This is a genomic window from Paenibacillus nuruki (genome assembly GCF_001721045.1).
GTDB classification, from domain to species: domain Bacteria; phylum Bacillota; class Bacilli; order Paenibacillales; family Paenibacillaceae; genus Saccharibacillus; species Saccharibacillus nuruki.
Window position 1 is genome coordinate 1 of sequence record NZ_MDER01000070.1, and the last position, 218,241, is coordinate 218,241.

Annotated in this window: 186 protein-coding genes, 4 tRNA genes, 1 pseudogene and 2 other annotated features; of the genes and pseudogenes, 160 read left to right on the forward strand and 31 right to left on the reverse strand. The window is 39.7% G+C overall.

Annotated elements, in window-relative coordinates; genetic code table 11:
* The first annotated feature begins 114 nt into the window (after positions 1-114).
* The 30 genes and pseudogenes from mraZ to PTI45_RS18000 all read left to right on the forward strand — a co-directional run bounded on the left by mraZ (position 115) and on the right by PTI45_RS18000 (position 34,969).
* Positions 115-552 carry a division/cell wall cluster transcriptional repressor MraZ gene (gene mraZ / locus PTI45_RS17855; RefSeq protein WP_069328945.1) on the forward strand — a complete coding sequence of 146 codons (438 nt, stop codon included), beginning with the start codon at positions 115-117 and terminating at the stop codon, positions 550-552.
* A 20-nt stretch (positions 553-572) separates the two neighbouring features.
* On the forward strand, positions 573-1,538 hold the full coding sequence (gene rsmH / locus PTI45_RS17860) for a 16S rRNA (cytosine(1402)-N(4))-methyltransferase RsmH (protein ID WP_069328946.1): 966 nt from the start codon (positions 573-575) through the stop codon (positions 1,536-1,538).
* Between the two features lie 18 nt (positions 1,539-1,556).
* Positions 1,557-1,973 carry a hypothetical protein gene (locus PTI45_RS17865; protein ID WP_069328947.1) on the forward strand — a complete coding sequence of 139 codons (417 nt, stop codon included), beginning with the start codon at positions 1,557-1,559 and terminating at the stop codon, positions 1,971-1,973.
* A 15-nt stretch (positions 1,974-1,988) separates the two neighbouring features.
* Positions 1,989-4,460, forward strand: coding sequence for a penicillin-binding transpeptidase domain-containing protein (locus tag PTI45_RS17870; RefSeq protein WP_069328948.1), 2,472 nt, complete (start codon positions 1,989-1,991; stop codon positions 4,458-4,460).
* Positions 4,461-4,571: 111 nt separating this feature from the next.
* Positions 4,572-6,059, forward strand: coding sequence for a UDP-N-acetylmuramoyl-L-alanyl-D-glutamate--2,6-diaminopimelate ligase (locus PTI45_RS17875; protein ID WP_069328949.1), 1,488 nt, complete (start codon positions 4,572-4,574; stop codon positions 6,057-6,059).
* Positions 6,059-7,465 (forward strand): UDP-N-acetylmuramoyl-tripeptide--D-alanyl-D-alanine ligase, encoded by a 1,407-nt coding sequence (locus PTI45_RS17880; protein ID WP_139129281.1) that lies wholly within the window; start codon positions 6,059-6,061, stop codon positions 7,463-7,465. The genes PTI45_RS17875 and PTI45_RS17880 overlap by 1 nt, the downstream gene beginning before the upstream one ends.
* Before the next feature lie 6 nt (positions 7,466-7,471).
* Entirely contained in the window at positions 7,472-8,440 is a 969-nt protein-coding gene (mraY, locus tag PTI45_RS17885) for a phospho-N-acetylmuramoyl-pentapeptide-transferase (RefSeq protein ID WP_069328951.1), read from the forward strand.
* Positions 8,441-8,443: 3 nt separating this feature from the next.
* Positions 8,444-9,919, forward strand: a complete 1,476-nt coding sequence (murD, locus tag PTI45_RS17890; RefSeq protein WP_069328952.1) for a UDP-N-acetylmuramoyl-L-alanine--D-glutamate ligase — start codon at positions 8,444-8,446, stop codon at positions 9,917-9,919.
* Between the two features lie 110 nt (positions 9,920-10,029).
* Positions 10,030-11,151: an undecaprenyldiphospho-muramoylpentapeptide beta-N-acetylglucosaminyltransferase gene (gene murG / locus PTI45_RS17895; protein WP_069328953.1), complete on the forward strand. Its 1,122-nt coding sequence runs from the start codon at positions 10,030-10,032 to the stop codon at positions 11,149-11,151.
* Between the two features lie 18 nt (positions 11,152-11,169).
* Positions 11,170-12,075 carry a UDP-N-acetylmuramate dehydrogenase gene (gene murB, locus PTI45_RS17900; protein ID WP_069328954.1) on the forward strand — a complete coding sequence of 302 codons (906 nt, stop codon included), beginning with the start codon at positions 11,170-11,172 and terminating at the stop codon, positions 12,073-12,075.
* A gap of 112 nt (positions 12,076-12,187) precedes the next feature.
* Complete coding sequence (locus PTI45_RS17905; RefSeq protein WP_083243603.1) at positions 12,188-12,973, forward strand: cell division protein FtsQ/DivIB; 786 nt, start codon at positions 12,188-12,190, stop codon at positions 12,971-12,973.
* Positions 12,974-13,339: 366 nt separating this feature from the next.
* Positions 13,340-14,596: a cell division protein FtsA gene (gene ftsA, locus PTI45_RS17910; RefSeq protein ID WP_069328955.1), complete on the forward strand. Its 1,257-nt coding sequence runs from the start codon at positions 13,340-13,342 to the stop codon at positions 14,594-14,596.
* Between the two features lie 63 nt (positions 14,597-14,659).
* Positions 14,660-15,814, forward strand: coding sequence for a cell division protein FtsZ (gene ftsZ, locus PTI45_RS17915; RefSeq protein WP_069328956.1), 1,155 nt, complete (start codon positions 14,660-14,662; stop codon positions 15,812-15,814).
* A gap of 164 nt (positions 15,815-15,978) precedes the next feature.
* A complete protein-coding gene (pgeF, locus tag PTI45_RS17920; RefSeq protein WP_069328957.1) occupies positions 15,979-16,824 on the forward strand; it encodes a peptidoglycan editing factor PgeF in 846 nt (281 codons plus the stop codon).
* A gap of 7 nt (positions 16,825-16,831) precedes the next feature.
* Complete coding sequence (locus tag PTI45_RS17925) at positions 16,832-17,521, forward strand: YggS family pyridoxal phosphate-dependent enzyme (protein ID WP_069329114.1); 690 nt, start codon at positions 16,832-16,834, stop codon at positions 17,519-17,521.
* A 2-nt stretch (positions 17,522-17,523) separates the two neighbouring features.
* A complete protein-coding gene (locus PTI45_RS17930; RefSeq protein WP_069328958.1) occupies positions 17,524-17,973 on the forward strand; it encodes a cell division protein SepF in 450 nt (149 codons plus the stop codon).
* Positions 17,974-17,977: 4 nt separating this feature from the next.
* Positions 17,978-18,250, forward strand: a complete 273-nt coding sequence (locus tag PTI45_RS17935) for a YggT family protein (RefSeq protein WP_371748221.1) — start codon at positions 17,978-17,980, stop codon at positions 18,248-18,250.
* A 62-nt stretch (positions 18,251-18,312) separates the two neighbouring features.
* Positions 18,313-19,095, forward strand: a complete 783-nt coding sequence (locus tag PTI45_RS17940; RefSeq protein ID WP_069328959.1) for a YlmH family RNA-binding protein — start codon at positions 18,313-18,315, stop codon at positions 19,093-19,095.
* Between the two features lie 159 nt (positions 19,096-19,254).
* Positions 19,255-19,758 (forward strand): annotated as a pseudogene (locus PTI45_RS17945) (DivIVA domain-containing protein); the annotation flags it as partial.
* A 199-nt stretch (positions 19,759-19,957) separates the two neighbouring features.
* Positions 19,958-20,260 (forward strand) — a binding site (T-box leader).
* Positions 20,261-20,341: 81 nt separating this feature from the next.
* Positions 20,342-23,437, forward strand: coding sequence for an isoleucine--tRNA ligase (ileS, locus tag PTI45_RS17950; protein WP_069328961.1), 3,096 nt, complete (start codon positions 20,342-20,344; stop codon positions 23,435-23,437).
* 216 nt (positions 23,438-23,653) lie between these two features.
* Positions 23,654-24,145: a signal peptidase II gene (gene lspA / locus PTI45_RS17955; RefSeq protein WP_069328962.1), complete on the forward strand. Its 492-nt coding sequence runs from the start codon at positions 23,654-23,656 to the stop codon at positions 24,143-24,145.
* A 125-nt stretch (positions 24,146-24,270) separates the two neighbouring features.
* Positions 24,271-25,185, forward strand: coding sequence for an RluA family pseudouridine synthase (locus tag PTI45_RS17960; RefSeq protein ID WP_371748222.1), 915 nt, complete (start codon positions 24,271-24,273; stop codon positions 25,183-25,185).
* A 591-nt stretch (positions 25,186-25,776) separates the two neighbouring features.
* Positions 25,777-26,340 carry a bifunctional pyr operon transcriptional regulator/uracil phosphoribosyltransferase PyrR gene (pyrR, locus tag PTI45_RS17965; RefSeq protein ID WP_069328963.1) on the forward strand — a complete coding sequence of 188 codons (564 nt, stop codon included), beginning with the start codon at positions 25,777-25,779 and terminating at the stop codon, positions 26,338-26,340.
* A 2-nt stretch (positions 26,341-26,342) separates the two neighbouring features.
* Positions 26,343-27,248 carry an aspartate carbamoyltransferase catalytic subunit gene (locus PTI45_RS17970; RefSeq protein WP_425415582.1) on the forward strand — a complete coding sequence of 302 codons (906 nt, stop codon included), beginning with the start codon at positions 26,343-26,345 and terminating at the stop codon, positions 27,246-27,248.
* 39 nt (positions 27,249-27,287) lie between these two features.
* Complete coding sequence (locus PTI45_RS17975) at positions 27,288-28,613, forward strand: dihydroorotase (protein WP_069328965.1); 1,326 nt, start codon at positions 27,288-27,290, stop codon at positions 28,611-28,613.
* A gap of 73 nt (positions 28,614-28,686) precedes the next feature.
* Positions 28,687-29,817, forward strand: coding sequence for a glutamine-hydrolyzing carbamoyl-phosphate synthase small subunit (gene carA / locus PTI45_RS17980; RefSeq protein WP_069328966.1), 1,131 nt, complete (start codon positions 28,687-28,689; stop codon positions 29,815-29,817).
* Between the two features lies 1 nt (position 29,818).
* On the forward strand, positions 29,819-33,118 hold the full coding sequence (carB, locus tag PTI45_RS17985) for a carbamoyl-phosphate synthase large subunit (RefSeq protein WP_069328967.1): 3,300 nt from the start codon (positions 29,819-29,821) through the stop codon (positions 33,116-33,118).
* A gap of 132 nt (positions 33,119-33,250) precedes the next feature.
* The gene (gene pyrF, locus PTI45_RS17990; RefSeq protein ID WP_069328968.1) at positions 33,251-34,000 is read left to right on the forward strand and encodes an orotidine-5'-phosphate decarboxylase; all 750 of its coding nucleotides are present in this window, start codon (positions 33,251-33,253) and stop codon (positions 33,998-34,000) included.
* The gene (gene pyrE, locus PTI45_RS17995; RefSeq protein WP_069328969.1) at positions 33,987-34,628 is read left to right on the forward strand and encodes an orotate phosphoribosyltransferase; all 642 of its coding nucleotides are present in this window, start codon (positions 33,987-33,989) and stop codon (positions 34,626-34,628) included. Before pyrF ends, pyrE begins: the two co-directional genes overlap by 14 nt.
* A gap of 267 nt (positions 34,629-34,895) precedes the next feature.
* A tRNA-Ile gene (locus tag PTI45_RS18000) sits at positions 34,896-34,969 on the forward strand.
* 183 nt (positions 34,970-35,152) lie between these two features.
* Here the strand turns inward: PTI45_RS18000 and PTI45_RS18005 are convergent.
* Positions 35,153-35,353: a hypothetical protein gene (locus tag PTI45_RS18005; RefSeq protein WP_069328970.1), complete on the reverse strand. Its 201-nt coding sequence runs from the start codon at positions 35,351-35,353 to the stop codon at positions 35,153-35,155.
* 291 nt (positions 35,354-35,644) lie between these two features.
* Between PTI45_RS18005 and PTI45_RS18010 the strand changes: the two genes are divergently transcribed.
* The 21 genes from PTI45_RS18010 to PTI45_RS18110 all read left to right on the forward strand — a co-directional run bounded on the left by PTI45_RS18010 (position 35,645) and on the right by PTI45_RS18110 (position 64,365).
* Positions 35,645-36,910 (forward strand): GAF domain-containing sensor histidine kinase, encoded by a 1,266-nt coding sequence (locus PTI45_RS18010; protein ID WP_069328971.1) that lies wholly within the window; start codon positions 35,645-35,647, stop codon positions 36,908-36,910.
* A gap of 152 nt (positions 36,911-37,062) precedes the next feature.
* Positions 37,063-37,148: transfer RNA gene (locus tag PTI45_RS18015), tRNA-Leu, on the forward strand.
* 84 nt (positions 37,149-37,232) lie between these two features.
* A tRNA-Leu gene (locus tag PTI45_RS18020) sits at positions 37,233-37,318 on the forward strand.
* Positions 37,319-37,973: 655 nt separating this feature from the next.
* Positions 37,974-39,368 carry a glycosyl hydrolase gene (locus tag PTI45_RS24405; RefSeq protein WP_217492700.1) on the forward strand — a complete coding sequence of 465 codons (1,395 nt, stop codon included), beginning with the start codon at positions 37,974-37,976 and terminating at the stop codon, positions 39,366-39,368.
* A gap of 238 nt (positions 39,369-39,606) precedes the next feature.
* Positions 39,607-40,662 carry a LacI family DNA-binding transcriptional regulator gene (locus tag PTI45_RS18030; protein ID WP_069328972.1) on the forward strand — a complete coding sequence of 352 codons (1,056 nt, stop codon included), beginning with the start codon at positions 39,607-39,609 and terminating at the stop codon, positions 40,660-40,662.
* A gap of 210 nt (positions 40,663-40,872) precedes the next feature.
* Entirely contained in the window at positions 40,873-42,123 is a 1,251-nt protein-coding gene (locus PTI45_RS18035; protein ID WP_069328973.1) for an ABC transporter substrate-binding protein, read from the forward strand.
* A 104-nt stretch (positions 42,124-42,227) separates the two neighbouring features.
* Positions 42,228-43,112 (forward strand): carbohydrate ABC transporter permease, encoded by an 885-nt coding sequence (locus PTI45_RS18040; protein WP_069328974.1) that lies wholly within the window; start codon positions 42,228-42,230, stop codon positions 43,110-43,112.
* Positions 43,113-43,118: 6 nt separating this feature from the next.
* Positions 43,119-43,946 carry a carbohydrate ABC transporter permease gene (locus tag PTI45_RS18045; protein ID WP_069328975.1) on the forward strand — a complete coding sequence of 276 codons (828 nt, stop codon included), beginning with the start codon at positions 43,119-43,121 and terminating at the stop codon, positions 43,944-43,946.
* Between the two features lie 37 nt (positions 43,947-43,983).
* A complete protein-coding gene (locus PTI45_RS18050; protein WP_175425215.1) occupies positions 43,984-46,662 on the forward strand; it encodes a glycoside hydrolase family 2 protein in 2,679 nt (892 codons plus the stop codon).
* Between the two features lie 163 nt (positions 46,663-46,825).
* Entirely contained in the window at positions 46,826-47,794 is a 969-nt protein-coding gene (locus tag PTI45_RS18055) for a LacI family DNA-binding transcriptional regulator (RefSeq protein WP_069328977.1), read from the forward strand.
* A gap of 173 nt (positions 47,795-47,967) precedes the next feature.
* The gene (locus PTI45_RS18060) at positions 47,968-48,921 is read left to right on the forward strand and encodes an ABC transporter permease (protein WP_175425220.1); all 954 of its coding nucleotides are present in this window, start codon (positions 47,968-47,970) and stop codon (positions 48,919-48,921) included.
* Positions 48,922-48,934: 13 nt separating this feature from the next.
* Positions 48,935-49,831, forward strand: coding sequence for a carbohydrate ABC transporter permease (locus PTI45_RS18065; protein WP_069328979.1), 897 nt, complete (start codon positions 48,935-48,937; stop codon positions 49,829-49,831).
* A gap of 135 nt (positions 49,832-49,966) precedes the next feature.
* Positions 49,967-51,559, forward strand: coding sequence for an ABC transporter substrate-binding protein (locus PTI45_RS18070; protein ID WP_083243613.1), 1,593 nt, complete (start codon positions 49,967-49,969; stop codon positions 51,557-51,559).
* A 20-nt stretch (positions 51,560-51,579) separates the two neighbouring features.
* Positions 51,580-54,033 (forward strand): PfkB family carbohydrate kinase, encoded by a 2,454-nt coding sequence (locus PTI45_RS23785; protein WP_083243607.1) that lies wholly within the window; start codon positions 51,580-51,582, stop codon positions 54,031-54,033.
* Positions 54,030-56,306 carry a GH32 C-terminal domain-containing protein gene (locus tag PTI45_RS18080; RefSeq protein ID WP_069328981.1) on the forward strand — a complete coding sequence of 759 codons (2,277 nt, stop codon included), beginning with the start codon at positions 54,030-54,032 and terminating at the stop codon, positions 56,304-56,306. Before PTI45_RS23785 ends, PTI45_RS18080 begins: the two co-directional genes overlap by 4 nt.
* A 31-nt stretch (positions 56,307-56,337) precedes the next feature.
* A complete protein-coding gene (locus PTI45_RS18085) occupies positions 56,338-60,303 on the forward strand; it encodes a GH32 C-terminal domain-containing protein (protein WP_069328982.1) in 3,966 nt (1,321 codons plus the stop codon).
* A 274-nt stretch (positions 60,304-60,577) separates the two neighbouring features.
* The gene (locus PTI45_RS18090) at positions 60,578-61,249 is read left to right on the forward strand and encodes a uracil-DNA glycosylase (protein WP_069328983.1); all 672 of its coding nucleotides are present in this window, start codon (positions 60,578-60,580) and stop codon (positions 61,247-61,249) included.
* A gap of 27 nt (positions 61,250-61,276) precedes the next feature.
* Positions 61,277-61,693 (forward strand): hypothetical protein, encoded by a 417-nt coding sequence (locus PTI45_RS18095; RefSeq protein ID WP_069328984.1) that lies wholly within the window; start codon positions 61,277-61,279, stop codon positions 61,691-61,693.
* A 168-nt stretch (positions 61,694-61,861) separates the two neighbouring features.
* Positions 61,862-63,760 (forward strand): Ig-like domain-containing protein, encoded by a 1,899-nt coding sequence (locus tag PTI45_RS18100; RefSeq protein WP_069328985.1) that lies wholly within the window; start codon positions 61,862-61,864, stop codon positions 63,758-63,760.
* 173 nt (positions 63,761-63,933) lie between these two features.
* On the forward strand, positions 63,934-64,200 hold the full coding sequence (locus PTI45_RS18105; RefSeq protein ID WP_069328986.1) for a hypothetical protein: 267 nt from the start codon (positions 63,934-63,936) through the stop codon (positions 64,198-64,200).
* A 93-nt stretch (positions 64,201-64,293) separates the two neighbouring features.
* Positions 64,294-64,365, forward strand: a tRNA-Val gene (locus PTI45_RS18110).
* 40 nt (positions 64,366-64,405) lie between these two features.
* Here PTI45_RS18110 and PTI45_RS18115 read toward each other — a convergent pair.
* Positions 64,406-65,389, reverse strand: coding sequence for an aldo/keto reductase (locus PTI45_RS18115; RefSeq protein WP_069328987.1), 984 nt, complete (start codon positions 65,387-65,389; stop codon positions 64,406-64,408).
* The gene (locus PTI45_RS18120) at positions 65,361-65,774 is read right to left on the reverse strand and encodes a MerR family transcriptional regulator (protein ID WP_069328988.1); all 414 of its coding nucleotides are present in this window, start codon (positions 65,772-65,774) and stop codon (positions 65,361-65,363) included. The genes PTI45_RS18115 and PTI45_RS18120 overlap by 29 nt, the downstream gene beginning before the upstream one ends.
* 342 nt (positions 65,775-66,116) lie before the next feature.
* On the opposite strand from PTI45_RS18120, the gene PTI45_RS18125 reads away from it, so the two are divergent.
* The 9 genes from PTI45_RS18125 to murI all read left to right on the forward strand — a co-directional run bounded on the left by PTI45_RS18125 (position 66,117) and on the right by murI (position 73,465).
* Positions 66,117-66,425, forward strand: coding sequence for a hypothetical protein (locus PTI45_RS18125; protein ID WP_069328989.1), 309 nt, complete (start codon positions 66,117-66,119; stop codon positions 66,423-66,425).
* Positions 66,426-66,656: 231 nt separating this feature from the next.
* Complete coding sequence (locus PTI45_RS24220) at positions 66,657-66,824, forward strand: hypothetical protein (protein ID WP_175425216.1); 168 nt, start codon at positions 66,657-66,659, stop codon at positions 66,822-66,824.
* Positions 66,825-67,377: 553 nt separating this feature from the next.
* A complete protein-coding gene (locus PTI45_RS18130) occupies positions 67,378-67,992 on the forward strand; it encodes a hypothetical protein (RefSeq protein ID WP_069328990.1) in 615 nt (204 codons plus the stop codon).
* A gap of 224 nt (positions 67,993-68,216) precedes the next feature.
* The gene (locus tag PTI45_RS18135; RefSeq protein WP_069328991.1) at positions 68,217-68,996 is read left to right on the forward strand and encodes an amino acid ABC transporter substrate-binding protein; all 780 of its coding nucleotides are present in this window, start codon (positions 68,217-68,219) and stop codon (positions 68,994-68,996) included.
* Between the two features lie 151 nt (positions 68,997-69,147).
* Positions 69,148-69,807: an amino acid ABC transporter permease gene (locus PTI45_RS18140; RefSeq protein ID WP_069328992.1), complete on the forward strand. Its 660-nt coding sequence runs from the start codon at positions 69,148-69,150 to the stop codon at positions 69,805-69,807.
* A gap of 15 nt (positions 69,808-69,822) precedes the next feature.
* Positions 69,823-70,569 (forward strand): amino acid ABC transporter ATP-binding protein, encoded by a 747-nt coding sequence (locus PTI45_RS18145; RefSeq protein ID WP_069328993.1) that lies wholly within the window; start codon positions 69,823-69,825, stop codon positions 70,567-70,569.
* A 108-nt stretch (positions 70,570-70,677) separates the two neighbouring features.
* Positions 70,678-71,433 carry an SDR family NAD(P)-dependent oxidoreductase gene (locus tag PTI45_RS18150; RefSeq protein ID WP_069328994.1) on the forward strand — a complete coding sequence of 252 codons (756 nt, stop codon included), beginning with the start codon at positions 70,678-70,680 and terminating at the stop codon, positions 71,431-71,433.
* Between the two features lie 106 nt (positions 71,434-71,539).
* Positions 71,540-72,529 carry an alpha/beta hydrolase gene (locus PTI45_RS18155; RefSeq protein ID WP_069328995.1) on the forward strand — a complete coding sequence of 330 codons (990 nt, stop codon included), beginning with the start codon at positions 71,540-71,542 and terminating at the stop codon, positions 72,527-72,529.
* 141 nt (positions 72,530-72,670) lie between these two features.
* A complete protein-coding gene (gene murI, locus PTI45_RS18160) occupies positions 72,671-73,465 on the forward strand; it encodes a glutamate racemase (protein WP_069328996.1) in 795 nt (264 codons plus the stop codon).
* Positions 73,466-73,623: 158 nt separating this feature from the next.
* On the opposite strand, the gene PTI45_RS18165 is transcribed toward murI, so the two are convergent.
* A complete protein-coding gene (locus PTI45_RS18165) occupies positions 73,624-74,055 on the reverse strand; it encodes a hypothetical protein (protein ID WP_069328997.1) in 432 nt (143 codons plus the stop codon).
* Between the two features lie 224 nt (positions 74,056-74,279).
* Between PTI45_RS18165 and PTI45_RS18170 the strand changes: the two genes are divergently transcribed.
* Positions 74,280-76,556 carry a glycoside hydrolase family 3 C-terminal domain-containing protein gene (locus PTI45_RS18170; protein ID WP_069328998.1) on the forward strand — a complete coding sequence of 759 codons (2,277 nt, stop codon included), beginning with the start codon at positions 74,280-74,282 and terminating at the stop codon, positions 76,554-76,556.
* Between the two features lie 184 nt (positions 76,557-76,740).
* Positions 76,741-77,202, forward strand: a complete 462-nt coding sequence (locus PTI45_RS18175; protein WP_069328999.1) for a GNAT family N-acetyltransferase — start codon at positions 76,741-76,743, stop codon at positions 77,200-77,202.
* A gap of 98 nt (positions 77,203-77,300) precedes the next feature.
* Here the strand turns inward: PTI45_RS18175 and PTI45_RS18180 are convergent, their stop codons facing one another.
* Positions 77,301-78,041, reverse strand: a complete 741-nt coding sequence (locus PTI45_RS18180) for an MBL fold metallo-hydrolase (RefSeq protein ID WP_069329000.1) — start codon at positions 78,039-78,041, stop codon at positions 77,301-77,303.
* Positions 78,042-78,395: 354 nt separating this feature from the next.
* Here PTI45_RS18180 and PTI45_RS18185 point away from each other — a divergent pair, with 354 nt between their 5' ends.
* Together PTI45_RS18185 and PTI45_RS18190 are read left to right on the forward strand one after the other, a co-directional pair.
* Positions 78,396-78,950, forward strand: a complete 555-nt coding sequence (locus tag PTI45_RS18185; protein WP_069329001.1) for a stalk domain-containing protein — start codon at positions 78,396-78,398, stop codon at positions 78,948-78,950.
* A 175-nt stretch (positions 78,951-79,125) separates the two neighbouring features.
* Positions 79,126-79,434, forward strand: coding sequence for a DUF1292 domain-containing protein (locus PTI45_RS18190; RefSeq protein ID WP_069329002.1), 309 nt, complete (start codon positions 79,126-79,128; stop codon positions 79,432-79,434).
* A gap of 100 nt (positions 79,435-79,534) precedes the next feature.
* On the opposite strand, the gene PTI45_RS18195 is transcribed toward PTI45_RS18190, so the two are convergent.
* Positions 79,535-81,019: an aminotransferase class I/II-fold pyridoxal phosphate-dependent enzyme gene (locus PTI45_RS18195; protein ID WP_069329003.1), complete on the reverse strand. Its 1,485-nt coding sequence runs from the start codon at positions 81,017-81,019 to the stop codon at positions 79,535-79,537.
* A gap of 190 nt (positions 81,020-81,209) precedes the next feature.
* Here PTI45_RS18195 and PTI45_RS18200 point away from each other — a divergent pair, with 190 nt between their 5' ends.
* Entirely contained in the window at positions 81,210-82,493 is a 1,284-nt protein-coding gene (locus tag PTI45_RS18200; protein ID WP_069329004.1) for an MFS transporter, read from the forward strand.
* A 70-nt stretch (positions 82,494-82,563) separates the two neighbouring features.
* Here the strand turns inward: PTI45_RS18200 and PTI45_RS18205 are convergent, their stop codons facing one another.
* Positions 82,564-83,196, reverse strand: coding sequence for a YktB family protein (locus PTI45_RS18205; protein WP_069329005.1), 633 nt, complete (start codon positions 83,194-83,196; stop codon positions 82,564-82,566).
* A gap of 332 nt (positions 83,197-83,528) precedes the next feature.
* On the opposite strand from PTI45_RS18205, the gene PTI45_RS18210 reads away from it, so the two are divergent.
* From PTI45_RS18210 to PTI45_RS18220, 3 genes are all read left to right on the forward strand, one after another.
* Complete coding sequence (locus tag PTI45_RS18210; protein WP_069329006.1) at positions 83,529-84,125, forward strand: hypothetical protein; 597 nt, start codon at positions 83,529-83,531, stop codon at positions 84,123-84,125.
* Positions 84,126-84,327: 202 nt separating this feature from the next.
* Positions 84,328-85,740 carry an NADP-dependent phosphogluconate dehydrogenase gene (gene gndA, locus PTI45_RS18215; protein ID WP_069329007.1) on the forward strand — a complete coding sequence of 471 codons (1,413 nt, stop codon included), beginning with the start codon at positions 84,328-84,330 and terminating at the stop codon, positions 85,738-85,740.
* Positions 85,741-85,936: 196 nt separating this feature from the next.
* A complete protein-coding gene (locus tag PTI45_RS18220; protein ID WP_241669243.1) occupies positions 85,937-86,470 on the forward strand; it encodes a shikimate kinase in 534 nt (177 codons plus the stop codon).
* A 72-nt stretch (positions 86,471-86,542) separates the two neighbouring features.
* On the opposite strand, the gene PTI45_RS18225 is transcribed toward PTI45_RS18220, so the two are convergent.
* Complete coding sequence (locus PTI45_RS18225; RefSeq protein ID WP_069329008.1) at positions 86,543-86,851, reverse strand: rhodanese-like domain-containing protein; 309 nt, start codon at positions 86,849-86,851, stop codon at positions 86,543-86,545.
* A 163-nt stretch (positions 86,852-87,014) separates the two neighbouring features.
* Between PTI45_RS18225 and aroA the strand changes: the two genes are divergently transcribed.
* The 4 genes from aroA (at position 87,015) to ptsP (ending at position 92,716) form a co-directional block, all read left to right on the forward strand.
* Positions 87,015-88,310, forward strand: a complete 1,296-nt coding sequence (gene aroA / locus PTI45_RS18230) for a 3-phosphoshikimate 1-carboxyvinyltransferase (protein ID WP_069329009.1) — start codon at positions 87,015-87,017, stop codon at positions 88,308-88,310.
* Positions 88,311-88,385: 75 nt separating this feature from the next.
* Complete coding sequence (locus PTI45_RS18235; protein ID WP_069329010.1) at positions 88,386-88,817, forward strand: CoA-binding protein; 432 nt, start codon at positions 88,386-88,388, stop codon at positions 88,815-88,817.
* Positions 88,818-89,081: 264 nt separating this feature from the next.
* Positions 89,082-90,956: a glucose PTS transporter subunit IIA gene (locus tag PTI45_RS18240; protein WP_069329011.1), complete on the forward strand. Its 1,875-nt coding sequence runs from the start codon at positions 89,082-89,084 to the stop codon at positions 90,954-90,956.
* Positions 90,957-90,958: 2 nt separating this feature from the next.
* Positions 90,959-92,716: a phosphoenolpyruvate--protein phosphotransferase gene (ptsP, locus tag PTI45_RS18245; RefSeq protein WP_069329012.1), complete on the forward strand. Its 1,758-nt coding sequence runs from the start codon at positions 90,959-90,961 to the stop codon at positions 92,714-92,716.
* Between the two features lie 131 nt (positions 92,717-92,847).
* Here the strand turns inward: ptsP and PTI45_RS18250 are convergent, their stop codons facing one another.
* Positions 92,848-93,375, reverse strand: a complete 528-nt coding sequence (locus PTI45_RS18250; protein WP_069329013.1) for a type 1 glutamine amidotransferase domain-containing protein — start codon at positions 93,373-93,375, stop codon at positions 92,848-92,850.
* Between the two features lie 300 nt (positions 93,376-93,675).
* On the opposite strand from PTI45_RS18250, the gene ytxJ reads away from it, so the two are divergent.
* Both ytxJ and ccpA read left to right on the forward strand, forming a co-directional pair.
* Entirely contained in the window at positions 93,676-94,017 is a 342-nt protein-coding gene (gene ytxJ, locus PTI45_RS18255; RefSeq protein ID WP_069329014.1) for a bacillithiol system redox-active protein YtxJ, read from the forward strand.
* Between the two features lie 114 nt (positions 94,018-94,131).
* Positions 94,132-95,139, forward strand: a complete 1,008-nt coding sequence (gene ccpA / locus PTI45_RS18260) for a catabolite control protein A (protein ID WP_069329015.1) — start codon at positions 94,132-94,134, stop codon at positions 95,137-95,139.
* 200 nt (positions 95,140-95,339) lie between these two features.
* On the opposite strand, the gene PTI45_RS18265 is transcribed toward ccpA, so the two are convergent.
* Entirely contained in the window at positions 95,340-98,489 is a 3,150-nt protein-coding gene (locus tag PTI45_RS18265; RefSeq protein ID WP_069329016.1) for a transglycosylase domain-containing protein, read from the reverse strand.
* Between the two features lie 173 nt (positions 98,490-98,662).
* Positions 98,663-98,930, forward strand: a binding site (T-box leader).
* Positions 98,931-99,023: 93 nt separating this feature from the next.
* On the opposite strand from PTI45_RS18265, the gene tyrS reads away from it, so the two are divergent.
* Entirely contained in the window at positions 99,024-100,277 is a 1,254-nt protein-coding gene (gene tyrS, locus PTI45_RS18270; protein ID WP_069329017.1) for a tyrosine--tRNA ligase, read from the forward strand.
* A gap of 214 nt (positions 100,278-100,491) precedes the next feature.
* The gene (locus PTI45_RS18275) at positions 100,492-102,549 is read left to right on the forward strand and encodes a methyl-accepting chemotaxis protein (protein ID WP_069329018.1); all 2,058 of its coding nucleotides are present in this window, start codon (positions 100,492-100,494) and stop codon (positions 102,547-102,549) included.
* A 142-nt stretch (positions 102,550-102,691) separates the two neighbouring features.
* Here the strand turns inward: PTI45_RS18275 and rpsD are convergent, their stop codons facing one another.
* Positions 102,692-103,291 carry a 30S ribosomal protein S4 gene (gene rpsD, locus PTI45_RS18280; RefSeq protein WP_069329019.1) on the reverse strand — a complete coding sequence of 200 codons (600 nt, stop codon included), beginning with the start codon at positions 103,289-103,291 and terminating at the stop codon, positions 102,692-102,694.
* A 400-nt stretch (positions 103,292-103,691) separates the two neighbouring features.
* On the opposite strand from rpsD, the gene PTI45_RS18290 reads away from it, so the two are divergent.
* From PTI45_RS18290 to PTI45_RS18305, 4 genes are all read left to right on the forward strand, one after another.
* A complete protein-coding gene (locus tag PTI45_RS18290; protein ID WP_069329021.1) occupies positions 103,692-105,665 on the forward strand; it encodes a sensor domain-containing diguanylate cyclase in 1,974 nt (657 codons plus the stop codon).
* 175 nt (positions 105,666-105,840) lie between these two features.
* Positions 105,841-106,956 carry an aminopeptidase gene (locus tag PTI45_RS18295; protein WP_069329022.1) on the forward strand — a complete coding sequence of 372 codons (1,116 nt, stop codon included), beginning with the start codon at positions 105,841-105,843 and terminating at the stop codon, positions 106,954-106,956.
* 213 nt (positions 106,957-107,169) lie between these two features.
* Positions 107,170-107,427 carry an HPr family phosphocarrier protein gene (locus PTI45_RS18300; RefSeq protein WP_069329023.1) on the forward strand — a complete coding sequence of 86 codons (258 nt, stop codon included), beginning with the start codon at positions 107,170-107,172 and terminating at the stop codon, positions 107,425-107,427.
* Positions 107,428-107,622: 195 nt separating this feature from the next.
* Positions 107,623-107,922 carry an Fpa/YlaN family protein gene (locus PTI45_RS18305; RefSeq protein WP_069329024.1) on the forward strand — a complete coding sequence of 100 codons (300 nt, stop codon included), beginning with the start codon at positions 107,623-107,625 and terminating at the stop codon, positions 107,920-107,922.
* A 72-nt stretch (positions 107,923-107,994) separates the two neighbouring features.
* Here PTI45_RS18305 and cax read toward each other — a convergent pair whose 3' ends face one another.
* Positions 107,995-109,059, reverse strand: a complete 1,065-nt coding sequence (cax, locus tag PTI45_RS18310; RefSeq protein WP_069329025.1) for a calcium/proton exchanger — start codon at positions 109,057-109,059, stop codon at positions 107,995-107,997.
* 192 nt (positions 109,060-109,251) lie between these two features.
* Here cax and PTI45_RS18315 point away from each other — a divergent pair, with 192 nt between their 5' ends.
* Positions 109,252-109,614: an Asp23/Gls24 family envelope stress response protein gene (locus tag PTI45_RS18315; protein ID WP_069329026.1), complete on the forward strand. Its 363-nt coding sequence runs from the start codon at positions 109,252-109,254 to the stop codon at positions 109,612-109,614.
* Positions 109,615-109,692: 78 nt separating this feature from the next.
* Here PTI45_RS18315 and ftsW read toward each other — a convergent pair whose 3' ends face one another.
* On the reverse strand, positions 109,693-110,865 hold the full coding sequence (ftsW, locus tag PTI45_RS18320; RefSeq protein ID WP_069329120.1) for a putative lipid II flippase FtsW: 1,173 nt from the start codon (positions 110,863-110,865) through the stop codon (positions 109,693-109,695).
* Positions 110,866-111,368: 503 nt separating this feature from the next.
* Here ftsW and PTI45_RS18325 point away from each other — a divergent pair.
* From PTI45_RS18325 to PTI45_RS18350, 6 genes are all read left to right on the forward strand, one after another.
* Entirely contained in the window at positions 111,369-112,568 is a 1,200-nt protein-coding gene (locus PTI45_RS18325; RefSeq protein ID WP_069329027.1) for a M20 metallopeptidase family protein, read from the forward strand.
* 82 nt (positions 112,569-112,650) lie between these two features.
* Positions 112,651-113,091, forward strand: coding sequence for a YlbF/YmcA family competence regulator (locus PTI45_RS18330; protein ID WP_069329028.1), 441 nt, complete (start codon positions 112,651-112,653; stop codon positions 113,089-113,091).
* A gap of 82 nt (positions 113,092-113,173) precedes the next feature.
* The gene (locus tag PTI45_RS18335; protein WP_069329121.1) at positions 113,174-113,422 is read left to right on the forward strand and encodes a YlbG family protein; all 249 of its coding nucleotides are present in this window, start codon (positions 113,174-113,176) and stop codon (positions 113,420-113,422) included.
* A gap of 393 nt (positions 113,423-113,815) precedes the next feature.
* On the forward strand, positions 113,816-114,253 hold the full coding sequence (locus tag PTI45_RS18340) for a hypothetical protein (RefSeq protein WP_069329029.1): 438 nt from the start codon (positions 113,816-113,818) through the stop codon (positions 114,251-114,253).
* Between the two features lie 207 nt (positions 114,254-114,460).
* Positions 114,461-115,363, forward strand: a complete 903-nt coding sequence (locus tag PTI45_RS18345) for a selenium metabolism-associated LysR family transcriptional regulator (RefSeq protein WP_069329030.1) — start codon at positions 114,461-114,463, stop codon at positions 115,361-115,363.
* A gap of 51 nt (positions 115,364-115,414) precedes the next feature.
* Positions 115,415-116,302, forward strand: coding sequence for a PHP domain-containing protein (locus tag PTI45_RS18350; protein WP_139129280.1), 888 nt, complete (start codon positions 115,415-115,417; stop codon positions 116,300-116,302).
* 167 nt (positions 116,303-116,469) lie between these two features.
* On the opposite strand, the gene PTI45_RS18355 is transcribed toward PTI45_RS18350, so the two are convergent.
* Entirely contained in the window at positions 116,470-118,230 is a 1,761-nt protein-coding gene (locus PTI45_RS18355; protein ID WP_069329031.1) for an Rqc2 family fibronectin-binding protein, read from the reverse strand.
* Between the two features lie 124 nt (positions 118,231-118,354).
* On the opposite strand from PTI45_RS18355, the gene dapF reads away from it, so the two are divergent.
* The 11 genes from dapF to rsmB all read left to right on the forward strand — a co-directional run bounded on the left by dapF (position 118,355) and on the right by rsmB (position 130,252).
* Positions 118,355-119,191 carry a diaminopimelate epimerase gene (gene dapF / locus PTI45_RS18360; protein ID WP_069329032.1) on the forward strand — a complete coding sequence of 279 codons (837 nt, stop codon included), beginning with the start codon at positions 118,355-118,357 and terminating at the stop codon, positions 119,189-119,191.
* A gap of 115 nt (positions 119,192-119,306) precedes the next feature.
* A complete protein-coding gene (locus PTI45_RS18365; protein ID WP_069329033.1) occupies positions 119,307-121,199 on the forward strand; it encodes a bifunctional homocysteine S-methyltransferase/methylenetetrahydrofolate reductase in 1,893 nt (630 codons plus the stop codon).
* A 32-nt stretch (positions 121,200-121,231) separates the two neighbouring features.
* Complete coding sequence (locus PTI45_RS18370) at positions 121,232-122,128, forward strand: YicC/YloC family endoribonuclease (protein ID WP_069329123.1); 897 nt, start codon at positions 121,232-121,234, stop codon at positions 122,126-122,128.
* A gap of 63 nt (positions 122,129-122,191) precedes the next feature.
* Positions 122,192-122,452 (forward strand): extracellular matrix/biofilm regulator RemA, encoded by a 261-nt coding sequence (remA, locus tag PTI45_RS18375; protein WP_020615370.1) that lies wholly within the window; start codon positions 122,192-122,194, stop codon positions 122,450-122,452.
* A gap of 67 nt (positions 122,453-122,519) precedes the next feature.
* Positions 122,520-123,092: a guanylate kinase gene (gene gmk, locus PTI45_RS18380; RefSeq protein WP_069329034.1), complete on the forward strand. Its 573-nt coding sequence runs from the start codon at positions 122,520-122,522 to the stop codon at positions 123,090-123,092.
* 48 nt (positions 123,093-123,140) lie between these two features.
* Positions 123,141-123,359 (forward strand): DNA-directed RNA polymerase subunit omega, encoded by a 219-nt coding sequence (gene rpoZ / locus PTI45_RS18385; protein WP_069329035.1) that lies wholly within the window; start codon positions 123,141-123,143, stop codon positions 123,357-123,359.
* A gap of 202 nt (positions 123,360-123,561) precedes the next feature.
* A complete protein-coding gene (gene coaBC, locus PTI45_RS18390; protein ID WP_069329036.1) occupies positions 123,562-124,791 on the forward strand; it encodes a bifunctional phosphopantothenoylcysteine decarboxylase/phosphopantothenate--cysteine ligase CoaBC in 1,230 nt (409 codons plus the stop codon).
* Positions 124,788-127,313, forward strand: a complete 2,526-nt coding sequence (priA, locus tag PTI45_RS18395) for a primosomal protein N' (RefSeq protein ID WP_069329037.1) — start codon at positions 124,788-124,790, stop codon at positions 127,311-127,313. Before coaBC ends, priA begins: the two co-directional genes overlap by 4 nt.
* Before the next feature lie 65 nt (positions 127,314-127,378).
* Positions 127,379-127,858 (forward strand): peptide deformylase, encoded by a 480-nt coding sequence (gene def, locus PTI45_RS18400; RefSeq protein ID WP_069329038.1) that lies wholly within the window; start codon positions 127,379-127,381, stop codon positions 127,856-127,858.
* Between the two features lie 7 nt (positions 127,859-127,865).
* Positions 127,866-128,816, forward strand: a complete 951-nt coding sequence (fmt, locus tag PTI45_RS18405) for a methionyl-tRNA formyltransferase (protein ID WP_069329039.1) — start codon at positions 127,866-127,868, stop codon at positions 128,814-128,816.
* Positions 128,813-130,252, forward strand: coding sequence for a 16S rRNA (cytosine(967)-C(5))-methyltransferase RsmB (gene rsmB, locus PTI45_RS18410; RefSeq protein ID WP_083243608.1), 1,440 nt, complete (start codon positions 128,813-128,815; stop codon positions 130,250-130,252). Before fmt ends, rsmB begins: the two co-directional genes overlap by 4 nt.
* An 85-nt stretch (positions 130,253-130,337) precedes the next feature.
* Here the strand turns inward: rsmB and PTI45_RS18415 are convergent, their stop codons facing one another.
* The gene (locus tag PTI45_RS18415; RefSeq protein WP_069329040.1) at positions 130,338-131,213 is read right to left on the reverse strand and encodes an alpha/beta fold hydrolase; all 876 of its coding nucleotides are present in this window, start codon (positions 131,211-131,213) and stop codon (positions 130,338-130,340) included.
* Between the two features lie 191 nt (positions 131,214-131,404).
* Here PTI45_RS18415 and PTI45_RS18420 point away from each other — a divergent pair, with 191 nt between their 5' ends.
* The 6 genes from PTI45_RS18420 (at position 131,405) to rpe (ending at position 137,900) form a co-directional block, all read left to right on the forward strand.
* A complete protein-coding gene (locus tag PTI45_RS18420) occupies positions 131,405-131,968 on the forward strand; it encodes a TetR/AcrR family transcriptional regulator (RefSeq protein WP_083243609.1) in 564 nt (187 codons plus the stop codon).
* A gap of 258 nt (positions 131,969-132,226) precedes the next feature.
* Positions 132,227-133,273 (forward strand): dual-specificity RNA methyltransferase RlmN, encoded by a 1,047-nt coding sequence (gene rlmN / locus PTI45_RS18425; protein WP_069329042.1) that lies wholly within the window; start codon positions 132,227-132,229, stop codon positions 133,271-133,273.
* Positions 133,274-133,279: 6 nt separating this feature from the next.
* Positions 133,280-134,053, forward strand: a complete 774-nt coding sequence (locus PTI45_RS18430) for a Stp1/IreP family PP2C-type Ser/Thr phosphatase (RefSeq protein ID WP_069329043.1) — start codon at positions 133,280-133,282, stop codon at positions 134,051-134,053.
* Positions 134,050-136,224, forward strand: a complete 2,175-nt coding sequence (gene pknB, locus PTI45_RS18435; RefSeq protein ID WP_083243610.1) for a Stk1 family PASTA domain-containing Ser/Thr kinase — start codon at positions 134,050-134,052, stop codon at positions 136,222-136,224. Before PTI45_RS18430 ends, pknB begins: the two co-directional genes overlap by 4 nt.
* An 80-nt stretch (positions 136,225-136,304) precedes the next feature.
* On the forward strand, positions 136,305-137,234 hold the full coding sequence (rsgA, locus tag PTI45_RS18440; protein ID WP_069329044.1) for a ribosome small subunit-dependent GTPase A: 930 nt from the start codon (positions 136,305-136,307) through the stop codon (positions 137,232-137,234).
* Between the two features lie 3 nt (positions 137,235-137,237).
* On the forward strand, positions 137,238-137,900 hold the full coding sequence (gene rpe, locus PTI45_RS18445) for a ribulose-phosphate 3-epimerase (protein ID WP_069329045.1): 663 nt from the start codon (positions 137,238-137,240) through the stop codon (positions 137,898-137,900).
* Positions 137,901-138,108: 208 nt separating this feature from the next.
* Here rpe and rpmB read toward each other — a convergent pair whose 3' ends face one another.
* On the reverse strand, positions 138,109-138,297 hold the full coding sequence (gene rpmB / locus PTI45_RS18450; protein WP_069329046.1) for a 50S ribosomal protein L28: 189 nt from the start codon (positions 138,295-138,297) through the stop codon (positions 138,109-138,111).
* Between the two features lie 440 nt (positions 138,298-138,737).
* Here rpmB and PTI45_RS18455 point away from each other — a divergent pair, with 440 nt between their 5' ends.
* Genes PTI45_RS18455 through recG form a run of 3 tightly spaced genes read left to right on the forward strand, consistent with a single transcriptional unit; the run spans position 138,738 to position 143,484 of the window.
* Positions 138,738-140,531 carry a DAK2 domain-containing protein gene (locus PTI45_RS18455; protein WP_069329047.1) on the forward strand — a complete coding sequence of 598 codons (1,794 nt, stop codon included), beginning with the start codon at positions 138,738-138,740 and terminating at the stop codon, positions 140,529-140,531.
* 27 nt (positions 140,532-140,558) lie between these two features.
* On the forward strand, positions 140,559-141,419 hold the full coding sequence (locus PTI45_RS18460) for a DegV family protein (protein ID WP_069329048.1): 861 nt from the start codon (positions 140,559-140,561) through the stop codon (positions 141,417-141,419).
* Between the two features lie 13 nt (positions 141,420-141,432).
* Positions 141,433-143,484 (forward strand): ATP-dependent DNA helicase RecG, encoded by a 2,052-nt coding sequence (recG, locus tag PTI45_RS18465; protein WP_069329049.1) that lies wholly within the window; start codon positions 141,433-141,435, stop codon positions 143,482-143,484.
* Between the two features lie 221 nt (positions 143,485-143,705).
* Here recG and PTI45_RS18470 read toward each other — a convergent pair whose 3' ends face one another.
* Entirely contained in the window at positions 143,706-144,239 is a 534-nt protein-coding gene (locus PTI45_RS18470) for a hypothetical protein (protein WP_069329050.1), read from the reverse strand.
* Positions 144,240-144,516: 277 nt separating this feature from the next.
* Between PTI45_RS18470 and PTI45_RS18475 the strand changes: the two genes are divergently transcribed.
* From PTI45_RS18475 to PTI45_RS18515, 9 genes are all read left to right on the forward strand, one after another.
* Positions 144,517-145,548, forward strand: coding sequence for an ABC transporter substrate-binding protein (locus tag PTI45_RS18475; RefSeq protein WP_069329125.1), 1,032 nt, complete (start codon positions 144,517-144,519; stop codon positions 145,546-145,548).
* 162 nt (positions 145,549-145,710) lie between these two features.
* A complete protein-coding gene (locus tag PTI45_RS18480; protein ID WP_069329051.1) occupies positions 145,711-146,646 on the forward strand; it encodes an ABC transporter permease in 936 nt (311 codons plus the stop codon).
* Entirely contained in the window at positions 146,646-147,440 is a 795-nt protein-coding gene (locus PTI45_RS18485) for an ABC transporter ATP-binding protein (RefSeq protein ID WP_069329052.1), read from the forward strand. The genes PTI45_RS18480 and PTI45_RS18485 overlap by 1 nt, the downstream gene beginning before the upstream one ends.
* A 213-nt stretch (positions 147,441-147,653) precedes the next feature.
* Positions 147,654-149,327 (forward strand): sensor histidine kinase, encoded by a 1,674-nt coding sequence (locus PTI45_RS18490; RefSeq protein ID WP_175425217.1) that lies wholly within the window; start codon positions 147,654-147,656, stop codon positions 149,325-149,327.
* Positions 149,324-150,169, forward strand: a complete 846-nt coding sequence (locus PTI45_RS18495) for a LytR/AlgR family response regulator transcription factor (RefSeq protein WP_069329053.1) — start codon at positions 149,324-149,326, stop codon at positions 150,167-150,169. The genes PTI45_RS18490 and PTI45_RS18495 overlap by 4 nt, the downstream gene beginning before the upstream one ends.
* Before the next feature lie 148 nt (positions 150,170-150,317).
* Positions 150,318-151,661, forward strand: a complete 1,344-nt coding sequence (locus PTI45_RS18500) for an L-lactate MFS transporter (RefSeq protein ID WP_069329054.1) — start codon at positions 150,318-150,320, stop codon at positions 151,659-151,661.
* Between the two features lie 316 nt (positions 151,662-151,977).
* On the forward strand, positions 151,978-152,565 hold the full coding sequence (locus PTI45_RS18505; RefSeq protein WP_069329055.1) for a HEAT repeat domain-containing protein: 588 nt from the start codon (positions 151,978-151,980) through the stop codon (positions 152,563-152,565).
* A 311-nt stretch (positions 152,566-152,876) separates the two neighbouring features.
* Entirely contained in the window at positions 152,877-153,824 is a 948-nt protein-coding gene (locus tag PTI45_RS18510) for a serine/threonine protein kinase (protein ID WP_069329056.1), read from the forward strand.
* Between the two features lie 366 nt (positions 153,825-154,190).
* Entirely contained in the window at positions 154,191-154,922 is a 732-nt protein-coding gene (locus tag PTI45_RS18515) for a YitT family protein (protein ID WP_069329057.1), read from the forward strand.
* Between the two features lie 50 nt (positions 154,923-154,972).
* Here PTI45_RS18515 and PTI45_RS18520 read toward each other — a convergent pair whose 3' ends face one another.
* Positions 154,973-156,175: an MFS transporter gene (locus PTI45_RS18520; RefSeq protein WP_069329058.1), complete on the reverse strand. Its 1,203-nt coding sequence runs from the start codon at positions 156,173-156,175 to the stop codon at positions 154,973-154,975.
* A gap of 122 nt (positions 156,176-156,297) precedes the next feature.
* Between PTI45_RS18520 and PTI45_RS18525 the strand changes: the two genes are divergently transcribed.
* Positions 156,298-156,855: an RNA 2'-phosphotransferase gene (locus tag PTI45_RS18525; RefSeq protein ID WP_069329059.1), complete on the forward strand. Its 558-nt coding sequence runs from the start codon at positions 156,298-156,300 to the stop codon at positions 156,853-156,855.
* A gap of 121 nt (positions 156,856-156,976) precedes the next feature.
* On the opposite strand, the gene PTI45_RS18530 is transcribed toward PTI45_RS18525, so the two are convergent.
* From PTI45_RS18530 to hxlA, 3 genes are all read right to left on the reverse strand, one after another.
* Positions 156,977-157,993 carry an LLM class flavin-dependent oxidoreductase gene (locus tag PTI45_RS18530; protein WP_069329060.1) on the reverse strand — a complete coding sequence of 339 codons (1,017 nt, stop codon included), beginning with the start codon at positions 157,991-157,993 and terminating at the stop codon, positions 156,977-156,979.
* Positions 157,994-158,170: 177 nt separating this feature from the next.
* Positions 158,171-158,743: a 6-phospho-3-hexuloisomerase gene (gene hxlB, locus PTI45_RS18535; protein ID WP_069329061.1), complete on the reverse strand. Its 573-nt coding sequence runs from the start codon at positions 158,741-158,743 to the stop codon at positions 158,171-158,173.
* 4 nt (positions 158,744-158,747) lie between these two features.
* Positions 158,748-159,380 carry a 3-hexulose-6-phosphate synthase gene (hxlA, locus tag PTI45_RS18540; protein WP_069329062.1) on the reverse strand — a complete coding sequence of 211 codons (633 nt, stop codon included), beginning with the start codon at positions 159,378-159,380 and terminating at the stop codon, positions 158,748-158,750.
* A gap of 281 nt (positions 159,381-159,661) precedes the next feature.
* On the opposite strand from hxlA, the gene hxlR reads away from it, so the two are divergent.
* The 3 genes from hxlR to PTI45_RS18555 all read left to right on the forward strand — a co-directional run bounded on the left by hxlR (position 159,662) and on the right by PTI45_RS18555 (position 163,076).
* Positions 159,662-160,030, forward strand: coding sequence for a transcriptional activator HxlR (hxlR, locus tag PTI45_RS18545; RefSeq protein WP_069329063.1), 369 nt, complete (start codon positions 159,662-159,664; stop codon positions 160,028-160,030).
* 220 nt (positions 160,031-160,250) lie between these two features.
* Entirely contained in the window at positions 160,251-160,895 is a 645-nt protein-coding gene (locus PTI45_RS18550; RefSeq protein ID WP_069329064.1) for an SDR family oxidoreductase, read from the forward strand.
* A 183-nt stretch (positions 160,896-161,078) separates the two neighbouring features.
* Positions 161,079-163,076 (forward strand): hypothetical protein, encoded by a 1,998-nt coding sequence (locus tag PTI45_RS18555; protein ID WP_069329065.1) that lies wholly within the window; start codon positions 161,079-161,081, stop codon positions 163,074-163,076.
* A gap of 98 nt (positions 163,077-163,174) precedes the next feature.
* Here the strand turns inward: PTI45_RS18555 and PTI45_RS24225 are convergent, their stop codons facing one another.
* The 3 genes from PTI45_RS24225 to PTI45_RS18565 all read right to left on the reverse strand — a co-directional run bounded on the left by PTI45_RS24225 (position 163,175) and on the right by PTI45_RS18565 (position 165,137).
* Entirely contained in the window at positions 163,175-163,348 is a 174-nt protein-coding gene (locus PTI45_RS24225; protein WP_175425218.1) for a DUF2188 domain-containing protein, read from the reverse strand.
* A 181-nt stretch (positions 163,349-163,529) separates the two neighbouring features.
* Positions 163,530-164,495, reverse strand: coding sequence for a peptide-methionine (S)-S-oxide reductase MsrA (gene msrA, locus PTI45_RS18560; RefSeq protein ID WP_069329066.1), 966 nt, complete (start codon positions 164,493-164,495; stop codon positions 163,530-163,532).
* Between the two features lie 243 nt (positions 164,496-164,738).
* Complete coding sequence (locus PTI45_RS18565; RefSeq protein WP_069329067.1) at positions 164,739-165,137, reverse strand: LysM peptidoglycan-binding domain-containing protein; 399 nt, start codon at positions 165,135-165,137, stop codon at positions 164,739-164,741.
* Positions 165,138-165,470: 333 nt separating this feature from the next.
* Between PTI45_RS18565 and PTI45_RS18570 the strand changes: the two genes are divergently transcribed.
* From PTI45_RS18570 to PTI45_RS18580, 3 genes are all read left to right on the forward strand, one after another.
* Positions 165,471-166,433: a Gfo/Idh/MocA family protein gene (locus PTI45_RS18570; protein WP_069329068.1), complete on the forward strand. Its 963-nt coding sequence runs from the start codon at positions 165,471-165,473 to the stop codon at positions 166,431-166,433.
* 33 nt (positions 166,434-166,466) lie between these two features.
* Complete coding sequence (locus PTI45_RS18575) at positions 166,467-166,841, forward strand: hypothetical protein (RefSeq protein ID WP_069329069.1); 375 nt, start codon at positions 166,467-166,469, stop codon at positions 166,839-166,841.
* Between the two features lie 223 nt (positions 166,842-167,064).
* The gene (locus tag PTI45_RS18580) at positions 167,065-167,325 is read left to right on the forward strand and encodes an AbrB/MazE/SpoVT family DNA-binding domain-containing protein (protein WP_069329070.1); all 261 of its coding nucleotides are present in this window, start codon (positions 167,065-167,067) and stop codon (positions 167,323-167,325) included.
* An 84-nt stretch (positions 167,326-167,409) separates the two neighbouring features.
* Here PTI45_RS18580 and PTI45_RS18585 read toward each other — a convergent pair whose 3' ends face one another.
* From PTI45_RS18585 to PTI45_RS18600, 4 genes are all read right to left on the reverse strand, one after another.
* The gene (locus PTI45_RS18585) at positions 167,410-169,440 is read right to left on the reverse strand and encodes a sucrose-specific PTS transporter subunit IIBC (protein ID WP_069329071.1); all 2,031 of its coding nucleotides are present in this window, start codon (positions 169,438-169,440) and stop codon (positions 167,410-167,412) included.
* 2 nt (positions 169,441-169,442) lie between these two features.
* Positions 169,443-170,933 carry a glycoside hydrolase family 32 protein gene (locus tag PTI45_RS18590; protein WP_069329072.1) on the reverse strand — a complete coding sequence of 497 codons (1,491 nt, stop codon included), beginning with the start codon at positions 170,931-170,933 and terminating at the stop codon, positions 169,443-169,445.
* Positions 170,934-171,038: 105 nt separating this feature from the next.
* On the reverse strand, positions 171,039-172,019 hold the full coding sequence (locus PTI45_RS18595) for a LacI family DNA-binding transcriptional regulator (protein ID WP_069329073.1): 981 nt from the start codon (positions 172,017-172,019) through the stop codon (positions 171,039-171,041).
* Between the two features lie 164 nt (positions 172,020-172,183).
* On the reverse strand, positions 172,184-173,008 hold the full coding sequence (locus PTI45_RS18600) for an AraC family transcriptional regulator (protein WP_069329074.1): 825 nt from the start codon (positions 173,006-173,008) through the stop codon (positions 172,184-172,186).
* Between the two features lie 292 nt (positions 173,009-173,300).
* On the opposite strand from PTI45_RS18600, the gene PTI45_RS18605 reads away from it, so the two are divergent.
* The 6 genes from PTI45_RS18605 to PTI45_RS18630 all read left to right on the forward strand — a co-directional run bounded on the left by PTI45_RS18605 (position 173,301) and on the right by PTI45_RS18630 (position 178,532).
* Positions 173,301-174,380 carry a Gfo/Idh/MocA family protein gene (locus PTI45_RS18605; protein ID WP_069329075.1) on the forward strand — a complete coding sequence of 360 codons (1,080 nt, stop codon included), beginning with the start codon at positions 173,301-173,303 and terminating at the stop codon, positions 174,378-174,380.
* A gap of 51 nt (positions 174,381-174,431) precedes the next feature.
* Positions 174,432-175,199: a sugar phosphate isomerase/epimerase family protein gene (locus PTI45_RS18610; RefSeq protein WP_069329076.1), complete on the forward strand. Its 768-nt coding sequence runs from the start codon at positions 174,432-174,434 to the stop codon at positions 175,197-175,199.
* Between the two features lie 237 nt (positions 175,200-175,436).
* A complete protein-coding gene (locus PTI45_RS18615; protein ID WP_069329077.1) occupies positions 175,437-176,405 on the forward strand; it encodes a sugar phosphate isomerase/epimerase family protein in 969 nt (322 codons plus the stop codon).
* Between the two features lie 20 nt (positions 176,406-176,425).
* The gene (locus PTI45_RS18620; RefSeq protein WP_069329078.1) at positions 176,426-177,157 is read left to right on the forward strand and encodes a ThuA domain-containing protein; all 732 of its coding nucleotides are present in this window, start codon (positions 176,426-176,428) and stop codon (positions 177,155-177,157) included.
* A gap of 188 nt (positions 177,158-177,345) precedes the next feature.
* A complete protein-coding gene (locus tag PTI45_RS18625; RefSeq protein ID WP_069329079.1) occupies positions 177,346-178,032 on the forward strand; it encodes a uracil-DNA glycosylase in 687 nt (228 codons plus the stop codon).
* 182 nt (positions 178,033-178,214) lie between these two features.
* Complete coding sequence (locus PTI45_RS18630) at positions 178,215-178,532, forward strand: winged helix-turn-helix transcriptional regulator (protein ID WP_069329080.1); 318 nt, start codon at positions 178,215-178,217, stop codon at positions 178,530-178,532.
* A gap of 111 nt (positions 178,533-178,643) precedes the next feature.
* Here the strand turns inward: PTI45_RS18630 and PTI45_RS18635 are convergent, their stop codons facing one another.
* Positions 178,644-179,366 (reverse strand): Crp/Fnr family transcriptional regulator, encoded by a 723-nt coding sequence (locus PTI45_RS18635; protein ID WP_069329081.1) that lies wholly within the window; start codon positions 179,364-179,366, stop codon positions 178,644-178,646.
* Between the two features lie 333 nt (positions 179,367-179,699).
* On the opposite strand from PTI45_RS18635, the gene adhE reads away from it, so the two are divergent.
* The 10 genes from adhE to PTI45_RS18685 all read left to right on the forward strand — a co-directional run bounded on the left by adhE (position 179,700) and on the right by PTI45_RS18685 (position 196,623).
* Entirely contained in the window at positions 179,700-182,312 is a 2,613-nt protein-coding gene (gene adhE / locus PTI45_RS18640) for a bifunctional acetaldehyde-CoA/alcohol dehydrogenase (RefSeq protein WP_069329082.1), read from the forward strand.
* Between the two features lie 688 nt (positions 182,313-183,000).
* A complete protein-coding gene (pflB, locus tag PTI45_RS18645) occupies positions 183,001-185,268 on the forward strand; it encodes a formate C-acetyltransferase (protein ID WP_069329083.1) in 2,268 nt (755 codons plus the stop codon).
* A gap of 325 nt (positions 185,269-185,593) precedes the next feature.
* Complete coding sequence (gene pflA / locus PTI45_RS18650; RefSeq protein WP_069329084.1) at positions 185,594-186,331, forward strand: pyruvate formate-lyase-activating protein; 738 nt, start codon at positions 185,594-185,596, stop codon at positions 186,329-186,331.
* 301 nt (positions 186,332-186,632) lie between these two features.
* Complete coding sequence (gene nagZ, locus PTI45_RS18655) at positions 186,633-188,255, forward strand: beta-N-acetylhexosaminidase (protein WP_069329085.1); 1,623 nt, start codon at positions 186,633-186,635, stop codon at positions 188,253-188,255.
* A gap of 304 nt (positions 188,256-188,559) precedes the next feature.
* Positions 188,560-190,782, forward strand: a complete 2,223-nt coding sequence (locus PTI45_RS18660) for a stalk domain-containing protein (RefSeq protein ID WP_069329086.1) — start codon at positions 188,560-188,562, stop codon at positions 190,780-190,782.
* A 288-nt stretch (positions 190,783-191,070) separates the two neighbouring features.
* Positions 191,071-191,574, forward strand: a complete 504-nt coding sequence (locus tag PTI45_RS18665) for a Fur family transcriptional regulator (protein ID WP_069329087.1) — start codon at positions 191,071-191,073, stop codon at positions 191,572-191,574.
* Entirely contained in the window at positions 191,571-191,855 is a 285-nt protein-coding gene (yidD, locus tag PTI45_RS18670) for a membrane protein insertion efficiency factor YidD (protein WP_175425219.1), read from the forward strand. The genes PTI45_RS18665 and yidD overlap by 4 nt, the downstream gene beginning before the upstream one ends.
* A gap of 373 nt (positions 191,856-192,228) precedes the next feature.
* Positions 192,229-194,244: a methionine--tRNA ligase gene (gene metG, locus PTI45_RS18675; RefSeq protein ID WP_069329088.1), complete on the forward strand. Its 2,016-nt coding sequence runs from the start codon at positions 192,229-192,231 to the stop codon at positions 194,242-194,244.
* Between the two features lie 181 nt (positions 194,245-194,425).
* On the forward strand, positions 194,426-194,851 hold the full coding sequence (mntR, locus tag PTI45_RS18680) for a transcriptional regulator MntR (RefSeq protein WP_069329089.1): 426 nt from the start codon (positions 194,426-194,428) through the stop codon (positions 194,849-194,851).
* A gap of 116 nt (positions 194,852-194,967) precedes the next feature.
* Positions 194,968-196,623 carry a family 10 glycosylhydrolase gene (locus tag PTI45_RS18685; RefSeq protein ID WP_069329090.1) on the forward strand — a complete coding sequence of 552 codons (1,656 nt, stop codon included), beginning with the start codon at positions 194,968-194,970 and terminating at the stop codon, positions 196,621-196,623.
* Between the two features lie 250 nt (positions 196,624-196,873).
* On the opposite strand, the gene PTI45_RS18690 is transcribed toward PTI45_RS18685, so the two are convergent.
* Both PTI45_RS18690 and PTI45_RS18695 read right to left on the reverse strand, forming a co-directional pair.
* Entirely contained in the window at positions 196,874-197,260 is a 387-nt protein-coding gene (locus PTI45_RS18690) for a hypothetical protein (protein ID WP_069329091.1), read from the reverse strand.
* A 7-nt stretch (positions 197,261-197,267) separates the two neighbouring features.
* Positions 197,268-198,260: a DUF1385 domain-containing protein gene (locus PTI45_RS18695; protein WP_069329092.1), complete on the reverse strand. Its 993-nt coding sequence runs from the start codon at positions 198,258-198,260 to the stop codon at positions 197,268-197,270.
* A gap of 324 nt (positions 198,261-198,584) precedes the next feature.
* On the opposite strand from PTI45_RS18695, the gene PTI45_RS18700 reads away from it, so the two are divergent.
* The 21 genes from PTI45_RS18700 (at position 198,585) to PTI45_RS18800 (ending at position 217,850) form a co-directional block, all read left to right on the forward strand.
* The gene (locus PTI45_RS18700) at positions 198,585-199,661 is read left to right on the forward strand and encodes a M24 family metallopeptidase (protein WP_069329093.1); all 1,077 of its coding nucleotides are present in this window, start codon (positions 198,585-198,587) and stop codon (positions 199,659-199,661) included.
* A gap of 162 nt (positions 199,662-199,823) precedes the next feature.
* Positions 199,824-200,381, forward strand: a complete 558-nt coding sequence (gene efp, locus PTI45_RS18705) for an elongation factor P (protein WP_069329094.1) — start codon at positions 199,824-199,826, stop codon at positions 200,379-200,381.
* A gap of 88 nt (positions 200,382-200,469) precedes the next feature.
* Entirely contained in the window at positions 200,470-200,997 is a 528-nt protein-coding gene (locus PTI45_RS18710; protein WP_069329095.1) for a hypothetical protein, read from the forward strand.
* Between the two features lie 163 nt (positions 200,998-201,160).
* Positions 201,161-202,414 (forward strand): aspartate kinase, encoded by a 1,254-nt coding sequence (locus tag PTI45_RS18715; protein WP_069329096.1) that lies wholly within the window; start codon positions 201,161-201,163, stop codon positions 202,412-202,414.
* Positions 202,415-202,592: 178 nt separating this feature from the next.
* A complete protein-coding gene (gene accB / locus PTI45_RS18720) occupies positions 202,593-203,069 on the forward strand; it encodes an acetyl-CoA carboxylase biotin carboxyl carrier protein (protein WP_069329097.1) in 477 nt (158 codons plus the stop codon).
* A 43-nt stretch (positions 203,070-203,112) separates the two neighbouring features.
* A complete protein-coding gene (accC, locus tag PTI45_RS18725) occupies positions 203,113-204,456 on the forward strand; it encodes an acetyl-CoA carboxylase biotin carboxylase subunit (protein ID WP_069329098.1) in 1,344 nt (447 codons plus the stop codon).
* Between the two features lie 67 nt (positions 204,457-204,523).
* Complete coding sequence (locus tag PTI45_RS18730) at positions 204,524-204,937, forward strand: Asp23/Gls24 family envelope stress response protein (protein WP_069329099.1); 414 nt, start codon at positions 204,524-204,526, stop codon at positions 204,935-204,937.
* Between the two features lie 72 nt (positions 204,938-205,009).
* Positions 205,010-205,549: an alkaline shock response membrane anchor protein AmaP gene (amaP, locus tag PTI45_RS18735; RefSeq protein WP_069329100.1), complete on the forward strand. Its 540-nt coding sequence runs from the start codon at positions 205,010-205,012 to the stop codon at positions 205,547-205,549.
* 15 nt (positions 205,550-205,564) lie between these two features.
* A complete protein-coding gene (locus tag PTI45_RS18740) occupies positions 205,565-205,798 on the forward strand; it encodes a DUF2273 domain-containing protein (RefSeq protein WP_069329101.1) in 234 nt (77 codons plus the stop codon).
* A 223-nt stretch (positions 205,799-206,021) separates the two neighbouring features.
* Positions 206,022-206,513, forward strand: a complete 492-nt coding sequence (gene nusB / locus PTI45_RS18745) for a transcription antitermination factor NusB (protein WP_069329102.1) — start codon at positions 206,022-206,024, stop codon at positions 206,511-206,513.
* Between the two features lie 97 nt (positions 206,514-206,610).
* A complete protein-coding gene (gene folD, locus PTI45_RS18750; protein ID WP_069329103.1) occupies positions 206,611-207,468 on the forward strand; it encodes a bifunctional methylenetetrahydrofolate dehydrogenase/methenyltetrahydrofolate cyclohydrolase FolD in 858 nt (285 codons plus the stop codon).
* A gap of 17 nt (positions 207,469-207,485) precedes the next feature.
* On the forward strand, positions 207,486-208,850 hold the full coding sequence (gene xseA, locus PTI45_RS18755) for an exodeoxyribonuclease VII large subunit (RefSeq protein ID WP_069329104.1): 1,365 nt from the start codon (positions 207,486-207,488) through the stop codon (positions 208,848-208,850).
* A complete protein-coding gene (xseB, locus tag PTI45_RS18760; RefSeq protein ID WP_069329105.1) occupies positions 208,837-209,097 on the forward strand; it encodes an exodeoxyribonuclease VII small subunit in 261 nt (86 codons plus the stop codon). The genes xseA and xseB overlap by 14 nt, the downstream gene beginning before the upstream one ends.
* Positions 209,090-209,992: a polyprenyl synthetase family protein gene (locus PTI45_RS18765; RefSeq protein ID WP_069329106.1), complete on the forward strand. Its 903-nt coding sequence runs from the start codon at positions 209,090-209,092 to the stop codon at positions 209,990-209,992. The genes xseB and PTI45_RS18765 overlap by 8 nt, the downstream gene beginning before the upstream one ends.
* Before the next feature lie 216 nt (positions 209,993-210,208).
* Positions 210,209-212,113, forward strand: a complete 1,905-nt coding sequence (gene dxs / locus PTI45_RS18770) for a 1-deoxy-D-xylulose-5-phosphate synthase (RefSeq protein ID WP_069329107.1) — start codon at positions 210,209-210,211, stop codon at positions 212,111-212,113.
* Positions 212,114-212,219: 106 nt separating this feature from the next.
* Positions 212,220-213,077 (forward strand): TlyA family RNA methyltransferase, encoded by an 858-nt coding sequence (locus tag PTI45_RS18775; protein WP_069329108.1) that lies wholly within the window; start codon positions 212,220-212,222, stop codon positions 213,075-213,077.
* Between the two features lie 472 nt (positions 213,078-213,549).
* Positions 213,550-213,999 carry a transcriptional regulator AhrC/ArgR gene (gene ahrC, locus PTI45_RS18780; protein WP_069329109.1) on the forward strand — a complete coding sequence of 150 codons (450 nt, stop codon included), beginning with the start codon at positions 213,550-213,552 and terminating at the stop codon, positions 213,997-213,999.
* A gap of 134 nt (positions 214,000-214,133) precedes the next feature.
* A complete protein-coding gene (gene recN / locus PTI45_RS18785; protein WP_069329110.1) occupies positions 214,134-215,873 on the forward strand; it encodes a DNA repair protein RecN in 1,740 nt (579 codons plus the stop codon).
* A 324-nt stretch (positions 215,874-216,197) separates the two neighbouring features.
* Entirely contained in the window at positions 216,198-217,031 is an 834-nt protein-coding gene (gene spo0A, locus PTI45_RS18790) for a sporulation transcription factor Spo0A (RefSeq protein ID WP_083243611.1), read from the forward strand.
* 156 nt (positions 217,032-217,187) lie between these two features.
* Positions 217,188-217,415, forward strand: a complete 228-nt coding sequence (locus tag PTI45_RS18795; RefSeq protein WP_069329111.1) for a type II toxin-antitoxin system HicA family toxin — start codon at positions 217,188-217,190, stop codon at positions 217,413-217,415.
* A gap of 42 nt (positions 217,416-217,457) precedes the next feature.
* Positions 217,458-217,850: a toxin-antitoxin system HicB family antitoxin gene (locus PTI45_RS18800; protein ID WP_069329112.1), complete on the forward strand. Its 393-nt coding sequence runs from the start codon at positions 217,458-217,460 to the stop codon at positions 217,848-217,850.
* Positions 217,851-218,241 lie beyond the last annotated feature (391 nt).

Sequence of the window (218,241 nt, forward strand, 5' to 3'; positions counted from 1 at the left end):
AAATAATGATATAAAAAAAGGATTTTGATTTTCTGCGTCGAATCTATTATGCTTATGGTAGTGGTGGATAGTGGGACAAAGTGGGAGACTATGGTTTAGAGGAGTGAAACGTCAATGTTTATGGGAGAATTTCAACATAGCATTGATGAAAAAGGTCGGATTATTATTCCAGCCAAATTTCGCGAATTACTCGGAACTTCATTTGTAGTCACCCGCGGATTGGATCATTGTCTATTCGTCTATCCTATGGAGGAGTGGTCCCTCCTTGAGCAAAAGCTCAAATCTCTACCGCTGATGAAAGCGGATGCCCGTGCATTTAGTCGTTTTTTCTTCTCCGGTGCAACCGAAGTCGAATGGGACAAGCAGGGGAGAATCAATCTGCCAGGAAATTTACGGCAGTACGCCAAGCTCGAAAAAGAGTGTGTTATTATTGGCGTCTCGAATCGGGTAGAGATTTGGAGTAAAGAAACATGGTCAGAATATTATGATCATTCTGAACAATCTTTTAATGAAATTGCAGAAAAGCTGGTTGATTTTGATTTCGACCTGTAATCGTCCGGGAGGTTTACATCTTGTTTCATCACATCACAGTATTAAAAGAAGAAGCCACAAAAGCACTTCAGGTTAAGCCTGATGGTATTTACGTTGACTGCACACTCGGGGGAGCTGGTCATAGTTCAGTCATTGCTGCTGAATTAGGAGCAGGCGGAAGACTGATCGCTTTTGATCAAGACGATACGGCACTTGCCAATGCGAAAATAGTACTTGCACCTTATGAAGATCGTGTAACGTTGATCAAAAGCAATTTCCGTCAATTGGAAGAGTCGCTATTGGCAGCAGGAGTACCGGTCAAAGATGGAGTTCCGCAAGTAGATGGCATTTTATTCGATCTTGGTGTTTCTTCACCTCAATTTGACGACGGTGACAGAGGATTCAGCTATAATCATGATGCAACTTTGGATATGAGAATGGATCAATCTGCCGAACTCACAGCCAAAACTATAGTGAATACCTGGCCGGAAGAAGAAATCGCCCGCATTTTATATCGATATGGGGAAGAAAAATTTTCAAGACGGATTGCTAAAGTGATCGTTGCCAAGCGAAGTATCCAGCCGATTGAAACAACGGGGGAACTGGCTGAGCTTGTCAAAGAAGGCATTCCAGCGGCAACAAGACGAACAGGGGGACATCCTGCGAAACGGAGTTTTCAAGCACTTCGTATTGCTGTCAATGATGAATTGGGCGCTTTTGAAGAAGCTCTTCATCAAGCAATACGTTGTCTAACGCCAGGAGGAAGAGCGGCGGTTATCACGTTCCATTCTTTAGAAGATCGTATTTGCAAACAAATTTTTGCAGAATACGTGGAGAAAAACGTCTCACCACGTGGTTTTCCGGTCTATGTCAGTACTGGTGGAGAACTAAAATTGATCAATCGCAAACCAATCCTTCCTTCGGAAGAAGAATTGGAAGAGAATTCGCGTGCAAAGTCGGCCAAACTGCGTGTTGCCGAAAAGGTGGAAAAACCAACGAAAACTTAATTTAGAGGAGACGGATCAATGGCTTATACGCGCGGCAATCTAGCTGTCAAAGAACAATCGGCTGAAAAAGCGGCTCGACGGTATCGTGAAACGACCAAAGTAGTTGTACGTCGTAGCGCGCTTCCAACGAAAGAAAAGCTGCTTTATTTGATGACTATTATTTTTTGTGCGACAGTAGCAAGTGTAATTGTTTTTCAATATGCACATATCTATGAAGTGAACAAAAATATTCAAAGTATGGATAGTGAAACGGCAAGTATTGAAAAGCAAACAACACAAAATGAAATTCGCAAATATTCGTTACAAGATCAAATTGTTGAACGTGCCACTGCTCTAGGTTACATAGAGCCTACGGATACAGCTCCAATTCAAGTATCCCGGGTAAAGGGAACAGAAGCAACAACCTCGACGACGGATGAGACACAAGGCAAGTAAACGGGGGAACCAACAGTGAATAAGAGAATAAAACTTCGTACTTTATTTATAGGGGGATGTATTACCCTCTTTTTTGCTGTACTGATTACTAAAGTATTTTGGCTACAAGTTGTTCAATCAGGTGATTGGACGGATAAAGCAATTAAACAGTGGACAGCCAACAGTAATATTTCGGCTAAACGTGGTACGATTACAGACCGTAATGGTAATGATCTGGCAATGGATGCTCCAGCTTATAATGTTGCCCTTAATCCTAGAGTTATTGATAAGTATGGGATTAAAGGCGATGTTGTAAGTCAACTTCATGCTATTCTTGGCACAGATGAAACAGAAATTGAAAAGCAAGCCACTTCTGTATTAACCAGTGGAGATGAAATAGGTCAACTTCGTACGTGGCGTGAACTTAATTCAGGTGGTCGTCTAATCGATCAAGAAAAAGCAGATCAAATTAACGCTTTTGTTAAGCAGTTGAAAGAAAAAACGGGACAAAAATGGGATGTAGGCGTTTATTTAAGTGCTGATTCCAAACGGTATTATCCTAAAAATGAATTAGCAGCTCATGTTATTGGTTATACGAATAAAGATGGTAATGCAGTTGCAGGAATTGAAGCTTATTACGATGAAAAGCTTAAAGGTACAGATGGTCATATTCAATATCTTCGTGATAAACAAGGGGATAAATTACCTGATTCCAAAGATGTCTATACTCCTGCTAAAAATGGAGATAATCTAACGTTAACGATTGATGAGACGATTCAGTATTATATTGAACAAGCTATGAAAGACGCTTATGAACAATTGAAACCTGAAAGTATCACTGTGATTGCAGCAGATCCTAATACGATGGAAATTCTAGGTATGGCAAATATGCCAACTTTTAATCCTAATAAGTTTAATGAAGTGACTGATCCTAAAGATTTCCGTAATTTGGCTGTCAAAGCGATCTATGAACCAGGTTCAACATTTAAAATTGTTACGCTCTCAGGAGCAGTACAAGAAAATCTGTTTAATCCTAATGCTACGTATCAATCCGGTTCTATTCAAGTAGGACGCACCACACTGCATGACTTGAATCATAGTGGCTGGGGAACGATTAGTTACTTAGAAGGTCTGAAACGTTCAAGTAATGTAGCTTTTGTTAATCTTGGTTATAAGATGCTTGGTGCAGAACGTTTGCGTAAATATATTGATGCTTTTGGATTCGGAGAACAGACAGGAATAGAAACGCCTGGTGAAGCTAAAGGGGCTATTAATTTCCATCCTAATATCCCGACAGAAGTAGCAACAGCCGCTTACGGTCATGGGTTGGTGCAAGTTACACCTATTCAACAGTTAGCAGCGATCTCAGCGGTAGCGAATGGCGGGAAATTATTAACACCGCATTTAGTCAAATCGATTACAGATCCCAATACAGGTGTTACTGAAAATACACAGACTAAAGTCGTTCGTCAAGTGATTGACTCGGCAACTTCTGAAAAAGTACGTGGTTATTTGGAACAAGTGGTTTCGGATCAAGACATCGGAACAGGTCGTCATGCTTATATTGACGGTTATCGTGTTGCAGGTAAAACAGGTACAGCTGTTAAAGTTATCAATGGTAAATATGATTATACGAAGCAAGTGGTATCTTTTGTAGGGTTTGCACCTGCTAATGATCCTAAGATTGCTATGATCGTGGTGATTGACCAACCGTCAGATTCGAAGCTAGGCGGAGGTACCGCAGCAGCTCCTGTATTTAAAAAAATAGTGAGCCAAGTGTTGCCTTATATGGGTATTTCCAAAGTGTTTGATGATGGTGAAACCAAACCTAAAGCAGAAGTTGCTTCTAAAAAACTGATGGCTTCATATACGGCTCCTACACTAACAGGTAAAATGCTTACAGATGCAAAGAAAAAATTGCTTGCCGATGGTATTTCATATACAACTGTCGGTTCAGGAACGAAAGTAGTCAAACAGTATCCTGCCAGTGGAGTAGCAATGACAGGTGGACAAACCATTTATTTGATGACAGAAGATCCCACCAAAATGAGTATTCCTGATCTAAAAGGAGAATCACTGCGTGATGCATTACAAATTCTATCGCTGATGAAAGTAGAAGTCACAGCGACAGGCGAAGGGTATGTATCTGAAGAAGTAGAGGCTTCTAGTGGGGGAAGACGATCTGTGACGCTTACTCTTAAATCTGCGCGAGCAACAGTAACAGGTGTAGATGATACAGAAGAAGATCCAGCAACTTCGGAAGAAGCAACAGCGCCGAAAGACGGAGAAACCGATGGCAAAGCAACTTCAGAAGGATCGTCAACAGATAAAGAAACTTCTACTGATCCGAAAGCTACTGAATCCAAAGATCCAACAACTTCGGATACTCAAACAGATTCAAGTACTACAGAGGGTAAAACCGGAAGTAGTACATCTGAAAGCAGTGCTAATCAAAATCCTGCAAGCAGTCTAGAAATTCCAGAGCCTACAGGTGCGCCTACGAATTAATGTAATCTACGATCACCCGGCATAATCAGAAAAGATAGAGTGCAAGTGGCTCTATCTTTTGTCTGCTATTTGTCGGGTATCGTTATTAATATTTAGAAAAGAGGTAAAACTATGCTTTTGTCAGAAGCAGCACATCTGCTGATCACGTCTCAGGTGCTAGGTGATGTTCACACAAAAATATCCGGTATGGAGATTGATTCTCGCAAAGTGAAGTCAGGTGATCTGTTTATCTGTCTGCCTGGTTTTACAGTCGATGGACATGATTATGCAGCTCAAGCGATTCAAAAAGGGGCTATTGCTCTAGTCGTAGAACGTCGACTGGAACTGGACATTCCTCAATTGCTAGTCAGTAGTTGTCGTCATGCTATGGTTGTATTATCCGACCATTTTTATAATCATCCAAGTAGAGCACTAACGATGATAGGAATTACAGGGACTAATGGCAAAACCACAACTTCTTATCTGATTGAGCGTATTATGAATGATGCTCATATCAATACAGGGTTAATTGGAACGATAGAAATGCGTTATAACGGCAAAGCTACACCTATGCCTCGTACAACACCAGAAGCATTAGAATTGCAACGTTTGTTACATGAAATGGTGCAATCAGATGTGAAAAGTTGTGTAATGGAAGTATCTTCTCACGCTCTAGAGCAAGGTAGAGTCAAAGGGACTGATTACCGTACAGCTATTTTTACTAATATAAGTCAAGACCATCTGGATTATCATGAAACGATGGAAGAGTACATTGCAGCCAAAGGGCTGTTTTTTGCACGTTTGGGGAACCGTTATGAAATAGACCCTGCAAAGCGTAAATATGCAGTGTTGAATAACGATGATCCTGCCGCTGAGTATTTCCGTAAAATTACAGCAGCAGATGTGATTACATATGGAGTCGATCATCCTGCAGATGTACATGCGTCAGAGATCCGAATTACCTCTCAAGGTACGACGTTCCAATTGGATACATTTAAAGGCAATACAGAGATGACTCTGAAAATGGTCGGTAAATTCAATGTCTATAATGCTCTAGCTGCGATCACAGCCGCTCTAATCGAAGATATATCGTTAGAACAGATTAAGCTGAGTCTAGAACAGATTGCTGGTGTAGATGGACGTGTAGAGTCTGTAGATGAAGGTCAGCCTTTCGCAGTGGTCGTAGATTACGCTCATACACCGGATGGATTAGAAAATGTGTTGCGTACTATCAATGAATTTGCAGAAGGTAAGATTATTACTGTCTTTGGTTGTGGTGGTGATCGTGATCGTACCAAACGTCCTTTGATGGGACAGATTGCCGCTAAATATAGTGATTATGTATGGATCACTTCAGACAATCCACGTACAGAAGATCCAGCAGCGATTCTTGAAGATATTCAAAAAGGACTACAAGAACATCATGTGGCTACAGAAAAATATGAATGTATGATTGATCGCAAGCAAGCGATAGAAAAAGCGGTTGAAATGGCGATGCCAGGAGATGTAGTATTGATTGCGGGCAAAGGTCATGAGACATACCAGATTATCGGTCAACAAACATTAGATTTTGATGATCGCCTGGTAGCCAAAGAAGCGATAAGGGGTCTTAACAAGTGATAAATACAACACTCGGTCAAATAGCCGATATATGTGGTGGACAACTTCAAGGTTCATCAGATACCTGTTTAGAAGGCGTTAGTATTAACTCCCGCCAGTTGGTTCAAGGCGGATTATTTGTTCCTATTGTCGGTGAAAAATTTGATGGACATGAATTTGTGACATCTGCGTTGACAGAAGGAGCATTAGGTTCATTATGGCAAGAAGATCATGGCACTCCACCGTCTGGAAATATTGTGATCGTGAAAGACACGCTACAAGCACTACAACAGCTTGCAGAAGATTACGTACAACAAACAGGTGTTAAAGTAGTAGGTATTACTGGCTCTAATGGCAAAACAACCACTAAAGATATCGTTTATGCTTTGCTTGCAGAAGCATACCGTGTTCATAAAACAGAAGGAAATTTCAATAATCATATTGGACTCCCTTTAACCATACTAGCTATGCCTAAAGATACCGAAATCTTAATTTTGGAAATGGGTATGAGTGGACGTGGCGAGATTGAGTTGCTATCGAATATCGCTCATCCAGAGACAACGATTATTACCAATATCGGTGAATCGCATCTTCAACAGTTAGGAAGTCGAGAAGAAATCGCTTGTGCTAAATTAGAGATTGTCAGTGGACTACGTGCAGACGGACTGCTTGTGTATTTGGGTGATGAACCTTTACTCAAACAAATTCTGTCAGAATCAGCATTTGAGCAAAAAGAAATGAACAAAATAACATTTGGACTGGATCATACTAATAATGTATATCCAACAGGTGTCATGTTTCAGGGGAAAAGTACTGTTTTCACAACAAATAGTGAATCTGATGAAGCATGGACATTACCTTTACTAGGCATGCATAATGTGATCAATGCTTTAGCCGCAATCACTGTAGCTCAACATTATCAAGTCACTCCTGAACAGATTCGTCAAGGCTTATCCAAGCTACAACTGACAGGGATGAGAATTGAAATCATTCAGGGACGTAATGGTATAACATTGTTAAACGATGCTTATAACGCTAGCCCGACTTCAATGAAAGCTGCAATCGATGTACTGGGCAATCTTAAAGGGTATCAGCGTAAAATTGCAGTACTTGGAGATATGTTAGAGTTAGGCGAAGACGAAGCGATTTATCATCAAGAAGTAGGTCAATATATTGATGGACAAGCAGATATTTTGTTTACGTATGGTCAGCTTGGACAACAGATTGCCGAAGGAGCAGCTAAAGTATTAGAAGCTTCTCAGATTCATTCTTATCTGTCCAAGCAAGAACTGATCAACGATTTATTACAAATAGCACAGGACAAAGATGCTATTTTGTTCAAAGCATCTCGTGGCATGAAGTTAGAAGAGGTCGTACAGGCGCTGATGCCTGATTCAACAAGTAACGCAAAGGCGCTGGAGGAGTAAAACGACATGGATTTTCGAATATTATTTTTAACAGCAGGAGTTTCATTTGTATTAGCAGTTATTGCTGCACCGCTTCTGATTCCGGTATTACGCCGTATGAAGTTTGGACAGCAAGTACGTGATGACGGGCCACAGAGTCATTTGAAAAAAGCAGGCACGCCGACTATGGGCGGTATTATTATTATGATTGCTTTTACATTAGCGTACGTGAAATTTTCTGTAGTGGATACGAACTTTTGGGTGTTATTGGTAGCCACACTCGGATTCGGATTAGTTGGGTTTTTGGATGATTTTATCAAAATCGGCTTGAAGCGTTCACTTGGATTAACAGCGAAGCAGAAGTTATTTGGACAGTTGTTATTTTCTGCAATTGTTTGTTATATTTTGATCCAAAGTGGACACAGTACAGCATTAGGTATTCCAGCGACATCGTTCTCATTTGATTGGGGTCCTTGGTTCTACTATCCATTTATCGTTATTATGTTGCTGGCAATTAGTAATGCAGTTAACTTTACAGATGGATTAGACGGATTGTTATCAGGTGTAAGTGCAATCGCATTTGCTGCATATGCAGTGGTAGCTGTTCAAGCAACTTCACCTGCGGCGGCTGTATGTGCAGCAGCCATGATCGGTGCTGTAATTGGATTCCTAATTTTTAATATGCATCCGGCTAAAGTATTTATGGGTGATATGGGTTCTTTAGGAATCGGTGGAGCTATTGGTGGTATAGCGATTGTAACTAAAAGCGAATTGCTATTTTTAATTATCGGAGCTGTTTTTGTTATTGAGCTGCTATCTGTTGTGATACAAGTGGTATCCTACAAAACAAGAAACGGTAAGCGAGTCTTTAAAATGGCGCCTATTCATCATCATTTTGAATTGTCAGGTTGGTCAGAATGGCGCGTCGTGACTACATTCTGGGCGGTTAGTCTAGTATTAGCTGTAATCGGCATCTACTTGAGCAAGGGGTTGTAATATATGAATGATCCTGAGACATATCGTGGACAAGAAGTCATCGTTATCGGATTAGCGAGAAGCGGTGTAGAAGCAGCCAAAGCTTTGCATCGTTTAGGAGCGATCGTAACTGTTAATGATTTGAAACCAAGAGAACAATCACCAGAAGCAGCAGAATTAGAAGCGTTGAATATTCAAGTGATTTGTGGAGGACATCCAGAAGGATTGATTCATTCGGGTATCACTTTAATGGTCAAAAATCCAGGGATTCCGTATACAGCTCCTCCGATCAAGCAAGCGCTAGATCTAGGCATAGAAGTGATTACCGAAGTGGAATTAGCTTATCGTATTTCGGATGTGCCTATGATTGGGATTACAGGCTCAAACGGCAAAACAACGACAACAACATGGGTCGGTAAAATGCTTGAAGATAATCAATTACATCCTATTGTAGGTGGGAATATTGGAATTCCTTTATGTGAAGCTGTAAGTGAAGCTCAGCCAGAGAACTGGATCGTAGCCGAATTAAGTAGCTTTCAATTAAAAGGAACGACTGATTTCAATCCCAAAATTGCTTGTTTGTTGAATGTAGCTGAGACGCATTTGGATTATCATGGTTCAATGGATGATTATGTGTCTTCTAAACGTAAGATTTTTGCAAATCAAGGCATAGACGATACAGCCATCATTAACTGGGATGACAGTTACTGTCGTAGCCTTGTGCCTTATATCCAAGCTGGTACGTTGATTCCATTTTCCATTACAGAGAATCTGGGGAATTATATAACAGCAGCAAAACAGACATCATCAACGGATTCAGCATTAACAGCAGGATTGTATGTATCTCCTGCTTATATTCCAGAAATGGAAGATGATTTACCACGTACGATGATGTATTGTGATCAAGATGGAGAAGTAGCTATTTTGCCTGTTAGTGAACTGGGTATCAAAGGTCGTTATAATATCGAAAATGCGTTAGCTGCTTGTGCAATAGCAATTGCTGCGGGTTGTCTACCGCAAAATCTTGCAGATTCACTACGTGATTTTCGTGGCGTGGAACATCGCTTAGAATATGTACAGGATCACAATCAGGTACAGTATTATAATAATTCCAAAGCAACCAATGCAAAAGCGACCATGATGGCATTATCTGCGTTTCAAGATAAAGGTATTGTCTTAATTGCGGGTGGACTGGATCGTGGTTCTGATTATATGGATTTGCTACCTGTATTTCAGCAACAAGTTAAAGCATTAGTGGTGTTAGGACAGACTCGCCACAAATTAGCTAAAGTTGCAGAACTTGCGGGTATTACGCAAGTGAAGATTATCGAAGAATCAGAGCAAGCTAACTTAGCTATCAAGCAAGCTGTAGAACAAGCAGCAGCGCTTGCTGAAGCAGAGGATATTGTCTTATTGTCTCCTGCCTGTGCAAGTTGGGATATGTTCTCTTCGTATGAAGAACGTGGAAATGCGTTTAAAGAAGCAGTACATCATTTATAAAATGGATTGTATAGACTAGCTTAAAGAGGACTTCTCCTTTACAATAGGTCATTCAGTAAATTAACTTACGAACTTAAATAATGAAATTTGAATTAAGGAGGTGATTTATCATGCGGGTCGTATTGACCGGCGGAGGTACAGGTGGTCATATCTATCCAGCACTTGCGATTGCTCAGCAATGTGAGACCGAAGGATTAGAGGCGGAATTTTTGTATATCGGTGGCAAAAGAGGATTGGAAAATAAGATTGTGCCTGAAGAAAAAATCCCTTTTGAAAGTATTGATATTACCGGTTTTAGACGTAAGTTATTTTCATTAGAAAATATTAAAACGATAAATCGCTTCATTCAGGGTGTGAAAACTTCAAAACAGCTACTTAAAAAATTTAAGCCTGATGTTGTTATTGGAACAGGTGGCTATGTATGTGGGCCAGTAGTTTATGCAGCAGCTAAGCTTAAAATCCCAACGATTGTACATGAACAAAATGCGATTCCAGGATTAACGAATCAATTTTTGAGTGGATATGCAAGTACAGTAGCTGTCAGTTTTCAAGATTCAGTGAATCGATTTCCACGTTCAAAACATGTGATGTTTACAGGGAATCCAAGAGCCACGATGGTGCAAAATGCCAATCGTGAACGTGGACTTGCTTCCTTGGGTCTACCTGCTGATGCACAGATTGTATTAGTCGTTGGAGGTAGTCGAGGTGCTAGAGCATTGGTCGAAGCCATGGTTCAGATTGCTCCTTTACTCAAGCAAAACAATTCATCGATGCATTATGTATTTGTAACCGGTGAGATCTATTATGAAGAAATTCGTGAACGGATTAGGGATGCGGTAGGATCATTTCCTTATTATCTTCATGTACTTCCTTATATTCCGAATATGCCAGAAGTGCTAGCGGCTACTTCGCTATTAGTAGGACGTGCAGGAGCTTCTTCACTGGCTGAGGTTACATCACTAGGTACACCATCTATATTGATACCGTCACCTAACGTTACCAATAATCATCAAGAAGCCAATGCTTGGGCACTACAAAAAGCAGGTGCGGCTGAAGTATTACTAGAACGTGAGTTAACAGGAGAATCGTTGTTAGCTCGAATAGACAAAGTTATGAGTGATGAAGAGGTTAGACAGAACATGTCCAAAGCAGCAACCAGCTTGGGTACACCTCAATCTGCATTTTTGATTGTTGAAGAAATGAAGCGTTTGTCAGGTGTTCTGTCCCGCTAGAAGGGGGAAGTTAACGAAATGCAGCAGTGGATGAATCTGTTATCCCAGCATGCTGTCGGTCAAGTACTTGTCAATGAACCGTTAGCAAAATATACAACATGGAGAATTGGTGGACCTGCTGATGTACTGGTTATACCTAGCAATCAAGAAGAGCTAAGTACATTGATGACTGTTCTCAAAGAACATCAGATCTCATGGACACAGCTAGGACGTGGCTCCAATCTGTTAGTCGCTGATAAAGGCATTCGTGGAGTCGTCATCAAATTAGGCGAAGGTTTTGATTATGCTACGTTTGAAGAAGATCGTATTATCGCAGGTGCTGCTCATTCCGTAGTTAAGCTTTGTATTTTAGCTGCGAAAAAAGGATTGTCTGGTCTTGAATTTGCCGGCGGTATTCCAGGTTCTGTAGGCGGTGCTGTCTATATGAATGCAGGAGCTCATGGATCAGATACCTCTAAAATTTTGCAGTCTGCTCGTATTGTTCTTCATGATGGTCAAATCGTGACATACAGTGTAGAAGACATGCAATATGCGTATCGTCATTCTATCCTGCAAGAGCAACCTGGAATCGTAGTGGAAGCTTCTTTTCAAATGAAATTAGGCGACCGTACTACAATTATGGCTGAAATGAATACACATAAAGATCGCAGACGTCTTACACAACCATTGCAGCAACCTTCAGCAGGGAGTGTTTTCCGTAATCCACCTGGAGATCACTCGGCTCGCTTGATCGAAGCAGCAGGTCTTAAAGGATATCGAATCGGTGGAGCAGAAATATCGACTCAACATGCTAACTTTATTGTCAATGTGGGACAAAGTACTGCGGCTGATGTATTAGAGTTAATCTCGCATGTGCAAAAAGAAGTTGTGAAGCAGTTCGGTATAGAGCTTCAACCGGAAGTTTATCTGATGGGTGAAAAGTAAATAGAGCCGTATACAGCGATAGCTAAAGCACATTTAGGTATTCAGCATTCTGCATGATATAATGACAATGACTTTAATGAATAGAACCTAAAAAAGATTTGTGGAGATCGCTATGGTAAAGCAAAAATTAACTGTTATTCCGAATAACAAATCGACTGGCAATCGCAGACCTTCCTTTAACCCAAAAATGACTCGCAAAACGCGATTGATTATTTTATTATCGCTTATACTGATAATCGTCATCGGAATTGTATTCTGGTTTTCGCCTATTGGTAAAATATCGCAAATCACGTTTAAAGGAAATACATTCACAGCCAAAACAGATTTATTGAATGTAAGTGGATTGGCTAAGGGAAATGCCTTTTTTGGCACATCGGCAACAACAATCGAGAAAAAGCTATTAACGATTCGTTCGATTGAAGATGCAGAAGTCATTAAGCATTTTCCAGGTCAAATTGATATTACAATCAAAGAGTATCCTGTAGTGGCATATGAACTACAAGATTCCGGAGAACTAACAGCTATCTTGCAAAGTGGAGCTTTAGTACGAGCCGATACACGCGGAGTTGCTGTGGAGAAGCCAGTGCTTACAGGTTGGAATGATTTCGAAGCGCAGAAAATACAATTGTGCAAAGTATTAGGGACGATCCCTAACGAGTTGTCTTCTGATATTTCTGAGATTAGTCCATCACCAACGCCTTCTTTTCCAGACCGAATCAAAATCTATACACGTTCTCGCTTTGAAGTGATCACAAGTGTGTCACTTTTGGCTGATAAAGTAGAGTATTTAAATCAGGTTATCGAGACTCAACCACCAGGTGTGATTACGATGCTTGAAGCCGATGCATATACTCCTTTTAATCCAGAAGACGTAGCAGAGCAGGAAGTTGCACCTTAGGATTTGACCGTTTGTAACTCATAAATACGAACGTTTTGTAAAATCATATCGATACAATACTTTCTGCAATGACCGAAAGATGCTAGAATGAAAGTTGTAGATATTAAAGTTTTGTAAACTTTTAAAAATTTATGACGAAAATAGCTGACCTGATCCTTTTTTCTTCAACCTTTTTATAATGCAAACCAGTGTTCAAAAAGTTTGGAGAAAAAAGAGGGAAAGCATAGGTAATGTTGAATATTAATGTAGAGAGCAATTTTGGGAACCAATTTATTTCGGAAATTCAATTTCCAACACATAATGGTGTTATTCTTAAGGATTTAGATACATCATTTTTATTACAGGATAGCGGGAGGTGCCTAGGGCTTGAGCAACAATGACATCATTGTTAGTTTGGACATCGGTACATCCAAAGTTCGTGCTATTATCGGGGAAATCAACAATGGAACCTTTAATATTATTGGAGTTGGATCTGCCGACTCGGAAGGAATTCGTAAAGGTGCGATCGTAGATATTGATCAAACTGTACAATCCATCCGTAGTGCTGTTGATCATGCCGAGCGTATGGTCGGCATTCAGATATCTGAAGTTATCGTTGGTATTTCAGGCAATCATATCGGACTTCAAACGAGCCACGGAGTAGTTGCCGTATCCAATGAAGATCGTGAGATTGGTGAAGAAGATATCGAACGTGTATTAAAAGCGGCAGAAGTAATCGCTCTGCCACCAGAACGGGAAATTATTGACGTTGTCGCTAAACAGTACGTGGTTGATGGGTTAGAAGGAATTCAGGACCCGCGCGGAATGATTGGTGTTCGTCTAGAAGTAGAAGCTACGATCATTACAGGAGCCAAAACTTCTATTCATAATCTTCTTCGTTGTGTAGAAAAAGCAGATCTTCGTATTAAGGATCTTGTATTAATCTCTTTAGGTGCAGGTCAATTGGCTTTGTCTAAAGATGAAAAATCAATGGGTTCGATTCTAGTGGATATCGGTGCAGGTTCATCCACGATTGCGATTTTTGAAGAAGGTTCGCTTAAAGCGACATCGACTTTGCCAATCGGGGGAGAGTTTGTCACTAATGATATTGCTTATGGACTACGTACCCTAACAGAACATGCTGAGAAAGTGAAGCTGAAGTATGGCTGTGCTTTGATAGATGATGCTGCTTCTGATGTGGTATTCAAAGTGATGCGTATTGGCAGTAACGTAGACAAAGAATTCACACAACAAGATTTAGCAGCTATTATTGAGCCTCGTGTTCAAGAAATTTTTCAACTGATTCGTCAAGAAGTCACAAGACTCGGTTATCAAGAGCTTGCTGGTGGTTATATACTCACAGGAGGTACAGTTTCAATGCCGGGCGTTTTAGAAGTCGCTCGCGAAGAACTGGCAGCTTCTGTAAGAATAGCAGTTCCTGATTATATTGGTGTACGTGATCCTGCTTATACAAGCGGGGTAGGCATTTTGTATAATGTCATCCGCAATATCCGTGGTGGTGGAAGCACGGCTGGGACTAACAAAAAAGCACCAGCACGTAACAAAACAACCTCGACCCCGGAAAGCAGTGCCAAGCCGGGCTTGATTGAACGGTTAAAAAATATGTTCAGTGAGTTTATATAAGCTAACGTTCTATTTTAAATGGGAACAAGCTATTCATGGACAACGAGGGGGAGATGGGAAAGTATGTTAGAATTTGATTTCGAAATGGAAAGCCTAGCCCAGATCAAAGTCATCGGTGTAGGTGGCGGCGGAAGCAATGCTGTTAACCGTATGATTGAGAATGGTGTTCAAGGCGTGGAATTTATAACGGTTAATACAGATGCTCAAGCATTGCATTTAGCTAAATCTGAACACAAATTGCAAATCGGTGATAAATTGACGCGCGGTTTGGGTGCAGGAGCTAATCCAGATGTAGGTAAAAAAGCAGCTGAAGAATCTCGTGACCTGATCATGAGCACTCTTAAAGGTGCTGATATGGTATTCGTTACCGCAGGTATGGGTGGCGGAACAGGAACAGGTGCTGCACCTGTTATTGCTGAGATCGCTAGAGAATGTGGCGCATTGACAGTCGGTGTAGTCACTCGTCCATTTACTTTTGAAGGACGCAAGCGCTTTTCACAAGCAGAGCTAGGTATTGAAGGATTGAAAGAAAAAGTAGATACATTGATCGTTATCCCTAATGATCGCTTGCTTGAAATTGTTGACAAAAAGACACCTATGTTAGAAGCGTTCCGTGAAGCTGATAATGTATTGCGTCAAGCTGTACAAGGTATTTCTGATCTGATCGCAGTACCAGGACTCATCAACCTTGACTTTGCCGATGTAAAAACAATCATGACTGAGCGTGGTTCAGCATTGATGGGTATTGGTGAAGCAACAGGGGAGAACCGTGCAGCAGAAGCAGCACGTAAAGCGATTATGAGTCCGTTACTTGAAACTTCCATTGAAGGTGCACGTGGTGTGATTATGAACATTACAGGCGGTAACAACCTTTCATTGTATGAAGTTAATGAAGCAGCAGAAATCGTAATTTCAGCATCAGATCCAGAAGTGAATATGATCTTTGGTGCGATTATTGATGAAGATCTGAAAGAAGAGATCAAAGTCACTGTTATCGCAACAGGATTTGAACACAAACCGGCACAACCATTGCCACCAGTACGTCGTCCGTCTCAGCCTGTCGATGAATCTACACCAGCACCAACTAACAATGTAGAAGACAAAGACAAGGCGCCGACATCGCGTCCGTACAACAATACAAATACTACACAACCTAGTGGAGATCAGTTGGATATTCCAACATTCCTACGCAATCGTTCTCGTCACAAAAACGATTAGGTGCTAGCAATATAATGATTATGCGAGGGGCTTGTTTTCTACGGAAAACAGGTCTTTTTCATTTGATTATATATTGAGTTGAATAATGGTATGATCTAAGTAAGATAAAGGTATAGGTATAGTCGAATACCTTTAAAATATTTTGTTTAATATGAGGTGTATACATGGAGAAGTTTGTAAGCCGTACGATAAGTAGCGGACCTGAATTATTTGAGTTAGATACTTCTGCATATAGTCATGGAATTACAGCAGGATTTACAGGACGCAAAGGTGGAGTCAGTCAAGCGCCTTATGATTCATTTAATCTGGCTTATCATGTGAATGATCAACCAGAAGATGTGTTGCAAAATCGGAAGTTGTTATGCGATGAATTAAAGTTTGAGTATACTCACTGGGTATCGGGAGAACAGGTACATAGTAATCATATAGAGATCGTTACAGCAGAACATGCAGGTAAAGGCTGGCTTGATCGTGAGAGTGCTTTTCAAAATACAGATGGATTAATCACTAACGTACCAGGTATCTTGTTAACTTCTTTTTATGCAGATTGTGTACCGCTGTATTTTATAGATTCTGTTCGACAAGTTGTAGGGCTTGCTCATGCAGGTTGGAAAGGAACAGTAGCTAACATTGCAGGCGAAATGATTGAAACGATGAGAACGCAGTATGGGAGTGTTATATCAGATATCCATACTGCTATTGGTCCTTCTATCGGTGGAGAAAGTTATGAAGTCGATCACAAAGTCATGGATGCCGTAAACGTTTGGGAAAGCAAGTTAATGGGTAATGGTGAACAACCTCTTTATGCCCGTCCGGGCGATAATGGTAAAACTTGGCTAGACCTCAAACAATTAAATCGACAATTCATGATTTTTGCAGGAATACCTGCTGAACATATCGAAATGAGTAATTGGTGTACTTACCGTAACCACGATCTATTTTTCTCGTATCGGGCTGACGGAGGAATAACCGGCAGAATGGCGAGTTGGATAGGTATAGAAACGGAGTGAAATGCAGTTGGGATTACAAGATCGAATAGAGCATGTTGAACAGCTTATTGAAGAAGTATGTAAACGAAGTGGACGCAAGCGTGAAGAGATTCAACTTGTAGCAGTCACTAAATATGTCTCTGTTGCCAAAACGTCTCAAGTGTTAGATGCAGGGCTTTTGCATCTAGGCGAAAATCGCTGGCAAAATGCTGAAGATAAATGGAATCAATTACACGAACGTGGCGTATGGCATTTTATCGGTCATTTGCAAACGAATAAAGTCAAAGATGTGATTGGCAAATTTGAATATATTCATTCACTGGATCGCTTGTCGTTAGCAAAAGAAATACAAAAAAAAGCGAGTTCAATGGATATTCGTGTTAAAGTATTGGTACAAGTAAATATCTCTGGTGAAGAATCCAAATACGGATTGACACCAGAACAAGTAGATTCCTTTTTTGAACAAATATCTGCCTTCTCTAATCTAGAAGTAGTAGGTTTGATGACGATGGCTCCAGAAGTAGATCATGCCGAAATGACACGTCCTGTATTCCGAGGACTTCGCGAATTAAGAGATGATATTAATAATCGTGGATTAACGAAAAATCCACTTACACATTTATCTATGGGCATGTCGGGTGATTTTGAAATTGCGATTGAAGAAGGCGCCACATTTGTGCGACTTGGCTCCATATTAGTAGGTAAAGAGGAGGATTAACGATGGGTGTAATGAATCGCTTTATGAACTTCTTAGGACTTCAAGAAGAAGAGGAAATTGTTGAGCGCGAACAGATTATGGATGATGATGAAGAACCTCGTGAAACCTCTGGCACAGAATTACGTAAGAACAATAGAGCCAGTAATGTCGTTAGTATTCATTCTCAGAAAAATGTGAAAGTGATTTTGAATGAGCCTCGTAGTTATGATGAAGCTCAAGATATTGCAGACCATTTACGTTCTCATCGTTCAGTTATTGTCAATTTACAACGTGTTCGTATCGATCAAGCGACACGTATTATTGATTTTATGAGCGGAACCGTTTATGCACTTGGAGGCAGTATTTCAAAAATCGGGGGTAACATTTTTCTGTGTACACCGGATACCGTCGAAATTGAAGGCACTATCGCTGAAATTTTAGGCGAAGATTACGAATATAACAAGACGAGGTGACGCAATTTTGGAAACAGCTTTTGCAGTGTTAAATGCTTTATATCGAATTTATACGTATATGATCATTATTTATATTTTACTTTCTTGGTTGCCTAGCGCTCGTGAAAGTTCTTTCGGGCAAATTCTAGCACGATTAGTAGAACCTTATCTTGCTCCTTTCCGTCGCTTTATACCACCAATTATGGGAGCCATTGATATATCTCCGATTGTAGCATTATTCGTACTACAATTAGCATTTAGTGGATTAATATTTTTATTGAGAAGTCTTATCTACTAATTTAATAATGATGTAACAAAAAAATTACACTTGCTCTAAATATGAAAGGTATGAACAACATCATGCAAAGCAATATTTATCATCATTTTCATCCAGATGAGCGAGAGTTTGTGGAACGGGCTGCGGAGTGGATCGATAACGCAGCCCGTTATCATGAGCTAAAGCTGACCGATTTTTTGGATCCACGTCAGGCTTATATTCTCCATATTCTCGCTGCTCGTAATCTAGATGTGCATATCCGATTGGATGGAGGATCAGAACATTCTGAACGGAAGCGTGCTCTTATTGGACCGGATTATATGGATTTAGACAACGAAGATATGAATTTATCAGTATTATCGATCACACCAGAAGGACGCAAGTTCGCTGATCTGGAGCATGGCGATTATATGGGTTCTATTTTAGGACTGGGTATGAAACGAGGTAAGATTGGAGATATCCACGCATTGGCGGATGGTTGTCATACAGTGGTGTCGTCTGAGATTGCTTCTTATTTGCATCTAAATTTAACCCAAGTGCATCGTCTTCATGTGATGACTGAGATTTTACCGATTACCGATTTGCAAGTGGCTACTCCAGAATTGCAGTCGATGGAGCTAACCGTAGCTTCTCTACGTTTGGATGGGATAGCAAGCGATGTCTATCGGATGAGTCGTAGTAAAATTCTAGTCCCGATCAAAGCAGGACGTTGTCGTGTCAATTGGAAAGTGGAAGAAAATCCTTCGTATGCTTTGCAACAAGGCGATATGATTTCTATTCAAGGATTAGGTCGTTTTAAAGTATTAGAGATGGATGGAATTACAAAAAAAGGAAGATATCGAGTCAAAGTAGGTAAATTTGTTTGATAAAGAATAGAACACACCGGGATTAAATGTATTCTTTATACAGCAAATTTATTTATTTTGTAGTGTCTTTGGCAGGGATATATCCTTATGCGTCGAAATGAAGTATCATAGCAATAACGAGGCAATTCAACGGCCTAAACATTACAGGAGGTGTCCAACATGCCATTAACCCCGCTTGATATACATAACAAGGAATTCTCGCGTCGTTTGCGTGGTTATGATGAAGACGAAGTAAATGAATTCCTAGATCAGGTGATCAAGGATTATGAGGGAGCGATCCGTGAAAACAAAGAACTGCAAAGTCAGTTAATGTCTATTCAGGAACGTCTTGATCATTTTGCGAATCTGGAAGATACATTGAGTAAAACGATTATTGTTGCTCAAGAAGCTGCCGATGAAGTTCGTAATAATGCGAAAAAAGAAGCTCAATTGATTATTAAAGAATCCGAGAAAAATGCGGATCGTATTATCAATGAGTCATTATCCAAATCACGCAAAGTGTCGATGGAAGTAGAAGAGCTCAAAAAACAAGCTTCTATTTACCGCACACGTTTCCGTACATTGGTAGAAGCTCAATTAGAGCTACTTAGTCAAGATGGATGGGATGCTTTGGAAAATCAAACGCGTGAACTGCAACGTACAAGTAATGAACGTGATCGTGAAAGAGATCGTCTAGAAGATCGCGACCGTGACCGCGATAGAGACAGAGATCGTGAACGAGATCGCGATAATGAAGAACAGCACAGTTCAGGCGATTTGTATTAAGATTAATGTTGTAAGTTGACATTTAAAGCCTAAAGCGCTATAAATATTTTATAACTTATTTCGATTTGTTCGTGTAGACGAATATAAATATGAACATCACCATTCGTTGATAGGGTCAGTACATCATACATGTGTTCACAGAGAGTTGGCGGTTGGTGCAAGCCAATGAACATCGTATGATAGAATATCCCCCTGGAGAAGCGAGGCTGAACCATAATGCAGTAAGCCGAGCCGGATTGCCAACCGTTACAGAGGCACCGCATCATTTGTGCGGATCTAAGGTGTCACTTTGCCTTGTACCCAAAGGAAAACAGTACCTATAACTGGTTTTCGTTTGAGTGGGTACGATGAAGGATTGAAGTGAAACAAGGGTGGTAACGCGAGCAACCTCGTCCCTTTCTGGGATGGGGTTTTTTGATGTTTTCACAATGAATAGTTATAACGTATTAAATATCTGTAGATGGGGAAGGATGACAAAATCATGCAAAGAGTAGATGTCAAAGAAAAAGCACGTACACGTGATTTACGGATTTTAAATAAATGGAATGAGGAAAATACATTCCAACGTTCTATTCAGAATCGCGAAGGCAAACCTAACTTTGTTTTTTATGAAGGTCCACCAACAGCTAACGGTAAGCCTCATATCGGTCACGTTCTTGGACGTGTCATCAAAGATTTTGTAGGTCGTTACCAGACGATGAAAGGATACCGTGTTGTTCGTAAAGCAGGTTGGGATACGCATGGTCTTCCTGTAGAACTTGGTGTACAGAAAAAATTAGGCATCTCTCACAAACCTGAGATTGAAGAGTACGGTGTAGAGAAATTTATTCAAGAGTGTAAAGCAAGTGTATTTGAATATGAGCAACAATGGCGTGATCTTACATCTGCGATTGGGTACTGGACAGATCTAGATCATCCGTATGTAACGCTTGAGAATAACTATATTGAAAGTGTGTGGAACAATCTTGCGACGATTCATGATAAAGGTCTATTGTATCGTGGGCACCGTGTAAGTCCATATTGTCCTGATTGTCAGACGACACTAAGTTCTCATGAAGTGGCTCAAGGATATAAAGATGTCAAAGATTTGAGCGCAACCGCAAAATTCAAATTAGATGATAGTGGTGAATATATTCTAGCTTGGACAACTACACCTTGGACATTGCCTTCTCACGTAGCATTAGCTGTTAATCCAGATATGGATTATGTACGTGTGAGTCAAGATGGAAGCGTCTATATCGTTGCCAAAAATCTGGTAGACGATGTGATGAAAGATGGTAAAGGCGAATATGAAGTGCTTAGTACATTAAAAGGTGCAGAATTAGTAGGCAAAACCTATGCGCCACCTTTTAACTATTTTACAGCAGAAAAAGCAAACATCATTTTAGGTGCAGATTTTGTTACCGATGCAAGTGGTACAGGTATTGTTCATATGGCGCCTGCTCATGGTGAAGATGATTATCGTGTCTGCCGTGAAAATGGAATCAGCTTTGTGAATATGGTGGATTTAGAAGGTAAATTTGTAGCAGAAGTAACTGATTTTGCAGGTCGTTTTGTTAAAGATTGTGATATTGATATCGTGCGTTTGTTGTCTGAAAAAGATCGTTTGTTCAGCAAAGAAAAATATGAGCATACGTATCCATTCTGCTGGCGTTGTGATACACCACTTCTATACTATGCAATGGACAGCTGGTTTATCCAAACGACAGCAGTCAAAGAACAACTGATCGCTAACAATAAAGAAGTGGATTGGTATCCAGGGCATATACGTGATGGACGCTTTGGTAAATTTTTGGAAGACTTAGTAGACTGGAATATCAGTCGTGATCGTTACTGGGGTACACCGCTTAACGTATGGGTCTGTGCAGAGACAGGTGAACAATTTGCGCCACATAGTATCGCTGAACTTCGCGCGCGTGCGATTGGTGATGTTCCTGAAAATATTGAACTACACAAACCGTATGTAGATGATATCAAAGTACGCAGTTCATGTGGTCAATATGAAATGATTCGTACACCTGAAGTGATCGACGTATGGTTCGATAGTGGTTCCATGCCTTTTGCTCAACAACATTATCCTTTTGAAAATCAAGATACGTTCCAAGAACAGTTCCCGGCAGATATGATCTGTGAAGGTATCGATCAGACTCGTGGTTGGTTCTACAGTCTATTAGCAGTGTCTACGTTAATCACAGGCAAAGCACCTTACAAAGCTGTTATGGCGACAGGTCATGTCTTGGATGAACAAGGACAGAAAATGTCCAAGTCTAAAGGTAATGTTATTGATCCGTGGGAAGTCATTGATGAGTATGGAACAGATGCGTTCCGTTGGGCATTGTTATCCGATAGTGCACCATGGAATAGCAAACGTTTCTCTAAAGGTATTGTCGGCGAAGCGAAATCTAAAATGGTTGATACTCTTGTGAATACACATGCCTTTATGACATTGTATGCAACGATTGATGGATTCGATCCAGCAGAACATCCTTTCCAACCGTCAGCACATAAATTGGATCGTTGGATTCTATCTCGTCTGAACAGTTTAATCAAACAAGTAGAAAAAGGATTAGCTGTTAATGACTTCTTAAATGCTTCCAAAGCGATCGAAGCTTTTGTTGATGAACTCAGTAACTGGTATATCCGTCGTTCGCGTGATCGTTTCTGGGGTAGTGGTCTAACTGAAGATAAATTAGATGCTTACCGCACATTAACAGAAGTATTATTAACAACAGCCAAATTGATTGCACCATTTACACCTATGCTAGCTGAAGATATCTATCTAAACCTAAGCAGTGGTGAAAGTGTGCATATGGATGACTATCCTGTTGCCAATGAAGATCTGATCGACCTTGAGCTAGAACGTGATATGGAAACGGCTCGTCGTATTGTTGAATTAGCACGTAATGTACGTAACGAAACAGGGCTCAAAACACGTCAACCGCTATCTGAGCTGATCGTTTCATTGGACAAAGATTTTGATTTGAATAGTTATGAAGAGATCATCAAAGATGAGATCAATGTCAAAGGTATCCATACGGAGACCGATGATTCTGGATTTGTTGACTTCACTCTTAAATTAAATCTTAAAGTTGCTGGTAAGAAATACGGTAAAAACGTAGGTTTCTTGCAAAACTTCTTCAAAGGCATGGCTGTAGAAGAAACGCGTAAAGTAGTTGAAGATGGCTTCTTGCATATTCTTTCTCCAGAAGGCGAAGAATTACAAGTGACGAACGAAGAACTATTAGTTGAGAAAAAAGCGAAGTCTGGTTTTGCTTCTGCATCTGGTTATGGTCTAACAGTGGCACTCAATACAGATGTAACACCTGAACTAGAGCAAGAAGGATGGGTACGTGAGATTGTACGTGCTGTCCAAGACTATCGTAAAAAATTAGATTTACCTATTGAGAAATATGTCAATTTAACACTGTCTGTGAATGATGATCTTCGTCAAGCGATCCAAACATTTGATCATGTCCTTCGTGAAAATGTATTGGTTAATGATGTATCGTTTGCTAGAGAAGAAGGCATGGAACAAGTTGAATTAATGGGTCAAAATGTAGGTATCCGTATTTCGTAAATAACAGCTATACGAATCACACGCTACGTTATACATTCAATACGCATGAGCATCATTGATCTACTTTTAGAGTAGTGAGATGATACTCATGCTTTTTATTATCAGGCTTCTCAATAGACGACTGATTCTAGGCTGTGCTACAATAAACAAAGCTGTGTTTAGTGGTAGTATTGGACGAAGCACATGGATAAGATATCAATAGGGTGGAGGATTATTGTGATATATTATGTGATTGCAATTATAGCGATTATTGTAGATCAGTTAACCAAATACTGGATCGCTACTGGGATGGAACGAGGAGATCAGATTTCAGTGATCGGCAATTTCTTTTTGATTACTTCCCACCGTAATCAAGGTGCTGCTTTTGGTATTTTGCAAAATCAACGCTGGTTTTTTGTCGTTGTTACTTTAATAGTCGTTGTTGCGATTATATGGTATATCCAAAAAGTAAAATCACAACCGGATAAATTATTGCCTGTTGCTTTGTCACTTGTTTTAGGTGGAGCAATTGGTAACTTTATTGATCGTGCACGTATGGGAGAAGTCGTAGACTTTTTACAATTTAACTTCGGTAGTTATACGTTTCCGATTTTCAATGTAGCCGATTCTTGTATTGTGGTTGGGGTGGCATTGATTATTATAGACGCACTGCTGGATATGAGCCGTCAGAAGAAACAAGCTGTCGGTCATGAAGAGGAGAATGTTTAGTGAGTAAGCAAGACAAATCAGAGCTAAATGAAGTTCAAGATACACAGTCGGTAGAGCAGGATATGCCTGATCTGGAACATGCTGAAGAAATCGGTGATGATGAGACAGAAGTAAACGCTGGACAAATGATGGAATGGACAATCGATGCTGAAGATGCCAAAACTCGTATTGATAAATACATTACAGACTTATTGCCAGAAGGTTTCTCACGTTCTCAAGTACAACAATGGATCACAGATGGCTTAGTGACTGTAGATGGCAAAGTTATTAAAGCGAATCATAAATTGATAGAAAATGAACAGGTTATCGTTCAACTGCCAAGTCTATCTACTGTAGAAATCGAAGCACAAGATATTCCGCTTGAGATCGTCTATGAAGATTCAGATGTAATCGTGATTAATAAGCCTCGTGGTATGGTTGTCCATCCTGCTGTCGGTCATTCTTCCGATACACTGGTTAATGCTTTGATGTATCATTGCAAAGACTTATCAGGGATCAATGGCGAAGTGCGTCCGGGTATCGTACATCGTATTGATAAAGATACAACAGGATTATTGATGGCTGCCAAAAATGATAAAGCTCATGCTTCATTATCAGAACAGCTCAAAAATCATACGGTTACCCGCAAATATATAGCGCTTGTTCATGGTAATGTAGATCATGATCAAGGAACAATAGATGCACCGATCGGTCGTTCTCCACAGAATCGTAAAATGTTTACGGTTACGGAGAAGAACAGCAAGCATGCAGTGACCCATTTTGTAGTGACAGAGCGTTTTGGTGATTTTACATTAGTCGAACTTCGCCTTGAGACAGGACGTACACATCAAATTCGTGTGCATATGAAATTTATCGATCATCCGCTAGTGGCAGATCCGATGTATGGACGTGTAAGAGCCAAGACATCCACACTGGATGGGCAAGCATTACATGCAGCAGTACTTGGGTTTGTTCATCCTACAACAGGTGAATATTTAGAATTCCAAGCACCGATCCCTGATGATCTTGAACAAGTGTTGTTTTCACTACGTAATCGTTAAGCCATGAATAAGTCAAAGAAGTCATTCTATCACTAGAATGGCTTCTTTTTTATGTCTACATCCTATCGACAACTAATTCAATAGAACATTGTAATGGATCATCATGAATAAATAATGAATAAAAATCGATTAAAATGATATTTTTACTTATAATTGTGGATATTTATTCGTATATATTGTATAATTATGATTATTAAAACGAAGTGTGATAATCCTTTTACAACTATATAATGATTTCTTCATCATCCCACGGTAAGTTGTGCGGTTGACAGTGACTCAAGTTTCTGTCATAATTCATTTCAGATGAATAAGCACCTTTAATTCAGTCCCGTGAGACTGGCAAGGTAACGTGAACGATGTTCACTGTAGGACACCCTCTGTGTGGAGTGGTGCATACTACAGTGCGTCTGAGTATGACTGTCATGACGTGTGTCTATGACTACAGACTCCTTGCCGTTTTAGGGCAGGGAGTCTTTTTTATACCCTGTCTTAGAACGTGCAATCTAGTCAGGAAATCAAGTATGACCAGACACGCGTTATGATGTTGACCACGGGGCCCAGGGTGTACACAACCTGAGGAGGCTAACGATAATGAATACAGAGACTCGCATTATCATGGATGAGACAGCAATCCGCCGCGCACTTACACGTATTGCACATGAGATTTTGGAGAAAAATAAAGGGATTGAAGATTGTATTCTGGTCGGTATTCGTACACGTGGTATTTACCTGGCACAACGGATTGCAGAGCGTATTCAAGAAATTGAAGGCAAACCTGTTCCTTGTGGAGAGCTAGATATTACAGGATATCGTGATGACCAAGACAATGGACGTCCTACAGATATCAATAGTAGCACAATGCTTACACCAGCGAATCTAAGCATTCGCAACAAAAAAATTATTTTGTTCGATGATGTACTTTACACAGGTAGAACAATTAGAGCGGCAATGGATGCACTAATGGATTGTGGACGACCTGAAATGATTCAACTGGCTGTACTGGCAGATCGTGGACATCGTGAACTTCCGATTCGCCCGGATTACATTGGCAAAAATGTACCGACTTCTAAATTAGAAGAGATTGAAGTACGACTTAGCGAAATCGATGGTAGTGATCAAGTGAATATTATGCAACATCGTGAGGTGACTGCATGATTATGACCAACACTACAGTGAAACAACGCAGTCTACTCGGTCTCAAAGGTATGAGTCAACCGGAGTTAGTGTCTATACTTGATCGTGCTGCGTATTGGGATGCACATACAGAGAAACAAGTATCTGTTTTGCAATCACGCTTTGTCGCAAATATGTTTTTTGAAAATAGTACACGTACACGATTCTCTTTCGAAATGGCTGAGAAAAGGCTTGGTGCAGAAGTACTTAACTTTACTTCGGCAGTCTCTAGTGTTGAAAAAGGTGAATCTATCTACGACACAGTTCGCACACTTGAGAGTATGGGTATCGATGCAGGAATTATTCGCTTGAAACCTTCAGGAGTGTTGCAAGAATTAGCAGAGAAAGTAAATGTACCGCTTATTAATGCAGGCGATGGTAACAATGAGCATCCAACACAAGGATTGCTTGATCTGTATACTATGCGACAAGAGTTTGGCGAATTAAAGGGTCTGCATGTAGCAATTGTTGGAGATATTTTACACAGCCGTGTCGCTCGCTCGAATCTATGGGCATTGCAGACAATGGGTGTCAAAGTAAGCTTCTGCGCACCGAACAATATGCGTGCCGATGATATGGGAGATGTTTCTTATATCAGTATGGAAGAAGCGTTGCAAGCAGATGTAGTGATGATGTTAAGAGTGCAACTTGAACGCCATGCAGTAGGCATGCTCAAGTCAGCAGAAGAATATCGCCTACAATATGGATTGACCGAAGAAAGAGCTGCCCGGATGAAAAAGCATGCGATTATTATGCACCCGGCTCCAGTCAATCGTAATGTTGAGATCGATGATGCACTGGTGGAAAGTCCTAAATCAAAAATTTTCCCACAAATGCAAAATGGTGTACCGATTCGGATGGCTGTGATTGAAAGAGCCTTACGTAACTAAGCACTACGATGATCAACAATACAACTTCGGAGGTTAACAATGACACTTTTTATCAAAAACGCAAATGTATTGAACGGAAATAACGAACTGAAAATCAAACATATATGGATCGAAAATAATAGTATTAAACATTTATTTACAGGCGATCAAAATGCAGCAGAATTGCTTGTCCAATATGGAGCAGGTAAAGAAGTAACAGAAATTGATGCATCTGGTAAGCTAGTTACACCAGGATTAATTGATATGCATGTTCATTTACGTGAACCTGGTTTTGAACACAAAGAAACAATTGCAACCGGTACAGCATCAGCGGCAAAAGGTGGATTTACAACGATTGCTTGTATGCCTAATACACGCCCGGTAACAGATAATGCGGATACGGTGAAGCTTGTACTGGACAAAGCAGCAGAAGCAGGCAGTGTTAAAGTACTTCCTTATGCAGCGATTACTTTAAATGAGCTAGGCAGAGAATTAACAGACTTTACAGCACTCAAAGCAGCAGGGGCTATCGGATTCACCGATGATGGTGTAGGTGTACAAAATGCACAAATGATGAAAAATGCGATGGCACTTGCCGCTTCGATGGATATGCCAGTCATTGCTCACTGTGAAGATGATTCACTGGTCGTTGGAGCATCAGTTAGTGAAGGCGAATTTGCTCGTAAACATGGTCTCAAAGGGATTCCAAATGAGTCTGAAGCTATCCATGTAGGACGTGACATTTTACTGGCTGAAGCTACAGGTGTTCATTATCATGTGTGTCATGTCAGTACAGAGCAATCAATTCGCTTGATCCGCTTAGCCAAATCGATCGGTGTCAAAGTGACTGCTGAGGTATGTCCGCATCATTTGATCTTATCGGATGAAGATATTCCAGGTATGGATGCGAACTGGAAAATGAATCCACCTCTACGTACACCACGTGATGTAGAAGCTTGTATTCAAGCATTAGAGGATGGAACGATTGATATTATTGTGACAGACCATGCTCCTCATAGTGAAGAGGAAAAAGCAAAAGGAATGGAATTAGCACCTTTCGGTATCGTCGGATTCGAGACCGCATTTCCATTGTTATATACCAAATTTGTAAAAACAGGACGCTGGTCATTACAAATGCTTGTAGATCGCATGACATCTGATCCAGCTAAAGTATTCCGCTTACCAACAGGGCGCTTAGAGCAAGGGGCTCCTGCTGATCTAACCGTGATTGATCTGGAAACAGAGCAAGTGGTTGATCCAACTACATTTGCTACAAAAGGAAAAAATACACCATTTACCAACTGGACATTACAAGGTTGGCCACAGACAACGATCGTAGACGGTCAAGTCGTGTGGTCGCAGGAAGCTACGGCTTCCAAAGCATAAATATACTAAAAAATGATATAAATATTCATTTTAATATAACAAACTTTTAAGATAGATAGAGGAGTGAAACGGGATGCAGGCAAAATTGTTATTAGAAGATGGAACATTATTTACAGGCCGTAGTTTCGGAGCAGAAGGCGAAACAACTGGAGAAGTTGTATTTAATACCGGAATTACCGGTTACCAAGAGGTGCTATCTGACCCTTCATATTGTGGACAGATCGTCACGATGACGTATCCACTGATCGGCAACTATGGTATTAACCGTGATGACTTTGAATCGGTTCGTCCGTACATTAATGGATTCGTTGTTCGTAGACATGAGCCTGTACCTAGTAACTGGCGTGCTCAATACACGATTGATGAGTTGCTACGCGAACATGGCATTATCGGAATAAGTGATATTGATACACGCATGTTAACACGTCGTATCCGCCATCAAGGAACAATGCGAGGCATTTTGACAAGCGGATCATTATCAACAGAAGAATTGATGGAGCGTCTGAACAGTAGCGTATCGGCTACGAACCAAGTAAGTCACACTTCAACTTCTCATATTTATACAAGTCCAGGACCGAAAGAACGTATTGTACTGATCGATTACGGCGCAAAAACAGGGATTGTACGTGAACTGTCTCAGCGTGGTTGTGATGTTGTGGTTGTACCGCAAGATACAACAGCAGAACAGATTCGCCGTCTGCATCCAGATGGTATTCAATTATCTAACGGTCCAGGAGATCCGAAAGATGTACCGGCTGCGGTTAAAGTGATTGAAGAATTACTTGGCGAATATCCAATCTTCGGTATTTGCTTAGGACATCAATTGTTCGCTTTGGCTTGCGGAGCAGACACAGACAAATTGAAATTTGGACATCGTGGTGGTAACCATCCTGTCAAAGATTTGCAAACAGGTCGTTGCTACATTACATCGCAAAATCATGGTTATACGGTGAAAGAAGCTTCTATCGAAGGAACAGAACTTGAAGTAACTCATATCAATAACAATGATAAAACAATTGAAGGATTAAAGCATAAGACGTATCCAGCATTTTCAGTACAGTATCATCCAGAAGCAGCACCAGGGCCTTTTGATAACGGCTATCTATTCGATCAATTTCTAACGATGATTCGTGAGTATAAAGAACAACACCCTCAAAAAACGCGTCAAGCCGAAATGATGGCTGCTGTGAAAGGAGCTAACTGATATGCCCAAAAATAATGAACTCAAAAAAATACTTGTGATTGGTTCCGGACCTATTGTTATCGGTCAAGCTGCTGAATTTGACTATGCAGGTACACAAGCTTGTCAGGCACTGAAAGAAGAAGGGGTAGAGGTTGTACTCATCAACAGTAACCCTGCAACGATCATGACAGATACAAATATGGCAGATAAAGTATACATCGAGCCAATCACGCTTGAATTTGTCACTCAAATTATCCGTCAAGAACGTCCTGATGGTCTACTGCCTACACTGGGTGGACAAACAGGCTTGAATATGGCTGTAGAATTAGCACGTGCAGGTGTACTAGAAAGCGAAAATGTTAAATTACTAGGTACACAATTAGAATCGATTGAAAAAGCGGAAGATCGTGATCTGTTCCGCGACTTGATGCGCGAGTTGGATCAACCGGTTCCTGAAAGTGTTATTGTAACCACCCTTGAAGAGTCGCTAGTATTTGCAAATGAGATCGGATATCCAATCATTGTACGCCCTGCTTATACATTGGGCGGTACAGGTGGTGGTATCTGTGTTGATGAAGAAGAATTACGCGAAACGGTACAAGCTGGTATTCGTTATAGCCCGATCGGACAATGTCTGGTAGAGAAAAGTATTGCAGGTATGAAAGAAGTCGAGTATGAAGTTATGCGTGATGCTAATGATAACTGTATCGTTGTCTGCAACATGGAGAACTTTGATCCAGTAGGTGTTCATACAGGCGATAGTATCGTTGTTGCACCGAGCCAGACGCTTTCTGATCGTGAATATCAGATGTTACGCTCTGCTTCTCTCAAAATTATCCGTGCACTGAATATCGAAGGTGGATGTAACGTACAGTTCGCTCTTGATCCACAAAGTTATCAATACTATGTCATCGAAGTAAATCCACGGGTAAGTCGTTCATCTGCACTTGCTTCCAAAGCAACAGGCTATCCGATTGCGAAAATGGCAGCGAAGATCGCAATGGGATACACATTGGATGAAATCGTGAATCCTGTAACAGGACAAACGTACGCTTGCTTCGAACCAACATTAGATTATATTGTAGCTAAAATTCCACGCTGGCCTTTCGATAAATTTATCAGTGCTAACCGTAAGCTAGGTACACAGATGAAAGCAACAGGCGAAGTGATGGCAATTGGACGTACATTTGAAGAAGCGATTCACAAAGCAGTCCGTTCACTTGAAATCGGTGTTCATCGTATCCACTTAAAAGATGCAGAACATATCGAAGATAGCGTATTAGATGAACGTCTAGCCAAAGCAGATGATGAGCGTCTTTTCTTAGTCGCAGAAGCATTCCGTCGTGGTTATAGCTTAGAACAAATTCAACAACTCACCAATATTGACTGGTGGTTCTTAGATAAAATCGAACGTATTGTCGCTTATGAATCTGTAATTTCTTCAGAAGATACACTAAGCGATGATACATTATATATGGCGAAGCGTCTTGGATTTACAGATCGCTCGATTGCTGAACTACGCAATATCAATCATCCAGAAGATCCTATGAATAACGAGCATAGTATTCGTGCATATCGTAAAGAAAATAACATGATGCCTGTGTTCAAAATGGTAGATACTTGTGCAGCAGAATTTGAAGCGACTACACCGTACTACTACTCAACATTTGAGACTGAAAATGAAGTGATTCCAAGTGCGAAAGAAAAAATCGTTGTTCTAGGTTCGGGTCCGATCCGTATCGGTCAAGGGATAGAGTTCGATTATTCAACTGTACATGCTGTCTGGGCAATTCAAGAATCTGGTTATGAAGCGGTTATTATCAACAACAATCCAGAGACTGTTTCAACAGATTTCAACACTTCAGATCGACTGTACTTTGAGCCGTTATTCTTTGAAGATGTCATGAATGTTATCGAACAGGAAAATCCAATCGGGGTGATCGTACAGTTCGGTGGACAAACAGCGATTAACCTTGCAGCACCATTAAGCAAAGCAGGCGTTAAAATTCTAGGAACAAGCTTAGAAAGTATTGATGAAGCAGAAGATCGTAAAAAGTTCGAAGCTTTACTTTCTCGCTTGAATATTGCTCAACCTGAAGGTAGCACCGTGTTATCGATAGATGAAGCAGTAGAAACAGCACAGAAATTAGGCTATCCAGTCTTGGTTCGTCCTTCTTATGTACTGGGTGGACGTGCAATGGAAATTGTCTACTCTGATGAAGAGCTATTACTGTATATGGCAGAAGCAGTTAAAGTGAATCCAGAACATCCGGTATTGATTGACCGTTACATGCTAGGTAAAGAAGTTGAAGTAGATGCGATCTGTGATGGAGAAACCGTTGTTGTACCGGGAATCATGGAACATATCGAGCGTGCAGGAGTTCACTCCGGTGACTCAATCGCTGTGTACCCTCCGCAACATCTGTCTGAAGAACTGAAGCAGAAAGTAGTCGATATCACTATTCGTACAGCCAAAGAGCTTAAGACAGTCGGCTTGGTGAATATCCAATTCGTTATTTTCAAAAATGAAGTCTACGTGATTGAAGTGAATCCACGTTCTTCACGCACAGTGCCATTCTTGAGTAAAGTAACTGATATTCCGATGGCGAAAATTGCGACACAAGCAATTCTAGGCATTAAGCTTAAAGACTTGGGATATAGCGAAGGATTGTGGAAAGAAAGCGAATATATCTCGGTAAAAGTACCTGTGTTCTCTTTTGCCAAATTACGTCGTGTAGAACCTACATTAGGCCCTGAAATGAAATCAACAGGTGAAGTTATGGGACGCGATCTACTTTATGCGAAAGCTCTGTATAAAGGATTGATTGGAGCAGGTATGAAAATACCAGCCACTGGTGCTTTGATTGCTACAGTAGCAGACAAAGACAAGCCAGAAGCGGTTCGTTTGCTTAAAGGATTCTATCGTCTAGGCTACAAAATTATTGCGACAAGCGGTACAGCAAAAGCACTAGAAGAAGCAGGGATCAAAGTTACTGTTATTCATAAGCTAACAGAAGGCGTGCCGAACATTCTGGATCTTATCCGCAGTGGACAAGCACACTTCGTTGTAAATACCTTTACTAAAGGCAAAACACCTGCTCGTGACGGATTCCGTATCCGCCGTGAAGCGGTTGAAAATGGTGTGGTATGTATGACCTCACTGGATACTGTTGAAGCACTACTCACGATGCTAGATACGATCAACTTCTCTTCTTACGCGATGCCGTCATTGACTAACACTGTACATGCAGGCAAAAAAGATGAAGTCATTAACAATGTTGTTGTTGGTCAATTAGAAGATCAAGAAACGATTTTAAGCTAATACCAGCGACCCCGATCACACAATTAAAGTACGGCGGATCATTCTCGTGTCCGCCGTCATTTGTGTGCATATAATTGAACTTTAGGTACGGATCTGAAATAAAGAATTCGATCATCAAGGAGGTATAGCCAGTTGACACATTCCATATCTCAAGCAATTGCGAAGCGTTTGATTGTAGCGCTCGATTATCCTAATGTAGAAGAAGCACGAGTATTGATCGAACATCTTCAAGGCATTCCATGTACGATCAAAGTAGGGATGCAATTATTTTATAGTGCAGGTCCTGATTTTGTACGTGAACTCAAAGCAAAAGGATATTCTGTATTTCTGGATTTGAAAATGCATGATATTCCGAATACTGTTAAAGGTGGAGCAAACAGCATCACCAGACTGGGCGTAGATATATTTAATGTGCATGCAGCAGGTGGTGTACAGATGATGAAAGCAGCAGTAGAAGGTATGGAATCTGCGTTAGCTACAGATTCTAACTTAGCACGCCCTTTACTGATCGCTGTGACCCAGTTAACCAGTACATCCCAGCAAGTGATGAATCAAGAAATTGGTATTCAAGGAACGGTAGAAGAAGCTGTGGTTCATTATGCACGCTTAGCACAGCAAAGTGGATTAGGTGGGGTAGTATGCTCTCCATTAGAAGTGTCTATGATTCAACAAGCATGTGGGACATCATTTGCTACAGTCACGCCAGGTGTGCGTCCAGCAGGCAGTGATCTAGGTGATCAGAAGCGTATATTGACACCAGGAGAAGCGATAGCAGGCGGTAGTCATTACTTGGTAGTCGGTCGTCCGATTACAGGAGCAAATGATCCTAGAGAAGCTACACAACAGATTATAGAGGAGATGAGTGTACATGTTAACAATTGAAGAGATTCCAGCACACATTGCATCTGCATTATTACAGATTGAAGCGGTCGCTTTAAGTCCACAGGAGCCTTTTACATGGACATCAGGCATCCAATCACCTATCTATTGTGATAATCGTCTGACGATGTCATATCCATACATACGCGATCAGATTGCAGATGCGTTTGCTATGATCATTCGTGAACAATATCCAGATACTGAAGTGATTGCAGGAACAGCTACAGCAGGTATTCCTCATGCAGCATGGGTAGCACAGAAGTTAGATTTGCCGATGGCTTATATTCGGGACAAAGCCAAAGGACATGGCAAACACAATCAGATCGAAGGGTTAATTCAATCAGGTCAGAAAGTGATTGTTATCGAAGATTTGATTTCAACAGGAGGTAGTTCAATTAAAGCTGCTGAAGCAGTGCGCGAAGCAGGAGCAGATCCATTAGCAGTACTGGCTATCTTTAGTTACCAGTTGGATAAAGCTACACATGCTTTTGCAGAAGCGAATCTTCCATTACAAACGCTTTCCAACTATACAGCCTTGATCGACAAAGCGGTAGAATTAGGCAAAATTCCAGCAGAAGATTTAGAATTGCTACGTTCATGGCGTGAAAATCCATCTGCTTTTGGTAAATAAGCTATTCTTAATCAATAGGTAACTCAATGCTAAATATAATTCATTAATGAATTGATGAGTATCAGGGTATACATCATGGTGTATGCCCTGATCTTTAATACACATGCTACATATTTTGTAAAATAAGAACGTGATAATGATAAGGTATATGACATGGATGTATACAGTATCCAGAAAATTTACTTGACGTGAAATGGTGAAATACGGTATATTAATTGAGTCGCTGTTTATATTACTTTCCAATAGAAATCGTTCTTTTGGAGATGCGGGCCTATAGCTCAGTTGGTTAGAGCTACCGGCTCATAACCGGTTGGTCGGGGGTTCGAGTCCCTCTGGGCCCATTAGAAAAAGACCCTTACATCTGTAAGGGTCTTTTTGTATAAGTAGCTATATTTACCGTTTTCTGCGTCGCATAAACAGCATCACTAAAAGTACAACAATAACAACAATTAGAATAAATTTCATAGCGTATAACCTCCAAGCTTTATCACTGACCAAGTAGTTCAAAAGAATCAGAATTATTTTTATTTATGATCAGAATGATCAGTAGAAGAATCTTTTTTGGAATCTTTACTGAAATCTTCTTTCACTTTATCTACAGATTCACTCACTGCTTCCTTAAGCAAATTTTCTGCAGAATGATCTTTATTAGAATCTGGATCTGGTATAGGATCTACACCTGCGCCGCGTTCCTCATGGTTTTTATACTCATCTGGTTTACTCATTAGAAGTCACCCTTTCGTCTATCTTGCTATTTTCGACATAACAGATATGCAATATGTTCTCACATCAATATAAAGGCTATGTTATCGAAATAAACCATTGTAGAGCAAGATGAATCACATCTTTAGATTCTCTCTATCTTTATATGTTTATTAAAACATATGTCTTATGCTAAAAAAGTACAAAAATTCACAATACTTTATTTAAAATTTAATATATAATAAACTTAAGTATAAATTGGGTATATAGAACTATACTTGCAATTTTCTTAATGAAAGATGGTGAAGTTCACAATGAATACCTCTTCAATCAATACCATTTTATATCAAAATGTGGGCGAGGCAGCAGACCACATTATTAAAATAATCGGTGGACTTATCCATATCAATACTATTTTTATTGCCAGTAATGATGGCTTAAACAATGTCATTATGAGAGCTTATAATCGTGATGAACAATTAGTAGAGCAGGGTAGTGTACTTCCTTTAGAATTAAGTTATTGCAGTCTTGTGATCAATAATGAGAATAAGACGATGCCTTTAATTATCGAAAATACCAATGAAGACGAATTGACACGCAATATGGAAGTAACAAGTTCTATTGGTGGAGGTTCTTTTATAGGATTACCGGTACGTTTGCGAGATGGTAGTATTTATGGAACGATCTGTGCGCTAGACCGTGATACGTATAAATTTAGTGAAGCAGATATCCAAACGTTAGAAACGATGACTATTTTCTTGGCATACGTCGTAGAGTTGGAACGAATAGTTACAGATCTAAAGCACAAAGAAATAGAACTTGAGCAAGCACGCCTCAAAGCAGAAAAGTCTGCACAAGTTAATCGTAATCTTCTAGCGATCATGGGGCATGAAATTCGTACACCAATGACAAATATTGTAGGCGTAGCGGATCTGATGATGGACTCGGAAATCGATCCACAACAACAGGTCTATATGGATATTATTGAGTCCAGTAATCAATCGATGCTGACATTAGTAGAAGACATTTTAAGCTTTAGTCATATGGAAGAAGGAGCAACAGAGATTGATCAAGAACCTTTTGATCTGATGCATACCATTCATGAAGTGGTTACGTTACTAGAGACCCCTTTAGAAGAGAATCCTATTATTGTAAAAGTCGATACGGCTGAGAATATATTGCCGTTAATCTATGGTGATGCTTTACGACTAAGACAAACATTGATTAATACACTTAATGCTTTACGTTACAACTCTGTGGGACAATTAACATTATCTATCTCTACTGTGATTCATGCTTTAGATAACAGTGTATTTTTGGATGTTTCTATTCATAATTCGCGCATGATTATGGATAACAAAACATTAGAGCAATTATTTGATTCGCTTAATGAAGTTAACGATATGTCATGGTATCAGCAGTACGGTAGTATAGGGCTTAACCTTGCAATAAGTAGAAAATTGATCCATTTACTCAAAGGTGAATTTGAAATCAATAGTGGAGAGCAAGGCACTTCGATTCGCTTTAACTTACGATTATCTCAATTTATTTCTTTGGAAAATATAGATATTGTCTCTTGAAAATCGACGATTTGATCAGCTAAAAATAAAATCCAATCTAAAGTGTTGACAGTTATATATTTAGCATGGTATGATCTTAAATGTTGGCGAAACAATCACTGCTAGTGATTGAGGCAATGAGTATGAAGGTGAATTTATTCATCTCATCATTTGCCGGGGTGGCGGAACTGGCAGACGCACAGGACTTAAAATCCTGCGGTAGGTGACTACCGTACCGGTTCGATTCCGGTCCTCGGCATACTTATATTTTTGATATAAGTAAAAGCTATACACGTAGTACATAAAGAAGAGCAGCACATGTATAACCCTTAAGGGTTAATGTGCCGGGGTGGCGGAACTGGCAGACGCACAGGACTTAAAATCCTGCGGTAGGTGACTACCGTACCGGTTCGATTCCGGTTCTCGGCATTATGAGATGTACAGATAAAAGAGCGCTTCACCGTTGTATAACGGTAGAAGCGCTCTTTTTGTTTTATAGACATAATCAGGTTCAATCCAGTCATACCGCAGTCTCGGTTACAGCTTCTAGAATCGGTTTTTAGTTATGTTTGTATACGTTTTATATAAGTAATCGTATTTATAATTGAATCGTCTATAAAAGCATTCCTAGCGCTTCTTGAGCTGTTTAAAAAAGATGGTGAAGATTAAAGATGAGAAGTATATAAAAATAGAAATACAGAAAGATTGAACCTTCTACCTCAAGTTACTTTTATCAAAGTGATCAATGCCTTGTTGTTGCTTATACAGCATTTAAAATAGCTGAATATATGTGCAAAGAAGACTATCCATGATCAAGGATAGTCTGTTTTGTTTATAATTCTTTTTTTTAATTTGTGAAAAGCTATATATTTTTATTTTCAAATTATGTAATATATGTATATTAAACAAAATTTAAAATTTAAATAAAAGTATAATTATATTATTTGAAATATTGAAGGAGGTGATAGACTACTCTATAAAATGCTTTTTAGCACCGTATACAATTGTAAATGTATGCTATACAAGATGAATTACAGGGTAGGAGTAGATAGAAAACACTGAACTTGATAGAGGAGGCAATATGATGGTGAAAAAGAGTCGTACTTTGTTAATCGTTCTAGTGATGTTCAGTTTGGTGTTTGGAAGTGTATCGTTTTCTTCGTCATCTAAGGTGGAAGCAGCAGGTGTGAATCTGGCACGAGGAAAACAAGTGACGGTTTCTTCGACTGAAGCCAGTGGCAATATAGCCTCTAATGCTGTAGATGGTAATACTTCTACACGCTGGGCATCTACCAACGCAGACCAACAATATTATATTGTTGATTTGGGAGCGGTTCAATCGGTATCAAGTGTTATTTTACGTTGGGAAGCTGCGTATGCGAAGCAATTCCAAATTCAGACGTCTACCGATAATATAAACTGGACTACGGTCTATTCGAATTATAGTAACACTGGTGGAATCAACACGATTACATTTCCATCGACTACAGCTAGATATGTGAAAATGTATGCTTTTCAACGAGCTACAACGTATGGATACTCTTTATACGAATTTGAAATATACGGTAGTGGTACACAAGCTTCTACCGGAGTCCTTGATTATATTAAAAGTATCAGTGGCAAGCAGACAGTGATCGGCATGCACAATCGTGAACCGAATGCTACACCTGCTGTACAAACTGAGAAAATAAAAAGCATTACAGGTAAATATCCAGGGCTGTGGAGTGGTGATTTATTATTTTCAGCAAATGATGTCAATAATCGTTGGAATATGATCTATGAAGCCAAAAAGCAGTGGGATAACGGAGCAATCGTTCAGGTGATGATGCATGTTACACCTCCTACACAAGCAGATGCAGGCAATTGGGAAGGCGGCGTAGTCAGTCATCTTAGTGATACACAGTGGAAAGACTTAACGACTAATGGAGGTACGTTAAACAAAGCGTGGAAAGCTCGCTTAGATAACTATGCTCAATACCTTCAATATTTAGAAGATAATAACGTGACTGTCTTATTCCGTCCATTTCACGAAATGAATCAAGGAGTATTCTGGTGGGCAGGTCGTCCGGGAAGTACAGGTACAGCTGAATTGTATCGCTTAACACATGATTATCTAGTTAAAACTAAAGGATTGACTAATCTGGTCTGGGTATGGGATATGCAAGACTTGGATCTGAATTGGAATGTATATAATCCGGGTAGTGCTTATTGGGATATCTTTGCGTTAGATGTATACAATCCAGATGGATTTACAACGCAGAAATACAATACCGCTTTGAGTGTAGCCAATGGCAAACCGATTGCTATTGGTGAATGTGATGTATTACCGACTCCGAGCCAGTTAGCGGCTCAGCCCAAGTGGGCATTTGCGATGAGTTGGGCAGAACTCACCTTTGAAAAAAATACAAATGCACAAATTCAAACCGTCTATAATGCTTCTAATGTGATCACACGTGATGAATTACCGAAGTTAAAGTAACATACAGTCTAGGCATTACTAAGTAAGATTCAGGATTATATCAGTAAGGCGTAACTAACACAGTCAAGATGAAAAATCCAAACTGTAGTCTAAGAGAGATTTCTTAGCTATCGTCTGGATTTTTTTGTTCTTACATCGTAGAGGAATAGAGTTGAAATTTGTTGAATAAAGCTTTATTGTTAAAGCAAGTGAATTCATAACACAGATAAACGATACATAAAGGGGGATTATAAGCTCCATGAAAAAAATTACACTGCAAGTGATTGCAGATGAATTAAAAGTATCTAAAGCGCTTGTCTCCAAAGCGTTATCTAATGATCCGGCTGTTAATGAAGGCACACGGGAAAAGATATGGCAGACCGCAGAAGAAATGGGTTATCGGATCAAGCCTGTTCGCAAAAAAGTTGGAGATGCTCAAACAGGTAATATTGTAGTGTTAATGCCTAGAGCGTATCTTGATGATATTGAATACTGGGGTAAAGTGATGCAAGGCGTCGAAGCTGAGTTGACCAATCATCAGTTTAGTATGATTTTATCGACGATAGATATTAGTTTGTTTCCCAAAGAAGGATTGCCGTCAAGCATCTATGACCGCAAAGCCGATGGCGCTATCGTAATGGGGCATTTACCGGATAATTATATTGAAATGTTACGTTCGATCCATTTTCCTTTTGTGATGTTAGATGCGAATTTGTTAGATCCTTCGATTGATCATATTCTGGCGAATAATTTTTTGGGTGCCTATCAAGCGACTAATCATTTATTTGCGCAAGGTCATCGTAACATAGGGTTTGTTGGTGATCCTGATGCTTCATGGAGCTTTCGTGAACGTAGCCGGGGATTTCGTGAAGCTATTCGTGATTTTAACGAAAAGAATACTGATGATATACAAGCTACCTTTATTGCTGGGATCGGTGTAAGTGGTACAGGAATGTATATCACTGGTGAATTCTCAGAACATTTGAAAACGCACACAACATCTGATCAAGCATTAACAGCACTATTTTGTGGAAATGATGTAGTAGCGTTAGAGACACTTAGTCTGTTATCAAAATGGGATATTCGTTGCCCGGAAGATGTATCTATTATCGGGTTTGATGATTTGACATTAACCGAGCTGATGAATCCTAAGCTAACTACAATTCGCGTGCCTAAAAATGATATTGGAATGCGAGCAGTACAAATGTTGATGCGACGTATTGAAAATCCTGATGTGACTCCTGAACATATACTAATGTCTACTCAATTGATTGAACGAGCATCAATTACAGCACCAAAGCAATCAAAAGAATAATTGGATATCATTATCACCCATTGAATAGCTACATGTTAAAGACACCTATCCAGCACATCATGTGTAGAAGGTGTCTTTTTGCTATGTTTACAATTGAATTATTTCAACAATTTTTATAAAGTTGAATAAAATATAATTATTTTGTTGAAATAAAAATTTAAATATGTTAATGTTTGGATGTAAGCGATATCAATATTAGGGGGATTCAAAGTGAAAAAAGTATACTTACCTGTTGTACTCCTTGTCATATTATCTGTATTCATCACCGCTTGTGGTAAAACAGAAAGTCAATCCGCCGACAAGAATGAGATTAGTGGCACGATCACTTTTTTAACGAATCGTACAGATATGATCGGTGAGAAATACGATGATTATGCTAAACGCTTTAATGAAAAGTATCCAGATGCTCATGTCGAATTTGAAGCGGTTACCGATTTGGATAAAACGACTAAGATTCGTGTAGGTTCAGGTGAATTTCCAGATGTAGTGTTAATTCCGACCATCCCTAATTCTGATCTTCCTAAATATTTTGCACCGTTAGATGATCTAGGATTGAATGATCGTATCTATTTTAAAGATTACAAGTCATTTGAAAACAAAGTGTATGGCATTTCAGTTGGTGCTACGACAACAGGTATTTTGTACAACAAAAAAGCTTTTGCCGATGCAGGGATTACTACAGTGCCACAAACGTTAGATGAATTTTATGCAGCAGCAGATAAGCTGAAAGCAGCCGGTAAAGTAGCACTTGCTTCTAATTTTAAAGATCAATGGACATTATATCCGTGGTCTTCAGAGATTCCGACTGCTATCGCAGGAGATGCTGACCTCAATAACAATCGTCTTCAAAGTGATGCACCTTATCAATTGGATAATCCTTATGGTCAATCGATGGGCATTATTCGCAATATGTATGAGAAAGGCTATCTTGAACCGGATATTAATTCGACCAATTGGGAGCAATCCAAAAAAGATATTGCCAGTGGTAAATTTGCGATGTATGTAATCGGCAACTGGGCGATTCCGCAAGTGATTGAAAGTGGAACAGATTCAGCTAACATCGGATACTTTCCATTCCCTTATGATAATTCTGACAAACACAATGTGACATTAGCACCAGACTGGGCTTATGGAGTAAACAAAAACAGTGAGCATCCGGCAACAGCTAAAGCTTTTGTAAAATGGATGTTGGAAGATTCAGGATTTGATGATTTTGCAGGATTTATTCCAGTTCTCAAAGATAAAAAGCCGGCGGTTACTCAATTAACAGAATTTAATAGCTTCAAACCGAAGTATCTTGAAGCTGTATCTGATGATCCTAAAGTGACAGCAATTGTGAATAAAGCGCAGATCACCAAAGAAGCTTTTGTACAAGAATTTGTGCTAGCTTCAGACCCACAAACGATTATTGATAAATACAACGCAGCCTGGGCAAATGCCAAAAAATCACTAGGTAACTAAATCCAAATTAAAAGTTGAACTAAATAGAAGCAAAGTAGCATCGATCTGTAAACGAGTCTACTTTGCTCTATGAAGCTGTTATAGAAAGGGAATGAAGTGGAACGATGAGTCATATTTCATATCCGTTACAACGCAAATTCATTTTAATATCGTTTTTGTTGATCCCTTTGGCATTGTTAGCGCTATTTACGTATTATCCAGCGATGCGATTAGTGTACTTGAGCTTTACCAGTTGGGATGGTATTAGTCCGGTTAAAGAGTGGCTTGGGCTAGGGAACTATATTGAGATTTTTACCAATCCAGATTTGTTTGGTGTTTTTCTACATCAGATTCCATATGTACTGATTGGTATTATTCAAAATATCGTAGCGATTGTATTTGCTGTTATTTTGAATTCCAAATTGCGGGGACGTAATTTTTTTAGAGTGATGTTGTTTCTTCCTTTTATTATGAATGCCGTTGCAGTTGCATTTATGTTCCAGTATGTCTTCGATACCACTAATGGATCGTTGAATGGATTGCTAGGGCTTGTTGGATTAGAGTCATGGCAACAAAGTTGGCTCGGTAATGCTTCGCTAGTTAACTATGCACTGGCTTCGATCGGCTTCTGGCGCTTTATGGGCTACAATATGGTCATTTATCTAGGAGCTTTACAATCGATTCCGGGTGATATGTATGAAGCCGCTAAAATTGATGGAGCCAGTCGTTTTCAGATGTTATGGTCACTTACGATTCCTAATCTAACCCCTATCATCTCGTTAAATATGTTCCTAACGCTTAGTGGTGCGTTGGCTGTGTTCGATTTACCGTTTGTTTTAACCAAAGGCGGCCCTGCTGGAGCGAGTGAAACGTTCTTATTCAAAACGATCGAGACTGCTTTCCAATTTAACAATTATGGGTTAGCTTCAGCGATGAGTGTGGTATTACTTCTATTTACAGCGATTATTTTGTTAGTTCAAAATTTAGTCATTAATCGGAAAGGGGACTGATCATTAATGAGTCGAAAATTTGATCTTGTGCATATGCTCAAATATGTCATTTTGATTGTGGGTACATGTACCGTACTGTTTCCACTGTATGTTGTATTTGTAAATGCATTTAAAAATGAAGAGGAAGGCAGTAACCCTTTTTCGTTACCTGCTAGCTTTTTGAACTTTGACAATTTTGCAAATGTAATCGATCGTGCAGATATTATGCATGCTTTCTTCAATACATTTCTGATTATTATGGTCGCTTTAATCGGCAATATTATACTCGGTACGATGGTGGCTTATGCTGTAGGACGAATCGAATTTAGAGGGAAGAAACTCGTGATTGGTGCGTTTTTGATTGCTACGATTATCCCGACGATTACGACTCAGGTGGTTACCTTTTCTATTATTCAAGCGATGGGGATCTATAATACGCTGTATGCACCTATTTTGCTTTTTGTAGGAGCCGATGTGATCCAGATCTATATCTATTTGCAATTTATCAAAAATATTCCGTATGAATTAGATGAAAGTGCGATGATAGACGGTGCCAGTCTATTGCGGATTTATCGCAGTATTATTTTACCGTTACTAGGGCCTGCAACAGCTACGTTAATTATTTTAAAAACAATCAATATTTACAATGAATTGTATATTCCATTTCTGTATATGCCCAAGCAAGACTTAGTGGTGGTCTCCACAGCTATTATGCGATTTGCAGGAAACAATCAAGCCCAATGGACCAATATCTGTGCGGCGATTCTGATTATTATGATTCCAACCGTTTTATTATATTTATTTCTGCAAAAATATATCTTTTCAGGTGTGACCAGTGGTGCAGTAAAAGGATAATCATACGGTAAGAGAGGACATGATTCTATTGGCAAGTATGTATACATCAGATCAAGAATATTCATTACGTCAGTTGACATGGGAACTGAAAGGATTCTGGCCCTGGGTTCCGATCAAAGGAACAAGTATGGAGATTGGGAATGAATTAATGGGTGTGACTGAATGGATGCCAGCAACTGTACCTGGTGGTGTTCATTATGATCTTTATCGTGCAGGTTGGATAGAGAATCCATATCGTGATATGAACAGTCTTCAATGTGAATGGGTGGAGAATCGCTGGTGGGTGTATCGGACATGTTTTGACTGGACAGATGTATGGGGTGTAAACCCAGAATCTATTGGAACTGAACTGATCTGCAAAGGGCTTGATTATGAAGCCCTTATTTATTGGAATGGGCAATTTCTAGGAGAACATATCGGGATGTATGAACCGGCTGTATTGGATATCACCGAATGTCTGAAGCAAAGTCAGACTGTTGAATTACTAATTGTACTCAAACATCCTCCTGATGAAATGGGGCAAATCGGCAAAACGTCTGCAACCTTTACTCAGAAAAGTCGATTTAATTACAAATGGGACTTTTCAACCCGTCTGATCAATATTGGAATCTGGGATGATCTTGTGCTTAAGTCCTATCAAAATTGTTCATTACAGGATATTCAAGTACAGACAGATCTAAACGAGCAACATCAAGGGCTTATTCAGATTGTTGGAGAGATCAAGCAACATGGGGAGAGTAAAGAGTCTACGCTAGTGCAAGTGTCTATTTTGGATTCAGCAGGAAATTCGGTTGTTCAATTACAACAGTCACTTACAGAGCATGAGTCTGCATTTAACATTCAAAGTGTTATTGATTCTCCGCAGTTATGGTATCCCAATGGATATGGAGATCAGCCTTTGTATACTGTAGAGGTTATATTGCTTCAGCAGGATATGAAATGTGATCTGTATACATGTCGTATAGGGATTCGGCGCTTGGAATATGTAGCGAATGAAGAAAGCCCAGCCGATGCTTTACCTTACACTGTCAAAATTAACGGGCGTAAAATTTATATTCGCGGTGCAAATATCACTCCACTGGATCATCTGTACGGCAATATTACGGATGGTCGTTATGAATGGCTTATTCACCTTGCTAAAGAAGCGAATATGAATATGCTTCGCATCTGGGGTGGCGGTATTATAGAAAAAAGTATTTTATATGAGCTATGTGATATGCACGGTATTATGATCTGGCAAGAATTTATCCAGTCTAGTTCTGGAATAGATAATAGGCCTTCTCAACAGCCAGAGTTTTTGACTTTATTACAAACCAATGCGATCTCTGCACTAAAGCGTCGTCGCAATCATACCAGCCTTACGATCTGGAGTGGTGGTAATGAATTAATGAGTGCACCTAATATTCCTTCGACATATGATGATCTTAATCTAGCGATGCTCAAGCAACTTGTTCAGCAATATGATGCACAGCGGTTGTTTTTACCAACATCTGCTTCAGGACCTGTGCAATATATTACCCATGAAAAAGGTGTCAGCCATGATGTACACGGTCACTGGAAATATGAAGGTAATCCACAACATTATGTATTGTATGGAGAAGCAGATCATTTATTTCATAGTGAGTTTGGCGTAGACGGGATGAGTCCTGTTCGCAGTCTACATAAATTTCTAAGTGAGTCTTATCGGCAACCGACTTCGATGGAAAAGAGTCTGGTCTGGCGGCATCATGGAGAATGGTGGGATACGTATAGTCGGGATCTTGACTTATTTGGCTCTTTAGAGACATTGGAAACGTTTGTTGATTGTAGCCAATGGATTCAAGCTGAAGGGTTACGCTTTATTTTGGATTCCAATCGAAGCCGGCAGTTTAACAATAGTGGTAGTCTTGTCTGGCAATTGAATGAACCGTGGCCTAATGTGAGCTGTACAAATCTAGTAGATTATTATTATGAAACGAAGATGGCTTATTATTGTGTGAAAGAAGCGTTTGCTCCTTTTCGAGCAAGTATCGATTATCGTAGTCTACATTATCAAGCAGGACAGATTGTCGCATTTCCTATGCGTATTGTTAGTCATGATCACGACCAACCGTTTAAAGTGAATATCCAATTGCTGAACAGCAAAGGTCAGATATTGCAAGAACGTCATATTGTCGGAACAACTAATTCCAATCATGCGGTAACGCCTGCTTTGTTCCGCTGTACAATTCCGCAGACTGAAGATCAGTTATTCTATATTCGCTTGCAGTCTATATGTGGAGAGAAATCGATTGCAGATAATATGTATACTTTTTCAACGAAGCAACAGTCTATCTATGCACCTGCGCTTCAAAAAGGCAATTCTTATTTACAGGTAGAAGCCGATCGAGAGTGGAGTACTTCTGTATCTGATAGTATCGCTTATACATTATGGACAAGAGATTATACAGTAACCAATCAAGGGGAAAGTGTAGCTTTGCATATCTATCCTTATGAATCCAGTGACCGTTATTGGATCACAGCAAGTGAAGCTTATTTTACTCTTTTTCCGGGTGAATCCAAACGCATTACCGTGACTTGCTGTCGTCAAGAAGCTGAATTATTTTCAACAGAGCCATTATCGGTAGAGAATATGGATCACTCTGTAATAGATGGAGAGAGATTACCTGAGATCGTATTTAGCGCATTTCAACAACATGCTAGTATTAACGAACGACAAACTGAATTAAATAGCTAGCTAGATAACCGTTATATTTGTAGTAGAAGAGGGCTGACTCGAGAAGAAAGAGTAAGTCCTTTTTGTTCGCTTTTTATTTAAAATGAAACGTTTCCAAAAAAGTATTGAAACGTTTCCAATTTGGTGCTATTATAAATTCCATAAGAAAGGTCGGAGGTGTTAAATGACCAGCATTAAAGATGTAGCTATGCTAGCCGGCGTTGCTGTAGGAACCGTTTCTAGAGTTATTAACAACTCTGGAGCTGTTAAACCAATCACACGTCGAAAAGTAGAAGAAGCTATCCAAGAGCTTAATTATTTCCCGAATGAAGTCGCTCGTAATTTCAAAATGCAAAAATCTAAAATGGTAGCCTTATTGCTTCCGAGTATTTGGAATCCTTTCTTTTCTGAATTAGCTTATTATATTGAAGATGAATTGGATCAAGAAGGATTTAAGTTGATGTTATGCAATAGTGGAGGGAAACCTGAAAAAGAACTGTACTATCTGGATATGCTACGACAAAACAAAGTCGCTGGTATTGTAGGCATAACGTATAACGATATCGAAAGTAGTGTCAGTAATGATATTCCGATTGTAAGTATTGATCGACACTTTAATAAGAAGATCACCTGTGTCACTTCAGACAATTATGAAGGAGGGCGCTTAGCTCTAAGAGAACTGGTTAAAGCAGGATCTCAAAAGCCAGCTTTTATGGGAAGTATCACTTCTGTATTTAGCGAAACGATGAATCGAAGAAAAGGATTTATTGATGAAGCAGAAGTACTAGGAATCGATTATGTTATTTATGAAAAGGCAGATCCGATCGTAGATGATCAAGCGTATTTTGATGAGTTTTTTGGTACATATCCTGATATTGATGGTGTATTTGCAATTACAGATATGTTGGCAGCGAATTATATCGACAGAGCAACTAAACAGGGAATCTCAGTTCCAGAAGATGTAAAAGTGATTGGATACGATGGGATTCAAGATAGTCCTTATTTTCATCCTATATTATCCACAATCAGACAACCAGTAGAAGAAATGGCGCGCATGAGTATTAGACTCCTGTATAGCAAAATGGAAGGTGTCTCTTTGGAGCAGCAAGTATACCGTATTCCAGTAATGTTCAAACAAGGTGAAACGACATGATCTTTGTTTAGATCAAAAAAACTTCAGTACATACTGTGTAATAAGGAGTACTTGCTGTTTTTTATTTAAAATTGGAAACGTTTCAAAAATGATCAATCCTATAAAATGAAACGTGAATATTTTATTTAGACCAAGTTGGAAACGTTTCAAAAACGATAGAAATGAAAGGGAGAATGAGAGTGGATTCGATAACCAGTCAGGTCCAACAACCGACCAAAACCAAACAAAAAAGATGGAGTCGCTTCAAACGAGACTATGAATTGTATTTATTTTTACTACCGATCATTATTATTTATCTTCTATTTAAGTACTATCCTATGTATGGCGTACAGATTGCCTTCAAAGATTTCTCACCCAGTCGGGGAATATGGGGAAGTGAATGGGTAGGATTTCAACACTTTATCGATTTTTTTAATTCCTATAATTTCTGGACAGTTATTATGAATACGCTCTCACTTAGCTTCCTATCCTTATTATTTGGATTCCCTGCTCCGATTATTATTGCCATTATGCTCAATCAAATGCTAGGGAAAACATACAAAAAATTTGTACAGACTGTGATTTATGCACCACATTTTATATCTACAGTAGTACTGATCGGTATGCTGAACGTTTTTCTATCTCCGAATAGTGGAATGATCAATCATATCATTACGATGTTTGGCGGAGAACCGATTCTCTTTATGGCGGATGAAGGATGGTTCCGACCACTGTATATCTTATCAGGGATCTGGCAAGAAACAGGGTTTGCCACGATCATTTATCTGGCTGCACTGGCGGGAGTTAACCCTGAACTTCATGAAGCGGCAACAATGGATGGTGCAAGCAAATGGAAACGTGTATTGTACGTCGATATTCCAAGTATTTTGCCAACGATTGTGATCTTACTGATTCTCGCCCTCGGTAATATCATGAGCATAGGTTTTGAAAAAGCATTCTTAATGCAAAGTGATTTGAATTATGCGACCTCTAATATTATTCCAACTTATGTGTATGAGATGGGAATTCAGAAAGCACAATATAGCTTTTCGACAGCAGTAGGTTTGTTCAACTCACTGATCAATATTGTTCTGATTGTTACAGTCAACCGAATTGCCAAAAAAATGACAGAAACCAGTCTCTGGTAGGGAGGAGTTTACTTTGAATTCATTGCTGAAGCGTAAAAGTCGAGGAGATATGTGGTTTGACATTATTAATTATGCTCTATTGACCTTTATTATGTTGCTTGTATTATATCCATTGTATTTTGTATTGGTTGCCTCATTCAGTGATCCTAATTATATCTATTCGGGTGAGATTTGGTTATTTCCTAAAGGGTTTACTTTAGATGGATATGAACGGATTTTTAATGATTCTTCGATATGGATTGGATACGCTAACTCGATTTTGTATGCCACACTCGGAACACTGATCGGAGTTGCAGTTACCGTATTTGCAGCTTATCCTTTAGCTCGTAAAAATCTAGCTGGAAAGTCTTTTATTATGTGGTTTTTGCTAATCACTATGTTTTTTAGTGGAGGGTTGATTCCTACCTATTTGCTAATAAAAGATCTGCATTTGTTAAATACCATGTGGGCGCTTATTCTTCCTGGAGCAGGTGGCGTATTTAACGTTATTATCGTCAGAACGTTTTTTCAATCATCGATTCCAGATGAAATGTGGGAAGCCGCTTCTATTGATGGTTGTTCCAATACTCGATTTTTCTGGAGTATCGTTCTACCTTTATCCAAATCTATTTTAGCGGTTATGGTGCTTTATCATGTAGTCGGCTTTTGGAATGGATTCTTCGATGCTTTGATTTATTTGAGTGACGATAAGAAGTATCCACTACAATTAGTCCTTCGCAATATTCTAATTCAGAATCAGGTTAACTCGGGCATGATGATTGATGTCGAATCGTATGCAGCGAAAATGCGTGTGACTGAATTGATTAAATACGGCGTGATTATGGTATCCAGTCTACCTTTACTGATGTTGTATCCATTTTTGCAGAAGTACTTTGTTAAAGGAGTCATGATCGGATCGATCAAAGGATAAGTGAAATAAAGTTACACAGAAATGATGATCGCAAAGAGATCTATTTTCATAACATGTGATACCAGATTGTAGCTTGTGGAAAGTATAAGGAGGTTAGAAATTGTGAAATCTGTATTCAAAAGTACCGTCATTTTGATGGTGAGTGGAGCGTTAATACTGGGCGGATGTTCAAACAATAATGGTTCAAACAATCAAAGTAGTGATCCCAGTAAAAAAGTAGCTTTTCATCAAACAGGTCTTCCTATTGTAGATGAATCAATAACGTTAAGAATGGTATCTCCAAAGTCTGCTTTAGCTCCAGAATTTTCAGAAATGGAAATCTTCAAACGTCTGGAAAAGAAGACACATGTCAAAATCAATTGGGAGAATATCCCCGATACTGATTATACAGAAAAGAAAAATTTGCTGATTGCTAGTGGAGATTTACCAGATGCTTTTTATGCAGCAGGATTTACCGATTACGAGTTAATCAATTATGGAAAAGATGGCACGATTATTCCGTTGGAAGATTTGATTGATCAATATGCGCCTAACTTGAAAGCACTGCTTAAACGTCGTCCTGATATCAAGTTAGCCATTACAGCAACAGATGGGCATATCTATGGATTACCTTCTTGGGAAGAAAACAATCTTGAAATCAACCCGTTCTTTCATGTGATTAATAAATCATGGCTGGATCAATTAGGGCTTCCTGTTCCGCAAACGTTAGATGAATATACAGCAGCTTTACTTGCTTTCAAAACACAAGATCCTAATGGAAACGGCAAGCCTGATGAAATCCCATTAAGCTTTATGCATATGCAATGGTGTATGGATATTGCAGGACTTTTTGGAGCTTTTGGGCTTCCTGACAATTTGGAGCACAGAGTGGTTCGCAATGGACAAGTGATCTTTACCGCTACCCAGCCTCAATACAAGGAAGCATTAACGTATTTCCATGAGAAATGGTACAAGCAAGGTCTGATTGATCCAGAATCATTTACTCAAGATGCCGCGCAGTATTTATCTAAAGGTAAAACGATTGATGAGACGCTTGGATCGTATATCTGGTGGGAAGCTGAAGAAGTGGTTGGAACAGAGCGTGCTAAAGATTATGTTCTTCTATCTCCACTAAAAGGACCGCAAGGAGATCAATTGATTGGACGTGCTAACGGTGGAGGCCCAGGGCGCGGAGCTTTTGCTATTACTAGTGTGAACAGTAATCCCGAATTGACGATGCGTTGGATTGATCAACAATATGAACCGTATATGGCTGCCCAAATTCACTGGGGTCCGTTAGATATCATATTTAAAAAAGACAAAAATGGTAAATTAGTCAATCTGCCACTTCCAGAAGGAGCATCCGCAGGAGAGTATCGCCAAAAAGTAACACCAGGATCAGGTGGACCGGGCGTCATTACGGCTGCTGATTTTGGGAAAGTTGTAGATATGGAGCCTCGTGCTCAGAATCGTGCTAAAGATTTAGCCAAATACTATGTTCCTTATATGGAAAAAGAGAAGTACCCAAATATCTTTTTTGCAGCAGAAGAATTGGATAAGATCAACAGAATTGAGCCTGAATTAATGAGATATGTCAACACCAAAAGAGGACAATTTATTGTGAACGGTGTGACCGATGAAGAGTGGAATGATTATTTAAAAACATTGGAGAAAATGGGTCTGAATGAATTGATGGGCATCTATCAGACCGGACTTGATCGTTACAACGCTAATCTTACAAATAAATAGAGAATAGGTGGAGAACAACTGTGCTTGATGTTATTGCTATTGGAGAATTGCTAGTGGATTTTACCCCGGCTGGACATACAGCTGAACATCATCAATTGTTTGAGTGCAATCCTGGAGGGGCACCTGCTAATGTAGTGACTGCATTGTCTCGTCTAGGAGCGAGTACGGCATTAATCAGTAAGGTAGGAGGTGATCCATTTGGTTCGTTACTACATCAACGATTGTTAAATGCTGGAGTAGATGTATCTGAAGTGTCTTTTACAGACGAAGCGAGTACAACCTTGGCTTTTGTTCATTTAGATGATCAAGGCGATCGATCGTTTAGTTTTTTTCGCAAGCCAGGGGCTGACACTTTTCTGAAATCAGAAGACATTTCACTCGAGCGGATTCAACATTGTAAAGTGCTGCATTTTGGTTCGGTATCGTTGAGTCATGAACCTGCACGTAGTGCGACTCAGACTGCGGTGATGCAAGCCAAAGAAGCAGGAGTACTTCTTTCTTTTGATCCGAATCTGCGTATGTCTTTATGGGAAAGTGAAGAAGAAGCTAAGCAACAGATATGGTGGGGAATGAACCATGCGGATATTTTAAAAATATCGGAAGAAGAACTTTGTTTTATTTGCAACACCACTGATATTGAAAAAGGTTCGTTAGAGTTACAACGTCAATTCAATATTCCCTTGATCGTAGTAACTTTAGCTGAAAAAGGTTGTTATTACCGTTTATCTCATCTGGAGGGATATGTAAAGGGTTTCCAAGTTGACACTATTGATACTACAGGCGCTGGTGATGCTTTTCTAGGTTGCTTGTTATATCACATTCTGAAGAGTGATAGTGCTTTGGAACATGTAACAACGCAACAAATGATAAGTATGCTTACTTTTGCGAACGCTGGAGGAGCATTAGTGACTACACGAAAAGGGGCTCTTGAAGCAATGCCAACAATAGATGAGATTGAGCAATTTATGAAGTTAAATCAACAGCATACTACAGATGTATTCAGACCCGGTTTTCATTTTGCACCTGCCGCTAACTGGGCGAATGATCCGAATGGATTAGTGTATTACGAAGGCATGTATCACCTTTTTTATCAATATCATCCGTACAGTACGAAATGGGGACCGATGCACTGGGGGCATGCTGTCAGTGAAGATCTTATTCAGTGGCAACATATGCCGGTTGCTTTATTTCCGGATGAACATGGAGCGATTTTTTCGGGTTGCTGTGTTGTAGATTGGCAAAATAGTAGCGGATTATTTGAAGATACTCATGGATTAATCGCTATATTTACCCATGCAGATACCCATCCAGACACCGATCAACCCCGTCAACGTCAGAGTCTAGCTTATAGTAGCGATCAAGGGCATACCTGGCACAAATACGCTGGGAATCCTGTGATTACGGAAAAAGACTTGATCGATTTCAGAGATCCTAAAGTGTTCTGGCATTCGCAAAGTGCTCACTGGATTATGGTGATTGTTGCAGGTGGTCATGCACGATTCTATACATCCAAAAACTTATTGGAATGGTCGTTAACCAGCACATTTGGCGAAGGTCAAGGCTCACATGATGGGGTATGGGAATGTCCTGATCTATTTGAATTACCTATAGATGATACAGGGTATTCCAAATGGGTGCTGATAATAAGTATAGGAGATCATCCTGAATACCCTGAAGGATCTCGAACACAATATTTTGTTGGAGATTTTGACGGTCATACCTTCAGCAATGATAACCCTAAAGATCATGTCATGTGGTTGGATTATGGTAGAGATAATTATGCAGGCGTGACTTGGTCAGATATACCTGAACAAGATGGACGCCGGGTGATTATCGGTTGGATGAGTAATTGGAAATATGCTAACGACACCCCTACTGATTTGTGGCGTGGTGCTATGACGCTACCACGTGTCTTATCTCTAACTTCTAACAACGGACATACAATACTCAAGCAAATGCCTGTACAAGAAGTACAACAGTTACGTGAAGAATCTCGACATTGGGAAAATATTTTGATTACACCTGCAACTCCTTTTGTAGAGCATACCCATAATGATCTCATCGAAATAGAAGTAGAGCTAGATGTCCGCTCGCAAGATGAAGTTCATATCCGTCTTCAATCTTCGCAACAAAGTGAAGTGATTGTCGGTTACAATCCTGTGCAACAGTGGTTATTTATCGATCGTTCTTGTTCAGGAATAACGGATTTTCATCCTTCATTTGCTGTCAAACACGGTGCTCCTCTAGCGATAAAAGAAGGGCGATTACATCTGCATATTTGGGTAGATCGCAATTCGATAGAAGTGTATGCCAATCAGGGTATTGTCGCTATCACCGATCAGATTTTCCCTGATCCACTTGAATCTATCGAGATCAGTACAAAATCAGGTCAAACGACGCTAACTTCTCTTCAATTGCATACGCTGAAATCGGTGGCCATGCAAGATGCTATTGCATGGGGGGCAGATGCATGAGTCACCTGGCAGAAGATCGTGGATTGATAATGTATTGGGACTTTGATGAAGGTAAAGGATCAAGCACGGTAGAGAATATCTCTCAAGTCCAAGATTCGATCCATTATGTTTTTCATTCATCAGAGTTGCATCAGCACGATCCACAGTGGAGAAAAGGCATTGTCGGAAGTGGGCTGTGCTTCGATGGATATTCAACGTATATTGCTCATTCATTGGATAAGACAGGTATAGAGCGTGAAGCTGTCTCTTTCTCTGCACTTACGATAGGAGTCTGGATAGCACCACGTTCTTATGATTGGGGCAACGAAGGTAAGCTAACAGCTATTGTGAATCGTCATGATATGGAGCAAAAACAAGGCTATCTACTAGGAATGTCACGACATGGATCATGGTCTTTTCAAGTAGGGCTGGATACCGGGCAATGGAAAGAAGTATGGGCACCTGCTGGATATGAACTTCCCAAAAATACATGGTCTTGTATCCATGCTGTATTTGACAGTGATCGTGGAGAACTTAAATTGTATTTGAATGGTAGCGAAATAGCTTGTAATGATGTACCTGTGGGCGCTCGACTTGTTCAAGCTGACGATACTGATCTGCTTATTGGTAGAAACAATCATAGCAGTGTACTTGCTGATGTATTCCATCTTCAAATGTTCAGTGGCATCCTCGATGAACTCAAAATATACAATCAAGCACTGAATACAGAGCAGATTGCTTCTGCGTATCAACATGTTTTAGACAGTACGTCTGAAGGTACACATCCACAGCTAGAATATGACGAGATCAAGCTAGATCGAACACCATTATTACAAGATCGGCATCGACCACAGTATCATGCGAGTCCGCCTGCTCATTGGATGAATGAACCTCATGCACCGATTTATTTTGACGGGCAATATCATTTATTTTATCAACACAACCCTTTGGGCCCGTTCTTTTATCATATTCATTGGGGGCACTGGGTGAGTAAAGATCTTGTACACTGGCGTGATCTCCCGGTAGCGCTAGCTCCTGAACATGATGACCTTTCACCTGATGGCATTTGGTCTGGAAGCGCTACTTATGATGTCAACGGGCTACCTGTTTTGTTCTTTACAGCAGCCAATGATAATCTTTCTCCCAATCAAAGTGTAGCCCTTGCACAAAGCACTTATTTGCAAGATCACAATCCAGATCTTGTGCAATGGACTAAATATCCAGATTCTCTGATGGTGCAACCCCATGGAATAGGTGCGTTTGGAGATTTTAGAGACCCTTTTGTATGGAAAGAAGGTGATCGCTGGTTAGCTTTAGTAGGATCAGGTATTGAAGATGTAGGCGGAGTAGCACTTGCCTTCTCTTCAGAAGATATGCTGAATTGGACGTACAAAGGTATCTTTTATCAAGCGGATCTACAGAAATATCCTTATCTTGGGCCGATTTGGGAGTTGCCTGTCTTTCTTCCATTAGGAATCGATCAGCAGGGTCAGCATAAGCATATTTTGTTAGTTAGCCCTGTAGGAGAGGGCGCAGATGTTGAAGTGTTCTATTGGATCGGGCAATGGGATGAACAACAAATGTCATTTATACCAGATCAAGAAGAACCTCAATTAATTGATGTAGGAGATTTTCATTTTACAGGCCCGAGCGGAATGATAGATCCCAAAACCAATCGAAAAATTATTTTCACCATTGCACAGGGTGATCGTACTTCGGAACTTGAATATCAGGCAGGTTGGGCTCACAATGCTGGGTTGCCGCTAAGCATCTATTTGAGGGAAGATGGACGATTAGGCATAGAACCTATTCAAGAGCTTCAATCCCTGCGTGGGAAGAAGCATGTATCGTTTCAAGAAAAGTCGTTACAAGAAGCTAATGACCTTCTGAAGCATGTTCGAGGTGACCGACTAGAGATTCAGGTCGAACTGCAATCCAGAACAGCTCAAAACATAGGGATTAAAGTTCGGTGTACACCGGATCGAGCAGAAGAAACATTGCTATATTACGATAGAAAGGCTGCTCAGTTGTTGGTTGATCGTACCAAATCAACACTGAATTCTCAAGAGGTCTCTACAGGCATTCAAGGGGGTACGTTAGACATTCATGATGATCCGTTGAAGCTTCATATCTATCTCGATGGTTCTATGATCGAAGTCTATGCAAATGGATTGAAAAGCTTAACGACTCGAGTCTATCCTAGTCGAGCAGATGCTTTGGAAATGGAACTTTGGAGTGATGGAGAGTTAGAAGTGATCTCGATGGAAGTATGGGATATGCAATCGATTTGGTAGAAGCGCTTTATACGATGAAGGAGGCTATTTAATGAACAATATCAAGAGTAGACAATCTTGGATTTCCAAATTGATTATTCCGATTATGATTCTTCAATGTATCGCTCCTGAAATATCAGCGGCAGCAGCACCTGAATCTACGATAAGCGATATTTCGATTTCACAGAAAGACATCCAATCATCAGTGACAGATGCAGTTTATCAAAATCCTGCATTATCAGCTACACAAGCAGTCTATGGGATTACCAATCCAGGTTTTGAGACAGGAGATCTTACGGGCTGGACGGTGGTTGAAGGTAATGCATTCGGCCCGAACAGTGTATCCAATGAAACGACATGGTGGGCTGAAAAAATTCCATACAATCAAGAAGGATCTTATCATCTAAATGGTTGGAAATATGATGAATCGGCTACAGGTACACTTCGTTCGAGTACGTTCAAGCTTGGTGGAACAGGTTGGATTACGTTTAGATTGGGCGGAGGTAAGCATAATAATGAAGCCTACTTGAACATTATTGATGCAGATACAGGAAATTCTGTAGCCAAATACGGAAATTCTGCTTTTAATGAATCTGGATTTCCCAATCCCAATCAAGGATTAAGACTTGCAAATATGGAAAAGTATAAAGCAGATTTGTCTAAGTATGTAGGTAAAAAACTGTATATTGAGATTGTGGATCATGCAACCTCCGATTGGGGACTGATCTTCGCAGATGATTTCCAAACATTGTATAAAACGGCTCCTCAAGAAGGCGTATTAGCAGAAAATAGGGTTCCAGTGGCTACTATTCCCGGTGAAATAAAAAATCCTAGCTTTGAGACAGGGAATATTGAAGGTTGGACAGTAGACGGGACTCCTTTTCAAGTAACCGATGAATCTAAAGCGGGCAAAGAAGGACAGTATTATGCCAAGTCTTCTCTGGAAGGAATCGGTTCATTAACTTCCAGTACTTTCAAACTTCAAGGAACAGGCATGATAAACTTTACTATTTTGGATATTGTTCATCCAGAGGATGCTTATGTTGCACTATATGATGCACAGACAGACGTGCTACTGAAAAAGACAGAGACTGTCAGTGCCAATCAGAAGATCTCATGGCAACTCCAGAAATATTACAATAAGCAACTGTATCTGAAGATTGTCGATTCATCTGATCAAGCTAGTATTGCTGTTGATGCTTTTCGAGCTAACAATGTAGGTACTATTTTTGATATGAATTTTGACGAAGGTACAGGAAAGAAAGCATTAGAAAAAGTCACCAATATCGAACACGATGTGAATTATGTATTTAACAACGCTAGATATATGGATTCCAAAGATCCTAGATGGACTTCACGTGGAGTGAAAGGTGGAGCCTTGCTATTTGATGGCTATTCGAATGATATCCAAATCCAAACCAAAGATACTGTTGCTGTCAATGATGCATTAACAATCGAAGCTTGGGTAGCTCCACGTAGCTATGAATGGGGAGATGGCAATAAGTTATCTACGATTGTCAATCAGTCTAACCCCGATAAAGCAGAAGGTTTTGCACTTGGAATGTATCGACACGGCACATGGTCGATGCAGTTAGGAATCGGGGGTCAGTGGGTTCAAGTATGGGTTAAAGATCACCCGCTTGAGAAATACAAATGGAATTATGTCACTGCCACTTTTGACAAAACAGAAGGTATTATCAAGTTATACTTGAACGGTAAGCAAGTAGCCTCTCAGGCAACACCTGCGAACGTTCCGATTACTCCTTCTTCAGCAGATTTAGTGATTGGGAAAAATAACAATCCAGTCGAGCTAGCAGGTTTATTTTCATTTAATATGTTTAGCGGACTGATTGATGAATTAAAACTATACAACAAAGCACTAACTTCTCAAGAGATTTTAGCTGAATATGAGAGTGTGAAAACTCTGCATGGTGGCAACATTCCAACTATTCCAAATGGTGATATTGATGAAGATCCTGCTGTTTTTGATGGGGATCAACATCGTCCACAATATCATGCAATGCCTCCACAAAATTGGATGAATGAAGCACATGCACCGATTTATTTTAACGGAAAATATCATTTATTTTATCAACATAATCCGCAAGGACCTTTCTGGCATCAGATTCATTGGGGTCATTGGGTGAGTGATGATATGGTACATTGGGAAAATGTACGACCTGCACTTGCTCCAGAAGCAGGCAGTCTGGATCCTGATGGTGCATGGTCAGGCAGTGCAGCCTATGATCGCGAAGGCAATCCTGTGTTATTTTATACAGCTGGAAATGATGCATTATCTCCTAATCAACGTACAGCTCTAGCCAAACCTGCGAATTTGGCTGATCCTAATTTGGAGAAATGGGTGAAACATCCTACACCAGTGACTGAACAGAACGGTAAAGGAATTCCGAATGAATTCCGCGATCCTTTTGTATGGTATGACAAAGAAACTGACAAGTGGTATCAGTTAGTCACGTCCGGTATCAAAGATTTTAGCAGTGGTACAGCTCTGGTCTATGTATCGGATGATATGTATAACTGGGAGTACAAAGGCCCACTATATGAAAGTGATCGAACTCGCTATCCTGAACTTGGTACAGTATGGGAATTGCCTGTATTGTTGCCATTAGGTAAAAATAGTGCAGGCAAAGAAAAACATATTTTTATTATCAATCCGCATGAAAAACCGGAGCATGTTGCTCCAGCTAACGATGTGCAAAGAGATGTTGAAGTCTTTTACTGGATAGGCACATGGGATCGAGAACATTTCAAATTTATTCCGGATCAAGAAGCGCCTTCTAAGTTAGATGTAGGCGACGGCTATTTAACCGCTGAAAGTGGAATGGTCACACCTGACGGTAGAACAGTCATTTATTCGATGGTGCAAAATGTAAGAACACCGCAAGCCGAATATCAGGCAGGCTGGGCTCATAATTTGGCATTGCCGATTTCGCTGAGTCTGGATAGTAAGGATCAATTACAGATTAAACCGATAGAAGAATTACAGAGTCTACGGGGTGCGAAAGTAGTCGATTTCAAAGATAAAAATCTACAAGCTGCTAATCAAGCTATTCAATCGGTCAAAGGCGATACGTTAGAAATTGTAATGGAAATCGATCCTAAACAATCCCAGAAGTTTGGACTGAAAGTCAGACGCTCTGACAAGGGTGAAGAGGAAACATTAATCTATTATGATAAAACCAATAAAACCTTTAACGTCGATCGTAATAAAAGCAGTGTAGATCCTGATGTACGTGTCGATGGCATCCAAGGCGGATATGTAGACCTTGATGGAGAAAATCTGAAATTGCATATTTTCTTGGATCGTTCGGTTGTTGAAGCTTTTGCCAACGATAAGAAAAAATTGACCACTCGCGTCTATGTGGGTAGATACGATTCGCTTGGTTTACAAGTCTGGGCAGATCAGGATATCCAAGTGAAGTCGATGGAAGTATGGAATATGAATGCTTTGACAGGTGAACCTGCTCCACCTGTAGATGTACCAGAGGATTGGGATAATACCAAATACACCAATATTAAAGACTTGCCTAATCACGATTTTGCTACAGGGGATCTTACAGGATGGATTAGCGAAGGGAATGCTTTCCAAAATGTACATGTCACCAATCAAAAGTTTTTCTGGGACACGATTTATTTCAATCCTTCCCAAAAAATCCCGGGTGGATACCATTTATGGGGATTCAATGAACAAGCTGGAGGAGATAGCTTAACCGGTACACTACAATCACAACCTTTTATTCTGGGAGGAAATGGACATATCAATTTCTTACTCAGTGGTGGTCGTGATATCGATAAATTATATGTAGCACTGGTTCGAGCATCAGACGGCAAAGAGTTATTTAAAGAAACAGCGACTAACTATGAAGAGTATCAAAGAAAAATTTGGGATGCATCCGCATATTTAGGCGAAGAACTCTACATTAAAGTAGTGGATCAATCAACTGGAGGATTCGGACATATTAATGTCGATGACTTTAATGTACCTGCTCGCAAATAGAAAAAATATAAAGAATAGCATCCATTCGTTCACGATAATAGATCCTCTAGATTCTTGCCTTTAGAACCTAGAATACGCTATAATACAGACGCATAGCATAGTTTACTTTCTATTATAAGTGTTGCTCATAGGTGAACGGTGAGATCCTTAGCATTCAAGTAGGTATACGTGGTTATCATAAGTACACCTATTGTACAAAGGACTGACTCATGAATAATGGGTTGGTCCTTTTTTTGTCAGATCACAGATCAATAATGAAGAAAGGGTGTTGGATATGTTCGGTAATGATTGGGATGAAGTATTAAAAGAAGAAATCGAAAAGCCTTACTTTCAACAGTTGATGACATGGCTAGATCAAGAGTATGCAGAAGAGGTCGTCTATCCTCCACGTGACCTGCTTTTTCAAGCTTTTCGTCTGACTCCCTATGCAGAAGTCAAAGCTGTAATTTTGGGACAAGATCCTTATCATGGTGCAGGACAAGCGGAAGGATTAAGCTTTTCAGTGATGCCAGGGGTAAGAGTACCACCTTCTTTACGTAATATCTACATAGAGCTAAAAGAAGATATCGATGTACCGACACCCAATCACGGTTCCCTTGTACAATGGGGCAAAGAAGGTGTTCTTTTGCTCAACACTGCATTAACAGTCAGAGAATCCAAGCCTGCTTCTCATCGAGGCAAAGGATGGGAACAATTCACAGATGCTGTTATTCATGCGCTTAATAATAGAAAACAGCCAATGGTATTTTTACTGTGGGGCAATCATGCTGGTGAAAAAGAAGCTTTTATCGATCAAGAGCGTCATCTAGTGATTCGTTCAGCACATCCAAGTCCTTTTGCTGCTCGCAAAGGATTTTTTGGAAGCAAACCTTTTTCACGTACCAATCAATTTCTTGAGGAGCACGGTGAACGTCCAATCGACTGGCGTATTCCTAATATCACATAAAGACTAATCATTCAGGGAGGTGAAAAGATGAAGCATTGGGAAGGTAAAAAAGTAGTAGTCACCCGAGATGATGAATATTCTTCTCGCTTGTACGGTACGATCCAGTACTGGGATGAAAGTAAAAATAGATTGATTCTGCAACCGGGTGCGATCAATGTTCTGCTCAATGATATTTTGTACATTAAAGAACTAGAACAGTTACCACAAGAGTTAGAGTCTTCCGCAGCAGAACTGAATCATATCGGCTATATTATGAAATTACCTGTGCAATTCGATAATGCTATTCTTTTCGGCTCCCAAGTTATGATCTGGCAAGGTGATCGACTGGTTGAACTTCAAGCGCAGATCGTCAGACACGATCATCAACAAGTTGTTTTGGGAAATGGACGTATTTTGCGTAAATCCGATTATCGATTTATTGTACGTTCTCTACGTGGATGCTGAACTACATAGTGATGAAAATACCCCTTGATTTTCCAGAAAAAGAAGAGAATTTACAGGACTATAGCCTTATTTTGGATCATTTATCTTCAAAAATATAGTATTCCAACCGATATTAATACAGGAATGGACAGAGCTGAACACAAATATTGTACACAAGGGGAGAAATTAATGACACATACTGCAAAAATGGCAAAATGGATGCTTGCAATTGTAATCGTGGCAAGCACACTATTTCCAGCCGGAGTTTTCGCAGCAAATACGACTGCCGTATCACTCAAATTCACCGACGATAATGCGTTAACTTTATCTTTAGATGATGATGCTACTGACTTGACAGTATCGACAGTAGACGGAGCAGGCAATACGGAAGATGTATCTGACGAAGCGAAATGGACTTCTTCAGCATCTACAGTAGCAACAGTTAAAGCAGGAAGTATTACGCCGGTTGGCACAGGAACAACGACAATCACTGCTAAGTATGGCGATCTATCTGCTACTAAAAAAGTAACAGTGAACTCACCCTATACAGCATTAAAAATTTCACCAGATGCAGCAGCAAATGTAACGATCGGACAGCCTTATACATTTACAGCAACAGCTACCAAAACAGATGGTAGTTCAGAAGATGTCACTTCTTCAGTAACATGGTCTACATACAGTGCAGCAGTAGCCACTGTATCTCTGGGTACGGTAAAAGGAATCAAACAAGGAACAACAACAGTAACTGCTAGATATGCAGGATTGGCAGATACACAAACGATCTATGTACGTTCTTCTTTCCAAGGATTGTTGCTAACACCTGAAGAAGATCAAGTGATGTTTATCGGTGATACGCCTAAACAAATCAAAGCAGAAGTAGCTGACGCCACTCGCGTAAATACAGATGTAACGAGTGATGTGAAATGGACTTCATCTAATGCAATCAACGTAACAGCAGATAAAGGTTTGCTTACTCCGTGGGTAGAAGGTACTTCTACGATCAAAGCAGAGTATGAAGATTATACAAAGAGCTTCAAAGTTACAGTCTACAAAACTATGAAAAAAGTAGAATCTAGTGTAGATTCAATCGATTTGGTTACAGGAGATAGTGCTACACTTCCTAAAGTAACAGGTACAGCAGTAGATGGAACAACAGTAGACTTATCTAAGCTTGTAGAATGGAGTGCAGGTGACGGAAGTGTTGCTTCAGTTACAAGTACTAAAGTAGAAGCTGAAAGCGAAGGTAAGGTCAATCTAGTGGGTACGATCGGTGACCTTAAAGTAACTGTACCGGTATCGGTTCAGACGAAATTGCTTGTATTAACACCAGATGTAACGACTTTAAGTATTGTTGTTGGTGAATCTTCAAGCTTGCCTAAAGTAGAAGCAATGACAGTAGAAGGTTCTACGATTGATGTAAGTAAAGATATCGACTGGACTTCTTCTTCTGAAAGCTTATTGTTAACAGGTTCTACAGCAAAAGCATTGCTAAATGGTAAAGCTACGCTTAAAGGAACTTACCTTAACAAAATCGTTAAAGTTTCAGTAACGATGGAACCTAAAATTAAATCAATCACAGTTACGCCAGAAGTGGTTGAATTGAATATCAAAAAGAGCAAATCTATTAAAGCGGTAGGAACATATGCGGCAACAGGTAAATCTGTAAACCTATCTACCAAAATGAATTGGGTGTCTTCTAATCCTTCTGTAGCGACAGTTAAAGGATCAAGCATCAAAGCCGTGAATCTAGGAACAGCAACGTTGACAGGATCATACCAGGGCTTAACATCGACAGTTAAAGTCAATGTAACAGCGAAGTTGAAAAAATTAACGTTTTCTGAGAAAGCTTTGAAATTGACTGTTGGCGATGCTAAATCGGTTCAGGTCGTGGCTGAATATGATACAGGTCTGAAAGTGGATGTAACGAAAGAAGCATCATGGACAAGTACCAAAGCCAATATCGCTACAGTTACTGAAGGTAAAATTACAGCACTTGCTAAAGGGACAACAACAATTAAAGTAGAATACGGCGATAAAAAAGTGTCGACTACTGTGAACGTAAAAGAAGTTGTTCCTGCTAAACAATAATAATCAATGTATTCACTTGATGTGATCTAGCTAATAGGAAGACTCTACCTCATGAGGTAGAGTCTTTTTGTTAACTAAACTTGCCAAAAGGCAGTACTTCATTTAAAATAAGAACAAAAGTTCGTATATGATTACATGTCTATTGGATTTGTGATCAGAAGGAGAGATACATCATGTTAGAAGATAATGAACGTAAGTTGTTGCGTATTTTGTATAACTTTTTTTCGTTGTACCGTCGTATGCCAGAATGGAGAGAATTATCTTTCAAAACAGGCAAGACGACTCAAGAGTTGAGTCAGATTTTATTATCACTCGAACATAAACAATACATATACTGGGATAACAAACTTGAAGTGAATAGTGTTGTTATGATTCAGGGTTGGGAGCGCAAAGAAAAGACTGTACTTCCTCTTCCAGAATCGTATTGGACACAGTATTAGAAGATTACATATCGAGCGCATACACGAACCCAAGCAAGTGATTGACAACGTTATAAATTCTTGATATTATATGGAAGTTGTCATACTTATTTTGACCTGTTAGCTCAGCGGGAGAGCACTATCTTGACAGGGTAGGGGTCAGTGGTTCGATCCCACTACAGGTCATAACCGAAAGTCCTTGTCTATCAAGGGCTTTTTTTGTTTTTTATTCAGCAGACCAATCTGGAATTTGGCTTTCTACGTTACGACCACCAGATGCTATACCTTTAGGTGAAATTTCATTAATACTTTCAAGTTCATTTTTGCTTAATTCGATATGAACAGAACCAACATTTTCTTCTAAATATTTTACTCTTTTTGTACCAGGTATAGGCGTAACACCTTGTGCGATCATCCAAGCTAATGCTAGTTGTGAAGTAGATACATTTTTTTGTTGAGCGAGTGCTTCAATATGTTTTACTAGATCAACATTTCGTTGAAAATTATCTCCAATGAAACGGGGAAGGTTGCGACGAGCATCATCCTCTGCTAGATCTTCATAACGTTTAATCTGACCAGTAAGAAAACCACGTCCTAAAGGGCTGTAAGCAACAAACTCGATTCCTAATTCTTTACATAGTGGAAATAAATCATCTTCGGCTTCACGACTCCATAGTGAATACTCAGTCTGTAAAGCAGTAATAGGATGGACGTTATGAGCACGTTTAATTTGATTGACAGAAGCTTCAGATAGACCCAAACAACGTACTTTACCTTCTTCTACTAACTTTGCCATAGCTCCAACAGTTTCTTCTATGGGAATGTTAGGGTCAACACGATGTTGGTAATAAAGGTCAATATGATCGGTTCCTAGACGTCTAAGGCTCGATTCACAAGAAGATTTTACATAGTCTGGATGTCCGTTAACCCCTAAAAATGAGCCATGTTCTCCGCGCATTGAGCCGAACTTAGTGGCTAATACAATTTCAGAACGTCTTCCCTTGAATGCTTGTCCAATCAGTTCTTCATTAGCTCCGACTCCATAGGTATCTGCTGTATCTAAAAAATTAATACCTAATTCAACAGCTCGATGTAAAGTACGAATCGATTCTGCATCATCTCGTCCACTATAATATTCTGACATTCCCATACAACCTAGTCCTAATACAGATATTTCAATATTACTCTGTCCTAATGTTTTGGTGTTCATTCAATTTCACTCCTCGAGTAGTTTCAATTAATGTTTTGAAATTACCTATTTTATAACTTAATAAATCATAGGTAGATTGTATACTTTTTAATTCGTTTTCTACTTCTTTTTGTTGATATTGAAGAATGTTATAACATTCTTCATATTGTCCGGCATCAGAATAACTGAGATATTGTTTGATGTCTTGAAGAGTCATACTTGTTTTTTTTAATTTCACAATAAATAGAAGACGATCTAAATCTCTTTGTTTGTATATGCGATGTCCATTCATTTTTTTATTAGGTACAGGCATCAACTCTAACTTCTCGTAAAATCGAATAGTCTCAGTTTTAAGCCCTGTTTTTTCGCCTAATTCACCTATACAATAAACTATTTCTGTATTCATATTTTGATTCCCTACTTTCTAGAAAGGGTGAAAGTTAATGAATCCCGCGCTTAGGATGTCCTCATTCTACTACTTGAAGTGCACATCAAGTCAACAAAGAATATTTGAAGATATATTTAAACTATTTACGTGATAACATTTTACTTATTTTCTAGAACAATATCATTTTATGTATTAAAATAGATATATTTAAAAATAAGTGTTAGTAAAAATCTTGATATTTAAGGCTTTTTTTGTTATTTTAAAACTTTATTAAGTACTAAATAAATAACTACAAATCATAATGATTGAAAATAGTGATTATGCATTAAAAGTAGTTTTCAATAAAAGGAGCGACATCATATGATTCAGCGTTACCGTATTACAAGAGAGATGCAACAACTCGAAGGTGAAGTAGATCCGATTACTTTGGAAGAGTGCAAGACTTATTTTGCACTACAACCGGATTTTACGTATACTCCTGTGTTCACAGTCAAAGGAGAAGCGACGATGTCGATAGACGGAGACTTCTTTTTGTGGGATATTGGTACAGCTTCGATTCCTTTCCGTCATTATGAAGGCGATCTTTACGTCTCAGGCACGAATGAAGCTGTGATCCCGAAAATGATCGAAGTGGCTAGTGCATTACGAGCAGATATAGCAGAAGGTTAATGTATTCAACAGAAAGTTCCAATATTATTTTGGAACTTTTTTTGTTACCGAAAAATTCGTTAAACAAGCGATTGGAACGAATTGATAACGATTACAATCAATTTATGTATCGAAAGAGTTGCCAAGTATTTCCAATAATTTAATCAAAATGTGTTTTAAACGTCTGTAATCGGGGTCATATTAAATAAGCGTATCATTCGAGAACGTATTAATTGATGTGGAGGAATAATGATGAACTTAGAATCTATGGCAACAACACCTTTAATGGAAACAAAAGATACCGAAAATAGTTTTGTCGATCAAGTACATGCTATTTTGAAAAACCGTCAGAATTCCGACTTAGCCGTTAGAGGTAAAATTAGTGAATTGATAAGCAGATATACATCCACTACTAACTAAACTTCATACTATACGACTTAATTATAACTATAAAATCGTACCCTATATAAAGACAGGCTGAACTTCACTGTTCGCCTGTTTTTTCATGTGTACAGATATATTACACAATGATTCACTTGTGTATATTAGTAAATTACATACCTTATTTCTTCATCTCATACCAGATGAATTTGATCATAAGCAGACAATAGATCAGTACACTCTTTTACATTAGGTGTTTACATGATAAGAATGATCTTTTCAAATACGACAATGTCTTATCTAGAAAAAGATGAAAAAAAAACCTTGATATCTCTGGATACTCCAACAAAATAACAGATAATATCCACATAATCGAAGAAAAAAAGGTTTTAAATTTTGGCTTGTTGTAAATATATTTGTTAATAACTGTGCTTCATTTGATTTGAATTGTAATTTAAAGGTTAAATCTTTGTATAGATTACATTTATTTGGATACGATGGTAGCTTAGTACATTTATTTTAAAGGTATCCACCTTGTCGAATAAACGATTTACTAGCCCAATCAATTCAACAAGAAAAGGGGTAGAATCTTATGCGTCAACAGCACCGATATGTCAATATGGATGTGCAGTACAATGACCAGATTCTTGATGTTAGTATTGTTTTTTATATGTATGGTAAGTTATCCAAATCGTATATCCGTTTTCGTTACAAAAAAGTAGATATCTTTGAGTTATTTGATAGTAAAGAAGAAAATCACCAGCAAGCGGTAAAAACAATCTGTGAATTGATTGATACCATCGGAGTCGAAAAATATAGAAAATTCGATCGTGTTATGGGCGAATTGAAACGTATCTATAGTAGACGTATTATTGTAGACAATAAAGTATATGCTAACTTTTATGAAAGCGAATTAAGTGTAGGCGAACGTTATATGTATAGTCGCGAAATTATGATGAATGATGGTAATCAATTAGAAGATCATTTGTTAATCGAAGATCGCGAAGATGTAGAATCCAAACAGCAAGTTCTGCGTAATTTGCGTCGCAAAGTTAAAAATTATTTTGAGGAAGTTGAAGTGTTGCCACATCCTCAATATTTAAATACAAAATATAGCTTGGTATATCAAGATATTACAGACTGGATGGAACAAAATATTCCTACTTATTATATCCAGCGTTTTATGAACGCATTGGAAGCTGTATAATATTGATGTGATGAGCACCCTGAAATGGGTGCTTTTTATATGCCATTTTAATCTTTAGAACTCCTACTAGTGGTTGAATACATACTCCAAATCATGAAATCACCAAATATCTTTTTGTTCTCTACTCTAGCGCTCGACTTCAATTCCATGCTATGTTATTATAGTGGTTCTGATAACGTGGTAACGAACTAAAGCGTTCGGTAAATTGTAAGGGGAGCGATCATATGAAACAGAGAAAAATAGCAGGATTATTATTGATATTTAGTGTGGTTTTATTGGTATTAGCAGGATGTTCTAGTGGAGCTAACAAAGATGATAACAAGCTAGTCATCGGAATTGATGATAAATTTGCACCGATGGGATTCCGTGATGAACAAAATAATATTGTTGGATTTGATATTGATTATGCCAAAGCTGCCGCAGCTAAAATGGGTAAGCAAGTCGAATTTCAACCGATTGATTGGTCTGCCAAAGAATCTGAATTAAATAGTGGTCGAATTGATCTGATCTGGAACGGATATACAATCACAGATGAACGCAAGCAAAAAGTACTATTCACCAAACCTTATCTAGCGAATAGTCAAGTAGTTGCTGTGCTTGCTAACTCGCCAATCACTACATTCAATGATCTAGCTGGTAAAACGGTCGGTCTACAGTCGCTATCTTCTGCTTCAGATGCTTTAGCAGCTAATCCGATCAAAGCACAGCTGAAAGAAGTAAGTGAGTTCCCGGATAACGTACTGGCGTTAAGTGATTTGAAAAATGGTCGCTTGGATGCTGTCGTTATTGATGAAGTGGTTGCTCGTTACTATATGTCCAAAGAACCGAATACGTTTAAATTATTGGATGAATCATTATCGCCTGAAGAATATGGTATTGGTGTGAAGCAAGGTAATGAAGAATTGCTCAATAGTCTGCAAAAAGCATTAGATGAATTAAATAGCGACGGTACAGCTAGCAAAATTTCAACTACATGGTTTGGTGAAGACAAAGTTCTTAAATAATCATCAAGATGATGTATACATGTTTTGCAAAGCGTACAAGAGTACACCCATATAAAAGTCATCAGAAAACCGGTTGAGTGATACAATCCGGTTTTCTTTTGTAAATAATCAGATGTAAATTAAAAATGTTGAGATGTAGGAGTCGAATACGATGAGTGTAGATTACTTATTACAAATTATAGGACCCATACTAGAGGGAGCCAAAAATACAATTCTTCTGTTTTTGATTGCAATTGTGTTATCTATTCCTTTAGGATTTGGAATTACATTGTTAGCCAATAGCAGTATCAAATTGTTATCGTGGTTAGCGCATACGTTTATTTATATTACTCGTGGAACCCCATTACTGTTACAATTACTCTTTTTCTGCTTTGGATTACCGATGTTGCCGATTATAGGTGATTATCTGGTGTTTGATCGTTTTGTAGCGGCAGGGCTTGCATTTATACTGAATTATGCAGCTTATTTCGCAGAGATCTTCAGAGGTGGATTATTGTCGATTGATAAAGGGCAACATGAAGCGGCGCAAGTACTGGGACTCAGCAAATGGCAAACGATGACCAAAGTGATTGTTCCACAGATGATTCGAGTGGCGTTACCTTCACTTGCTAATGAGTCGATTACACTGGTCAAAGATACCGCCTTACTCTATGCTGTAGCGGTACCAGAACTGCTTCACTTTGCACAAACAGCAGTCAATCGTGATTTTACGATCACTCCATTTGTACTAGCAGGTATTATTTATCTATTAATGACTTTAGTATTGACGTTGCTATTCAAAGGATTAGAACGTCGATTTAAATTTGAATAAAAGGAATGTCTATCTATGACAATGATTGAAGTACAACAACTCAAAAAAAGTTTTGGCGATCTCGAAGTATTAAAAGGTGTGAATTTTACAGTGGAACCGGGTGAAGTGGTTGCGATTATCGGACCTTCTGGTTCAGGTAAAAGTACGATGTTACGTAGCCTAATCCATCTGGAAGAAGTGAACAGCGGTAGTATTTTATTTCAAGGTCAAGCATTAGTCGAGAACGGCAAATATGCGAATGCAAACACGATCAAAAAAATAACATCACGTATGGGGATGGTATTCCAGCACTTTAATCTATTCCCTCATCTAACGGTACAACAAAACTTGGAATTAGCGCCCAAAGCGGTGAAAAAAGAAAGTGTCGCAGATATCCGTAAGCGCAGTGAAGTGATTTTGAATAAAGTAGGATTGTTGGATAAAGCGAATGTACTACCAGCTAATCTATCTGGCGGGCAAAAACAACGGGTAGCGATCGCAAGAGCATTGATGCTAAATCCAGATATTTTGCTTTTTGATGAACCGACTTCAGCACTTGATCCAGAATTGACAGGTGAAGTGTTACGAGTGATGCAGCAATTGGCGCAAGAAAAGATTACTATGGTTGTGGTCACACATGAGATGAATTTTGCTAGAGATGTAGCTGATCGAGTTATATTTATGGACAAAGGTGAAATTGCAGAATCAGGTACACCTGCTCAAATCTTTGGCAACCCACAGTTAGATCGTACCAAAGCTTTTTTAAGTCGAGTAGAGAAGTAAGTCTAATGAGCCAGTAATAGATAGCAGGCTAATTGAGGATTGCGGAACAGAGTAGGTTCATCTAAGATCATATCGTAATCATAAAGACTGATCTGATGGAGGCGTACGATGAATACACAATCAAAAGTAGCTATTATTACAGGTGCAGGAAGTGGACTGGGTCAAGCTACCGCTCTCAAATTAAGCGGTAACGGCATTACGGTCGTCGTGGTAGATATCTCGGAAACAGCTGGGCAAGAAACGGTATCGATGATCGAAGCCAAAGGAGGCACAGCGCTTTTTATTGCTGCTGATGTTAGCCAAGCACCACAAGTAGAGCATTTTGTTCAGCAAACAGTAGCTACATTTGGACGAATCGATATGTTTTTTAATAATGCAGGGATTTCCGGTCCTGGACTCAAATTAGCTGATCATAGTATTGAGCAATTTGATCAGATTATTAATATTAATTTACGTGGAGCATTTTATGGGATGAAATATGTTATTCCTGAAATGCTTAAAATAGGTGGCGGGTCTATCGTCAATACAGCTTCTACCGCAGGTGTAGTCGGTGTACAGACAGTAGCTCCTTATGCCGCTACCAAGCATGGGATTATCGGTTTGACGCGTACCGCTGCGATTGAATACGGTCAAAACAATATTCGTGTGAATGCAATTGCACCCGGTACAATCGAGACACCGATGGTAGCTGAATTCGGAAGACAGAATCCAGAGACCATGAAAGCAACCGTTGATAGTATTCCTTCGGGACGATTAGGCAAACCCGAAGAAATTGCGAATCTAGTATCTTTCTTATTAGGAGATGAAGCACCTTATATCAATGGTGCTGTCTATGCCATTGATGGAGCTGTAACCGCGCAATAAGATAGAATAGGTTATCGTATCAGAATTTGGTACAATACGTATGCAAGAACCCTTGAATCATCATTTCAAGGGTTTTTCTTATTTTGACATTATAGGAGCTGAAGACATGACTACACTAACATACACACGTCTTATTAACCGAACACTTGAAATTTTGGCAGAGCAGAGCAGTCAAGAAGCTTATACTTATATAACTGAACATGCGAATGAAGTAAAAGGTAACGATGCACAAGTGTATAATTTCCGTTATTCTTTAGCGGCTGCTTCAGGTATGAATACAGAAGCATTACAACTACTACAAGAAGCTATTTTGGAAAAAGGATACTGGTATTCTTCCACATACTTACTGGAAGAAGAAGATTTGAAGTCTTTACGTGATCAAGATGAATTTCAAAAATTAGTCGAATTATGTGTAGAACGAGAAACGTTAGCACGCGAAGAGTCTACACCTGAATTGAAAATTCTGTACCCGAATGATCAAGAAGATCATACAATACAACAGACGATTATTGCTCTACATGGTGATCAGGAAAATATCGAAATTGCAGAACCTTATTGGATCAGTCTGTTAGATCATCATTACCGTCTAGCTTTACCTCAATCTTCGCAAATTCTGTTCACCGATGCGTATGAGTGGGAAGATGTAGAGCAAGGTGTAGAAGAATTGAAATGGCATCTTAGTGATATTATGACCGAAGATGCTCTAAGCCCTTCAACTACATCCTTGAAGCCGATTGTGGGTGGATTCTCAGCAGGAGCAAGAGTGTCTCTATATACTGCGATTCAAGACCCTACAGCGTTCAGTGGCTTGATTCTGGTCGCACCGTGGTTACCAGAAGCTTCAGAATGGGAGAAAGGGCTAGCGGGATTACAGGAAGCTGGTGTTAAACTTTCGATTATGTGTGGAGAATGGGACGATGATTGTCTACCAGGTACGATGGAATTGATCGAAGCTCTACAAGAAGCGCATGTAGATTACCAATATATTGAGCTTCCTGAACTGGATCATGATTATCCTGAATCTTTCGCTCAGTTATTACACGAATCGGTAACTTATATTCAATCGACAGAACAAGAACAAGACCAAGAAGAATGAATATTAAGGAATAAAGTCGAACAGTGAGCATTATCTATTAAATAAGGTTTGATTTTAAAAAACAAACAAGAAAAGTTATAATGAAAGAACGACTTTATTACAAAGACAACAAGTTGCCGTCTTGAAAGAAGAGTGAATAAATTGAAAATTGGTGTGTTGGACTCGGGGATTGGTGGATTAACTGTTTTACATGAGATGTTAAAAGTATTGCCAGAGGAAGACTATATTTTTTATGCAGATACTCAGCATGTGCCTTATGGTGAAAAGCCGAAAGACGAAGTGCGTCAGTATATTTTTGAAGCGGTAGATTATTTAGCTGCGCAAGATATTAAAGCGCTGGTGATTGCTTGTAATACAGCTACCAGTATAGCAGTCAATGATCTACGTCAAGCTTATGACTTTCCTATTCTAGGTATAGAACCAGCAGTGAAGCCTGCGGTTCAGAACAGTATGATTAAGCGCAAAAAGGTATTGGTCTTCGCAACCACATTAACATTACAAGAAGAAAAATTTCAAAATTTAGTCCGTTCTATTGATACTGCTGATATTGTAGAAAGTTTGGCTTTGCCAGAGTTGGTACAATTAGCTGAAAAGCGTCAATTCGCAGAGGAAGAAGTGCAGTCTTATTTGGAACAAGCGCTATCTGGACTTGATCCCAATCAATATGGAACTATCGTCTTAGGATGCACTCATTTTCCTTATTTTAGAGAACATTTGCATCATTTCTTTCCAGAAGAAGTAGATATTATTGATGGTGGAGAAGGCACAGCACGAAATCTATATCGTATATTACAAGAGCATTCTTCAATCGGTGAAGGAACAGGTAAGATAATGTATGTAGAATCTGGCAAAGTTATTCATGAGGCAGAGCAGTTAGAAGCTTATCATCAATTGTTAGTCAGATTATCGTCCCCATCCCCATTTCGCTCATCCTAAAAAATGATTCTATCCTCATATATACCAAGTAAAGCGCAGCCTATCATGATAAGCTGCGCTTTTTGCTGTACTAATCAGCATAAGATGTAGTGTACATCAGCAAATATTTTTTGGATAAGCAGTATTCTAAAAAGGGAGTACACTTTCCACAGCTTTGGTTAAGAAACCTGAGTAGGAGAAGTAGAAGCAAGAGCAGACGGTGTAGAATGACGAAGGGAACGGGTAGCTTTGAACGACATAGATTTACGTTTGGTTGCAGGAGGTCTAACCACAGATGTAGTGACAGCATGAGAGGATGAGCTAGTGAACGTCTGAGGAATAACTTCTGCTCTCGTCGGAGAAGCAGTGTATCCTGTTAGACGAGGATGAAGCGGTTGAACAGGCTTAATCGTAGGCTTCAGCTTGGACTTCGCAGGTTGCCATGCCAAAATCTGATCTTCACGAAATGTACGTGGACTTCCTGTACGTAGACAGTCTGCATATACCAGACCTTTACGAATATGCTTGATCTCTATGCGTCGTTGAGTCAATTGATTCGAACGATCCATATACACAATTTCTACAATTTCGCCTATATATTTGGATAACATATCGTATTCTCCTATCCGAACATTTGTTCTTATTTATATTTTTATTATATACGAACATACGTTTCTTTTTCGAGTGTTATTTAAACCTTATTTATAATCATTCAGATAAGTACCAATTACATATGGATCGTACCATACGAACTATTGATTTCAGTCTATGCTTATATTGGGTAAGTGAAGTGATAACGATTTATGGATAAGTACAGTTATTCAAGGAGGACATAATGAAAACTAATATTCCACAATTATTATCTCAAATGACGCTTGAAGAAAAGGCGAGTCTTTGCTCAGGTCTTGATTTCTGGAAAACACAACCGATCGAACGTTTAAATATTCCGTCTGTCATGATGACCGATGGGCCGCATGGATTACGTAAGCAAGGGAAAGAAGCTGATCATCTAGGGTTAAACGATAGTGTACCTGCGACTTGTTTTCCATCAGCAGCAGGCATGGCTTCTTCATGGAACCGTGATCTTATCCGTCAAGTAGGGGAAGCACTAGGTCAAGAATCACAAGCAGAAGATGTAGCTGTATTGCTTGGACCTGGAACCAATATCAAACGTTCGCCGTTATGTGGACGCAACTTTGAATACTTTTCTGAAGATCCCTATCTTTCTGCGGAATTAGCTGCTCATCATATTCAAGGGGTACAAAGTCAGGGTGTCGGTACATCACTCAAGCATTTTGCCGCTAACAATCAAGAAGAACGTCGTATGAGTGTAGATGCGATTGTCGATGAGCGTACATTGCGTGAGATTTATCTAGCTAGCTTTGAAGGAGCGGTTAAGCAATCACAACCTTGGAGCGTTATGTGTTCTTACAATAAATTAAATGGAACATATACAGGAGAAAATAAATTTCTGTTAACTAAAGTATTACGTGAAGAATGGGGATTTGAAGGGTTTGTAGTCTCCGATTGGGGCGCTGTGAACGAACGTGTAGACGGTCTTCGTGCAGGATTAGAACTTGAAATGCCTGCTAATAATGGTATTGGTGATGCCAAAATTGTCAAAGCTGTTCGAGAAGGACAATTGGATGCAGAGGTATTAGATCAAGCCGTTACCAAGATTTTGGAATTTATTTTCAAAGCGGTCGAGCAACGACAAGCAGATGCTACGTATAATGCAGATGAACATCATGCACTAGCACGCAAAATAGGACAAGAAAGTATGGTTTTACTCAAAAATGAAGATCACCTTTTACCTCTTGCTAAAAAAGGAAAAATTGCGGTGATCGGTGAATTTGCACAAAATCCTCGTTATCAAGGCGGCGGCAGTTCCCATGTGAATCCAACTCAACTGGATAAAGCATTTGACGAAATTACTCAATTAGTAGGTGATCAAGGTCAGGTATCGTATACAGCTGGATATGATCTTGATAGCGATGATGTCCAAACCGCATTAGTCCAAGAAGCGGTACAACAAGCAGCAGAAGCAGATGTAGCTATTTTGTTTACTGGCTTACCTGATCGGTATGAATCTGAAGGATATGATCGAACTCATCTCAATATTCCGCAAAATCATCAACAATTAATCGAAGAAATTGCTAAAGTACAACCTAATCTCATTATTGTTCTTAGTAACGGCTCACCTGTAGAAATGCCGTGGATCAACCATGCCAAAGCTGTACTGGAAGGATATCTGGGTGGACAAGCATTTGGAGGTGCAGTTGCGGATCTACTCTTTGGTGAAGTAAGTCCAAGCGGGAAATTAGCAGAAACGTTCCCTATGCATTTAAGTGATAATCCATCATTTTTATATTTCCCGGGGGAAAAAGATCGGGTCGAATATCGTGAAGGTATTTTTGTAGGTTATCGTTATTATGATACCAAGCAAGTAGAGCCTTTATTCCCATTTGGTTACGGACTCAGTTATACGTCATTTGAATATAGTGATCTACAGTTAGATCGTCAGCAATACAGCGATCAAGATAAAGTCAAAGTGAGTGTGACGATTACCAATACAGGTAAGACAGCAGGTAAAGAAATTGTACAATTGTATGTAAGTGATCATGAGAGTACAGTGACACGTCCGCAAAAAGAATTGAAAGGATTCGCTAAAGTCCATCTACAAGCAGGGGAAAGTCAGACAGTACAGTTTACCCTCGATAAACGTGCGTTCGCTTATTACAATGTAGATATTGCGGACTGGCATGTAGAATCAGGAACATTTGAGATTCTAATCGGTTCTTCTTCTCGTGATATTCGTGTGCAACAATCGGTAGAGATACAATCGACAGTAGAACTTCCGATTACGATTGACCGTAATACAACGATGGGTGATATTACAACACACCCAACGACTCAACAACTGGCTAAAGAATTGTTAGAACGTTCAGGAATGGGCGAATTATTTGATCCTAGTGATGATATGATGTCTGCTATGGTCAAAGGAATGCCTTTACGTGCTATGGTGAACTTTGGACAGGGTAAATATACAGAAGAAATGTTAGCTAAAGATATCGAAATATTGAATCAAGCATTTGTAAATAATCAACGTTAATTTGTAGATAAAACAGTCTTTTTCGCTATGGAAAAGGGCTGTTTTTTTCTGTCATCAAGCTGTTTTGGATCAGCATAGAAATAGAATTTATCCACCATATCCCAACAATAGCCGTCTATATCTTCCATTTATATGATACAATTATAAAGAGTCCACAATGGAAAGATCGAAGGAGCAAAACAAAATGGCGATAGAAGTGATACGCGTTCAAACTCAACAACAACTGGAAGAATGTTTAAAAATCCGGAAACAAGTATTTGTTGTAGAGCAGAAAGTTCCTGAGAGTCGAGAAATAGATCAGTACGATCATTTGCCTAATGATGGTGTAGCTTACCACTTTTTATTGCAAAAAGATGGTGAAAGTATTGCCGCAGGCCGTATGATTCGTTATGAAAATGGAGCAGCTAAAATGCAACGTATTGCTGTGTTGCCTGGTTATCGTAGAGGTGGATATGGCAAATCTATTCTTTTGGGTATGGAAAATTATGCGCGTCAAAATGGATTTGAAAAAGCTTTACTTGATTCTCAATGTCAAGCTGAAGGATTTTACAATAAAATGGGATATATCACGATTTCTGAAGAGCCTTTTGATGATGCAGGTATTGCTCATGTTAGTATGAAAAAGCAACTTGTTGTCACGATCTAATCTTTTCACCTATGTATAGACATGAATGAACGTAGTAAAACCGCGCCAGTTGCATAGGGCACGGTTTTTTTGTTTTGTTGATCTGTCTGATAGGAGGTTTATGATCCTAACGTGTAAATTTTGTGTTGTTCCAAAAATGTCATTTCTTTTGTTTTGCCTACAAAATCATCTTTATCATCGTTATAATGCATCAACAGAATAGTCGAACGTACTTGTTCTGGTAAAGACAGCAATTCATCTAACGTAGCATGAACAATACCCGGAGGATGTAATTGGCAATCATGCAGAATGGTCTGCACCCCTCGCTCATATACCAAATGTTCCAGCAGATGAGGTTGGAATTTCATATCTCCGCTATAAAAAATAGTCTCATTCAGTAAAAAGGAATAGCTATTCTTGCCATCGATATGCGGAGTCTGAATCAATTCAATATCCAGCCCTTCGGTTAAAGTAATCGGTTGTTCAGCCACAATCGGTCTCACATCAAACACATCTTCGATTCGTTCTATTCCTTCTTGGGTCATTCCACCGGATAACGTGTGCTCCCATAGTGGACGAACCAATGTACTTGCAATATATAGAACCGGTTTACGATTATAGATAAATTTCATTTGAAAGCCTAGCTCTTCCAGTCCTCCAACATGATCTCCATGAATATGAGTCACTAGAATCGCATCTATTTCATTGACCGTTTTGCCCAATTGATGTAAAGCCAGTGGAGCTGTAATACCGCAATCCACCATCAACGTATAGTCGCCTACATGAAGAAGGGCGTTGTTATTATGATAATTTTTGGCAAAAGCATTACCTGTTCCTAGCATTTGTAGTTCAATAGACACAGTATTCCTCCTGTCTGTATTGTACGTATGATCTAGATATGTCTTATATGATCATTAGACATTCTTCCTTCTCAATGTACCATGAATAGAACCAAGAAGGGAAATGATGAATATAATCCTGTTATAGCCAACCCGCAGAGATACAACTTTAATTCATTGGTTTAATAAGAGTTAAAGGTGAAAATGCAGAAGAGTGACCATATGTCAAAAGGTTACAATTTTTTCACCGCAACTGAACGGGACTAATGGAGTATATATGTATAAGAAGATCAGCATAGAGATACAATGCTTTTATAATACAGAAAGAATTGGAGTCGATAAGCTTTTTCTAAATATAAAAGGAGGGGTTCTTACGTGATATGGAAAAGAGTTGCAGTCTGTGCATTAGCCTTTTTCTTAATGAGCAGTTCAGTGCTATTTGCAGATGCTGTAAGTCAAAAGATTAAAGTCTGGATCAATGGAAGTGAGGTTAGTGATGGAGCGTACATGATCGATGGCAAAACCTATGTGCCTTTGCGTGAAATTCAAGGCATTGTCGATTATGATAATGATGCCAAAACGGTCAAACTTACCAAACCTAACGTACATATCTTTTTATTCAAAAATGATACGGCGTTTGGCAACGTCAGTAAAGGAAAGCTCAAATTCAACGTATTTAGTCAAGTCGACAATTTACAAACGGATATTGTAGCTGTGAAAGTAGCGATTATCGATCCTTCAGGGAATCAAAAAGATATCCAAAGTCAGGATATTACACAACAAAAAGATAACTTCTGGTTCCGCACATATGATTTCACATACGACTTTAATAGCGCAGGCAAGTATACAGTCGGATTTTATATGAAAAAGTCCAAAGCTAGCGATTATGTACTGGTATCCCAAAAGGTAATTACGGCGCTCAATCAATAATCATGATATCTGATTAGTCTCTCATCGATTAGGATCTGTTCAAGGTATGACTCTCAATTGACCTGTCTAGGGGAAAGTGGTAAGATACACAAGTATTATTTCATGAATCCAAGGTATTGTACCTATTTATGAACCTAAATGACATTCAATTTTATACTGAAAGTAGGTTATCCTAATGAGCGATAAACATGTACATGATGAAAATTGCAATCATGATCACGACCATGACCACGAAGCGGAAGAATATGTATTAACATTGACTGACGATGAAGGTAATGATGTAGAAATGGTTCTTGTTGAAACATTTGATGTGGGCGAGAAATTGTATGCACTTCTACTAGAGCGTGGCAACCCTGAAGCAGATGGTTATATCATGCGTCTTGAGGAAGAAGAAGACGGATTCGAATTGCAAAATATCGAAGACGAAAAAGAATGGGCAGCTGTAGAGAAAGCATACGGCGAGCTTATTGAAGAATCGGAATAAGATTCATCACTTTATAACTAAAGCCGGAATGGATATTGTATATTTCTATACAGTATTCGCTCCGGCTTTTTTTGTATGTTATAGAAAGGTAATTGAATGTTTAGAAAATAGCGTCTGTCTCGACAATCACTTTGACATGATGAACCGTACGATCTTCAGGCCCTTTAACAGGCAGACCGACTTCTACATGATCGGTAATATAATCGATATTTTCTTGTGAAATGACTTCACCTGGTAGCAAAATCGGAATACCCGGCGGATATACATAAATAAATTCAGCAATAATGCGTCCTGCGGATTCTTTGAAAGGAACCACTTCTGTATCCCCGTAAAAAGCATCACGCGGAATCAGTGACAATTGCGGAATCTCTGGAATTTTGACCACCAGTTCATGAATTTCTTTGGAACCGTCTGTGCTGTAATATTGAGAAGCCATATCCGTTAACGAACGTACCAGAATATCTACACTATCCTGTGTATCCCCTGGAGTCACCAGACACAAAATGTTATACATATCACTAAGTTCAATCTCTAGATTATAATGCTCACGCAACCAGTTCTCTGCATCATAGCCTGTTATTCCTAAATGACGGATATGAATCGTCAGCTTCGTCGGATCGTAATTGAAAGTAGCTTCACCACCAAGCAATTCTTTACCAAAGCAGTATAATCCAGGAATATCATTGATCTTCTGACGTGTTTCTTGTGCCAGATTGATCGTGCGCTCTGCCATATCATGTCCGTGTAGCGCTAGATTACGACGTGACGTGTCTAAAGAAGCGAGTAGGATGTATGAAGTAGATGTTGTAGTCAGCATGCTAATAATGGTCTGTACGCGGTGAGGATTCACATGACCATTTTTTACATTTAGATTCAAGACAGAACTTTGAGTCATAGAGCCACCAAGCTTATGTACACTGGTAGCAGCCATATCTGCACCGGCTTCCATCGCAGAGACCGGTAAGTCCTTGTGGAAATGAATCAATACACCATGCGCTTCATCAACTAATACGGGAACACCCCGGCTATGCGAAAGATCCACGATTTCTTTCAAATCTGCACACACACCAAAGTAAGTCGGGTTAATCACAAGAACAGCTTTGGCATCAGGGTGACGATCTAGAGCACGGCGTACCGATGAAGTCGTAATGCCATGATCAATCCCCAAGTTCTCATCACGTGCTGGAGACACGAATACAGGTTTCGCTCCTGCAAAAATAATCGCAGACATGATTGATTTGTGTACATTACGAGGAACAATAATTTTGTCACCGGGTGAGCAGACCGACAAAATCATAGTCATAATAGCACCACTTGTTCCTTGAACTGAGAAATACGTATAATCAGCGCCAAAAGCATCAGCAGCTAATTTTTGTGCTTGCTCGATAACACCCATAGGTTGGTGTAAATCATCCAGTGGTGCGATATTGATCAGATCTATAGAAAGGGTATTGTCACCCACGAACTCTCGAAATTCCTGATCACTTCCGATTCCTTTTTTGTGCCCTGGAATATGGAATTGGACGGGATTGCTTGCCGCATGTTCTCGAAGAGCGGTAAAAAGCGGCGTTTGCTGATGATCCATTAAAGCTGTCACAACCTTTCTGATGTCAAATAATGATTCATAGGCTAAAATGCTTATACAACATTTTGCCAAACAAAATGAGTATAGCAAAACGTGGAGGGAATGCAATAGTTATTATGATAAGATAAAATGCATGATCTATAAAGAGGTATACATTCAGGGTTAGACTTGAAGGGAGTCATCTTCATTAATGGTATCGATTTCGAATTCTATCACAGACCAGCAGAATCAAGCAAAAAAGCGTCAACGTCATATTTTTGTATTTGTATGCCTATGGCTCCTTATTTTTTTAGTGGAATTTGTTAAAGGTGGATTATTAGTCACTTTACTGCCTGTATATATGGGCCATGTACTTGGATTACCTGCGTTTGCAATCGGTATTGCTTTTGCATTGCAATATGTAGGGGACAATGCACTTCGAGGTCCTGCTGGCTGGTTAGCAGAACGATTGGGCTTCCGAATGATTATGTCGATCGGTATGGTTCTTGTACTGGGTGCTGTTTTTATTATGGCAACCGAAAAAAGTACAGGCTGGCTAATCTTTGCTTGTGCAGTGATGGGGATAGGAAGTGCTCCTCTATGGCCTTGTGTGATGTCGCAGATTACCAGTCTTTCACAGGCTGATGGCAAATATGGAACATCGATGAGCATTATAGAAATAGCTTCTCTTGGAGGTGCCGGGCTTGGACCCGTAACTGTCAATTGGATCAGTGGCACATCGTATCAATCGACACTTTGGATGATGTTAGTCTGTATGACCGTAGTACTAGGAATTGCTTTATGCTTACCAGGTCGTAAAAAAGAAGTCTATGCTCTAGAAGCTGATCCTGAATCGGATGAACAGCTACAGCACCGATCAACTTCTCGAATTACAGGTAAGCAACGGATACAGCAATATGTATCGTTGATTCGTTCGCTACATATCCATCCTTTATTATATCCGGCATTATTTCTACAATCTTTTGCATTAGGTATTCTTACACCTATTATCACGTTGTATGTGGTCAGCCAACTCGAATTAACGCCTGCGTATTTTAACGGCTTATTAATTGTAGGTGGCGGTGTGACTGCACTGGGTCTGATTCCAGCAGGTCGTCTGATCGATCGTTTTGGCAGTCGCTTTTTTCTGCATATTGGGTTTTTACTTGCAGGTACGGCATTAGTCGGAATGGCTTCTACTAGAATTTTATTTTGGATATGGATATTTGTAGTGGGTATAGGTTTGAGTTATGCGATGATTTTGCCCGCTTGGAATTCGTTACTCGCTAAGCTTGTGCCTACGCAAGAACGAGGTATGATCTGGGGGTTGTTTTTGACGTTACAAGGATCAGGGCTTGTGATTGGGCCTCTAGTCTCTGGAAAGTTATGGGATAGTATTAGTCCACAAGCTCCTTTTTTTGTCAGTGCTAGTTCAATGTTTATTTTGTTTTGTATTCATTGGATCATGATACGTCATCGACCTAATCTTAGATAAACATACCAAAACACCTTATGTGCTTACATCGCAGATAAGGTGTTTTTATAGATTCATATGAAGGTCGATATTAAAATGCCATTCGGTACAACGGAAGTAATTGTTCGAAAGTTTGTTCTACTTTTTCGATAAAAGCTTTACCATCTTGAAGCAATGGATCATCTTTTTCGATACGTAATCCACATACGATCTCGGATTTTTTGACATGTTGTAATCGTTCTGCGGTATCCAACCAGTACTGGTCATCCAGTTCACCCTGAATATTAGCTTGTGGTGACATATGATCTGTAGACCAGTAGAATTCATCAGGAATCATTTGTTTTACTTTTTTCCAATCGGTTTGTAATGCTTTACCAAAATCTACTTTACGTGGACTTTCATAGATAATTGCAAATACAATAAAGACATGACTGCCAAACATACCTACTTCAAAGTGAGGTAATGCTTTGTATCCACGTTTATTCGATGCCCATGCTACCCATGTATCTTTAGGTGGATTCACCGTACGACGAGCGTGTTTGGCAACATGTACATACATTTCTTCACCACATAGTGTAGCCAGATAAGGCTGTATCTGTTCACCGATTGTTGTGAGTTTAGGTCGAATCGTCTGAATCAACGCATCCATACGTGGCTCCAAACCATCGATAGTAAATACATCAAAGTCTTTCGAATCAAATCTTTTAAATTCAACATTATTCATATTTAAAATGCCCCTCTTTCCAAATCCATCCATATAAGTGTACCGATAAGCCGCGTTTATTATAGCATAAGAGCATACGATTATTTCATGAAGATTACATGTATCTGTATGCTTTAGTGCTTAGACAACCTTGTAAAGGGGTAAAATTATAATAAGTATACATTGTACTAAAGTTTGCATATACAACAATACTCTTTATAGTGCTTATTTCCAAAATAGCATTCGTTATTTATACTTTTTTTTGTATATTTTATCAATTAATCACAGAACAGCTAGAAAGATATATAGAATGACATACAGATCAACCAATTGTTTGAAAAGGAGGGATTATGATGAATAAAAGTTATGAAGTGGAATATTGTAACTTGGAATTGCGTTTTGAGCGGCGTGATATTCAAAATTTGATTCGTGATTTGATCAAAGAAGGATATTCACTGTATTGGAGAGAAACCGAGGATTCATTTATCGTATCGATCCGTACAGATGATCATATGACCAAATTACGTTTTCAACAAACACAAGAAGGATACAAATTGATCGGAGATTATCGTATCCATGATTCGCGTTTGTCTGAATGGATGGAGAAGTTAATCGGCGATACACGTGGGCATGCAATCGTCAAACGATTTAAAGATCAACAGATTCTTGTTGAAAACATATTGTTTGGTGAAGTGATTCGTATGGTCGAAATATCGGGTTTCGAACAGCGTGTATTATATCAAAAAGAATCGACGTTAACGCATGAAGCATTACACACACTTTTTTTATCGACGGAAGGTGAACAGAGATTGGAAAATATAGAGACGCAAATTGATGAATCGTTAGATCGATTGAATGAAGCGATCAAAACAGGCGATACTGAAAAAATTGATGAATGTAAAAAAGTGTTGGAAAATCTTCGTTTTGAACTTATTCGTTTGGAAAAGTAAACCTTAAAACGTGATCTCCAAAATAATTTGTTGAGATAGCCAAAATATTCACAATTCTTTCAACAATTCTATGAATTTTGGTCAGATCACGTTTTGAGACTTTCCTTATGACATTAAAACCTGTAAAATGATGAATTGAACCTACTTATTTTATGCAAAATCATGAATACAAAATATTGAAGCAAAGGATGGAGAACCAGAAATGTCTAAACAACAAATTGGTGTAATCGGTCTTGCCGTTATGGGTAAGAACTTAGCTTTAAATATTGAAAGCAGAGGCTTTACAGTATCTGTATTCAATCGTTCTCCGCAAAAAACGAACGATTTGCTTGAAGAAGCAAAAGGCAAAAACCTAACAGGAACATTTTCTATCGAAGAGTTTGTTAATTCTTTGGAAGTTCCACGCAAAATTCTAATTATGGTTCAAGCAGGATCTGCAACAGATTCTACGATTGAACAATTGATTCCTTTCTTAGCTGAAGGTGACATCATTATTGATGGTGGTAATGCTTACTTCCCAGATACGCAACGTCGTAGCAAAGACTTGGAAGCTCAAGGATTCCGCTTTATCGGTACAGGTGTATCCGGTGGTGAAGAAGGCGCACTTAAAGGACCTGCTATTATGCCAGGTGGACAAGAAAGTGCTTATAAATTGGTAGAACCTATTCTTACAGCAATTTCTGCTAAAGTTGATGGCGATCCTTGCTGTACATATATCGGACCAGACGGTGCTGGACACTATGTAAAAATGGTGCATAACGGTATCGAGTATGGCGATATGCAGTTGATTGGTGAAGCATATAACTTGTTAACTTCTGTTCTAGGAACTTCTGCTGAAGAATTACAATCTATTTTCAGCGAGTGGAACAAAGGCGAACTAGATAGCTACTTGATCGAAATTACAGCTGATATCTTCTCTAAATATGATAAAGAAACTGGCAAACCTATGGTTGACGTTATTCTTGACTCTGCTGGACAAAAAGGTACAGGTAAATGGACAAGTCAAAGTTCATTGGATCTAGGCGTTCCATTGTCTATGATCACTGAATCTGTATTTGCACGCTTCTTGTCTGCAATGAAAGAAGAACGTGTAGCAGCAAGTAAAATTCTAAACGGACCTAAAACAGATGCTTTCACAGGCGACAAAGCTGAATTTATTGAAGCAGTTCGCAGAGCATTGTTTGCTTCCAAAATCGTATCTTACGCTCAAGGTTTCGCACAAATGCGTGCAGCTTCTGACGAATACGGTTGGGATTTGAAATACGGTAATATCGCTATGATTTTCCGTGGCGGTTGTATTATCCGTTCTCGTTTCTTGCAAAACATCAAAGATGCTTATGATAAAGACTCCGGTCTAAAAAACCTATTGCTTGATGATTACTTCAAAGGTGTAGTTGAAGAATATCAAGATGCATGGCGTGAAGTTGTATCCATCGCTGTGAAATACGGTATTCCGGTTCCTGGATTCTCTAGTGCATTGGCTTACTTCGATAGCTACCGTACAGAAAGATTACCAGCAAACTTGTTACAAGCTCAACGTGACTACTTCGGTGCACATACGTTCAAACGTTTGGATAAAGAAGGTACATTCCATCACGAATGGATGCAAGAATAGTCTACAATATCTGATAATCATTATTTTAAAGCGCACTGGAACTCCTATGCAGATAGGAAAAGCCAGTGCGCTTTTTTGATGTCTACTTTGTCTGCTTCTAAAGGGATTACATTGAAGAAACGAATGATTGTCTTATGTTTTACCTCTATGATATGATGGGTGGAATAGCATAGTTGTTGAAAGAGGTGTAGACATAGTGCATCAACCAAAAGATTTGTTGCATTCCAATATTATTCTGGTTGGAATGATGGGTACAGGCAAAACAACCGTAGGTACATTATTAGCTGATTTATTACAATATCCATTAGTTGATATTGATGCAGTGATTGCAGAATCAGAAGGTATGAGTGTACAGGATATTTTCGCTTCCAAAGGAGAATTGTACTTCCGTGAACTTGAAAGCCAAATGCTTGCCAAAGTGTTGGAGCAAAAAGGGCAAATCGTGTCGACAGGCGGAGGTTCAGTGTTGCGGGATACCAATTGCCAGCTCATGACCAATAAAGGGCTTGTGGTATGTTTGACCGCTGATATTGATCATATTGTTCAACGTGTAGGTGGAGACGATAACCGTCCATTACTAGCAGGAGACACATATGAGCGAGTCAGTAGTATTATGGAGCAGCGTAAACACGCTTATGAATTTGCCCATGTTACTGTAGATACATCGCTTTTGAATCCAGATGAAGTGGCTACACATGTTTTAACACGTTACCGCGTTCAAGCTTTTTAATGTTTAGGTGCGAAAGTAAAAGACTTGTTACATGAAGTCAACAAGTCTTTGATACAGATAAAGAATATTCAATTAAGATTGATTTTCAACCCAATCAATCATACCACCAGACATATTTAAGCAATGATCGTAACCTAATTGTTGTAGATATTCACGGGCACGTTCGCTACGGTATCCGCTACGACAAATTAAAACAGTCGGTATTGTTTTATCGATTTCATTCAGACGATCAGGAATTTGACCCAAAGGAATATGTTTGGCACCATCGATCATACCCTGGTTCACTTCTTCATCTTCACGTACATCAATTAATTGCAATTTCTCTCCTGCCGCTAAGCGTTCGCGCAGTTCATCCGTGTCGATCTGAGTAGGATTAGACATATAGGTTATACCCTCATTTCTGAATGTGTTTTTAACATCTTTATCATACCGAAGCGTGATCTTTACTGTCAATTGAAGTGACAGCATAGCACAGAAAATGAGTTAAACAAAAGAAGTATAACTATAATGACCAATATTATTTTATTTAAAGGAGCAGAAAACTATGGATGTTATTGTTACCCCTACCCCTGAACTCAAAGGAGAAATTGGAGCGTTATCTTCTAAAAATTATACTACACGTTATTTGCTAGTGGCTGCTTTAGCAGAAGGAACAAGTACGATTCATTTCCCTGCACACAGTGAAGATAGTGATGCAATGCGTCGTTGTATTCGTGATTTGGGAGCTATTTTAGAAGAAGATGATGAGAAAATAGTGATTACTGGATTCGGGAGCAAGCCTGTAGATGTGAAAGAGTTAAATGTAGGCAATGCTGGAGCTGTATTACGCTTTTTGATGGCGATTGCTGCATTATGCCCTGAAGTGACGTTTGTGAATACATATCCAGATTCACTAGGGAAACGTCCACATGATGATCTGATTACATCTTTGGGTCAATTAGGTGTCGAAGTAGAACACCAGAATGGAAGACTACCGATTAAGATACGTGGAGGTCAGCCGCGTGGGGGCAAGATTACTGTATCGGGTAGTGTCAGCTCGCAGTATTTGAGTGCATTGTTATTTTTGACTCCTTTATTAGAAGAAGATAGTGAAATTACAGTACTACATGATCTCAAGTCCAAAGTCGTTGTAGGGCAGACACTTGAAGTATTAGCGCAAGCTGGTATTACGATTGAAGCAAGTGAAGACTTGATGACTTACAAAGTACCAGGTCGTCAAAAATATGTAGCTCAATCCTACACCGTGCAAGGCGATTATCCGGGATCAGCAGCTGTACTTGCAGCAGCGGCAGTCACCAAGTCTGATGTGATTATTCATCGCTTACCTGTAGAAAGTAAGCAAGGGGAAAAAGCAGTCGTAGATGTATTACAAATGATGCAAGTTCCATTAACTCATGAAAATGATGTTGTACATGTCAAAGGAACAGGCATACTTAAAGCGGTTGAATTTGATGGTGATGCGGCTACAGATGCTGTACTTGCGATGGTAGCTGCGGCTGTATTTGCAGAAGGCACTTCACGCTTCTATAATGTAGAAAATTTGCGTTATAAAGAGTGCGATCGGATCACAGACTATTTAACAGAACTTCGCAAAGCAGGTGCTAATGTAGAAGAGCGTCAAGCAGAGATCATCGTGCATGGTCGTCCTGAAGGAGTAGAAGGTGGTGTTACGATTGATGCTCATTATGATCATCGTGTTATTATGGCACTGTCTATTGTAGGCTTACGTGCCAAACAACCGATCGTTATTCGTGATGCTCATCATGTAGCGAAGTCGTATCCGCAGTACTTTGATCATATCCAAGCGCTTGGCGCTAATATAGAATGGGTACAAGGTTAATATAAGCAATAGGTATAGCTTGAATTAATCAGCGTACTGTTCTCTATTAAATACAGATCAAGGAGGAAGATGAAGATGGCTTTTACTAATCCTTCACGAGAAGAAATTAAAACGATTTTGGAAAATGTAGGCAATATCGCAGTGGTTGGACTATCTGACAAAATGGATCGTACATCGTATATGGTATCCGCAGCGATGCAAAATCGAGGCTATCGTATTATTCCTGTTAATCCACAAGCAGCAGGGCAGAAGATTCTAGGCGAAACCTGCTATGCGAGCCTTAAAGATGTTCCTGAGCCGATTGATATGGTCAATGTATTCCGCCGTAGTGAGTATTGCGCAGACATTGCTAGAGAAGCGGTAGAGGTCAATGCCCAGACAATCTGGTTACAATTAGGTGTAGTGAATAACGAAGCCGCACAAATAGCAGAAGAACAGGGTATCCAGATGATTATGGATCGCTGTATCAAAGTGGAAGAAGCGATTGTACGTCCTGTACGAGCTTAATCAATTATAGATAAGTGTCTTGAAATATACGATAAAAATGAAGCACTCCATCAAAATATAGAAAAGCCGGTTGATCCAATCTTAGGCTTTTCTATATTTTTTTGTGTTTTCGATATCTTTTGCATAATAGATATAGAATAGATGAACAATTAGGTGTATGTTATATATAAAAATGAGGAAATCATGGCATTCCTATCATATGGAGACGCTTTGACAAAACATGGCCTACAGCGTACCATCAGGTATAGGAAGGGGGAGGGCGCGTTGAATTGGCTAGGTTCCCTGCAACAGTTCGGAAGAGCAATTATGCTTCCTACCATGGTACTTCCGGCAGCGGCTATTTTGCTCAGTGTAGGAGGCCTTCCATGGGGAGCATGGGGCTTACCTGTCGTTTCTGAGGTAGCTACGATAGCAGGTCAAAGTATTTTTCATTATTTACCGTTTATTTTTGCGATAGGTGTTGCCTTAGGACTGGCTAATCAAGCCGGAACCGCAGGACTTGCCGCTTTTGCCGGAATGGCATTATATGATCAGGTGACCAAGCATTTTAGCAGTGATTTGATACAGCCTTCCACATTGATTGGAATCATGATGGGTATCATAGCCGGGGCAGTGTACAGGCGATTCAAAAATGTACGTCTTCCCGAAGCGATCCAGTTTTTTGGCGGATCGCGTTTTGTTTTGCTGTTTATGGGGTTATTTTCTTCTGTATTTGCTTATGGCATGTTATGGTTCGCCCCGATATTACAACATCTTTTAAATGGACTCACCTGGGGATTGTCTACGATGGGCGGGTTCGGGTTATTTTTATATGGAGCGTTATACCGTATTCTTTCCGCTTTTGGATTGCATCACTTATTAAATAATATTGTCTGGTTCCAAATTGGTTCTTATGAGACGCATGGAGATATTGTTCAGGGTGATTTGCCACGATTTTTCAGTGGGGATCCGACAGCAGGTATCTATATGGCAGGCTTATATCCTGTGATGATGTTTGCATTACCAGCGACAGCTCTTGCTATTATTCAAGAAGCACGTGAAGATTTGAAGCCCAAAGTGCGTAAAACATTTATGCGGGCGGCGCTCGTTTGTTTTTTGACAGGGGTATCCGAGCAGATTGAGTTTGCATTTTTATTTGCTTCGCCATGGTTATTCGGTATTCATATTGTGTTATCTGGACTAGCGATGTGGATCACCTATGCATTAGATATTCATCATGGTTTCTCTTATTCAGCAGGAGCGATCGACTATGTGCTGAATTATCATTTGTCCAGTAATGCATGGATGTTGATTCCGATTGGAATAGCCTATGGACTGGCATATTACTTTATTTTCCGCTTTGCGATTCGGCGATTTAGGATTCCAACACCTGGTCGTGAAGAAGCTTCTACATTAGGCGATTGGGTGGGTAATATACCTTATCAGACCCCGCTTATCTTGCAAGCATTAGGTGGCAAAGAAAATATTGTCAGAGTGGAAGCTTGTATTACAAGATTGCGATTAACGGTAGTCAATGACCGTGCGATAGATAGTCGTGCGCTGAAGTCGTTAGGTTCAGCCGGACTGATCAAATTAGGTGGCGGTAATGTACAAATCGTATTCGGCACGTATTCCGAATTGATTCGTGAAGAGATTCGGAAGTTGATGGATCGCGATCTGACACATGTTCAATTTTGTGCACCTGTACAAGGTAAAATGATTGCTTTATCTGAAGTGCCTGATCAGATTTTCGCAGGGAAATTAGTCGGTGAAGGTGTAGCCTTTTTGCCTGAAAGTGGTGAATTGGTATCACCGGTAGCTGGAACGATTATGCATTTGTATCCTACAATGCATGCGATAGGTATTGGCACAACCGAAGGTGTTGAAATATTGCTTCATATCGGTATTGATACCTCTCAGCAAAAAGGCTGTTTTGAAGCGGTTGTTGCTGCTGGAGATGTTGTCGAAGCCGGACAGTTATTGATCAAATTTGATTTGGAAACATTGCAAAAAAACGCACCGTCACTTGCGACTCCGATGGTTATTACTAACCCTGATCGTGTCAGATCATGGAGTTATGCTCCATTTAAAAATGTGAAAAAAGGACAAGGGGCTGTAATGTCGGTAGTATTGCATGATAAGAGCGGTGGGGGGGACTAAACATGATCAAAGGAATTGCAGCTGCTGGTGGAGTAGCGATAGGAAAAGCATTTGTATTACCAACTTGGGAATGGGATGTGCCGGATCAGTGTCTAGATCCAACAGACCTTGCACAAGAATTTGAGCGTTTATATGAAGGGATTCGTACATCCAAAACGGAAATAGAGCTCATGAAAAATGAATTCGAGGAAATCGCAGGCCCCGAAGAATCAAGCATTTTCGATGCTCATTTAGCTATTTTGGAAGATCCTGAATTTATGAATGAGATTCGCGGTATTATTGAACGTCAATACAAAGCGGCAGAAGTGGCTGTACAAGAAGCGATTAACCATTTTGTAACGATGTTTGATTTACTGGATGATGAATATATGAAAGAACGTGCTGCTGATATCAAAGATGTAGGTAACCGCCTACTCAAACATCTACTAGGTGCGCCTGAAGTGACGTTACCTACAGATACACAACCTTATATTCTGGTAGCTAAAGAATTGTCACCTTCGCAATTGGTGCATTTGAATCCACATAATGTACTCGGTATTGCTACCATTTTAGGTGGAAAAACATCTCATTCGGCTATTATGGCAAGAGCGATCGGGATTCCGCTTGTCTCTGGATTGGAAAGTCAATTAGATCCACCAATTCAGACCGGTGAAATGATTATTGTCGATGGAGATAATGGTAAAATCATTGTTCACCCTGATCCAAAAACAATCGAACATTATAAGCTAATTAGAACCGCTCAGGATCGCCGTAAACGGCAGTTAGAGATGTTATCTACAGTAGATTCAGTTACTAGAGATGGCGTTCCTATGCGTCTCTCAGCGAATATCAGCTCGATTAAAGAACTGGATATTGCTTTGAAAAACGGAGCCAAAGGTGTGGGATTATTCCGCACTGAATTTATGTATATGGATCGCACTTCTTTTCCAAGTGAACGTGAGCAATTCGAAGTGTATCGGTTAGTTGCTGAAAAAGCCAAAGGGCAAGCAGTCGTTATTCGCACACTCGATATTGGTGGAGATAAAGAACTGGATTATTTCCCATTACCTGAAGAAGAAAATCCTTTCCTCGGTTATCGAGCGATTCGAATCTGTCTTGAACATACGGACTTGTTCAAAACGCAATTACTGGCGATATTACGTGCAAGTGCTTATGGTGCAGTCAAAATTATGTATCCGATGATTTCTTCGGTAGAAGAAGTACAACAAGCGAATGTAATTCTCCGTGAAGCAATGGATGAATTGGATCAACGTGGAATGCCATACAACCGTGATATTCAAGTCGGTATTATGATCGAAATTCCTGCGGCTGTTGCTATTGCTGATCTGCTGGCTGAAGAATGTGACTTTTTCAGTATCGGTACCAATGATCTAGTTCAGTATGTACTGGCTGTTGACCGTATGAATGAACATATTGCCCATATGTATAATCCGTATCATCCTGCTGTGCTACGGATGCTTCGGAGTACGATTCAAGCTGCTCATGCAGAAGGTATACCTGTAAGTGTATGCGGAGAAATGGCTGGAGATGAACGTTCGATTCCATTTTGGTTACAGATGGGTGTCGATCATCTAAGTATGTCACCTCAATCGTTATTGCGGGTCAAACAGAGCATATTGAATACCGATTCCAAGCAAGCTTCTCATCAAGCATTGTCATGGATGAAATTAAAAACATCGCAAGCGATCGAAGAAGGCATTCAACACTATATGAATACATTAACAGATTCAGATGCTTCATTTGCTTCTTCAACTTCATAAATAAGTACCATATCAAATGATACAAAAAGAAGCAGACCATGTAGTTTAAGGTCTGCTTCTTTTTTGTATATCACTTTAGAGTGTATGGTTTATTCCAATTTAATATGCTTGTTCCAAAAGAGAATTTGTAGTTACACTTTTGCTGCTAGAGCATCACAAAATGCTTTACCGTACGGAGGAAGATCTGGCGGACGACGAGCTGAGATAATATGACCATCTACAACAACAGCTTCATCTTTCCAAGTAGCACCGGCATTTTCCATATCATCACGAATACCTGGTGTAGAAGTAACTGTCACTCCTTGCAGAATACCTGCGGAGATTAGTACCCAACCTGCATGACAGATTTGACCGATTGGCTTGCGAGCTTCATGCATTTCTCGTACCAATTCTAATACTTTAGGATAACGGCGTAATTTATCTGGTGCCCATCCTCCGGGAACAAGAATGCCATCATAATCTGCACTGTCTAATTCGTCAAAGCTATATTCTGCTTCAGCAGGAACTCCATATTTACCCATATACTTTTTACCACGATCTGCACCTGCTAGATGAACTTCAGCACCTTCTTCACGTACACGATACACAGGAACCCATAGTTCCAAATCTTCAAATTCCTCATCGACCAAAGCAATCACTTTTTTACCTGCTAATCTCATATTCTCATTCCTTTCAGAATTATATTGATTAATGATCATCATACCGATAGCTCAACTGCGTTTATTCGGCTTCATTGTATCAAAATAATGAACATGGATCAAAAGAGGTCAAATGAAAAGCAATGGTATAACTATGAAAAGAAAGTGATTATGAAAATTACATTTCATTAAATTCAGCTAAAAAAACGTTAACAATGACAAAAAAATGGATTTTTACACTGTTATTTGTTAAGATACTTATGATAGTTATTCATGAAAACGTTCTTACATTAATTAATAGCAAAAGGGGATGTGTGCATAATGGCAAGTGTAACTCAGATGACTACAACCGATCAGTTACAAGAAGCATTGAATCATACAACACAAAAACCACTGCTTGTTTTTAAACATAGTACTCGTTGTCCGATTAGCGCTGGCGCTTATAATGAATTTAAATCGTATTTGGAAAGTAATCCAAGCGAAGATGTTGATTATGGTTTGGTCTATGTAGTGGAGAATCGCGATGTATCTAACGCTGTAGCAGAAAGTCTGCAATTGAAGCACGAATCACCTCAAGTGATTTTGGTTAAAAATGGCGAGCCGATCTGGAACACCTCTCATTCTAAGATTACAGTCAGTTCGCTACGTGAAGCGCTATCTTAAGCGATAACCAATGATTGCAAGTCATAGTATTTTAGCGTATCATGAATCTAAATGAAAAATGAAGCAAATTCTTGAAAACATGAAGAAAATTTATTGGTAATGGAGAGAAGGACCGTGACAGTAACCATTTACGATGTGGCACGTGAAGCTGGAGTATCTATGGCTACAGTATCTCGTGTAGTGAATAATAATCCCAACGTGAAGCCGCAAACGCGCAAAAAAGTTTATGAAGCGATCGAGCGTCTGGGTTATCGCCCTAACGCAGTAGCACGTGGACTTGCTAGTAAGAAAACAACAACAGTAGGCGTTGTTATCCCGGATATCTCAAATTCTATCTTTGCAGAAATTGCACGCGGGATAGAAGATATCGCAAATATGTATCATTACAATATTATTCTTTGTAATGCAGATAAGAAAAAAGAAAAAGAAATTCGTGTAGTGAATACATTGCTAGAGAAGCAAGTAGATGGTCTGTTATTTATGGGCGGAACCGTTACAGAAGATCATTTGCAAGCATTCCAATCTTCAGCTGTACCTATCGTTTTGTGTGCCACTCGTGATGAGAATGGATTGATTCCATCTGTAGATATCGATCATGAAGCAGCTGCTTTTGATGCTGTGAATACATTGATTCGTCATGGACATCGCGAAATTGCAATGATCAGTGGTACATTGCAAGATCCTGCAAATGGATATTCTCGTTTCCAAGGATACAAAAAAGCATTAGAAGCAGCAAATATTGAATATAAAGAAGACTGGGTACGTATCGGTAATTATCGTTACGAATCTGGCGTAGAAGCTATGAAATATTTTATCGGTCTGAAAAAGCGCCCAACGGCTATTTTTGCAGCAACAGATGAAATGGCGATTGGTGCGATTCACAGCATTCAAGATGAAGGCTTGAAAGTACCAGACGATTTCTCTATTATTTCGGTAGATAATATTCGTCTAGCTTCGATGGTACGTCCACAGTTAACGACTGTAGCTCAACCGATGTATGATCTAGGTGCTGTAGCTATGCGTTTGCTAACGAAGTTGATGAAAAAAGAAAACGTAGAGAACACTCGTGTTATTTTGCCACATGAAACCATCCTACGCTTGTCTGTCAATCAATTAAACTAATATTGAATATCCGCAATAATCAAAAGCATCTTTTCCTTTAAGGAGAAGATGCTTTTTTTGTTATATCTTTAGACTATACCTACCCAACGGAACTAACTTGATAGATATTAATGGTTGATTACAATTTTTAATAAAAGAAAAACAGCGAGTACCGATAAATATTAAATCGGTACTCGCTGTTCAATCAATCTATTTTTAGTTTATTTCCCTTTATACTGAACAGGTGATGATGGAGAAGAAGAACCACTTTCATTAACAGCTACTACATAAAACCAACCATCAATTTTGCGACTGGAATTATATTGGAACTTGGTATCCGGTGTTGATCCAGCTAGATTATACGGACCCCCACTTGTTTTGCTAAAGTATACTTTGTAATTAGTGGCAGTCTGCGATGGAGCGCCCCAAGAGATCACGACTGCACTTTTACCTGCGCCTTTAGCGCTAAGTGAAGACGGAGCCGAAGGCGCTGCTTTTGCTTTAGCAGGAGCCGCTTCTTCGGTAGTTGTAGCAGGCTCAGTCGATTCGCCTTCTGCTGGTGGCGTCGTGCCATCCGTTGCAGGTTCTTCAGTCGTTCCATCTGGTAATAAAGTGCCTTCATCTGGCTCTTCTACCGGTACAGGTGCTGCACTGTAATCCGCCGTATTACTTGGACTCGATTCATGTCCGCCGACATCTACGGCTGTTACATAGAAAGAGAAGTTACCATTTGCAGATACAAATGAGTTAAATTGACTACTGCCTAGCTGTGCAGACTTCTGATATTGATAAGAACCATCACCGGATGAACGGTACAGACGGTAACCTACCACATCTCCTGAACCACCTGAGTTAAAGGTAATTCGTGCATCGCTACCACTGGTCGATAAGCGCACATTAGATGGTGGATTTGGTGACCCACCATCATCTTGCCTTGGATCGATCCGGGTTGGAGCATCTGCACCTGCATCTTCAGGAAGATAACGCCATAGCGCATATTTAGGACCTGACATATTAGCTAGAGCATGTTGCAGATCTTTGATTAATTCTGAAATAGGCATTTCCCGTTTAACCACTGTACGTTGATTGACCATATCATCAGGTGTGCTATCTTGAGGAATATAATTTACGCCATTGTACGTAATATATTTCGCATAAGCTACACCATCATCAAAGTCTTTAGGTACATATTTAGCATTGAAAATATCGGTCACTAGATTACCGGATTGTCGTGTAGCCGATGTTGGTAATTTACCACTAAATCCAGACACTGTCTGTGTGACAATACCATCTGGCTTTTTAAAAGCATCGGTTTTGAACAACTCGGGATCACTATCAGTAACTTTGTTCATAATCGTTGCCCATAAGGTACGAGCACGCTTTTTACCATCCTCGGACAAGGTATTTACAGGCTCACGATAACCTGCCCATACACCAAGTGTGATATCCGGTGTGAAGCCCATAAACCAGACATCAGCATAGTTCTGAGTAGAACCGGTTTTACCGACAATCGGTATTTTTCCGTATTTATTAAATAAGGTCTGCATCGTTCTACCTGTACCACGAGAATCTGTGATAACACTGCGAAGCATATCGGTCATAAGATAAGCGGTTTGCTTCGAAAAGACTCGTTGTGGATCAGCTTTGTGTTTGTAAACGATTTTGTTATACGGATCAACAATTTTATCGATCATATAAGCATCATTAAATATCCCTTGATTCGGAATGGAGCCATAGGCATTGGTTAATTCTTCTACAGTCACTCCATATTTAAGACCGCCCAGTACTCCGGTTTGAGCAGAGTAATCGGTATCTTGAATCGTAGTGATACCTAATTTTTTGGAAAATGCCCAAGCTTTATCAATACCTACTTTTTGATTAAATAATTTGAGGGCAGGTATATTTAGCGATTCATCTAATGCAGTCCGAGCAGTGACTAGACCTTGATAGCGTCCGTTCGCGTTTGCAGGGATATGATAGCCTTTACCGCCGTCTTTCAAAATAATTGGTGCATCATCCAGAATACTTGCCGGTTGCACCAGACCTGCGTCTAGAGCAGGCAGATAAGCAGCGATCGGCTTCATTGTAGAACCCGGTTGCCTTGTCATCTGAGTAGCATAATTCATCTGTTCTTCCTGGAAGCTACGACCTTCAATCATACCAAGAATAGCGCCTGTCTTATGATTAATCATCATAGCCGCAGTTTGCTCTTTGCCTTTGGTATTACTGTCGGGTGAGAAATTACTACTATCTTCAGCGACTTCATGCATCGTGTTATAGACTGTTTTGTTAATCGTTGTATAGACACGATAACCACCAGTTAACAATTTCTGACGTGCATCTTCAAACAGTTGATTTCGTTCTTCAGAAGACAGAGTGGACATATCCAAATCTGGATTTTCCATTTTTACAATTGTTTGCGCGCCTTGTCGTTCAATTTCCATCATTAAGTAAGGATATTGAGAATACGCTTTGGCTGTTGGTTTGGCGAGTGAACTTTTGAGATCAAAGTTAATTGCTTCATTATATTCACTGGCTGTAATTTTACCTAGTTCTTTCATTCGTTCAAGAACCAGTTGTTGTCTGCCGACTGCACGTTTAAATCCTTTTTCATTGAATTTCCCGCTACTGTCAAAAGCAGAGTAAGCAGTTGGCAATTGAGGTAGACCTGCAATATAAGCGGCTTCAGCGATATTGATTTTACTGAGATCGTTTACAGCAAAAATACCTTTAGCTGCTGCTTTGATCCCAAAAATATTGTATCCGCTTGAACCTTTACCAAAAGGCATTTTGTTCAAATAAGCAGTCAAAATTTCATTTTTGGTCATAAAGCGCTCGATCCGAAGAGAAAGCAACATTTCTTTAATTTTGCGATCATCTGTTTTGTCCAAGTTCAAAAAGACCCGTCTCGACAATTGCTGTGTAAGTGTACTACCTCCGGTTTGGACGGATTCATTCAGTACACGCTGTTTGACAGCACGCAGCGTACCATTCATGTCAACACCTTTATGTTCATAAAAATGATTATCTTCTATGGAAATAATGGCGTCGATGACAGGTTGAGGAATCTGTTCATAAGTCACCAATCGACGATCTTCTTCTGTACGAAGTTGTCCGATCGGGGAACCGTCATTAAAATAAGCAAAACCGGTCACTGCATTTTCGTTGATTTTTTTGACTATTTCTTCACGCGAACGCACCGGTTCGTCTTTTACAATCGAAGAAACGTAGCCCATCAAAATACCTCCACCAAACAGGCAAATGGCAAACCCAGCAATAACTACCCATTTCAAAATAGTGAGTAATTTGCGGAATCTAGCATGCTTGCTAGTGGACTTATTTGTTGGACGCTTGTCCTTCTTTTCAGCCATGTAACTTCCCCCTTTTACCAGCCACTATTATATCATAAAAATTACGCTATAATCAGTTTCTTATGACCGATAAAAGCAGGATGGGCACAAAGTCGGATGTGAACAAGCATTGACTTGTTTGTAAAAGGTATGTTATAAAAGTGATACGTTGAAGCAATCTACAATTACATAACACAAAGACGAAGAAAGACACCCAGTAGAAGTGGAGATTACCGTTCTCAGAGAACCGATGGTTGGTGCAAATCGGCAAGCGGACTTCCTTTGAATTACAGGTCTGGAGTCGTTTGATATTAGTAGTTCTATTGATAATATCAAGCCGGAATGAAGATTCCGTTATATACAATGAAGTGAGAAGCTGAATATATCTTATGATTTTATCAATATAGGTATAGGATCAGTCTTCTAATTAGGGTGGTAACGCGAGGCCTGCTCGTCCCTTTATGGGGATGGGTAGGTCTTTTTTGATGCGCATTTTCAAGCAGGCACTCCAGCGGAAGTGATCCGTATACTATCGAATAAGGGAGCAAATGAATAATGAAATGGGAAGAATTAACGTCAGCGCAACAAGCAGAAGTCGAAAAGCAATTAAGTGTGATTCAGCGAGGAACAGCAGAGATTATTCCTGAAGATGCATTACGTCAGAAAGTGATCAAGTCTGTAGCAACAGGCAAGCCATTAACAGTCAAATTAGGTCTAGATCCATCTGCACCGGATATTCATATCGGTCATACTGTTGTTTTGCAGAAATTACGTCAATTTCAAGAATTGGGACATCATGTTCAATTAATTATCGGTGACTTTACAGGACGTATTGGTGATCCTACAGGGAAGTCAGAGACACGTAAGCAATTAACAGAAGAACAGGTTAAACACAATGCAGAGACATACAAAGAACAGATCACCAAAATCCTTGATCCAAGTAAAATGAAAGTATACTTTAACTCAGAATGGCTAAGTCCGATGAATTTTGCCGATGTGGTAAATTTGGCAGCCAAAGTTACAGTAGCCCGTATGCTAGAGCGTGATGATTTTACGAAGCGTTACCAGGGCGGTCAGCCGATCAGTATTCACGAATTTTTCTACCCACTAATGCAAGGTATGGATTCGGTAGCTCTTGAAAGTGATATTGAAATTGGGGGTACCGATCAGAAGTTTAACTTATTGATGGGACGTACACTGCAAAAAGAATACGGTAAAGCTACTCAAGTTGCGATTACTTTACCTATTATCGAAGGTCTAGATGGTGTTCAAAAAATGAGTAAAAGTCTGGGTAACTACATTGGCATTGATGAAGAGCCGAACGAAATCTTTGGTAAATCAATGAGTGTGCCGGATGAATTGATGCTTAAGTACTATGAGTTAACAACAGATATTTCGAATGAAGATTTGGCTACACTCAAAGCAGGGCTTGCAGATGGTTCTGTACATCCACGTGATGCCAAAATGAATCTGGCACAAAATTATGTACGTATGTTCCATAATGAAGAAGCAGGAGTAGCTGCAAAAAATCACTTTGTAACTGTATTCCAACAACGTGCATTACCTGATGATATTCAAGAAGTAGTACTGGACGAGAGTGTACTAGAAAATAGACAAATCGGGCTGATCAAACTGGTAATGACGCTTGGATTTGCAACATCTACGAGTGAGGCTAGACGCAGTATTCAACAAGGTGCACTCAAAATCAACGAACAAAAGCATGATGATGTAAATGCAAGTATTGAACTAGCTGATGGTGATATTGTTCAAGTAGGTAAACGTAAGTTTGCTAAAATCAAAAAAGCTTAATCCAGCTTAATCCAAAACAAAAACCTTTATGATCGCTTCGGTGATGATAAAGGTTTTTTGTTGTACTTGTTTATAGACTTTTGAGCATATACTCCTTATTTTATCTATTGTTCGTTCAATATCTCAAAATGAAACTGTTAACTTTATGTATCAATTTGTCGATATAAGTAGAATGTGGATTTTATTATAGATATAGAGAGGATAGGTAATTACATTGCGTAGATTTAAGTTTAAAAGCATCCAAGCTCGCACATTGTTAACGCTACTCCCGATTGTTATTATTGCTCTTGTGCTCATTAGTGCGCTATCGTATCAATTTGCCAAACAAAAACTCAATACCGAAATCAACACTAATGCTGCAACAACATTAACAGGCTTGAATGAAAATTTAAACAGTCAGTTAAAACAGAATTCAATGATTGTATCATCACTCGCCGCCGCTACTGGAGAGTTAGGGAATACAATTAGCGTTCCTGACTATTTTAAGCTAGCAGAACGCTGGCAAATGTTAAGTTCATTTACGTATGGAACTGGTATTTTCTTTGCTGAGAATGCGTATGAAAAAGGGGTAAAGTATCGTTCGATATATGCGGTACGAGATGGAGACAAAATCAACACCACCACAGAATATGATGATCCAGCTTATGATTATTTAACACAGCCTTACTATACAGGTACACTGAACAATTTTGATAAGATTTATTATACAGAACCTTTTACCGATTCTGTGAGCAAAATGAAGATGATTACAGCAGGGAAAACGATTCGTAATAATGATGGACAAGTATTAGGAATAGTAGCCGCCGATGTGAGTATGAATAATATTAAAGATTATATTAACAATCTCAAAATAGGCACAGCGGGTCGTGCATTCTTAATCAGTAGTAAAGGTGAAGTACTTGCAAGTGGAAGAAAAGAGATTGTAGAAGATACTCTGTTACAAGATGAGAAAATAGATGGTATTCAAACCGTAGCTAATTTGATGAACAAAAATCAAACAGGCAATACCGTATTAAATATTCAAGGAGAGTTGAATACGATTTTCTATGCAACTGTTGCAGAGACAGGTTGGAAAATCGCTGTTATTTTACCGGATTCTGAAATTAAACAGCCAACTCAAGAATTGTTACATATTCTACTGATTGTAGGAGCCATAGGTATTATTGTAATTAGTGCTGCTATTTTGTGGAATAATATAGGACTGATTCGTGAAACACGTAAAGTAGTAGACGTAAGTCGTAAAATGGCTGTAGGCGATTATTCTGAACGCTTGTCTAATCAACGAGCCGATGAATTTGGACAAATGGCTACCGAATTTAATAAAGTATTAGAATCGACAAGTGGGATCATGGCGCATCTTAATCAACAATCCACTATGGTTCAAAATGCCGCAGCTCAGATTGCTCAAGATTCAGCTATGGCGGCAACCGATGCAGGGCATAATGTAAAAGAATTGCATGAGATGGAAAATGGAGCCGACTTGCAGTTAAAAGCAGCAGATGAAAGTACAGTCGCAATGGAAGAAATGGCTATTGGCGTACAACGGATCGCTGAATCGGTACAAGAAGTATCGGAAGCTACAGTTGTGATTGAACAGAAAGCTGAACAAGGGAATAATCGTCTGAACAAAGCAGTAGAGCAGATTGATAGAGCCAAAGAAGTAATGGATGAAGCAGGACGTATGGCAGCTTCGCTTAATGAACGCTCTCAACAAATCAGCAGTATTATAGATATGATTCAATCGATTAACAAGCAGACTACATTGCTGGCGTTAAATGCTTCTATTGAAGCGGCGCGAGCAGGAGAAGCAGGTCGAGGGTTCGCTGTAGTAGCCTCAGAGATCAGTAATCTAGCTAATAATGTTGGAGACTCTGCCAAGTTGATTACAGAGCAGATCGTTTCTATGCAAGCAGAGACGTCTGCGGTAGTCAGTGGGATGAAAGACGGATCTTTACAAGTCACAGAAGGAATTACGATGCTCGAAGATACGAAGCAGATGTTTGCTTCGATTAGTGAGGATATCGAAAGTGTAGCGGGTGAGATTCAAGAAGTATCTTCTGCATCCGAGCAGATGTCAGCTGGAGCAGAAGAAGTTACTGCTTCTCTCAATAATCTAGCTGATATTGCTAAATCTTCAGCAGTACGAGCAGCCAGTGCAACAGAACGTTCTACACAACAATCGCAATCGTTACAGAAACTTGAAGCTTCTGCGCAATCATTAGATGCAGTCTCGGATTCTTTAAATGAATTGATTTCCAAGTTCCGAACTTAATAACATTTAATAGGGTGAGATCATATAATAAAAGAAATATAAAACCCCCATCGGTGATTACTGATGGGGGTTTGCTATATTCACGTATATAGACAAATAAAAAAGCTATCAGAGCGAACTCTGATAGCTTTGGACTTAAATCTTAACGGTTGTAGAACTCAACGATTTGTTTTTCGTCGATTTCTTGAGACAATTCAGAACGCTCTGGCAAACGGATATATTTACCTTCAACAGCGTTTTCGTTGTACTCAACATAAGCAGGCAAGTGTGAACGGTTTTCGATAGCTTCTTTAACAGAAGACAAGCTACGGCTTCTTTCACGAAGACCAATAACATCACCTGGTTTTACGGAGTAAGAAGCGATATCTACTTTTTTACCGTTAACAGTGATATGACCGTGGGATACCAATTGACGTGCTCCAGCGCGGCTGTTAGCAAAACCAATACGGTAAGCCAAGTTATCCAAGCGGCTTTCTAGCAAGAACATGAAGTTTTCACCAGCAATACCTTGAATTTTTTGAGCTTTAGAGAACAAAGTACGGAATTGTTTTTCGCCCAAACCATACATGTGACGCAATTTTTGTTTTTCTTGTAATTGCATACCATAGTTACTCATTTTACGACGTTGGTTCGCTCCGTGTTGACCTGGAGGGAAAGGACGTTTCAAATCTTTACCATTGCCGCTTAGGGAAATACCAAGACGACGACTTAATTTAAATTTAGGACCAGTGTAACGTGACATTTATAATAAGCTCCTTCGTAATTAAAGTTTTATTTTGAAAATAAACATTCCGGGGCTTTGGGTCTGTGATTCATGTTGCCGCGTTTTGTTTGTCGTAGGCTTGGATAGGAAGCGTACTACTAGCAAAAATGTTCAGCCGCAGTCTTGCTAGCAACAAAAAGCGTGAGGGTGAAACAACGTTACCCCAAATTAAAGTCTATCCAGTCTTCATCAATAATAAATTATATAGGAAACAATCATCTGTCGTCAATAGGTTTGTAAATATTGTTTATGTAAAATTTTATGGAGGTGTTGTTGAATTTAAATATTGAGTGCAAACTATAGTATAAAATTGTAGAATGGGTGTATTAATGTTAAGACATTTAGTGACTTACATTCGTTGTGAGAGGAGGCATTTTATATGTCAGACAATCAATGGAATTATCCGGTGCAAGCCTGGCGTACCGAACAAGGACATGCCTCCTATCCGGTCGTATCAACTACTGATAACACATTCTGGCTTCAAAATCTGGATATTAGTCCTGAAGATTTTCCGTATATCGAACCGTTGTTGCAAGAAAGCCTTAGTGATTGGCAACAACAGAATAGTTCTCAAACACGGATAGGTAATGCACATTGGTTTTTATTTAACCATATGCATAAATATATAGGCGGAGATCAGACAAGTGATCACTTGATACCACAGATAGATATAGCAGTCTTAGATCGTTCAATCTCTAATGAGCATCTTATTGAATATCAACAGGAACAGTATCAGTTCACGATTGTTCCTATTTATACACGTCATCATCAAAAACCATTTGCAATGATGGGTTGTATTCAATTATGTAATCAATCCCAGTTGTTATCTAAAGAAGAAATTAACATGCTTGTTTTACATTATAAAAGTTTATTTTATCGGCGTTTTGAATATACATTTATAGCCGATATGCTACATTCCAAAACGCTGGCAGAACGTGAAGCTCAGCGCCGTTCCGTCTTATTTCAAGTCATCCAACGTATGCATGACAAATTTGAAGTGGATGCGTTGATTACAGAACTGTTTGCTATTGTGGGTCAGATGTATCCGCAAGTCGAATTTGAATTGCTGGTATCTCAGGACAATAAGAGTAACAATCCCAAAGTAAAACCTTTATTATTGCAAAATCCTAAAGAGGATATGTGTGTACGTGCTTTTACAGCAGGTCAGCCCTTGATTGAAGTGCATTCAGAATCCTCAGGGCTGTCTGATCGAATGGAAGTAGCGATTCCTTTAAGTGGCAAGCAAGCGATCTATGGCGTTTTTCATTTGTTGTCTGATTATCCTTTAGAAGAAGAAGATATTGAACTGATGCGCATTATGGCAGAAGCGGCTGGACGTACATTTGAAAATGCTAAATTATACGAACAATCGCAATTGCTCAATGAAGATCTACGTTTGATCAATGAAATCACTAGAAGGTTAAATCAAAGTCTGCAATTGAATGAAATTTTTGATATCGCAGGCAAAGAGTTATTAGACGTATTCAAAGCAGAAACGGTGGCTGTACTCCATCTGAATCCAGAAACCGAACAGTTCGAAGTCGTAACAGGCAACGTTCCAAGTATGGAAGGTAAGTCAGTAGGCAAAGATCATGGATATACCGGTTTACTTTACCGTACCAAAGAACCGGTGATTTTATCAGATTATTGTAACAATCCCAGTCTGGAATCTTTATTTATGAATGCATCGGGTTCTTGCTCAATGATTGCTTCTCCTTTAATCGGTGGTGGCGAAGTCAAAGGATCGATCTTTTTGGGCCACCGGAAAAGTCATTATTTTTCATATGGCAATTTTAAGCTGCTACAAGTCATTACAACGCATATTGGGCTCGCGGTTGATAATGCAACCCTACATGATGAAGTAAGACGTATGGCAAGCCGTGACGCGCTTACAGGGTTGTATCTACGTCGCTATCTGGATGAAAAGATTCAAAGCTATCAAAGTAAAGAGGATAGCGGTGCTTTGCTAATGGTAGATATTGATAAATTTAAACAGGTAAATGATACGTACGGTCACCAGATCGGTGATGAGATTCTCAAACAGGTGAGCTTAATCATTCAGTCTTCTATTCGTGAAGGTGATATTGCGGCAAGATGGGGCGGAGAAGAGTTAGCCGTGTATTTCCCACAGATTGATGCAGAGAAGACAGAAGTGATCGCTGAACGTATTCGTGAAAAAATCGAAAATGAAACTCATCCAACCGTAACCGTTTCTTGCGGAATTGCTGCGTGGGATCGAGAAGATCAAAAAGTCAGTGTAGAATCTTTGTTCTATCGTGCAGATATGGCACTGTATCAAGCGAAAAAAAGTGGACGGAATCGTATATGTATTGATGAGAGTCCAAGAGAATAACCAAAGGGTAGTTCTAACGGTATATGGCGAATAGCTATAGATCATAGAGCTACTTTTTATTTTATAAGGGCAGATGAAGACAAGAAACTTAACATCGTGATACAATATTTTTTGAATAATTAACCGTTGTTCAAAAAAATGTTTTGAAAAAAACACCAAGAGGGGAAGATATACTATGCAAGATCCTAGAGTAAAAGTATTAGCCAAAAATTTGGTTGAATATTCAATTGATGTACAACCAGGCGAAAATGTATTGGTCGAAATGATCGGTACAGAGCGTGATCTACTGAACGCAGTGATTCATGCGATTGGCGAAAGAGGCGGTAATGTTTTTGTTCAATTAACAGATCGCAAAGTACAACGTGCTATGTTGATGAATGCAACAGAAGCAAGTATGAATACATGGGCTGCACTTGATCTGGAACGTATGAAGCAGATGCAAGGGTATATCGGTATTCGTGCAGGTGAGAATATTAATGATCTATCCGATGTTCCTGATGACAAGCAAAAGCTATATAACAGCATTTATCAACATGCGGTTCATAGTGAGCAACGTGTTAAACATACTAAATGGGTTGTTCTTCGTTATCCAAATGCAAGTATGGCGCAACTCGCAGGTATGAGCACAGAAGCATTTGAAGATTTCTATTTTGATGTATGTAATCTAGATTACGCTAAAATGGATAAAGCTCAAGATGCTTTGGAACAATTGATGACTCGTACAGATAAAGTACGCCTAGTCGGTAAAAATACAGATTTGAGCTTCTCTATCAAAAACATCGGTGCTAAAAAATGTTCTGGTCAACGTAATATTCCTGATGGTGAAGTATTCAGCGCGCCGGTTCGTGATTCAGTTAACGGCGTTATTAGCTACAACACATCAACTGTATATAATGGAACGACGTTTGAAGGCATCACATTCCGTTTTGAAAATGGTAAAATTGTTGAAGCAACAAGTAATGATACAGAGAAATTAAATAGCATTTTGGATTCAGATGATGGTGCTCGTCATATCGGAGAATTTGCGATTGGATTCCATCCACACATTTTGCATCCAATGAATGATATTTTGTTTGACGAGAAAATCGCAGGTAGCTTCCACTTCACACCAGGACAAGCGTATGAAGAAACAGATAACGGTAATCGTTCTTCGATTCACTGGGATCTTGTATTTATTCAACGTCCAGAATACGGTGGCGGTGAGATTTATTTTGACGATGTATTGATTCGTAAAGATGGAATCTTTGTTTTACCAGAATTGGAAGCTCTTAATCCAGAGAACTTAAAATAATATTTGGATTGAATCTATAGTAAAAGATTGAAAATGGTAAAAGAGGTTATATATTGGTGTGAGCATCTTATGTGCTAACCCGATAAGATAACCTCTATTTATCACTCTTATCAGAAGTAAGAAATGGGTTGCATAAGAAAGCGTATTCAATTATGATGTAAATGGAAAACCTGAATTGTTGAAAAATTTTAGTCGGAGTAGGAGGGTTCTCAAATGGCAACAAGTAATACGAATAATGCCGCAGTAGTTGAAATCGCACAGACAGCAGGTCAGTTCACTTCTTCTATTGTTTTACAACATGAATCTAAATTTATCGATGTTAAAAGTATTTTGGGACTATTTACAACACTTGTAAAAAACCAAGATTATGAGCTTCATGTACATGGACCAGACGAAGAAGAAGCTAAAAAAGCAGTCGTTGCTGCTTTTGAAAAACATGGACTTGCTGTAAAACTTGCAGAAGGTCAATGATTAAGAGTGCTGATGATCCCTTGTGGATTGTCAGCATTTTTTGTTGGAATCGATCTTAAATAGATTTACGAATCAATTGTTAAAATCTAAGGTAAATTCCTTTAATTTCGTTAGGGGTTCTTGTATTAGCCTCCAATTTCGTCTAATATTAAGAGTAGTAGTGACTGACGATTCTCGAACATGGGGGGGAAGAGCATGACTTCATCTGATTTACAAGAACAGTTGAATATAAAAGCATTGAATCTTCTACAAGAAGATGCAAATAAAATTGAAAAATTAATTGAAATACAGATGGAGAATTTGGATACTCGTTACTGTCCTCTGTACGAGGAAGTTCTGGATACTCAAGTATACGGCTTTTCCAAAGAAGTAGATTTTGCGATTCGTGCCGGATTTGTTTCTGAGCCTGTAGGCAAACAGTTAATCAGCAACTTGGAACGTAATTTATCTGTATTGTACGAAGCTATGAATAATAAACAACAGTCTGCTGAGTAGCAGACTTTCGTTACATAGAAACGCCCGTACCTTCATCTGAGGGTACAGGCGTTTTTTGGTTTGGAATATTATTTAGACGAGATAGAACGATACACCCAGAATAATATAAGTGACTAATAATAGTAATCCTTCATACCAGTTGGTCGAACCATCTTGAATAATGGATTTGGCGATAAATACAGACACCATAATAGCGACCAGTTCAAGTGTCGTAAATACAATATCCATCGTATTGCCTAGGAAAAAGCTAACAAAAATCAGTACAGGAGCAACAAACAGAGCAATTTGTAGACTACTACCTACTGCAATTTCAACCGATGCACCAATTTTGTTTTTCATCGCTAACATAATAGCTGCACTATGTTCAGCCGCATTACCAATAATGGCAACAACGAATGCACCGACAAATAGTTCACTGAATCCAAAGTCTGTCGTAAATGTCTCAAGTGTACCGACAAGCCATTCACTGACAAATGCAGTCATCACTGTAGCCACCACTAAAAACAAGATTGATTTGTTTTTAGACCATTTTGGTTGCTCATGATCTTCAGGTGCTTTGGGATCTTTGACATCTTCCAGATACTTTTTGTGTGTCACCATCGAGAAGATCAACCATGCAATATAAGCAGCAATCAACAATCCTGCGACAATTAAGCTAAGTGTATCGACTTCTTGAGGCGTAATAGAATGAGTATTTAAAAATAAAGCAGGAACAAATAATGCAATCACAGCTACGATCATCAATGAACCATTCATATTAGCTAATGCCACATTAAAGTTCTGTACTTTATGTTTGACTCCACCTGCAAAAATACTAAGACCCAATACCAGCAATAGGTTACCGATAATCGAACCAGTTAAGCTGGCTTTGACCATATCGTATAATCCTTCACGCAACAACATAATAGCGATAATAAGCTCAGCGGCATTACCAAATGTAGCATTCAGAAATCCACCCAAACGTTGTCCTGCATAATGAGCTACACTTTCCGTAGCACGTCCTAGAAATCCTGCGACTAAGATAACTGCAATAGCCGATACTACAAATTGTAGAATAGGATTCAAATGTGCATAATGAGCAATAGCACTAAACACAAAAAAGATGGCTAATAAAATAGTAGATAAATGTTTCTTCATTGTGCACCCCTTTTTCTATATATTTTATGTAAATTCTTTAACATTATAACCAAAACAGTAGGGTATTTAAACCGATTGTATCGGATAAAGTTTAGATTTTGCTCGAATGCTGATACAATAGAGAAGAAAACATCAGCTCGATATGAAGTTATTTAGACAGATGACGTTTTAAGCTTTAGAGGAGGATGGGACATGACCGAATCATTACAATTGGAAATGGGTAGTATCAAAATTGCCGATGACGTCGTAGCAAAAGTAGCGGGCATGGCCGCGTTAGAAACGCCAGGTATTGCTGCTATGTCTGGAGGATTATCCGATGGATTTGCCAAACGTCTAAGTGGTAAAAATGTACAAAGAGGTGTGACTGTAGAAGTCGGACAATTGGAAGCAGCGATTGATCTGCGTATTATTGTTCTCTACGAAACTCCGATTCATGAAGTATGCCGCATGCTTCAACAAAATGTACGTGAAGCTGTAGAAAATTTAACCGGACTTAAAGTGGTTGAAGTGAATGTAAAAGTAGAGGGCGTCGCTTTTAAAGACGATATTTTGTAGAAATCTCAAGTCTAACCATATAAAAAAACGACGGATATGATCTCCGTCGTTTTTTTTACTTTGTATGCAATTATCTTATTATTTCATGCGCATAGAGACTGAAGAACGACTACTTATGCGTGAATTTGTTGTTTGTGCTTTTTCACTAGCTACCCGATTGGTTTCACGAGAAATACTTAACATGATCCCCATACTGGTCATCATCATAATTAATGATGTACCTCCATAACTGATAAATGGTAATGTAACCCCTGTAATAGGAATCGTATTCGTAACACCACCGATATTAATAAACGCTTGAATAGCGATCAGACTCATAATACCGACTCCAACGAGTGTTCCAAAGATATCGGGACATCGCAAAGCGATAAACAAGCCTCGCCAGATAAAGTACCCGTATAACAATAAGAATAAGCTGGTGCCTATAAATCCGAATTCTTCACCAATGACGGCAAAAATAAAGTCATTGTAAGGGTTAGGAAGATAGTGAAGCTTCTGAATACTTTGACCAAAGCCTGAGCCTGTAAATCCACCCACTCCAATAGCAGTTAGCGATTGAACAAGGTTGTAAGAACTTCCTTTTTCATCAGCCATGGGATCAAGAAACGCTTCAATCCGTCCTGCTTTGTAGCTACTTTCATTACTGCTGTTATCATCATGATTAAAGAGGGCACCTATACCAAGTACAAGTGATGCTCCCAGAACCAGTAAAAGAACAGAAGCCATAATATGTTTGACACTAGCGCCACCAGCAAAAATAATTAAACCTGCTGTTGCAACCAAAATCATACAAGAACCCAAGTCATTTTGTAAAAAGATTAAGCCAGCAATTAAGCCTACTACAACCATGACTGGAATATAACCACTGCGTAAATCTCTAAGTTTATCTCCTTTTTTGGAGATCAGAGCCGCTAAATACAAAATAACAGCTAATTTGGCAAATTCAGAAGGCTGAAGTGAAAATCCAAAAATATTCAACCAGCTTCGAGCACCGTTCAACTCTTTACCTACCATAAGAACGATAACCAATAGCGCTAAAGTAATCAGAAAAAAGGGCGCAAACCATTTTTTATATTTACTATAGTGAGCTTTCATAGCAAAAAACATACCGACCAAACCAATAACGGCGTATAAAATATGTTTTTTCGTAAAATACAAGGAGTCGAAGTTATAGTTTTTGTTCGTCCATGCGATGCTTGAACTTGCACTAAAGACCATAATAATACCGAAACAGACCAAAATGACGGTCATGATTAACAATTGAAAATCAGGAGCCCCTTTTTTGGTGATTGTCTGCGCAGGTTGCTGTATATTACGCACATTGGAACTTGATTGGGTATTTGTATTCCGATAGCGATTGGCTGTAGTCTGGTTGTTTAGTGTTCGTTGCGAAGTATGTCTGATTTTATTCATAACGAGTCTCCAAGGATAGAACGGATATGTACAGGTCATCATTCATAGAGGCAGTTAACAAACTGCTAATTTTCATGCACAAATCCTCCTTTTGTAATAAAAAACGTATATATGTTGTATTATCATATAAAATTATGGTTAAGTTCACTTTTCATGATAGTACGTTTTGTAGGTAGGCGCAAGCTTTGAAAAGCTGTATTGACGCACTTATCAAGCAAATATGTTACGGTTAAACAGAAATTGGTCATATAAACTATTATTTAACCAACACACAGGTATTGAAACTTACCAATATGTGTATAATGAAATAACGAGAATCACATTGAAAGGATGAAGAGCAGATGGGGAATTATAATTGGGAAGCTTTATTTCCAGATATGGTAGAATGGCGCAGGCATCTTCATCGTCACCCTGAGTTATCTTATCAAGAACACAATACAATGAAATTTATAGCAGACCAATTAATAGCCTTTGGTATTGACACACAGTCCGGTGTTGGCGATACCGGAGTGATAGGTACAATTAAAGGAAGTCTGCCCGGCAAAACAGTAGCGCTACGTGCTGATATTGATGCATTACCGATTCAAGATGAAAAAGAATGTGAGTATGCTTCACAAGTTGAAGGTGTCATGCATGCTTGTGGACATGATGGTCATACCGCAGGATTATTAGCAGTAGCTCGTTATTTCAGTGAAAATAGAGATACTTTGAAAGGCGAAATTCGTCTTATTTTCCAACCGGGAGAAGAAGTCTGTCCGGGTGGAGCGTTAAAAATGATTGCGGCAGGTGCGCTTGAAGGAGTCGATGTCATCTACGGTGTTCATTTATGGTCGCCTTTGCCAGTACACACGTTAGCAAGTGCAGCAGGGCCGATCATGGCATCTGTAGATGACTTTGTGATCGATATTACAGGTAAAGGTGGTCATGGCGGTATTCCTCATGTGACGGTGGATAGTGTATTAACAGGCGCGCAATTGGTAGTACAGTTACAATCGATTGTAAGTCGCAATGTGAATCCTCTTCAACCTGCTGTGTTAACGATCGGAACGATCAACAGTGGAACAGCCAAAAATATTATTGCCGAAACGTGCCGGATTACAGGGACAGTACGGACGTTTGATGAAGAAACCCGTGCTGTTATTCGCAATCGGTTCGAAGAAGTGACTCAGCATACTTGCGCTATGAATGGAGCAACAGTAGAAATTGATTATATGATGGGATATCCACCGCTTGTGAATCATGCCGGAGAGACAGAACGCTTTTTCCAAGTAGCTAAAGCCATATTTGGAGAAGAACAAGTCCAGGTGACACCACCGATGATGCCTGCTGAAGATTTCTCTTACTATGTTCAACAAGTGCCGGGCTGTTTTATTTTTGTAGGTGCTGGTAATGAAGATAAAGGGATTACTTATCCTCATCATCATCCTAGATTCGATATTGATGAAGCAGCGATGCTGAATGCAGCCCAAATCTTAGTCTCTATGGCTGAAAATTATCTGGAACAGCAGGATGAAATACCATTTTTGGAAAAGCACTTCTAATCTGTTCTAGGCTTATGCTATGATAATAGAGACAACTAAGAAGATAGTTGTCCACTTTATATACAGAAACGAGATGAATTTCATGAGCGTAACCGAGATTAGGACGGTCGATATGGCCGAAGTCTTGACAAACGCCTATGAACTAGGCGATATGATCAACAATTCTATCGAAGTCGCGAATTACCTATATTGGGAAGAGCGTATGCTGGCTCACCCGGACGTTATAAGCTTGATGCACAAGCTCAACAGTAAAAAAGAATTATTTGAAGAAACACAGCGGTTCGGTCATTTCCATCCAAACTTCCATGAAGCCAAAGAACAGGTGGAAGCGGTTCAACGGGAAATGGAACAAATTGAAGCGGTATGGCGCTTCAAAGACGCTGAAAATAATTTGGATCAAATGTTATACGAAATGTCAGAACTGATTGCACATTCCGTTTCTGAAAGTATTAAAGTTCCAAGCAACAACCCTTTACCGAAAGGAGGCGGATGTGGTAGTGGAGGATCATGTGGATGCAGTTGAGAATGAGCAACAAGAACAAGTTCAAGTCCAGCAAGAACAAGTTCTAGAACAAGAGGAACAAGGGTTAGCTCTACCTGAACGTATCGGTTATATTATCTGGGTCAACGATGTCAAAGCAGCGCGCAATCTTGAAAAATATGGCTGTGTTCATTATATTTCACGTCGCATGCATTATGTGGTTATGTATCTGTACACTGAAAAAGCCGAAGAAACACTCAAAAATATCCGTCGTCTTTCTTATGTACGTAAAGTTGAACGTTCTTATCGTAACGAAATTAAGACCGAATACACCAAAGCAGTACCGGATCAGACTCAATTTTACGGTATTTAATTAATCCCTTTGGGAATGATTACCTTTAGCAATAAACAAAAAGCGACCTTAAACGGTCGCTTTTTTATATTTAATTTGCAGCAAACGGTTTCATTTATGAGTGGTTAAAGGTATTTAATAAGTATTATTTACGATAATTTTGAAGAATTATCATTTATGGGTTAAAGAAACGTGACTAGCTGTCGATATAATATTTAGTGGGACTACAGAACTGTAAGATAACAAAGACAAATAAATTAATAACATGAAATGACTTTAAAAATGTCAAATATTTAGTAAAAAACGTTAAAAATGGTAGCTTTTTCGTCTTGTGTAGGGCGAACGATATATATATCTTAATAGGTATAAATACTTAGACGGAAAGACCCATACAGAATGGGGAGTGAATAGTTAATGAGAGATAAAGTAATGGAACGCTGGAGCACGTACGAACCTTTTCACGTAGAATTGGGCGAGAAAAAGGTAGCTGATATTGTGATCACGAATCATGCGATCAGTCGTTATAATGACCGTATTGCCAAAGCTCAAACCAAGCCAGAAGAGATCGCTTCCTTCATGTGGGAAACACTTAAACAAAATCGGATTATATCTTATTACCGCAAAGAAGAAGATGTATATTTGATCGATGAAGACCTTGTTGTTGTCGCTGAATTTGCTGATCTGCCGGGTGAATACGATCTTACAGGTAATCCACTGCACAAAATGATTATCGTTACATTTTTGGGTAAAATGTCCGAAACGATTGAACTGCGCGATCTTAAATCTTACTATTCTTGGTTAAGACACTCTCGCCGTATGACATTGATCAAAAACAGTCGTAAACGTAAATAAGGATGATAAACTTCATTCATGATAAACCTACCTTAATGGATGTTATGAACCCATTATAGTCATTTGCGCAATCATGCAATGAATATCCAATCCACTATAAATAGAGTCGGTATACTTTGAGAAGAAGCTGCTATTCAAGCAAGCTTCTTTTTTGTATGCTTATTTGAAAATGGTACACTATATACATAGCAAGGAGGGGAAACGGTAGTGGCATTTAATTTTCATCAATTGCATATTTTTTATACAGTTGCTGAACGAGGAAGTTTTTCAGCAGCAGCCCAAGCGCTTCATATGACTCAGCCTGCGGTAACGATGCAAGTTCAGTCGTTGGAAGATCATTTTGGCACGAAATTGTTTCACCGTACAACCAAAAAAATTGAATTGTCTGAAGCAGGACATGCTTTGATGCCATTTGCTTCTCAAGGTATCCATTTGATGCGAGAAACAGATGCGGTCATGTCACGCTTTACAGATACATTAGCAGGGCGATTGGTATTGGGGGCAAGCAATACGATTGGCGAATATGTATTACCACGTCTATTAGGTCCACTAGGTCAACGATATCCACATATGAAAGTGATGCTTAAAGTGATGAATACGACTCAGATTTTAGATGAGATCAGTCGTAATCAATTGGATTTTGGTCTAATCGAAGCTCCTGTTGAACATCCTGATATGACGATTAAGCCTGTGATGCAAGATGAACTAAAGCTTATTGTGCCAGGTAATCATCCTTTAGCCACGCAGGAGATAGTACAGTTATCCGATATGCTAACGTATCCTTTTGTATTACGGGAAAAAGGATCAGGTACACGACAGGTAATGGAAGAAGAATTGATTAGACATCATGTCGATCTCTCTCAAATTCAGACTGTCATGGAACTTGGAAGTACAGGCGCTGTTAAATCTGCTGTAGAAGCAGGATTAGGTATTACAATTTTATCCCCATCATCCGTAAAGCATGAAGTAGCATTAGGGTTACTGAAAGTACTAACGATTGAAGGGGTCTCCTTTCAGCGGCAATTTTACTCGATTCATCTCAAATCGACATTGCTAACCATTCCAGCAGTGACTTTTTTACAATTTGTGCAAGAGTATGAGTGGGTCTGAATAAGAAAGTGTAATCAATATATAAAGGAATAGAAGAGGAGTGAATAAGATATGGATATGTCTTCAGAAGAACGTTATGCAGATTTGCATACACATAGTCAGGCATCTGATGGGATGAATACCCCATCGCAAAACGTGAAATTGGCTGTAGAAGCAGGACTAGGTGCGATCGCTGTCACAGATCATGATACTGTTGCAGGCGTAGATGAAGCTATAGAAGCAGGCAAGCCATATGATATTGAAGTGATTGCCGGTGTGGAAATTAGTACAAGAGAAGATAACAAAGATATTCATATTCTAGGATATTATCTGAATACAGAAGATCCTATATTATTAGAACGTCTGCAACAATTGCGTGAAGTTCGTGATCATCGTAATGTACAGATTTTGCAAAACTTACGTGATCTTGGCGTGGAGATTACAATGGAAGAAGTGATTGAACAGTTAGGCAGAGAATTAATGCCTGACGAAAGTATTGGTCGTCCGCACATGGCTGATGTATTAGTTGCCAAAGGATATGCAACCGATATGAAAGATGCGTTTAACAAGTACTTAGCAGAAGGTGCAGCCGCTTATGTTTCACCACCACGTATTACTGCTGCTGATGCGGCAGTATGGATTCGTGAAGCCAATGGAGTTCCTGTAATGGCTCATCCGGGTATTTATGGTGATGATACATTAGTGGAGCGTATTCTGGATCACAGTTCGATAGCAGGCTTAGAAGTATATCATTCCGATCATTCACCTGAAGATGAACAACGCTATTTGGAAATCGCACAACGTCGTGATCTGATTGTCACAGGTGGATCTGATTATCATGGGGAGCGCCAAGGCAAAGTATTTCATGGCCCATTAGGCGGTAAAAATGTACCGATGTCTACATTAGTTCAATTGCGTCAATTACAGACAGCGATCGAGACAGGCATTACAGCAGAATAATCACAACGTAATCAAATGGAATATTTCTGCATCATAAGAAAAATGATAAGAAAAAGAACGGCTTGAAGATCACCTGTAACAAAGGTGATTCAAGCCGTTCTTTATTTGTAAATCATCATCGCAAAAGCAATATTGGATAGTTCTAAAATATCATTAAAACATACGGATTAAGATTTGATCGAACTTTCCAAACTTTTAACGACATCTTCTTCCGGAGTGATAAACAAAGTAGTCTGTTGCTCATAGATGACAAATCCAGGCTTCGCTCCGCTGGGCTTACGCACATGACGAATCAATGTGTAATCGACAGGCACACTACTGGATTCTTTAGCCTGGCTAAAATAAGCGGCAAGCTGTGCAGCTTCTGCTAATGTAGCTTCACCAAATTGTTGACTACGGATAACCACATGAGAACCAGGAATATCTTTGGTATGCAACCATGTGTCATTGGAGTGAGCTAATTTGTTGGTAATATAATCATTTTGTAAATTGTTTTTACCTACATACATTTCGATACCTTCGCTAGACGTATAGACATGAAGAGTCGGACGATTGTCTTTACGTTTCTTTTTGGCACGTTTATTACGATTACGTACATACCCTTGTTCCGCCAATTCTTCACGAATCTCGTCAATATCTTGCAAAGAAGCACTGCCTAATTGTTGTAGCAACGAATCCAAATACTGAATTTCAGCATGTGTTTTGATTAATTGTTGATCGATAACCGCTAGACTGTTTTTGTATTTGTTATACCGTTTGAAATAACGCTGTGCATTATCAGAGGGTGTCAATTGCGGATCAAGAGTGATCGTAATTGGACGCTGTTCTTCATCATAAAAGTTAATCAATTCGATCTGTTTATCGCCACGTTTTAGTTCATGTAGTGAAGCGAATAACAATTCACCCTGGATACGGAATTTTTCAGCACCTTCAGCTTCTTGAATATCTTTTTGTAGATTGTCTAACTTTTTAATATTTTTGCTGCGCTCATTTTGAAGAAAACGTAATAGATCACTTGTTTTCTGTTTTACGGTATCACGTTCTGCTTTGTCACCATAATAAGCTTCGATACATTGACTGATCGAATCGTAATGCTTTTCTTCCTCTTGAATCAGAGTCAACGGCACTGCTGAAAATACGATTTTACCTTGAGCATTCAGACCACTAACAGGAGCGAATTCTCCTTTGGATACTTGCTCCATTAAAGTAGAAAAAGCTTGCCAGATATACTGTACATCTGGATACGGATTTTCATTTGCTCCATTAGCACTCACATCAGCTTGCTGAGCACGATGTACAATTTCTTCAGCGATCAAAGGGCTTAGACCGCTAAACGTATTCAAAATAAAACGAGCAGGCGGATCAATATTTTCACGATGCAGTTCCATAAACTGTTGTTCGCTTGTTTCTAACGGATTCAATTTGTGCTGATCTGGCGGTTCTACATAGCTGAATCCAGGCATAATCACACGGTAGCTACTAATAGCGGGTGTAATATGATGAATTCCGTCTAATATCGTATTGGTTGCCGGATCGATTACAATCATATTACTATGACGACCCATAATTTCGATAATTAACCGTTTGAATGAAACATCGCCTAATTCATCACGTTGACGCACATTGAAATGAATGACACGTTCCATACCTACTTGCTCAATGGATTCTATAATTGCGCCTTCACAATGTTTGCGGAGTAACATACAGAACATCGGTGCTTCTTGTGGATTCATAAATGATTGTTCGGTAAATTGAACACGTGGATAAGTAGGGTTCACACTTAGAATTAATTTGCGATTCCCACGTTGTACACGAATCTGAAAAACAATATCATTACCTGTCGGTTGGTGAATTTTATTAATACGTGCGCCTTGTAGAGACTGAAGCTCATGAACAATCGCACGGGTAACAATGCCATCTAATGCCATATCTAATATTCTCCTATTCTTACTATCATAATCATCTTCTATCATGCCACAAACCCATAGCAATTTATAGTGCCATCATGTATGCTTACCCAATAGAATGTGTTTTTCGGAGGAGAGGATTGAGATGGAATTTACCAAAATGAATGGTCTGGGCAACGATTTTATCGTTGTTTATGGAGAGCCATCATTGCCAGCAAATGTAGCAGAATTGGCGATTAAGCATTGCAATCGTTACTTTGGTATCGGTGCAGATGGTTTAGTCTATATTTTGCCGTCCGCCAATGCAGACTTTATGATGCGTATTATTAATTCAGATGGATCAGAAGCAGAACAATGTGGAAATGCAATTCGTTGTGTTGCCAAATATGTATATGATCGTGGTCTAACGCCGCATACTGAAATTACAATAGAAACGATGGGTGCAGGTGTTCAGTCGGTAACCGTACAAGCCGAAGATGGCGTTGCTCATACCGTTCGTGTCGATATGGGAGCACCCATTCTGGATAGCACTTTAATTCCAGTAGCAGTAGAAGGTAATCCTGTGATGAATCAAGAGATTGAAGTGGAAGGACAGATTTTCCATTTTACAGCAGTATCAATGGGTAATCCTCACTGTGTTATTTATGTCGATGATGCAGTCAATATTGATCTGAATAAATGGGGGCCACTGCTTGAAAATCATCCGTTATTTCCACGCAAAGTCAATGTAGAATTTACAACTGTGCAAAGTCGTGATCGTATGGATATGCGTGTATGGGAACGTGGAGCAGGGCCAACACTGGCTTGTGGAACAGGTGCTTGTGCAACATTGGTTTCTTCGGTGCTTAATGGATATTCAGATCGTAGTGGATATGTATCTCTTAAAGGTGGAGACTTATATATCGAGTGGGATGGGTCCAGTAACAAAGTCTATATGACTGGTTCTGCGGCTACGGTCTATACAGGAGAAACAACCGAATAATAGCTTATAAACAGTCTGGTTATATAATTTAGCTATATCACCGTTTGAACGTCTTATAGCTCTTGTTTTTGTGCTACATTAGAACGTAAATGAATCCAGTGGGGTGGACTATACAATGAAGCCAGATTTGCGTTCCAAATGGACAGATAGCGTGATTATAGGTGATGGAGCGATGGGAACCTATTTATATCAATTAGGATTTCCAGTAGGGATCTCTTATGAAGAACTTAATTTGATTCGTCCACATATTATAGAAGATGTACATCGTCAATATGTTAATGCAGGTGCTCAAATGATTGAGACCAATACATTTTCTGCTAATTATGACCGATTATCTAAATATGGGCTTGAAGATAAAGTCGATGAAATTAATCGCGCAGGGGTACGTATTGCCCGGGCAGCAGCTGGGGATCAAGCTTATGTCGTTGGTTCAGTCGGAGCGATTCGCAATGGTAAACGTACCAATATTCCGAGGTCTGAATTACGCCAATATTTTAGACAACAAGTATCTTCGTTATTAGATGAAGGTGTAGATGGAATTTTGTTAGAAACGTTTTTTGAAGTGGAAGAACTTGCGATTGCTTTACGGCAGGTACGCAAACTTACTGATATTCCTGTCATGTGTCAATTAACAGTGGAAGATGCGATTCGAACGTTAGATGGATTTGCTTTGCCAGATGCGTTTGCTTTGTTGACGGATGCAGGAGCCGATATGGTTGGTCTTAATTGCCGTGTGGGTCCTAATGGAACACTACATGCACTTGAAGCGATTCAAGGAAAAGTATCGTTACCGTTATCTGTTTATCCAGATGCAGGTGTCGCTGATTATGTTGATGGTGAATATCGTTATGGAGCAAGTCCGGCTTATTTTGGTCAACGGAGTGTTCGATTTGCCGAGTTAGGTGCCAGAGTGATCGGTGGATGTTGTGGAACTACACCTGAACATATCGCTGCAATCGCAAGAGCACTAGAAGGATATACACCGGAGACATTAGACTTTTCAAATGTACAAAAACCTACTCCACAGATCAGTGTAACCATAGAAAATGCAATTATGGATGAAAGTGATCGCAATGGAGAAGATGTACCGCCAACACTGGTTGATCTAGTGCGCGAACGTCCAACTGTTATCGTTGAACTGGATCCACCTCGTGATCTGGATATCACTCGCTTTCTCAAAGGAGCAGCTGCGCTTAAAGAAGCAGGAGTGGATGCATTAACTCTAGCAGACAATTCGCTAGCTGTTACTCGAATGAGTAATATGGCACTTGGACATATTGTGCAACGTGAAGCAGGTATTCGCCCTTTGATCCATATTGCTTGTCGTGATCGCAATATGATCGGTAGTCAATCGCATATGATGGGATTCGATGCATTGGGTATTGATCATGTTCTAGCGGTAACCGGTGATCCGTCTAAGTTTGGTGATCTGCCAGGAGCAAGTTCGGTCTACGATATGACTTCATTTGATATGATCAAAATGATCAAGCAATTGAATGAAGGCATTGCTTTCTCAGGTAAACCACTCAAACAACGTGCCAAGTTCGTTGTAGGGGCAGCCTTTAACCCGAACGTAAAACATCTCGACAAAGCAGTCGTTCGTCTGGAAAAGAAAATTGCTGCCGGTGCTGATTATATTATGACTCAGCCTGTCTACGATGTGCAGTTGATTGCTGATATTCGCGAAGCGACCAAACATTTGGATATTCCTATTTTTATCGGCATTATGCCACTTGCGAGCGGGCGTAATGCAGAATATCTTCATAATGAAGTTCCGGGTATCCAATTATCGGATGAAGTACGTGGACGAATGGCTGGACTCGAAGGTGAAGAAGGCAGAGCTACAGGCGTAGTGATCGCTAAAGAACTGCTGGATGTCGCTATGGAACATTTTAATGGAATATATATTATGACTCCGTTTATGTTTTATGATATGAGCGTACAGCTAACTGAATATATATGGACAAAAGCAAAGCGCCGTCCAAACCCCTTGTTTCACACTAGATAATCAATTACAATAGGATAACGGATGTGATGCCGATGTCATTCAGTATGACCGGATACGGTCAGTCCGCCGTGCAATTTGGCGGCTACAAAGTCCAGATTGAAGTCAAATCCGTCAACCATCGTTATTGCGAAATCGTGATGCGTATACCACGCGAATGGGGTCAAATGGAGGACAGTCTCAAACGACTGATTCAAGATGCGATCAAGCGTGGACGGATAGATGTATTTATGAACAAAGAGCAAGATACAGGGCAAGTTCCGTCTCTGAAGCTCAACCATGCGAATGTCCAGTCTTATTTACAATCAGGTCAAGAGCTAACAGAGCGTTATGGTATGAATGGAACGTTGGATATTAACCAATTGCTTGCATTACCGGGAGTAATGACGACTGAGCAACCTTCGGAATTGGCAGATGAAGAAGGACAAGCACAGTGGCAACAGATTCTTGGTCAGGGGCTACAAGAAGCACTTCAGAATTTACTGGAAATGCGTGCACGAGAAGGGATTCATTTAGCTAACGATTTGCGGGAGCGTCTGAATTTACTAGAGCAGCATTATCGGAAGATGTGTGAATTAGCACCTACTGTAGTAGAAGAACATCGTGTACGTCTGGTACAGCGATTATCTGAACTTCAGGATGGAAGTTATCATTGGGATGATTCCAGAATTAGCATGGAGATCGCCGTATTTGCAGATCGTTCAAATATTGATGAAGAATTGACACGTTTGAATAGTCATTTTCAGCAGTGCAGGTTATTGCTCGAAAGTAATGATGCGATAGGGCGTAGACTTGATTTTTTGATTCAAGAAATGAATAGAGAAGTGAATACAATTGGTTCCAAAGCAAATCATCTGGCTCTGACTAATCATGTGGTTGAGATGAAAGCGGAACTGGAAAAAATCCGTGAACAAGCTGCAAATTTGGAATGAATGCAAGTCAGCGACCTCATTTCGGCGTAAATGAGTCAAATGTATAGGGGGAAAAACCTGAAGATGGCCATCAAACTTATCAATATTGGCTTCGGAAATATTGTATCCGCTAATCGGATTATTTCTATAGTAAGCCCTGAGTCTGCACCAATCAAAAGAATTATTCAGGAAGCACGCGATCGTCATATGCTCATTGATGCCACATATGGTCGTCGTACTCGTGCTGTTATCATTACAGATAGCGATCATGTGATTCTTTCCGCAGTGCAACCGGAAACCGTAGCACATCGTCTATCTACCAAAGATGATGATCACGACGAATAAACAAAAAGAGGCTGTTGATCAATCCAGTACAGACCGGACGACGCAACAGCCTAAAATGGAGTGTACCATGTCTAAAGGATTATTATTTGTGTTATCCGGCCCGTCTGGCGTCGGTAAAGGGACGGTATGCAGTGCTCTTCGGACGCGCATGCCTGAGTTGATCTATTCTGTATCTGCAACCACTCGTCAGCCTCGTGCAGGTGAAGTAGACGGAGTGAATTACTTTTTCAAAAGTCATGAACAATTCCAGTCAATGATCCAAAATGATCGATTGCTGGAACATGCGGAGTATGTAGGTAACTTCTATGGTACTCCACGTGATTTTGTAGAAGATACGCTGAATGCGGGTAACGATATTTTCCTTGAAATCGAAGTACAAGGTGCTTTGAAAGTCATGGAGAAGTTTCCAGAAGGCGTATTTATTTTTTTGACTCCACCTTCGTTTGAAGAATTGGAACAACGTCTGCATGGGCGTGGAACTGAAACCGTAGATACGATTATGAATCGGATGACGGTAGCTGCTGACGAGTTGGAATTGATGAAGCATTATGATTACTCTGTAGTCAATGATGAAATTGATCTAGCATGTATGCGAATCCAGAGTATTATTGTCGCAGAACATTGTAAGATTACAAAATAAGTCCTGCGGAAGTTTATTTCGCAGAACACGAAGAGGTGTGTGTATCTAATGTTATATCCTTCTATTGATGAAATGATGACTAAAGTCGACAGTAAGTACTCTCTTGTTGTTGCAGCTTCCCGTCGTGCAAGACAATTGCGCGAAGGTAGCACTAGTGAATTGAAAGATGCTCATGCGAGCAAATATGTAGGTATTGCATTAGAAGAAATCTATAACGATATTCTTCGCATTGAACGCAGAACAGAAACAGAGTATGACGACGAGTAAGAAGTAAGGGTCTAGGTAAAGGGGTCCGCTATATAATGTATAATTAAATACGGTCCCCGGCGCCACTTGCTAACAACCGAAAGGTTGTTATTTTTTTTGAAAAGTTCTCGAAATGATCACTGTTATTCCCTTTTTACTACAAAAAGCGGTATAATAAAGGGATGAATAATTGCTCAAACTAAACGAAAGCGGGGAGATAGAGATGCTGCAAGGTAAAAAGATTGTGCTAGGGATTACTGGCGGAATCGCTGCTTACAAAGCGGCAGCGTTATGTAGCGGATTGGTAAAACAAGGAGCAGATGTACATGTTATTATGACACGTTCAGCTTCCAAATTTATTACCGAACTTACCCTACAGACGCTCTCTCGTAACCCGGTTCATATAGATACATTTGACGAACGTGATCCAGAAGTAGTCACGCATATTAATCTAGCCGATCTAGCTGATCTGGTATTAATTGCTCCAGCCACAGCAAATACAATAGCTAAAATGGCTCATGGGCTAGCAGATGATATGCTTTCTTCAACTTTGCTTGCAACGATGGCTCCAATCATGGTAGCTCCAGCAATGAATGTACACATGTACCAGCATCCAGCCGTGGTGCAGAATATGAATACACTGGTTAGTAGAGGTGTGCTAATGATCGAGCCTGGAAGTGGAATGCTTGCTTGTGGTTATGTTGGCAAAGGACGTTTGGAAGAACCGGAGACGATTATTAGAGTAGTACAAGACTTTTTTCAAGCTCAGGCTCATCGTAATCAGTTAAGTCAAGCATTAGCAGGCAAAAAAGTAACAGTCACCGCAGGTGCAACCGTGGAACGGATTGATCCTGTTCGCTTTATTACGAATGATTCTTCCGGCAAAATGGGGATTGCAATTGCTAAATCGGCTCGTGATATGGGTGCATCGGTACGACTGATCGCAGGGACGGTTCAAGTACCTTTACCTGAAGGGATCGAGACTGTACGTGTGCAGTCTGCTCAAGATATGTATGAGGCTGTATTAGGAGAATGGAACAGCACCGATATTATGGTTCAAACAGCAGCTGTTGCAGATTATCGTCCACGCACTGTATACGATACCAAAATGAAGAAAAAAGACGAGGGGCTTACATTAGAACTCGAAAAAACAGTCGATATTTTGGAAAGTCTGGGTCAACGCAAACAGGGACAATTTCTGATTGGATTTGCCGCAGAAACGAATGATGTGGCTGAACATGCTATGGGCAAATTAAAACGCAAAAACTGTGATCTATTAGTCGCTAATGATGTCACCACAGTTGGAGCAGGTTTTGGTACAGATACCAATGTAGTTCAGATTTATGATGCTGATGGATTAGTAGTGGATTTGCCTTTGATGAGTAAAGATGACGTAGCGATCCAATTGTTGAGTGTAGTAGCTAAACGGCTGAATGGAGTGTCTACCTCATGACGCTTATTGCTCAGGTGATTGTTGATGTACCTAGCCGGGGCACAGATCGTCCATTTGATTATATTGTGCCGGAATCGATGCAAGGATGGTTAGAAGTAGGGAGTCGTGTCGGTGTTCCTTTTGGCCCACGTACATTACAAGGATTCGTTATTGGATTAAGTGGAACATCAGAGACACCTGCTGCAAAGCTCAAAGCATTGCAGGAATTACTTGATCTTGTGCCTCCACTTTCAGAAGAATTAGTAGAATTGTCTGAATGGATGAGCGCCAAATATGCTTGTCATCGGATTACTGCGCTTCAATCGATGTTACCTGCGGCTTTGAAAGGTAAAGCAGAACGGTATATTCGAGTGGCTGAACGTGAATCTTGGGTAGGCGAAGATTCTCTTTTTGATGCTACAGCATCTTTATTAACCGATGAAGAAGAACAGATTATCTCTCATATTCAAAAGCAACAAGAAGTGCGAATGGAATTGTTAAGTCGACGTTTTGGTGAACAAGCGCATATTATCAAATCGTTGTTACAACGAGGCATATTATTAGAAAGCCGTAGCATACGTGATAAAGTGCAAAAGAAAACTGTTCGAACGGTTTCTTTACATTTGCCAGAAGATGAGATTCGTACGATTATTGAAGAATTTCCTGCCAAAGCCAAACGTCAGCAAGAAGTACTAACGTATATCGCAGATACAGGCGGCGATGTACCGTTGAAAGAAATTATGACGGTGCTTGGCGTAACAGCCAGTACAGTGAAAGCTTTAGCCGACAAAGGATATATCGCTATTATGGATATGGAAGTGTATCGTGATCCTTATCAAGATCGTAACTTTACACCTACTACTCCATTTACATTAACCGATGAACAGCAACAGGTATATAACTCGATCATCAATCGGATTAACAAGCGGGAAAAAGGGGAATATTTAATTCACGGGATTACAGGCAGTGGTAAAACAGAAGTGTATCTGCAATGTATTCAGCGTGTGATTGAACAAGATCGACAAGCGATTATGTTGGTACCTGAGATTGCACTGACTCCGCAGATGGTTGAGCGATTCAAAGGTCGGTTTGGCGATCGTGTAGCAGTGATGCATAGCCGTTTATCCAGTGGGGAACGTTATGATGAGTGGCGCAAAATCCGTGAAGGCAAATCGCAAGTTGCTATTGGGGCACGATCAGCGATTTTTGCTCCTTTTTCTAATCTGGGCTTAATTATTATGGATGAAGAGCATGAGACTTCGTATAAGCAAGAAGAAAGTCCGAAGTACCATGCTCGTGATGTAGCTATTCATCGTGCTCATCAGCATAATGCAGTGGTTATTTTGGGATCAGCTACCCCTTCATTGGAAAGTTATTATGCAGCTAGATCCCAAGCAAATGATGAATTTATGCCAACCTTATTGGAAATTCATGGACGTGCACTTGGAAGTGAGCTTCCAGCTGTAGAGATTATTGATATGCGTGAAGAGTTGAAAGAAGGCAACCGCTCGATGTTTAGCCGACCGCTTCACCAAGCGATAGAAGATCGGTTAGAGAAAAAGCAACAAACGGTTCTTTTGCTTAATCGACGTGGTCATTCTACTTTTGTTATGTGTCGTACTTGTGGATATGTAGCTGAATGTCCGAACTGCGATATCTCACTCACCTATCATCAGCGCTCGAACAGTCTACGTTGTCACTATTGTGGTCATGCTGAACCGGCTCCGCAAATATGCCCGGAATGTGGTAGCGAGCATATTCGTTATTTTGGCACAGGAACACAGCGTGTCGAAGAAGAATTGGCGAAGTTATTTCCCGGTATTCGTGTTGTACGGATGGATGTTGATACAACCACGCAAAAAGGGTCACATGAGAAATTATTAAATCAATTCCGAGATAAAAAAGCGGATTTACTGTTAGGTACCCAAATGGTAGCGAAAGGATTGGATTTTCCAGATGTGACACTGGTTGGTGTTATTGCTGCCGATTCGGCGTTACATTTACCTGATTTTCGGGCAGCGGAGAAAACGTTCCAACTACTTACACAGGTAGCTGGTCGAGCCGGTCGTCATCATTTACCGGGCGAAGTGATTGTGCAGACGTATAATCCAGAGCATTATTCGGTAATACATGCCAGTCATCACGATTATCATTCATTTGTACGTGAAGAATTAAAGCATCGTCAGATATTAGGGTATCCACCTTATTGCCGTCTAGCACTGATTACCTTTTCTCATGAGAAGTTGGCTTTGTTAGTACGAATTGCTGAAAATTATACACAGATGATTAAAGATCAAGCCTCTAAATTGGATTGGTTAGGTAGTCTGGAACGATTTTCAAATGAAGCTCTGGATGTATTAGGTCCTGTCGCTTCGCCAATCCCACGCTTAAAAAATAGATACCGATTCCAATGTATGATAAAATGGCGTGGAGATATGGACGTTGCCAAGCTTGCAGAGCATGTGGCAGAACAATTGCAAGACAGCGTACGTGATAAAGAATTATTAATCAGTATCGATGTCGATCCACAGGTATTAATGTAAAAAGGGTTTATGCAAAATAGTAACAACGCAAAAGTAGAGAGATGACATAAAGGACGGGATAAAGAATGGCTATACGTATTATTGTAACTGAACCGGATGACGTGCTTCACAAAAAAGCAAAAGAAGTGACTAAAATTACACCCAATGTACAAAAGTTGTTAACCGATATGGCGGACACGATGTATGATGCAGATGGTGTAGGTCTTGCTGCGCCACAAGTTGGGATTTTGAAACGTCTGATTGTAGTTGATGTAGGCGATGATAACGGATTGATCGAACTCATTAATCCTGAAATTATAGAAAGCAATGGCGAGCAATTAGGCACTGAAGGCTGTCTGAGTATTCCAGGTCTAAATGGTCAAGTTCGTCGTGCGTTGGAAGTAACGGTTAAAGGGTTAGATCGTAATGGTGAAGAATTGACAATCACAGGTCGTGATCTATTAGCACGTGCTTTTCAACATGAGATCGATCACTTGAATGGTGTACTGTTTACCGATATCGCAGAACGTGTCTATGATCGTAAGCTAGATGAGGAAGGGGAATAAGTCTATCGTGAAAATTGCATTTATGGGCACACCTGATTTTGCTGTGCATAGCTTGAATGTTCTGATTGAAGAAGGCATGAACGTAGTCTGTGTCGTAACTCAACCCGATCGTCCTCAAGGTCGTAAAAAAGTATTAACACCTACGCCTGTCAAAGCGGCAGCTGTAGAACATGGTATTCCTGTTCTTCAACCACAGCGGATGAGAAATCCAGAATCTATTGCAGAACTAGCCGCTTATGAACCTGATTTGATCGTAACGGCTGCTTTTGGACAGATTTTGCCCAAAGCAGTACTTGATCTTCCTCGTCTAGGTTGTGTCAATATTCATGGTTCTTTGTTGCCTAAATATCGTGGTGGTGCGCCGATTCAGCGGTGTATTATTAATGGTGAGACAGTAACAGGGATTACACTGATGTATATGGCAGAGGGACTTGATACAGGGGATATGATCTCCAAGATTGAAGTTCCGATTACGGATGAAGATACATCAGGTACCTTATTTGCCAAAATGAGTGAAGCGGGAGCAACAATTCTTCGTCAAGAATTGCCACGTTTGTTAGAAGGTAAAGTTGACGCAGAACCGCAAAATGATGATGAATCAACCTATGCTCCGAACCTAACTCGTGAAGATGAACAGTTGGATTGGTCGAAAACCAGTCGTGAATTATATAATCAAGTGCGTGGTCTTGTACCGTTTTCCGGTGGATTCACGTTATGGAACGGTGAAGTATTCAAAGTATGGAAAATGAGTAAACCTGCTACCGATGTCACTTTAACAGGTGCTGCACTCGATGCCAAACCTGGAACTGTTTTAGACTTGTCTCCAGAAGGTATCGTTGTTCGTACAGGCGATAACACAGTGACACTTACAGAGATTCAACCTGCGGGTAAAAAAGCGCTCAAAGCGTCTGAATTTGTACGCGGAACGTCAATGACTAAAGGTACGGTGCTCGGGTGAATAATCAAAATCATAACAACAAATCCAAACGTCAACCGAATGCAGATAGCCCATTAGCAAATAGCACCAAAACGAAATCGGATCCAAAAAGCAAATCGGTTCGTCCTACAACAGCTCGTGAAGTAGCTTTGGAAGTACTTACTGCTGTGGAAGAAGAAGGTTCATATAGTAATCTTGTTCTCAATCAAATGCTCAATCGTATTCGTCTGGAACGTGCCGATATTGGACTCGCCACAGAGCTAGTGTACGGTACGATTTCACGTCTGAATACGATTGATTATTTCCTTGGACAATTTGTAGCTAAAGGCTTAAATAAACTTCAACCATGGGTACGTAATCTGTTACGGTTTAGCTTTTATCAAATCTATTATCTTGATCGTATTCCTGCGCATGCGGCTGTAAATGAAGCGGTTAATATTGCGAAGCGTCGTGGGCATCAAGGCATATCAGGAATGGTTAACGGTGTCTTGCGTAATGTGATTCGTCGTCGTGAAGAATTAGTTATTCCGCAAGATTTGCCAGCAGCCAAAAGAATATCATTGCAACATTCATTCCCTGAATGGATGGTAGCACGTTGGATCAAGCAATATGATGAAGCAACAGCAGAGCAAATCTGTATTTCCAATAATGAAGCTCCATCGGTAAGTATTCGTGTAAATACGCATCGTACTTCTCGTACAGCGATGTTGGAATTGCTACAAAGTGAAGGATATGAGGTAGAAATTTCTCCCTTATCTCCGGATGGTATTCTGGTACATGGTGGCGGTAATATGGCGTTAACATCATGGTATCAAGAAGGATTGATTTCGGTACAAGATGAAAGTTCGATGTTAGTGGCAGAAGCGGTACAAGTTCAAGCTGGAATGAATGTACTTGATTGTTGCGCGGCTCCCGGTGGGAAAAGTGTTCATTTGGCAGAGAAAATGAATAACAACGGCCATATTGTAGCTAACGATATTCATGAGCATAAGCGTCAGTTGGTTGATGATCAGGCAGAACGTCTACAACTTTCGATTATCGAAACGACCGTTGGTGATGCCTTAACACTAGCAGAACGTTATCCTGCGGGTTCTTTTGACCGGATATTGTTAGATGCTCCATGTTCCGGTCTAGGCGTTATTCGTCGTAAACCTGATCTCAAATGGAATAAAAGTATGGCAGATATCAAAGAAATCGTGCAGTTACAAAAACAGTTGTTGCAGAATATGTCTACTTTACTCAAGCCTGATGGTATTCTGGTATACAGTACATGTACGATTGAACGTAGTGAAAATGAAGCGATTGTGGAATCTTTTTTACATCAAAACAAGCAGTTTGAAGTGGTTCCTTTTGCACCGATCACTACCAATCATGCTACAACAGGTGTACAGATTTTACCGCAAGATTTTCATTCAGATGGATTCTATATTGCAGCACTACGTAAAAACAGTCACTAAAATAAATGATATACAAAGAAAGCGCCTTTTGGGCGCTTTTTATGTTGGAAAAGAAATTTACTTTTAAACAGACAGGTCTGTATATTTATAAGGATGAACCGGTTAATCGAGTCTCTAAAAAGTGTCGAATCAGATCAACGCTAATCGCTAAATCTTCTTCCAGTGGGAAATGCCCTGTGTTCAACAAATGAACATCTACATCTTCAAGATCATCCATATACGCTAAGGCTCCTTTGACTCCAAAAAACATATCATTTTTACCCCACGCGACAAGAACAGGTGGTTGATAAGTACGGAAGTATTCATGCCATGTTGGATATTGCTTCAGATTGTTCTGATAATCAAAATAGAGTGCCAGTTGAATCTCTTGATTACCTTCTCGATCCAGATGAATCTGATCGTTATTCCAATTGTCTGGACTAATCGATTCAGGGTCACGCGTTCCATTTACATATTGATGTTTTGTAACTTCGATTGTTAATATGTCAAGCACATCTTGACGAATCGCAGCATCGTTAGGATTTTTCCAAAAAGCTTGGATAGGTGCCCATGCAGATTCGAGCCCCACTTCATAAGCATTACCATTCTGAGAAATAATCGCTTGAACACGTTCTGGATGCATAACGGCTAGACGATAGCCAACTGGAGCACCGTAATCATGTACGTAGATACTGTACTTAGCCAAGTTTAATTGTTCAACAAAATCGTTGATCAGATGAGCAATATTGTCGAACGTATACTCGAAATCAGTCATTGGCGGTTGATCGCTGTTACCAAACCCTGGATAGTCAGGAGCAATAACATGGTAACGATCAGCAAGTTGAATCATAAGATTACGGTACATATGCGAGGAAGATGGGAATCCGTGTAGTAACAAAATTGTGGGATGATTGCGATTACCTGCTTCTCGATAAAAAATGTTTAAACCATTGACCAGCTCATACTTATGCTTCACGTTCATAGAGATCACCTCAGTTTTAGTTTTGAATTGCAATGTGTAATGGTGCTATCACTTTTTAAATTATACATACAGGTCTGTATAGTTTCAAGCTATTTTATTTGTATTTACATTGGAGTCGATTTAATATAAACTTACAGGTCTGTATATATTGATAATCAATTGCAAAAGCTTTTGGGAATAGAGGTTATGTGATGGTTAATAAAAGTAAAAAAGAACAGATTCTGCGAGTCGCTTCTGAACTTTTTAATAAACAGGGGATTCGTGCTACAGGTGTCGATCAAGTTGTCGCCGAATCTAAAGTCGCCAAAATGACGTTATATAATCATTTTCCATCCAAAGATGAACTTGTTTTGTCTTATCTGAAAAGACAGGATGAACAGTGGAGAGATTGGTTCGAATCTTCTGTTGATCGTCGTGGAGGTACACCACAAAATCGTTTGCTAGCTGTCTATGATGTGTTAGGAGAATGGTTTGTAGCGCCAGATTTTACAGGTTGTGCTTTTATCAAAACAGCTTCGGAATTTTCAGATGATAATCATCCTTACTTTGTAGCTTCTCATCAATATAAAGTGTATCTACGTGATTATATTGCATCACTCGTAGAACAGTGCAATGTTAAACAATCGCAAATGTTAGCTAGCACTCTATATATGTTAGTAGAAGGAGCTATAATGACTTATATGCTACAAACAGAGCCAGAGGCAGCTGTTCATGCTCGTGAAGCAGCACAAATTCTGATTCAGCAACTATCGTAATGGATATTGGCTGGATATCTTAGGATAACGAAATATGCCTTGAATAAAGCGACTTTTGCTATGTTTATAAATAAATATGAGTCTATAATCTGTAAAATGAATAAAGTTGTGATAAATATGACGATATCTTAATGAACAGACTCTTTAGGGTTTGATTGTTTTATGCTAGAATAGTAAGGATGAAATTCAATGTTGACCGTCATGTAATCAGTAGTATCAAAAAATGAAAAGAATTTGAGAATAGGTGTGATAATTGTAATGAAACCTTTTATATATGATTATGCTTTGGAAGATCTACAGAACTGGGCAAAAGAAAATAATGAACCTGCTTTCCGTGCAGGACAAATTTTCGACTGGCTGTATGTGAAGCGTGTGACTTCGTTTGAGGAAATGACTAATCTTTCCAAGGAACTTCGCGCTAAACTAGACGACCAGTTTTCTTTTGTTCTATTGGATGAGATTACAAAAATGCAGTCTAAAGATGGTACGGTTAAGTTTTTATTTGGTCTGCATGATGCTCATGCGATCGAGACGGTTATTATGCGTCACAACTACGGAAATAGTATCTGTGTAACGACACAGGTAGGTTGCCGTATCGGTTGTACATTCTGTGCATCCACACTGGGCGGATTGAAACGTAATCTGACAGCAGGTGAAATTGTTGCTCAGGTTGTTCAAGCACAGAAGATTTTGGATGAAACAAATGAACGGGTAAGCAGTATCGTTATTATGGGTTCAGGTGAACCTTTTGAAAACTATGAAGCAACAATGACCTTTTTACGGATTATGATTCATGAAAAAGGATTGAATATCGGTCAACGTCATATCACTGTTTCTACAAGTGGAATCGTACCGAATATTTACAAATTTGCAGATGAAGATACGCAGATCAATCTAGCGATCTCTATTCATGCACCGAATGATAAATTACGTTCTAAATTAATGCCGGTTAACCGTCGTTTTCCTTTTGATGATGTGATGGAATCTCTTCGTTATTATTTGAAGAAAACAGGTCGCCGGATTACGTTTGAATATGCGTTGATTGGTGGCGTTAATGATCAACCTGAGCATGCAGAAGAATTAGCAGATGTTCTCAAAACAATGATGTGTCATGTCAATTTGATTCCTGTTAACTATGTTCCAGAACGTGATTATGTGCGTACCCCGCGCAAAGATATTTTTGAATTCCAGCGTATTTTATCAGACAAAGGTGTGAATGTAACGATCCGTCGTGAGCAAGGACACGATATCGCTGCTGCTTGTGGACAATTACGAGCGAAACACATGGAGTCGACTGCGAGGTGATCACATTTGATTAGAACAGCGCAACATAGTGATAGGGGACACGTTCGACAAGTGAATGAAGATTCAGTATGGATTGGTTCAATTCAACAGGAATATACATTAGGTATAGTTGCTGATGGTATGGGCGGACATCGTGCTGGCGATACAGCAAGTCAACTGGCAGTGCAGACGATTATTGGTGATCTGCAAGGGCTAGAAGCGGGCTTATCGCTTGAAGCATGTCGTGCCGCATTACATGATGCTATTTTACATGCGAATAATGTTGTTTTTCATACTGCTCAAATGGACGACAGTTACCACAATATGGGAACGACTGTTGTAGCTGTATTGCTACGCGGTAATAGCGGCATTATCGGTCATATCGGTGATAGCCGTGCTTATCTGGTAGGCGAAGAAGCATTACGTCTATTAACGCAAGATCATACACTGGTCAATGAATTACTCAAAAATCATCAGATCACCCAAGAAGAAGCAGCTGTTCATCCGCGCCGTAATGTATTAACACGTGCGCTGGGTACAGATGCAGAAGTTGTCGTTGAAATTGACGATATTCAGCTTAAAGTTGGCGAAGTGTTATTACTATGTAGCGATGGCTTAACCAATATGATTGGTAATCAGCAGATCGAGACCGTTGCGTTAGCAGGTATTGCACTTGAAGAACGCGCGAAGCATTTAGTAGCATTAGCCCTAGAAGCTGGTGGCGAAGATAATATTACTGTTGCCCTGTTCGAAATGGATGACTCTACAGTAGAGTTAAGCACGAAGGGGTGGGAACAATGATCGGACATACGCTAGGCGGCCGTTATGAAGTCATCGAGGAAATCGGTGGCGGTGGTATGGCGCTTGTATATAATGCGCGCGATGTGCTGCTTAATCGTCATGTTGCCATCAAAGTTTTGCGCCAGCAATTTGTATATGATGAAGAATTTATTCGCCGTTTTCGTCGTGAAGCTCAATCGGCGGCTTCCTTATCACATCCTAATGTGGTCAGCATCTATGATGTCGGACAAGAAGGCGATATTCACTATATCGTGATGGAATATGTACAAGGTTACAATTTAAATGAAGTGATCAAAGAACGTGCGCCTTTGCCTGTAGATGAAGCGATACGAATTGCTTCCCAAATCTGCGATGCACTAGATCATGCTCATCATAATCAGATTATTCATCGTGATATCAAACCGCATAATATTTTGATCGGACGTAATGGACGGGTCAAAGTAACCGATTTTGGTATCGCTCGTGCTGTCACCTCTACAACGATTACACAGACAGGCTCTGTGGTCGGTTCGGTGCATTACTTTTCACCTGAACATGCTAAAGGTGTGGCTACAGGCGAGAAGTCTGATCTGTACTCACTAGGTATTGTATTGTATCAAATGCTCACTGGGCGACTTCCTTTTCTGGGCGAAAGTCCTATTAGTGTAGCGCTTAAGCATTTACAAGATGAATTTGAAGAACCGCGGTTGATCAATCCGCTGATTCCGCAAAGTGTAGAAAATATTATTTTGAAATCTATGCGCAAAAATCCTTCGGAACGTTATAACTCGGCGCATGAAATGTTGCAAGATTTGGACACTTGTCTTTTACCAGAACGTCGTAGTGAAACCAAAGTGTATTTCCCTACGATTGATGATGATGAACAGACACGAGTTATATCCGCAATTCGCCCGACTTCGATTCCTGTTGGGGATGATGATCGTAAGTCTGATCGTGAAATGTCACGCTCGTCTGCGCCTTCGAAGAAACAGCGTAGATGGGTGAAGCCGACGATTTGGATCTCTGCGGTTGTCGTTTTGCTGGCACTGATGACGATTGCGACAATGTATGTTCGCTCGACTTTAGAAGTGGCAGATGTGGCTGTACCGAATCTGATCAATCAGACACAGGATAACGCCAAGAAGCTAGTCGATGCTCAGGGGTTGGAAATCGGTCAGGTCACAAGTGAATACAAAGAAGGACAGCCTGCCGGTATTGTTATCTCCCAGAGTAAAGACGCGGGATCGATGGTCAAAGAGGGCGCTATAATTGATATTACGGTTACTGCTGAAAAAGAGTTATCCAAAATGCCTGATCTGAATGCCAAAACATATGAAGATGCACGTAAACTTTTACTTGCTGAAGGATTCAAAGAAGATCAGATAACACGTATAGATGCAAATAATGACAATGTAGATAGTGGAATCGTATTTGATCAGACTCCAGGAGCGAATGCAGATGTTGATCCCGCAACGACAACAGTCACGGTGACTGTAAGTAAAGGAACAGCTACAGCTTCAGTACCTGATCTAACCGGTATGAGTCAATCAGAGGCGCAATCCAAACTATCTTCTAACGGATTTGCTGTAGGCGATGTAGGGCAAGAAACCAGCTATACTGTAGCGAATGGTAAAGTGACCCGACAAAATCCTGCTTCCGGTAATTCATTAAGCAAAGGAAGTAAAGTATCGTTCTGGGTGAGCTCTGGGTATCCGCCAGAAGCATTCGACTATACGTACTCCGTATCTATTCCGCCAGCTACAGCAGGCAAATCAAGCAAAATCAATATTAAATATACCGATGCTACTGGTGAAAACAAAGATTGGGGAACCAAAACAATCAATTCACGTCAATCGCTAAAAGTGAATATGGTTTTGGGACCGAATCGAGATGGCGCTGTATCGATCTATCGTGATGGTGAATTTATTGATACGTACGCGATTGGGTATAACGAAGCGAAGCAAGGTACTGTACAAGAAACTGTAGTCGAACCAGACGCTCCTGTTGAAGTTCCACCGGTCGATAATGGTGGAAGTACAGGCACAGGCACGGGAACAGATGATCCTGCCGTAGATCCACCAGTAGACGGTCAAGGCACTACACCGACTGATCCAGCTACAGATGGAACTGCGACGACTGATCCAACAACAGAAGAAGGAACAGCGGATAGTGGAGATACCAGTACACCGTAATAGTGATCATGTATAAATCAGTAACCATAAGAATGCACAATCCAAAGAAATAAGCTTTATCCATGAGGGGACGTAATCACATGCTACAGGGCTTAATCGTCAAAGCTTTAAGCGGCTACTATTATGTACAACAACAAGTCGATGATATAGCCTCGGGTGGGGATCACCGGAAAACAGTTCAGTGTCGTGGACGCGGTATTCTTAAGAAAAAAGGGATTGCGCCTTTAGTCGGCGATCAAGTGTTGTATTCGTTAACTGAAAATGGAGAAGGTACAGTGGAAGAATTATTACCTCGAAAAACAGAGTTGATTCGTCCACCTGTGGCCAATATTGAACAAGCTGTCCTTCTTTTTTCAGTGAAAGAACCGGATTTGAGTCTACATTTATTAGATAAATTTCTGGTTCATGTGGAAGATGCGAATCTAGAACCATTGATTTGTTTTAGCAAAATGGACTTGATCGATCCAGACGATACCCAAACATTAGCTGAAGTGGAGCAAGCACGTCTACTGTATGAACAAATTGGTTATAAAGTCATTTTGACCAGTGCGGAAGACGGTTTAGGTACAGCATCGATTCGTGCAGAATTATCGAATCGAATCAGTATGTTTGCAGGACAATCAGGTGTGGGTAAATCTTCTTTACTGAATGCTATTATTCCTGGAAGTACAATCAATACTAGCGAGATCAGTATGCGACTTGGACGTGGACGGCATACGACACGCCATGTCGAGCTGATAGAGCTTGATGGCGGTGGTTATGTAGCCGATACTCCGGGATTCAGTCAGATGAACTTTACACAGCTTGGTGTAGATTTAGAAGACTTGGGATCATGTTTCCGCGAGTTCAATGAATACTCGGACGGTTGTAAGTTCCGTGGATGTACTCATTTACACGAGCCGGGCTGTAAAGTAACCGAAGCATTAGCTCAAGGTGAAATCGCAGAAAGTCGCTATAAGCACTATCAATTATTTTATCAAGAAATGAAAGATGAAAAACGGAGGTATTGAACGATGAACCCTATCAAAATTGCGCCTTCGATCTTGTCTGCTGATTTTTCCAAATTAGGTGCAGAAATTGCAGAAATCGAACGTAGTGGAGCAGATTGGTTACATGTTGATGTAATGGATGGTCATTTTGTACCTAATATTACATTCGGTGCTCCTGTATTACAGGCGGTGGCTCCGCATACAGGATTGTTTGTAGATGTGCATCTAATGATCGAAAATCCAGAAAATTATATTGCTGATTTTGTTAAAGCAGGCGCACATATGATTACTGTGCATGCAGAAGCATGTGTACATTTACATCGTGTTATTCATTTGATCAAAGAGCATGGTGTGAAAGCAGGGGTCGCTTTGAATCCTGCAACTCCGATCTCTGCGATTGAAGAAGTATTGGATGATTTGGATATGGTACTTGTGATGACCGTTAACCCGGGTTTTGGTGGACAAGCGTTTATCCCACGTATGGTCGATAAAGTAAAACAATTACGTGATTGGGCTAACGCGAAAGGTCATACGGCTTTTCATATCGAAGTCGATGGAGGCATCTCCGCAACAACTGCCAAATTGGTCGTGGATGCAGGTGCAGATGTGTTAGTAGCAGGAAGTGCTATCTTTGGAGCTCCTGATCGTGCTAAAGCGATCCAAAGTATTCGAGATAGCTTGAACTAACCAACGCATGATCTTGTAGTGATTGCGTATATATCATAAAAAAACCAGTAACGTTATCAGTACGATAATAGTTACTGGTTTTTTTATATAGGTGTATATGTATATGTGGAATGTTTGAGTCATACTTTAAAAATGAAATCAAAAAAACATCCCTATCGCTAGAGATGCTTTTCATCATTACATATAATACAAATGTATTAGCCGTAAATTATACGCGAGTCACTTTACCGGATTTCAAAGCACGGGTGCTGACATATACGCGTTTTGGTTTACCGTCTACCAAGATGCGAACTTTTTGAACGTTCACGCCCCAAGTACGACGATTGCGGTTATTAGCGTGAGAAACAGTATTACCACTACCAGGTTTTTTACCTGTTACATAACATTTGCGAGCCATAGTTACACCTCCTATTTCCAAAAAAACTGCATGAAAACAACACTTCTACCATATTAGCATAACGATTTGACTATAGTCAACAGTGTCAAATACTTTATTTATTTCTATGGTAGGTTATAGTACAATGTAAAATAGTCCGACGTATATCTTTTTGTCGGATCTTAAAGGTAACTGACTTGATGATTTCTGGATCGTTTATAAGAAATCGTCTATTCTTTATACCTTCTCGCCTATTTTTGGTACTTGGTACAAGGACAAGGTTCTAATTTGTAGGTATGGTGGTAATGGATAGAGTGGCATTGATAGAGAATAGTCTGTTATAGTCCTTATGAAATACAAATATGGCTTTTCAACAATCTTAACTACAACTAAAAATGAATATCCTGACCGAAATATGATCCGGCAGGATGTATAGGTATGATGAGGAAGGGGAATTTTCATTGAGTAAGCGTTTTTTAAATGGGACTGATTTTACCGCTATGGTACTGGCTGGAGCGGAGCGATTGCAACAACATGCAGAGCACGTCAATTCCCTCAATGTGTTTCCGGTACCTGATGGAGACACAGGCACTAATATGAATTTGACGATGACTGCGGGCGTTACAGAACTAAAGCGTAATCACTCGGCTGCTATTGGATCAACTGCAACCGTATTATCTAAAGGGTTATTGATGGGAGCACGTGGTAATTCAGGTGTTATTTTATCTCAATTATTCCGTGGATTCAGTCGTTCTGCGGCTTCATATGAAGAATTAAATGCGAATCAATTTGCAGCAGCTCTTCAAAGTGGAGTGGAATCAGCGTATAAAGCAGTCGTGAAACCGGTAGAAGGAACCATCTTAACGGTTGCCAAAGAAGCTGCCAAACATGCACTCTATTATTCACGTCGCACGACCGATATTACCGAGTTGATGGGCGAAGTGCTCAAGCGTGCTCAAGAAACATTGGCACAGACTCAAGAAATGTTACCGATCCTCAAGCAAGTAGGCGTAGTGGATTCAGGTGGACAAGGATTAGTCTATATTTATGAAGGCTTCTATAACTACTTACAACATGGTTATGAAGTGAATCAAGAGCAAGCGGATATCTATGCGAATATTGGAGAAAGTGTTCCGGTACAAGGTTCTAGGGTAGCTTTGGATAAAGCTAAAGGATTAGCGACCACTACTCCTGATCATTCTGCTCAATCTCGTATGGAGACCGAAGATATCGAGTTCTTGTACGATATGGAGTTTTTTATCAATCGTCAGATCGGTGATATCAAAAATGCTGCTTTTAATGAAGAATCTTTCCGTCAGGAACTTTCTAAGAATGGAGATTCCATTATTGTTATTGCCGATGATGAAGTGGTCAAAGTACATGTCCATTCCAAAGCACCCGGTGAAGTATTGAACCTAGCATTACGTTATGGTGAGATTACACAGATTCATATTTTGAATATGCGTGAGCAACATCGTGATCTATTATCAGCAGGACTAGATATTGCTCCATCACCAGACGTATTTGCTGAAATGCCACCACAACCACTGACTGCTCAGGAAACAGCTACACCTCCAGCAGAAGAAGTGGCAGCTTATGGATTTATTGCGGTATCGTCAGGAGACGGTATTTCTGATATTTTCAAAAGTCTAGGTGTAGATGCGATTCTATCCGGCGGGCAAACGATGAATCCGAGTACAGAAGATTTCGTCAAAGCTGTAGAAAGTATGTCAGCTGACCATATCTTTATTTTGCCAAATAACTCTAATATTGTACTGGCGGCTCAACAAGCCAAAGACTTATTAGAAGAAACACATCACATCACAGTTATTCCAAGTAAAAGTATTCCACAAGGGATTGCTGCGGCATTTGCTTTTCAAGAAGATGAAGATGTCAGTGTCAATCAGAGCAATATGAATGAAGCACTGCAACATGTGAAGTCCGGTCAAGTGACTAATGCTGTACGTGATACTGTTATTGAAGATATGAATATTAAAGAAGGACAATATATCGGAATTCATAATTCCAAAATTGTAGCCGCTAGTGATCTCATGCTAACCACCTGTCAACAACTATTGTCCAAAATGATCGAAGAAGGACAAGAAGTAGTGACTGTGTTAGTAGGGCACGATGCAAATGATCAAGACACCAGTGCACTTATGGGCTGGTTAGAAGAGACATATCCGGATGCAGAGATTGAGATGCATGAAGGTGGTCAACCCGTTTACCATTACTTATTCTCGGTAGAATCTTGAAAATAGGAACGATAGGAGGGAGAAACGATGGCACATACGATAATCGTGACTGATAGTACAGCAGACATTCCGGCTGCTCTAGCAGAACAGTATGGTATACGGATTATCCCGTTAAGTTTATTTTTCGGTGAAGAAACGTTTCAAGATGGTGTAGATATTAAGGCGACCGAGTTTTACCGTCGTCTGGTGTCTGTATCAGTATTACCAACTACATCACAGCCTTCCCCTGCCAAATTTGCAGAAATGTATGAATCGATTCATACGCAGTATCCAGAGGCTTCCATTATTTCGCTTCATTTATCTTCTGGACTTAGCGGGACGTATCAATCTGCACTTATTGGGAAATCAATGATCGATCAAGATGATCATATAACAATATTGGACTCCAAATCAGCATCGTATGGTTTTGGTATGGCTGTGGTCCACGCTGCAAGACTTGCGGAACAAGGCAAAACAGTAGATGAGATTGTAGAAGGTATTGAACATATTTTGAAAAGTCGTTCGCTATACTTTATTGTAGATGATCTGGAAAATCTGCGTAAAGGTGGACGGATTGGACGAGCATCGGCTGTTCTCGGAACATTACTTAATGTGAAACCAATCTTATCAATCGACGAACAAGGACAAATCTATGCGGTTGAAAAAGTAAGAGGTCAGAAAAAAGCAATGGCACGTATCGTTGAAATGATGCGTCAAGAATTAAAAGTTGATAAAATTAACCTAGCTTTGGGACATACAGCTGATCCACAGTCTACCGAGCCACTGTTAGCGCTGTTCAAAGAACATTATGAGATTGGTGAACTGGTATTGCCAGACATCGGATCTGTAGTGGGAAGTCATACAGGAGCGCGCACATTAGGGATCTTCGCGTGGCCGGATCAGCCATAAACGAGGGATGAACATGAATATCAGTCTGGAACAGATTACAGTTCGGCAAGTGAACGGCGTGAGTGCTCTCAAAGAAGGAGAGCTTCACGCCTTTGGCGTCTATACGATCCTTGATTTACTGGAATATTTTCCATTCCGGTATGAAGATTATCGTCTACGATCATTAATAGAAGTCAAAGATGGCGAAAAAATAACCGTTCAAGCCAAAATAGTAGGTCTACCTGTACTACAACGTTATGGTAAAAAGTCACGTCTGACCTGCAAAATGATGGTCGACGATTGGATGGTTACAGCGACATGGTTTAACCGTCATTATCTCAAAGAGCAATTAACTTCCGGTCGTGAAATTATACTGACTGGCAAGTGGGATCAACGCCGCTCACAAATGACAGTGCTTGATTCTGAATTTCCTGATAAAGGAACACAACGTAGTGGTAGTCTGCAACCTGTCTATTCGGTCGGGGGTAATATCACGCAAGGTTGGATGCGCAAAACGATTGGTAAAGCGCTCGACCAATACGGTGAAATGATTCCTGAGATTTTGCCACAAGAGATTATGCGTCGGTATAAGCTGGTATCACGCAAGCAAGCGATTCGCCATTTGCATCAACCTGGTGATATTGAGGAAGGTAAGCAAGCACGTCGCCGCATGGTCTATGAAGAGTTATTTCTGTTCCAATTAAAATTACAAGCGTATCGCAATATTAATCGTAAGCGTAATAGCGGAATTGTCCATACCACAGATAATGCGACGATTCGTGAATTTGTTCGTAGCTTGCCATTTGAATTAACGAATGCGCAGAAGCAAGTGGAATTGGAAATTCTCAAAGATATGCGTGAGCCTTATAGTATGAATCGTTTGCTTCAAGGAGATGTAGGTTCTGGTAAAACAGTAATCGCTGCGATCGCTTTATTTGCAACTGTGCGTTCAGGGCATCAAGGTGCACTGATGGTACCGACCGAGATTCTAGCAGAACAGCATATGCGCTCGCTCCAGCGAATGTTTGAGCCTTTTGATATTACAGTCGGGATGTTAACCAGTAGTGTCACAGGGCGCAAGCGGAAGGATCTACTGGCTTCTTTGCAAATGGGAATGATAGATATTCTGGTAGGTACCCATGCTTTGATTCAAGATGAAGTGTATTTCCGCAGTCTGGGCGTAGTGGTCACCGATGAGCAGCATCGCTTTGGTGTCAATCAGCGTAGTATTTTAAGACGCAAAGGGTTCGATCCTGATGTGCTCACGATGACAGCTACACCTATTCCACGTACACTAGCTATTACCGCCTTTGGAGATATGGATGTGTCGACGATTGCAGAACGTCCTAAAGGTCGCAAACCGATCAGCACGTATTGGGTGAAACATAATATGATGGATCGTGTCAAAGGGTTTATTGCGCGTGAAATTGACCAAGGACGACAAGCCTATCTCATCTGTCCACTTATAGAAGAATCCGACAAATTGGATGTACAGAATGCGATTGATCTGTATATACAAATGGATCAAGATTTTCCTAATTACAAAGTAGGATTATTACATGGACGTATGAGTGCAGCAGAAAAAGAAGAAACGATGCGCCACTTTTACAGTAACGATATTCAATTGTTAGTCTCAACAACGGTTGTTGAAGTTGGAGTAGATGTGCCTAATGCCACACTGATGATTATTATGGATGCTGATCGCTTCGGCTTATCTCAACTTCATCAGTTAAGAGGACGGGTCGGTCGGGGTGAACATGCATCGTTTTGTATTTTGATTGCTGATCCAAAGTCTGAAAATGGACAAGAGCGGATGCGTGCGATGACTGAAACTGAAGATGGATTTGAAGTTTCTCGTCGTGATCTAGAAATTCGGGGACCCGGTGAATTTTTTGGTACCAAGCAAAGTGGATTGCCTGAATTTAAAGTAGCCGATATGATGAGCGATTATGAAGTATTAGAAATTGCTCGTGTAGATGCTGTTAAATTAGTAAGCAACGAATTTTTCTGGACTTCACCCGAATACGCTGCTTTGCGGGATTATCTGGAACGTCAGCAAGTATTTCAAGGCGAGTTAATGGATTAAACGCAATAGACTCAAACTGGATATGAAAAAGGAGAATACGATGATCGTATTCTCCTTTTTTTTTGTTATACGTTATAAAATACATATGATTAACATGTACAAATCGATATCTCAGCAGTAAATATTATTTTTTACAAAGATATCTCTAATTATAGATTGACGGTGTATAGGATAGAGCTTTAATATAGATTTAATATACATTTTCGATATCAAATATATTCTTACATAGCACTGTTAATAATCCTCTGTGCTTGATCTTTTGCCTCTACCTTATATTGTTCATATTGTGTTTGTGTAATTTGACCAGCAGCTAATTGTTGCTGCCAGATGATGCTTATGTTATTGATCAACAAATCGGTAATTTTCGTTTCTTCCATACCTTGATGCTCAGCGATTTGAGCAATTGTATCTCCATCTTGTAAATACTGTTTTAATTCCAAACTGTTCATACCGAGTAAACTGGATATTTCATCAAATAAATGGCCTATATTTGCTATCGTATCAATAGATAATAGATTTCTTGTTGTTAATATAGTATGGGAAGCAGAGGGTATACGTTCTCTTTGCATAAGTTGGTGCATATCACGCCTTGGAGTCTGATTAACGGATAATGGAGTCGCTATCGTACGTTCCAGTCGGCTAGGAATGGTTTTGCTGATTGTCGCTGCATGAGCTTGTGGAATAATCAGTAAGGTTCCACTTACAGCTAGCGCCATTGCCATTGAACTGGTCGCCATTATTTTTTTGATATCCATCAGGCTCTCTCCACCTTTCTAACTTGATACTTTACGTTGAGGATATCCACTTAGCATACTTGCTGTAGATGAGAATACTCTTAAAAGTAAATTAAAATACGCTAAGAATATTTCATAGAATGTAAAGTATAAGGAATCTACCCTTTTTTATACTGAGACTTTTACTAAGTAAAGTTGCAACGCATTCAAACGGCATTGTAGTTTGAATGATGCAGTTCAGTTTACTGAACATATACAGCTTGAGACTAGAGACGAGAGGGGTTACAGACAAATGAATATGAAGCAGAAATGGATTTTACCTCTAAGTATGGTGCTAATGATCTTAACCGCAGTAGGGTGTAGTAACAGTGGAAGTGAAGGTGCTTCTTCGGGAGAGGCAGGCAGTACAGATAGTAAATCCTACAAAATCGGCATTTCGCAGATTGTCGAGCATCCTTCTTTGGATGAGACTCGTGAAGGGTTTTTAGCAGCACTTAAAGATGCGGGCATTGTAGAAGGTCAGAATTTAACAGTTGATTATAAAAATGCACAGGGCGATTCAACCAATAACTTATCGATTGCACAGACGTTATCTCAAAGTGAAAATGATCTCGTGTTAGCGATTGCTACCCCTTCAGCGCAAGCTGTTGTCAGTCAGGTTAAAGATTCACCTGTTTTATTTGCGGCAGTAACAGATCCATTAAGTGCCAAGATCGTTAGTGATCTACAAAAGCCGGGTGGAAATGTATCAGGAGCATCGGATACGAATCCAGAAGCAATCACAGAATTAGCTGATTTTATCGGTACAGAATTACCTGATATCAAAACGATTGGATTAGTGATTAATGAAGGTGAACCTAATGCTGTAATTATGGCACAACGTGCAGAAGAAGCTTTCAAAAAGCACGGAATTACGATGATCAAAGCAGCAGTTACCAATACTTCTGAAGTTCAGCAAGCTGCACAATCATTAGTCGGTCGTGCAGATGCCTTTTATATTACACTGGATAACTCGGTAGTGAGCGCAGTAGATACTGTTATTCAATTAGCCAATGAGAACAAAATGCCTTTCTTTTCTAGTGATCGCGATACCGTTGAAAAAGGAGCTTTTGCTACAGTAGGCTTCAAATATTATGATCATGGTTATCAAGTCGGTCAAATGGCTGTAGACGTATTGAAAAATGGCAAAAATGTAGGTGATCTACCTGTAGCTATGCAAGAAAAGCTAGATTTGATTTTGAATCTGAAAGCAGCTGAAGCACAAGGTATTAAAGTGACTGATGAAATGAAAGCCAAAGTCAAAGATCCTGAGAACAATTTGATTCAATAATAGTATAGTAGCGAGCACTATAGCTAAAAGTGAAATAGGATCACACAGAGTGGGGTGAGCTTCTTTTGAGTTCATCCCATTTTGCTACCGTAGGCTTGATCCTATCCGTGTCAGCACCAGCGATTAGCAACGAAGCAACATGAAGAAAGGGCGGGCTAGAGTATGGAGTTATTTTTGAAAATAGGCGAAGGATCAATACAACTAGGTTTGTTGTATGCTCTGCTCGCATTAGGTGTATATATTACGTTTCGTATTTTGGATTTCCCTGATTTGACGGTAGATGGAAGCTTTACCACAGGCAGTGCAATTGCAGCAGTGATGATTGTTCATGGTTTTTCGCCGTGGTTAGCTTGTCTAGGAGCTTTTGCAGGCGGACTTGTAGCAGGAGCCTGTACAGGATTACTTCATACAAAAGGTAAAATTAATGGACTATTATCTGGTATTCTGATGATGATTGCATTGTATTCGATTAATTTGCGGATTTTAGGTAGTCCGAACGTGTCTATTTTTGGTAGCGATATGGTATTTGATCATATTTCTCCAATCACATTGATGCTGATTATTGTGATTGCATTTAAATTGTTGCTAGATGCCTTTTTGCGTACAGATATGGGATTGGCGCTACGAGCAACAGGCGATAATAAGCAAATGATTCGCAGTCTAGGCGCTAATACCGATACAACAACCATTATTGGAGTAAGTCTTTCCAACGGGTTGGTGGCTTTATCAGGTGCCTTTGTTGCTCAGACATCGACTTTTGCAGATGCGACATCAGGTATTGGGATGATTGTGATCGGACTAGCTTCAGTCATTATAGGAGAAGCGATTTTCGGTGCCAAAACGGTATTTAGAGCTACATTGGCTGTTATTTTAGGTTCGATTGTGTATCGGATTGTGGTCACAGCTGCTCTACGAATCGAATGGTTTGAAGCATCTGATCTCAAATTAATTACAGCGGTTATAGTTATTATTGCACTTGTGTTCCCGGCTGTTCGAAGCAAAGTGAAACAAAAAGGATTAGCCAAAAAGCGCTCTGCTGAACTATTAAGCAATATCCAGACAGCGCCCTATTCCAAACCAACCGGAGGTGAACAGTAATGCTGCATATCGAAAATGTATCTAAATTGTTCAATCCGGGTACTGTCGATGAAAAAATTGCTTTGATCGGTATTCAGCTTCATTTGAAGCCGGGCGATTTTGTGACTGTGATCGGTAGTAATGGTGCAGGCAAATCAACACTTATGAATATTATTTCCGGGGTAATAAAACCCGATACAGGTCTGGTTAATATCGAAGGGCAATCGGTAGGACATCTAGCAGAATATCAGCGTAGTCGCTGGATCGGACGTGTTTTTCAAGATCCAATGGCTGGAACAGCTCCTCATATGTCGATTGAAGAAAATCTAGCGATGGCGTATCGTCGTGGTAAAAATCGTGGCTTCTCATTTGGCGTGACAACAGCAAGACGTAATCTTTTCAAACAAGAGTTATCACGTCTTGGGATTGGATTGGAAAATCGGCTACGTGCCAAAGTGGGGATGTTATCAGGTGGAGAACGCCAAGCTTTGAGTCTACTAATGGCAACATTTACTCGCCCACAGATACTATTACTGGATGAACATACCGCTGCCCTTGACCCTGCACGTGCCGACTTGATTACATCACTGACCAAAGAAATTGTACGTGATATGAATCTAACGACATTGATGGTTACGCATAATATGGAACAAGCGATACGTCTTGGTAATCGTCTAATCATGATGGATAAAGGCAAAATTATTTTGGATATTGATGAAGAACGGAAAAAAGATCTAACAATCGAACGATTGATGTCTGAATTTGAGCAAATCAGCGGGACTAAAATGGCAGATGATCGTGTAGTACTTGGTTAAAGGCCTATATTAAATATTTGAAGATAAACCCAATCATTCTGTGATCTATAGAGCGATTGGGTTTATTTTGAAAGGTGTCACAATCAAAAGAAGCAAAATAGTGTAAAATAAAAAGAATGTAGTTCAACCATAATCATAACCAGAATCTAAACGAAAACGAAAGAATAAAAAAGTATATCCTATATCCTTTTTAACTTTATAGTGGAGGAATACATGCTTAATAATAATGTAACGTTAATTATCCTGTTACAGCTGTTTGAACGTGCAGCATTGTTACTGATTTGTTTATACTTTTTAACGAGGTTATCGCATTTTAGACAGATTTTTCAGAAAGATATATTATTCAAAAAAGATTTGCTAATTATTTCGATTATTTTTAGTGGATTTGCTGTATTTGGTACGTATACAGGTATAAATGTAGAAGGTTCACTGGTCAATGTACGAATTATAGCTGTGATGGCTGGCGGTATATTATTTGGTTGGCCGGTCGGGATCGTCACTGGTGTCGTCTCAGGGCTTCATCGCTATTTGATTGATATAGATGGTGTTACTTCAATACCTTGTCTGATTACCAGTATTACCGCAGGAATTGTCTCAGGATATATTCATCAAAAAGTAAAACGTAATCGACGCTGGATTGCTGGTATAGCAGCAGGCATGTTTTGTGAAGCATTAACCATGTTTTTAATTCTAGTGATGGCAGAACCGGCTCAACTAGGTCGAGAAATCGTATCTATTATTGCTTTGCCGATGATTCTAGGTCAGGTGAGTGTAGGTCTAATCGTTCTATTTGTACAAGGAGTCGAAGGAGAAAAGGAAAATATTGCTGCAAGGCAAGCAAAGTTAGCCCTGGATATTGCCAATAAAACACTTCCTTATTTCAGGTCCATTAATAGCGAATCATTGCGCAAAATATGCGGTATTATCAAAGAAGATATTCAAGCGGATGCTGTAGCGATTACAGATACCAAGCTTATTTTAGCTTATGTAGGACTTGGCGAAGATCACTACAATATCGGGCATGAGATTATTACCGATGCGACCAAACAGACGATTCGTAGCGGTGAGATTATGATTAGCAATAACGATATGGAAGGCAAAGTGCCTAATATTCAATCGTTAATTATTATTCCTTTGACTGAAAAAGGGATCGTTACAGGTGCACTCAAAATTTATTACCGTAAAGCGCATAAAATAACATATTCTTTACAAACATTAGCAGTAGGTCTTTCCCAGATCATTTCTACATTGATGGAAGTGTCTCGGATTGAGCAGATGAAAGAAATGGCAAACAAAGCTGAAATTAAAGCATTACAGACCAGTATCAATCCTCATTTTCTATTTAACGCTCTCAATGCGATAGCATCGTCCATCCGTATCGATCCTAACTATGCCCGTGAAATGATTATCAATCTATCCGGTTATCTTCGTCATAGTCTGGAATGGAGTGACCAATTGATCGATATTAATAAAGAACTCGGTCAGGTTGTGAATTATGTTGAGATTGAAAAAGCACGATTTGGTAATAAATTGACAGTGATCTATGATGTGGATGAAGAAGTAGAAGTGAAAATCCCTAGTCTTATTATTCAGCCATTAGTGGAAAATGCGATAGTACATGGCATTTTGAAAGGTAAAGGTTCCGGTACAGTAACATTGTCGGTTAAAGATCATGGCGATCAAGTACTCATCAGTGTAGAAGATACAGGAGCAGGAATCGATCAAGATATTATTACGAATGTCTATAATGGTAAAATGCCTGAAAATCGAATCGGGCTTTCAAATGTGCATCAACGGGTCAAATTGATCTATGGTGAAGGATTACAGATAGAGCGTCTTGAACGAGGCACACGTATCCAGTTTAAAGTGAAAAAGGAGATGTCATGAAAGCAATCGTAGTGGAAGACGAATTTCTGGCGAGACAAGAATTAGAATATTATATCCGTACACATAGTCAGATTGAGATTGTAGGTAGCTTTGACGATGGAATGGATGTTTTAAAATATGTACAAGATCATGAAGTAGATGCTATTTTTCTTGATATTAATATTCCTTCGTTAGATGGTGTATTCTTAGCGCATACGATCAGTAAATTTTCACGTAAACCTTATATTATTTTTATTACAGCGTACAAAGAACATGCCGCAGAAGCATTTGAAATCGAAGCGTTTGATTATATTTTGAAGCCGTATAGTGAATCTCGTATGACATCAATGTTACGCAAATTAGAAAATACGTATGAACGTGATCAAGGTTCGCAGACTCTATCTAATACGCCTTCTGAAAAAGAATCAACAGAGCAACATGCTGAAGAGACTTATTCTAATGCAGATCAGTCTACATTAGGTCAATCGACAACAGCTAGTACAACACATGTTCCTCACCATGCACATGTGTTGCAAGGTAAGATTAGCTTATGGAAAAATGATAAAATTCAGGTGATTCCTGTAGATGATGTGTATTATGCATCTGCCAGCGAGAAAGTAACGAATGTATTTACCAAGCGAGCTGAATATACAGTCACTTCAAGTATTTCAGAATTTCAAAATACATTACCAGAGGAATACTTCTTCCGTTGTCATCGTTCGTATATCGTCAACATCACCAAAATCCGTGAAATTGTGCCGTGGTTTAATAACACTTATTTACTTCGTTTACATGATCTGGATTATGAAGTTCCAGTGAGCCGAAGTAAGGTCAAAGAGTTCAGGCAGATCATGAGTATCTAAAGGCATTTCATTCCGTATATACTGCATTTCATTCCTTTTTGGGAATGTTACATCAAAGGTAGGGTTATAATTTGGTCATAGGAAACAGAGAATTCTCCGAACCATATAACACTACAATTTGCGGTCCTTACGGAAAGGAACATCGATCATGAAAAACGTATCCAATCAAGCCAGTACAGCTCAATTACAAACCACTAAACCTCCAGTCAATCGTTGGTTGATTGCACTCGGTACAATTATTGTACAAATGGGTCTGGGGACGATTTATACATGGAGTCTTTTTAACCAGCCTCTTGTTGATAAATTCGGTTGGGGTCTCAGTTCAGTAGCGATTACGTTTTCGATTACCAGTTTTGCTTTAGCTTTTTCCACTTTATTTGCAGGAAAATTACAAGAAAAATGGGGTATCCGTCGTCTGATTGGTATCGCGGGTATTGTACTCGGTGTAGGCTTAATGCTTAGTTCGCAAGTCTCTTCATTACCTTTACTGTATATGTTAGCAGGGGTGATTGTTGGATTTGCAGATGGTACAGCGTATATTACATCGCTATCTAACTTGATCAAATGGTTCCCGGAACGTAAAGGGTTAATCTCCGGAATATCTGTAGGAGCATATGGAACAGGCAGTCTGATTTTCAAATATATCAATGGTGCTTTTATCGGTTCTGTAGGTGTATCAGCAACATTCTTGTACTGGGGCATTATTGTGCTACTAATGATCGTTATTGGTTCACGCTTTATTCGTGAAGCAAATGTATCTGGTGCACCAGTTCCACAAGCAAAAGCAGCACAACAACGCGTAGGTGATAGCCAACCATCTTCTATCAAACCAACAGCAACAGTAGTTGTTCATGATTATACAGTTAAAGAAATGCTCAAAACCAAACAAGTATACTTACTGTTTATTATGTTCTTTACCGCATGTATGAGTGGATTGTACTTAATCGGAATTGTCAAAGATATCGGTGTTCAATTAGCAGGTTTGGATTTGGCTACAGCAGCTAATGCGGTTGCTATGATCGCTATTTTCAATACAGCAGGACGTATTATTTTGGGAGCATTGTCTGATAAAGTAGGACGCATGAAAGTGATCTGCGGTACATTTATAGTGACAGCAGCAGCGGTTGCGGTTCTAAGCTTTATCCCATTAACATACAGTATCTTCTTCGCAGCTGTTGCAGCGATTGCATTCTGCTTCGGTGGTAATATTACCGTATTCCCTGCGATTGTGAGTGATTTCTTTGGACTCAAAAATCACAGCAAAAACTATGGTATTGTCTATCAAGGATTTGGTATTGGTGCATTAGCAGGTTCATTTATTGCAGCATGGATGGGTGGATTCAAACCAACCTTTATCGTTATCGGCATGTTATGTATCATATCCTTCTTGATTGCACTGTGGATCAAACCTCCAGTTGCTGGCGCAACCGAAGAAAAACAAACCGCAGACGAGAAAAAATGGAGTGCCAAACCGCATACAGCACGTAGTTAATAGGCATACTCTATTGTACTTGTAAGATGTAGATATGATTATGGAAATACAAATAATCATACATGTCATATTGATCACTCATTGTAAAATCTAAAAGCGCCTCTTATCCACTAAGAGACGCTTTTTCTATAGGTGTTAAGTAACCGTCGAACAATCATACCGATTTTTGATTTTTAAATATTATTTCGCCTCAATATGTAACTTGTATGATTACTTTTTCTTACAATTTTTACTATAATGATTCGTTTATATCCATATATCGTTATAACTTAAGTAAGACTAACTCTATCCCAAGATTAAAGGAGGAGGTATTCGTATGAATGATATTCGTTTGTGCACGAAACCTAAGTTACGTTTTTTTGATATATTGGAAGCGCTATCAAATTTGCAATGTTTATCTACTTTAGAAGGAACACAGAAAACAAAGGAGCAACAGACGTCTGAATATTTCACATTTGTTATGGATGATCAGTCGACTTTGGTACATCTTATTAATGATCAATCGACCAGTATTCCTTATTTATTATTATCAGGCCCAGATCATCGGAAATTAGCGTATCATTTATATCAAAGTGGTATGGTGTATTCAAGCAAAGATATTCAATATCGTTGTCTACATGATCAACATGTTGATGATCGAATCGATGCGATTTGTCGTTTGGGTATTGCTTCGTATGATGAAGCTTCATCTGAAGTGTTAGACATTTTCCAATTATATCTTCGTGATCCCGATGTACGTGTACGTCAATCCGCCGTATTTGCTACAAGTTTTATCGGCTGGCGAGAGTTTGAGGATATGTTAGTCTATACTGCTACACATGATCCTGATTCCAGAGTAGCCGAAATAGCTGAGAGTGCTTTACGGATTATGCGAGAAAGCGATTGGATCTCAGAACGTGCTTAATACGTATGAGTCGTAGCTCAATTGAAGTATTATCGAGTAACGTTGATAACCTTCATGAAATGGGAGATACTATAAATAAATCCGAAAAGTAGTGGGAAAAACAGCAAATGTTCTGCGATATTAAGAAAAAAGCAGAACATTTGCTGAAATTAATGAAATTTGTCAGAGAAATTGCTCACAATTGTCAAGTTTCATGCTAAAATATTTGTGTAGACAGCCATAATCAATGACTGTTATCCATATTCTTCACCGGCAGGGCGTAATATACATGGGGAACCGCTATGCTGTGGGAAGGTGCGAAGGGGTGTAGAATGAATAAAATAATAGTCAATCCGGCCCTTGCCCGAAACCATACACTTGCGAATACATATCAGATTCGCCGGACATTATCGGTTAGTGAATTATCTATCGTCTATGTAGCCAGACATATAGAACAGGGTACACTTCATGTAATCAAAGAATTTTTTCCAAGTGCATTGGTACAACGTAAAAAGGATCGTCGGCATATTGATTGTCATGAACCTGGTCTGGGTTCTAAATATAGAGAAATGTTGGAAACGTTTCGTTCTGAAGCTGAAATATTGAGTCAGATCAATCATCAAGGTATTATTCGTTATGTACAATATTTTGAAGAAAATGGTACAGCTTATCTTGTCACTGAATATTGCAAAGGCATCACATTGGATCAATTTATGGAAGAACATCCTACAGAAGTAACCAACGATTTTCTGGTAGAACGACTGGTTCCTGTTATTCGGGCATTGGAATACATACATAGTCTTGGTTATATTCATCGTGATGTGAGACCAAGTAATATTCTGATTGGAGAAGATGGACAGACCAAGTTGCTTGATTTTGGTTCGGCTGTGCGTTATCAAGAACGAACGCATACAATTCTGACGACAGCAGGATATTCACCGATTGAATTTTATTCAGGTCGCTCGGTGCAAGGACCAGTATCGGATATTTATAGTTTGGCGGCTACACTGTATTTCTGCTGTCAGGGTAAAGCACCGATTGATGTACCTAAGCGTCTATTCCATGATACATTAGAGCCATTACGTGATATGAACAAAGTATCTCCTATTTTAACAAGAGTAATTCATTGGGGATTGGCAGTCTCTGCACAGAAACGTTGTGCTTCTCTCAAATGGTTCAAAGTCGCTATGCGTGCTGAACGACTGTGGGAACGCAAATTTATTTTGATGAATGGTAAAAAGAAACTAGCAAATGATCACAAATCAACGATCAAAAAATAAATATCTTTAAAGCTTACATCTTTTTAATGTGTAGGCTTTTTTAACATAGAATATACAATCTTAGAAAATCTTTTACACAAGCAAGCTGTTTAGCATTAAGCTTCTTGTGGTATAATAAATTTAGCTTTAGAATCTATTAACGAAAGGATCAGGATACCATGGGTCCCCGAAGGATACTTCCCCAAAGGACGGTTTGGAAACGTTATGATCTCTCTTATACTTAGCTCTTCCGTAGAGAACAAGTCACTATAGACCAACTCTAACGGAAGAGGGAATCATGTATGCGAAGGACAAAGTCCTCCAAGTTTGCCTCACGTAGGAGTCGGTCGATATCGATCAAACTTACGAGAAATAGAGGGAGCTTGTATGAGGAGAAAACAAATGGATAAAACAGTATTAAGGCAGATTGCCATAATACTGCTTGGAACTTTGATTTTAGCGTTTGCTTATTATCACATTAATGTTCAGAATCAATTGTCAGAAGGCGGATTTGTCGGCTTAGCCCTATTAGGTAAATATGCATTTGGATGGTCACCAGCTTGGACAGCCTTGTTGTTGGATATTCCAGTGATATTACTTGCATGGTGGTTGAAAGGTCGCAGATTCATGTTATTTACACTGATTGGAGCACTATCGTTTTCACTATTTTACTCATTATTTGAGCAATTATCGTTGTTTGTGGTGGACCTGCACGGTAACCTGCTAGCAGCCGCAGTCTTATCTGGGTTGTTAACCGGTCTAGGAGCAGGAATCGTTCTACGATATGGTGGGGCGACCGGAGGCGATGATGTGTTGTCCAAATTAATCAGTGATTGGAGTGGCTGGAAGATCGGTAACGTATTTTTTGCAAGTGATGCGATTGTGTTATTGATCTGTTTGTTCTATTTACCGCTTAAAGAAACAATGTATACTGTTCTTGCAGTATGGATTGCTGGTAAAGTGATCACATGGACAATGACAACATCTTGGCAAATACGTTATGTACTACCGATTAAGCGCACTTCCACATTAGCTGTATCTGTGAGTAAAGCAGCTGTAAAACCTATAGCATCTACTCCACAGTCACTACAAATCAATAATAAGAGCATCAAAGTATAAATAAAAGCCGTTCAGTAGATCCTAACGATCATTGAACGGCTTTTTGCTATTTATTTGACAAGTGCTCTTTTTTCAACCAAATAATAACTAAGGATAGATCCTAAAATACCGACTACAGCAACAGCGCCACCAATCAGTGGAACGTAAGGTAAGCCGAGATGGGTAATAACAACGCCACCGAGAAAAGCACCCCCTGCATTACCCAAATTCAATGCAGAGTGACTGGAAGTGGCTGCAAGTCTTGGCGCTTCATGGGCTAGATTCATAATACGAATCTGAATACCTGGCATGATACCAAAGGCCGCTGCACCCCAGAGAAATACGAATAGAAGCGTTAAGATCTGATTGTGAAGAACAGTAGATAGAATAACCAGCAAGATCACTAGAATGGTAAATGTTACGATCAATGAAGGCATTAACTTCCAATCGGCTAGCTTACCGCCTATAATATTACCTAATGTTACACCTACACCAAACATCACTAGAATCCATGTGACACTATGTTCTTGGAATCCGCTCACATCGGTGAGTAGAGGCGTAATGTAGGTAAATACAGTAAACATACTTCCACAGCCAAAAGCACCGGTGAATAAAATAAGCAGAACTTGCGGATTGATCAGACTACGGAACTCTTTGGCAAGGCTAGAAGGCCCTGATTGCTCGATCTTTGGAATTAAGAAAAAGATACCGACTAGCGAAATCATTCCCATAATCGTTATCGCACCGAAAGAAGCACGCCAGCCTAAATATTGTCCGATAAAGGTACCGAAAGGAACGCCGATAATATTAGCGATGGTAAGTCCAGCGAGAACCATCGAGACGGCACTGGCTCGTTTTTCCGGTCGTACCAATCGTGCAGCTATCAATGAACTTGCTCCCAGAAAAGTACCGTGTGCTAATGCAGTAACTAGACGCGAAGCCATTAACAGACTATAGTTTGGAGCGATGACAGCAAGTGCATTACCCAGTATAAAAATAATCATAAGCAGACAGAGCAATTGTTTCTGCGGAATGCGATGCGTTAATACCGTCAGTACAGGAGCGCCGACAGCCACTCCAAGCGCATAGCTGGTAATGAGTTGCCCTGCTTGTGGAATAGTGACTTGAAGATCACTGGCTACATTAGGCAATAAACCCATAATCACAAATTCAGTCATGCCGATCGCAAAAGCACCAGCAGTGAGACAGAATAGTGCTGCCGGGAAACGATCATTTTGCGGTGAAACTTGTTCTTGCGTAACAGATGGTTGCATACATTCTCTCCTATTTTCTGAAATGTGCTATTTTTTCTCTATATTTTCTGTATGTACATAGTAACATTTAAAATTCAAAGTGAGTATAGATGTACTCAAATCCCACTTAAAGGAGCTTTCTAATGTTAACAGCCAAACAAGAGGTGCAATTAAGTAAATATATGAGTTTGATTTTGCGACATACGCCTGAGCAATACGGCATTGTACTTGATGCTCGTGATGGTTCTTGTCCTTTAGAAGAATTAGTACATGTGTTACGTGAGCAAAAAGGATGGAGCAATATTACAGAAGCCGATATTCGTCAGGTTGTTGAACAATCAGACAAACAGCGTTTTGAAATCAACGATAATCGGATCAAAGCAAGATATGGGCATAGCCATACCCAAGTTCAATACGAACAAGGAACACCACCAGCGATCCTATATCATGGCACTCATGAACAAGCAGTAACAGCAATAGAGCAGCAAGGTCTTCTGCCTATGAATCGTCAGTATGTCCATTTATCAGCCAGTACACATTTTGCAGAATTAGCAGGGAAGCGTAGAGGATCATTAGTGCTTTTACAAGTAGATACGGTTCAAGCGATTGCAGAAGGTGTAACGTTTTATTTTGCAGGTCATGAAGTCTGGTTGTCTGGTCCCATTCCTGCACATTGTCTTACACGTGTAGCTAAGGGCTAATCATATAGATGTAGAGATAAGTCAATTCAATCTACGTCATAAAAGTCAAAGAAAAGGGGAGCGATCATACATCGCTCCCTTTATCATCTTAAGTTGTAATCTATTAGATCTTAGAAAAGACTTAAGCTTGTAGTTCAAACGCTTCTGCTAGTAAACGATATGATTTTAATCGAGCTTCCGTATTGTGGATAGCAGATACGACGAGCAATTCGTCAGTCTGAAAATCTTTGGCAAACTGAAGCATTTTTTCTTTTACTTGATCAGGTGTACCCACTACACGAAAACGACGAGTATCTTGAATATGTGCGATTTCAGAATTGGTATACGGATATTCTGCTGCTGTTTTGGCAGAAGGGAGATAAGGCATCGGACGATTTTCACGCAACATCAAGAAATAGAGATCATTACTACGCATATGATATTCTGCTTCTTCTTCTGTCTCTGCACAAGACACCGTAATTGCTGCTAATGACTTGGGTGTAGAAGACATGAGTGATGGTTTGAAGCTTTCTTTGTAATGAGCTACAGCATCTTCTCCACCTACTGTTCCAAAAAACTGAGCAAACGCATAAGAAGCACCTGTCATCGCCGCTAGGTCAGCTGTTCCACCACTAGAACCGAGTAACCATAATTCAGGAGCAGTCTCAATACTTGGTTCAGCAATCAATCCAGGAAAACGATGATCTGCTGGCAAAGCATCATTCAGATAAGCAATCAAATCGACAATCTGTTGAGGATAACGATCTGATGCATGCATAGAAGGGAATTTGCCTTCTTGAAGAGCACGTGTAGCTAAAGGCATACCTCCAGGAGCACGACCTACACCCAGATCAATACGATTAGGGTACAGAGCTTCAAGTAGACGGAAATTTTCAGCTACTTTGTAAGCACTATAGTGAGGAAGCATAATACCACCTGAACCAACACGAATCCGTGAAGTCAGGGCGGCTACATGAGCGATTAATACTTCAGGGCTTGAATGAGCCAGACTTGGAGACGCATGATGTTCTGACATCCAGAATCTTGAAAAGCCTAAACGATCTGCTTCTTGCGCTAATTTTAATGTGTTGGCTAGAGCATCTTTGGCATCTTCGCCTTCGTTAATATGGGATTGATCCAGTACGCCTAATTTCAACATATATAGTCACCTCTGTGTAGGATTAAAGTATGATCATTGTAACTTTTCAATACTACGTTACTTTAATAGTGTAACCTAAATAGTCTGTCTTGTCCCATCGCACACAAAAAATCCACAAAAGGAGGGGAATCCTTCTGTGGATTAAAGACATCAAATAAAGAGTATATTTACATTGTTCTATTCTAAATTAGCATGATTGCTAAACATGGCCGCGGAGTCGCCACCACGATGCTCCATTAAGCGAAGCATTAATCCATCGAAAAATAATAATACAGTCTGTTCAAACAATGAACCCATCGGTTGAACCGTCTCATATTGATTATGATCAGCAGGATCTTTAGGAGAACCAGGCAATTTGACCGTTAATGCAGATTTCTGACCGATCGTTGATTCAGGAAAAATCGTCACTGCGGCAATCGTTACTTCAGCTTGTTGCGCTTTTTCAGCCATCAACACGAGACCTTGTGTTTCTCCTGAACCGGAAGCGATAATCAGCAGATCACCTTTTCCAGCACGCGGAGTAACCGTCTCACCAACCACATAAGCTTTCAGTCCCAATTGCATTAAGCGCATAGCCAATGCTTTTGCCATAAGACCGGAGCGTCCTGCACCAGCTACAAAGACTTGGCGTGCTGACAAAATCTGTTGTACCAGTGCTTCTGCTTCGACTTCAGGAATAGCCGCAAGTGTACGTTCTAATTCTTGAATAATACGGTCGAAATGTTTGGAGATTCCTGCTTGGTTACTCATCGTATTACCCTTGAGTGATCAAGTCGCGGATTTTAGAAGCTACGCCAGCTTTATCGTCTTGACCTGTAATTCCGCCACCAACGATGATTAGATCAGGGTTAGCTTTGATTGCTTCTGGCAATGTTTCTAATTTGATACCACCAGCGATAGCAGTTTTAGAGTTTTTAACTACACTTTTGATTGTAGCTAAGTCTTCAAATGGATTTTGACCTGCTGCTTGACCATCATAACCTGTGTGTACACAGATATAGTCTACGCCTAGTGCGTCTAATTCTTTAGCACGAGTTGCGATATCTTTAACATTGATCATATCAACCAATACTTTGCTACCTTGTTTTTTAGCTTCGTCTACACAACCTTTGATTGTAAGGTCATTACTTGCACCTAGAACAGTTACGATGTCTGCACCAGCTTCAGAAGCTTTCATTACTTCATAACCACCTGCATCCATAATTTTAAGATCAGCTAATACTTTCAAGTGAGGGAAAGCTTCTTTCATAGCTTTAACTGCATGAAGACCTTCGTTAATTACGATCGGTGTACCAATTTCTACGATATCAATAAAAGGTGCTACTTCTTTTACAAGAGCAATACCTTCAGGGATGTTAACCAAGTCTAACGCTAATTGAAGTTCCATAATATATAATTCCTCCTAGTTGTATGTTGCGTTCGTTCTACCTATCGTTCAATGATGACTCCTAATGATCAGATCATTATTCCACACAAAGTGGATAGCCATCATCGACGTATTGCTAGTATAAATCAAAAGGTGCTATTTCCGTAAGTACGCACTTTTTAATTACATAGTGTCTAAAAGTATACTGTCAGCACTTTTTTAGCTATAATAGAGAGATCATAAAGAAATAGAACTGTGTAGCAGACCATACTAGAGCATATGTTATTATCCCAATTGGAGGAATCTCAATCATGCGTGAACGTATATTTAATTGTGAGAAAGAATTAACCCTATCGGTCATCGGGGGAAAATGGAAGATGTTAATCTTATGGCATCTGGGTAAAAGCGGTACAAAACGATTCGGCGAACTTAAAGCTTTGATTCCTGGAATCACTCAACGGATGTTAGTCAGTCAATTGCGTGAACTGGAAGAAGACTTGATTGTTCATCGTGAAGTCTATCCTGTTGTTCCGCCTAAAGTAGAATATTCGTTAACTGAAATGGGTGAAACATTGATGCCAATTTTGGATGCGATGTATAACTGGGGCAAACATTATATGGATGTGGCAGAGATCGAACCTGTGGAGATCAAGCCTGCTTCATGGAATTAATTTATAAACTGAATAAATATAAGTCAGTACAATAAAAGCGAGCAGAGATCGGTAGTTAATGACCGTGTATGCTCGCTTTTTGCTATATGTAAAAAGTGTATATGATCGTTAGCATATGACTTCTGTGAGGACAATTTAAAGCGATATAGAATAAATAGTGTGTAATTGGGGTATACATAGTAAAGACCGAATCTTTTTTGCCTATAGGAGGACAATAACAATGAATATCGCAATTATTGGAGCTAATGGACAGATTGGTAAAATCTTAACTACTCAATTAGCAGCAAATCAACATAAAGTCAGTGCTGTTATTCGCAAGCCTGAACAAGCAGAAGCATTAGAAAAAGTAGGTGCACAAGCTGTACTTGCTGATCTTGAAGGATCAGTAGAGGATCTGACCAAAGTACTTCAAGGAGCAGATGCAGTTGTTTTTGCAGCAGGTTCTGGCGGAAGCACAGGCGCAGACAAAACGTTACTGATTGATCTGGATGGAGCTGTGAAAAGTATGGAAGCTGCGGAAAAAGCAGGAATTTCACGCTTTATTCTAGTCAGTGCATTATATGCAGAAGATCGTACACAATGGCCAGATGATATGAAAACCTATTATGTAGCCAAACATTATGCGGATAAAATGTTAGAAGCGAGTTCACTGGATTACACGATTATTCGTCCGGGTGGACTATTGAATGATGCAGGTACAGGTAAAGTTAAACTGGTTGAACATTTAGGAGAAAAAGGCAGTATTCCACGCGAAGATGTTGCTTCAGTGATTGCTAGCATTTTAGACCAGTCCAGTACGTACCGCCGTTCGTTTGACCTTGTATCCGGTGATGATACAGTTGAGCAAGCGATTCAATCTGTATAAACACCAATTAGCTATGAAATAAGTATTGAATCTATTTTATAAGTGAATGGAAAAGAGGCACAGATGATGTATTAGTCTGTGCCTCTTTTGTATATTCTTCATATTTATAGTGTTTCTGTCGATAATAATAGTTATAAAAACTTATCAATTACATACATTACACAGTAGCAAGGAGTACAAATAATGAACGAATTTTTAGTAAACTATGGATGGATTATTATGTTTTGGATTGTAGGAAGTATCTTTTTTTTACCAGGTTTGATGATTATTTGCACAGGGATAATAAAGTTATATCAACAATCTAGGTTTGTTTACATACACAAAATTCGTAAAATTATTGATGCTCAAAATAATAATCTTATAGAAGAAGTCGAAGAACTGTTACAACACTCCAATCATATACTAAAGAATAAAAGTGGAATTACTCAAAAAGATGCTTTACTAATAGATTCTAGCTTAAAAGAAATACTCGATCAGTTAGAAAATATTGAGAATGAGATTCAGTTACCTTGGACATCATTCTTTTGGGATTCATTAGAACTAATAGAAGAATTAAAAGAATATTTGCAGAAACATAAAATCATTCAAGAACAAATTAATATAGATCGTGCCAAAATAGATGAATTACTAGAAGCAGAACAATATGTGCAAAATTATCATACTCATTGGGAAGATTCATTTAAGATCATAGAACAACATATTTACCATTTTACTACTGAAATAGCATCAAGTTTATCCAAGTGGTCTAAGCAACAAAAAGAAATTCAAGAGTTACTCGGTAAAAGTAAGCAATTGCAGTATTCAGATACCATTCAATCATTTCAGCTTTTAAAAAAAGTAGAACAAAAAGTGAATATATTGCAAAAACAGTATGAACAGCTAAAAATATATTATGAATATGCTATTCAGTTTGAAGACAAACTTAAAGCAGTACGCCTTGAAATTCATAATTCTCTTGAGAAGCATGGTTTATTAGCTGTTGAGATTGATCCCTATCAATGGATAAGTAAAAGCACTAACACTTTAGAATCCTTTCATTCTTCTATTCGTCAGGCTGATTTATTACAAGCACAATCGTTGTGGAATCAATTAGAGAACTCTATCGAAAAATCAATCGCTATGATTGAGAATAGAATAACTCTTCAAGAAAGCGTTCGAGAACAGTATAGAAGAGCATATGAAAGACTGGAAGTCCTAAACGGTATTGAATTAGATTTAGCTGTAATATGGGTTTCAGCGCGTCAAGATTGGAAATCTTCAGTCTGGAAGCATACATTTCAGAGCTTTGAAAAAGCCTGTATGGCATTACAAACGATTGAATCAGATTTAAAGCATATTGAACAGTATATTCATGAAGATATTCAAAAATATATAGAAGCCGAAAAGCACCTTATACTGTTAGACTCTAAATTAACCTATATTGAACAGGAATTAGATGCTAGTCAGAAGCAACTGCAATTTTGGAAACAATTACAACAACAGCTTCCTGAAAAAGTAAAGCAAGCTGAGCATAAATTAAAATATAGTTATGCTAAAGCTAAACAAGAAGCGATCAAGTGGAATATGAATACAATGTTAGATGAAGAGTACCAATCTATACAGAAACAGCACGATAAAGTGCATGATCTTTTATCAGAAGTACCTCAAAATTTAAATTTATTGCAACAGCAATGTAAAGCCTATGTTGAAGCTATTGAACAATGGGTTAGTACAATTAATACATTAATAGATTACCGTAATGATGCTGTGCCACTTAGATTAAGATTAGAAAATGATTTTAAGCTTCATTATCGAACAGTAAAATGGTATCTACCAATGGAAGCAAGTAAAAGGTATAAAAATTATTTTAAAAAATTTATAAAAGATTACGAAGATTTAACAATGAATGGGCAGTACGAATCTGCATTTGCATCATTACAAAATATAAAAGGTATCATTGCAGAACTACAACTAGCTTATGATCAAACAACAGCACAACAACAAGCACTAAAAAAAGCAAAAACAGAAGAACGTTATCGTACACGTCAATTACAAAATCAAAAGGATAACACTAAAGTAGTCAATCATTATCACACTCATACTTCTAAAGGGATTACTTTATTCGGTTCTAGTTCTTCTTCATCCAAATCTAATATTTCATATAGAGAAGATGAAACTTGGGAAGATGACGATGATGAATAATATCTATGTAGTTATATGTAATAAAATTTCTATAAATAAAGATACTAACGAAAAAACGATTGAACATTGTGTTCAATCGTTTTTTTATCATTAGATTATTATTTGGGATGATCTTTATCCCATTCTTCAGCTTTGGCAGTAGCAATAGAGATCGCTCGACCTTCTTCATAACCTTCATCAAGTAAAGCATTGGCAATCTCAATCGCTTTATGACGTACACGAGTATCTAAATTTTTCATAGATGGGGGATAATCTCCGTTAGTCCACGGCATTATAAACACTCCTTTAGATAAGATAGAATACGTAATCACATGCTCCATAAACATATCTGCATCGAAAAAAAGATGCTATGTATTCATTTTACCCTTTTCAGATCAGACGAAACGGTACTATGATCAAACAAAAAGGCTCTCACCTTAGAGGTAAGAGCCTTTAGCTATTCATCTATTAAACTTAAGCTTCTTGGAACATCGCTTTGTATTCGCTATATCCTTCAGCTTCCAAATCTTCTTTTGGAACAAAGCGTAGAGCCGCCGAGTTAATGCAGTAACGTAGACCATTCGGTCCCGGACCATCGTCAAATAAATGACCTAGATGAGAATCAGCTTCACGACTACGTACTTCGGTACGAACCATAAAGTGGCTCAAATCCATATTTTCTTTGACTTGATAATCACGAATTGGACGGCTAAAGCTTGGCCATCCGCAACCGGAATCGAATTTGTCTAGTGAACTAAACAATGGCTCGCCTGATACGATATCGACATAGATACCTTCGCCATGATGATCCCAGAACTCATTTTTAAAAGCAGGTTCTGTACCATTTTTTTGTGTAACATGATATTGAATTTCAGATAATTTATTTTTTAGATCACTTTTATCAAGTTTGGTAGACCAATGCTCGTTGATAAAAGCATCTCGACCGGAACCTTTACGATAGCGTTTGTAATGACCTGTATTTTTTTTGTGATAATCTTGATGATATTCTTCAGCTTCATAAAATGTTTGAGCTGGTTCGATCGGTGTAACGATCGGCTTATCAAAGCGACCACTAGCAGCTACTTCTTGTTTGGAGATTTCTGCTAACTCTCGTTGTTCTTCTGTGTGATAATAGATCGTTGTGCGGTAAGAAGAACCACGATCGTAGAATTGTCCACCTTCATCGGTAGGATCTATTTGTTGCCAGTACAATTCTAACAATTTGGTATAAGGGAAAATAGCTGGATCGTATACGATTTGTACAGCTTCAGCATGACCTGTTGTTTCAGTACATACTTCTTTGTACGTAGGATTTTCGGTGTGTCCACCTGTATAACCGGAGCGAATACTGATGATGCCTGGTAGTTCTTCAAAAGGAGATACCATGCACCAGAAACATCCGCCTGCAAAAGTAGCCTTTTCATATTGTGAGTTGCTCATTTATCGTTCACTCCATTTCTTTAAATAAATAATTAAAATTTAAATCATATATAATATCTTACACTATATAAAACCCAAAAAAACAGTGCATTCAAACATTAGGTACGTAAAAACTGTTGATTTGGATGATATCTATTTATAAATATAGGGAGAAAAAACCGCCGACATGTAGCCATGTGAGCGGTTGTTGGTTATATTTTAATTGTTATTAATTATCCGTTTGGCCGATCAGATGGATAATTCTTATTTTTGCGGAATAGTCAATTGGTATCCAGCAGGCAAAAGATTGTTAGCAGCAATCAATTCATCTACAGTGACGCCGTATTGAGCAGCGATTTCAGTCAAGCTAGCACCTTGAGGAACAATCACAGTTGTTGCTGTTTTAGCAGGTGTTACAGTTGGAGTTGTTTCTTCAGTTGTTGTGTTAGCTGTTCCGAACATAGCTTCTACTTGTTTTGAAACTGCTGTTTGGTAAGCTAAGTTATCTGCACGTTGTTCTGCTTTATCTTTTGCTTTTTGGTGATTACTTGTATCTGCAGCAGCTGATACTTGACTTGCTCCTAGTGGTGCAACCAAAGCAACAGCACCCAAGCTAGTAGCTAAAGCAGTAGACAATAAAACTTTTTTAAATGTGGATTTCATATTAATTTCTCCTCTGTAATTACATAATTTTTTATAACTTACTTTCATTTAGTAACTTTATGATATAAATATACCACCATCATTCGACAATTGCAATAGATTGTGTATATTTTCTTGATGTTATTTTTAAATGGTTTGCTTATCGTGTTGTATACTCTTATTATAAGCTTTGCGATTAAATTCACATGAGGGATAGCTTAAAACCATATGAAATTTCAATATAAATCCAATAAAGATAAAATAAAGTGACTTTTATATTCGATCGGTTACCTCTATAGTAGAATAAGATGTAACCATAATATCTATACTTATGATCAAAGGAGAATCTATAGTATGAAACAACACGATCACAAAAGTGGTAAGCGTAAACGGATTGCTTTGATCGGTATAGGGGATATTGCTCGTAAAGTATATTTACCATTACTTATCAATCGTGTAGATATAGAAGTAGTCGGTGTAGTCAGCCATTCTCAGCAGACTGTGCGTCAGACGATGGATACTTTTCGCTTAACACAGGGGAGTACTAGAGTCGAAGATATTGAAAAATGGGAATTAGATGCTGTATTTGTACATAGCCCTACATTCACACATTATGATATTGTAATGAAATGTCTAAGTTACGGATTGCCTGTATATGTAGATAAGCCATTGTCTTACGAAATCGAAGAAGCCCGTCATATGACTGCAACAGCAGAGCAGAAAGATCTATTGCTAGCTGTAGGCTTTAATCGTCGATTTGCTCCATTATATATGAATGCTTATGCCTGGCTGGCAGAAGCAGGTGGTTTCGAATTATGTGAAGTGGTCAAACATCGTACCCGTCTCCAAAGTTTACCTGCCAAAGAAACAGTCTATGATGATCTGATTCATATGTTGGATTTATTAATGTGGTTGGGTAATGACACTTATGCTGTAATGGCTCATCAGCTTCGTCAGCAAGGGAACGGTAATGGCCCTATGCTTCATGCTTCGGGAATGCTTTCGTTAGGGAACGGGCGTTATGGGAGCTATACGATGGCACGCAGTGCAGGGATCGATATGGAACGATTGATTTTGCACGGCGGCGGGCGTTCTGCAGAAGTGATGAATATGGATAGCGCTTATTTATATGAAAAAGATATGTTACCTCAGCATCAACAATTTGGAAGCTGGGAAACGATATGGGAACGGCGCGGGTTTATGGGCGTGGTTGATCATTTTCTAGATCGCTTATCGACACCTGAACAATGCAGTATACGTGCAGACTTGGTATTAGAATCTCATATTTTAGCAGACCGATTAACATCAGATTTGTAAAAGAAATCGTCAATATAGAAAGGATGCAATAAGATGGATGATTATGATTACGACAATTTAACAAGTAAAGAGCAACAGAAATTACGAGAAGAGCAGATTGTACAGAGTTATCGTCAAGATGAAGATATGATGATTCTGGTATTCGCTCAGTGGTGTGTGAATCGTGGATTCGATGCCAAAGAATTATATCAGACGGCTTATCCTGATCAAGTGGACAATCCACGTCTGCAACAAGGGATTAATCTTACCGTTCCTAAAGAAGAAGCAGGTGATATTCCTGACGACACATTATTTGGGGTGTTGTCGATGTATGGAAATGAAGATTTAGCGTTAGTGATTAGTGAAGCGATAGAGACAAGAGCCTCAACAGAGCGCCGACTTGCTTCCCAAGAAACAGAAAAAGAGTAGAATACCCATGTGTACAAAGCTTTTGTTATTTCCTGAAAATTAAAGGAAATAGCAGAAGCTTTTATTTATTTTTTGCAAATTTTTAAATTTTAACTTGGCATATGACACTTAATATGATTTAATAATAACTATTACGATTTGAAAAAAATGTAGAAAATTGTAGAATGATATATAATAGTGTCATATAGGGGTTATATAAATATATAATTGGAGGAGAAATAACATGATGAAAGCAACTGGTATTGTAAGAAAAGTAGATGAATTGGGACGGGTCGTTATTCCTATCGAATTGCGTCGTGTCATGAATATCGATGTAAAAGACGGTTTGGAGATTTTTGTCGATAGTGATCGCATTATTTTGAAAAAATATGAGCCTTCTTGCATCTTCACAGGCGATTCAGAAGACTTGATCTATTTCAAAGGTAAAATGATTAGCCGTAATGCTATTGAAGAGTTGATGGAAGCTTACCGTACTCAACGTTAATGTTCAACTTTGGCTATAAATAATATGAAACCTGATCCTACGCAACATTTGTATATGCGTAGAATCAGGTTTCTTTTTTGATTTTTATGAATGAAGAGTATAGGTGACTTGCATAATAGAATCTTGATTAGCACGTACTTGCTGAAGTTCAGCAGGTTGAATATTCTGAATATGTTCGATCCCGTCGGGCACAATCACAGGTGTAATAATAGATAGACCTGAAGATTGAATCATAGCAGTATCGAATTCGATCAATAATTGTCCTGCTTGAATGGTATCCCCGGATTGTATATGAAGGGTGAATCCTTGTCCTTTCAAAGAAACCGTATCCAGTCCAATATGAATTAATAATTGTACACCACTACTGTGCTCAAGAATAATCGCATGCTTACTCTTATCCATCACATGGGCGACTGTTCCATCGAATGGAGCATATAACTTGCCTTCATCCGGTTGAATCGCAATTCCTTCACCCATATGCTTGCCTGCAAAAGCAGGGTCAGGTACATTTTCGAGATGAACCAATGTACCGCTGATAGGAGCGATTATATCTAACACCTTAGTGCTTGTAGCAGAAGTATTTACTTGATTAGAGTGCGAAGATGTAGCTGTTTGATTATCATTAGAAGCAGATGATACAGATTCAACAGAAGAAGTAGAATGTACTTCTTGTACAGCAGTAGGCGTAGAGCCGGAAGCAGTTCCTGATACGGTTGCTGTAGATGCTGTGACTACTTTGTCTTTATAACCAAATAACCATGTTAACGTAAATGCTATTGCAATCGCTACTACATTACACAAAATATAAAGTGGAAGTTGGCTATTCAAATACAGCAATGTTCCTGGAATCACTGTAATTGCCATACCTGTTCCTGCTAAATGGAACAAAGAAGCCATAAATCCACCTACGCCGCCACCGATCAATCCCATAATAAATGGCTTCATATATCGTAAGTTCACTCCAAAAATCGCAGGCTCTGTGATTCCTAGAAAAGCAGAGAACGAAGAAGGAAGGGCTAATGCTTTGAGCTTATTGTCTTTGGTTTTGAGACCTACAGCTAGACAAGCTCCACCTTGAGCCGCCATCGCACAGGTGATAATAGCGTTAAATGGGTTAACTCCTGTTCTTTCTAATAATTGAATCTCCAAGAAGTTGAAAATGTGATGCACACCTGTAACTACAATAATTTGATGCAAAGAACCGATTAATAGCCCTGCAATTCCATAAGGCATATCTAATACATAGATCGTAGCATTCAAAACAACAGATTCCAGTGAGTGGAAAATAGGACCGATTGCGAACAGCCCAAGTGTAATCATAATCAGTAATGTCAGGAATGGAGTTAAGATTAGATCAATCGCTTCAGGAATCCGCTTACGTAAAGCTTTTTCTAATTTGGCTCCAATCAGACCGATGACAAATGCCGGTAAAACAGAACCTTGATAACCGACAACAGGAATAAATCCAAACATCGTTAATGGATGAGCAGACCCATCGGCGACCGAATAAGCATTAGGTAGAGCAGGGTTGACGAGCATAAGGCCAAGCACAATCCCTAATACAGGACTTCCGCCGAACACCCTGAAAGCAGACCAGGCAACAAGTGCAGGTAAAAAGGCAAATGCAGTATCCGTTAAAACTTGTGTAAATAAAAGAAAGTTAGCTGGAATATGATCAGGTGTAATACCGAATAAAGCTAGGATCTGAGGTTGTGTTAATAATCCTCGTAATCCCATAAATAAACCGGTAGCGACAAGAACCGGAATAATAGGAACGAACACATCGCCAAATGTACGAATAGAACGTTGGAAAAAGTTGCCGGCATTTTTACTTTGACTTTTAATATCGTCTTTGGAAGTACTTTCGACACCTAATTTCTCAACTTCTTCAAAAATACGATTAACTGTACCTGTACCAAAAATAATCTGGTACTGTCCGGAGTTGAAAAAAGCACCTTTAACTTTATCAATATTTTCAGTGCGCTCCTGATCAATCAGCTCTTCGTTATGTACCATAATCCGCAAGCGGGTTGCACAATGAGCAAAAGATGCAATATTATCTTTACCTCCGACAGCTTCGATCACCTGTTGAGCAATTTTTTGATTTTCAGACATGATTACTGTTCCCCCTTATCGATCAAATCCCATTGTGTAACATCAAAACAAGCACTCCCATGTTCTGCAAATAAAGCAAATCCTGTACTGTTCAATTGTGGAAAGATGCGTGAAGTGAATACGTTACGACCATCATTGACAAAAACTTCAATCGAAGAAGTATCCATAAATAAATGTAGCGTTACTATTCCTTCTTCTAGCGGTAAACTACAGCTTCGAGTCGTTCCATACTCCAGTGCAAGGGATTGACCGGACAAGGTGCGATCTAACGTTAGTTTTTCAAGTGCAGGTTCGTAATACAGAACTGTTTTTTCATCTGTGCCCACTCGTACTTCGATCCCTACTTTATCAGCTTGAATATCACTGATCTGAATAAGCATTTCGTAATGAATACCTTCTATAGAAGAAATCAGATCACGATGATGGTGAACAGTGTGATGTACATGAGACTGTTGTCCACGTAGCTGACTCAGTTCTGCAACTGGACGCTGTCTAAGCTGACCATCTTCAATTGATAATTCACGTGGCAACGTGAGACAGTGTGCCCATCCTTGAGTATCTGTAGGATAGTCGATCTCTGGCATTCCAAGCCAACCGACGAGCAGTCTGCGTCCATCGGGTGCAAGTATAGTCTGTGGAGCATAGAAATCGAATCCATGATCTAACTCATAAAACTCTCCATGATCAAACTGTCGCGTATTCAGATCGAGCGGAGTACCGATCATATAACCGGACTGATAAATATTCTGAAACTGATCTCCGATGGTTGCTAAACCTTGCGGAGAAAATAAAAATACACCTTGCTGATCCAATTCAAAGTAATCCGGACACTCCCACATATAGCCAAATGAAGGTAACGCCGTATTTAACTCCCCTTGAAAAGTCCATTCTTGTAGATCAGGTGATTGATAAAGAACCGCACATCCTGTCTGATCGATCCGCTGTGCTCCAATGACACAGTAATAATATTCTCCATCTTGCCAGACTTTAGGATCACGGAAATGATCGGTATACCCAGCAGGTACTTTGTCGATAACAGGAGGGAGCTTGGTGATCACACCTTGTTGATCCATAGTCGCCATACATTGAAATGGATAACGCTTCCAATCTGTGTTACGCGTATTACCGGTATACATTAGATACAGTAGATTGTCTTTTTCTATAGCGCTTCCAGAATAGGCACCATGAGAATCATATATTGTATCTGGAGCCATACCGATCCCTTTATTATTCCAATGCACCAGATCAGTAGAAGAAGTATGATACCAGTATTTGATACCATGTTGTGTGCCTAGTGGGAACCATTGATAGAAAAGATGATATTCTCCATTAAAAAAGGAAAATCCGTTAGGATCATTTAGTAACCCTGCTTCAGGTTGAATATGAAAAGCTTGTCGCCACGGACTCTGATCGGCTAATTGTTTTAAGGCTTCCCATTCGCCAGTCTCTGCTTCATGAAGCTTACGGTATAACTGAGTTCTGTTCATTTTCATAGTGTGTTCTCCATACTTATTCATCATATTCTTTTTACGGAACCGGTTCCAAATTAGATTAAAAAAATACATCGGAACCGGTTCCAATGTATTATAAGTCGGTATTTAGCGATTGTCAACGCTTTCTCTGACAAGTAGTTCGCATGTTGAAATAGATGTGTTTTGTACCGATTGCCCTTGAATCATTTGAATCAGGTTAGTCGCTGCGAGTTGCCCGGCTTCTTTGTAATGAAATTTGACGGTAGTCAAAGCAGGATGCATAAGCTCAGTGATATCGTACCCACCGAATCCGGTCACTGATAAGTCAGTCGGAATATCAATTTTTCTAGAAAGTGCGGCTTTGAATACACCAATGGCTATATTATCGGTTGCTGCAACCACAATAGAAGGAGTCCACTGATCAAGTAGATGATGGGCTGCAATGACCGCTTGATCCATACGAAATCCTGATTCGTAATAACGAATATCATAATCTGTATACTCCTGAAGAGCTTGTTGAAAGCCAAGCTTACGCTGAATACCTACTGCATCATCTTGTTCAGTGACTCCTAGATAAGCGATCTGACGATGCCCTTTGGACAGTACATATTTGCCTAGTAGATAACCAGCTTGACGATCATCATGAATAACACTATGTAGCTGTTTATCATCTTGACCAATCAAGACAACAGGAATATTGCATTTAGCTATCGCTTGACGATGTTCATCTGTGATTTGAGCCGCCATAAATAGTAAGCCTGAAATCTTTTGCCGAGAAAATTCATAAATAGCTTCAATCTCACGCGTGGTTTCTTGATTAGCATTAGCTAGTAGCATCTGGTACTGCTCTTGACGTAATGTATCATCGATCCCCATTAACATTTGAGAAACAGCAAAAGAATCCAGTCGCGGTACAATAATGCCGATAATACTTGTTTTTTTCGCTTTTAAGCTTCGAGCAAATGTATTTGGTACATACTGATGTTGTTTAATAATGCGTTCGATTTTTTCTTTGGTTTCTTCACTCACCGAGCCGCCATTGAGGTACCGAGAAACAGTACTTTTGGCAACACCAGCGGCTTGAGCGATATCAATAATCGTTTTCATAGTTATATACTCCTTATAAAGATCAAAAATGATCGTATATCTACTTATATTTGCTATAGTTATATTCTGTTTATTATACATGAAAAAAGAGAGATTCTTTAGATCAAAGAATCTCTCTGTCATTGATTATCTACCTAAGCGTTATCAGCCAGTTGAAGACTAATTTAAGTGATATGTTCACGTTTGGAAATACGGAACTCTTTGGGTGACATGCCAAAGCGAGAACGGAATACACGATGGAAATACGTATAATTGGCAAATCCTGAAGATTCAGCCACTTCCTCTAACGGCATAGGACTGAAGACAATTCGCTCTTGTGCCATATTGAGACGAACATCAAGCGCATACTGCATAATCGTGGTATCAAAAGCTTCTTTAAACAAATGAACAGCTCTAGAGACACTAATCCCCACATACATAGCTACATCGTCTAATTTAAAAGCAGTCGATGCATTTTCTTCGATATAGTTTTTAATTTGATAAGCTAGATACGTTTTGGGACCACTGATCGGTTGTTCCGATAAATATCGATCGATCGATAAGCATAGAATTTTCATATAATAAGATAAAATTTCAGGATAAGGATCATCGATTCTTCTTTTTTCCATCGAGATCTGTCGTAATAGATCCACGATATTATCGCTAAGTGGAATTTTTACTTTAGCCGGGCGTTCGGTATGATTCCACCATCGATCTGCCCATTCTCCTCCAAAAAAGATATGGTAATCTCCGCTTTCTACTATCGGTAGACCTGCTGCGTTCGGCGCATAATCGATTTTCAATTCATACGGCTCGTCTGGAGCATATAGATGGAGATCGCCTACTTCCACTTCGTCCATACCGCCTTTGTAACGAAGCAAGCAATTGCCTTCAGTTTGAAAACGGAATAAGTAACTTTTGACACCTTCGGGCTCATTCATATAAAAAGGTTTTCGATGAAACGAATAACCTGCGGTGTAAACTTTGCAAATATCTCCAGTTAATTCCATTAAAAATCCTCTTTTCAGCAACAAATTTAAAATTTGACCAAATAGTTCATGTTTTAATCATATTATTCATTTTAATTGACACGAAATAGTAATACTATTGTAACGAGCTTATAAATCATCATGATCTTACAATAAACAAAAAGGACAATGGTATGTATAAGTCCATCATACATAAAGGGTTTATCATAGCATTGCTAGATTGTCGTTTGACAGGACAATCCTACGTTTACTTATAACCAGAGGAGTAGCTTTTCTGCACCTAGAAAAACACATGCCCAAAGGAGGATGACCTGTGGAACGAATGAAAGCTGGTTTAGTCGGATGTGGTAACATCAGTGAAATTTACTTGGAAAATCTACAATCAAGTCCAGTCGTTGAGATCGTAGCCTGTGCAGACATGGTGATCGAGAAGGCGCAAGCAAGAGCTTCACAATTTAACATTGCAAACGCATTCACGCCGGAGGAATTATTTGCACAGGAAGATATTGAATTGATTATCAACCTGACTATTCCTGCCGCACATGCCGCGGTGAATCTAGCAGCACTTGCAGCAGGCAAACATGTATATGCTGAAAAGCCATTTGCTGTATCGCTAGAAGATGGTCAACGTACACTATTACGAGCCAAAGAAGTGGGTCGTCGTGTAGGAAGTGCACCGGATACATTTTTAGGTTCAGGCATAGAAACAGCACGCAAAGCGATCGATGATGGATTAATAGGTCGACCGATTGCAGCTTCTGCTTTTATGATGAGCGGTGGCCCTGAATCATGGCACCCTGATCCTGAATTCTTCTACGCACCTGGTGGTGGACCTATGTTCGATATGGGACCTTATTATCTAACGGCACTCACAAGCTTACTTGGATCGATGACAAGAATAAGCTCGTCAGCTGGTATTCAGATTCCTGATCGACATGTTGCGAGTGGTCCTAAAGAAGGTACACCATTACGTGTACAGACACCTACACATCTGGCAGGAACAATTGATTTCGAAAACAGTGCAATCGTTACCATGGTGACCAGTTTTGATATCAAAGGAGGCTCTCAATTGCCTCGAATTGAAATCTACGGTACAGAAGGTACACTGGATATCCCTGATCCTAACTTTTTCGATGGTGATGTTCGTATAAGACGCGCAGGTTCAGAAGAGTTTGAGATTGTACCTCCTGTTTTTGAAGGGACTCGTAATGAACGTGGTAAAGGTCTAAACGAAATGGTTACAGCGATTCGTAACAATCAACCTCACCGTGCTAGTGGTGAACTGGCATATCATGTACTTGAAGCAATGCATGCTTTTCAACGTTCTTCTCTAGAAGGCAAGCATGTGATTATCAAAAGTCGTGCAGGATACAGACAAGGCAATAGTTATTAAAGATGAATGATGCTATTACAACTATCATAAATTGTGGGAGTGAATGGAGCAATGGTTAAAGTTGGATTGCAACTATACACCGTACGAGATGATTTGGAAAAAGATTTTGAAGGTACGATTGCCAAACTAGCAGCACTTGGATATCAAGGTGTTGAATTCGCTGGCTTCTACGGACGTACTTCTACCCAAATCAACGAATTACTCAAAAAGCACAATCTTGAAGTCGTTGGTTCTCATACTCAATATACAGAACTACTGGAAGATGCTCAATCTTTAATCGATTATAACAAAGAAATAGGCAATCGTTATATTATTGTCCCTTTCTTATCAGATGAGCACCGTAAGAATTGGCCTGATATTTTCGCTAATCTACGTAAGCTTGGCGAATTGTGTAACCAAAATGATGTGGTGTTGTTATATCATAATCATGAATTTGAATTTACTGAAAAATTAGGTGAACACACTGTATTTGATGCTATGTATGAAGAAGTACCTGCATCGTTATTGCAAGTTGAATTAGATAGTTGCTGGGTACAGTACGGTGGTTACGATCCTATTGAATATATTCAAAAATACGCTGGACGCTTACCGATTGTTCACTGGAAAGATTTCAAACGCACAGATAAAGGTGCACAGACGGTCGAACTTGGTGAAGGTGAAGTGCCTGTAGCCGCTATTGCAGATGCTACTGAAAAAGCAGGAGCTGAATGGTTAGTGGTAGAGCAAGACTCATGTTTACAACCGCCTTTACAGAGTATTGAGCAAAGCATGAACTGGGTGAAATCTTACGGTGCCAAAAGTGGAAAAGTAAGTGTATAATCAAACTCTTACTGTTCAATCCCAATAATTATACTAAAATGGATATAAATCGCATTTTAGGTGAACCTTATGACATGTTTCGACGTATTATTTAATAGATAGAGCTTTTACTACATTCTCATTTGTTCGATTGGACGAATACAGAACTTACAGCTCACTCTATTGGAATCAGATTCAAGTGATAAGTTCACCAGACTGCGTTCATAAAATTAATGAATGAAGCTGGAGGATGGACAAATGAAATTAGGCGTATTTATGGTATTACTCAACAATATGGGCTTTGAAGAAGCATTGGATTATGTAGCTGAAAAAGGCGTTAAAATGGTAGAACTAGGATCTGGTGGTAACCCGGGTAATGTTCATTGCAAACCAGATGAGTTACTTGCTGATGAAGGCAAGCTTAGAGCATTTAAACAAGCGATTGATTCTCGTGGATTAACCATTAGTGCATTAAGTTGTCACGGTAATCCGCTTCATCCGCAAAAAGCGATTGCGAAAGAATCGCATGAAGATTTTATCAAATCCGTTCAACTGGCACAGAAGTTAGATGTAGCAGTTGTTAATACATTCTCCGGTTGTCCGGGAGATAGTGATGATGCGAAATATCCGAACTGGCCTGTAGCACCATGGCCAAATGATTTCCAGGATCTTATGAAATGGCAATGGGAAGAAAAAGTCATTCCATACTGGACAGAAAATGGTAAGTTCGCTGCTGATCATAATGTAAAAGTAGGGCTGGAACTGCACGGAGGTTTCTCTGTTCATACACCGGGTACACTTTTACGTCTACGTGAAGCGGCTGGCGAAGTGATTGGTGCGAACCTTGATCCAAGTCATATGTGGTGGCAAGGTATCGATCCTGTACAAGCTATTAAAATTTTAGGAAAAAATAATGCAATTCATCACTTTCATGCTAAAGATACGCTGGTAGATACCGATAATGTTAATATGCACGGTGTAACAGACATGCAAGACTACACAAAAATGCAAGATCGTGCTTGGCAGTTCCGTACAGTAGGCTTTGGACATGATAACAAAACATGGGCTGATATTATCAGCACGTTACGCTTAGTTGGATACGATTACGTTGTAAGTATAGAGCACGAAGATGGTTTGATGTCGGTGAATGAAGGTTTTACAAAAGCTGTCCATAACTTGAAGCAGGTTTTGATTGAAGAAGAACTTGGTGAGATGTGGTGGGTCTAATATAGAGGAGGAAGTTTTTTATGATTAATGTAACGGTCTGGAATGAGTTTGTACATGAGAAAATCCGTGATGATGTCAAAGCAGTATATCCTGATGGGATTCATACTGTTCTGGCGGATGGGCTATCGAAGGAAGGCTTTGCCTGCCGTACAGCTACACTCGATCAGCCGGAACATGGTTTGACAGAGTCTGTGTTGAACTCTACTGATGTAATGTTGTGGTGGGGACATACGGCTCATGAATTAGTAGATGATGATATTGCAGAAGCGGTAGCAAGACGAGTAAATGAAGGCATGGGATTGATTGTTCTGCATTCTGGACATTTCTCCAAACCATTCAAACAATTAATGGGAACCAGTTGTGATCTGAAATGGCGTGTAGCAGACGAGCAAGAAATTCTATGGTGTGTGAATCCTACGCATCCGATTGCTCAAGGCGTGAACCCTTCGATTACTTTGGATAAAGAAGAAATGTACGGTGAATTTTTCGATATTCCTGCTCCTGATGAATTGGTATATCTAAGCAACTTTGAAGGCGGAGAAGTGTTCCGTAGCGGTTGTACGTATCGCCGTGGACATGGTAAAGTATTCTATTTCCGTCCAGGACATGAGACATATCCAACATATTATAATCAGGATATTATGCACATTATCTCGAATGCTGTACGCTGGGCGTATCCTGCAACTAATACACGTCCTGAATTCGGACGCCAAGAACCTACGCGTGCACTCGGTAGTAAAGTAATGGTGTAACTGTCTACCTGAACAGCCTGATCCTGAATTCCAGACTGTGTTAATCATAAAAAATAAATATTTCAAAAGTGCGCGTGTATGGTTAATAGCCTACAGGCGTACTTTTTTTGAGATTTATCCCTTTAGATCCAGTATCCATAATACTTAGGCACTCTAACATATAGTTAGATATAGAAAGGAGTGCATTTATGTCTAAAGCACAAATAGAATCACAAATCGGCAATGTGAAGCTATCTCCAGCACGAATTAGTGAATGTCTGGAACGAGTCGCCGGACATCGATTAGAAGGATTTTTGGGTGGTTATGGCAAATTTCCGGGATCGCTGATGATGGTGGGAGAAGCACCCGGTGCGAATGAGATTGAAAAAGGGATTCCTTTTTGCGGACAAGCAGGTAAAGTATTAGATGGTTATTTTGAAGCGCTAAATATCACTAGAAACGATCTGTATATTACGAGTGCTGTACGCAGTCGTCCTTATAAAGACAAAATCATTCAAGGAAAGCATCATGCCGAACGTTCGAGTCGTTCTAATCGCACACCAACATCTTACGAAGTATTTGCATTTGCACCTATTTTGGATGCTGAGATTGAGGCAGTACAACCTCGGATCATTATTACGCTGGGCAATATTGCATTGCAACGATTACTTGGCAAAGGGCATCAGGTATCGAATGTGCATGGTCAAGCTTACCGAAGTCGTATTCAACAAGTAGATGCAGATCATATGGATCAAGGATATCACTGGTCTGATCAAGAATACTGGATTTTTCCTATGTATCATCCAGCAGCAGTATTGTATAATAGATCATTGACTGATGTTATTGCGAATGATCTCGTTATTTTACGTAAATGTATAGATGAGATTCAAGAATGATGACCTGAATTTTAAATAATATTCAGTATTCTTTAATTATGTAATGTTTTCGTTCTCTTTTCAGGTAAAATATGCTAAAATATATGTACTAACTAATCGTAAGTTAACATCACAACGTGATGAAATACGAGCTTATGACTATCCGATCCCGTGTTTCGGAACAATTGAAGAGGTGAGAAAACATGGAGCAACACCAATTGGGATTATGTCCCCGTTTTGAGACCGCGTTTTCATTTTTAGGTAAACGATGGAACGGTCTAATTATTCAATCATTAATGAGTGGACCTAAGCGTTTCAAAGATATTTCTAATCTTATTCCTATGATGAGCGACAAAATGTTGTCAGAGCGGATGAAAGACTTAGAAGGTAGTGGAATATTGATTCGTCAGGTCTATCCAGAGACACCTGTTCGAATTGAGTATGAGCTAACGGACAAAGGACGTGCACTTAAGCCAGTGATGGAGCAGATTCAGAACTGGGCAGAGCATTGGGTCGAGTAGATTTCGATGTGTTAACCAAAAAAAGCTTTCCGCTATGAGTAACACACGGAAAGCTTTTTTGGTATTTTAATTGTCTCAACAGGTAAATGCATAAGCACACCTGAATATTCATTAAATTCTGCATATTTCTTTAGGGCACATTTCGCAGTGACATACTTCTTGTAGCGCTTCAAGATCATGAATAATGATCATCCCGTGCTCATATTCAATACTTTCTTTTTTGCGCAAATCACTAAGCATCCGGTTGACACTTTCACGAGTAGCACCAATCATATTCGACAAATCGGTATGTGTAATTTTTTTGTTAATCAAAATCGAACCTTGATCGTTATAATCTTGACCATAAGTATTGCTTAAACGAATCAAAGTGGAGCAGAGAGCACCTGGTTTACCGTATAACATTAAGTCACGCACTTTAGTCTGTGTTAGACGGTGATGAGTACCCATCCATTTCATAAAGTCGATAGCAAAATCACAATACTGACAGATCATCAATTCCAATTCTTTGTGTTCAATAACAGCGACTTCAGTATCTTCTAATGCTTCTGCTGTAAATCCAAGGCGTGTACCTGAAAATGGATCTGCTTGACCGATCATGTCGCCTGCTTGATACATATATAGAATCAATTCTTTACCTTCATCAGTAGATTTGGTTAATTTAACCCGTCCACTTTTAAGGAAGTATAATTTATCGGATAAGTCGCCTTCCCAGAATAAATGTGAACCTGCTGCAATCGTGCGTTCTGTAGAATGATTAAGTAATCTTTCCTGATTAATTTCCGAAAAGCATGCTGTATTATGACGTGGTTGAGTATGTTCTAAAGAATTGTTCATTATGGTTCGCCCCTTTTTGTTTCAATTATACGTGAAATTAATCATAATGCATAACATTTTAGGAAAAAAACTGGAAATTAAATGATTAGTTAAATTCTACGTTATATAGGAAAGATAATGAACTCATGTATACGTAAAAGTAATCTATACTTTGTGATTAATTTCACTATTATCATACATCTTTTTATATTAAAATGCAAAAGGAAAAAATAAAATAAAACAAATTTAAAAAATAAAAATTGATTGTGAAAAATATCACATTATGATTTATGTCTCTATGCTATGATCGGTGTGTAGACAAAAGCGATACACATTCTGAGGAGGATGAGAGAAATGGCTGTTAAAAATGATGCTAGTCGTAACGTGGAATTGAGTGCACAGGAAGAAATTCAAAAGTTAATCGATAAAGCGAATAAAGCACATGCCGCATTTATGAATATGGATCAAGAACAAATTGATAACATTGTACAAGCAATGGCATTAGCGGGCTTGGATCAACATATGTATCTTGCCAAACTAGCTGTTGAAGAAACAGGCAGAGGCGTATATGAAGATAAAATTATCAAAAACATGTTCGCTACTGAATATGTGTATCATGGTATCAAAAATGAAAAAACAGTCGGTATTATAGAAGATAACGATTATGAAAGCTTCCAAAAAATTGCTGAACCTGTCGGAATCATCATGGGGATTACACCGGTAACGAACCCAACTTCGACTACTATGTTCAAATCTTTGATCTCAATCAAAACACGTAACCCAATCATTTTCGGCTTCCATCCATCTGCACAGAATTGTAGTAAAGAATCCGCTCGCATCTTACTTGAAGCGGCTGTCAAACATGGTGCACCTGCGGATTGTATCCAATGGATCGATGCTCCTTCAATGGACAAAACAAATGCATTAATGAATCATCCTGATGTAGCGTTAATCTTAGCTACTGGTGGTGGCGCAATGGTTAAAGCAGCATATAGCTGTGGTAAACCTGCACTTGGCGTAGGTCCTGGTAACGTTCCTGCTTTTATAGAGAAAAGTGCTGACTTGCAACAAGCAGTGAATGACTTGATTCTTTCCAAATCATTTGATAACGGTATGATTTGTGCTTCTGAACAAGCAGTAGTTATTGAAGAACCTGTTTATGAAAAAGTGAAAAAATTAATGATAGATAACGGTTGTTACTTTGTAACTAAAGAAGAAGCAGGCAAATTAACGAACGGTGCAATGAATACAGACAAATGTGCAGTGAACCCTTCTATCGTAGGTCAATCTGCTGTCAAAATTGCTGAACTTTGTGGAATTACCGTTCCAGCCGATACCAAAATACTGGTAGCAGAATTGGAAGGCGTAGGTACTAAATTCCCATTATCTGCTGAAAAATTAAGCCCTGTACTGGCTTGCTATAAAGTTAAAAACGCGGATCAAGGGATTGAACGTGCTGCACAAATTGTAGAATTTGGCGGTATGGGTCACTCTTCAGCTATCCATTCTAATAATGATGAAGTTATTCAGAAGTTCTCTAATCGTCTACAAACTGGACGTATTATCGTGAACTCTCCTTCTACACATGGTGCAATTGGTGACATTTACAATACGAACTTACCATCTTTAACACTAGGTTGTGGATCTTATGGTCGTAACTCTACTTCTTCTAACGTAAGTGCTGTGAATCTGATTAATGTGAAAAGGGTGGCTCGTCGTACTGTGAATATGCAATGGTTCAAAATACCTTCTAAAGTTTATTTTGAAAAAGGCGCAACTCAATACCTTGCTAAAATGCCTGATATTAGTCGTGTAGTGATCGTAACAGATGCGATGATGGTACAACTTGGTTATGTTGAAAAAGTACAACATTACTTGCGTCAACGCCAGACTCCAGTTGTTGTTGAAGTGTTCTCTGATGTAGAACCAGATCCATCAACTGCTACTGTAGAACGTGGTCGTCAAATGATGGAACGTTTCCAACCGGACTGCATTATCGCTCTTGGTGGTGGATCTCCTATGGATGCTGCTAAAGGCATGTGGATGTTCTACGAATATCCTGATACTGAATTTGATAACCTAAAACAAAAATTCATGGATATCCGCAAACGGATCTACAAATACCCACATTTGGGACAAAAAGCACAATTTGTAGCGATTCCAACGACTTCAGGTACAGGTTCTGAAGTAACATCATTCGCAGTTATTACAGATAAAGAAAAAGGCAACACAAAATATCCTTTGGCTGACTATGAATTAACACCAGACGTAGCAATTATCGATCCTGAATTTGTATACTCTTTACCTCGTGTAGCTGTTGCTGATACAGGTATGGACGTATTGACTCATGCGATTGAAGCTTATGTATCTGTAATGGCAAGTGACTTTACCGATGGACTAGCGATCAAAGCGATTCAACTGGTATTCCAATATCTAGAACAGTCTGCTCTAACAGGCGACAAACTGGCTCGTGAAAAAATGCATAATGCTTCTACGATTGCAGGTATGGCATTTGCGAATGCATTCTTAGGGATTAACCATAGCTTGGCACATAAATGGGGTGGACAATACCATACAGCACACGGTCGTACCAATGCGATCTTGTTGCCACACGTTATCCGCTACAATGCGAAAAAACCAACTAAATTCGCAGCGTTCCCTAAATATTCTCACTTTATTGCTCACGAACGTTATGCTGAGATTGCTCGTATCTTGGGATTGCCAGCACGCACAACCGAAGAAGGCGTGAACAGCTTAATCAATGCTATTCGTGACTTGAACCGCAAACTAGGTATTCCTGAAACGTTTGAAGCATTGGGCTTTGATGCAAAAGACTTTGAATCTCGTGTAGATTACCTTGCTGACCGTGCATTTGAAGATCAATGTACAACAGCGAATCCTAAATTACCTTTAGTGACTGAACTAGCTGATGTATACCGCAACGCATTCTATGGTCGATTTGAATAAATAGACCTGTCTGACAAGTAAAATGATAGTTTGAAAAAAGGATCACTCCACACATGCTGTTATAGCAGTACGTTGGAGTTGATCCTTTTTCCTTCTTATTTAACTTGTATCGCTAGGAATATACTTTCAAGATATATGGTTGAAAATAAAAAACAAAGCAAATATGGAATGCCACCTTATCCTAAAGAACGATCTCCTAGTTTGCGATATTAGCAGAACTAAAGAGAACCGTTCTTTTGTTTGTAGAGAGGAGTGATGCGATGTCCAACATTATTCTATAGCTTGTATATAGAATAATACAGAAATAGTGTGATGTATTTCGTTGTTAGAAGCCGTAAATTCTTGTATGATGCTACAGCTATTTGCAGTGAATGATGATGTGTATTTTTGTATTAGTAGATTCATATCACTGTATTCACTGTGCAAATCGTTATTTACTTATTGTGTAACAGGCTTGGTTGTGAACTGTAGTAGTTATTTTTAAAAACTGTTATAGATACAGAATGTGATAAAAATCATAATAAAAATGCTATTTTGTGATAAATGTCACATACTCTGCTTATGAATTGCATCATAATAAAGACATAGCCGGAGGGAGAAAACAACAGCTTCCGGTATCGTGTAGGCGAGACAAGCAATAGTGTAAATGGTTTTGTGATTTTATTCACAAATAATGGAGGGATTATCAATGTCAGTTATCGAAAGAAATGTACAGGATAATTTAAAACAAGACGCATGGCGCAATTTCAAATCAGGTAAATGGGCAAAACATGTAGATACTCGCGACTTTATTGAACAAAATATTAGTGCGTATCAAGGAAACGAAACATTCCTAGCTGGCCCTACTTCAAATACAAAAGACTTGTGGGATATCATTTCCAAACTATCTAAAGAAGAAATCGAACGTGGTGGCGTATGGGATGTAGATGCTGCAACACCTTCTACAATCACTTCACACGGTCCTGGTTACTTGGACAAAGACAAAGAACAAATCGTCGGTGTTCAAACAGATGCTCCTTTCCGTCGTTCATTACAACCGTTCGGTGGTATCAAAATGATGATCGATGCTTGTAAAGCATATGGCTTTGAAGTACCAGAACAAATCATTGATATCTTTACAAACATTCGTAAAACGCATAACCAGGGTGTATTCGATGCTTATACTTCTGATATGAGAGCAGCACGTAAAGCAGGTATTATTACAGGCTTACCAGATGCTTACGGTCGTGGACGTATTATCGGTGACTATCGCCGCGTAGCATTATACGGTGTAGACTTCCTAATTAATGAAAGAAAACAAGATTTGAATGATATGGAAGTTGACGTGATTGATGAAGATGTGATTCGTCTTCGTGAAGAAGTATCAGAACAAATTCGTGCTCTAGGCGAATTGAAAAAAATGGCTGAAATGCATGGCTTCGATATTTCCAAACCAGCACAAACAGCAAAAGAAGCGTTCCAATGGGTATACTTCGGTTACCTTGCAGCAATCAAAGAACAAAATGGTGCAGCGATGTCTCTAGGACGTGTATCTTCTTTCCTTGATATCTACATCGAACGTGATGTTAAAGAAGGCACAATGACAGAACAACAAGCTCAAGAATTGGTTGACCATTTCGTTATGAAATTGCGTATCGTTAAATTCTTACGTACTCCAGATTACAACGAATTGTTCAGTGGTGATCCTACATGGGTAACGGAATCAATCGGTGGTATGGCTGTCGATGGCAAAACATTAGTTACCAAAAACAGCTTCCGTTTCTTGCATACATTGTACAACTTGGGACCTGCACCAGAACCTAACTTGACTGTATTGTGGTCAGAACAATTGCCAGAAGCTTTCAAAAAATTCTGTGCTAAAGTTTCAATCGAAACCAGTTCGATCCAATACGAAAATGATGATCTGATGCGTCCAATCTATGGCGACGATTATGGTATTGCTTGCTGTGTATCCGCTATGCGTATTGGTAAACAAATGCAATTCTTCGGAGCTCGTGCAAACCTTGCTAAAGCACTATTGTATGCAATCAACGGTGGACGTGATGAGAAATCAGGCGTTCAAGTAGGCCCTGAATACCCTGCAATCACTTCTGAAGTGCTTGAATATGACGAAGTCATGAAACGCTTCAAAGCCATGATGGAATGGTTAGGCAAATTGTATATGAACACATTGAACGTTATCCATTACATGCATGATAAATACAGCTACGAACGTATCGAAATGGCACTACATGATCGTGATATCTTACGTACAATGGCTTGCGGTATTGCGGGTCTATCAGTAGCAGCTGACTCATTAAGTGCTATTAAATACGCTAAAGTAACACCAATTCGTGACGAACGCGGTATTGCTGTAGATTTCAAAATCGAGGGTGAATATCCTTGCTACGGTAACAACGATGATAAAGTCGATCAGATTGCTGTTGAATTGGTCGAAACATTTATGAGTATGATTCGCAAAAACAAAGCATACCGTGGTGCTACACCAACACAATCAGTATTAACAATTACTTCTAACGTAGTATATGGTAAAAAAACAGGTACAACACCAGATGGACGTAAAGCTGGCGAACCATTCGCACCAGGTGCTAACCCTATGCACGGACGCGATACCAAAGGTGCTCTTGCATCTCTAAGTTCTGTTGCGAAATTACCATACGAAGATAGCTTAGATGGTATTTCTAACACATTCTCTATCGTGCCAAAAGCATTAGGTAAAGAAGAAGAAATTCGCAAAACTAACCTTGTATCTATGCTTGATGGATACTTCGGTAGCAATGCCCATCACTTGAACGTTAACGTATTCGCTCGTGAGCAATTACTAGACGCAATGGAACACCCAGAAAACTATCCACAATTAACCATCCGTGTATCTGGATATGCTGTTAACTTTGTTAAATTGACTCGTGAACAACAAATGGATGTCATCAACCGCACATTCCACGGATCAATGTAATAGAAACTTTTTAACAATAGTCAAAGCAATAAAGCTAATTAAAGTAAGAAATGTAATCAAAGATGGTAACTGCTAACCAACAATGAATGATATAAGTTGGGCTGAAAATGTCACTCTAACTACTGAGTGAAGGAAATAGAATTATTTTGGAGAAGCGAAGCGTTCGCCTTTAAGATTGGGATATCGACTGCGAGAGCAGTTCATTCCAGATATCCGATCTTAACAGCGATCGTAAAAATAATCTATTAACGTAACGGAGCTAGCTAGAGCTATACATTTTGCAACGACTTATATACATCAACTCAGACGAAAGGGGTGATTGATCATGGTAAAAGGCCGTGTTCACTCGCTAGAAACGTTCGGTACCGTCGATGGCCCGGGCATACGATTTGTACTATTTATGCAGGGTTGTCTGATGAAATGCCAATACTGTCATAACCCTGATACATGGAATTTGGACGGAGGTAAAGTGATGGAGCTAGAAGAAGTTCTAGCTGAAATTGAACCTTACTTGAGTTACTACCGTTCTTCAGGTGGAGGATTGACGGTATCTGGTGGAGAACCAACGTTGCAAGCTCCTTTTGTCAGAGAATTGTTCAAAGCAGTCAAAGACCGTTGGAACCTGAATACAACACTGGACAGCAATGGATTCAATGAACCTAACAAAATCCATGAACTGCTTGAAGTTACTGATTTAGTCTTGCTTGATATTAAGCATATCAATAATGAAAAGCACAAAAAATTAACCGGTGTATCAAATGAACGCACTCTACACACAGCACAATGGCTATCTGATAATGGACGCAAAATGTGGATACGCCATGTGTTTGTACCTGGCATTAATGATGCTGAAGAAGATCTGATCGCTTTAGGAGAATTTATCGGCACATTAAAAGGGGTAGAGAAATTCGAAATCTTACCTTATCATCAGATGGGCATCTACAAATGGGAAGCATTGGGACGCATCTATCCGCTGGATGGGGTTCCTTCGCCAACCGAAGAAGAAGTAGAACGTGCGTATCGTCTGATTGAGCAAGGTCGTCGTCAAGTCTCTTGTGTCTAATCCTCCTCTTTATGAAAATAGATAAATAACAACCATAGTAAGCAAAAAGGGTATATGAACGTGAAGCCAGAAGTCCTTTCCTGATCCATAGGGAAGGACTTTTTGGTATCTACATAGTTGAGTAGTGATACGTTATCTGTAATATCAGTTCTTCTTAAAAAACTCCCCAAAACCCAAACTTTATCCGCTTGTTGCACGCCACCTCGTTATTTATACTTAAATAAGAATATCGATTATCCATATCATATGTATCTTGTTCAGACATCTTTTCAAAATAGGCTCCAGTACAAGGAGGATATCTATGAACACTATTCAATTATCAGACTTAACATTAGATCAGAAAATCGGACAATTATTTGTATGTGGATTTCATACCAATGTACCGAACGAACATATTACAGAATTGATCGAAAAATATCATGTCGGTGGAGTGATTTATTTTCGGCGTAATATAGGAACAGCTCGGCAGATTACAGACCTTTCCACAGGGTTACAGCAGATTGCTCAGAGGCAAGGATTACCACCGTTATTGATAGCGATCGATCAAGAAGGCGGAATGGTGAGCCGAATCGATCAAGATGGAATGAGTCTGATTCCGGGCAATATGACTCTTGGGGCAGTAAATGATGTGGCATTAACGGCAGCCGCTTCAGCGATCAGTGCGCGTGAACTACGTACATTAGGGATTAATTTGAATTTTGCGCCTTGTGTCGATGTGAATAATAATCCTCGTAATCCAGTGATTGGCGTCCGTTCTTATTCTGAAAAGCCTGAAGTAGTAGCTATTCATGGAGCCGCCGCTATTCAAGCGATTCAGCAAGAGTATGTAGCTGCTACAGCCAAGCATTTTCCAGGGCATGGAGATACTGAGGTGGATTCTCATTATGGATTAGCTTCTGTACCTCATGATAAATTACGCTTAGAACAGATTGAATTATTACCTTTTCGTTCAGCGATAGATGCAGGAGTCGATGTGATCATGTCGGCTCATGTTATTTTCCCTGCATTTGAACCGGAGCCTATTCCAGCTACATTGTCGCGTAAAGTACTAACCGATTTGCTTCGTATCGAGATGGGATTTGAAGGATTAATTGTGACTGATTGTCTGGAAATGCATGCGATTGCCAAGCATTTTCCGATACCACAAGCGACTGTTATGGCAGCTCAAGCCGGAGCAGACCTATTGCTGGTGAGTCATACATTAGAGCACCAGATCGCTGCGATTGAAGCGGTTAAAGAAGCGGTGCAACAAGGTCAGTTATCTGAAGCTCAAATCGACGCTTCAGTTGAACGAATACTATCACTCAAAGCCAAACATCAGATGGATGCAGCACCTTATACGATAGAAGCGTGGACACAGCGCTTAGAACCTGAACCGATCGAACCGGTGTTGCGTGAAATTGCAGAGCGTAGTATTACATTAGTCAAAGACGAAGGGCAATTGCCTTTGCAACTGGATGATAAGGTACTCATTATATGGCCACAGGTGACGCGTCTAACCGAAGTGGATGAGCCGACAGGGCATGATGTGAGTTTTGCTCAAGCTCTTAATAGCTATGGGATCGATGCAACCCAGATTACGATAGATGCTCGCCCGGAACCGGAAGAGATTCAGCAAGTATTAGCAGAAGCAATCCATTATCCCAAAGTGATCTTTGCAGCGTATACATCATCGGGTCTGTTACCACTCGGTCAAGCAGAACTCGCCCGTCAATTATCTCTTTTGACAGATACTGCATTGATTGTGGCTTCTGTACGTAATCCTTATGATATGAATGATCTTCCTGAGATCAAGACATATATCTGTAGTTATGAAAATCGGAAGTATGCGGTAGAAGCTTTGGCAGCTGTAATTGCAGGGGTTAAGCCAGCGGTAGGAAAATTACCAGTGAGCTTAAATGAGCAATATCAGGTTCAAATATAGAAGAGTAGTTGTCAAAATAGGTTATTGCATTTATTTGTGGTAAAGTATAATTAATGACGTTTTCTGAGCACATCATGTAGTCAAAAACAGTCTATTCATCGCTGATGGATAAGGCTGTTTTTTATGTGATTTTTCTGCGGAATAGATGTGACTGAAGTGTGAACAGATACGTATGTTGTAAGGTTTCTTAAGGAAGAGAGAAACTTTTCAAGGTTTGGCGCGTCTTATTAATGTGCCAATTCGGGGGAAACACCATCTTTTTGGAAGTGAATTACAGTAAATTGCTATGAGAAGGAGCCTAATAATGAAATTCAAGAAGACTTTACTAATTGCATTACTCGCTGTAGCTCAGACTGTTGCGACTGTTCCAGGAGCGCAAGTGCATGCTGCTGAAGGCGATGTGGATAGCAGTATCGTACAAGATGTCTACAATGATACTCAAGGGACTGTAGGAGATGATACTACAGTAACTGATCCTAATGCAGTTACAGATCCTAACGCAGTGACTGATCCGACGACAGATCCTGCTGGAACAACAGGTGATGGTACAGTGCCAACGGTTCCTACAACACCACCTACTACAGTTACACCGCCAGTAACTACACCAACAACACCTACCGTGGTGAATGATGTGTATTCGGCTGGACCTAACAAAGTTATTTTTATGATGAACTCTAATCAAATTTATCAAGATGGTAAATTATACTTTTCAGATCAACCTATGGCTGTGAAAAGTGGAGTATCTTACGTATCGGTTCGCGCACTTGTGACCCGTGTCGGTCTGAAGCTTACATACGACGCTAAGACCAAAGAAACGATCATGCAAAAAGATGGTAAAGAATTACGTTTCAAAACAGACAGTAAGTACTACACTGTAAATGGTGTGAACACCTTGATGAAAGGTCCAGCATTCCAACAGAAAAATGTATTTATGGTTCCTTTGACTTCTATTACTCAAGCTCTAAATATTCCTTATACAGTACAAGGTAAATTAGTTGTATTGGATTTGGTTGTTAAACCAACAGCTTCCTTTACAGTTTCCCCTACTGCGATTTATGCAGGTCAAACATTAGTAACGTACAAAACACAATCTAAAACGTCTGATGGCAGTCCTATTGCTAATGAAACATGGACAGGACGCGAAGACATTTTTGCAGAAGCAGGTCCTCATGTGATCACGTATTCTGTTATGGATTCGTCAGGACAATGGAGTGATCCTTACACGGTTACTATCAACGTGCTTCCTCCTAACCAACCCCCTGTAGCGATGTTCAATACCAATCAAGAAACGTATCGTATGGGTGAATTGGTTACTTATACAGATATGAGTACTGATGATGAGAATGCTATCAATGCAGGCTTAACTAAATGGGATAACAAACAATTAGCGTTCTTTACACCAGGTCCACAGACAATCACATTGACTGTAACCGACAAACACGGTGCAACAGGAACATATAGCAAAACGATTAATGTAACGGATCAAACATTATATTCGGCTGAAGACTTCTATCCATTATTTACACCAATCGGAGATTCATTCGACTTTAACGGTTCTGTCGTTCCAACATGGGCAACCGTAACCAATGCTCAAGTCAATGATGATCCAAGTCGTCTGATTCGTAGTAACAGTCCTGAACGTGTATTGACTAAAGGTATTGTGTACCAAGAATTCGCTACTGGTGCTACACGCTTTATGGTGCATCATTTGAACGAAACCGGTAGTAGCAAAAAAATGTATGTTGTAGCAACGAATCCAAATGCTACACCAGCAACATTGAATATTCAAGCACTTGGTTTTGGTGGACCGAATCCTTATGCTACAGCAGTAGGTAAAGTTTCTGTTCAACGTTATTTCCAATCGATGCAATCAGGTGCAGAAGCACAATCTGTTGTTCTACAACCTGGACAAAGCCAAGTTATCTTTAACCAACTTAGTGCTACTGCAATGAAAAATGATACAGTTATTTCATTGTTCGGCGATCTAGTAAGTGATTCTAATGTACAATATACAGTGATGATGATTGATGAAAATCAAGATCCGATCGCTGCATTAGCTACAGAACCTAAGCTAGACCGCGATGGTATCCACAACCGTGGTACGTATGACAATGCTGTACGTAATATCCATGTTGCTGACTTGATCGGTAACACAACGATTCGTATGCCAATCGGAGACAACAACAGTGACCCTAACTTAATGGGTACAGATCCATTGTCAATGACTGAAGCTTCTAACGCAGGTAACTTTGGTGTATTGTACAAAATCAAGCTAGACATGGTTGCGCCAAACACGATGATTTCCTTTAATGCTCGTGGTGGTCGTTACTCAGGTTACATGTATGTAAACGGAGCAGTAACAGCAATCAAAAATAACGGTGCAGCAACAACAGCAAATGATAATGTTGTTCTATATCGTACAGGAACATTAGATACAGAAGCCGTGGAATTGTGGTTTACAGCAGCACCTGGTAGTAACTTGCCAGTTAACTTGTTATTCACACAATTGCCAGCTAAAAAACAATAATTTTCAAATCGAAAGCTCGAATCAGTGAATGCTGATTCGAGCTTTTTTGATGTGCTACGATAATTGCTGATTTTGGTCAGAATCAATTGACGATTGGGCCTAAATAAGGCATGATGGAGAAATGTGTATGCAGGTGGAAGTAAGCTTCAATTAGTAACGTAATCGCCATAAACTTTTGACGAATTATTGCGCATCGTATATGGTTATGTTGTATAATAGTTATTATTACGAATAATAAGATAAATAGTTTAGAATAGAAAAGATAGATTAGGACAGGAGGAATAACTCATGCTGTCGACAGAACAAATCATCGATACCATGGCAGGACAGGGATTGCGAATAACCGATCAACGCCGCACATTAGCCCGTTTATTTGCAGAAGCTCCCGGGTATCTGACCGCTAAAGATGTATATGACTATATGGGTAAAAAATACAGTGGACTTAGCTTTGATACAGTCTATCGTAATTTACGTGTGATGCAGGAGCTAGGTGTGTTAGAACAGATCGTTTTCGAAGATGGTGTTAAATTTAAAAGCCATTGTAGTCAGGATCGCCATCATCATCATATGATCTGCTTACAATGTGAGAAAACGTATCCGATTGCTTTTTGCCCGATGGATATGACAGATATGCCGGAACAATTTGAAGTGGTTAAACACAAATTTGAAGTGTTCGGTTATTGCAAAGACTGTCGTAAAGAAATGGGTGCCGGAGATGGTAAAGAAGGTCCAACGCTACATCTAAAGCAATCTCATTATGATACACATGAACATGCAGGTAAAAGCCAGTGAAGCCAAAATTGAGTCGTCGTGCGGTACAGGCGCCGATCCATGTGTATCGCAAATTCATTTCACCACTCAAACCTCCAACATGTCGTTTTTATCCGACTTGTTCTCAATATGCACTCGAAGCGATCGAGATTCATGGTGTGGCCAAAGGCATCGGATTAGCTGCTAAACGGATAGGAAAATGTCATCCTTTTCATCCGGGAGGGTTTGATCCTGTACCACCAGCTAAATCCAAAGTGAAATCAGCCTCATCAGTCACCAATCAGGAACAGCAAAATGCTTGACAGGTGATTTGGAAGTTCGGTATATTCATAACATCAAATATCATTTCCTGTGAATGGATAAGTAGATGGAAAAAGCGCCAGTACAGAGAGCCGGAGTAGCTGGGAACCGGTATGGTGAGCGTCATCGAATATGGTCCGGGAGGAACTGTGGTCAAGCATATTCGGTTGTATCGATATGTAAGGCTTCAGCGTGAACCAGCGTTAATGGGCAGTCTGCTAAAGACTGATAGAGTCTACTTTTGCAAAGAAGTAGAGAATTTGGGTGGTAACGCGTGAGTCTATGCTCTCGTCCCATATAGGGGCGAGGGCTTTTTTGCGTCCAGATATGGAAATAACATGATAGTGATTTAACAATATTGAAGGAGGAATTATAATGACAGCCAAACCTACTTTTTATCTAACAACACCTATCTATTATCCAAGTGACAAATTGCATATCGGTCATGCCTATACAACCGTAGCCGGTGATGCTATGGCTCGTTACAAGCGCTTAAGAGGATATGAAGTTCGCTATCTAACAGGAACAGATGAACACGGACAAAAGATTGAACGTAAAGCTTTAGAAAAAGGACAGACTCCTCAACAATTTATTGATGGTGTAGTAGAAGGCATCAAAAAGTTATGGGATCAATTAGACATTTCATATGATGATTTTATTCGTACGACAGAAGAACGCCATAAGATTGTGGTACAAGAAATCTTTGATCGATTGCTGAAGCAAGGTGATATCTATAAAGGTGAATATGAAGGCTGGTATAGTATTCCAGATGAGACGTATTACACAGAAACGCAAATTGTAGATATCGAACGTAATGCAGACGGTGAGATTATCGGTGGCAAAAGCCCGGATAGTGGACATCCTGTAGAATTGGTGAAAGAAGAATCTTATTTCTTCCGTATGAGCAAATATGCAGACCGTTTATTAAAATACTATCAAGACAACCCTGAATTTATTCAACCCGAATCTCGCAAAAATGAAATGATTAATAACTTTATCAAGCCAGGACTTGAAGACTTAGCCGTTTCGCGTACAACCTTTGAGTGGGGCGTACAAGTCAAAGGTGATCCTAAGCATATCGTCTATGTATGGATCGATGCTTTATCTAACTACATTACAGCTCTAGGATATGGAACCGATAATCCAGAATTATTTAATAAGTTCTGGCCAGCAGATATTCATCTGGTAGGTAAAGAAATCGTACGTTTCCATACGATCTATTGGCCGATTATGTTGATGGCACTTGATCTACCGTTGCCGAAAAAAGTATTTGGTCATGGTTGGTTACTGATGAAAGACGGCAAAATGTCCAAGTCTAAAGGGAATGTAGTAGATCCAGTCACATTGATCGAGCGTTACGGTCTAGATTCACTACGTTACTACTTGCTACGCGAAGTGCCTTTCGGTTCAGATGGTACATTTACACCGGAGAGCTTTGTCGATCGTGTCAATTCAGATCTAGCAAATGATCTAGGTAACTTGCTTAACCGTTCGGTAGCTATGGTCGATAAGTATTGTAGTGGTACCATTCCTGCTTATCCAGGTCGTGTGCTTGAAGTCGATGGTACGTTAGAAGATATTGCTGCACAAACGATAGAAAAAGTAGAAAATGCATTTGAACACTTAGAGTTTTCTGTAGCTTTGACGGCAATTAGCCAATTGATTAGTCGTACCAATAAATATATCGATGAGACACAACCGTGGGTTCTTGCCAAAGACGAAGCTAACCAACCACAATTGGATTCGGTAATGTATCATTTGGTGGAAACATTGCGGATTGTATCTGTATTGTTACAACCGTTCTTAACACGTGCACCGAAAAAAATCTGGGCACAACTTGGAATAGCAGAAGGCGAACTTACCGCTTGGGAAAGTATTCGTTCGTATGGTCAGATTCCAGCAGGTACAGTTGTAGTGAAAGGCGACCCTATTTTCCCTCGCCTAGATAGCAAAGAAGAAGTGGCTTACATCGTAGAAGCAATGGGTGGCGTATTAACAGCTGCTGCTGAAGCAACACCAACAGCTCCAACGACTTCCGCGCCTGTAGAGGTAGAAGAGCAACAAGCGCCTGAGATTAGTATAGACGACTTTGCTAAAGTGGAACTACGCGTAGCTCAAGTGATCTCAGCAGAGCCTGTTAAAAAGGCAGACAAACTGCTTAAATTACAATTGGATCTAGGAACAGAGCAACGCCAAGTGGTATCCGGTATTGCGAAGTTCTATACACCGGAAGAATTAGTCGGACGCAAAGTCATCTGTGTGACTAATCTCAAACCTGTTAAATTACGCGGAGAAGAATCTAGAGGTATGATTTTGGCGGCTTCTCATGGCGATCAATTGACACTAGCGACGGTTCCAGACGGTATGCCTAACGGTGCAATTGTTAAATAAATAAGGCTTAAATGATCAGGTAGAGCCTTCCGTGGAACAGCATATATGGTGTACACATGGAAGGTTCTTTCTATCGTTTGAACCGTGTGCAAAACTTGCCAACTCATGCGAATTAAATGTATGATTATTGAATCAATATTTGCCAAATGAATACAGTATGTAGTGAAAAAGGGGGAGCAAGATGCCAACGCCCAGTATGGAGGATTATTTAGAGCGCATTTATAAATTAATCGATCAAAAGGGATATGCGCGTGTCTCGGATATTGCAGAAGGGTTAGAAGTACATCCTTCGTCCGTTACAAAAATGATCCAAAAATTAGATAAAGATGAATATTTGATTTATGAGAAGTACCGGGGATTAGTGCTGACAAGCAAAGGGAAAAAGATGGGCAAACGTCTTGTAGAACGCCATCAATTGCTTGAAGATTTCCTGAATGTAATCGGTGTTAACCCGGATTATATATACAAAGATGTAGAAGGTATAGAGCATCATTTAAGTTGGAATTCGATTACTCAAATCGAAACATTGTTAGAATACTTCCGTCGTGATCCTTCACGTGTGGAAGCGCTACAGAATCTGCAAAAAGAGCTGATTAGCGACTCGTAAGGCAGGCATCTGTCGATCACTTGGCAGATGTCTTTTATTTTGTTCGCAACTTTGGTACCCGTCAGTCGTCTAATGATATAAGCACCAAGCAACGATTTACTGGAGGTTTTAAATTTATGAAAATGGTTCGTGTTATCGCTGTATTTTTAGTATTGTTGATGATTGTCCCTTCGATCAGTAGTACACTTCATGCCGCAGATTCGGATATTAAGATCATGCTCGATGGAGAACAGATACAAGGGGATGCTGCTCCTTACATAACCAGCAAGAGCAATGTAACCATGGTTCCTTTACGTCTAGTGAGTGAAAATTTGAAAGCTAAAATTGCCTGGAATCAATCCACAAGCACAGTCACGATTACGAGTGATAAGCAAGTACTGGTACTGACTTCAGGTCAGAATACAGCAACGATTGATAACAAGTCAGTAAGCTTAGATGCTTCAGTTGAAATGAAAAACGGTCGTGTCATGGTTCCGCTACGTTTTATCGGTGAAGGTCTAGGTCTTGATGTGAATTGGGATCAAGCCAATCGTACCGTAAATTTAGCTACAAGTAGTTATCAAGGTACAGGTAGTAAAAATAACAGCAGCAAGCCTTCTACACCAGCTACTACCAATACAGGAACAACAGATAATAGTAACAGTGGCAAAGCGCCAACAAGCACTGTAGCCAAAGATGGGCTTCGTGGTGCATGGGTCTCTACCGTCTACAATCTAGATTGGCCAGCGACATCAGGTGCAACCAAGCAAAAACAAGAATTTTCAAAATTGTTAGATGATCTACAAGGGATGGGTATCAATGCAGTATTCGTACAGGTTCGTCCTGCTGGAGATGCATTATACAAATCATCACTTATGCCATGGTCGAAATATCTTACAGGAACACAGGGGAAAGATCCGGGTTATGATCCTGTAGAATATATGGTTGCTGAAGCTCATAAGCGTGGGATGGAGTTCCATGCATGGTTTAACCCGTTCCGTGCTACAACAGATGCTAACACCAGTAAGCTTGCAAGCAACAATGTAGTATTGAAGCATCCTGATTGGGTGATTAAGTTCGATAATAAATATTATCTCAATCCGGGGATTCCAGCTGCACGTCAATCAGTCATTGATACCGTGATGGAAGTCGTCAACAACTACGATATCGACGGTGTACATTTAGATGACTATTTCTATCCATATTCAGAGACAGCTTCTAACAAATTCGGTGATGACAGCACCTATGCTAGTTATAACAGCGGTAAATTCAAAACCAAAGCGGATTGGCGTCGTGGAAACATTAATAGCTTTGTGCAACAGCTCAACACATCGATTCATAATTCCAAACCTGCTGTGAAATTCGGAATCAGTCCTTTTGGTGTATGGCGTAACAAATCATCTGATATCACAGGATCAGATACTAAAGCAGGTGTAACTGCTTATGACACTACCTATGCAGATACACGCACATGGATCAAAAATGGTTGGATCGATTATATCGCTCCGCAAGTCTATTGGAGTATGACACTTCCTGTAGCTCGTTATGATAAAGTGGTAGACTGGTGGGCAAATGAAACTAAAAATACAGGTGTAGATCTGTATATCGGTCATGCTCTTTACAAAATCAGCACTCCTGAAATTGGCTGGAGCAGTTCTAACGAGATCATCAACCAGCTCAAATACAACGAGAAATACAGCAATATCAAAGGTAGTATCTTCTTTAGCGCTAAAGATTTGAAAAAGAATCCACAAGGTGTATTAGCCAAATTACGTTCATACTGGGGATTGTAAAATAGCACAAAAGTAGAAAAAGAGATTTCATCAGCCATTACAATAGGCGATGGAATCTCTTTTTTTTGATTGGAAAAGAAATATTGATAAATTAGAACATTAAAATCTGAGAGCATTATAGTCAGACAGCAAAGAAAAAGCATGATCTGTTCCTCTGTGAGAAGGAAAAATCATGCTTTTTCTTGATAGATATAATCAGCTTTATTGCAACAAGGGCTATACAGAACTGATCTACATTCTATTTATTAATTTAATGAAATTTAGGTGCTTCATCGTCGTCTTTACCTTTGTTACCTTGAATAACTTGAAAAGGATAATTCTTTTTGGGCTTCGATTGATGACTATTCGATGGTCTAGCAGAAGTGGTTTTGTAATTGTTTTTTTGCGAGCCGTTCATCTTGGCCATGGTACGTGCAGAAGGTTTGACTTTAGGTCCTTGATAACCTCGACCAGACATACCAGAAGCTGAACGCATTACCAAAAATAAAACGACAATCAAGATGATCGGTACAATGAGATTCGCCCAATTGTACGTTGCAGGAGAAGCCACCATTTGGAATATTTCAAGAAACAGCCCGACCGCACCTAGCAGAATAGCAACTCCAAATACAATCAGTTGAACAGGTGATTTTCTCATTTTATTATCATCCTTTCACAGGGTCAGGAGAAGCAGTAGTCACTGCCGAACGCACATGTTGTTGTTCAAGCGCAGCGTCTAATTCACGCATACGGTTAAATGAAGCAATTGAAACTTCGATCTGATCCAGTGTCGGTTCTTTGGTCGTTAACAATTGTAACCATAACCCCGGATATCCCAAATACCGTAGAACCGGTACTTCACGTAAGCTATTCGTAAATTTCAAAAATTCAAACGAAACTCCGATAACGACAGGCAACAAAACGATACGCTGTATAATCCGCTCAGTGAGGCTATCCCAACTGAACAGTGCGTAGATAATGACTCCGATAATAACGGTTAATATAATAAAACTGCTTCCACAGCGATAATGTAGACGACTATATTTTTGTACATTTTCAGGGGTTAACTCTTCGCCGTGTTCATAAGCTGTAATGACTTTATGTTCAGCACCATGATACTGAAAGAGTCGCTTAATCATCGGTGTCTGTGAGATCGCCCAGAGATAGATTAAGAGCAAAATAATTTTGATGACACCTTCAAGTAAGGTATGCAGTGCATGATTATCGAAGGCTCTACCAAATAATAAACTTTCTACAAATACGGGAACGAGTGTGAATACAAGCTTACCTACAATGAGTGAAAGGATACCCACTACTGCAACACCAAGCATCATACTAAGACTCATTTTGGATTCTTCTTTTTGCTTCTGTTCTGCATATTCTTCAGGGCTCATCTGATCTTCTGAATACGCATCGGCTGCATAATTGAGATGTTTAGAACCTTTGGCACTTGAATCAATCAAACTTATAATTCCTCGCAACAATGGAATGCGGCGTAATGTTTTGACCCATGACTTATCTTGTCTAGGTACTTCTAAAAAGGTGATTTCACCATCTTTACGTCTTACAGCTGTCACATTCACATTTTTTCCGCCGAACATAACGCCTTCTATTACTGCTTGGCCGCCATAGCTCGGAGGAGCAGATTGTTTTGACAAGTACAGTCACCCTTCCGTAGTTCGACATTACCGTTATTTACGAAATGCCTGATCAAGCTTATCTATTGATCTATAATTGCTAGAAATAAGCCTATCCTTTAATTGTAGCGGATTTGGCTGATTTTTACCAGAATACGCTATCAGCAAGCTAGATAGAATAGATAAGATATTCTACTGCCTATTCTCAAAATTGCAATTGGTATGGTAAAATAATTTTTGGCTATTTCTCATTTTACATTTGTCCAAAATGATCACAATACGAGGATACACAGAACCAAGCAGATATCGTGTTTTATTCTAAAATGCTGAAGGGGAGAGATGTAATTGAGTACACAACGTTTAAATAAGTTACGTCAAGCGATGCAAGAACAACAGTTAGAAGCCTTACTAATTACAAGTAGTGTAAACCGCAGATATTTGACAGGGTTTACAGGTTCGGCAGGTTATGTGCTTGTCACTGCGCAAGAAGCTTACTTATTGACTGATTTCCGTTATATGACTCAAGCGCCAGAACAAGCTACTGCTTTTTCAGTGGTAGAACATTCTGCAAATGTAGTCGATACGATGAAAGAATTGTTGGCTAAAGGCAATATCAGCAAACTTGGATTTGAACAAGATTTGGTGCCTTATAGCAGATACGCAATGTACAGCAAGCATTTAGCACCTGTTGAGCTAGTTCCTGTATCTGGCATCATGGAAGAAATTCGTAATTTCAAAGATGCTGAAGAGATTGCAATTATTGAGAAAGCAACCGATATTGCAGATCGTACATTCAGTCATATTTTGAACTACATCAAGCCAGGGGTAACCGAGCAAGAGATCGAACTCGAAATGGAATCCTTTATGCGCCGTCTAGGAGCTACAGGCACTTCATTTGAAACGATTGTTGCGTCGGGTGAACGTTCTGCTTTACCTCATGGTGTAGCCAGTGAAAAAGTTATCGGGGCAAATGAATTTGTCACTTTGGACTTTGGTGCGATTTATCAAGGATATGTATCGGATCTTACACGTACTGTTTTTGTAGGTACACCGACAGATGAGCATCGCAAAATTTACAATATTGTACTGGAAGCACAGCTGAATACGCTTAAGCACCTAAAACCGGGTATGAGCGGTAGAGATGCAGATGCACTAGCGCGTGATGTGATTGCTTCTCATGGTTATGGTGACGCATTTGGACATAGTACAGGTCATGGTATCGGTATGGAAGTACATGAAGAACCTCGCCTTTCTAAAATGAGCGATACGGTATTATCTCCAGGTATGGTGGTAACTGTAGAACCGGGAATTTATATTCCAGGCTTCGGTGGAGTACGGATTGAAGATGATGTGTTGATAACAGAAGACGGTATTCGTGTGTTAACGCATTCGACCAAAGAATTTACGATTTTACCGGTATAACGAAAAGTTTATCCTGTTATGCAGGATGATGACTATCATTTGCCGAATAAAATACCTGTATATGATGATATAGTATCCGATTGATATGGGGTATAGTACAATATATAGGCTTCATAGAATTATGCAAGAGACCAGCTTTACCACATCTGAGGAGGCGTTATTTTGATTTCAGTAAATGATTTTAAAACAGGTTTGACCGTAGAAGTAGAAGGAAATATTTATTCCGTTTTGGAATTCCAACACGTAAAACCGGGTAAAGGCGCAGCATTCGTGCGTTCTAAATTGAGAAACTTGCGTAACGGTAACGTAGTAGAACGTACTTTCCGTGCAGGTGAAACCATCGCTCGTGCTCAAATCGAAAACCGTGGCGTTCAATATTTGTATGCAAGTGGTGACGAGCATGCATTTATGGACAACGAAACATACGATCAATTCGAATTGAACTCCAAACAATTGGAATGGGAATTGAAATTCTTGAAAGAAAACATGACCGTTAACATCGTTAGCTATCAAGGTGAAATTCTTGGAATTAACTTGCCAACAAGCGTAGAGTTGGCTGTTACAGAAACAGAGCCAGGAATCAAAGGTAACACTGCAACAGGCGCAACTAAAAATGCAAAATTGGAAACAGGACACACGGTTCAAGTGCCTATGTTTATCAACGAAGGTGACGTTCTAATCATCGATACTCGTGAAGGTAAATACGTTTCTCGCGCATAGAACTTATTATTGTACAAGTGAAAGAATGAGTGGCTTTGATGCCTGCTCATTCTTTTTTTAGAATCAAATTACGATAAGGAGTGCCTATATGGACAATTTTGAAGTCGTTTTTGATATACATATTTCCTATATAGATCAACTATTACAACAGGAGCTAGACCTCACGTCAGCCGATATAAAATCTTCTCATTTTTATGATCAAGCTAAAGCGAAAGATATAGAATGGTACGATATTAATTCGTTCTCAACCTTTTTATTACGTGCAGGTACAGGAACTATATTGTTTAAAGCCATTGAACTAGGTACAGAATTAAAAGAAGTATTAACTGTTATTTCATCAGATGGAGAATATATTACGATGGAATTTAATTTTAGAGATACACAGTTGATGTATGAGGGTGTATTAGACTCGAAGAAGTGCTTACATATGCTTACCTACTTCCAAAAATGGATAGAACCATATCACATAAACGCTATCACATTTGGACATGAACCTGCTACAGATAAGGATATGTGCTTGATTGAGATCACAGAACATACTGTTCTATCGCAATCGATTATGGATCAATGGAGAATGAATAGACAGCATATAAAGCAGAATAATAATCTGTTATAGCTTTTTTAATTTACGGGTAGTACTTAACGCGTTCTCGTATTATACTGTTAAAGACTAAGCATGTTCATGCATTATTATGTATGAAACGCCTAAATACGCTGTTCAATCCGGGTAGAATATGGAAGAGATAACATACCCGTATCATGTAGGGAGTGAAGAGGTCTTGGCTTTGTATGTTATGAAATTCGGTGGTAGTTCCGTTGGGGATACCGAGCGCATGCAACGTGTAGCAAAGCGCATTGTTGAGAAGCAAGATGAAGGGCACGACTGTGTAGTAGTTGTTTCAGCGATGGGAGATACAACAGATGATTTGATTGATCAGGCACGTCTGCTCAATCCGAATCCACCTGCTCGTGAAATGGATATGTTGATGACAACAGGTGAGCAGATTTCGATGGCGATGTTATCGATGGCGATTCAGCATCTAGGTCGAGAAGCAGTATCTTTCACCGGCTGGCAAGCAGGTTTTGAGACAGAAGCAGAACATGGTAAGGCACGCATTCGGAATATTCAGCCTGAACGTGTACTGAAGGCAATCGGCGCAGGTAAGATCGTGATCGTTGCTGGATTCCAAGGTATTACAGCCGAAGGCGAGATTACAACATTTGGACGTGGAGGTTCGGATACGACAGCTGTTGCATTGGCAGCTGCAATCCATGCCGATACTTGCGAGATTTATACCGATGTCGATGGAATTTATTCTACCGATCCACGGATTGTCAAATGTGCTCGCAAACTAGAAGAAATATCTTATGACGAAATGCTAGAACTGGCAAATCTAGGTGCGGCGGTACTTCATCCGCGTGCTGTAGAATATGCGAAGCATAACAATGTACGACTCGTTGTGCGCTCTAGCTTTAACTATAATGAAGGAACCGTTGTGAAGGAGGAGACAACTATGGAACAGGGAGCAGTCGTCAACGGCATTGCTTATGATAAAAATGTAGCACGTCTTACAATCCGTGGTGTTGCTGATCTACCGGGAGTACTTGCAAAAATGTTCGGAGAACTAGCAACGGCCAAGATCGATGTCGATCTGATCGTACAGAGCGGTGTGTTAGATGGCAAAGCAGACTTTTCCTATACCGTGAGTCTGGCGGATCGTGAACGTGCGCTTGCTGTGATGGAAAGCTTACGTAGCGAACTTCCTTTCAGTGAAGTCACTTCTGAAATTGATCTAGTTAAAGTATCGATCGTGGGTGCAGGAATGGTAAGTCACCCGGGTGTAGCGGCGCAAATGTTCGCTGCCATCTCTGCACAAGGTGTAAGTATCAAGATGGTAAGTACATCTGAGATCAAAGTATCCTGTGTCATCGAAGCCAGTCGCTTGCAAGATGTCGTGGCTGCACTTCATACAGCATACGGTCTGGATACCGAAGAACAAGCATTTGTAGGCGGGCCTCAAGATCGTCGTTAATCGTATATCAAAAGGGCAGAAACATTCGAAAAGAAAGAGTGTTTCTGCCCTTTTTTGCGAGAAGCTATCGCGCCGAATAAAACGAATTTTGAAAACGGCTAGGATGTGCTATAATACATAGCGTTATGTGTAACTTTCCGTGTACAACGGGCGATGAAGCCAAAGGAGTGAAAAATAGATGTTTAACTTAAATGAAATTAAAGAATTGATTCAATTGGTAGACGAGACATCTGTACAAGAAGTAGAAATCGAAAATGAAGGATCACGTCTAGTGATTCGCAAACCAAGCAAAGCTGAAACGGTATATGTACAGCAAGCGACAACTGCACCTGCTGCAACATCTCAAGTCGTGCAAGCGCCAGTTAATGCACCTACTACAACTTCTGCACCAACGACTCCGGAAGTAGACCCTTCTCTACATACGATTGTATCGCCTATGGTTGGAACGTTCTATCGTTCTTCTTCACCAGAAGCGGCTCCTTTTGTAAGTACGGGTGATAAAGTCAACGATAAATCCACTGTATGTATTATCGAAGCGATGAAGCTGATGAATGAGCTTGAAGCAGAGACAAACGGAACAATCGTAGAGATTTTGGCAGAAAATGGACAACTTGTTGAATACGGACAGCCATTATTTTTAGTAAAACCGGAATAAGCAAGGCACTGCTTTTGCCAAATCCCGGAGGAGGAAACGTAAAATGAAATTTCATAAAATACTGATAGCGAATCGTGGCGAAATAGCGGTTCGTATTATCCGTGCTTGCCGTGAGTTAGGCATAGCAACAGTAGCGGTTTATTCTGAAGCAGATCGCGAATCATTACATGTGCGTCTAGCAGACGAAGCTTACTGTATCGGACCTACTTTATCCAAAGACAGCTACTTGAACTTAACCAACTTAATGAGTGTTGCGACATTGACTGAATGTGATGCGGTTCACCCAGGGTATGGTTTCTTAGCTGAAAATGCAGATTTCGCAGAGATTTGTGAATCTTGCAATATTACGTTTATCGGACCATCTCCAGATGCGATTACACGTATGGGTGATAAGTCTGAAGCGAAGCGTACAATGATTGCCGCAGGCGTACCGGTTATCCCGGGTTCTGACGGAATTGTGGAAGACATGGATGAAGCGATTATAATCGCTCGTGAGATTGGATACCCTGTTATTATCAAAGCAACCGCAGGTGGTGGAGGTAAAGGGATTCGTCTTGCAGAAGATGAAGAATCATTGATCAAACAAATCACAGCCGCACAACAAGAAGCGCAAAAAGCTTTTGGTAATGGTGGCGTCTATTTAGAAAAATATTTAACGTCGATGAAGCATGTCGAAGTACAGATTATTGCGGATAAGCATGGTAATGCTGTTCATTTAGGTGAACGTGATTGCTCTGTACAACGTCGTCGTCAAAAGCTTGTCGAAGAAGCACCTTGTCCTGTATTATCTCCTGAATTGCGCGAAGAAATGGGCGCTGCGGCTGTACGTGCAGCAGTAGCTGTTAATTACTCTGGCGCAGGTACACTTGAGTTCTTGCTCGGACAAGATGGACAATTTTATTTCATGGAAATGAATACTCGTATTCAAGTTGAACATCCAGTCACAGAAATGGTTACAGGAATCGACTTAATCCAAGAAATGATTTCTGTTGCAGAAGGTAATCCACTTTCGTTCCGTCAAGATGAAGTGGTTATTAACGGCTGGTCGATGGAATGTCGGATCAATGCAGAAGACCCTGAGCGTAACTTTATGCCAAGCCCGGGTAAAATTGATTTCTACCTTGCTCCAGGTGGTCCAGGTGTGCGTGTAGATAGTGGTGCTTATCCAGGATATACGATTAGCCCTTATTACGATTCCATGATCGCTAAGTTGATTGTCTGGGCTCCAACCCGTGAACAAGCGATTGCGAAGATGAAGCGTGCATTAGATGAATTTGCGATTGAAGGGATTTATACTACGATTCCTTTCCATATGCGCCTACTGAATCATGAGACATTTGTACGTGGCGATTTTGACATCAAATTCCTTGAGGAAAATGAAGTTTAAGCTCGTTTGTCAATGAATCATTCACATGTTATATTTAGTTTACTTAGCAGGAGGTGTATAGATAAATATGAGTACGTTACCGACTGAATTTGAGCGGACAGATATAGGTGAGATTCAGATTGCTCCTGAAGTCATAGAAGTCATCGCTGGTCTAGCGACGATTGAAGTAAAAGGTGTAGCAGGTATGAGTGGTGGTTTTGCCGGTGGCATTGCTGAATTACTAGGTCGCAAAAATCTTTCCCGTGGTGTAAAAGTAGAAGTGGGACAACGTGAAGCAGCTGTAGACGTGTCTGTTATTGTTCATTATGGACATCGTCTGCCAGAAGTGGCGGCTGAGATTCAACGTAATGTCAAACGCTCGATCGAAACGATGACTGGCTTAATCGTAGTCGAAGTGAATGTGCAGATTCATGATGTACATTTAGAGACAACGGAGAAGAACAGAAGCGAAGAAGTCGAATTTTCACAACGGGTCAAATAAGTACGAAAAGCAATCATAAACCCCCGACGTAACAGTCAGGGGTTTACTATAATGTAAAGGGGCTGCACACTCTTGGCTAAAATTATAGACAGACTGCTGTTGTTTATTTACAGCCTGAGCATTGGAATCTTGTCTGTGCTTGCAATCCTTTTACTAAGTGGCAAAGTGCCTGTAGAATTAAATGATCGGAACGAGCAGAATCTATACATTACGATCGTGATTGTAGCTGTTATCTTATTTTTGCTAAGTATCCGCTTTTTTTATCTATCCGTGCGTTCAGAGCGTGGGCATCATCACTCTGTACATCAACGGACAGAATTTGGCGATATTCAGATATCACTGGAAACGATTGAAAATATGTGCCTCAAATCAGCAGAACGTACAAAAGGTGTACGCGATGTCAAAACACGTGTGCGTGTGATTGAATCCGGACTTGAAATTATGATTAGAGCGATCGTAGACGGTGAAAGTTCGATTCCTGAATTGACCGAAAATATGCAAAAAACCGTTCATGATCAAGTGGAAGAAATTACCGGTATTCCAGTGTCCTCGGTATCGGTATTTATAGCAAATATCGTTCAATCCCCTGCATTCAAAAGCAGAGTGGAGTAGAAGGGAGTTCTCCTTATGATATGGAAAGCCATCTGGGAAACTCACGGAGGACGGATAACAGGTGTAGCCGCAGGTTTATTGTGCGGAGTATTGTATTTGGTAGTTGGCTTTTGGGATATGTTGTTCTTTGCACTGTTAGTGTTCATAGGCTATAGCGTCGGCAAGCACAAAGATATGCGATTAGGCTCTGTGATTCCCTGGGAACGGGTGAATGCATGGATATCGGATCGCTGGCGCCCGTTTAAATGAACCTGTCATACATCATTCCCGGACCACGTATTGGATTATAAATTATACAGCCGGGCATGATGTACGACAGGTTTTTTGGTATGCTAGAGGAATGAACTTATGAATCGATAGATGCGAATAGGTTGTCGTGAGTAAAATATAATGAATTGAAAATAATAAGGTACACAGGATAGTAAGCTGACAATAGCAATAGCTGCTTATCCATACCGGGAGGAACCCAAGAATGAAAAGAAGATTAGCACGTGAGATCGTTGTACAAAGTTTGTATCAGATGGAAATGAACGATGTAAAAGCAGAAGAAGCAATCGAAATGATTTTGGAAGAAGCGGCTCAAGAAAACGAATCTGAAGTTGAAATTCGTGACGAAGCTAAATTAAAATCATATGTGCTTGATATCGTAAATGGTACATTTACAAACAAAGAAGCGATCGATCATCTATTGGAAGAATATTTGAAAGGCTGGCAGATCAGCCGTCTATCTCGTGTAGACAGTCAGATCTTGCGTCAAGCGGTCTATGAAATGGTATTCCATAATGATGTACCTGCCAAAGTCGCTGTCAATGAAGCGATTGAATTATCCAAACATTTTGGTACAGAAGAATCCGGTAAATTCGTTAACGGTGTTCTGGGTAAAATGATTCAAGACTTGGATAAACTCAAAGAAACACACACCAAAGCTGAAGCAGAAACGGAAACACAAGCTGAAGCCGAATAAGAAATTGGAATACAAAAGATCATCAGACATCAACGATAAACGTCAAGCAGTTGAACGATAAAACTTAATTTTCCGAACAGGTAAAGGAGCGATTATCATGACAGCAACAATTATCAATGGTAAGCAAATAGCAGAAGACATTCGTGAAGGTATCCGTCAAGAAATGGAACAATTGAAAACAACAGGTTTCCAACCGGGACTCGCTGTTGTACTTGTAGGTGAAGATCCTGCTTCACAAGTATATGTGCGCCATAAAGAAAAAGCTTGTCATGATCTTGGCTACTATTCTGAAGTACATCGTCTGCCATCAACGACTTCGCAAGAAGAATTGTTAGCGATGGTAGATCAACTGAATAAGCAAGAAAATATCAATGGTATTCTGGTACAACTTCCATTACCGAAGCAGATCGAAGAAAAAGCAATTATTAATGCAATTGCTCCTGAAAAAGATGTGGATGGTTTCCATCCGATCAGTGTAGGGAATCTGGTCATTGGTGATGATAGTCTGTTACCTTGTACACCTGCGGGCGTTATCGAATTAATCAAGCGTGCAGGCGTTGAGATTTCGGGTAAACATGCTGTGGTGATTGGACGTAGTAACATTGTAGGGAAACCTGTTTCTTTGTTGTTACAACGTGAGAATGCAACAGTGACTATGTGTCATTCCCGTACAAGCAATATGAAAGAGTTAGCGAAGCAAGCAGATATTCTGGTTGTAGCGATTGGTAAAGCCAACTTTGTCGATGCTAGTTATATCAAGCCAGGTGCTGTCGTGATCGATGTAGGTGTGAATCGTCTGGAAAATGGTAAGCTTGCCGGTGATGTTGATTTTGAAAGTGCTACACAAGTATGTGGCCCGATTACACCTGTTCCTGGCGGTGTAGGTCCAATGACGATCACGATGTTAATGCAGAACACTCTGGTCGCTGCCAAACGCGCTCACGGCTTGAAGTAAGGAAGGCGGCTGATGGTATGCAGCAGCAAAAAGTCTATTCAATCAAAGAAATAAACAAATATATTCGGATGAAAATGGAATCGGATCAACTGCTATCTGAAGTATGGTTACGCGGAGAAATCTCGAATTTCACTCATCATTCTAGTGGACATATGTATTTCACGTTAAAAGATGAAAGTAGCCGTATCAAAACGATTATGTTCGCTTCTCATAACCAGCGACTTCCTTTTATACCCAAAGAAGGCGCTAGAGTGATGGCAAAAGGAAATATATCGGTCTTTGAACGGGATGGTCAGTATCAATTCTATGTCACACAGATGCAACCTGATGGCATCGGCAGTCTATATCTGGCGTATGAACAGCTCAAACAGAAGCTAGAACATGAAGGGCTGTTTGATCATGGACGCAAACGTCCGTTGCCTGCTTTTCCCAAAGTGATCGGTGTGATTACATCGGGGACAGGAGCAGCGGTGCGGGATATTTTGACGACTATTCGTCGACGTTATCCGATTGTTAAGATTGAAGTCTACCCTGTACTTGTGCAAGGAAAAGGTGCAGGTCCGTCGGTAGTCAAAGCGATTCAGAATTTCAATCGTATGCAAGAAGCCGATGTACTGATTGTGGGTCGTGGTGGTGGATCACTGGAAGAATTGTGGGCGTTCAATGAGGAGATCGTTGCTCGTGCGATTGCTTCTTCTAAAATCCCGATCATTTCAGCAGTCGGTCATGAGACGGACTTTACGATCGCTGATTTTGTAGCTGATCTTCGTGCTGCAACGCCTACAGCGGCGGCAGAGCTAGCCGTACCCAATATCAATGAATTACGTGCGCAAGTAGAGCAACGTCGTAGACAGCTCAATCAAGGGCTGTTGCGTCTATCTCAGCGTCAACGGGAACGGTTAGAGCGTCTACGCCGTGCACCTGTATTGTTACATCCTCAGCGTCATCTGGTACAACATATGACGAGATTAGATATGCTTGAAAGACGGCTAACCAGTAGTCTACAGCGCCGTGCGCATATGCAGCGTGATCGTCTGGGACGTTTCAATCAGCGATTAGCCCGTCATAATCCGCAAGAACAATTGATCTATGCTCGTCGTCGTACCGATACGGCACGTCAACAATTGGAGCTTCGTATGAGTAGTATTTTACGGCAAAAGCAACAAAAGTTAGGCTTTGGCATGAAGCAACTGGATGCGTTAAGTCCACTTAAAGTCATGGCAAGAGGATACAGTCTGGTCTATGACGAACAAGAGCAACAACTGGTCAAATCGGTACAACAAGTGCAACAAGGTGATCATATTATCGTCAACGTAGAAGATGGACAATTGAATTGTCAGGTGACAGAGATCAAGGAGGCGGCAACCGATGGCAAAAGCTGAAAAAGAAAAAGAGTTAAACTTCGAAGAAGCAATGGATCGTCTGGAAGAAATCGTCTCCGAACTGGAAAATGGAGATGTTCCACTGGAAAAAGCAATCGACCTTTTTCAACAAGGAATGAAATTATCTCAAATCTGCGGTTCGAAATTAGAGCAAGTGGAACGTAAAATTGAAATGATCGTAGAGGAAGATGGCGAACTACGTAAAAAGCCATTTGATACCTCAGAAAGCGGTGGCAGTATTGACTAGTCGTCCGGATCTACAAACATATATGCAAGAGATTGCTACTTATGTGGGCGATCAATTGAAATTCGTGTTACCGATTGAATGGAGTGTACCGGTTAATCTGCAAGAGTCGATGCAATATTCGTTAATGGCAGGTGGGAAAAGACTGCGTCCATTGTTCGTGATTGCAGCAGCAGAAGCATTAGGAGGCAGTCGTGAAGCGGCTTTACCTGTAGCTTGCGCTGTAGAAATGGTGCATACGTATTCGCTTGTCCATGATGATCTACCGGCAATGGATAATGATGATTATCGTCGGGGTAAGCTTACCAATCATAAAGTTTATGGCGAAGCGATGGCGATTCTAGCAGGTGACGCATTGTTAACGCAAGCCTTTTATACAGTCACTCAAGCGTCCAAAGCAGGAGTATCCGCAGAAGCGTTACTTGCGATTGTTAGCGATATGTCTGAGTATGCTGGGCCTCGTGGTATGGTTGGCGGTCAGGTGGCTGATATGGAAGGCGAGCAAGGAATGACTGAGATTGCTCAACTCGAATATATCCATTTGCACAAAACAGCTGATCTATTTATGTTCTCGTTAACGGCTGGCGCACGTACAGCAGGTGCAACGCAGCAACAACTGGATGCTTTGCGTCGCTTCGGTTCTGATCTCGGTTTAGCTTTTCAAATTCAGGATGATATTCTGGATGTGATTGGAGACGAGGCATTACTGGGTAAAAAGACACAAAGCGATATTAAAGCTCAAAAAGTGACTTATCCTTATTTTATCGGACTAGAAGCTTCACAAGCAGAAGTAGCACGCTTGACGGAAAGTGCGAAGCAAGCTCTAGCAGAAGCCAATCTGGCAGATTCACAACGATTAACCGAGATTGCTGATTATCTGGTAAAAAGGGACCATTAATCGTAAGAAATGATCATTTTAGTTCGTCTATACGTATATAGGATAGACATTCACTATTCAGGAGCATTCACACATGCATTTTCGAAAAAAAGGGAATGTTGTGATATAGTGAATAATAATATAAAAGATAGATGAAAAGTTGGACAAGGTAAACATTATAATTTTAAAACCAATTGGATGTCGATAAGCATTCAACAAGGAAAGCGGGGAAATGGTGTGCTGCTTCCACAGATTCATCAACCAAGTGATCTTAAAGATCTAACAACGGAACAATTAGCCGATTTAGCAGGCGAGATTCGTCAATTTCTGATCGAAAAATTGTCAGTAACTGGCGGGCACCTTGCTTCTAATCTGGGTGTAGTGGAGCTCACCCTGGCACTTCATTATTTGTATGATAGTCCAAAGGATAAAATGATTTTTGATGTTGGACATCAAGCGTATGTGCACAAGGTATTGACAGGACGGATGGATCGTTTTGATACATTACGTAAATACCAAGGATTATGTGGATTTGTAAAACGCAATGAAAGTGAACATGACGTATGGGAAGCTGGACATAGCAGCACTTCTTTATCCGCAGCTATGGGTATGGCACTTGCACGTGATTTCAAAAAAGAAGATAACAAAGTTATCGCTATTATTGGTGATGGTGCGTTAACAGGCGGTATGGCATTCGAAGCATTGAACCATATCGGTCATGAACAACGTAAATTGACAGTGATCTTGAATGATAACGAAATGTCGATTGCTCCAAACGTAGGCGCAATGCATAAATATTTGGGCAAGATTCGCTCGGATAAAAATTATTTGCGTGCAAAAGACGAAATGGAATCATTGATCAAAAAGATTCCAGCAATCGGCGACAAAATTGCTAAAACGGCTGAAAAGCTTAAAGATACACTGAAATATGCTATGGTATCTGGCGTATTGTTCGAAGAGTTAGGATTTACCTATTTGGGACCTGTGGATGGTCATGATCTACCGAAATTGTTGGAAACGTTGCAACAAGCAGACAATGTAGAAGGACCTGTATTAATCCATGTGGTGACGATCAAAGGTAAAGGATACTTACCAGCTGAAGCCGATTCTTACAAATGGCATGGTATTACACCATACAAAATTGAATCCGGTCAAGTGCTCAAAGCAGCAGGCGGTCATCCGATGTATACCGAGGTATTTGGTCAGACATTGATCGAACTTGCAGAACAAGATGAGCGTATTGTGGCAGTTACGCCAGCAATGCCTGGTGGTTCTGGATTGTTCCCATTTGCAGCTCGTTTCCCAGATCGTATGATTGATGTAGGGATTGCAGAGCAACATGCAGCAACGATGTGTGCGGCGCTTGCGATGGAAGGCATGAAGCCTGTATATGCAGTGTATTCTACCTTTATGCAGCGTGCTTATGATCAGATTGTACATGATATTTGTCGTCATAATGCCAATGTGATGTTCGCTATTGACCGTGCTGGCTTTGTCGGCGCAGATGGCGAGACGCATCAAGGCGTATACGATATCGCATTTATGCGTCATATTCCGAATATAGTTATTATGATGCCGAAAGATGAGAATGAACTTCGTCATATGATGAAAACAGCTGTCGATTACAATGATGGCCCTATCGCTTACCGTTACCCACGTATTAGTGGCTTAGGTGTACCATTGGATCAAGTGCTGACAGCGATTCCGATCGGACAATGGGAAACGGTACGTGAAGGTGAAGGTTACGCGATTCTAGGTTCTGGGCCGATGGTTCAACTTGGACTTGAAGTAGCGGACGAACTGAAACGTGACGGTATGAACATATCTGTCGTTAATGCTCGCTTTATGAAGCCATTAGATGAGCAATTGTTGCTTGATCTAGCAGCAAAAGGTACACGTATGCTTGTAGTTGAAGAAGCTTCACAAGCAGGTAGTATGGGTAGTGCTGTGCTTGAGTTCTTTGCTTCTAAAGGATTACACGATGTTGCTGTAGGCATCATGGGTGTACCGGATGAATTTATCGAACACGGTAGTATCAAAGATCAGCAACGTGAAGCTGGATTAACCACTGAAAATATCGCTACCGCTCTCAAAGCGCTTGCGCCAGGCGAAGCGATTACTTTTCACAAAAACTCAGTTTAACATTTGTATCTCTACACCATAAGATCAACAGAAGCGAAGCGGAGGGCATTCTTTCCGCTTCGTTTCATGTTGTTATTTCATTTTGCAAGCTAGGAGATATCCAATCATGGCAAGTGACAAAGAACGAATCGACGTCTTACTCGTCGAACAAGGCTACTACGAGAGTCGTGAGAAAGCCAAGGCAGCAATTATGGCTGGATTGGTCTACGCAGGCACAGAGCGTCTGGAGAAGCCAGGCATGAAGATAGCTCGTGACACCGATCTAAATGTCAAAGGTTCGGTTCATCCGTATGTAAGCCGCGGTGGATTGAAGCTAGAGAAAGCATTGAAACATTTTGAAATTCCTATGACAGGACGTACCATGCTTGATATTGGTTCCTCTACAGGAGGATTTACCGACTGTGCACTTCAACATGGGGCAGAATACGTATATGCAATTGATGTAGGGTACAATCAGCTGGATTGGTCGCTTCGCAATCATCCGCAAGTACAAGTGATGGAACGTACCAACTTCCGCTATATGACACCGGATCAACTAGAAGGACCACGACCTAATTTTGCAAGTATCGATGTGTCATTTATTTCGTTACGATTGATGTTGCCGCCGCTGAAAGAATTGCTTAATCGTCCTGCTGATATTGCAGCGCTGATCAAGCCTCAATTTGAAGCCGGTCGTGACAAAGTCGGTAAAACAGGCGTAGTGCGTGATCCGAAGATTCATGAAGAAGTATTACTGCATGTTCTTACGTTTGCAAGAGAGATCGGATATGTACTCAAAGGCGTAACGTTCTCCCCGATTACAGGCGGAGAAGGCAATATCGAATTTCTAGCTCACTGGTATCTACCTTCCGGTGAAGGGGACGATACGATCGAACAATTAGATGTTATTGATATTCCTGCGCTTGCTTCTCAGACAGCCCTTGAAGCCGCTCATACATTCCGCGGTGGTTCAGCCAAAAAGTAAAACATTCATACAGCATGACCTATATCTATGCAAGCACAACAAAGACCTGATGTTCGGTGTATGTTACTGAGCTCAGGTTTTTTTGTTCGCATGAAGCGATTCAACTGGAAGAAAAAACTAATTCCAAAAGACTATTGATTTACGAACAGGTATTCCTATATAATGAGAACGAACGTTCCGACTATAGCGCTTAACACTACATGTGTAGCCTATCTGCCAAATGGCGAATCGATCTGATCGATATCGCTTAGGCTTGGACCTTCTCGTTCTGGATGTTACAATAGGATAATCTGTTCGGCTAATGATCAATGATCCTCATATCTACAGTATTTTCCATTCACAAAAAGGAATCTACGTATATGTTCACGAATAAAGATGGATGAGCATATTCTGTGTAAGATGCATAAATACACAGAGATAGAGATAGCGGAAGGTTAACACTATAGAGAGCACATCACAAACGGAGGTCTTTATGAAGGGACAACGACATATCAAAATACGGGAGATTATCACCCATCAAGATATTGAAACTCAAGACGATTTAGTGGAAGCATTGCGTAATGCAGGCTTTCAAGTCACCCAAGCAACGGTATCAAGAGATATCAAAGAATTATTACTAATCAAAATTCCAACGGATGACGGAAGGTATAAATATTCATTACCAACGGATCAACGTTATAACCCGGTGCAAAAGTTAAAACGTGCATTAGTGGACAATTTCTTGCAAGTAGATTTTACAACTAATCTGGTGGTTATGAAGTTCTTACCAGGTACAGCAAATTCAATCGCAGCGCTGATCGACAATATGGAATGGCCTCAGATTATGGGAACTATTTCAGGAGACGATACGCTACTGATTATTTGTCGTCAACCGGAAGACAGCCAACAGGTCATTGATCAAATTATGAGCTTTATTTCATAATCATTGATGTCGTTGTAATTGATACGTTAATGTTCGGCTCGGCACACAAGTTGCCAGCTTAACCGCATGAGCTTGCTCCATATCGGTCTTAAAGCGTTGCTCCATAGTCTTTTATACGAAGAGGAGTGAGGCTCATGCTAGTTATGCTGAGCATTAAAAACCTGGCTGTTGTTGAAGAAATCGACGTTTATTTTCATAAAGGATTCCATGTACTGAGCGGTGAGACAGGTGCGGGTAAATCAATCATTATTGATGCATTAGGTCTGATTGCAGGTAGTAGAGGTTCAGCGGAATTGGTACGTTACGGAAATGATAAAGCTGAGATGGAAGCGTTATTCGAGTTACGTGGCGATCACCCCGTATGGGATACGATGTCACGACTTGGCATTCAGGGAACCGCAGAAGAACATCTAGTCATTCGCCGTGAAGTTACAGCGAGTGGTAAGAGTACTGCGCGTATTAATGGACAGTTAGTGAATCTGACGATGTTGCGTGAGATCGGTGAGCAACTGGTCAATATTCATGGACAGCATGAGCACCAATCTTTGATGAAGCCAGAACGTCATCTGAGCTTACTCGATACATTCGGATTTGCAGATATTAATCCATTAAAAATTCAATATCAACAACAATATACAGACTATGCCAAAATCGAACGTGAATTACGTGATCTGCAAGAAACAAGCCAGAAAACGTACCAGATGCTTGACCTATATCGCTTCCAGCTTGAAGAAATTTCTTCAGCAGGACTAGAGATCGGCGAAGATGAGCTATTACAGGAAGAGCGTCTACGTCTTTCTCATAGTGAAAAAATGATGGAAGCTATCGTAGGTGGATATCATTCAATCAATGGAGACGGCGGTATGGGTTCTGTAACGGTCGCTATTTCTCAACTGGAAGATGTCACTCGTTACGATTCCAAAGCGTTAGATCCTATTCTAGAGCAGTTACAATCTGCTTTTTACCAATTGGAAGATGCAGCTTACCAATTACGGAGTTATCGGGAGAATATCGAATTCAATCCAGGTCGTCTAGAAGAAGTAGAAACTCGTCTGAATCAAATCTCAGGTCTGCGTCGTAAGTATGGAGACAATGTAGAAGAAATTCTAACTTACTATGAGAAGATTCAACACGAGACAGATCTGCTTGAAAATAAAGACGAACGTCTGGCTGAAATGATAGAACGTCGTGATCGCTTACGTGATAAATTGCTTCAGACCGGTGAGAAACTAAGTAAGGTTCGTCGCAAAGCGGCAGACGAACTTGCTAGTCAAGTCGAAGCAGAACTGAAACATCTACAAATGGAGCGTACTTCGCTACGTGTCAATATGGATTATATTGATGATGCGAATGGACCAGAATGGAATGGACGTCATATTCGCATTACCCGTCAGGGAATTGATAATGCAGAATTCTTGATCTCTCCGAACCCGGGTGAACCGTTACGTTCACTGGGTAAGATCGCTTCTGGTGGTGAGTTGTCACGTATTATGCTTGCTCTGAAAAGTATATTTGCTCGTCATGATCAAGTTCCTGTACTGGTATTTGATGAAGTGGATACAGGGGTTAGTGGTCGGGCGGCACAGTCGATCGCAGAGAAATTGTTCAAATTATCTGCTGATTGCCAAGTATTCTCGATTACTCACTTACCTCAGGTAGCTTGTATGGCAGATCATCAATACCTAATCGAAAAGCATATTGTTGGAGATCGCACAGCGACTCGTGTGACTTCGCTTCATGAAGATGGACGTGTAGATGAACTTGCACGGATGCTTGGTGGAGTAGAGATTACAGAGAAAACCAATCATCATGCTCATGAAATGTTGAAGCTGGCGGAAGCTCGCAAAGACAGTTCTACGTATGCGGTACATTAAACAATCTTGAAATCAAATGCTCAGGTCAAAGGAAGAGCTTAACGCTCTTCCTTTTGTGTTATACATATAGAAAAGGAACGTTTATCAACCAAGTTAGCAAATATGGAAAAATAATCCGCTTTTTTACATTCGACAGCAGGAATACCCTTGTTGGTGTCGAAAAGTATAATAAAGAGTCCAAAACAGTCAAATTTCTGTGGCGACTTGATGATCACAGTACTTCAAGTTTAAATATATTTTCTGCTTGTCCCCCAAAATTATGAATGTAAGTACAACAAACCGCTATGCCATAGTAACAGAGAACTTATAAGGAGGAATTATAACGTGTCAGATATTAAAGTATTATTAGCGGACGATAATCGTGAATTTACCAATATGCTTGCTGAATATATTTCCAGTCAAGAAGATATGGAAGTAGCAGGTATAGCATTTAACGGAGAAGAAGTATTGCAAATGATCGATCAATTACCAGAGCTTCCAGATGTATTGATTTTGGATATTATTATGCCACACCTCGATGGATTGGGTGTGTTGGAGCGCTTGCGAGACATGAATCTATCTCCAGCACCGAAGATCATTATGCTAACAGCATTCGGTCAAGAAAATATCACGCAACGTGCGGTACAACTGGGTGCATCCTATTACATTCTTAAGCCGTTCGATATGGAAGTACTGGTGAGTCGTGTACGCCAATTGGTAGGATCACCGATTACCAATAGCGGTGGCAATATGCAACCGGGTAATAACAGCAACAGCATGGGCAACAAAGTGAATAACGGTCTACCACCTGTAACCAGAGGTAAAAATCTGGATGCGAATATCACAGCGATTATTCACGAGATCGGCGTTCCTGCACATATCAAAGGCTACCAATACTTACGTGAAGCGATCACGATGGTCTACAACAATATCGAGATTCTAGGATCGATCACTAAGACATTGTATCCTGCGATTGCAGACAAGTTCAAAACAACCCCTTCTCGTGTAGAACGTGCCATCCGCCACGCCATCGAAGTGGCTTGGACAAGAGGGAATATTGATAGTATCAGTCATTTATTTGGCTATACGATTAATATTAGTAAAAGTAAACCTACCAATAGCGAATTCATCGCGATGGTAGCCGATAAGCTTAGAATTGAGCATAAGGTTCCGAATTAATTGTCTGTAATATACAATGAAATAGATTGAAAAATAGCCCTTATTTCTAAGGAACAGTATTTTAGAAATAAGGGCTATTTAGTATGTAAACTAGTATTATATTGAAATAATGATATCACATATGATATCATTATTTCAAAGAAGGAGTTGTTGTTTATGTCATCTATTGAAAAAATAATAGATAAAATGCGAAATCAACCAAGAGGTATATCGTATAGTGAAGCGGCAAAAGTGTTAATCTATTATGGTTATGAATTAAAACGTAAAAGAGGTTCTCACAGGATATATGGTGATCCCCATGGAAATGTATTTGTTTTAAAAGAAGAAGATCCTTTAAAGATTTCATACATAAAAGAAATGTTAGATCGATTGATAGAAGATTAGACTTTAAATCGTATAGATATTAAATAAAAGGAGTGAACAGGAATGAGTAAAGATATAGAGTATTATATGAATCTTCCTTATACTATAGAAATTACTAAAAGAAATGACGGAGATGGTATCTATTATTTCGCTAGAGTTGAAGAACTTTCTGGCTGTCACACCGATGCACCTACCATTGCAGAAGTAATCGCTGAATTGGAAGAAATACAACGTGATTATTTAGAAATCAAGTTAGAATCTGGTGCAGAAATTATAGAGCCAAACGAAGATTTGCCATCTGGACAAATACCTTTGCGTATGCCTAAAACAATGCACAAGCAATTGCTCAATGCTGCTAAAAAAGAAGGCGTATCCGCTAATCAATTTGCTGTTGTCCATTTAGCTCAAGCTTTAGGAATACCAGGGAATACAGTTGGAGAAAAGTTGAAATTATAAGTAAGGTAGAGTTAAGACCAATACTGACCATAGTATTGGTCTTTTTTGTTTATATAAATTTTTCTAATTATATAATGTTAATCATTCAGAGTAATTTTGAAAGATGAAACTATTGATTTCTCAAAGAATTCATCTATATATTTTAAAATAGAAGTTATTGAATGGCTAATTTAAATTAGAACTTTAGGATATATACCTGAGATTATAATTGCTAAAGATTTAAGGAAGAAGATACCTAAAAAAAAGGTCAAGAATTCTTAACTTTTTTTAATAACTTTATTGTTAAATCAATTATTTCTAAGATTCCAATATAATTACTTGATAAAAGAATTCAGATAGTTACATTTGAGTAAGATTTCTTCTTTTCGTATATTTTTTAAAAGTATATTAA

What these genes read in the sequence shown, in the direction of transcription:
- PTI45_RS18630 (WP_069329080.1), top strand. Translation starts at nt 178,215, where the DNA reads ATGGAGCAACACCAATTGGGATTATGTCCCCGTTTTGAGACCGCGTTT.
- ileS (WP_069328961.1), top strand. Translation starts at nt 20,342, where the DNA reads ATGCAAAGAGTAGATGTCAAAGAAAAAGCACGTACACGTGATTTACGG.
- PTI45_RS18120 (WP_069328988.1), bottom strand. Translation starts at nt 65,774, where the DNA reads ATGAATACAGAAATAGTTTATTGTATAGGTGAATTAGGCGAAAAAACA.
- PTI45_RS18550 (WP_069329064.1), top strand. Translation starts at nt 160,251, where the DNA reads ATGAATATCGCAATTATTGGAGCTAATGGACAGATTGGTAAAATCTTA.
- PTI45_RS18190 (WP_069329002.1), top strand. Translation starts at nt 79,126, where the DNA reads ATGAGCGATAAACATGTACATGATGAAAATTGCAATCATGATCACGAC.
- PTI45_RS17960 (WP_371748222.1), top strand. Translation starts at nt 24,271, where the DNA reads ATGATGGAATGGACAATCGATGCTGAAGATGCCAAAACTCGTATTGAT.
- PTI45_RS18330 (WP_069329028.1), top strand. Translation starts at nt 112,651, where the DNA reads ATGAGCGTAACCGAGATTAGGACGGTCGATATGGCCGAAGTCTTGACA.
- mntR (WP_069329089.1), top strand. Translation starts at nt 194,426, where the DNA reads ATGCCAACGCCCAGTATGGAGGATTATTTAGAGCGCATTTATAAATTA.
- rpoZ (WP_069329035.1), top strand. Translation starts at nt 123,141, where the DNA reads ATGTTATATCCTTCTATTGATGAAATGATGACTAAAGTCGACAGTAAG.
- PTI45_RS18045 (WP_069328975.1), top strand. Translation starts at nt 43,119, where the DNA reads ATGAGTCGAAAATTTGATCTTGTGCATATGCTCAAATATGTCATTTTG.
- tyrS (WP_069329017.1), top strand. Translation starts at nt 99,024, where the DNA reads ATGAAATGGGAAGAATTAACGTCAGCGCAACAAGCAGAAGTCGAAAAG.
- PTI45_RS18565 (WP_069329067.1), bottom strand. Translation starts at nt 165,137, where the DNA reads ATGAAATCCACATTTAAAAAAGTTTTATTGTCTACTGCTTTAGCTACT.
- nusB (WP_069329102.1), top strand. Translation starts at nt 206,022, where the DNA reads ATGAAAAGAAGATTAGCACGTGAGATCGTTGTACAAAGTTTGTATCAG.
- gmk (WP_069329034.1), top strand. Translation starts at nt 122,520, where the DNA reads ATGTCTAAAGGATTATTATTTGTGTTATCCGGCCCGTCTGGCGTCGGT.
- PTI45_RS18315 (WP_069329026.1), top strand. Translation starts at nt 109,252, where the DNA reads ATGACCGAATCATTACAATTGGAAATGGGTAGTATCAAAATTGCCGAT.
- PTI45_RS18525 (WP_069329059.1), top strand. Translation starts at nt 156,298, where the DNA reads ATGTTAACAGCCAAACAAGAGGTGCAATTAAGTAAATATATGAGTTTG.
- PTI45_RS18200 (WP_069329004.1), top strand. Translation starts at nt 81,210, where the DNA reads ATGGTATCGATTTCGAATTCTATCACAGACCAGCAGAATCAAGCAAAA.
- PTI45_RS18800 (WP_069329112.1), top strand. Translation starts at nt 217,458, where the DNA reads ATGAGTAAAGATATAGAGTATTATATGAATCTTCCTTATACTATAGAA.
- PTI45_RS18625 (WP_069329079.1), top strand. Translation starts at nt 177,346, where the DNA reads ATGTCTAAAGCACAAATAGAATCACAAATCGGCAATGTGAAGCTATCT.
- PTI45_RS18710 (WP_069329095.1), top strand. Translation starts at nt 200,470, where the DNA reads ATGGACAATTTTGAAGTCGTTTTTGATATACATATTTCCTATATAGAT.
- PTI45_RS18520 (WP_069329058.1), bottom strand. Translation starts at nt 156,175, where the DNA reads ATGCAACCATCTGTTACGCAAGAACAAGTTTCACCGCAAAATGATCGT.
- aroA (WP_069329009.1), top strand. Translation starts at nt 87,015, where the DNA reads ATGGATGTTATTGTTACCCCTACCCCTGAACTCAAAGGAGAAATTGGA.
- ptsP (WP_069329012.1), top strand. Translation starts at nt 90,959, where the DNA reads ATGATCAAAGGAATTGCAGCTGCTGGTGGAGTAGCGATAGGAAAAGCA.
- PTI45_RS18685 (WP_069329090.1), top strand. Translation starts at nt 194,968, where the DNA reads ATGAAAATGGTTCGTGTTATCGCTGTATTTTTAGTATTGTTGATGATT.
- PTI45_RS18115 (WP_069328987.1), bottom strand. Translation starts at nt 65,389, where the DNA reads ATGAACACCAAAACATTAGGACAGAGTAATATTGAAATATCTGTATTA.
- PTI45_RS18140 (WP_069328992.1), top strand. Translation starts at nt 69,148, where the DNA reads ATGAGTGTAGATTACTTATTACAAATTATAGGACCCATACTAGAGGGA.
- PTI45_RS18635 (WP_069329081.1), bottom strand. Translation starts at nt 179,366, where the DNA reads ATGAACAATTCTTTAGAACATACTCAACCACGTCATAATACAGCATGC.
- PTI45_RS18530 (WP_069329060.1), bottom strand. Translation starts at nt 157,993, where the DNA reads ATGTTGAAATTAGGCGTACTGGATCAATCCCATATTAACGAAGGCGAA.
- msrA (WP_069329066.1), bottom strand. Translation starts at nt 164,495, where the DNA reads ATGAGCAACTCACAATATGAAAAGGCTACTTTTGCAGGCGGATGTTTC.
- PTI45_RS18420 (WP_083243609.1), top strand. Translation starts at nt 131,405, where the DNA reads ATGGTTAATAAAAGTAAAAAAGAACAGATTCTGCGAGTCGCTTCTGAA.
- coaBC (WP_069329036.1), top strand. Translation starts at nt 123,562, where the DNA reads ATGCTGCAAGGTAAAAAGATTGTGCTAGGGATTACTGGCGGAATCGCT.
- hxlB (WP_069329061.1), bottom strand. Translation starts at nt 158,743, where the DNA reads ATGAGTAACCAAGCAGGAATCTCCAAACATTTCGACCGTATTATTCAA.
- PTI45_RS18460 (WP_069329048.1), top strand. Translation starts at nt 140,559, where the DNA reads ATGGCACATACGATAATCGTGACTGATAGTACAGCAGACATTCCGGCT.
- cax (WP_069329025.1), bottom strand. Translation starts at nt 109,059, where the DNA reads ATGAAGAAACATTTATCTACTATTTTATTAGCCATCTTTTTTGTGTTT.
- nagZ (WP_069329085.1), top strand. Translation starts at nt 186,633, where the DNA reads ATGAACACTATTCAATTATCAGACTTAACATTAGATCAGAAAATCGGA.
- PTI45_RS17875 (WP_069328949.1), top strand. Translation starts at nt 4,572, where the DNA reads ATGCTTTTGTCAGAAGCAGCACATCTGCTGATCACGTCTCAGGTGCTA.
- PTI45_RS18470 (WP_069329050.1), bottom strand. Translation starts at nt 144,239, where the DNA reads ATGGATATCAAAAAAATAATGGCGACCAGTTCAATGGCAATGGCGCTA.
- rlmN (WP_069329042.1), top strand. Translation starts at nt 132,227, where the DNA reads ATGAAACCTTTTATATATGATTATGCTTTGGAAGATCTACAGAACTGG.
- PTI45_RS17970 (WP_425415582.1), top strand. Translation starts at nt 26,343, where the DNA reads ATGACCAACACTACAGTGAAACAACGCAGTCTACTCGGTCTCAAAGGT.
- PTI45_RS18105 (WP_069328986.1), top strand. Translation starts at nt 63,934, where the DNA reads ATGTTAGAAGATAATGAACGTAAGTTGTTGCGTATTTTGTATAACTTT.
- xseA (WP_069329104.1), top strand. Translation starts at nt 207,486, where the DNA reads ATGCAGCAGCAAAAAGTCTATTCAATCAAAGAAATAAACAAATATATT.
- dapF (WP_069329032.1), top strand. Translation starts at nt 118,355, where the DNA reads ATGGAATTTACCAAAATGAATGGTCTGGGCAACGATTTTATCGTTGTT.
- PTI45_RS18490 (WP_175425217.1), top strand. Translation starts at nt 147,654, where the DNA reads ATGCTTAATAATAATGTAACGTTAATTATCCTGTTACAGCTGTTTGAA.
- PTI45_RS18585 (WP_069329071.1), bottom strand. Translation starts at nt 169,440, where the DNA reads ATGTCTGAAAATCAAAAAATTGCTCAACAGGTGATCGAAGCTGTCGGA.
- PTI45_RS18265 (WP_069329016.1), bottom strand. Translation starts at nt 98,489, where the DNA reads ATGGCTGAAAAGAAGGACAAGCGTCCAACAAATAAGTCCACTAGCAAG.
- recG (WP_069329049.1), top strand. Translation starts at nt 141,433, where the DNA reads ATGAATATCAGTCTGGAACAGATTACAGTTCGGCAAGTGAACGGCGTG.
- rpmB (WP_069329046.1), bottom strand. Translation starts at nt 138,297, where the DNA reads ATGGCTCGCAAATGTTATGTAACAGGTAAAAAACCTGGTAGTGGTAAT.
- PTI45_RS18365 (WP_069329033.1), top strand. Translation starts at nt 119,307, where the DNA reads ATGAAGCCAGATTTGCGTTCCAAATGGACAGATAGCGTGATTATAGGT.
- xseB (WP_069329105.1), top strand. Translation starts at nt 208,837, where the DNA reads ATGGCAAAAGCTGAAAAAGAAAAAGAGTTAAACTTCGAAGAAGCAATG.
- PTI45_RS18355 (WP_069329031.1), bottom strand. Translation starts at nt 118,230, where the DNA reads ATGGCATTAGATGGCATTGTTACCCGTGCGATTGTTCATGAGCTTCAG.
- murD (WP_069328952.1), top strand. Translation starts at nt 8,444, where the DNA reads ATGAATGATCCTGAGACATATCGTGGACAAGAAGTCATCGTTATCGGA.
- PTI45_RS18040 (WP_069328974.1), top strand. Translation starts at nt 42,228, where the DNA reads ATGAGTCATATTTCATATCCGTTACAACGCAAATTCATTTTAATATCG.
- PTI45_RS17940 (WP_069328959.1), top strand. Translation starts at nt 18,313, where the DNA reads ATGCAAAGCAATATTTATCATCATTTTCATCCAGATGAGCGAGAGTTT.
- rsgA (WP_069329044.1), top strand. Translation starts at nt 136,305, where the DNA reads ATGCTACAGGGCTTAATCGTCAAAGCTTTAAGCGGCTACTATTATGTA.
- PTI45_RS18195 (WP_069329003.1), bottom strand. Translation starts at nt 81,019, where the DNA reads ATGGATCATCAGCAAACGCCGCTTTTTACCGCTCTTCGAGAACATGCG.
- PTI45_RS18740 (WP_069329101.1), top strand. Translation starts at nt 205,565, where the DNA reads ATGATATGGAAAGCCATCTGGGAAACTCACGGAGGACGGATAACAGGT.
- recN (WP_069329110.1), top strand. Translation starts at nt 214,134, where the DNA reads ATGCTAGTTATGCTGAGCATTAAAAACCTGGCTGTTGTTGAAGAAATC.
- PTI45_RS18500 (WP_069329054.1), top strand. Translation starts at nt 150,318, where the DNA reads ATGAAAAACGTATCCAATCAAGCCAGTACAGCTCAATTACAAACCACT.
- priA (WP_069329037.1), top strand. Translation starts at nt 124,788, where the DNA reads ATGACGCTTATTGCTCAGGTGATTGTTGATGTACCTAGCCGGGGCACA.
- PTI45_RS18225 (WP_069329008.1), bottom strand. Translation starts at nt 86,851, where the DNA reads ATGTCTAATCCTACTCAGATCGACACGGATGAACTGCGCGAACGCTTA.
- PTI45_RS18325 (WP_069329027.1), top strand. Translation starts at nt 111,369, where the DNA reads ATGGGGAATTATAATTGGGAAGCTTTATTTCCAGATATGGTAGAATGG.
- murB (WP_069328954.1), top strand. Translation starts at nt 11,170, where the DNA reads ATGCAGCAGTGGATGAATCTGTTATCCCAGCATGCTGTCGGTCAAGTA.
- PTI45_RS18515 (WP_069329057.1), top strand. Translation starts at nt 154,191, where the DNA reads ATGAGGAGAAAACAAATGGATAAAACAGTATTAAGGCAGATTGCCATA.
- PTI45_RS18730 (WP_069329099.1), top strand. Translation starts at nt 204,524, where the DNA reads ATGAGTACGTTACCGACTGAATTTGAGCGGACAGATATAGGTGAGATT.
- PTI45_RS18175 (WP_069328999.1), top strand. Translation starts at nt 76,741, where the DNA reads ATGGCGATAGAAGTGATACGCGTTCAAACTCAACAACAACTGGAAGAA.
- rpsD (WP_069329019.1), bottom strand. Translation starts at nt 103,291, where the DNA reads ATGTCACGTTACACTGGTCCTAAATTTAAATTAAGTCGTCGTCTTGGT.
- PTI45_RS18590 (WP_069329072.1), bottom strand. Translation starts at nt 170,933, where the DNA reads ATGAAAATGAACAGAACTCAGTTATACCGTAAGCTTCATGAAGCAGAG.
- PTI45_RS18080 (WP_069328981.1), top strand. Translation starts at nt 54,030, where the DNA reads ATGAGTCACCTGGCAGAAGATCGTGGATTGATAATGTATTGGGACTTT.
- PTI45_RS18340 (WP_069329029.1), top strand. Translation starts at nt 113,816, where the DNA reads ATGAGAGATAAAGTAATGGAACGCTGGAGCACGTACGAACCTTTTCAC.
- PTI45_RS18495 (WP_069329053.1), top strand. Translation starts at nt 149,324, where the DNA reads ATGAAAGCAATCGTAGTGGAAGACGAATTTCTGGCGAGACAAGAATTA.
- remA (WP_020615370.1), top strand. Translation starts at nt 122,192, where the DNA reads ATGGCCATCAAACTTATCAATATTGGCTTCGGAAATATTGTATCCGCT.
- adhE (WP_069329082.1), top strand. Translation starts at nt 179,700, where the DNA reads ATGGCTGTTAAAAATGATGCTAGTCGTAACGTGGAATTGAGTGCACAG.
- PTI45_RS18250 (WP_069329013.1), bottom strand. Translation starts at nt 93,375, where the DNA reads ATGAGATTAGCAGGTAAAAAAGTGATTGCTTTGGTCGATGAGGAATTT.
- accB (WP_069329097.1), top strand. Translation starts at nt 202,593, where the DNA reads ATGTTTAACTTAAATGAAATTAAAGAATTGATTCAATTGGTAGACGAG.
- PTI45_RS18030 (WP_069328972.1), top strand. Translation starts at nt 39,607, where the DNA reads ATGAAAAAAATTACACTGCAAGTGATTGCAGATGAATTAAAAGTATCT.
- PTI45_RS17975 (WP_069328965.1), top strand. Translation starts at nt 27,288, where the DNA reads ATGACACTTTTTATCAAAAACGCAAATGTATTGAACGGAAATAACGAA.
- pknB (WP_083243610.1), top strand. Translation starts at nt 134,050, where the DNA reads ATGATCGGACATACGCTAGGCGGCCGTTATGAAGTCATCGAGGAAATC.
- PTI45_RS18055 (WP_069328977.1), top strand. Translation starts at nt 46,826, where the DNA reads ATGACCAGCATTAAAGATGTAGCTATGCTAGCCGGCGTTGCTGTAGGA.
- PTI45_RS18620 (WP_069329078.1), top strand. Translation starts at nt 176,426, where the DNA reads ATGATTAATGTAACGGTCTGGAATGAGTTTGTACATGAGAAAATCCGT.
- PTI45_RS18610 (WP_069329076.1), top strand. Translation starts at nt 174,432, where the DNA reads ATGGTTAAAGTTGGATTGCAACTATACACCGTACGAGATGATTTGGAA.
- PTI45_RS18595 (WP_069329073.1), bottom strand. Translation starts at nt 172,019, where the DNA reads ATGAAAACGATTATTGATATCGCTCAAGCCGCTGGTGTTGCCAAAAGT.
- pgeF (WP_069328957.1), top strand. Translation starts at nt 15,979, where the DNA reads ATGGAGAAGTTTGTAAGCCGTACGATAAGTAGCGGACCTGAATTATTT.
- PTI45_RS18300 (WP_069329023.1), top strand. Translation starts at nt 107,170, where the DNA reads ATGGCAACAAGTAATACGAATAATGCCGCAGTAGTTGAAATCGCACAG.
- PTI45_RS18485 (WP_069329052.1), top strand. Translation starts at nt 146,646, where the DNA reads ATGCTGCATATCGAAAATGTATCTAAATTGTTCAATCCGGGTACTGTC.
- PTI45_RS24405 (WP_217492700.1), top strand. Translation starts at nt 37,974, where the DNA reads ATGGTGAAAAAGAGTCGTACTTTGTTAATCGTTCTAGTGATGTTCAGT.
- PTI45_RS18475 (WP_069329125.1), top strand. Translation starts at nt 144,517, where the DNA reads ATGAAGCAGAAATGGATTTTACCTCTAAGTATGGTGCTAATGATCTTA.
- PTI45_RS18555 (WP_069329065.1), top strand. Translation starts at nt 161,079, where the DNA reads ATGAACGAATTTTTAGTAAACTATGGATGGATTATTATGTTTTGGATT.
- PTI45_RS18480 (WP_069329051.1), top strand. Translation starts at nt 145,711, where the DNA reads ATGGAGTTATTTTTGAAAATAGGCGAAGGATCAATACAACTAGGTTTG.
- PTI45_RS18135 (WP_069328991.1), top strand. Translation starts at nt 68,217, where the DNA reads ATGAAACAGAGAAAAATAGCAGGATTATTATTGATATTTAGTGTGGTT.
- PTI45_RS18170 (WP_069328998.1), top strand. Translation starts at nt 74,280, where the DNA reads ATGAAAACTAATATTCCACAATTATTATCTCAAATGACGCTTGAAGAA.
- PTI45_RS17905 (WP_083243603.1), top strand. Translation starts at nt 12,188, where the DNA reads ATGGTAAAGCAAAAATTAACTGTTATTCCGAATAACAAATCGACTGGC.
- hxlA (WP_069329062.1), bottom strand. Translation starts at nt 159,380, where the DNA reads ATGGAACTTCAATTAGCGTTAGACTTGGTTAACATCCCTGAAGGTATT.
- murG (WP_069328953.1), top strand. Translation starts at nt 10,030, where the DNA reads ATGCGGGTCGTATTGACCGGCGGAGGTACAGGTGGTCATATCTATCCA.
- PTI45_RS18210 (WP_069329006.1), top strand. Translation starts at nt 83,529, where the DNA reads ATGAATAAAAGTTATGAAGTGGAATATTGTAACTTGGAATTGCGTTTT.
- PTI45_RS18660 (WP_069329086.1), top strand. Translation starts at nt 188,560, where the DNA reads ATGAAATTCAAGAAGACTTTACTAATTGCATTACTCGCTGTAGCTCAG.
- carB (WP_069328967.1), top strand. Translation starts at nt 29,819, where the DNA reads ATGCCCAAAAATAATGAACTCAAAAAAATACTTGTGATTGGTTCCGGA.
- PTI45_RS18665 (WP_069329087.1), top strand. Translation starts at nt 191,071, where the DNA reads ATGCTGTCGACAGAACAAATCATCGATACCATGGCAGGACAGGGATTG.
- PTI45_RS18305 (WP_069329024.1), top strand. Translation starts at nt 107,623, where the DNA reads ATGACTTCATCTGATTTACAAGAACAGTTGAATATAAAAGCATTGAAT.
- PTI45_RS18795 (WP_069329111.1), top strand. Translation starts at nt 217,188, where the DNA reads ATGTCATCTATTGAAAAAATAATAGATAAAATGCGAAATCAACCAAGA.
- folD (WP_069329103.1), top strand. Translation starts at nt 206,611, where the DNA reads ATGACAGCAACAATTATCAATGGTAAGCAAATAGCAGAAGACATTCGT.
- PTI45_RS18235 (WP_069329010.1), top strand. Translation starts at nt 88,386, where the DNA reads ATGGCTTTTACTAATCCTTCACGAGAAGAAATTAAAACGATTTTGGAA.
- PTI45_RS18295 (WP_069329022.1), top strand. Translation starts at nt 105,841, where the DNA reads ATGCAAGATCCTAGAGTAAAAGTATTAGCCAAAAATTTGGTTGAATAT.
- pflB (WP_069329083.1), top strand. Translation starts at nt 183,001, where the DNA reads ATGTCAGTTATCGAAAGAAATGTACAGGATAATTTAAAACAAGACGCA.
- carA (WP_069328966.1), top strand. Translation starts at nt 28,687, where the DNA reads ATGCAGGCAAAATTGTTATTAGAAGATGGAACATTATTTACAGGCCGT.
- PTI45_RS18575 (WP_069329069.1), top strand. Translation starts at nt 166,467, where the DNA reads ATGGATGATTATGATTACGACAATTTAACAAGTAAAGAGCAACAGAAA.
- PTI45_RS18510 (WP_069329056.1), top strand. Translation starts at nt 152,877, where the DNA reads ATGAATAAAATAATAGTCAATCCGGCCCTTGCCCGAAACCATACACTT.
- PTI45_RS18290 (WP_069329021.1), top strand. Translation starts at nt 103,692, where the DNA reads ATGTCAGACAATCAATGGAATTATCCGGTGCAAGCCTGGCGTACCGAA.
- PTI45_RS18165 (WP_069328997.1), bottom strand. Translation starts at nt 74,055, where the DNA reads ATGTTATCCAAATATATAGGCGAAATTGTAGAAATTGTGTATATGGAT.
- mraY (WP_069328951.1), top strand. Translation starts at nt 7,472, where the DNA reads ATGGATTTTCGAATATTATTTTTAACAGCAGGAGTTTCATTTGTATTA.
- PTI45_RS18580 (WP_069329070.1), top strand. Translation starts at nt 167,065, where the DNA reads ATGATGAAAGCAACTGGTATTGTAAGAAAAGTAGATGAATTGGGACGG.
- accC (WP_069329098.1), top strand. Translation starts at nt 203,113, where the DNA reads ATGAAATTTCATAAAATACTGATAGCGAATCGTGGCGAAATAGCGGTT.
- PTI45_RS18150 (WP_069328994.1), top strand. Translation starts at nt 70,678, where the DNA reads ATGAATACACAATCAAAAGTAGCTATTATTACAGGTGCAGGAAGTGGA.
- PTI45_RS18155 (WP_069328995.1), top strand. Translation starts at nt 71,540, where the DNA reads ATGACTACACTAACATACACACGTCTTATTAACCGAACACTTGAAATT.
- PTI45_RS18100 (WP_069328985.1), top strand. Translation starts at nt 61,862, where the DNA reads ATGACACATACTGCAAAAATGGCAAAATGGATGCTTGCAATTGTAATC.
- ftsZ (WP_069328956.1), top strand. Translation starts at nt 14,660, where the DNA reads ATGTTAGAATTTGATTTCGAAATGGAAAGCCTAGCCCAGATCAAAGTC.
- gndA (WP_069329007.1), top strand. Translation starts at nt 84,328, where the DNA reads ATGTCTAAACAACAAATTGGTGTAATCGGTCTTGCCGTTATGGGTAAG.
- PTI45_RS18010 (WP_069328971.1), top strand. Translation starts at nt 35,645, where the DNA reads ATGAATACCTCTTCAATCAATACCATTTTATATCAAAATGTGGGCGAG.
- pyrR (WP_069328963.1), top strand. Translation starts at nt 25,777, where the DNA reads ATGAATACAGAGACTCGCATTATCATGGATGAGACAGCAATCCGCCGC.
- ftsW (WP_069329120.1), bottom strand. Translation starts at nt 110,865, where the DNA reads ATGACCGTCATTTTGGTCTGTTTCGGTATTATTATGGTCTTTAGTGCA.
- PTI45_RS18130 (WP_069328990.1), top strand. Translation starts at nt 67,378, where the DNA reads ATGCGTCAACAGCACCGATATGTCAATATGGATGTGCAGTACAATGAC.
- PTI45_RS18085 (WP_069328982.1), top strand. Translation starts at nt 56,338, where the DNA reads ATGAACAATATCAAGAGTAGACAATCTTGGATTTCCAAATTGATTATT.
- PTI45_RS18060 (WP_175425220.1), top strand. Translation starts at nt 47,968, where the DNA reads ATGAGAGTGGATTCGATAACCAGTCAGGTCCAACAACCGACCAAAACC.
- PTI45_RS18145 (WP_069328993.1), top strand. Translation starts at nt 69,823, where the DNA reads ATGACAATGATTGAAGTACAACAACTCAAAAAAAGTTTTGGCGATCTC.
- PTI45_RS18350 (WP_139129280.1), top strand. Translation starts at nt 115,415, where the DNA reads ATGGATATGTCTTCAGAAGAACGTTATGCAGATTTGCATACACATAGT.
- PTI45_RS24220 (WP_175425216.1), top strand. Translation starts at nt 66,657, where the DNA reads ATGAACTTAGAATCTATGGCAACAACACCTTTAATGGAAACAAAAGAT.
- PTI45_RS18690 (WP_069329091.1), bottom strand. Translation starts at nt 197,260, where the DNA reads ATGAGAAAATCACCTGTTCAACTGATTGTATTTGGAGTTGCTATTCTG.
- PTI45_RS18095 (WP_069328984.1), top strand. Translation starts at nt 61,277, where the DNA reads ATGAAGCATTGGGAAGGTAAAAAAGTAGTAGTCACCCGAGATGATGAA.
- PTI45_RS17930 (WP_069328958.1), top strand. Translation starts at nt 17,524, where the DNA reads ATGGGTGTAATGAATCGCTTTATGAACTTCTTAGGACTTCAAGAAGAA.
- def (WP_069329038.1), top strand. Translation starts at nt 127,379, where the DNA reads ATGGCTATACGTATTATTGTAACTGAACCGGATGACGTGCTTCACAAA.
- PTI45_RS18505 (WP_069329055.1), top strand. Translation starts at nt 151,978, where the DNA reads ATGAATGATATTCGTTTGTGCACGAAACCTAAGTTACGTTTTTTTGAT.
- PTI45_RS17865 (WP_069328947.1), top strand. Translation starts at nt 1,557, where the DNA reads ATGGCTTATACGCGCGGCAATCTAGCTGTCAAAGAACAATCGGCTGAA.
- pflA (WP_069329084.1), top strand. Translation starts at nt 185,594, where the DNA reads ATGGTAAAAGGCCGTGTTCACTCGCTAGAAACGTTCGGTACCGTCGAT.
- PTI45_RS18005 (WP_069328970.1), bottom strand. Translation starts at nt 35,353, where the DNA reads ATGAGTAAACCAGATGAGTATAAAAACCATGAGGAACGCGGCGCAGGT.
- PTI45_RS18205 (WP_069329005.1), bottom strand. Translation starts at nt 83,196, where the DNA reads ATGAATAATGTTGAATTTAAAAGATTTGATTCGAAAGACTTTGATGTA.
- rpe (WP_069329045.1), top strand. Translation starts at nt 137,238, where the DNA reads ATGAACCCTATCAAAATTGCGCCTTCGATCTTGTCTGCTGATTTTTCC.
- PTI45_RS18600 (WP_069329074.1), bottom strand. Translation starts at nt 173,008, where the DNA reads ATGGAATTAACTGGAGATATTTGCAAAGTTTACACCGCAGGTTATTCG.
- ahrC (WP_069329109.1), top strand. Translation starts at nt 213,550, where the DNA reads ATGAAGGGACAACGACATATCAAAATACGGGAGATTATCACCCATCAA.
- PTI45_RS18370 (WP_069329123.1), top strand. Translation starts at nt 121,232, where the DNA reads ATGTCATTCAGTATGACCGGATACGGTCAGTCCGCCGTGCAATTTGGC.
- PTI45_RS18615 (WP_069329077.1), top strand. Translation starts at nt 175,437, where the DNA reads ATGAAATTAGGCGTATTTATGGTATTACTCAACAATATGGGCTTTGAA.
- pyrE (WP_069328969.1), top strand. Translation starts at nt 33,987, where the DNA reads ATGTTAACAATTGAAGAGATTCCAGCACACATTGCATCTGCATTATTA.
- PTI45_RS18125 (WP_069328989.1), top strand. Translation starts at nt 66,117, where the DNA reads ATGATTCAGCGTTACCGTATTACAAGAGAGATGCAACAACTCGAAGGT.
- PTI45_RS18070 (WP_083243613.1), top strand. Translation starts at nt 49,967, where the DNA reads ATGGTGAGTGGAGCGTTAATACTGGGCGGATGTTCAAACAATAATGGT.
- ytxJ (WP_069329014.1), top strand. Translation starts at nt 93,676, where the DNA reads ATGGCAAGTGTAACTCAGATGACTACAACCGATCAGTTACAAGAAGCA.
- PTI45_RS24225 (WP_175425218.1), bottom strand. Translation starts at nt 163,348, where the DNA reads ATGCCGTGGACTAACGGAGATTATCCCCCATCTATGAAAAATTTAGAT.
- PTI45_RS18050 (WP_175425215.1), top strand. Translation starts at nt 43,984, where the DNA reads ATGTATACATCAGATCAAGAATATTCATTACGTCAGTTGACATGGGAA.
- PTI45_RS18415 (WP_069329040.1), bottom strand. Translation starts at nt 131,213, where the DNA reads ATGAACGTGAAGCATAAGTATGAGCTGGTCAATGGTTTAAACATTTTT.
- mraZ (WP_069328945.1), top strand. Translation starts at nt 115, where the DNA reads ATGTTTATGGGAGAATTTCAACATAGCATTGATGAAAAAGGTCGGATT.
- PTI45_RS18090 (WP_069328983.1), top strand. Translation starts at nt 60,578, where the DNA reads ATGTTCGGTAATGATTGGGATGAAGTATTAAAAGAAGAAATCGAAAAG.
- PTI45_RS18775 (WP_069329108.1), top strand. Translation starts at nt 212,220, where the DNA reads ATGGCAAGTGACAAAGAACGAATCGACGTCTTACTCGTCGAACAAGGC.
- metG (WP_069329088.1), top strand. Translation starts at nt 192,229, where the DNA reads ATGACAGCCAAACCTACTTTTTATCTAACAACACCTATCTATTATCCA.
- PTI45_RS18570 (WP_069329068.1), top strand. Translation starts at nt 165,471, where the DNA reads ATGAAACAACACGATCACAAAAGTGGTAAGCGTAAACGGATTGCTTTG.